The organism is Streptomyces sp. NPDC057854 (assembly GCF_042797055.1).
Lineage (GTDB): Bacteria > Actinomycetota > Actinomycetes > Streptomycetales > Streptomycetaceae > Streptomyces.
On record NZ_JBHVMF010000001.1, the window covers coordinates 360,478 to 585,822 of the forward strand.

The window sequence follows — 225,345 nt, forward strand, 5'->3', positions numbered from 1 at the left end:
CCGAGGAAGCGGTCCACGTCAGCTTCACCTGGCCGGTCGCCGGCTCGGTGAACGCCAGGTTCGCCGGAGCGGTCGGCGCCTGCGTGTCACCGGTGTCGCCCTGACGGGTGACCGTGTTGCTGTCGGCGGACTGGTTGCCGGCCGCGTCCCTGGCCCGCACGCGGTACGTGACCGTCTGGCCGGCCGGGCGGCTGTCGGTGTACGTGGTGACGTTGCCCGCCACGCTCGTCAGCAGCGTGTTGTTCGCGTAGACGTCGTAGCCGGTGACACCGGTGTTGTCCGAGGAAGCGGTCCACGTCAGCTTCACCTGGCCGGTCGCCGGCTCGGTGAACGCCAGGTTCGCCGGAGCGGTCGGCGCCTGCGTGTCACCGGTGGCCGGTCCGTAGACCTCCAGCTCGGAGAGCTGGGCGGCCGGCTGCCCGCTGTTCGCCGTGACCAGGACCCGGATGTACCGCGCCGTTGTCTCGCCGAACGGGATCGCCACGGAGTTCTGGCCGGAGGGGGTGAACTCGTACGCCTTCGACGTGGTGAGGTCGGTGAAGTCCGTGCCGTTCGCGCTGCTCTGGACCTTCAGGGTCTGGCTGCGCGCGCCCCAGCCGTCGGGCAGCCGCAGGACGACCCGGTCGACGCGGACGGAGGAGCCGAGGTCGGCCCGCAGCCACTGGGGCAGCTCGTTGTTCCGGCTCTCCCAGTACGTGGCCTTGTTGCCGTCGTTGGCGTTGCCCGCCGCGTACACCTCGGTGTGGCTGCTCGCGGTCAGGGCCTTGCCCGCGGCGAGGTTGGCGGAGGTGCCGTCGGCCCCGTGAACCTCCAGCTCGGAGAGCTGGGCGGCCGGCCAGCCGGTGTTGGCGGTGATGTCGACGCGGACGAAGCGGGCCTGGGCGGCCGGGAAGCCGACCGTGACGGTGTTGCCGGTGCCCGGGGCGAACGTGTAGGTGGCCGAGCTCTTCAGAGTGGAGAAACCGGTGCCGTCGGCGCTGCCCTGGACGGACAGCGTCTGGTTGCGGTTCTCCCAGCCCGCCGGAAGCTTCAGGACGACCTCGTCGATACGGGTGCTCGTGCCGAGGTCGACCTGGACCCACTGCGGCAGGTTCGATCCGGAGCTCTGCCAGTACGTGCCCTGGTTGCCGTCGGTGACGTTCGCGGCCCCGTACTCGGGGAGGGAGGTGCTGGCCGCGGTGGCGTCGCCCAGCGCGAGGTTGGGGCCTCCGGCGGCCCGGGCGGTCACGAGCGGACCGCCCAGCGCCAGCAGGCTCGTCGCGATCACGGCGCTCAGGCTCCGTGATCTCCAGTCGTGCAGTTTCATCTGTCCTCGATCCCGGCCACGCAGACGGGGGCTGCGCGGCGCGACTCGTCGGGATGGTGACGCCTCCGTCATGGGGCGGTGAAGACGGGGTCCGGCCACCGCCGTGGCCGGACGCCCTGCGTCACGGCGCCTCGGGCGCCGGTGCCGGTGTCACTGGTGGTTGATGACGAACGGGGATCCGGGCTCGACGAGGATGTCGCCCTCGGCCGAGTCGGTGATCGTCACGTTCGACAGGGTGGCGCTGCCTCGGGCGCCGCTCATCGCGAGGATGCCGGAGCCGTTGTTCGACTTGTCGATGCGGACGTCGGTGATCCTGACGTTCGGCACCTCGCCGCCCCCGGTCTTGAACTGGATGCCGTCGTAGGTCGAGTCGACGATGTCCGTGTCCTTGATGGTGACGCCCGGAATGGGCTGGCCCTGGGCGAACAGGGTGATGGCGCCGAACTCCTGGTCCTCGTTCCAGAACGCGCCGCCCGTGCGGTACAGGGCGTTGTTGGAGATGAGGGTCTGGCCGGAGAAGGGCAGCGGGTCGTGGTCGGTGGCCAGCATGATGCCGGGGTAGTTCATGGTGTCGGCGATGATGTTGTTCTCGATGGTGTTGCCGAAGCCGCCGTAGACCGCGATGCCGTTGGCCCGCCAGGGGAGCTGGATCGTGTTGTTGCGGAAGTGGTTGCCGGAGCCGATGTCCACCGAGGTGTCCTTGACGTACTTGCTCGCCCAGACGGCCAGCGCGTCGTCACCGTTGTTGCGGAAGGACGAGTTGAAGACGGTGGAGTTGCGGGTGCCGTTGGCGAAGTTGATGCCGTCGGCGTAGGTGTTGCGGATCCGCATGCCGCTGAACTCGACGCCGTCGCCCGGCCCCCACAGCTCGGGGATGTTCGAGTAGTCGCGGCCGGCCCAGACGCCGACGTTGGCGTGCTCGATCCAGACGTTGCTGATCTTGGTGTTCTTGCCGAAGCGGCCGTTGAGGCCGACGCCGCCCTCCTGGTTGCCGTCGCCGCCCCGGATGGTGCCGGAGCCGAAGATGGCGATGTCGGAGATCTGCGTGTTGTGGTCGATGTCGAAGCCGAAGTTGCCCTCGTGCGGGTGGTTGATGCCGCCGGCCTGGTGCGGCGGGGTGAGGGTGTACAGCTGGGAGTGCCACATGCCGGCGCCCCGGATCGTCACGTCACGGATGCCGACCGTGTTGTAGACCCCCCGGTTCAGCGGGTCGTCGGTGAGGATCTTCTGCTCCTGGCGCCACTGGCCCGCCGGGATCCACACGCAGGGGATCTCGCCCTTCTGGTCGGCGGTCACCGCGCGCTGGATCGCGTCGGTGTCGTCGAGGCCGTCGTTGGGCACCGCGCCGTAGTTCGTGATCGACACGCAGCCGGCCGGCTGGGCCGCCGGAGGCGCGACCTGCTCCAGGTCGATCAGGTCGATGATGTAGAAGGAGGCGGTGTCACCGGCGTCCCGCTGGAGGCGGAACTTCGTGCCGGCCGGGTAGGACTGTGTCAGCAGCGCGTGGGACTCGTCGAACAGGCGGCGGGCGTCGCTTCCCGGGGTGTTGGTGAGCCCCTCCGGGTCGTCGGTGGTGCCGTACAGCCAGCTGTGCTTGGAGGAGAGCGTCAGCTTCCGCACGAACTGGCCGTCGGCGTACAGGCTCAGCGTGGCTTCCCGTCCGCCGCCGCCGGCGGCATCGGGGATCGAGTTGCGCACGACGATGGAGTTGGCGGCGTTGGTGGAGGTGAACTCCACGTACTCACCGATGGAGTTGAGCCGGACCGACTTGCGGCCGGAGGACTCGGTGGCGAAGTTCGTGTGGCCGAAGGTCCGCTTGGCGTCGGCGGTGAGCAGGGTGCCCTGGTAGCGGGCGTCCTCCGCCTCGTACTCCGTGTACGGCACGGCGGCGCCCCGGCCCACGACGAGCGAGCGGCTGAAGACGTTGTTGTTCTCGTTGGTCTCGGCCACGGTCGCGGTGGCGTCGGCCGTGGCGGTGAGGGTGACCCCGCCGCTCGCGGCGGTCCAGGTGCCGGAGATCGGCACGGTGACCGACTGGCCGGCGGCGACCGCCGGGGTGGTGCCGTTCAGGGTGGTGGTGCCGGCGACGAGGCGGGTGACGGTGCCGGCGGCGACCCCGGTGGTGCCCCGGTTCTGGACCGTGGCCGTGAAGGAGACCTGCGCGCCGACCGCCGGGGAGGACGGGTTCGGGGTGATCGCGGTGACCGTCAGGTCAGGGCCGGGGGCCTGGCCGACGACCAGCTTGGGGGCGCCGGTCCGGCTGTTGTTGGTGTCGTCCTGTTCGACGACGGTGCCGGCCGGGTCGACGACCGCCGACACGGTGTAGCTGCCCATGGCCTTCTTGCCGACCGGGATCCTGACGGTCGTGGAGGCGCCGGCCGCGAGCGCGCCGACCTGCGCGCTGCCCGCCACGGTGCCTTCGAGGCTCACGTCGACGGTGGTGGCCGGCGAGGCGGAGGTCCCGGCGTTGCGGACGGTCGCGCTCACCTCGACGGGGTCCGCCTCCGAGGGGGAGGAGGGGGTCCACACGAGGTCGGTGACGGTGAGGTCCGGGTTCGGTGCGGCGGCGCCCACCACCTCGAACTCGGCGACCTGCGCACCGGGAGCGCCGGTGTTGGTGAAGAACTTCAGCTGCACGTCGGCGTACCGTCCGGACACCGGGACGGTGATCGTGTTGCCGCCGGAGGACGCACTGAACGCGTAGTCGGCGCGGGCCTTGAGCGAGGTGAAACCGGAGGCCGACTGCTCGCGCCCGAGCACCTCGACGGCCTGGGTCCGCGGGCCCCACACCTGGTCGGGGTTGAGCTTGATCCGGACCGCCTCGATGTCGGCGTTGGCGCCGAGCTTGGCGGTCAGGGTCGCGGGGAAGCCCGCCGACTCCCAGTAGGTGCCGGTGTTCCCGTCGTTGGCGTTGGCGGCCGTGTACGACTGGGTGAACGAGGATGCCTCGATGGGCTTGTTGCGCGCGAGGTTGGTGCCGACCGGAGGGGGATCGACCGGACCGCCCCCGTCGTCCTCGCCGAAGACCTCCAGCTCGGACAACTGGGCGGCGTTCCAGCCGGTGTTGGCGGACACCTGCACGCGGATGTAGCGAGCCGTGGTCGCGGTGACGGGGATGCTGACGGTGTTGGCGTTCGCCGGGTCGAAGGTACGCGCCCCCGCTCCGGCCAGTGCGGCGAACGAGGATCCGTCCGTGCTGCCGAGCACGCTCAGCGTCTGGACGCGGGAGCCCCAGGAGGCCGGCAGCTTCAGCGCGACCCGGTCGACTTCGGTGCTCGCGCCCAGGTCCACCTGCACCCACTGCGGCAGCGCCCCGTTCGGGCCCTCCCAGTAGGACGCCTGGCTTCCGTCCGTCACGTTGCCGGCGACGTAACCGCCGTTCGTGCCGCCCGCCGTCGCGGGCTTGCCCAGGGCCAGGTTGGGGCCCTCCGCGGCGTGGGCGGGAGCGGGGAGCATCCCCACGCCTATCAGCCCCGCCGTCACCGAGCCGACGATCACTCGCCGCCCGTGGTCTCTCAATCGCATGAAGTCCTCTTGATTCCTCACCCGGGAGGCCGGCCGTGCCCCGCCCTGCCGGCGACGTGAGCAGCGTCGGGGGAAGGAGGCGGGCTGGGGGGCGGACGCGCCGGGTGAACGTCGACAGAGTCCTCGCACGACACCTTCCGTCCTTAGAGATGGAACATCCGCATGTCGGCGAGTTTTTGAGCAGTTAAGTCAATCTTTTGCGATGACCACGTGACAGGTTTCCGCCAGGTCACCACTTTGTCAACGGGGGTGACACGACTGCCTGTTGAGAGACGTGCGCGACGTGCGCGCCCCGGACCGCTCACCTCCGCGGCGTCCGCCGGCCTCACGGCCCGCAACGCCCGACGCGCGGCGGCCGCTCAGCACGGCTCCGCCTTCGCGCACAACCGACAGGGCGGAGTCGCGTCCGGTCGGCGCATCCTTCACGATCCGAAACCATTCGGCCCCGTCTGCCGGGGCCGGCCCTACGGCCGGGTCGGCAGCCGGTGGAGCACGGGACGTACCGCCGAGGAGCAGCCGCGCGAAGGGCTCACCCGCATGCCCCCGGGCACGGAAAAAGGGCCAGACCCGTCAGGTCTGGCCCTCGAAATCATCGGTACGGCCGCTCGCGCCCAGCGCGGAACGGGCCCGCTTCCGGGCGTGGTTCAGGAGGCGGACGGCGGCGCGGTCGAGCCCCGGACCACCAGCTCCGGCTCGAAGAGCAGCTCCCCGGGGGACGCCTGCGTCCCCTGGATCTGCGCGCACAGGAGGTCCACGGCGGCCCGGCCCATCGCCTCGATCGGCTGCCGCACCGTCGACAGCGGCGGCTCGGTGCAGTTCATGAAGGCCGAGTCGTCGAAGCCCAGCACGGACACGTCGGCGGGAACGGTGAGCCCGCGCCGGCGAGCCGCCCGGATGGCCCCCAGGGCCAGCGGGTCGCTCGCGCAGATGACGCCGGTCACCCCGCGGTCCCACAGCCGCCCCGCGGCCGCCTGCCCGCCTTCGAGCGAGAACATCGAGCGCTCCACGACCTCCTCCGGCAGCTCCGCTCCCGCCGCCTCGGCGGCCGCCCGCGCCGCGGTCAGCTTCCTGCGCGAGGGAATGTGGTCCTCGGGACCGAGGACCAGGCCGATGCGCTCGTGCCCCAGGGAGGAGAGGTGACGCCAGGCCTGCTCCACCGCGGCGATGTCGTCGCAGGAGACGCAGGGGAAGTCGAGTTCTTCGATGGGCGCGTTGACGAGGACGACGGGGATCTTGCGCTCCGCAAGCTGCCGGTAGTGCTCGTGCGGCGCGTCGGCCTGCGCGAAGAGGCCTCCGGCGAAGATCACCCCGGACACCTGCTGCTGCAGGAGCAGCTCGACGTAGTCGGCTTCCGAGACGCCGCCCTTGGTCTGCGTGCAGAGCACCGGCGTGAGGCCCTGCTGTGCCAGAGAGCCGCCGATGACCTCGGCGAACGCCGGGAAGATGGGGTTCTGCAGCTCCGGCAGGACCAGACCCACCAGCCTGGCCCGCTCCCCGCGCAGCTGCGTGGGCCGCTCGTAGCCGAGGACGTCCAGGGCACTGAGCACGGACTGGCGGGTGGCTTCGGAGACCCCCGGTTTGCCGTTGAGAACCCGGCTGACCGTGGCCTCGCTGACCCCCACCTTTTTCGCCACCAGAGCAAGTCGTCGCGTCACGAACGCAACTCTAGCGCAAGGAAAGTAAGGAAGTTACATAGTTCTTGCCGAGTTTGCGGCAAAGCGACGCGCCGCAATGCAGGAATGTCTGCATCAGTAAGCTTTTGCCCCCTGACGGTCCTCCCGAGCCTGTCTGGAGCCGTCCACTCTCGGCTTCTCGGTGGTGCACGGGGACGCCGCGGCGTCGAAGCCGGGCGGGCGGCCACCACGTCGTCCCCGCCCGGGCCGCCCGCCCGGTGCCGGAGCACCCACCCACAGGCCGCGGCGGGACGGCGGACCGCCCTCCCGGCGTCCGTCCGCCCCGGCCGTGTTCCGCGGACGGTTCACCGCGGGAAGCAGCGGGCGATGAAGTCGTTGCGGAACGTTCCTGTGGGGTCGACCGCCGCCGTCAGGCGCTCGAAACGGTCGTACCGGGGATAGAGACCGCGCAGGGCCTCGGGCTCCGTGACGAAGAGCTTGCCCCAGTGCGGCCGGGCCGCGAAGGGGGCGAGGGCGTCCTCGATCACGTGCAGGGCCTTCGTCACGGCGGCCGTGTCGGGCAGCCAGGTGAAGTGGAAGGCCACGGAGTCCCGCCGATGGGCCGGACTGAGCCAGAGGCCGTCCGCGGCCACGCTCCGGATCTCCCCCACGTGCAGATGGGGGGCGAAGGCGTCTCGTACGGCGTGCAGGGCGTCGAAGGCCGCGACGGCGTCCTCACGGGCGACGAAGTACTCCGACTGCAGTTCGTCGCCGCTGCTCGGGGTGTGCTCCAGCCTGAAGTGCGGCAGCCGGAACGGGGACGGGCCCGGCAGGCCCAGCTGCGGGGTGCAGGCGTCGGCCGGCATGCCGGGGACGGGGTGTCGGGGACCGTCGGCCCGGACGGCACCGAGCCAGCGCGACGGCTCGGTCGCGGCTTCCGGGGCGTCCGCGCGCCGCTTCAACCACACCTGGTCGATCAGGTCCCCTCTCCAGCGGGTGAAGAGGCTGACGCTGTACGCGGCGGACATCACCTCGTCGAAGGCGCCGCGGAGGGCGGTGACGGGCAGGTCCTCGTAGACCCACTGCCGGACGTCGAAGGCCGGCACCAGGTCCAGGGTCAGCGTGGTGACCACGCCGAGCGCGCCGAGGGCGACCACGGAGCCCTCGAAGTGCTCGTCGCCCCGCCGCGTCGTGACGAGGTCGCCGGAGGCCGAGACGTAGGTGACGGCCCGTACGGCCGAGGCGAGGGTGCCGTTGCCGTCCCCCGACCCGTGCGTCCCGGTCGCGCAGGCTCCGGCGATCGAGATGTGGGGCAGCGAACCGAGGTTGTGGAGGGCGAGTCCGGCCTCGTGGAGGAGGCCGGTGATCTCCCCGAATCGGGTTCCGCCGCTCACGGTGACGGTGCGGGCCCGCCCGTCGATGTCGAGCACGCGGGGCAGGCCGGCGGTGGTCACCAGGTCCCCGGTGGTGTCGGCGATCGCGTTGAAGGAGTGGCCGGTTCCCAGGGCTCGTACGGCACGGGAGCCGGCCACCAGCTCCTGCAGTTCCTCGACCGAGGCGGGGGCCCGGAGGCGTTCCGCGCCGAAGGTGATGTTCCCCGCCCAGTTGGTGGTGTCGGTCATGTCCTTCCTCCCGGGGGGACCCGTGTCCCCCCGTCTCGTGGTTCCGCCACGCTTCACAGCGTCACGGCAAGATCTGGCGCGACCCCGCCCACGCCGTGGTCCACACGGACACGAAGGCCGCGGGGGGGCGGGTCGGCGCATGGCCGTGGTGTCCCGCCGGGCTGCCGGCGGGGCACCACGGCGGGTTCACTGGCCGGCCAGGCCCGTGTGGGCGATGCCCCGCACGATCTGCCGCTGGAACAGGGCGAAGACGAGCAGCAGGGGCAGGCCCGCGATCACCAGGGAGGCCATGATCTGGGCGTACCGGACGCCGAAGCCGGACTGGACGTTGACCAGCCCCACCGGGAGCGTCATGGCCTGGGGGTCCGTGGTCACGAGGAACGGCCACAGGAAGTTGTTCCACGTGGAGATGAAGGTGAAGATCGCGACCGCCGCGAGGACCGGCCGGGACAGCGGCATGACGATCGTCCAGAAGACCCGCCAGCGTCCGGCGCCGTCGACGAAGGCGGCCTCTTCCAGTTCTCTGGGCACCCCTTCGAAGAACTTCACGAGGATGAACACCATGGCGGGCACGGCGACCTGGGGCAGGATCACTCCCCAGTAGGTGTCCACGAGCCCCATGCGGACCATCTGGGTGAACAGCGGTGCGATGAGGACCTGGGGCGGCACCATGATCCCGGCGAGGACGAGGCCGTACAGGAGCTTGCGTCCCCGGAACGCGGTCCGGGTGAAGCCGTAGGCGGCCATGGCGCACAGGACGACGGTGAGCAGGGTGGTGAGGCCGGAGACGACGAGGGAGTTCACCGTCCACCGCAGCAGGGTGCCCGACTCCCACACCTTGGCGTACGCCTCGAAGGTGATCCGCGAGCCGATCCACTCCAGCGGTGTCCGGGTCGTCTCCCCCTCCGGCTTGAGCGAGGTGGCGACGGCCCAGAGCAGGGGCAGCAGCCAGGCGGCGGCCAGGACGAGCGCCACGGCGAGCAGCGAGAGCCTGCCCGCGGTCCAGCGGGGCCGGCGGCTCCCGGCGCGGGTCGATCGGGCGGTGTGGTCACGGGCGGCGGCGAGGCTCACTTGCCGGCCTCCTCTTTGCGCCGGGCCAGCACGGGCTGGACCAGGGAGACGATCAGGATGAGGGCGAAGAAGATGTAGGAGACGGCGGACGCGTAGCCGATCCGGTAGCCGGTGAAGCCCTGCTGGTAGACGTACTGAAGGATCGGCCGGGTGGAGTCGTCGGGTCCTCCGCCGGTCATGAGGTAGACCTGGTCGAAGATCTTGAGCGAGGCGAGCACCTGGAGGACGAGCACGAGGCCGGTGGTGCGCCGCAGGAGCGGCAGGGTGATGTGGAGGAGCTGTCGCCACGCTCCGGCGCCGTCGAGCTCGGCCGCCTCGTACAGGTGCTGCGGCACGGCCTGGAGCGCCGCGAGGTACAGCAGGAAGTTGAACCCGACCGTCCACCACACCGTGGTCAGGACGATGGAGAGCATCGCGTAGCGTTCGTCGCTCAGCCAGCCGATGCCGGGTTCGAGTCCGGCGGAGGCGAGGAGCTGGTCGGCGAGCCCGAACCCCGGCGGGAAGATCATCTGTGCGAACAGCATGCAGACGACGCCGGAGGGCAGCAGGAAGGGCGCGAACCAGCTGATCCGCCAGAGCCACTGCACGACCCGCAGCTGGTGGGCGAGCAGGGCGAGCACGAGTCCGACCAGCACGAGCGGGAGGGTGGAGAGCACGGTGAACCAGACGGTGTTCCCCAGCGAGGACCACATCTGCGGGTCGGCCACCGCCTCCGCGTAGTTGTCCAGGCCGATGAACTCCGCCTCGGTGCCGGTGATGTTCTCGCTGGTCAGGCTCATCCCGAGGCCGCTGATGAGCGGCCAGACGAGGAAGAGGCCGTAGACGACCAGGAAGGGGGCCACGAAGACCAGGCCGTGCTCGGTCCATTTCCCGCGGACGGTCCGGGGGCGCGCCGTGACGGCGTCGCGGCCCGCTCCGGAGGCCGAGGGGGCCGGGGCGGCGGGGGTGAGCGTGGTCATGACGCGACTCCGGGAAGGGGGTTGCGGGTGTCGAGGAGGCGTCCGAGCCGGAGCTTCGCCTCGGAGAGCGCCTCGCGGGGGGTGCGGGAGCCGGTGAGCAGCGTCGAGAACACCTCGCCGAGTTCGATCCACATCCGGGAGGCGGAGCCGGCGAACCAGGCCGGTTCGTCGAGCACGACGTCGTCGATCACGTCGCGGTAGGCGGACTGGGGGTCGAGCGCGAGGTAGGCGGGATCCGAGAGGACGGGCCGGTACGCCGGTACGTGGCCACCCGCCGCCCACTCGACGGAGTTCTTCAGCATCCAGGCGACGAAGGCGCAGGCGGCCCGGTCCGTCGCGGTGTCGCGGCGGCGCTGGTGCGGCAGGACGAAGGCGTGCGAGTCGGCCTGCGCCGTGGCCCGTCCGAACAGCGCGGGGACCCGCGCCATCGAGAAGGGGATTCCTCCCGTGCGGAAGGTGGTGACCTCCCAGTCGCCGTTGAGGTGGAACGCCGTCCGCCCCTGGTTGAAGATGCCCACGGAGGCGCCGTAGTCGGCGCGGCGCGTCCACAGCCCTTCGTCCACGAGGGTGGCCATGTACTCGAGCACCCGCAGGGCCTTGGCGTCGTCGAGGGCCAGCCCCTTGCCGTCGGGGGTGAGGACGGTGCCGCCGGTCTGGGAGTAGAAGGTGGAGAAGAGGCGCCAGGGGGTGATGCAGTCGGGGCCGAGGGTCTCGGTGACGAGGGCGGCCGCGCCGGTCACCTTCTTGGCGGCGCGCAGGGCCTCGGTGAACTCCGCGGCTCCTTCGATGGGCTTGAGGCGCTTCCCGTCCATCAGGCCGGCCTTGCGGCAGATGTCGGTCTGGTAGTAGAGCACGAGGGGGTGGGTGTCGAGGGGGACGGCGTACTGGCGGCCGTCGATCCGTCCGCGCCGCCACAGGTCCTCGGGGAAGTCCTCCGGGCGGACGCCGGCCTCGGCGAGCAGGTCGAGGTCGAAGGGGTCGACGAGCCGTCCGGGGCCGAAGCCGGCCAGCCGTGCCATGTGGAGCGCGGCGACCTCCGGCGCGCGGCCTCCGGCGCCCGCCATGCCGAGTTTGGTGTAGTAGGGGGCGCCCCACTGGAGGGTGGTGGCCTCCAGTGCGACGTCCGGGTGGGCGGCGCGGAAGGCGTCCAGCATCTTCTGCATGTTGACGCCGTCGCCGCCGCCGAAGAGATGCCAGAACCGGAGCCTCGTGCGGCCGGACGCGGCGGCCGAGGGCGCGGCGCAGCTCGCGGTCGACGCGAGGACGCCGGCGGTGGCGAGGGCGCTCAGGGAGCCGGCGAGGACACGGCGCCGGCTGGGATGGGGTGAGGGCATTGCGGCTCGTCTTCCCGGGGTGCGGCGGAGGGCGGCTGTCGGCCGCCCTCCGGTGGGGAACCGCCCGTGGGCGGCTTTGCTGCGGGGCGGCCCGTCAGGCCAGGCGGATCATGGTCCAGGACAGGGGTTCGAGCGTGACGCTCAGCGCGGAGCCGGCCAGGACGGCTCCCTCGCCCGGGTGGGGCGTGACGCGGTCCGGTTCGTCGAGGGTGTTGCGGGCTTCCGGGTCCGCGTCGGCGAGGACGGTGTGCTCGACGATCTCGCCGAGGTCCATGCCGTTCAGCGCGACGCGCAGCGGGAGGGGGCGGTCCTGCGAGCGGTTGACGGCGAAGACGGTGACCGCTCCGGTCCGCGGGTCCCGTACCGCGGTGGCCTGGAGCAGCGGCACGTCGCCGTGGACGGCGGTGGGGTACGTGGGCGAGTCGACGCGCACGTCGAGGACCTCGCCGCGGCCGTGGCGCGCGGCGTGGGCGAACGGGTAGAAGGTGGTCTGCCGCCAGGCCGGGCCGCCGGGCTCGGTCATGATCGGGGCGATGACGTTGACGAGCTGGGCGAGGCAGGCGACGGTGACCCGGTCGGCGTGCCGCAGCAGGGCGATGAGCAGCGAGCCGAAGACGACGGCGTCGGTGACAGAGTAGCTGTCCTCCAGGAGGCGGGGGGCCTCCGGCCAGTCGAGCGGGTTCTCGGCGGCCTCCGCCTCGAAGCGGCTCTGGTACCAGACGTTCCACTCGTCGAAGGAGAGATTGATCTTCTTCTTGGACTTCAGCCGGGCGCCGATGTGGTCGCAGGTGGCGACCACGTTCTCGATGAACGACTCCATGTCCACGGCGGAGGCGAGGAAGGAGTCGCGGTCGCCGTCCTTCTCCTCGTAGTAGGCGTGCAGGGAGATGTGGTCGACGAGGTCGTACGTCTCCTCCAGGACCTTCGCCTCCCAGGCCGCGAAGGTGGGCATGGCCTGGCTCGACGAGCCGCAGGCGACGAGTTCGAGGTCGGGGTCCATCTGGCGCATCGCACGCGCGGTCTCGGCCGCCAGCCGGCCGTACTCCTCCGCCGTCTTGTGGCCGGTCTGCCAGGGCCCGTCCATCTCGTTGCCGAGGCACCACAGGCGGATGCCGAACGGTTCCTTGTCGCCGTGGGCGACCCGCAGGTCGGAGAGGGCGGTGCCGCCGGGGTGGTTGGCGTACTCCTGCAGTTCGAGGGCCTCGGCCACGCCCCGGGTGCCGAGGTTCACGGCCATCATGGGCTCGGCCTCGGGGCCGACCTTCTTCAGGAACGCCATGAACTCGCTGAGCCCGAAGCGGTTGGTCTCGGTGGAGCGCCAGGCGAGGTCGAGGCGGCGGGGCCGGTCCTCGGCGGGGCCGACGGAGTCCTCCCACCGGTATCCGGAGACGAAGTTGCCTCCCGGGTAGCGGATGGCCGTGACACCGAGCTCGCGGACGAGGCCGAGGACGTCGGTGCGCAGGCCGGCCTCGTCCGCCGAGGGGTGGTCGGGCTCGAAGACGCCGGTGTAGACGCAGCGGCCGAGGTGCTCGACGAACGAGCCGAAGAGACGGGGGTTCACCTCGCCGACGGTGAACGACGGATCGAGGGTGAACCGGGCGACGTGGTCAGGGGCGGGGGTCATGACTTCCTTTCGTGGGGCAGGGGCGCGAGGGGGCGGGCGGTCGCCGTCAGCGGGCGAGCACCGGCCAGCCGTCGGCGCTCCAGGAGAGCGGGGTGAGGCCGAGCTTGGGAGTGCCCTGGTCCTCGGCGTCGTAGTAGTGGTGGACGAGGACGTCCCCGCCGCGGTCGCGGAGCACCGACTGTCCGCCGGGTCCGAGGTACTTGCCGTGGGCGGCCAGCAGCAGGTCGCCGCCGCCCTGTGTCATCGGCCGGCCGTCGCGTCCGGTGTAGGGGCCGGTCGGCCAGGTGGAACGGCCGACGCGGATGTTGTAGGTCGACTCGACGCCCGCGCAGCAGCGGTCGTAGGAGACAAAGAGGTAGTAGTGGCCGCCCCGGCGCACGACGTACGGCGCCTCGACGGCGTAGGGGGCGTCGGGCCGGGTGGCCAGGTGGTGGACGGGGGCCCCGGGGAGGGGGCGCCCGGTGCGGTCGTCCAGCTCCACCATGCGGATGCCGGTCCAGTAGGAGCCGAAGGACATCCAGAGCCGGCCCCCGCCCTCGACGATGCCCGGGTCGATGGCGTTGTAGGGGTCCGCCGTACCGCTCGCGAAGATCGCTCCGTGGTCGGTCCAGGTGCCGGGCCGGCCGGTGGGCGAGGTGGCGAGCCCGATGGCGGAGTGGTTCGAGCCGAAGGAGGAGACTGCGTAGTAGAGCCAGTAGCGGCCCTTGCGGTGCACGATCTCCGGGGCCCAGGGGTCGCTCTCCGCGGAGTAGGAACGCCACCAGGCGGGGAGCGTGGTGAAGGCGGACCCCGCCCGCTCCCAGTGGCGTCCGTCCCGCGAGGTGCGCGCTTCGAGACCGCCGTGCGTGGAGTAGACGACGTAGGTTCCGTCCTTGAGCCGGATCGCCGCCGGATCGTGGACGACGACGTCCCCGGTGACGGGCAGCGGATCGGGGTAGGCGGCCGCCGGAGCGGCCGACGCCGTGGGGACCAGGCAGGCGAGGGCCGCGGCACCGGCGGCCAGGAGTGCCGCGGTCCGGTGGCGGACGGTGCGCCCGACGTTCATGGAAGATCTCCTTCGACAACCCGACGGCAAGGGCGAGTTCGGTGTGACGGACGGCTGTCGCGCGTGCGAACGGCGACAGTGGGCGGCCCGCGGTGTGGCGTCCACGGGGCCCGCGGAGCGTGCGGAGAGCACCGAGGCCCTCGAACGGGGCGTCGGTCCCCTCGCCGCGGGCCGCGTGGGCGGGCGGCCGGAGAGGACGGTCGTCCTCTCCGGCGGGGACGTCGGCGCGGCGGTGCGCCGCGCCGCCGGCAGCTGCTACCTGCTCCTGACGCGCAGGAAGGTGACCGAGTGGGCGGGGAAGGTGTGGGTGAAGGTCCGCCCGATGCCCTCCAGGGTCGACTCGCGCGGCCGGATCGGCTGGGCGTCGGCGCTGTTCACCGCGTCCGGCGCGCCTTCCAGGGTGGTCAGCCGGGCCGTCGAGGCGACGCTGGAGGTGCCGAGGTCGATGGTCGTACGGGCCGCGGCCGCCTGGGCGTTGACGACCTTGACGATCAGATCGCCCTTGTCCCTGGTCACCACCTGGCGGAAGGGCTCGGCGGCCTTGTCGTCGGTGAAGGAACCCCACTTCTGCCCGTCGAGGTAGAGGGTGACCTGCCGGCCCCGCACCTGGACGCGGATGTCGTAGGTGCGGCCCGTCTCGATGGTGGTGGGGTTCTCCAGCAGCGTCTGCTTGCCCCCGTCGACGGCCTTCTCGACGGCGGACCGGGTGTTGCCCCAGCCGCCGAGGTTCCACCAGTAGTGGTTTCCGGTGCCGCGTACGCCGAAGGCGATCAGGAACCCTTCCTTGCCGGACTTCTTCGTGGCCTTGACCTTCAGGTCGTAGTCCTGCCAGCCCGGGTCGCCCGCCGTGACCAGGGTGTCCTCGGCGGCTTCGTCGGTCTGGACGTACGCCCCGTCCTGGACGGCCCAGGTGCCGCGGCCGGCCGCCGGCGTCCACCGGGAGGCACCGGCGGAGAAGTCGTCCTTCAGCAGGGTGGCGCCGTTCGCGGCGGTGACCTCGACGTCGTCGTAGGCGGCGCTGGTGGCCCAGGTCGACAGGCCGACCGCGCCGGTGATCGGGCCGGAGACGGACGGGGTGGCGGAGGCGCGGCTCGGCACGACCCGGTCGCCGGTGTTGTTCATGAACAGCTTCTGGACCTCGTAACTGGTGGACCCCCAGGAGCGGTTGTTGTCGAACCAGATCATGTCGGGCCGCCACTGGTTCTTGTCCACGTCGGCCAGCAGCGGAGCGTAGGAGGCGAGCTTGACGACGTCGGCATTGCGCTCCAGGCCGGTCATGAACGCCGCCTCGGACAGGGCGTTGGCGAAGCGGTTGTCGCGGGAGGCGTACTCGCCGAGGAAGACCTTGGGGCCGTTGCGGTCGTAGGAGTCGTAGCGGTGGTTGTTCTCCAGGAACCACTGCGGGGAGTTGTAGTAGTGCTCGTCGACCATGTCGACGCCGGCCTGGCGGTTGAGCTCCCACAGGCGGTCGAAGGTCGCGCCGGAGGAGGCGGGGCCCGAGTTGGAGACGATCGTGATCTCGGGGTGCTCGGCCTGGATGGCCTTGCGGAACTCGGTGAAGCGGGCGAAGAAGGCGTCGGGCAGGTTCTCCTCGTTGCCGACGCCGAGGTGGGTCAGGCCGAAGGGCTTGGGGTGGCCCATCTCGGCGCGCTTGCGTCCCCAGGTGGAGGTGACGGGGCCGTTGGCGAACTCGATGAGGTCCAGGGTGTCCTGGATGTGCCGCTCGAGGAGGGCCGGGTCGTCGGTGGCCTGGTTCTCCCCGCAGCCGGTGACGAGGGCGGGCACGACGGGCAGCGGCATCGCCCCGATGTCCTCGGCGAACTGGAAGTACTCGTAGTAGCCGAGGCCGTAACTCTGGTGGTATCCCCAGAAGTTGGCGTTGACGGCCCGTTGCTCGACCGGACCGATGGTGTCCTTCCACTGGTAGGAGCGGCGGCGTTCCCAGTTCGGGGCCTCGTAGGCGTGGTGGCTGCCGGTGTTGACCAGGCATCCGCCGGGGAAGCGGAGGAATCCGGGGTTCAGCGCGGCGATCTTCTCGGCGAGGTCCTTGCGCAGCCCGTTCGCGCGGCCCTTGTAGGTGTCGCGGGGGAAGAGCGAGACCATGTCGAGGCGGAGGGTCCCGGAGCCGGAGGCCGTCACCGCGAGCCGTCCGGCGGTGGTGGTCACCCTGGGGACGAGCGTGCCGGTGTACTTGGTCCATCGGTCGCCCCGCACGGTGATGCCGAGCGGCGCGGTCACGACGGTGCCGTCGGCGGTGCGCAGTTCGGCCGTGAGGCGGGTGCCGGCCGCGTCGTCCGTGCGCGCCCAGACGGAGAAGTCGTACCGCCTGCCCTCCTTGAGGGCCATGCCCGCGCCGTAGCCGCTGTTGACGATTCCGAAGCGGCCGGTGGTACCGCCCGTACCGGTGAGGTCGACCCGCAGGTGGTTGCGGTTGCGCTCGTTCAGCCGCTCGGCGTCGTCGACGACGGTGAGGGAGCCGGTGGCGCCGCCGGACGCGGTCTGCTGCCAGGCGGTCAGCGGGGTGTAGGAGCGGTTGTCGACCGGGCCGAACTCGAAGGAGCGGTTCTGGACGAGCTCGGCGTAGAGACCGCCGTCGGCCGCGTTGTTGATGTCCTCGAAGAAGACGCCGTACAGGGTGGGGTCGATCGCCGGTCCCGTGCCGGCGGCGTCGACAGAGAGGGTGTAGTCGATGACGGCGGGGTCCGCCGCCGCCGGGGCCTGGGTGAGGAGGCCGGCCGCCAGCGAGGTGGCGAGCAGACCGCCGGTGACGACACCGGTCCTTCTGGTGGTGCGGTTGCGTGGGCGCAAGGCGGCTCTCCTTGAGGTGAACGGTGCTGGGGCGTCGTGCTCTCGGTCAGCGGTACGGGGCGGGGCCTGGCGGTCGTCGGCGCTCGGGCTCCCGCGGCCCGCGGGACAGCGGGCGGCTCCGCGGCCGCACCCCCGCGGTCAGGCGGAAGCCGGTCTGCCGTAGCGGGCATCCGGGCCGTGCGTGCGTGTGCGGTGGCGGTCCAGGAGGTGTCGCGGGGGTTCGACCGCCCTCAGGGCCGCGGTGCGCAGGACCGCCTCGGCCACCGCCTCGCGGACGACGGCGCGCTCCGGGGACGCGGTGGCGTCGGCGACCGCCACGGGCACGGCGACGCGCAGCACGTGGCACCGGACCCCGGGGTGCCGCAGGGCCCTGCGCGGGGGCAGGGCGATCCCGGTGGAGGGAGCGCTGCCCCCGAGGACGGCGTGCCGGTACGCGTGGACCGACGCCCCGAGCTCGGCGCCGTCCGGCACCCTGACCACGACGGCCCGCCCGGAGAGGCCGCCGAAGCCGGCGCCGACGGTGCGCGCCTCGGGGTGGTACCGGGTCTCGGTGCCGGACGGAACGTGTGGGCTCACGATGCGGTCTCTTTCGTCTCGCGCAGGGCCGGAATGCCTCCTGATTGTTAACGCTCACAATCGAGCTGGACAAGAGCTGTGCGCACTTCTGTCGAACATTCCGCGAGAAACTAGAGCTGCAAAGTGAGCGCTCACTTGCACACGCGCGGGCGGTCCGCAGCCTCCGGGGCTCTGTACCGCCGACCACACGGGAGACGGAGGAACCGGCGGGCACATACAAGGCGGCCGTTCCACGGAGGCGCTTCACGCGGACGGCCCGGCCGACGTCGGATCCCGGCACTGGCGGCCTCACGCGTTCGACCCGGCACACATCGGGCCGGCACGCAGACAGACGCCGGGGCGGACGCGACCGCCGCGGGCAACAGGCTGCCCCCGACGGCCGGAGGGCGTCGCCCGACGACCGGAGGGCGTCGCCCGACGGCCGCCGCGTCCGCCGACGCCTGGGCGCGGACGCTCGGACGATGAACTGGACGCCAACCAGCGGGGCTTCGGGCGCACCGCGGCGCGACCTTCGCTGCGGTCCGCCTGGAGACGGATGCTCCAGCACCCTGTCGTGGCGCGGTCCTGCCGGACCGTCGCCAGCGGGTGCGGGAAGTACTCGGCTCCCCCGGGATGCCGTCGAAGCCGGCGACGGCCACCCGCCCGGGGGTCCGGGTTCCGGCCTCGCGCAGAGCCCGCCGGACGCCGGACGCCTTCTGGTCGTCGGCGAGGAAGACCGCCGTGAACGGCGCCGCTCCACGGCGGCCGGGGCGCGCCCCGCAAGCCCCTGCCCCGCCCGGCATCCGAACGGCGGGCTGCAGTCGCCTGCCGCAGCACGGGCCCGGATACCACTCCCCTCCAGGAGGGCACGCCGGCCCGCGCGCACGCCTCGCCCTCCAGCCGTCCCTCGGGGCCCGCCACGCGCCCGACGGTGCGTTGCCCAGCGGCGAACAGGCGCTACGTCACCACAAGGGCGCCGGGCCCCTGATGGAGGGAGACCGCGGGCAGGGTGAGCCAGCGACCGCCCTGGCGGCGTTGACCGCGACGGTCCCCAGGGTCCCCGTACGGCGCGTGAAACGCGCGGCAGAGTTGCGGCGGTAACGAGCGCCTGATGGCTGCGGCTATCCCGTTCACGGGCGGCCGCGCGCACGATGGGTGATCGCTCAGCACGGGACGGTCTGGCGAGAGACTCCCACCTCGGCGGACGTCTTGCGGGGGGTGCGCCGCGTTCGCCTCCCTTCTGTGATCACGGGCTGTCCAACGACACACAAGAAGTCCAACGCTTCCGATACCCCACCAATGTGAGCGCTAACAATGCGATCGGTCGCCCGTAGGACAGGACGATCAGGTGTCGAAGGTGATATCGAGGCTGGACGAGTAGCCCGGTCCCCCGGCGCTCCCGCGGTCTCCCGGCAGTGGCTCGGGCGCCGACGGCCAGATGCGCACAACCCTCCAGCGGAACCGGTCTTGGTCAGCCCCCTCCACCGAGAAGGTGACCGCCTCTCCAGCGGTCAGCGCGCGGAACCCCTCGGCCTCGACGGCCGAGTGGTGCGCCCACACGCCGCCCGGCAGGGTGGGGGTCACCAGGACACCCCACCCCTCCTCGCTGTGCCAGTCACTCACGTGCCCGTCGAGCACGTCTCCGGACGTCACGTCGGACACGGCTCGCTCGGACACACTTCCCCCTGTTTCGTCGATCGTCGGCCCGGACATGGACGTACCGCTGGTCAGGCAGCACACGGCCGGTGATCGCAATCTACCAACGCGGCCGGTGGCACTCGCCGGCGTGAGAACGGCCACACCCTCACGGTATCGGCGGCCCCAGGCGTGCCGCCCTTGCGAACGGTGATGTCCTCGGCCTTGTCGGTGACGTGAGGTCGACAGCCTCCGCCGAGGCCTGACGGCCTCACGTCTCTCATCGACCGGCGTCAGGCAGCCACGCCGAACGTGTCGAACTCCGAGCCGTTCCCTGTCTCCCGCCGGACCCTGCCCGCCGGAGTGCGGCGCGTACGGGAGGTTCGACCCACCGATTCTCCCCGCACGAGCCGCGCCTCGGTTGACGAATACCGTACTCCGGTACACGTTGGCGCGCCGCAGCAGGACGATTGCCACCACGGCGGACTTGTCGCCACCGCGGAGCAGCGAGGAGGCCACGGCGTCCCGTCCGCGCCGCGGTCGGCTTGTTCCCAGTCCGCCGGCCGCGTCCGGCGATCAGGTGCTGGGGCGTGAGGCGGCCACCTGGGTACGACGGGGCAGCACAGCGGGGGCGAGCTCGCGCCATTCCCGCAGTGGCGGCCGCGTCGGCGTAGCGGTCAGTACTTGGAGGCAGATGTGGTCGGCTCCCGCTTGGAGGTGGTGCTGAACGCGTCGGCGGATCGCTTCCGCATCTCCATGGGCGACGATCGCGTCCACCAGCCTGCGGCTCGGGCCGCCGACGATGTCCTCGTCCCCGAAGCCGAGGCGGCGTACGTTCGCCTCCTGGTGCGGTGCCATGGCCAGGTATGCGGCGACGTGCGCCGTCGCCACCTCCCGGGCCCGGCCGAGGTCGTGGTCGAGCACGACGGCCTGCTCGACGGCGAGATACGCGTCCGGTCCCATGATCTGGCGTGCCCGTGCCGTGTGTTCGACGGGCACGAAGTAGGTGTGGGCGCCCCAGGTGCGCTCGGCGGCCAGTTTCAGCATTCTCGGCCCCAGGGCGGCAAGCAGGCGCCGCGGGGAGGAGTGCGGCGTGGGGCCGTGGGCGGGTGAGGCGTCCATGGACTCCAGGTAGGAACGCATCGTGGTCACCGCCTTGCCGCGGGTCGGTACGGCGTATCCGTCGACGTGGTGAACGGTGTCGTCGACGCGGTGTCCGCCCAGGCCGAGGATGAAGCGCCCGGGGAACGCCTCGCCGAGGGTGCGTGCCGCGGCGGCGGTGGCTATCGGTTCGCGGAAGGCGATGTTGGCGATGCCCGAGGCGACGGTGAGGCGGCGGGTCGCCGACAGCAGCAGCCACGCCTGCCCTAAGCACGGACTCAGCCGACGGCGCCCTGGCCCGATGGCTGCGCGCCTTCCTGGCTCACGCCCGCGCCAACCACGGCATGGGAAGCGCGCTGATGGTCGACGACCCAGGTACGCCGGAGCTGGACTGCCATCAGCTGATCCTGAACGCGGCAGCCGGTCTGCTCATCCCAGCGCAGCGGCACGGCACCGCCCGCTCCGACCTGACCGCCGACGACTTGCTTCGGCTCGTCACGGGAATCGCCCTGTCCACGCCCCACGACGAAGACGCCGAAGCCGCCCGCCGACTCCTGGTCGTCGTTCTCGACGCTGTGTACGCAGCACCACGCCACACGCTCTGACTCCGCTTACGCTTCACGCCGAACGGGTGCGAAGCCACCCGCCCGCTCGCCACCCTGGAGGAGGCCCAGGGGCTCCGCGCGGCCCTCGACGCCACGCCTGCGGCGTCCCCGGTGACGGTGGTCGGCACCGGTCCCACCGGCATCGAGACCGCCGCCGAGCCGGCGGATGGCGGCCGCCGGGTGACCCTGGTCTGCGGCGGCGTCCTCGGCCCGTCCCTGCATACCCGGGGCCGGCGCTCGGTCGCGAAGCGCCTGGAAGCTGGGTGTGACGGTGATCGACGGCTCGGAAGCGAAGGTGACGGCCGTGACCGCGGACAGCGTGCGGCTCGCGGACGCCCGTGAGCTGCCGAGCGAGGTCACCATCCGGACCGTCGGCGTCAGCGTTCCCGACCTGGCCGCGCGCAGCGGACTGAGCACCGACGCCGTAAACCGCCTGGTCACGGACAAGACGCCGACGAGCGTGGACGACTGCCCCCGCCGGCCCTGAGGGGAACGCGCGGCGGGTGGCCTGGCGCGCGTATGTGGCTGCACACCGTAGTTCTGTGGCCGAAGGTGCGGCCGACCACCATGCGGAGGTCTCCGCAGATGGGTCGAGCGCCCCCGTCCGCACCCGGGGCGAGAACGCCGATGGACGGTTCGGCAAGGGCTCCACCACCGGCGGCATCAGCCGGATCCGGAACGCGGGGCCGGTGGTCGTGGCACGGGACAGGCCGGATGCTCCCGCCGCGCTGATTCTGCGCCCGCCCTCACCTCCGCGGGCGGGCCGCCACCGGGGAGGAGGGGGCCTGGTGGCCGCCGCTCGCGAGCATGCGGATGTCGCCCCGCTCGCTGATCTCCGCGCGCACGATGCCCGTCTCGTCCTCGTAGACCGGGCAGCCGCCCGGCCCGGCGCGCTGTGTGCGGCGGACCACGACCACGTCGTCGGTGGCCGCCGATTCCTGGAAGACGAGCTCGTAGCTCTCGGGATATTCCATGGGTACCACCACCTCTCTCATCGTGCCCCGCACCCCGGTCACGCGCCTCTTCGCCGAGGTGGGCGGGTCAGATGCCGAATTCCGCCGCCGACAGGCCGAGCGCCGCGCACGCCTCGCGGATGATCTGCTCCTCGGCGGGCTCGATGAAGCCGTCCGCACCCGCGATCACGATGCCGGTCTGGATGACGGCCCGCGCCTCGGCGGGTTTCTTCGCCACCTTGCGGACCTCCTGGAGCACCACGTCCTTGCCCAGGACGAAGCCGGCCGAAAGCTGGTCGACGTGCTGGTGGAACCGCTGGCGGAGCTGGTCGGCGGGGAAGTTCTGGAGGACGTCGTTGGTGAGGATGAGCGATTCGACGTGCCGGCGCTCGGCCGGGTCGATCCGCCCGTCGGCGGCGGCCACCAGCGCGCACATGGCCATGCTGGCGTCCCGGAAGGCGCCGCTCTTCAGCTCCGTCTTCAGCGACGTGAGCTGCAGCTTCAGCGCGCTCACGAGCTCGGCCCTGGAACCACCACCACCGGGCCGCGCGCCCGACGGCGCGTGGCCGCCGGGGCCGCCGCCGCGCGTCCCCTGTGCCTGCTGGAGAGTCCTGCTCGCCTGGTCCTTGAGCCGATCCCACATCGCCACTCGTGCCACCCCGGTTTCCGCCATGCCGTCGGTCGTCGGCCACGTGTCATCACGCACCACTCTGGCCAACGCCTTCCCCCTGCGATGAAGTTCCGCCGCCTCGCCGGGGTGGCACCCTCAGCACACGGGCGACTGCGCTGCGGGCACGGGCCGGAGCGAGCTCCGGCCCGCCGGGAACGGTCCCGAGTCCGAGATCATTTTGTTAGCGGTGAAAGCATTGACGGCAATAGTTGAGTGCTTGACGATCAGGGCGGTCGGCGCATCTGTCTTCGCCGGCCGATTCCTTTCGTCCTTCGGCCGGCGCCCGTGCCGTGAGCGGCACCAGCGCCGGCTGAAGGCTGCTCAAGAGCGGAAGAACGTATGTCTGCAGCAGTTGCGGCGCGGCGCGCCGTTGTCGGTGGCATGGCCGCCGTGTGTCTGACCCTCGGTGGCGGTACGGCGGCCTGGGCGCAGGGGACACCGGGCGGCGAGGGCTGGGAGGGCCGCGGCGCCCGCGCGTACACGGCCGAGGACGCGGTGCCGGCCCAGGACCTGAGCGGCGACTGCGAGTTCTCCCTGGACGGTCAGGCGTGGGCCGCCGCCGTGAAGGTGGACGACATGTCGCTGAAGCCCGGCGCCGACGGCAAGGTGCACCTCCAGGTCCGGGCCGCCGGCGACCGCGCCGGCTGCACCGTCTCCCTCGCCTCCTACCGCACCCACGGGGCCACCTGGAACACCTCCGGGCTGCAGGTCTTCCACGACTTCGACACCGTGTCGGTGAAGGGCGCCGAGACCGGGTCCCTCGACATCGCCGTCCCCGACGCGGGCTGCTACGCCCAGGTCGACCTCTACCGCGGCAGTGTGAAGTACGACGGGGTGCAGGACGCCGAGGACGGACTGGTCCACGGCGACCTGCCCGAGGGGCCGGGCCGGCCGGTCATCAAGGAGAAGAACATCAGCTGGTGGAACGGCGGCACCCGCGACTGCACCGCCGGCACCGCCGAGCCGACCCCCACCGCGACCACGTCCGCTCCCGCCGGGCAGGAGCCCGCGCCGACGTCCGCGCCGACGACCACGGCCCCGGCCGCGACCACCGCGGCTCCGGCGTCCCCGACCACCTCCTCGGAACCGTCCGGTTCGGCGGCCCCGGCCACGCCGACGGCCTCGGCCACCGTGTCGGACGGCCCGGCCCCGTCCGAGGAGTCCTCCGGAGCCCCGTCGCCGTCCTCGTCCCCCGCCACGGCCCCGGCCGGGTCCGAGGGTGACCTGGCCGAGACGGGCGGCGGGAACGTCACCGTGATCGCTGCCGCCGCCTCGGTCCTGCTGCTCGCCGGCGCCGGCCTGGTCGTCGTCCGCCGCCGCCGCGCCGACAGCCGCGCCTGACCGCCGATCCGCAGCTCCGCAGCTCCACAGCTCCGAAAGAACGCAGCATGCCCCATCGCCCCGACGAGGTTTCCTCCGTCGTTCCCTCTTCCGGAGACCTCGCCGGGGCGAGCCGGCCCGACGGATTCGGCCCCCCTGCCGGACGCGCGGCACCCCACAGTGGGCGCCGCCGCCGCTTCCGGCCCGGCCGGTATCTGGCGGCGGCCGGTGTCCTGACCGCCCTCTGCGTGGGCGGCGCCCTGCACGTCCTGGGGGGCGATACGCCGCCGGGCCCGGCACAGTCGCAGGTACGCCGCACGCTGCCGAGCATGAACGTGCCCGCGGCCCCCGCCTCCGCGCCTCCCTCAGCCCTTCCCACCGCCTCTGGACCGGTCGCCGCGTCCGCGAAGACGGCCCCGAGCGCCACCGCCCCGGTCCCCGGAGAACCGGGCCGGACACCCTCCGGCGCGACTCCGTCCGCCGACGCGCCGAAGCCCGCCGGATCCGCCCCAACCCCCGCCGTATCCGCCGCCCCACCGCGCGTCCCTGCCGAGGACTCCGGCAACGAACCCGGCTGGACAGACGGAAGCCTGACACCGAGTCCGCCCCGGAACACGACCGGTTCACCGGCGCCTGCCGAACCACGCACCCTCCGCATGGGCGACAGCGGCCCCGACGTGACACGACTGCAACAGCTGCTCTTCGGCCAGGGTTTCACCTACGTCACCACCACCGGAACCTACGACAAGGCGACCCGCCGCGGAGTCGCGCAGCTCCAGCGCGACCGCGGTCTGTCGGGGGATCCCGAGGGTGTGTACGGGCCCGACACCCGGGCCTCCCTCGAAGGAGGAACGTGAACACCGAACTCCCGCGCCCTCCACGGCGGTTCCTGTCGGTCGCCGACGGGTACCTCGACGACCTGGCCCGCCGCGTCGCCTGGAGCCGGGCCGACCGCCACCTCTTCGGGTAGGCCGGCCGGCTCCGGCCGCCGAGGTGTCGCCGTTCGTCAGGTCACGAGGCGAAACGCCTCAGGTCCGCGGCGAGCGAGGCGATGGCCGCGGGGTTGCGCGGGCTCTCCACCAGCTCGGCGTAGTCGAGGACGACGATCCGGTCGTTCTTCACGGCCGAGACGCCGGCGAGCGGCGGGTAGGACTTCAGGAACCGGCGCTTCTGCTCCGCGCTGGTGTCACCGTAGTCGTTGATCACGATCACCTCGGGGTCGCGCTCGACGACGGTCTCCCAGCCGACCGTCGCCCAGCTGTCTGCGAGGTCCTTCATGACGTGGTCCCCGCCCGCCTTGGTGATGATGTCGTGCGGCCCGGCGTACCGGCCCGACGTCAGCGGCTTGTCCTGCCCGTCGTCGTAGAGGAAGACGCGCGGACGGTCGGCGCCCTTCAGGGCCGTGGCCTGTGCGTCGGCCACCGTCTTCTCGAAGCCGGCGACGAGGGCTTCCGCGCGTGCCTCGACGTCGAAGATCCTTCCCAGGTTCCGCAGGTCGGTGTACAGCGCTTCGAGCGGCGGCATCACCCCCCGTGCCTTTTCCCGCCCGTTGCGGCACGACTCGCTCAGCAGGTACGAGTCGATGCCCACCTTCTCCAGCTGGGCGGGGGTGAAGCCCTCGCCTTCGTTGAAGCCGTAGTTCCAGCCCGCGAAGACCAGGTCGGCGCGGGCGTCGAGCACCAGCTCCTTGTTGATCGTCTTCTTCGAGAGCCACGTGGTCTTGCTGTAGCCGTCCTTCCAGGGGACGGACGTGAGGTCGCCCCTGTCGTCGGGCATCACGTAGCCCGCCATGTGGTCCTCGAGCCCGAGCGCGAACATGATCTCGGTGATCCCCACGTCATTGGTGACCACGCGCTGCGGGGCCTTGTCGTAGCTCTTCTTCCGGCCGCAGTTCTCGATGGTGACCGGGTAGTGCCCGTCGCGGGCCTCGGCACCACCCCCCGCGCCGTTCTCCGGGGTGACCTGCGCTCCGCAACCGGTGAGCACCAGGGCGGCGGCGAGGGCGAGCGCGGCGGGGCGTACGGACTTCGGCATGGTGGCGACGACTCCTCAGGAAGCGGGACGGGAGGACGGAAGACGGTCGAAGAGCAGCTGCACGGCGCCGGTCTCGGGATGCGGCACCCGGTGGGCCCGTACGCCGAAGACCTCGGCCAGCAGCGCGGGCGTGAGCACCTCGTGCGGAGCGCCGGAGGCGACGATCCGGCCCCTGTGGATGACATAGAGCACGTCGCAGTGGAGCGCGGCGAGGTTGAGGTCGTGCAGTGCGGTGAGCACGGTCACGCCGTCCCCGGGCTCCGTCCTGGGGGACCCCCAGTCGCGCACGAGGGCCAGGACCTCCAGCTGCTGGGCGATGTCGAGGTGGTTGGTCGGCTCGTCGAGAACCAGGACGCGGGGCTGCTGGGCGAGCGCCCGGGCGATCAGGACCCGTTGCTTCTCGCCGCCGGAGAGGGTGAGGAAGCCGCGGTCGGCGAGGTGGCCGGCGCCGACCCGAAGCAGCGCCGCCTCGCACGCCTTGCGGTCCTCGTCGGTCGTCCGTGCCACCGGCCCCTGGTGCGGCAGCCGCCCCATCGCCACGACCTCGGCGACCGTGAAGTCGAACTCGGTGACCGCCTCTTGGGGCAGGGCGGACAGCCGGCGGGCGCCTTCGCGCGCGCTGAGGGAGTGCAGGTCCTCACCGCCGAGCCGTACCGTGCCCGCCGTGGGGCGCAGGGCGCGGTACACGCAGCGCAGCAAGGTGGACTTGCCGCTGCCGTTGGGCCCCACGAGGCCGACGACCTGCCCGCCGTCCGCGGACAGGGTGACCTCCTCGACCAGCCGCGCGCCGGCGATCTCGACCGTCAGGACGTCGATGTCGACCCGCATCACTTGCCTCCGAAGGTGTAGGAGCGGCGGCGCATCAGCAGGACGAAGCACGGGACGCCGATGACGGCGGTCAGCACGCCCACCGGCAGCTCGACGGGCGCGAGCACCACCCGCGACAGGATGTCCACCCAGATCAGCAGTACGGCTCCGGAGAGGGCCGCGACGGGCAGCAGCCGGCGGTGGTCCGCGCCGACCAGCATCCGCGCGGCGTGCGGAACCATGAGGCCGATGAAGCCGATCGCCCCGCTCACCGCGACCACGGCGCCGGTGACGGCGGCGCAGACCAGGAACAGCTCCTTGCGCAGCCTCCCCGCGTCCACCCCCAGGGCGGCCGCGGTCTCGTCGCCCATCGCCAGCGCGTTCAGGCGACGCGCCGACACCATGAGGTGGGCGAGACCGGCGAGGACGGCTCCCGCGGCGATCGGCACGGAGGCCCAGCTGGCTCCGCCGAGGCTGCCGAGCAGCCACATCATCGCGGAGCGGGCCGCCTCGCCGCGTTCCGCCGCGAACACCATGAACGCGGTGACGGCCGAGAAGCCGTAGTACATCGCGGTGCCCGTCAGCACCAGCCGAAGCGGGGTCAGGCCGCCGGCGGTGCGGGCGATCGCGTAGACCAGCGCCATGGCGAGGAGCGCGGAGAGGAAGGCCGCCGTGGACAGGGCCCACAGTCCGAGAGCACCGAAGGCGCCGAAGAGGAGGACGGCGTTGGCGCCGACGGCCGCGCCGGAGGAGATGCCGAGGACGAACGGGTCGGCGAGGGCGTTGCGGACCATGGCCTGGACGGCGACTCCGATGGCCGCCAGTCCGGCTCCGACGACCCCGGCCAGCACGGCTCGCGGAAAGCGCAGTTCCCACACGATGGTGTAGGCCGCGACCTCGTCCGCCGATATCGCTCCGCCGGTCAGCCCGGCCCACAGAAAGCGCAGCACCTGTCCCCAGGACAGCCCCGAGGCCCCCAGTCCCGCCCCGCACACGACGGAGAGCAGGAGACCGGCGGAGAGGACCGGAAGGAGAAGCGGCAGTGACACGCGCCGGGACGGCGCGGAGTCGGCTCCGCTGCGGGCCGTGGGGAGGGGCGGCGCGGGTGTGCGTTCCAGGGGTGTGACCACCGGCGGGTCGCCTTCGCTCGGGCCGTGCACCTGCTGGAGCAAAGGAGCAGCCCGGGACGCGGGGCGCCCTGCGCAGCACCCTCTCGCAGTCCACGGCGATTCGACAGGGGCCTTCACCACCGCGGGTAATCGGGCTCACGGCGCCACGAGTCGGGCTCCGTCTACCGTTGCGGGTCAGCGCCGGACTTCGACCGGACTTCCCCCGCGGGGCTCTCGCAGCATAGCGCGTACGGCGAGACCGCCCTCCGTGGCCCTCGCGCGACCGTGGACGCTCCGCGCATCGGCCCGGGGAACTTTCTTCCAAGACGGGGCGGGCCGGGTCCGTCAGGGTGGGGGCATGCACAGCGACGACGTGGATGCGGAGGCTCGGGCCGTGGCCGCGGCCCTGGCCGTGGACCAGGGTTCCGGCGGCGGTCATGCGGCCGACAGCGGGTGGGAAGTGGCACGGCCCGCGGGCGTGCCCGCCGTTCCCGGTGTCCGGATGGCCGGATTCCGGGACCGCGTCGGCCGGCCGCTGGACCTGCGGGTGCTGCCCCAGCCGGCCGTGGTCGTCGTCATCGGCCTGGGAGACGCCCCGTTCACGGTCGAGGGCGGCACCGCGCCACGGCCCACGGCGCGCCCGAGCGCTCATCCCGGCCTGGTCGCTTCGTTGTCGCCCGGTCCCACGCGGATCCACGGCCGGGACGTCTAGTGCGTCGAGATGTGCCTGTCGCCCGGCACCGCTTACGCGCTGCTGGGTGTGCCGCCGCACGAACTGCGCGGGGCGGTCGCCGGCCTGGACGACCTGTGGGGGCGGCAGGAACGGCAGCTCCGCGAACGGGTCGCCGCCGCCACCACGTGGCAGGAACGTTTCACGCTGGTCAGCGAGTTCCTCGCCCGCCGGGCCGCCCGGGGCCGGGCGATGACGCCCGAGGTCGCCGGTGTGTGGGACACCATCGTGGCGCACGGCGGCCGGGTACGGGTCGACGACCTCGCCGCGTCCTGCGGGTGGAGCCGCAAGCGGCTGTGGTCCCGGTTCACGGCCCAGGTCGGCCTCACGCCCAAGCGCGCCGCCATGCTCGTCCGCTTCGACCGGGCCGCCCGGGCCCTGCGCGCGGGCGGCAGCGCCGCGGACGTCGCCCTGGCGCACGGATACGCCGACCAGTCCCACCTCCACCGCGACGTCCTCGCCTTCGCCGGGTGCACCCCGACTGCCCTGGCCGGCCTCTGACCCCTGCCCCGGAACAACCCCGTCATCTCATCCCTCCCGACGAGGAAGGAAGTGTCATCCGTGACCACCATGGACACCGCCACGACCGCCACCGCCGCCTCCACCGCCCAAGAGGCCAGGGACGACCGAGGTCTGATCGTCCGGCTCGCCTTCGGAAGCATGGCCTCGCAGACCCTGCGCGCCGCGTTGCGGCTCGGAGTCTTCGACCTGATCGGCGACGGCGGACGGCCGGCCGGCCGGCGAGGTCGCCGCCGACGCGGGAGCCGCGCACCAGCCCATGACGAGGCTGCTGCGCGCCCTGGCGGGACTGGGCCTGCTGGAGGAGCACGCATCCGACACGTTCTCGGTGACCGCCGCCGGCGCCCTTCTCCGTGCCGGCCGCCCCGACTCGCTCCTCTCGTTCGCCCGCATGTTCACCGACCCGGCGATCGTGCGGGCCTGGGACGGCCTGGACAGCAGCGTCCGCACCGGTGGCGTCGCGTTCGACGCCGTCTTCGGCACCGACTTCTTCAGCCATCTCGGCCGGCACCCCGAGCTGTCCGCCGACTTCAACGCGGCGATGAGCCAGGCCTCCGGGGAGACCGCCGCCGTGCTGCCGTACGCCTACGACTTCGGCCGGTTCACGTCGGTCACCGACGTCGGCGGCGGCGACGGAAGCGTCCTGGCCGGCGTACTCGCCGCGCACCCGGCGCTCCTCGGCGTCCTCCACGACACCGAGGAGGGTCTGGCCCAGGCACCGGAGACGCTGGACCGGCACGGAGTGGCGGACCGCTGCTCCCTGGCCGCGGGCGACTTCTTCCACTCCGTGCCGGGCGGCTCGGACCTGTACCTGATCAAGAGCGTCCTGCACGACTGGTCGGACGATCAGGCGGTCACGATCCTCGGCCACTGCCGCGAGGCGCTGCCGCCCGGCGGCCGCGTGCTGATCGTGGAGCCGGTGCTTCCCGACGTCGTGGGCACCGGCGCCGCCGCGCACGCCGCGGACGGCGGGATCACGTACCTCAGCGACCTCAACATGCTGGTGAACCTGGGCGGGAGGGAACGTACCCGCGGGGACTTCGAGGAGGTGTGCCGCCGCGCGGGGCTGTTCGTGGTGTCGGCGACGCCGCTGCCGGAGGCGGCCCCCTACTACCTGATCGAGACCATGGCCCGCTGACGCCGACGCGCCGCCCTCCGGCCGGTGCCGGGTGGGCGCACCGCCCTGCCCCGGGGCTCGGCCGTGCTTCCGGTGCCGTGTGGGCGCGGGACGTGGTGGCCGGGGCCCACCGTGTACGGTGCCTGTGTTACTCAGCCGTCCCTGAGCAGCGACAGCGCCGTGTCCCCGCGTGGCTGCCGGTGCCGTGGCCGGCCCCGCCGTCCGGCCTGGGGCCGGGCACCGGGCGCACTGGCCGTTCCGGAGCGTGGAGGTGCGGGATGCGGGACACGGCGGGGCCCGTGAGCCCTCGTGAGCGGTGGGGCACGCTGCAGCGGCTGCTGGGCGGGGCTCTGGACCGGCTGGGCGCCGGGGCCTACGCCGTGGACGCCGACTGGGCTCTGGTCGCCATGAACGCGCAGGCCGAGCTGCTGCTCGGCCTGAGCGCGGACGAGGTTCTGGGGCAGGACGCGCACGAGCTCCTCCACCGGGACGCCAACGGGATGCGCATGCCGCGCACCCAGTGTTCGATCATCGAAGCCTTCATGAGCGGCCAGGCGCGCCAGGAGAAGCAGGACTTCTTCGCGCGCGGCGACGGCACCCTGCTGACCGCGTCCTGGATGGTGAGCCCGTTGCGCTTCACCGCCCACGAGACCGGGGCCCTGGTGGTCTTCCACGCGTACGACCCGGCCGCCGTGCCCCTTCCGGCGTCCACCCTCCGTACGGGCCTGCTTCCCGAGCTGGAGCGGCTGGCCCTGCTGGCCGAGACCACCACGCGGCTGACGGCCACCCTCGACGTCAACGAGGCGCTGGACCGGCTGGTCAGGCTGGTCATCCCCATGCTGGCCGACTGGATGGTGGTCGACCTGATCACGGAGAGCGGCCATGTCCAGCGCACCCTCGTCGCCCATGGTGACGAGGGGGGCATCATCCGCCGGCCGGATCTGCAGGGGAGCCTGCTCTCCGTCCCCGAGACCTCTCCGCTGCCGCTGTCCCGGGCGCTGCGCGGCGCCGGGTCCACGCTGGCGACCCCGCAGACGTACCAAGGGCCGCCCGACACCCACATCGCCATCGAGCAGCGCCGGCTCTTCGAGGCCACCGGGATGCACTCCGCGGTCATCGCCCCCATCCGGGGCCTGCGCGAGGTTCTCGGCGCGCTGACCCTGGGCCGGTCCAGCCGCCCCGAGCCGTTCACGACCTCCGAGATCCCGCTCCTGGAGGACATCACCCGCCGCGCCGGTCTCGCGCTGGACAACGCCCGGCTCTACCAGCGTCAGCGCAAGGTCGCCGACACCATGCAACGCCACCTGCTGCCGCGGCTGCCGAGCGTGCCCGGCCTGGAGATGAACGCCCGCTACCTCTCCGCCCCCTACGCCTCCCAAGTGGGCGGGGACTGGTACGACGTGTTCCGTCTGCCCGACCAGTCACTCGCCCTGGTGATCGGCGACGTCGCCGGGCACGATCTGGACGCCGCGGCCGGCATGGCCCAGCTGCGCAACATCCTGCGCGCCTACGCCTGGTCCCAGCAGGAACCGCCGAACGTCATCGTGGACCGCTTCGACCGGTCCCTCCCCCACATCACCAACGTGGGCATGGCGACGATGATCCTGGGCCGGCTCCAGCCCCGGTCCGACGGGCAGTGGGAGCTGCACTGGGCGAACGCGGGCCACCCTCCACCCCTGTTGGTCACCGCCGACGGCCGGAGCCGCCACCTGTCCGACGGGCACGGCATCCTGCTCGGCGCCCAGACGGGCCTCCGCCGCACCGACGCCACCTGCGTCCTGCCGCCCCGGTCGACCCTGGTGCTCTACACCGACGGGCTGATCGAGTCCCCGAGCCACCCCATCGACGACGGGCTGGAACGGCTGCGCCGCCGCGCCGCGCGTCACGCCGGCGACCCGCTGGAGAGCTTCATCGACGCCTTGATGGAGGCCCGTCCCTCCGACAACGACGACGACGTGGCCGTCCTCGCCCTCCGCGTGCCTCCGGCCGAGACCTCCTGACCCTGGACCGCGCCACCGATCCCGCACCGGCACCCGCCCGCACCGGGTCCTCCCCCGCACGCGGGCCGGCGTCAGCAGGTGCTCTCGGCCGCCTCCCGGAAGCGGTGAACGGCTTGTGCCGCCGCGCGGCGCTGTTCGGCCACCGCGGGTTCACCGGCGGCGGAGTCGAGCCGCGCGGCCCAGGACGCGAGTTCCTCCTCGGTCGCGCGGGCCGCGCGGACGACGCTGTCCGGGCAGATCAGGGACAGGTTCCCGCGGTGCTCCGCCAGCCCGCGGACCCCCTGCCGTACGCGGTGGGCCGCCGTCCGCGGGTCCGGCGCGTGGTCGCCGTCCAGGAGCGTCCGTTCCGCGGTGTCGACCGCCGCCGGGACGAGGCGCGGACGCCAGTACCGCCGCCACAGGTACTGCTCGAACTCGTCGTGCCGGAAGCGGAACGACGTGCCGTCCACCCGCAGCAGGCCGCCCTCGTGCGCCCAGGTCAGGAAGCGTCCGAGGCGCAGGGGGAGGCGCCGGCGCGCGGCCGCGCACACGAGGAAGACACGGTGCCGCCTGCCGTGCGCGGCGCCCCGGACGGTGCTCCAGGTCTCGACGGACGAGAGGCTCGTGAGGGGCATGCCGAGCACGGCCCCCGCGATCATCGCTCCCCACAGCGCCCCGGGGACGTCGGCAAGCCCGGTCACCTCGACGCCGACGAGGCGGTATCCCACCGACAGCCCGTACCCGCCGCCGGCCCACGCCCCGAGCAGCAGCCGGTTGGCCCGCGTGAGGTGGCGGAACGGGATGCCCAGCACCCGCCGGGGCGCGCTGACGTGCTCGATCCCGCCGGTGAGCAGGTCGTGCCGCCACGCCTCCGCCGCGGCGAGCGCGGTGGAGAGCATGAGCAGTCCGCACAGCATCAGGTCCGCGCTCAGTCCGACGGTGCCGAGCGCGAGCCCGGTGACGAGCAGGGCGACGGCGGTCGCCAGCGCCGCGTCCGCCCCGCGCACCAGGCGGCGGCCGCCCAGCGGCCACAGGCGGTGCGGCGTCAGGTCGGCGCGGCTGGCGGAGAGTGCGGGGAGGGACGGCGGCCGGCCCGCGAGGAGGTACGGGTCGGTCTCCCGGTGCGTGGCCAGCAGGGCGAGCCAGGAGTGGACCCGCGCGGCGTCGTGACGGCGGCGCGGTCGGGGGTGCGCGGCCAGCGCGGCGGGGAGGTACAGCGCCATCAGGTACTCCTCGGCCTCCGCCCGCATGTCCTCGGCGACCGGGGAGTCGACGGCCGCGCGCAGCCGTTCCCCGAGCGGCGCCCGGTCCCATTCCGCGGGCCACCAGGGGCGGTCGGCGTACTCCGCCGCGAAGCGCCGCAGCAGGGCCCGGTGGCCCCACCGGGACACGAGGTCGGCGGGATCGCCGCTGTCGTCCGGTACGTCGTCCCCACGGGCGTGGTAGGCCTGCGCGACGACCGTCAGGCGCCAGGGGGTGCGCAGTTCCCGGGCCAGCGGCCCGTCGGGGGCCGTACGGATGTCCTCCAGCAGGGGGTCCCACCGTTCGGTGCTCCCCCCGTCCAGCCAGGCGCTGTGCCGCAGGAGGTACGCCTGCGCCATCTCGCCCGGTATGTCGAGGAGTTCGGCCCGGGCCGCGCCGGCGAACGGAACCGGTGCCCCGAAGCGCTCGTACACGTGCGTCCGGCAGGTGAGGATCACGTTCCCCGGCCGCCGCCGGTTGACGCGGAGGTACGCGAGCAGCGCCCGCGCGCGGGGACGGGCGGTCTCGTCCCGGCCGTCCAGCTCGTCGAGGCCGTCGAGGACGAGGACCGCGTCGTCGATCACCTGCTCCACGAGCCGCGGGGACCGCGTGTAGACGCCCGCGACCTGCTCCACGAGCCAGCTCCGGAACGCCCGGTGAAACGCCTCGTCCGCCGGATCCGCCCCTTCCGGCGGACCGGTCCACGAGGACAGCGGCAGCAGGACGGGGACTCCGCACGCGCCCTCAGCGTGCCGGGCCGCCAGTTCCAGGGTGAGGGCCTTGGCGAGCAGCGACTTGCCGCTGCCCGATCCGCCGGTGACCGCGAGCCGCCGGCCGCCGCCCGCCGGCAGCGCCAGGTAGAGGTCCGCGACGCGTTCCCACTCCGTCTCGGAGACGGCCCCCGGCCCGCCGTCCGCGGCTCCCGGTGGCGGCGTGAAGCGGAGCCGGACCGGCATGACCACCCGGCTCGGGCCGAGGACGTTGTCGTACTGGCTCCGCTCGTGGGCGCGGACGGCCTTGGCGAGCGCGCCTGCCGCGCCGCTCTCCCGCTCCCGCAGGTACTGGCGGACGGCGAACGCGAGCCCCAGGCCGCCGAGGAGGGCGCCCAGCCCTCCCATCAGCGCGCCGAACGGGTCCACGTCCCCCTTCGGCAGCGAGCGGAACAGTCCGACGGCCCCGGCGCACACCAGCAGCACGCCCAGCACGCCGCCCGTGCGCCACCAGCGCGTGCGCGCCCGACCCCCCATGCAGAAAACCCCCTCCGCCCGTGGTCCCCGCCGCGCCTCCGCTCCCCGCGGCGACGACGGAACCACGGTAACCGGGATCGCGGCGCGGCAGGCGGGGGTGGGGAGGAACGGGTGGCGCGTGGGATGTCTTCGGGCTTCCGCCGGACGGCAAAGGCGGGGCAAAGGCGGGACGTAATGGCGGAGGGCGGAAAAAGCGCGCCCAATCGGCAATCACTTTATTAACGGCGTTTACTGTACCAGGGGTACGCTGCGAACCAAACACCGTATAGTTCTGCCCCCGACCAGGAGGACAGCAGCATGGAAACGAAGCCCACCCGTCGCGCGCGGCTCCGCCAGCAGACGATCGCGGAGATCAAGGAAGCCGCCCTGAAGGCGCTGGCGGAGTCGGGCCCTTCGGGCATCACGCTGCGGGGCATCGCCCGTGAGCTGGGCATGACGGCGGCGGCGCTGTACGGCTACTTCGACACCCGCGACCAGCTGATCTGCACCCTCGCGGCGGACGCGTACAACGAGCTGGCCGACTCCCACGAGGCCGCCCTGGCCGCGCTCCCGCCCGAGGAGGCGGCCGGACGCGTGCGCGCGGTCTGCGACACGTTCCGCACCTGGTCGGTCGCGAACCCGGCGGCGTTCCGGCTCATCTACGGCGACGGCCTGCCCGGCTTCAGCCCGCCGGAGGACGTCACCCGGGCGGCGCGACGCTGCTGTATGGCGCTGCTGGACGTGGTCGCCGGCGCCTGGGACCACGTACCGGCGGCACTGCGCGAGGACGAGGCCGAGTGGTCCGACTTCAAGGAGTCGCTGGCCTCCCCGGCCCGCGAGCAGTTCCCGCACCTGCCGCCGCAGGCGCTCGGGCTGACGCTGCGGATCTGGGGGCGGATGTACGGCCCGGTGATGCTGGAGGTGTTCGGCCACCTCGGCCAGCAGATCGTCGACCCGTCCGAGGTGTATCGCCGCGAAGTCGAGGCGATCATCGAAATGCTGGGTCTCAGCGAGTGATTTCCTGCGAATTACGCCCGCAGGGTGTCACGCGCCTCGCAATGACCGCCGGGAATCCGAAAGCATTGTGCGGCGCGTACGAAATCGGTGAGGGTCCTCCCCCAGCCGGGCCGTCGGAGCCGGGTCGTCCGCCGACGGCCCGGCTCCTGTGTCGCGCACGTCAGGCGGTGGTGCCGCCGTCCACCGCGAGGGTGGCGCCGGTGACGAACGCGGCGCCGGGCGAGACGAGATAGGCGACCGCCTCGGCGATGTCGGACGGAGCGCCGTACCGGCCAAGCGCGGTGCCGGCCCGCTGGAAGCCGGCCGTCGGCCCGTCGGCCGGGTTCATGTCGGTGTCGACCGGACCCGGGCTGACCTGGTTGACGGTGATCCCGCGCGGACCCAGGTCCCGCGCCAGCCCGCGGGTGAGGCCCAGGATCGCGGCCTTGCTCACGGCGTACGGGGTCATCCCGGCGCCCGGCACGCGCTCACCGAGGCACGAGCCGATGTTCACGATCCGGCCGCCGTCGGGCAGGTGCCGGGCCGCGGCCTGCGCCGTGAGCAGCGCGCCGCGCACATTGACGTGCAGCGTCCGGTCGACCACCTCGGCGGGTACGTCGGTCAGTTCGGCCCCGCTCAGGTCCATGTACCCGGCGTTGTTCACCAGGATGTCGAGCCGGCCGAAGTGCGCGACCGCCGCCTCCACGGCGGCGACCGGACCTTCGTGCCCGGCGGCGTCCGCCCGGATCGCCAGGGCCGTGCCGCCCGCGCGCTCGATCGCGGCGACCACCTCGTCGGCGGCCTCGGCGCCCCGGGTGTACGTGAGCGCCACCCGGATCCCGTCGGCGGCCAGCCTGCGGGCGATGCCGGCGCCGATGCCGCGGCTGGCGCCGGTCACCAGGGCGACCCGGTCCCCCGGCGCGGGGGCGGAGGACGGCGGGGTGGAGTCAGACACGGGTCGGCCTTTCGGTGGTCGGGAGCGAGGGGTCCGCGGCGGAGGGCGGCGCGGACGGGGCGGCGGAGGAGGCGTCGGAGGAGGCGTCGGAGGACGGGTCGGAGGACGGGTCGGAGGAGGCGGACGCCTCGGAGGGGGCCGACCGCGCGGTCCGGCGCAGCGCTTCGGGCAGCAGCGTCAGCAGTCCGAGGACCGCCATGGCCGCGCCCGTCCACAGCGGGGCGCGCAGGCCCCAGTGCGCGACGCCGATGCCGCCGACCCAGGACCCGACCACCACGCCGAGGGTGATGAAGGAGGTGTGGACGGTGTTGACCAGCGGGCGGTCGTTGGCCGTGCGCATGACGCGGGTCACCATCGCCGGGTTCATCGTCACGCCGACCAGACCGATGCCGGTCATCGCGGCGAGCGCCGTCGCCGGGTTGCCCGCGCCGAGCGCGAACACCGTCAGGAACACGGTGTTGAGCGCCAGACCGGTGCCGAGCACCGCCATGGTGTGGCGGTCGGCGAGCCGGCCCACCACGGCGTTGCCGAGGACGGTGGCGGCGCCGTAGAGCACCAGCAACAGGGGCACGGTGCCGGCGGCGAAGCCGGTGACGTCGGTGAGGATCGGCACGAAGTACGAGAAGGCGGCGAAGGTGGCGCCGATGATCAGCATGCTGGTGGCGAACGCGGCCCACAGCCGGGCGTTGCGGAAGGCGCCCAGTTCGGCCCGTACGGAGCCGCCGTCGCCGCCGGCCTCCTCCTTCGGCAGGGCCGGGACCGCGCCGCAGGTGACCGCCAGGGCGAGCGCGGCCAGCGCGGCCACCGCCCAGAACGCGAACCGCCAGCCGTACCGCTCCCCCGCGAGCTGCGACAGCGGAAGGCCGAGGACGGTGCCGACCATCAGACCGCCGAGCACGATGGAGGTGGCCCGGCCGCGCACCTCGGGCCCGGTGACGCGGACGCACACGGCGAGCGCGACGCCGAAGAACGCGCCGGAGGCGGCGCCGGTCACGAGCCGGGCGGCGACCATCAGACCGTAGCCCGTGGCGAGGGCGCCGAGCGCCTGGCCGGCGAGGAAGACGACGTACAGCAGGATCAGGGCGTTCTTCTGACGCAGCCTCAGCAGCAGGGCGGTCAGCAGGGGGCCGCCGAGGGCCATGGCCGCGGCGTAGACGGAGACCAGGTAGCCGATCTGCGGGATACCGGCGCCCAGGTCCTCGGAGAGCTGGGGCATGAGCCCGGCCACCAGGAACTCGCTGGTGACCATGGTGAAGATGCCCAGACCCAGGACGTAGATGGCGAAGGGCACGACGCTCACGCCCCGTTCGCGCCGCGGGCGGGCGACTCGGCGATCTGGTACGAGCCGAGCGATGCGGCGATCTCCTTGGCCCGGGGGTTGTCGGCCGGGTCGAAGACCGGGATCGGCTCACCGGGACGGGCCTCGACGCCGGCCTGGAGGAAGAACTCCTCGAAACCGCTCGGGGTGAAGATCAGCAACTGCTTGGCGGGGTGCAGGCCCTTGTTGCGGAAGCGGTGCACGGTGCCCTTGGGGACGAAGACGAAGTCGCCGGCCCGCACGTCGTACGTCTGCCCGTCGGCGAAGAACTCCAGCTCGCCTTCGAGGAGATAGAAGGCCTCGTCCTCGTTGCGGTGGTCGTGGGCGGGCGGCCCGCCGCCGGGCGGGACGGACGCCTCCAGCAGCGTGATGGTGCCGCCGGACTGCGCGGTGTCGACCTTGACGGTGTAGACGTCGCCGTTGAGCCAGACGGAAGGACCTCGGCCGGCGGGGATGTGCAGCACCTTGCCGACGGTCGGCGGGTGCTCGCCGTGGAGCTGTTCGTTCAGTGACATGGGTACGGACCTCAGGGGACGGGGAGGGGGACGGGGGCGGGGGCTTCGGTGCGGGCTTGGTCGGGGGTTTCGGTGCGGGCTTCGGTGGTAGCGGGATCGGAGGGTGCCGTCGGGGCCGGAGCGGGCGTGGGCGGGGCGACCAGGCGCGTACCGTCCGGCAGTTGCCCGGTGGCGGCGGCAGGGGTCTCCCGGCCGTCGCTCTCGGTGGTGCGCACCTCCAGCCAGCCGTCCGCGCAGCCCGCGAACACCCGGCCCGCCGCGCCGTGCACGACGAGGCCCGGCACCGGTGCCTGCTCCGGCGCGCCCGCGGGCGCGGGGTCGACGGACAGGATCCGCACGCGGCGGCCCGCCTCGTCCGCCGTCCAGGCACCGGGCGAGCGGTAGCCGGCCCGGACGTGCCGCGCCACGACGGCGGCCGGCAGCCGGAAGTCCAGGCGCAGGTCGGCGTCCGTGGGGCGGCCGAAGTACGAGCGCCGGGACGGGTCCTGCGGGATCGGCCGGTAACTGCGGTCGACGAGCTGCGGGATGAGCTCCAGGAGCATCAGGACGTTGGCCCGCTCCTGGGCGGTGCGCAGGTCGATGGCGGTCTCGTCGCCGGTCAGCGGCACCTCGTGCTGCATGATCAGGTCGCCGCTGTCGAGGACGGGTGCCATCTCGATGGCGGAGACCGCGGACTCGGTCGCGCCCTCGCGGATCATCCAGTAGAAGGGCGACAGGCCGGCGAAGGCGGGCAGCGGGGACGGATGGAAGTTGACCGCCGTGACCCGGGGCACCGACAGCAGGCGCTCGCGCAGGATCTGCTGGAAGTTGGCGACGAGGAAGTAGTCGGCGCCGTACCCCTCCAACTCGTCCACGAACGACGGCAGGTTGACCGACGACGGTCTCAGGACCGGCACGCCGAGCGCGGCGCCCTGGGTGACCAGATCGACCTGCTCCGGGTCGTCGGTGAAGTACGAACAGCGCTTGCCGTGCGGGGAGGTGACCACCGCGGCGAGATCGACCTGCGGATGGCCGTGGAGCATGCTCAGGAACGGCGAGCCGAGCTTGGAGTTGACCTCCGAGAACAGCACGACGCGTATCCGGTCCGCGGGGTCCTGCGGGGCCGGGGAAGCGGTGGATGCCGGGGCGGTGCGGGCGGTGGGGGCGGTGGGCGCCATAGGTCGTAACACCTTTCTCATCGACCAGTTCTTCTCGTCGACCTGTCTCTGCGACGTCCGTCGGGCGGTCGTCTAGAAGAAGGGGCTGGTCGACTTGCCGCCGAGCAGCACGTTGCCGGTGAGCTGGAGGATCGAGTCCTGGGCGACGGCGTGCTGGTTCATGGTCCAGGCGTCGCGCAGCCAGCGGTCCAGCGGCGACGGCTTGTAGACGGAGGAGCCGCCGACGAGGTCGAAGAGGGTCTGGACGATGTCGCGGGCGGTACGGAAGGCGTGCCGGCGGGCGATGGCGGTGGCGACGCGGGCGTCGTCGGTGAGCTCGGTGCCGCCGGCCAGCGCGTCCCACTGCCGGGTGAGGCTGGCGTACACGCCCGAGCGGGCGGCGAGGAGTTCGCCCTCCAGCCGGGCGATGGTGCTCTGCACGCGGTGGTCCTGCGCCCAGGGGGTGCCGGTCTCGCGGTCGGTGCGGTGCGCGGCCATGGCCCGTACGTGGTCGAGCGCGGCGCGGGCCACGCCGAGGGGGATGCCGGACATCTTGCGCAGGATCGCGTCGGGGCTGGAGTGCAGGGGGCCGGTGCGGCGCGGGTCGGAGAAGCTGAAGGAGCGCTCCTCGGGGACGAACAGGTCCTCGCAGGAGTAGTCCTGGCTGCCCGAGCCGGCGAGGCCGGTGGTGTGCCAGGTGTCGTGGAACGTGTAGGCGTCGGGCCGCGAGATCAGCACCCGCCAGTGGGTGGGCTCGCCGGAGACCGGGTCGGGCTCCGGGTTGCCGTCCTCGTCCACGATCAGGCAGCCGGCGCCGAGCCAGTCGCAGTGGGCGGAGCCGGAGCCGAACTTCCAGCGCCCGGTGAGCCGGTAGCCGCCCTCGGTGCGCACGGCGCGGCCCTGCGGGTAGATCCAGCCGGAGTTGGCCAGGTCGAGCGAGGGGTACATCGCGCGGGCCACGTCGTCGTCGAGATAGCCGGAGTAGATGCCGGAGTCCATGCCGATCATGGCGCACCAGGCGGTGGAGGCGTCGCCGGTGGCGAGCGTCTCGATCAGCTCGCACTGCTGCATGGAGGTGAGTTCGGGGCCGCCCCAGGTCTTGGGCATGGCGGCGCGGAAGACGCCGCCGTCGCGCAGCAGGGCGACGATGTCGTCGGGCAGGGTGCGGTTGGCCTCGATGCGGGGACCGGCCTCGCGCAGCAGCGGGACGAGGGTGCGGGCGTGCGCGAGGATCGCCTCGGCGGTGTCGGGGACGTGCGCGCGGTCGGCGGGGGCGGGCGCGATGGCGGCAGCGGCGTCGGTGGCGGCAGCGGCGTCGGTGGCGGCAGCGGCGTCGGTGGTCGTGGTCATGGCGGTCCTTCGAGGATCGGTGGGGTGGTCAGAGGTAGCGGCCGGGCGCGAGGGTGCGGTGCGGGTCGACGAGGGCGGCGATGTCGCCGACCAGGCCCGCGTGGGCGGCGTCCGGGGCGTGGGTGCGGCCCCAGCCGCCGTGCGCGGAGTCCAGCCGGTACGGCGCCCAGCCGGCGTCGGCGAAGAGCGCGTACGCCCGGTCGAGCGCGCGGTGCGCGGCCTCGGCCTGGGTGGCCCGGTCGAAGGGGAAGGAGACGACCAGGTCGATGACGTCGGCGTCGAGGGCGTTGACGGTGGCGCCGGGCCGGATGCCGGTCTCGGCGTGGATGGTGTCGAGGAGGGCCAGGGCGCGGGAGGTGTCGGGGCCGGTGAAGGGGATCAGCGGCAGGAAGAACAGCCAGCCGTTGCCCTCGGTGTCGACGAGGTCGGCGCGGGTGCCGGTGGCGGAGGCGAGCATGTCCTCGTTGAACGCGACCGAGCCCGCGTAGGCGGCCTGGACGACCTTGGAGACGGTGTCGTCGGCGGCGGGCTCCTCGCCGGCCGCGATCCGGTCGAACAGGCCGGTGGCGCGGGCCTCTTCGACCAGCGCGCCGGCCAGGGCGTCGAGGGTGCCGGCGGTGGCGTCCACGCACAGGTGGGCGAGGTAGCCGTGGCCGCGCTCGCCGCCGTACGTGGCGGTCGAGGCGGTGTCGTAGATCTTCACCACGCCGGAGACCACGTTCCCGGCGCGCCAGCGGCGGATCAGGTCGACGGCCTCGGGCAGCCGCTCCCGGCCGAAGGAGAGCCGGACCACGCGCTGCGCCTCGGGACGCGGCAGCAGCCGGACCACGGCGGCGGTGACGACGGCCAGCGGGGACTGCGTGAACAGGTGCAGGGTGCTGGGTCCCAGGCCGTACGGGTTGGCGGCGGCGCCCGCGGTGGTGCCGGGCCACCAGCCGGTGCGGACGACACGGCCGTCGGGGAGCACGGCCTCCAGGCCGAGCAGGTCCTCGGTGCGCTGGCGGCGCAGGCCCACGCCCCGGTCGACGAGGTTCCCGACGAGGGAGGTGTGGCCGGAGGAGGCGGTGACGTTGAGCATGCGGTCGGTGCCGGCGAGCCGGGCGGCGAGGGCGGCCTGGGTGACGCCGGGTTCGACGACGGCGTACCCGGCGCCGGTGTCGAGGGCGCGGACGGCGTCGAGCCGGTCGAGTTCGAGGCGGACCACGGGTCCGGCGGCCGGCTCCTTGGACCCGAGGCCCCAGTTGCGGCCGGTGGACACGGCGTGGAGGCCGGGCAGCCCGGCGCGGGTGCCGCCGTACGCGTCGAAGGCGCGGACGACGTGCCGTACGTCCTCGGTGCTGCCGGGGCGCAGGACGGCGTGCAGCGGGCGGGCGGCGAACGCGGAGACGTTGGCCTCGGCCGGCAGCGGTCCGGGGGCCCCGCCGTCGGGGCGGATCACGTGCTCGGGACCGAGGGCGGCGGCGACGGCGTCGAGCACCGAGCCGAGAGCCGTGCCGGCCGCGGGGGCGGGGGTGAGCGGGGCGGTGGTGGGGTGTTCGTGGTGGGTGGTGGTGGCGGTTTCGGGCATGACGAATCCTCGGAAGGTGCGTACGCGTCGAGGCGTGGAGTGGAGGGTCAAGGAAGGGAACGGTGGGCGCGGCGGCGTTCCGGGCGCCGGAAGGGTCGGCCGGGCCGGCGCCCGTCCCGGCCGCCGGGGCTCAGGCTCGGACTCGGGCTCGGCGTCGACATCGGGCCGTCTCGCGATCGAGGCGCCAGGATCAGAAGAACGGGTCGGCATCCGGGCCGGACTTTGTCAGGTCCGGGTACGCGGTCCTGGTCAGGCGCCGGGACGGGTGGGTGCCGCGCCAGCGAGGTAGGCGGGGCGGGGCCGGCCGGGCCGGTCCCAGCGGAGGTGCGCCAGGACCCGCAGGGTGCGGGCGGGCGCCCCCGCGAAGGCGGCGTCCTGCGCGCAGAGCGCGGGCACGTCCCAGCCCGCCTCGTGCAGGGCGAGCGCCGGGTTGGTGGCGGTGAGGTCCGGAGTCTGCGTGAACATCAGGCTGACGAGGTCGTCCCGTTCGAGCCGGTTCGCGGCCAGCAGCGCGGCGAGGAGGTCGTGGGTGGCGCGGGCGAGGGCCTGGGCGGTGTCGGCGTCCACGGCGATGGCGCCGCGCACGGCGACCAGAGCGGCACGAGTCACGCTCACGGCACCGGCACCGGCACCGGCATCAGCACCGGCAGCGGCGTGCGGACCCGCCGCGCCCGCCGCTTCCGCCGCTTCCGCCGCTTCCGGGCTCAACGCGCGTCCGCGGGGGCGGAGGTGAAGCGCCCCTGGTGGAAGACCAGGGCGTCCTGCGGCTCGTCCGCGCACGTGGTGTGCAGGACGCGGGCCAGGAAGAGACTGTGGTCTCCGCCGGAGTACGTGTCCTCGACCTCGCAGGCGAGGGAGGCGAGCGCGCCGGGCAGGACGTCGTGCCCTTCGGCCGAACGGTCGAGGTAGGCCCCCAGGGTGTGCCCGGTGGGCTTCTCGCGGGAGGCGAACAGGCGGGCCACGTCGCCCTGGTGGGCGGCGAGCAGGTGGATACCGAGCCGGCCGCTGGCGGTGATGACGGGGTGGGCGCGGGCGGTCTTCATGACGGAGACCAGGACGCGCGGCGGGTCGAGCGAGACCGAGGTGAACGCGTTGACGGTCATGGCCACCGCGGTCTCCGCGGTGCCGCTGCTGAGGACGGTCACTCCGGTGGGATAGCGCCGCATGACGTTCCGCAGGTCGGCGGGCGCGCGGTCCGCGGTCGTGCCGCGGGCATGGGTGATGGAAGGTGCAGGCATGGACTTCCCCCTTCGCACGGTAGTGCGAATCTCGTTGCTGCCTAAACGCTAGCGCGTCTTGTAAACGCTGATAGCTTTTCTAACACAGATTGCGCCACACTGGTCAACCACATCCCCCGCCCACGAACCGCTTGCACAAGGGAAATCCGTGACGCCACCGCCCGCCCGCACCTCCCAAGCAGCGCTCCGCTCCCGCCACTTGGCGATGCTCGCCCTCGGAGGCGTGATAGGCGCCGGCCTGTTCGTCGGCACCGGGGCCGGACTCGCGGCGGCCGGCCCCGCGGTCCTCGTCGCGTACCTGCTGGCGGCTGCGCTCGCCCTCGCCGTCATGCGCATGCTGGGCGAACTGGCTGCAGCGATGCCCGAGTCGGGCTCCTTCTCGGTCTACGCGCACCGGGCGCTGGGCCCGTGGGCCGGCTTCACGACCGGCTGGCTGTACACGTGGGTCACCGCGGTCGCCATCGCGGTGGAGGCCCTGGCGGGTGCCGCGATCCTGCACGCCTGGTGGCCTGCCATACCCTCCTGGGCCTTCACCCTCACCGCGATGACGATCTTCACCATCGTGAACATGACGGATGTCCGGACCTTCGGCGAGGCCGAGTTCTGGTTCGCCTCGCTGAAGGTTCTGGCCGTGCTCGCCTTCATCGCCCTCGGCGCCGCGGCCCTCCTGGGACTGCTCCCCGGCACCCCTTCACCCGGCCTGGCGCACCTCACCGGCGACGGTGACGGCGGGTTCGCCCCGCACGGCCTGTCCGGCGTCGTGACGGCGCTCCTGGGCGTGGTCTTCGCCTTCGGCGGCATGGAGGTCATCGGCATGGCGGCGGCCGAGTCGCACGACCCCGGCCGCAGCATCCGCACCGCCGTCCGCACCGCGATCTGGCGGATCGCCCTGTTCTACCTCGGGTCGGTACTCGTCCTCGTCCTGCTCCTGCCCTGGCGGTCGGCGCGGCCCGACGAGAGTCCGTACGTCGCCGCGCTCGTCCGGCTCGGCATCCCGCACGCGGACGTCATCACCCAGGCGGTGATCCTCGTGGCCCTGCTCTCCGCTCTCAACGCCAACCTGTACGGCACCTCGCGCATGCTGCACTCGCTCGCCGAACGCGGCGAGGCACCCCGGGCGCTGACCCGCCGGACCGGGCGCCGGGTACCGGCCCGCGCGGTGGCCGCCGCCTCGGCCGTCGGCTTCGCCGCGGTCGTCCCGGAGGCGGTGGCCCCGGGCACGACGCTCCCCCTGCTGGCCAAGGCGATGGGCGCGGCGATGCTGTTCATGTGGCTGGCCCTGGCCTGCTCCCACCTCGTGCTGCGCCGCTCCCTGGAACGCACCGGCCGCCTGGTGCTCCGTACCCGCGGCTTCCCGGCGACCACCCGAGCGGTGATCGGCGCGATAGCCGCCCTCATGCTCCTGATGGCCCTCTCCCCGGCGACCCGCCCCCAACTCCTCACCTCCGCGGCCCTCACCGCCACCCTCGCCCTCACCGGCACCCACCGCACCCGCAAGCGCCCACCCGCGCGGCGGCCAACAGACCCCCAGCACCCAAGTCAGCCCTTCCCGCCACCGGCTGACACCGGGGAACGGTCGGGTGCCGAGAGCATCGCGCGGAACGGATGATCCAGGGCAACCCTGCTACTCAGCAGTTGCCGGGAGGTTGTGCCATGCATGTCTGCATACGCCCCTGCAGGAGGTCTCGCGGCGGCGAGTGTCGGCAACGGCGAATACAGAAACGAGGACGCGAAACGCCTTGACGTGTTCTGCAGGGGGCAGGTTGGCGAACCGGTAACAGGGCGGGTCCAGGCAGATCATCACGGCAGGATTGATCGTCGGCTTCACGCCAGAACGCGCCACCCCCGCACGGCCGTCCGCCGCTGTGATGTGCGCCTGCATCGCATAGCCGGCGACCTCCACCAGCACTGCGTGTTTGCGTGCCGGGGTGAGGGCGGAGAACCAGCTCACGCCTGCGTCCAAGGTGCGGCATTCCTGGGCGATCTCATTGACGACCCGCTCGGTCTCACGCCGGAGGGCGCGACCATCGTCGCTGCTCGGCTCGGTCATACTCGATGATTCCACGCCGGCTCCGGTTGAGCGAGGGACGATCTGCCCCGCAACCCCGACACGGCGCACACGGCGCAGACTCGGCCGTCTGCGCTGGCAGCAGCCGACCAAAGGGGAAGGGGACTCCGAGCACTGGCTCGTACGGCTGGAGGTGCCCGTGACCGCGTCACGTCCACGAAGAAGTGCGCGACCTGCAGGTCGCCGGGGGTGAACGCCGGAGTCGGCGATCCTCCGCCCGGCCCGACCGGGCCATGTGAGCGACGGCACATCGCGCTGCATCCGGATGGCCGTATCCGCCGCGACCCACGCCTCCGATGCCCCGTACGAGGCCCCACCGAGGCGCCCGAACGCCACGTCCGAAAGTACGGCGATCGCCGGCACAGACGGCTCCCGCCCCAGAACCTGCGGGGCCGGAACCGGTGCACGGGACATGTCTTCGACGGCGCCGTCGATACGCGCCTGATCGGCGTCCGCCTTCAGCAACACAGCGCCGACGCGCCCAGTCGCGCGCTCGAAGCGAGCCGCGGCCACTTCGACATCATCCGCGGACGACACCCATCAGCCGCCACGGCCCGGTTCAACCCACCCACGTGGAAGGGCACTTCCATCCGCACTCCAAGCTGGCGGCGACGCCAGTGGAATGCCCGAGAGCGCGTCCGGCAGGACGTCGGGACGGATACGCACACGCCCGGGTACGGCCCCGAGTAGTGATCCGCCCTTTCGGAGCGAACGAGAAACGCACCGAGGATCGCCAAGGTCGAGTCACTTCGCCCCGAGCCCTGATTCATCCAGCAGCGCCCGGTGCAACCGACTCCATAGGCCGGCCCACGTGGCGAATGTCGACGGCAGATCGCCCAACACCCAGCCGCTGATCAGCGCTCACGGCCCGGCAACATCCGCACGGCCGACACCTCACGCAGGACGGCCTCCCGCCTTGGCTGATACGGCCGATCTGGCGGCCTGCTCGATCTTGGCGCAGTAGGCGACGCGGGCATCCTCGTCGATCGGCATCTCGTGTTCCGGGCGCATCCCGGTCCGGCCGTCGAGGCCTTCGCGCAGGATGTCGGCGTGCCCGGCATGCCGATTGGTCTCGCCGAGGACGTGCATTAGGACGGCGAACAGATTCGTGTGGGAGTGAGGCTCCGGCCACCACGGCACATGGCCGGGGGCGTCGAGGGCAAGGGCGTTGATCGTCGCGTCGGAGTGTTCCCACGCGCGTCGGTAGAACTCGATGATCTGATCGCGCGTCTCATCCCTGGATGCCCAGTGATCGCTACCGTCATGGTCCTGCCACGGGGGCAGCGGTTCCGGGGACGGCCGGTCGAAGACCTCGCCGAAGTATCTGGCCTCGACACAGGCCAGGTGTTTGACCAGGCCGAGGAGGTTGGTCCCGGAAGTGGTCAGAGGCCGGCGGACGTCGTATGCGGACAGACCGTCGAGTTTCCATAGCAGCGCCTCGCGGTCGCGCCGCAGCCGCGCGTGCAGGCTGTCCTTCGCGAAGTTATCGATCATGCGGCATGAGCCTGCCACGGACCACTGGCAGCCTCAAGATCCCCTGCGTGGTCGGCAACGACCGTCAGATCGCCTCTCAGAAACCGAACTCCGGTCCCAGGTGATACGTCCGCAAGGCGGTGGCCGACGCCGGCGCGGTGACCGTGAATCTCTGCCGGCGATCATCTTCCTGGCGACACCGGGCCGTACCCGACGGCGGCTGCCACCGGGTACGGCCCGGCCTGGCCCGGCCACCTCAATCCGGGATGTCGAGCAGAGCCCGACGCCATGCAACGGCGTTGTCAGTCCCCGCCGCTATGGTTCGCGCGTTCACGATCAACAGGGAGGGGTGGCTCGATGGGTGCCAGCGGATGGGACTACGTCACCAGGTACGACGGCGATGCAGAGGAGGCCTTGGCGGCACTGCGGGCCAGGGTGTTCCAGGACCAGTACGGCAGTGATGCCCGATACGGAAGCCTGGCGGATCTCTACGACGACGAGGAGTTCATGGGGACCGAGGGCACCCATACGATCCTCGACATCGACAGGGTTGTCGCCACGGATGTCCCTCCGACGAGGTCCAGTGTGGCTGACTACGGCACCCTGCGACCTCTCGCCCTCCACCGCGTGATGCACCACTTCGGCACAACCCGACCGTCGGTCGAACAGTTTGAGAAACTGACCGCTGCTGCCCATGACGCCGCGAGCCATGAGGAGTACGAGCAAAGCCTGCTCGGCGAGTGTCAGATGCGGTGGACCGGTTACTACATCGTCCTCTACTCCGGCGACAGGCCGACTCACCTGGGAATCTTCGGATTCTCAGGGGACTGAGATCTGTCCCGAAGAATCTGTGCAGCCAGGAAAGTCTTGCGGCCGTGAGCAGCTCTTTCCAAACGATCGTTGACCTGGAGGCGACCGCCGAGGACGCCGTGACGCACGGGAAGCGGGTGGTGGCGTGGCTGGTGGGTGAGGGGATCGTGGGGCTGCCGGCTTACGGACCTGGGGCGCGATGGGAGCGGGCGACGGGGCTCCGGGAAGCGAGCGGGAGCGACGGACTGACCGTCGTCACGGGACGGACGGTGTTCTTCTCGCCACAGCAGAATGGGCCGCCGGTGTGTCCGTACTGCGCGGCGGTGTTCGGGGATGGACAGCGTGACGTGTTCTCGCCGGTCATGGACGCGTGGTGGAACACCGGCAGGGGGGAAGTGCCGTGTCCGGCGTGCGGACGGGTGGTACCGCTGGCCGCGTGGGAGTGGGCGGGAGACGGGCTCGCCTTCGCGTACTTGGGGTTCGAGTTCCGAAACGGGCCCGCTTTGCTGCCGGAGTTCGTGATGGAGCTGGGCCAGGTACTCGGGCACCGGACCCGGTTCGTGCGAGGACGGATCTAAGGACTGTCCCGTACGTGATCGTGCTCTGCGATGATCTCGACCGTGTCACGCGTGATCACGGCGTCCGAGGCCCTCTGGATAGCCCCCATCCCTGGCGTGGCTCCGCACCGGTTCGACCGGGTGGTGCGTGCGCCGTGGCGCGAAGGCGGTGACACCGCTGGGCGGGGCGCCGACCGTGGGGGATGCCCCCGGAGGACCCGGTGCCTCGGGTAGCTGCGTACTGGCGTACTCACCACCTGGTGTGCGGCAGTTGTGCCGGCAACGTGGTGAAGCCCCGCCTCGCCGTTCACGTCGCCCCCTGCGCCTCAGCGCAGGGGGGAGCTTCGTCGTGTCCAGGCCAGCCGTGGCTCACCCGTCCGGGTTTGCGCATGGGTGGGGCCGGTACGGCACTGAGGGGCGTGACGCCCTGCGGTAGCTTGACGCCGGTGTGACGGCAGTCGGGTCGTGACCGGTTGGCAAGGGTGAAGACGATGGTCTCTGCACAGATCTTGATCGGCGGCGATGGTGCCGAGACCGTGCTCGACGACGGCGGTCTCCGGATCGTCGACCGCCGCACCCGCACGGAGATCCCCCTCGCGGTGGTCCAGGAGGCCCGTACCGACGGCGGACACCACGTCGACATCGTGCTCAGCGACAGCGCCGTGCACCGCGTGGACGCCGGGAACCCGACGGCCGCCACCACCTTCGTCGCTGCTCTGACCGCCGCACTCCCCGCACAGCGGGACCCCGCCGGAAGCGCCCGCATCACGGTCACGCAGCTGGCGTCGCCAGAGGGCGCGGAGAAGCCGGCGAAGGATCCGAAGTACCTGCGCCGGATCGTCATCATGATCGCTCTCGCCGTCGCCTACCTCGGCTACGTGATCTGGGTCGGCGTCGGCCAAGGGGCAGAGGTCATCGCCCCCATCGTCGCGACCGTCCCGCTCCTCTTGGGACTCGGCCTGATGCTCGTCGGGGTCGGCAGAACGCTGGTCCACTTCGTACTCAAGCGGCGCGGGGTCACCGTGCCCGCCACCCTGGACTTCAAGACGACGGACGGGGCGGCCTGGTACAAGTTCGCCGACGCCGACGGCGCGGAGCGGACCGCGCGGAGCAAGTACGTCGGACCGGTGGCCCGCGCCACGTACGACCCGGAGAACCCTGCCGACCAGCTCGCCGTCGAGATCTCGGGAAAGAAGCACCTGTTCTGGGCCGGGATGTGGATCGTCGGTTCACTGCCGCCACTGGTCGGCGGCATCGCCCTCGCCCTGACCCCGTTCACGATCGACTGAGCGGCGCGGCCACGGAGCCGTTTCCAACCGGGCAGCTTGGGCGTCGTGTTGGACGGATCTGCGGAACGTCGAAGCTCCTGGTGAACGGGTTCTCGACCAAGATCGCCCGCACCCACCAGATGCCTCGCGAGCTTGTCCACCTGTCATCGATCGACCTGCCCAGGCGCACCCTGCGGTGTTTGACCGGACACCTCGCTGTGCGTCGACGGGAGATCGGGACCCGCTGGCGGCGTCTGACCACCGGTCGTCAGGCTCTGCTCGCCGCACACCGCTACATACGCGAGGCCGTCGACGTGCTGGCCGCGCTCGCGCCCACCCTGGCCGAGGCGATGCGCATCGCGCGGACCAAGGCGTTCGTGATCCTGGATGGCACCACCCTGGTGCCGATCGACCGGATCGCCGCCGACACCCCGTACTGCTCAGGCAAACACAAGCGGCACGGCAGGATAATCCCAGTTCTCATCGACCCGTTCGGCCGCCTGTTGTGGGCCTCGCCCGCGTTGCCCGGCTCCATCCGGGTGCCCTTCCGCGGCCGTCGCCTCAAGCGGTGGCAGCGCCGCCGCAACAGCACACACGCCGAGATCCGCTGCCTCGGCGAGCAGGCTGTGGCCACCCTGAAGGGCTGGCGTCTCCTACGGAAGCTCCCCTGCAGCACCAACCCGCATCACAACGATCGTCCAGGCCGTCCTCGTCCTTCACCACGCGTCAGCGTGAGGCGGGAAAGGGCTCAGTGTCGGATCTCCCACTCGACACAGTGGTGGCCCGACTCGTGTGCGTACGTCGTGGGCACGTAATACAGGAAGGGGCCGCTCGTTTCCAAAGCGGTGGTCAGAGCTTGGAAGAGCTCTGACAGGCTTGTGGCCCAGAGTGTTCCATCCAGGTCTCCCGATCCGATGCCCATCTCATACACGTATCCGTACGAAGGCCCCGGGCGGTGGTCGATGAAGGCGACGCCCCCGTCGTTGGGAAGCGCGAACGGTACACAGCGATCCAAATTCACAGCCAGCGCGTCCTCCTCCCACAGGTCGGCTTCGAAGTTGTCCTCGCCGACGCCCACGAGCACGTTGTACGCCATCACGATGCTGTCCACACTGCTCAGGCGGTGGCCCGAGGGCAGAAACGCGCCGGCCGGCAGAGCGACGCGGGAGCCCGGGCCGGCGACGGGTTCAGCCGCTCCATCGTGCAGTTCCAGGAGTGCCTTCAGCTCCGGATGCAGGGCGAAGCCCAGCCGTGACTCCAGAGAGGCGAGCTGCTCGGGCTTCGCCGGCTCCCGCAGGGCCGCGTGATCAGCCGGCGAGTGGACCGCGAGCCATGCCTCGAACCGAGCCCACGTGTGCCTGAACGAAGCAGTATCCATGTGCGACATGCACCGAAGATAGACGGGCGCACTGACACCGATATCTCGCACGCTGTCAAGGCTGACTTGCACGAGTGCACGACGCCTCCCGGCGGAATGGTCACCTCGAAGCGGGCTTCGTTGCAGACGCAGCTGCGTGGACTTCACCCCCTGACCAGTGGCGGAGCCCTTGTGACTCTCATCATCGAGTACAGCATCAGCGCCCGGCCGGACCGTCGGCTCGTGGAGGTGTACGACTCGGACGCCTATGTCGGCAGCGTCGAGGCGTACTACCGGTCCAGGACCCAGGTGGTCGCCCAAGACGGCTGTCACCTCTACCTCCACTGCAGTCAGCCCGACATCGCGGTCAAGGTCGTCATCAGGGTGTGGGACACCCCCAAGAAGCCCCTGAAAGACGTCGAGGGCACGGTCCCGGTCTCTCTGGAATCGGAGACTGGCCGGCTCGTCATCAACCAGCTCCCCTGCGGGCCGGCGGGCGAGATGATCTTGCCCCGTCCCGGCGTCTACGACGGGCACGCCGCATGGAATGGGCGAACAGGCACGGCTGCCTACTACAACACCTGCCTCATGCGCGCTGCCGAAGAGCAGTGAGACGCTGAACAGATCGGCGCAACCAGAGGACGGACGGATGACTCTCCTGCCTGGTGGTCCCGCTCTCCCTTCACCTCAGCCTTCGCCCTGGAGCCCGCTTTGCCCTTGCGGACAAGTACTACCCGCTTGATATCCCTGCTCCCGGCAACCGCGCTCGCGACAGCAACGCTCACCGGCTGCACGCTGCTGGAACTCGGCCGGGACTGTGAGGGACCGACGACCGGGTGAAGGAGATGGCGGCGCTCGGCATCCTCGGCTCCCGGCCCGACGGAGCCGCCGTCGCCCGAGGCTTCGAGGAGGTGGACGCCGGCTGCTGGGCCGACAGCGGCGATGGTGTACGCGGGCCGGACAAACGCCTTCCCCGGCACACGGGCCGAAGTGGCCGCACGCTACCGGGCGATTGCGGTACGGGACGGCCTCGCGGAGGCCGGTCACGGAAGCCGCTCCGACCTCGGCACCGGGGCCGGCTACTCGGTCACCATCGACTCGTAGGTGGGCAGCGGCGCCAAAGCCAGTTGCTAGATTCCATCGGCCGTGTGAAGGGCGGCTCGCGGCGGCTCCGGGCCGCGGTGCCCTTCGAGACGGCATCAACCGTCTCAGGGGACACCTGTCCGTGGCCATCCGCACGCGCAAGCTCGCGGTTCGCTACGAGGCGACCGTGCTCGTCGCGGCCATCGCATCGGCCCCGGGGTGGCGAGGGAGAATCGGGTCGCCGTGTCGGCGGGGCAGGTGGCAGGGTGCGGTGCATGACGGCCCAGTATCAGATTCGTGCCGACTACGACGCTCGCACGATCGTGGTCTATCAGGCGTATGCGCCTGTCATCGCTGACGCGGCACTGCGGGCGGGTCGTTTCGTCGCGCCGTTCTCGTTTCATCGGATGACGTGGATCAAGCCGTCGTTCATGTGGCTGATGCACCGCAGCAACTGGGCCCGCAAGCCCGGGCAAGAACGGATTCTCGGCGTGCGGATCACTCGGGAGGGGTGGGAGGAGGCCCTGGCGCGGGCCGTGCTGACCACCGCCGATCCGGCGGCGGTGGCCCAGGCGGCCGTACATGTCCAGTGGGATCCGGAGCGCTCGCAGCGCGGCGCCGCGCTGAATCACTACAGCATCCAGGTCGGCATCGGGCGCCACCTGATCCGTACGTTCACCGATGACTGGATCGTCGGTCTCACCGACCTCACTCCCCAGGTTCGCAAGGCCTCGGCCCTGATGCAGAGCGGGCACTCCGCCAAGGCGCAGCGGCTGTTTCCTGCGGAACGTGTCTATCCCCTGTCCCCAGGGCTGGAAGCTGTCGTTTCCCGGAGGGCGTGACGGCTGTCTGCCGCCAGCAACGTACCGCCAGCTGGGGTGTGCTTCGAAAGTGGATCAAGCTAGGGTGCCTCGGTGACAGAGACGCAACGACGCCGCGACGTAGGCCCACCCGGCAGCGACTCCGACGAGAAGTCGACACTGCTCGCGTTCTTGAACTACGTCCGTGAAGCAGTGGCTGCGAAGGCACAGGACCTTGACGACGGGCAGGGGCGAACGCCTGGAGTACCCTCTGGCACCAGCGTATTCGGCCTGGTCAAGCACCTGACCGCGGCAGAACTTTACTGGTTCGCCTGGGCCTTCGAGGGTGCCGATGTCGACCATCCGGACTTCAGCATGGATCTCTCTGAGGGGGACAGCGCGGGCAGTCTTCTCGCCGCCTATCGCAGTGCCATCGAACGGTCCAACGAGATCATCAAGCGTTGTGACGACTTGAACCATCCGTGTGCTCGGGCTGCGGGCCAAGCAGGGGCTGTGCGATCGATGCGGTGGGTGCTGGTGCACATGATCGAAGAGACAGCTCGCCATGCGGGCCATGCCGACATCCTCCGCGAGCAGGCCGATGGTTCCATCGGCAGATGACGCAGTGCTGCGCAGTCGATCTCAGGTGTTCCACGAGCGGCAGGCGCACGAGGGCTACAGCCATGCGTTGATCGCCGCGACGAGCCCGGTCCCCTCGTAGCGGACGGCGAGCTTGTCGTACCGAGCGGCGACGGCACCGTGTCTCTTGAGGCGGTTGATCCCGCACTCGACCGCATGGCGCTCGCGGTAGTCGGCCGGGGCGAAATGCGGCGGCAGACCGCCGCGGTAGCCGCGCTTTCGGCGGTTGCGGGCTTGGGCGGCCTTGCCATGGATGGTGCGGCGAATGCGCGTCGGCGCAGGTAGGCGCGGTTTCTGCGAGAGGCGTACGCCTTGTCAGCCCTCACGCGGTTGGGCCGGACGCGTGGCCGGCCCGGTCCGATGCGGGGCACGGTGGAGATGCCGCCCGGTGGCTCCTTCTGAAGGTCACCCTGCCTGCGGGCCCCGGCCGCGTGCTGATGGGCGCGGCACACCGTGGAGTCGATGCTCAGGTCCCAGACAATCGCGCCTTTCGCGTCGGCCGGGGACTGGAGCCGAGCGAGGATCCGCTGCCAGGTGATCCGCTTTCGCTGCACGGGCTAGGCGGTGTGCGGAAAGTCAGGGGAGCCAAAGCCGCAGGCAGGCGAGGGTGACCATGGCCTGGTAGTGGGCGGCTCGTTTGTCGTAGCGGGTGGCCAGGGCCCGGTTCTGCTTGAGCCGGCTGAAGCAGCGTTCGACCACGTTGCGCCGCCGGTAGGCGGCCTTGTCGAGGCGGCAGCGGGCCTCGCCGCGGCGGATGCGTCCGTTGATCTGGTCGATCCGCTCCGGGATCGTCGCCGCGATGCCCCGCCTGCGCAGGTAGGCCCGGATCTTGCGGGCCGAGTAGCCCTTGTCGGCGACGACGCGGTCGGGCCGGGTGCGGGGCCTTCCCGGCCCCGGCCGGGCGATCTTGATCCTGGCCATGACCGGCTCGAACTGGGTGCAGTCGTTGACGTTTCCGCCGGTGAGCGTGAAGGCGAGGGGCCGGCCCCGGCCGTCGCAGGCGAGGTGAATCTTGCTGGTCAGCCCGCCGCGTGACCGGCCGAGCGCTTCGCCCTCCCAGGCCCCTTTTTCGGGCCCCGGCCGCATGCTGATGCGCCCGGACCGTCGTGGAGTCCACGCAGACGATCGTCCAGTCGACCTGCCCGACGGCGTCGGAGTGCTGCTGGACGTGGGCCAGGAGACGGTCCCAGGTGCCATCGGCGGACCAGTGCCGGAAGCGTTCGTAGACCGTCTTCCACGGCCCGTAGCGTTCGGGCAGGTCACGCCAGGCGGCCCCGGTGGACAGTTTCCACAGGATCCCGTTGACCACCTGGCGCCGGTCCCGCACCGGCCGGCCCATCCGGCCCGGCGTCAGTAGCGGAGCGATCAACGCCCACGAATCATCAGTCAGTTCATGTCGACGCACCACGAACGGAGCAACGAGCCGTCGACTTTACGGACACGACCTAGTACCAGAACGCCTTGACTACGGCGCGGTGTGCTGTGGCCGCACGGGCGTAGAAGTCGCGGAGGCCGATGTGGTGGGTGAGGTAGTTCTGCTTCGCCGCGCCTTCCGGGTCCTCCCATTGGGCGTACGGTGCGGCAAGTGTGGGGCCCTCCAGTTGCCAGAGGGCGTCGAAGGAGGCCTCGGCGAGCAGGGTCGCGGCTGTGGCGACCTGGTCCGGGGTGAGGAGGGCGAAGGGCGGTTGCCGGTCCATGGGGGCGTGGACCAGGCGGCCTCCGAAGATCGGCAGTTCCCCTGGTGAGGAGACGTCGCCGTGCTTGGCGCCTGCCAGGTACAGGTCGTTGAGGGGGCCGAAGTCCTTGGCTATGGATTCCGCGATGCCCGCCGCGTACTCGGCCTCGTGGTTCTCCCAGGCCGCGCCCATGAACGTCGTCAGCGAGGCATGGTCCTCGTCCGGGAGCTCGTCCGCGGCCACTGCGCGGAGGTGGAGGTGGAAGCCCATGTCGTCTCGGTCCTCTCTGGGGTGTTCTCTGCCGTCGCCCGTCGCCCGTCCGGCCCGTCGTCGCCCTCGTCCGAGAGTGGGGATCGCGGTCAGGTCGCGTTCAGTCGTGACTTCTTGGCCTTGTTGCCGCAGGTGTTCATGGAGCACCAGCGGCGATTGGCGGCGCGGCTGGTGTCGAGGAACAAGCCCGCGCAGCCTGGGCCTTCGCAGGTCTTGACGCGGTCGCGGTCGGGGCCTCCGAGGGTGGCGATGGCGTCCGTGGCCAGGATGCCGAGGGCGTCGGCCACGGGGGTGGCCCGCGTCAGGTGCCATGCTGCGCGTCCGTGTTCCAGCGCGGCCTTCGCGTGTCCGGCGGCGGCGGTCGCGTTGAGGGTGCGGACGTCGTCGGGGTCGGGCTGACGGCGGGCGGCGGTCGCCGATCCGGCGCGGTAGATCGCCTCGCGCAAGGTCACGGCGCGCGCCAGGTCGGCCGGGCGTACGTCGGTGACCTCGAGTCCTGCGGCCGCCAGCCACATCCTCAGCCGGGCGGGGTCCGTCAGCCGCTCCTTCGGCGTCGAGCCGGCGCGGTCGCTGACGGTTGCGGTGAAGCGGAACGCCAGGACCTCGTTGTCCAGCCGGAACACCCGGCGTACCTCCTCGGACATCCAACGTCTCCCCGTGGTCAGTCACGACACGCGCTGAACCGCTTCGGACGGTTCTGCATGATCATAACTTCATGGCATTCTTGAACCGCTTCAGACGGTTCCTGGAAGGGGTGCTTGGCGTGAGCAGCGGTATTGCGGTCATCGGGCTGGGAGCCATGGGGAGGCCCATCGCGCGCAACCTCGTGCGGGGCGGTCACGACGTCGTGGTGTGGAACCGCTCGGACGGGGCCGCGGACGAGCTGGTCGCCCTGGGTGCCCGTCGTGCCGCCTCCGTGGCCGAGGCCATGCGGGCGCCGGTGGTCTTCTCGGTCCTGTCCGACGACCGGGCGGTCGCCGAGACGTTCCTCGACTCCGGCGTCCTCGCCCAGGTGCCGGACGGGACCGTTCACGTCAACCTCGCCACGGTGAGCCCCGAACTGGCCCGCCGGGCCGCCGCCGCGCACGCCGAGCACGGCGTCGGGTACGTCGCGGCACCGGTCTTCGGCCGCGTTCCGGTCGCCGAAGCCGGAGCCCTCAACGTCCTCGCGGCCGGCGAGGAGGCGCTGCTCGACCGCGTGCAGCCGTACTTCGACGTGATCGGCTCGCGGACGTGGCGGCTGGGCGACCGGCCGGAGCAGGCCAACGTCGTGAAGATCCTGGGGAATTACCTGATCGCCTGCGCGATCCAGTCGCTGGGCGAGGCCGTCAGCGTCGCGGAGGGCGCCGGTGTCGACGCCGGGCAGCTGGTCGAGCTGCTGACGTCGACGCTGTTCCCGGGGGTCGTCTACAGCGGCTACGGGTCGATGATCGCCGAACGGCGGTACCAGCCCGCCGGGTTCACCACCGTCCTGGGCCGCAAGGACCTTCACCTCGCGCTCGACGCGGCGGCCGGCCAGGGCGTCCCCCTCCCGATCGGTGAACTGCTGCGCGTCGTCTTCGACGAGGCCATCGCCGACGGCCGCGGGGCGGACGACTGGGCGGTGATCGCGGAACGCCAGCCGCGGTGACGGCGTACGCCAGGCGGCGCACGGAACTGCCGGCCTGCCGCGGGCGGTGACGGTTCGGCCCGCGCTGCGACCTGACTGACTTGCCCTCGTGGCGACCGGGCGCCGCCTCGGCCGGAGCGGGCCTGCAACGGGCTCGGAGCCACGCGACGGCACGCGCGCGACGGGTGGTGCATACGATCGCCTGGCTCGTTCGGCGCATCCATCTCTGTGAGCGGGGGCGCCGAGATCGCGCGAAACGCTCTCCGGCATGGCCGGCGAGCCGACGCGGCCTCCTCCGTGCGACACGAAACAGGCGCCTCTTGTGATCGAAGCGGTCTTCCGGAATCACCTCGGCTTTCTCGCGTTCGCCATCGCGGTCACGCTCCTCGGCGGGTTGGGCGTCGGTGTGGTGGCCGCCCGGCGGGGCGAGCGCCGTTCCGCCGTGTTCTCCGGGCTGTGGGCTTCTTCGGCGATCGGGCCCGTGTTGCTGACCACGTGGAACGGCGGCGGGAACGGCGACGCGGTGTGTGTGGTCAATCCTGAGGTGGGTGCGGCGTTCGCGACGACGCAAGGACAGCTCAACGTTCTCCTCTTCGCACCCTTCGGGCTCTTCGCCCTACTCGCTACCGGACGGCCTTTGCTCAGTTGCCTGTTGGGGCTCCTGTTCACCGCGGGCGTGGAGACCACCCAGGCCGCCGTGCCCTTCGTCTCGCGGCTCTGCGACACGGACGATCTGGCCACCAACGCCGTCGGTGTCGTCGGTGGAGTGGGTGTCGGGGCCCTCGTCTCCCGGTGGGTCGCGCCGCGTCGCCGCCTTGGCGGCGGCGCGGTTCGGCGGGTCGGCCTGGGTGGGGGTGTCGCGGCGCTGCTCCTCCTCTGCGTGTGGGGAACGGTGATCGAGCCGGTGCGGGCCGTGCTTCCCACGGAGGTGCCCGCGGCGAGTGCGGAGCAGGTCCGCGCGCTCGACCTCGCGCTGAGGGAGGCGTTCGGCGACGCTTACGGCGTGGACGAGGCGATGTTCCTCCACAGCATGGAGGGACCCGACCTCGTCTCGGCGCCGCTTCCCGGGGGTTACGCGGAACTGTCCTGGCCCGACCGCGAGCGGTTCACCGTCCACCTGACCCCGACGAGCCGGAGCGACGGGAGCAGCGAGCCCTACGGGATTCCCGGCGTCAGCCGGCCCGTGCGGACGGCCGGGCAGGCGGTGCGGGTCGCGACCGGGTTCGCGCGGCGGTACGCGCCCTGGGCCGTGCGCGACGCGGAGGTCAGCGTGCGGGCCGTCGACGCGGCGGAGGAGGAGCTCGGGTGGGCGGTGGGGTGGCGTCGTCGGCACGGGACGACGCTGATGCCCATGCGCCTGGACGTGGTGATCGAGCCTTCCGGCCGTCTGACCGATCTGAGCGCGCGGCGCGTCGAGGATCCCGTACTGCCGCCGGTCGAGATCACCGAGGCCGAGGCGTGGCGGCGCTTCGCTTCCCGTCACCGGCTCGCGCCTGGGCAGGTCGAGAGGGAGGAAGCGGTGTCTCTCGCCGAGCGGGGAGAGCACGGTTGGCGGGTGCGCTGGCGGCTGACCGCTCGTCAGGGTGATCTCGTACTGTCGGCCGCCGTGGACGCCACGACCGGCGTCGTGACGGACGCCGCCGTCCGCCCGGCGTCGGACGACTCCCAGCCTTCGGGGGCGCTGCCGGCCCAGCAGCCCTGGTGACGACCGGCGGGTACGGTGCCGCCCGCCCCTCCCCACCGCCCTTCGCCCGCGGCGGGTACGGTGCCGCCCTGCCCTCCCCACCGCCCCTTCGCCCGCGGCGGGTCAGCCGCCCGCCCCTCCCCCGCGGCGGGTCAGCCCGCCGTCCAGCCTCCGTCCAGGGGGAGGGAGGTGCCGGTGAGGTAGCCGGAGTGGGGGCCGCAGAGCCACAGGACCGCGGCGGCGACCTCCTCCGCCTCCAGCAGGCGCTTCACCGGGGAGCGGGCCAGCAGCACGTCCGTCAGGACGTCGTCCTCGCTGATGCCGTGGGCGGCGGCCTGGTCGCGGACCTGGCCCTCGACGAGCGGGGTCCGCACGTAGCCCGGGTTCACGCAGTTGCTGGTGACGCCGTGCGGGGCGCCCTCGATGGCGGCGACCTTGCTGAGCCCTTCCAGGGCGTGCTTGGCGGCGACGTACGCGGACTTGAAGGCGCTGGCCCGCAGGCCGTGGACGCTGGAGATGTTCACGACGCGGCCCCAGCCCTGCCCGTACATGTGCGGCAGGGTCCGCCGCATCAGCAGGAACGGGGCCGTGACCATCACCTTCTGGATGAGTTCGAAGCGCTCCGGCGGGAACTCGGTGAGGGGGGCGACGTGCTGGAGTCCGGCGTTGTTGACGAGGATGTCGGCGCCGGCCGGGAGGCGGTCGATCGCGGCCGGGTCCGCGAGGTCGGCCTCGTGCGCCACTCCCCCGGCGGCCTCCGCGACCGCCTCGGCGGCGGGGCCGTCCCGGTCCACGACGTGCACGGTGGCCCCCGCCCGCGCCAGCGCCAGCGCGCACGCCCGGCCGATGCCGCTGCCGCCGCCGGTCACCAGCGCGGTGCGCCCGGAGAGGTCGGTCGCCTCGGTGGCCGGCGGAGGGGTGGGGGTCGGGGTGGGAGAAGTGTTCGTCATGGCCGCAAACAGTAGGGAGCGCCTGAGGGCCCTCCCATGGGTGACGCCGCCATAAAGTGGCGGCACTCCGTGGTGGGCGTCACCACCCGTGGCGTCTAGCGGCCGAGGGAGCAGCGGTCCAGGAGCGCGGCCGGGTCCGCGTCGGCGGGCAGGGGAACGGTCCGGGAGGCGGGCGGGCGGCTGCCGGTGGCCAGCCAGCGCTCCAGGGCGGTGAAGCCACTGCGGTGGCAGGGGACGAGCGGCCGGAGCCGGCCGGGGAAGGCGTCGACGAGGGAGTCGGTGTGGGTGCCGCCCTCGATGCGGTAGTAGCGGTGCAGCGCGCCGCGGCCGGCATCGCGCACCATCCGGGCGTACACGTCGGAGTCCTCGCCGATCGGGAGCAGGACGTCCAGGGTGCCGTGCAGAGTGATGAGGGGCTTGCCGATCCGGCCCGTCAGCGCGATCTTCTCCACGGCCTGCCGGACCTCGGCGGGCCGGCTCGCGTAGTCGTAGTCGGTGTCGCAGGCGGGCGTGCCGGGGGCGCAGAACGGGGTGCCGGCCTCGGTCGCGCCGTCGAAGCCGGGGTCCAGCTCCTCGCGGTAGACGCGCTGCGTGAGGTCCCAGTAGACCTGGTGGTGGTACGGCCACAGGAACTCCGATCCGGCCGGGAACCCCGCGGCGTGCATCTGCCGCCGCGCCTCCTCGGCGCCGGCGCCGCCCGCCGCGTACACGGGGTAGGCGCGGAGGGCCTTCGGCAGGAACTCCATCAGGTGGGGGCCGTCGGCCTTCCAGAGGGTGCCCTCCCAGTCGACGCCGCCGTCGTACAGCTCGGGGTGGTTCTCCAGCTGCCAGCGGACCAGGTAGCCGCCGTTGGAGATGCCGGTGGCGAGGGTGCGGGCGGGGGGCCGGTGGTAGCGCTGGGCGATCGTGGCGCGGGCGGCGCGGGTGAGCTGGGTGACCCGTTCGTTCCATTCGGCGATCGCGTCGCCGGGCGCCTTCCCGTCGCGGTGGAAGCCGAGGCCGGTGTTGCCCTTGTCGGTGGCGGCGTACGCGTAGCCGCGGGCCAGCACCCAGTCGGCGATCGCCCGGTCGTTGGCGTACTGCTCGCGGTTGCCGGGGGTGCCGGCGACGACGAGGCCGCCGTTCCAGCGGTCGGGCAGGCGGAGCACGAACTGGGCGTCGTGGTTCCAGCCATGGTTGGTGTTGGTGGTGGAGGTGTCGGGGAAGTAGCCGTCGATCTGGATGCCGGGGACGCCGCTGGGGACGGCCAGGTCCTTGGGCGTGAGCCCCGCCCAGTCGGCCGGGTCGGTGTGGCCCGAGGCGACGGTGCCGGCCGTGGTCAGCTCGCCGAGGCAGGCGGCCCGCTGGTGCTCGGCGCCCGGCACGCGGAGCTGGTCCATGCGCGCGCAGTGGCCGGCGGCGGGGGCACCGGTGGTGGCGGGCGTGGTGACGGGGGTGGCGGACGTGATGCCGGGGATGGCGGGCGTGGTGACGGGGGTGGCGGCGGCGGTCGGTACGGCCGTGACCGTGAGGGCGGTCAGGGCGAGGGCGGCGAGAAGGGTACGGGCCGCGCCGGCGGGGCGCGCCGCCCGGCGCGCGGTGTCGGGCGGGGTGTCGGACGCGGCGTGGGGCGGGGTGGTCGGCGGGGAGCCGGGGGTGGGACGCACGGGCGGGCCTCCAGGGGGTCGGTCGCGAGGCGGGACGCGCGAGAGGCTATGCCGCCCTTTCGGCCCGACCCATGGGCGTGTCGCCCACTCTTCCGTGCAGGGCGATGGCGTACGGCACCACCTGCTGCCGGCCCGTGCGTACGCGTCGGCCGGCTCGGGGCAGCCGGGAGCCGGAGGTGCCGGTCCGGGCCGCCCGGCGCAGGGAGGCGGTGGTCGGCACCATCTCCACCGGGGTCGGTATGGCGGCGGCAGCCATGGTCGCGTCCTCCGGTGGCTGCCTAGTCTCGCTGCCCATGGTCGTATCGGCCACCGGCTCTGACCTGCGCGGTCATCCGGCTGTCTGAGGAAAGGGCTCCCATGGGTCTGGACAAAACGGTCGCGAGCGCGGCGGAGGCGGTGGCCGACATCCCGGCCGGCGCCTCGCTCGCGGTGGGCGGCTTCGGGCTGTGCGGGATACCCGGCACGCTGATCGACGCGCTGTGGCAGCGCGGCACGGACGGCCTGCGGGTCGTCTCCAACAACTGCGGGGTCGACGACTGGGGGCTCGGGCTGCTGCTCGCGGCGGGTCAGATCGCGCGGATGACGAGCTCGTACGTCGGCGAGAACAAGGAGTTCGCCCGCCAGTACCTCAGCGGGGAGCTGGAGGTCGAACTCGTCCCGCAGGGCACGCTCGCGGAGCGGCTGCGGGCCGGCGGCGCGGGCATCCCCGCCTTCTACACCCCGGCGGGCACCGGTACGCAGGTCGGCGAGGGCGGACTGCCGTGGCGGTACGGCCCCGGCGGCGCGGTCGCCGTCGCGTCGCCGCCGAAGGAGACGCGCGAGTTCGGCGGACGCCCGTACCTGCTGGAGGAGGCCATCACGACGGACTTCGCGCTCGTCCGGGCCACCCTCGGCGACCGGCACGGCAACCTCGTCTTCCGGTCCTCCGCCCGGAACTTCAACCCGCTGGCCGCGATGGCCGGGCGGATCACCGTCGCGGAGGTCGACCACCTCGTCGAGCCGGGCGAGCTCGACCCCGACGAGATCCACCTCCCGGGCGTCTTCGTCCAGCGGGTCGTCCGGGTCACGCCCGGCGACCCCGCCGCCGAACGCCGCATCGAACGCCGTACCGTCCGACAGGAAGAAGCCGCCTGATGGCCCTCACCCGCGACCAGATGGCCGCCCGCGCCGCCCGCGAACTCACCGACGGCAGCTACGTCAACCTCGGCATCGGCCTCCCCACGCTCGTCCCCAACCACCTGCCGCCCGGCATCGAGGTCGTCCTCCAGTCCGAGAACGGCATCCTCGGCGTCGGCCCGTACCCCACCGAGGACGACCTGGACCCCGACCTCATCAACGCGGGGAAGGAGACCGTCACCACGCTCCCCGGCGCCTCCTTCTTCGACTCGGCGCTGTCCTTCGGGATGATCCGGGGCGGTCACATCGACGCGGCGGTCCTCGGCGCGATGCAGGTCTCCGCCGCCGGCGACCTCGCCAACTGGATGATCCCCGGCAAGATGGTGAAGGGCATGGGCGGCGCGATGGACCTCGTGCACGGCGCCGGCCGGGTCATCGTCCTCATGGAGCACACCGCCAAGGACGGCACGCCCAAGCTCGTCGAGACCTGCACCCTCCCCCTCACCGGCCGGGCCGTGGTGCACCGGGTCATCACCGACCTCGCCGTCCTCGACGTCACCCCGGCCGGCTTCGCCCTCGCCGAACTCGCCCCGGGGGTCACCGTCGACGAGGTCCGCACCGCCACGGCGGCCGACCTCCACGTCCCGCCCACCCTGTCCCGGCCCCGCGCGGCGTGACCGTCGCGCCCCGTTCACGCCTCTCGGCGCAGCCAGGCGTCGCACGCGGCGTAGTCGGCGTCCGACAGCCGCGGCCAGGGGACGACGGTCAGGGGCGGCGGCCTGACGGACTATCTGGTGGCGGGGGCGGGTGCGTGGCACGCTCGGCGTACGGACGCGGTGCGGTGGAGGGTTGTCATGAGGCGTGGGTACGGGTGGCTGGTCGCGGGTGCGGTCGTCGTGGCGGGGGTCGGCGGGGGCGGGCAGGCGGTCGCCGTGGAGGGTTCGGGGCCTGCGGTGGCGGCCCTGGTGGTCGAACGGCAGGACTTCACGCCGGCGGACGGCGCGGGTGCGGTGGCCTCGGCGCCCGACTATCCGCTCGGCGAGAACTAGCGCCCGGCGGGCTCGCGGTCCTCGCCCGGCGGCGGCGGGTGCTGGTCTACCGTGGGAACGGACGTCTCGTCAGAAGGCCTCGTTCTCACGGAAGGAGGGCCGCGATGGGTGTGGTGCCCCGCCCTGCCGAGCCCGGCATCCCCCGGACCGCCGACGCGATCCTGGCCGCGCTCGCGCCGGGTCGCAAGGGCGCGTTCCTGGAGGAACTGCACGCGGCCCAGGCCGGGGACGAGCAGGTGGCGGTGATGGACCGGTGGCGGCTGCGGGCCGTCGCCGACTCGCGGCGTACGGACGCGGACCGGGCGCGGGCGGCGGCGCTGCGGACCGGCGGGCGCGACGGGGTGCGTCCGCTCGCGGCGCTCCTCGCCTCGCTCAGCGGGGCCCGGTGAGCCACGGGTTGACCGATCAGGCCGCCGCGGTCCTCTCGGCCATGTCCGCCCAGGCGCCCGAGGCGTTCGCGGCGACGGTGCGGACCCTGACCGCCGTCGCGGAGGCGCATGAGCGCGGCACCGTGCCGCCGGGGGCGAGCGCGACGGACCAGTGGGGCGACGTGTACGACCTGGACGTCCCCGGCCACCCGGTGCTGGTCGAGTGGTTCACCGGCGACCCGGACGCGGTGACCGTCACCCGCATCACCTGGCTGCGGACCGTGCGCTAGAGCACGTCTCAGATCGGGTTCAGATCGGGAGTTCCGTGCGGAAGACCGTCGCCGCGGTGCCGCTGACCGAGACGTCCAGGTGGCCGTCGGCCGTGGTGGTGACGTCGACGTCGACTTCCCCGGGGCGGCCCATGGCGGCTCCCTGCCGTCCGGTGAAGGACAGGCGGCCGTCCGGCGCGGGCACGATGCCGTATCGGAGGAGGTACGCGCCGAGCGGGCCGTGGCCGTTGCCGGTCACCGGGTCCTCGGGGATGCCGATCGCGGGGGCGAACATCCGGGACCAGGTGAGCAGGCGGGCGTCTCCGGTGGCCCGGGTGAAGACGAAGAAGCCGTTGGCGCCGACGGCGTGGCTGAGGGACGTCAGCGCGGCGGGATCCGGCCGCAGGGCGTCCACGGCGGCGCGGTCGCGGAGGGCGAGCAGGACCTTGGCGTGGCCGGTGGAGACGACCTGGACCGGCCCGTCCCCGGCGACGTCCCCGGGCGCGGCGCCCAGCGCGCGCAGCAGCCGTCCGACCTGGGGATCGTCGAGTTCGGGGCCGAACGCGGCCGTTCCCTGGTGCATGCGGATCCGTACGCGGTCGCCGTCGCGGTCGACGTGGACGCGCTGCCGCAGGCCCGTGCCCGTCTTCTGCACCAGCGGGCCGGAGGGCAGCCCGTATTCGAGGGCGCGGGCGGCGTGGGCGGCGACGGTGGCGTGTCCGCACGTGGGCACCTCGGTGGTGGGGGTGAAGAACCGTACGCGCACGTCGTGGTCGGGTCCGTCGGCGCGCAGGACGAAGGCCGTCTCGGAGTGGTGGAGTTCGCGGGCGACGGCGAGCATCTGGGCGTCGGTGAGGTGGTCGGCCGCGAGCAGGACGCCGGCCGGGTTGCCCCGGAAGGGGGTGGGGGTGAAGGCGTCGAGCTGGTAGAGGATGCTCATCGGTCTTCCGTTCGGGCGGGGGCGGTGGTGGGAGTGGTGGGAGTGGTGGGGGTGGGCCGCGAGTGGTGTGCCCGCGGGTGGTGTGCCCGGGGGTGGGGCGGGTCCGGGCGGTGGTCGGCGTCCGGTGCCGGGGGACGGGGTGCCCGCCGGGTCAGGCCCACTCCGGCGAGGACGACGGCCATGCCGAGGCCGGTGCGGAGGCTGAAGTCCTCGTGGAGCACGACGACTCCCAGCGCCACCGAGACCACCGGGAGCAGGTAGCCGACGGTGGCCGTGCTGGTGGCGCCTTCGGCGGCGATGTTCCGGTAGGTGAGGTGGAAGGTGACGCCGGTGGCGACGACTCCCAGGACGACGACGGCGACCAGCTGCCGCGGGGAGAGGTCGACGGGGGTCAGGCCGCCGGCGGCCAGGGTGGGGGCGGTGAGGACAGTGGCCGCGAGGAGTTGGGCCGAGGAGAGGGAGAGGTTCGGGATCCCCCGGCCGGCCAGCCGGCCCATGACGAGGAAGCCGACGGCGTAGCTCGCCGCCGCGCCGACGACGGCGAGGGCACCCCAGCCGCCCGCCCCGGCCCCAGTACCCGACCCGCCCGCCCCGCCCGCCCCGGCCGCCTGCCACGGCGCCGAGATCAGGACGACTCCGGCGAAGCCGAGCAGGAGCCCCGAGACGCGGGACGGACGCAGGCGGCGGCGCTCGGCTCCGGCGGCCACGCCGATCAGCAGGGACCACAGGGGGGTGGTCGCGTTGAGGACTCCCGCGATGCCGGAGTCGATGCTCTGCTGGCCGAAGCTGAACAGGGCGAACGGCAGGGCGTTGCAGAAGAACGCGGCGACGACGATCCCGCCCCACACCGTCCGGCCCCGGGGCAGCCGCCGACCGGAGCCGAGGCAGACGGCCAGCAGGGTCGCGGCCCCGAGCAGGCACCGGGCGAACGTCACCTGCACCGGGGCCAGGGCCTCCAGGGCCACCTCGATCCAGAGGAACGTCGATCCCCAGAGGAGGGCGAGCACGGCGATCCGCACCGCCGTCCGCGTCCTGTCCACGAGACCGTCCACCGTCATCTCCCCTCGATCGGCCGGGCACTGTCTCGAACGCTGCCGCACTCCTTCCGGAAGGACAAGAAAAAGGTTCTACGCCTTCGTTAAGCTGCTCTACATGATGGACGTGAGGCGCATGCAGATCCTCCGCGCCGTGGTCACCAGTGGTTCCGTGACGGCGGCGGCGACCCACCTCGGCTACACCCCATCCGCCGTGAGCCAGCAGATCTCCGCCCTGGAACGGGAGACCGGGAGCACCCTGCTGGAACGCGTCGGCCGGGGCGTGCGGCCCACGGAGGCCGGACTCCTGCTCACGCGGTACGCGGCGGCCGTCAGCGAACAGCTCGCCGAGGCGGAGACGGCGCTGGCCGACCTCCGCGCCGGGCGCGAGGGCCGGCTGACCCTCCGCTACTTCGCGTCCGTCGGCCCGACGCTGCTGGCGCCAGCCCTCGCGCGCGTACGCCAGGAGCATCCCGGCGTGGCGATCGACCCCCGCCTGGCCGATCCGGACGACGCGCTGGCGGAGGTGATCGCGGGCGACGCCGACCTGGCCGTCGTCGTCCGGCCGCCGGACGACGCGCGGCCGGGCATCCGCGTCGTCCACCTCGTCGACGACGCGTACCGGGCCGTGCTGCCCGGCGGGCACCGCCTGGCCGGGAAGCGGGTGGTGGACCTCGCCGACCTGGCGGGTGAACCCTGGGTCGGCAGCGAACCCCCCGGCCCGTGTCTCGCCCCGCTCGTCGACGCCTGCGCCGCGGCGGGCTTCAGCCCGGACTTCGCGGCCACCTCGGAGGACTACGCGACCGCCCAGGGCTTCGTCGCCGCCGGTCTCGGCGTCAGCCTCATCCCCGGCCTCGGCCTGAGCGCCCGTCACCCCGGCGTCGTCGTCCGGCGGGTCCGCCACCCCGAACCGGTGCGGGCGATCCACGCCGTGGTCCGGCGCAGCGCGCTGGAACAACCGGTGCTGCGCGCGCTGCTCGACGCCCTCCGGGACGCGGCGAAGCCATGAGAGGCGGGGCCGGCGCCGGTCCGTACCCCTAGGGACTAGGGACGACCGGCGGGGTCCTCGTCCTCCAGCGCCGGGATGCAGGGGGACAGCAGCGGCTCCGTGTGGTGGGTGACCCGGCCGCGGGCGAGCCTGAGGACGCGGAGCTCGTTCTCGTGGCCGGGGTCCTCGTCGTCGCGGATGTGGAGGAGGCCGTACGAGCCGGGGGCGACGGCGGCGACGTGGGCGAAGAGGTCGGGGACGTCGGCCGAACGGTGGTTGGCGTTGCCGCCCACGTGCAGGAAGGGTTCGCCGTTCATCCACCGCAGGTCGAGCAGGTAGGGGTGCGCGGTCTCGGCGATGCGGAGCCGGAGGCCGTCGACGATGCGGCGCAGCCGGGCGTCGTCGTCGTCGCCCGTCGGCGTCTCGCGGATCGTGATCCACCCGTGGTATTCGAACACGCCGCCATGCTAGGGCGGCGGGGCCGTCCCATGGTCCGTGCCGCCCCCGCGGTCCCCACGGCGCTTTTGCCGTTTCCGCAAGAGGACTGGCCGCGACCGGGCGGGACCGGGGACGGTGGGTCCATGGCCGATGACCTCACCATGGACGCACTCACCACGGACGCTCTCGTCTCGGACGCACTCCCCTCGGACGCACTCCCCTCAGACGGCTTCGCCGACGACGGATACGTCGGCGACCCCGCCGTGCACGACGCCTGGGACGGCCGCTACGCCGAGCGCCAGCAGCTCTGGAGCGGACGGCCCAACGGGGCGCTCGTCGCCGAGGTCGCCGACCTCTCCCCCGGCCGGGTCCTCGACGTCGGCTGCGGCGAGGGCGCGGACGCCATCTGGCTCGCCCGCGCCGGGTGGGACGTGACCGCCCTGGAGGTGTCGGGCGTGGCACTGCGGCGGGCCGCCGCGCACGCGCGGGACGCCGGGGTGGAGGTGCGGTGGGTGCACGCCGGGCTGACCGACGCGGCGCTGCCGGCGGGCGCGTTCGACCTGGTGTCGGCGCAGTACCCGGCGCTGCTGCGCACCCCGGAGGCCGCCGCCGAGCACGCGCTGCTCGCGGCGGTGGCGCCCGGCGGTGTGCTGCTGCTCGTCCACCACGCGGGCATGGAGCGGCACCACGACGCCGACGCGAGCGGTTTCGACCCGGCGGACTACGTGTGGCCGTCGATGGTCGCCGCGCTGCTCGGCGACGACTGGCGGGTGGAGGTCGACGAGGAGCGGCCCCGGGTGGTCCCGGAGGGCGGCGCGGGGGCGCACCACACCCACGACGTGGTGCTGCGGGCGCGCCGGCTGCGCTGAGCGGGAGCGGTAACGTCCGCCGGCGGTACGTGCCCGGGCGGCCCGGGCGCGTGTATCGCCGGCGTATCGAAAAGCGCATACGCCGTCGCAACGGTCCGGCGTGTGCAATGGGCGCATGATCGACGACACGGCTCTTCCGGCATCGCGCCGCCGCACGCGCGGGCTCCTGCCCGCCGGCGTGGCGGTCCTCGCCCTCGCGGGCGTCCTGTTCGTCATGCGGGGGCCGCTGATGATGGCGGCTCCGGCCTGCCGGGCGGGGCTGTGGGACCGCTGCCTCGGCACGTTCAACGGCGTCGTGCTGATGACGGTGGTCACGGTCCCGGTGGCGCTGGCGGTGGCGTGGGGGCTGGCGCGGCTGCGGCGGCGTTCGGCCGGGGCGGACGCGTGGCGGCGGTCGCTGGCCGAGGTGGGCATGGTGCACGGGACGCTGCCGTTCCTGTGGATGACGCTGATGCCGGGCGGGGGCGACCTGCCGCCGCGGGTGAGTCTCGTACCGCTGCGGGACCTGGTGACGATGGGCCCGCTCGGGATCGGCGGGAACCTGCTGGTCTTCGCGTCGCTCGGTTTCTTCGCGCCGGTCCGGTTCGCGGCGCTGGCGACCGTCCCGCGCGTCCTCGCGCTCGGGGCGGGCTGCTCGGTGCTGGTCGAGACCGCGCAGTACGTGCTGCGCCTGGACCGGGTGTCGTCGGTGGACGACGTCCTGGTCAACGCCGCGGGCGCCGTCCTGGCCGGGCTCGCGTCGCGTTCCTGGTGGCGCCGGACCGCGCCCGCGCCGGACGCGGTCCGGGGTGCCTAGGCTTTCCCCATGCGCGTACTGATCGTGGAGGACGAGCCGTATCTGGCCGAGGCCGTCCGGGACGGTCTCCGGCTGGAGGCGATCGCCGCCGACATCGCCGGCGACGGCGACACCGCCCTGGAGCTGCTGGCCGTGCACGCGTACGACCTGGTGGTGCTCGACCGTGACATCCCCGGCCCGTCCGGCGACGAGGTCGCCCGCCGGATCGTCGCCTCCGGCAGCGGCGTCCCGATCCTGATGCTCACCGCCGCCGACCGGATCGACGACAAGGAGTCCGGGTTCGCGCTCGGCGCCGACGACTACCTCACCAAGCCGTTCGACCTGCGCGAGCTCGTCCTGCGGCTGCGGGCGCTGCACCGCCGCCGGGCGTACGCGCGGCCCCCGGTCCGCGAGCTCGCGGGTCTTCGCGTCGACCCGTTCCGCCGGGAGGTGTTCCGCGACGGGCGGTACGTGGCGCTGACCCGCAAGCAGTTCGCGGTCCTCGACGTGCTCGTCGCCGCGGAGGGCGGGGTGGTGAGCGCCGAGGAGCTGCTGGGCCGCGCGTGGGACGAGAACACCGACCCGTTCACCAACGCCGTCCGCATCACCGTTTCCGCCCTGCGGAAGCGGCTCGGCGAGCCGTGGATCATCGCCACGGTGCCGGGCGTCGGCTACCGCATCGACACCGGACCGGAGGCCGGTCCCGGCGCGGGCGCCTCGGGTGGTGGTGCCGCTGATACGGGTTCCACCGGTACGGGTTCCTCCCGTACGGGCTCCGCCGGCGCCGGTCCTTCTCGTGGCTAGGCGGTCCGTGCCCCGCGGCACCGGACCCCGGCGCCGGGGGCTGAGCGTCCGGTGGAAGCTGACCCTCAGCTATGCCGGTTTCCTGACCGTCGCGGGCGCGCTGCTGCTCGGCGTGGTGTGGGTGTTCCTGCTCCGGTACGTCCCCGACAACGACCGGGGGCTCCTAGGCGTCTCGCCCAACCGGTATCTGCTGGTGCGGACGTTCTTCCCGGCGGCTGCCGTGGCGATGGGCTTCCTGCTGGTCTTCGGGCTCGTCGGAGGATGGCTGCTCGCCGGCCGGATGCTGGCGCCGCTCACCCGGATCACGGCGGCGGCGCGGACGGCCGGCAGCGGGTCGCTGTCGCACCGGATCCGGATGGAGGGCCGGGAGGACGAGTTCCGCGAGCTGGCGGACGCGTTCGACACGATGCTGGGCCGGCTGGAGGCGCAGGTCGCGGAGCAGCAGCGGTTCGCCGCGAACGCCTCGCACGAGCTGCGCACCCCGCTGGCCGTGTCGCGGGCGCTGCTCGATGTCGCGCGCGAGGATCCGACGCGGGACCGCGACGAGCTGATCGCACGGCTGAGCACGGTGAACGCGCGGGCGATCGAGCTGACCGAGGCCCTGCTGCTGCTGAGCCGCAGCGACCGGGGGCTGGACTCCCGCGAGCCCGTGGACCTGTCGCTGGTCGCCGAGGAGGCCGCCGAGACGCTGCTGCCGCTCGCGGAGCGGCGCGGGATCGCGCTGGAGGTCACCGGCGGCGCGGCGTGGGCGAGCGGTTCCCCGGAGCTGCTGCTGAGGATGGTGACGAACCTGGTGCAGAACGCTCTGGTGCACAACCTGCCGGCCGGGGGGACCGCGTCGGTGCACACGGAGGAGCGGCCCGAGGGGAGTCTGGTGCGGGTCGAGAACACGGGGCCGCCGGTGCCGGCGGATCTGGTGCCGACCCTCACCGAGCCGTTCCGGCGGGGGACGGACCGGGTGCGCGGCGACGGGCACGCGGGGGTGGGCCTGGGGCTCGCGCTGGTGCGGAGCGTGGTGCGGGCCCACGGCGGGAGTCTGACGCTCGCGCCCCGTCCCGCCGGTGGCCTGGTCGTCGCGGTGCTGCTGCCCCGCACACCGGAGGGGCCGCCGGCGCAAGCGGGCCGGTAGCGGAGGGGGCAGGGGGACGGCGCGGGCGCGCTGCCCCGTGTCGGCAGGGAACAGGGCCGGATCGTGCGGGGTTCGGGCATGGAAGCCTTCCGCCGTACCGGGTGACGCTGAGACCCGAGCGACCGGGAGGGGCGCATGGGGAGGAAGCACCAGCGGAGGCTGCTGCGGCTGCTGGAGAGCGGGGAGCCGGTCCGGATGGTCGTCACCACGGCCACCATGAGGAAACTGACCCGGCTCGCCTGCACCGCCGAGCAGTTCGGGTACGCGTACGAGAGCGTCCAGCAGACCGGCCGGGGCGGGAGCGTGCTGTCGCTCGTACCGGACCCCGGTCCGCGGGCCCGGGCGCTCGCCGGGGAGAACCGGGAACGCTATCCGCACGCGGCCGAAGGGGGCCCCCTGCCGGCGCCCGCGCCTGAGGCGCTCGGCATCCTGGAGGCGCGGATCGTCCTGGACCTCCATCGCCAGTACTCCGCCAGGGCCCGGGCGGTGCTCGTCCTGGTCCCCCTCACCTTCGGCGCGCTTTCCCTCGGGCTGGCGTTCGGTGACGACGCGGCCTCGGTCCTCGCCGTCGCCGGTGGCTTCTGGGTGGCGGTGACGGCTCTGCTGGGTGTCCTGTGGTCCGTGAGCCGGCGCTCCCTCGCCCGGTGCACCGCTCGACTGCTGGCCGCCGGCTTCACGCCCGTGACCGGCCGCGACGGCCGGCTCCGGTACGTGCCGCCGGGCGGGCGCCTCCCCGGTGACGGAAACCCGTTCGCCGGCTAGCGCGGCCCCGGCGCCCCGGCGGCGGAGGAGGACGGGAAGGAGGCGGGGAAGAGCTCGGCGGGGGTGCGGTGGCGGTAGTCGCGGGTGGCGTAGGCCGCCTTCATGCGGTCGAAGACGTCCTGGGCGCGGGCGCGCCAGGCGGTCTCGTCGAGGCCGGGTATCGCTCCGCCGCGCAGCACCGTCCGGCCGTTGACGACGACGGTGTCGACGTCGGCGCCGGAGGTGTTCATCAGCAGGGTGCGGACCGGGTCGTCCACGGGGCCCGTGCGGGGGCCGTCCAGGCGGACGACGACCAGGTCCGCCAGCGCGCCCGGGGCGAGCCGGCCGAGGTCGTCGCGGCCCAGCGCGCGGGCGCCGCCGAGGGTGGCGGCGCGGTAGTAGTCCGCCGCGCTGCCGGCCTCCAGCCGGCCGGTGGTCAGCTTGGAGAGGTTGGTGCCGTAGTCCATGTTGCGGATCATGTCCGGCGGGAACGAGTCGGTGCCCAGGGCGATGGTCACGCCGGCCGCGCGGTAGCGGTCGAAGTCCTCCAGGGCCGCCCCGTACCGGACCATCGTGTGCGGGCAGTGCACGATGCCGGCGATCGACGCGAGGGCGTCCAGCTCGCCCGCGTACGGGGCGTCGACGTCGCTGTGCCCGCCGATGTAGAGGGCGTGCGGGATGAGGAGGCGCCGGCCGAGCAGGCCCGTGTCCTTCAACAGGCCGAGCGGCGTGGTGCCGTGACGGTCCGCCAGGTGCCGCAGTTCGCCGGTGCCCTGGAGGCAGTGGAGCCGTACCAGGCAGTCGAGTTCCTCCGCCGCCGTCGCCGTGGCGCGCATCAGCTCCGGCGTCAGCGTCTCGATGCGGCAGGGCAGCAGCGCGCCGCGGATCAGGCCGCCGTGGGCGCCGTCGAAGTCCTGTACAAAGCGGATCGCGTCCGCCAGGCCCTCCTCGCCCTTCCGCTCCGGCCACCACAGGGCGCGGCCGCCGTCCGGCGTGACGACGGGGACGCCGGAGCGGTAGCTCGGGCCCAGGTACATGCGCAGGCCGAACCGCGCCGCGCTGTCGGCGACCGCCGCCAGGTCGTCGTACGTCTCCGCCCAGTCCGTGTGGGTCTCGGCGGCGATCGGCATCGCGGTCGTGATGCCGTTGCGGATCAGCTGGGTCAGGGCGTACGCGCGGACGAAGGCGCGGTCGTCGGCGTCGAACACGGCCGTCGGGCCACGCTCCGCGTACTCCTGCGACCACTGCAGGCCCCGGTCGTCGGCGTGCCAGGTGTCGAGCAGCGCGTGGTCGATGTCGGCCAGCGCGTCGAGGTCGACGAAGCCGGGGCCCACGAGGGCGTGGCCGGCGTCGACGACCTCGTCGCAGTCCGCCGGGTCGTAGCCGTGGCCGACGTGGACGATCCGGTCGCCCTCGTAGACCACCTGCCCGTCGCGGAGGAGGACGTGGTCGTCGGCGTCGGGGTCGTAGCCGATCACGTGGCGGGCGGTGACGAGGGTCTTCATGCGTGGCTCCGGTGGTGCGGGGTCGGAGGGAGTGTACGAGGGCTGTTCGGCCGTGCGGTCAGTGCGGTCGGCGCGCCCGGAGCCATCCGCGCGCGGCGGCGAGGGTCACCTCGGTGTCGTCGCTCCACGAGCAGACCTCCAGCCACGACAGGTACCCGCCCTGGGCGAAGAGCAGCACCTCCCCCGGGCACTCCCCGTCCCCCGTCAGCAGCGTCGCCTCGGCCGCGACCACGGTCCCGGCGCCGGTCGCCGCCGCCGCGACCGCACGGACGTCGAGCGCGAAGTCGGCGCTTCCGCACCCGCAGCCGCACCGTCCCGTCACCCGCAGGTGCGGCACCTGCCGGCGCAGGGCCGCGTGGACGGGATCGGCCGGGTCGAGAAGCGCGGCGAGCACGCCGGCGACGTCGTCGGGCAGCGGCTCGGTCGGGTCGTCGGACAGCGGGTCGGACACGTCGTCGGAGAGCAGTTCGGTCCGGTCGTCGGACAGCGGCTCAAACACGTCGTCGGGCATCGGGTCGCCTCCGGTGAGCGGTCAGCCGCGCGTGCCGTCGAGCAGTTCCCGCAGGATGTCCAGGTGGCCGTTGTGCCGGGCCGTCTCCTCGACGAGGTGGTGCAGGATCCAGCGCAGGTCGACGTGGACGCCGCCGCGGACCGGCTTCTCGGCCCGGGCGTCGAGCGGGTGCGCGGCGACCAGGTCGCGGTAGCGGGCGCTCTGCTCCTCGTACTCGTCGAGCAGCTGCGACAGCGGGAAGTCGACGGCGATGCGCATCTCGCGGTCGGGGTCGTCCTCGCTCCAGGGCATCTCGTCCTCCCCGCCGAGGAAGATCACGTGGAACCAGTAGTACTCGACCCAGCGCAGATGGTTGATCAGGCCGTTCAGGGTCATCAGCGGCGAGCCGGGGAGCAGCGCCCGGCGGGCGTTCTCCTCGGAGACGCCCTCGCATTTGGCGCGGGCGGTGGCGCGGGCGTAGTCGAGGAACGTGGTGAGCTGGGTGCGCTCGTCCCACGCGGGCGGAGTGTCGTCGATCGCGGTCATCCGGGCAGCGTTCCCGATCACCGGGGGTCGTGTCGAGGCATTTCCGCGGGTCAGGCGTCCGGAGCGGGGTACTGGAGGTCGTACAGGTAGGAGCGGTCGGCCTTGAAGCTGTGCCAGACCGTCGCCGGCGGTGCGGCGCCGTCGGCGCGCCCGTCCCGGGGGTGCGCGGTGACGAGGCCGTCCGGGAGCACGCAGTGCCAGCCGTCGGCGGCCGACCAGACGCACCACACGGCGCCGTCGGTGCGGCGGTAGGCGGAGCGGCCGTCGCGCTCGCCGGCGAGGTCGAAGCGGTGGCGGAGGCCGTCGGTGTGGCGCACGAAGGCGAGGGAGGGCGGCGCGGTCATGCCCGGACGATACGTCACGGGCCCGAACGTGCGCCGTCACTTCCTGTGCCGGAAGGCATGCCGTCAGCTCCGGTGCCGGACCGTACGCAGTCAGCTCCCGTCCCCGTTCCCGGCCGTTCCGCCGGTGCGGCCGAAGGCCAGGTCGAGGATCCGGGGCCAGCGCACCGGCGGGGTGGGGAGGGTGACGCCCGGACGGTCGCGCGGCAGCCGCACCCGCAGCGCCCGCGGGCGGAGCGTGCACACGACGGGCGGCGCCATCCGCAGGGCCTCGCCGTCGACGGCCACGGGGATCTCGGGGGCGTCGGCGGTGACCTCGACGCGCTGCGCGGACAGCACGGTGAGCGCCGGGGACTGGGAGCCGCGCACCGCGAGGTCGGCGGCCTGCGTGGCGTCCTCCACGCGCAGTCCGAGCACGCCCAGTTCGCCGTCGTCGAGCCGGGGCCTGCGGCCGGCGCCGCTCAGCTCGTCGGGCGAGATGTACGGGTTGTTGCTGACGAGCAGGGCCTGCTGGGCGGAGAGCGGCACGTCGTCGACGCGGGCGTCGAGCCGCCGCAGCCCGTCGCCGAGGAGCAGGTCGGGCATGAGGGTCAGCGCGGTGCCGGCCTTGTCGTCGCGGTACTCGGGCCGCTGGACGACGTCGGCGTAGACGCCGAAGGAGACCGTGTTGACGAAGGGCCGGCCGGAGACGTCGCCGAGGTCGACGCGCAGTTCCTCGCCGTCGGTCAGCGCGTCGAGGCAGCGGGACGGGTCGGAGCGGTCGAGGCCGAGGTCCATCGCGAAGTGGTTGCGGGTGCCGGCGGAGATCACCAGGAACGGCAGGTCGTGGTCGGCGGCGACGGCCGCGACCAGCGCCTGGGTGCCGTCGCCGCCCGCGACGCCGAGCAGGTCCGCGCCGTCGGCGACGGCCTGCCGGGCCAGCGCGGCCACGTCGGCGGGGGCGGACGGGTCGAGGACGACGACCCGCGCGCCGAGCTCCTCCGCCCGGGCGACGAGCCCGAACCGTTCGACCTTCCCGCCGCCGGACTTCGGGTTCATGATGAGGACGGGCCGCCGCGGCGGCGCGGCCGGCACCGTGCGCACCGGGCGCGGCGGGCGGGAGCGGCGGAGGGCGGCCCGGGCGCAGGCGAGCGCGGTCCCCCAGCACAGGACGAGGACGAGGGCCGTCAGCCACAGGCCGGCGAGGGCGAAGAGGACGACGACGCCGACGGGGGCGCCGACCGCGAGGAGCACCCCGAGGAGCCGGAGCGCGCCGCGGTGCGCGACGATCCACCACACGCCGACGGCGAGGAGGACCAGCCCGAGGAAGCCGGCGACGAGCACTTCGATCCCGCCGTCCCCGATGGCCAGGGCGAGCACGGCGACGGAGCCGAGCGCCGCCAGCAGCGCGAGCCGCGCGAGCGTCCGCGCGACCGCGTCCGGTCGGGTGTCCGTCGTCCGCGCCCTCGTCATGTCGTCCTCCCCGCCCTGCCTGTGCCGCCGGTCCGAGGTTCCAGCCTGCCCGCGCCCGGGCCCGGCGGCATCCCGGCGGGGCCGTGCGGCGGAGGGACACCCGGTCCTACCGGGGGGCTGCGGTCAGCGGGGCAGCGGCAGGCCCCAGGTCTGGAGGCGGAACGGGCGGCCCTTCTCCTCCCCCTCGATCAGCGGCACGTCGAGGAGGATGAAGCCGGCCTTGGCGGCGACGGCGACGCTGGCGGTGTTCTCCGCCTCCAGTTCCAGGATCACCCGCTCCGCGCCCAGCTCCTCGACGGCGTACGCGGCCATCACCCGCACCGCGCGGGGTGCCAGGCCCTGGCCCCGGTGGGCGGGGCCGACGGCGTAGCCGAGCTCGAAGCCGCCGGGGACGCGGCGCGTCATGCCCTCGCCGAGCGGCGCGCCGCCGTCGACGGTGATCGCGAAGAGGAGGGTCGTGCCCTCCGCCTTCAGCTGCCGGGCCCGTGCCAGCCGGGCGGCGGCGGCCCGTGCGTCGAAGGGCGAGACGATCGGCGTCCAGTACGCGACGTCGGGGTCCTCGAACAGCTCCGGCATCGCGGCCAGGTCCGCCTCCGTCCAGTCGCGCAGGACGAGGCCCTCCCCGCGCAGCTCGGTGCGGTCGGGGAACGGGGCGGAGGTCGTGGTGCTGCTGCTCATGGGCGGTCCCTTCCTGGCCTGTCGCGGACGCCGCAGCATAACGGCGTGATCGTCGGACCGTCCGGTGTCCGGGACCGCGTGCGCGAGGGCGGGCGCTCAGTCGCGCGGCGCGAAGAGGGCGTTGAGCTCCGGGTAGTCGATGCCGTCCCGGAGGGCGTCGTAGCCGCCGGTGCGGTGCAGGTCGGCGGCGGCGCGCCGGGCGGTGGCGTACGCGGCCTGGGCGACGCCCGCGCCGAGGCTGACACGGGCCACGCCGAGGGCGCCCAGCTCGGCGACGGCCGGGGCGCCGGGGCCGGCCAGGACGTTGAGCGGGACCGTCACGCCGGCCGCCAGTTCCTTGATGAGGGCGGGGTCGGTGACGCCCGGGACGAAGACGCCGTCCGCCCCGGCGTCGACGTAGGCGCGGGCCCGGTCGAGGGTGTCCCGCAGCCGTCCGGCGGGGTCGCCGAGGCCGTACAGGTACGTGTCGACGCGGGCGTTGACGAAGAGGTCGGTGCCCGCCCGTTCCGCCGCCGCGCGGGCGGCCGTGATCCGTTCGGCGAGCGCGGTCGGCGGCCGGGTGCCGTCCTCGATGTTGACGCCCGCGGCGCCTGCGTCGAGGAGGCGGGCGACGGTGTCCGCGACCTCGGCGGGCGTCCCGCCGTACCCGCCCTCGATGTCGACGGTCACGGGGACGGTGACGGTCGCCGTGACGCGGCCGATGACGCCCAGGACCAGGTCGCGGGCGACGCGGTCGCCGTCGGGCGCGCCGAGCGCCCAGGCGACGCCCGCGCTGGTGGTGGCGATCGCGGGGGCGCCCGCGGCCTCCACGATCCGGGCGCTCGCGGCGTCCCAGACGTTGGCGAGCGCGAGCGGCCGGGCGGGCGTGTGGAGGGAGCGGAAGACGGAGGCGTCACGTGGGGTGATCATGCGCCCAGCGAACCAGCGGGCGGGACGGCTGTCCGGCAGGAATCCGACATCGACGTCCGCCGCCGCTGCCCCCCGCCGGGGTGCGCCGCATATTCGGTGGGCGGGCACGGCGGCGGCGGGGCACAATGCCCGCGATGATCTCCACCGCCGGCGCGCTGCTCGCCGCTCTCGAACCCCTCCCCCACTCCGCCCGGCTCCGGTTCACCGCCGTCACCGCGCACCGGCTCGCCACCCGCCCGGTCGACGGCACGGGGAGCCCGCTGCGTCCGCTGCTCGCCGAGCTGGACTCCCGCGGCCCGTACGAGCGGCGGCTGGGCGCGCTGGCGGCGTACGCCGCCGGTGACCTGGAGCACCTGACGGCCCGGCTGGGCGACCTCGATCCGGTGGTCCGCCGCTACGCGCTCCGCGCCGTCCACCGCCTTCCCGCGGACGGTGCCGGTGCCGTGGACGCCGCCGTCGAGGCGGCCTACGACGACGCGCCGGCGGTGGTCCGCGCCGGCCTGGCGCGCCTGCTGCGCGACGGCCGCCGGTCCCCGCTCGCCGAACGGCTCGTCGGGCGGGTGCGCGCGGAGTACGGCGACCGGGACGCGGCGCTCCTGCTGCCGGGCTGCTCCCCGGAGTTCACCGCACGGCTGCTGCCCGAACTGGCGGGCGCGCTGCAGGCCGAGGACTGGAGCACGCTGGCGCTCCGCCACCCGTCGGCGGTCCTCGACGAGGTCGCGCGTCGACTGGCGGGCCTGGACGGCAGGGTGCGCGACGCGTGCTGGGCGCGTGTCGCGACGGGCGTGGCCGGGGCGCTGCCCGCCGCGCCGGAGCGCGTCCTGGAGCTGCTGGAGACGTACGGGCCGAGCGTCCTGCCCGGTCCGGTCCACGACCGGCTGGGCGACCTCGTCGCGGTGGACGCCGAGCGCACCGTGCGGTGGCTCGCGGATCCCGGCCGCCCGTACCGGCGCTGGGAGCGGACCGCCGGCCCGGCGCTGTGCCGGCGGCTCGTGGCGGCGGATCCGCCGTCGCTGCCCCGGCTCGGCGCGCGCTGGTTCCACCGGAGGGCCTTCACCGCGCTGCTGCGGGCGCTGCCGCCGGAGCGCCGGGGCGCGTTCCTGGACGCGGTCGTGGCCGCGGCCGGCCCGCCCGACCGCCACGTCCGCGCCCACCCCGGCGTCCTGGCCGAGCTGCCTCCCGCCGAGCGGCACGCCCGGGCCCGGGCCGCCCTCGCCGGGACCGAGGACGCGTGGGACCGCCGGAACCTGCTGGCCCTCCTGCCGCCCGACGAGGCACGCCCCGGACTGCTGGCCGCCCTCCACGCGCGGGACGCGGAGGACCGCGGCGGCGCCTGGGAGTCGCTGGTCCTCAACGCCGCGCACAGCCGCGACCCGGAGCAGGTGCGGGACGTGCTCGCCCGCGCCGCCGGCGGGCTGGCGAACGAGTGGGACTCCGTGCGCGGGGACTTCCTCGGGACCCTCGCCGGTGTGCCCGTGCCCGTCCTGGTGGCCGCGCTCGCGGACGGCGACGGCACGGCGTCGCTGGAGCGCGTGTGCCGGGACGCGCTCGCGGCCCGGGACCGGTCCCCGGTGACCCTGGACGCCGTCCGCGCGCTGGCTGTGGCCCTGCTCGCCGACCGTACGGCTCCGGGCACCGCCCTGCCGACGGCCGCCGGCCTCCTGGAGGCCCTGGCGGCGCACACCTGCTGCGTCGAAATGCCGCCGCTGGAGAATGTGTTGGACACCAACGGTGTGCGTGCCGTGACCGCCGCGCTCGGCCCGTGGCTGGACCGGAGCGCCGCCCGCGGCGACGTCGCGCCGCTGCTGGCGCTGGTCGCGTCCGGCGGACGCCGCGCGTACGGCGTACCCGAGCTCCAGGACCGTCTGGAGAAGGCGCTCGCCGGCTGCCCGGACGCGGTCTTCGCCGAGGTGGCCGCCGCCTGGCTCGCGGACCCCGCGACCCGTGGCGCGCGCGTCGCGGAACTGCTGGCGCGGGAACCGTCGGCGGTCTTCCTGCCGCCGGTGCTCGCCGTCCTCGCCGCCGAGCGCACCGACCTGCTGGACACGGCGCTGGCGGAGCCCGTACGCCCCGGGGGCAGGTTCCCGCCGGCGGGGGCCGCCCGGCCGCTGCCGGACTTCCGGTACGCCGGCCGGTGGCTGCCGCGGCAGCAGGAGGCCGCGGTCCGGCTGGCGGCGGCCGTCGTCGCCGACGCGGACCGGGCCGTCGGTGAACGGGCCGCGGCGCTCCGCGCGGTGGCGCCGGTGCCGGAGCACGGCCCCGCCCTGCTGCGCCGGTACGTCGAAGGGCGCGCTTCCTCGGGTCCGGCGGACCGGGCGCTCGCCGCGGCGGCGCTGGACGCCGTCGCGCACACGGACGATCCCGCCTCGGCCCTCGGCACCCTTCTCGGCCACGCCGGCGACGAACGGGCCGCCGCGGCCTGGTCCGCCGCCGCGCGGGCCGCCGCGCACGCCCGGCCCGGCCGGGTCGCCGCCCTCCTCCAGGACGTGCTCACGCGGGAGTCGGGGGTGAAGGTCACGGTCCGGAAGACCGCCGCCCGGCTCGCCGCCCACCACCTGCCGCCGGGCGCCGCCGTCGCGCTCCTCACGGCCGTGGCCCGGGCGCCCGGCGTCCATCCGGACGTGCGCGCGACCGTCGTCGGTCTCGCGCCGGCGCTGCTGCCGGCCCCGGAGATGTGGGCCGTGCTGGAGTCGGCGGTCGACGGGACGGAAGCCGACCGCGGCGCGCTGCTCGACGTGAGCCCGGCCGCCCTGGCGCCGGCGCACCGGGCGCGGTTCGGGCGGCTGATGGCCCGGCTGGCCTTCGCGGAGAGTGCGGGGAGCGACTTCCGCTCGGTGTCCGGGCTGGCCGGCTGGGCGCGGTACGCCCCGGAGGCGGGCACCGCGCTCGCGGACCTCGCCGCCGACCCGACCAGGACCGAACGGCCCTGGAACGCGGTCAGCGGACTCCAGGAGGTGGCCCGGTCCGGGCTTCCGCACCCGCTCGGGGGCGTGGCTCCGGGCAGTCCGCTGCTCGGTGCGGTGGACCGGCTGCTGGCGTGCGTCGCGGCCGGCGAACCGGAGGGGGGCGGACGGGACGGGGACCTTCCGGCGCTCCGCCGCCTGCGGTCGCTCCTGCGGTCGCCGGGGCTGGCCCCCGGTGACTGCGCCGCCTTGGCGCGCCGGCTCGCGGGCGAGCCGGCGGTCCTCACGATCCGGACCGCGCTGCTGGTCCGGGCGGTCGACCTGACGGCGTCCGGGCCGGAGATCCTGGCCGCCCTGCGCGAGGTGACCGCCGCGGTCCAGGGCCGTCCCGTCCTGGCGTTCCGGACGGCCGAGGAGCTGGAGGAGGCCCACGAGTACGGGCCCGCGCTCGCCGATCCGGCGCCCGCCCTCGGTGCCGTCCGGGCCCTGGGCGAGGACGGGGGACTCGTCCAGGGCCTGCTCGCCGTCGCCCTCGCCCAAGCCCTCGGCACACGGCTGGCGTGGCCGGCGCCGTGCCGTACGGCCCTGGTCGCCCTGCGCCGGCATCCCGACCCGGACGTGCGCGACCTGGCGTACGCGACCGACCTGAGCGCCTGTCAGTGACCGGGGCGGCGAACCGCGTTAGCGGGGCGTGAGCGAGACGGCAGGGGCGACGGGAAGGGTGGGAGGCCGACCACTTCAGGAGGCACTTCATGCGACGACGTACGTTTCTCAGGGGGACCGTGCTGGGCGCGGCGGCCACCGCCGTCCCGCTCACGGCTCTGGCGCAGGGCACGGCCGCCGCGGCCGGCACCGTGACGGTCGGCAGCATCGGGGCGCTGCAGAGCGCCATCGACGCCGCCGTCCCCGGGGACCGCATCGTCCTGGCCGACGGCTCCTACACCGTGCCGTCGGGCGGCATCCGGGTGTCCGGCAAGCACGGCACCACCAGCGCGCCGATCACCGTCGTCTCCGCGAGCCGCGGCGGGGCGGTGCTCAACGGGCCGGTGAGCTTCGTGCTGTCGGGCTCCAGCAACATCACGCTCAGCGGCTTCGCGTTCCGCCAGACGTCGACGCTGGCCGTGCCGGCCGACTGCTCCCGCATCCGGCTCACCCGGAACGACTTCAAGCTCGCCGACACGGCCGGGCTGGACTGGGTGGTGGTCCGCGGCGACGACGCCAAGATCGACCGGAACCACTTCCACCACCGCTCCTCGCAGGGCATCTTCCTGGTCGTGGACGGGCCCGGGACCACGGCCATGGCCCAGCGGACCCACATCTTCCGGAACTACTTCGCGGACCACGCGTACACCGGCGCGAACGGCGGCGAGGCGATCCGGCTCGGCGTCAGCCACCGCGCCCTGTCCACGGCCGACGCCCTCGTCGAGTACAACCTGTTCGAGCGCTGCGACGGCGACCCGGAGGCGATCTCGGTCAAGTCCTCCGGCAACACGATCCGGTACAACACGCTCCGCGACAACAAGGGCGGCATCGTGCTGCGGCACGGCAACGCGACCACCGTCGAGGGCAACCACGTCCTCGGCGGCGCGAACGGGGTGCGCCTCTACGGCAACGACCACCTGGTGGTGAACAACCACATCTCGGGCACGACCTCCCGCGGTCTCGTCATCGGCAGCGGCACCACCCAGGACCACCACGCGGGCGAGACGACGGAGGAGCGGCGCGGGAACGACGCCTGCGACCGGGCGGTCGTCGCGCACAACACGCTGGTGGGCAACTCCGCCACGATCTCGGGCGAGAGCCGGACCTACGCGCCGCGCGACGTGGTCGTCGCCGACAACATCCTCGTCGCCTCCGCCGGCCGCCTCGTCGACCTGCCGGCCGCCCCCGGCTTCACCTGGCAGGGCAACATCCTGTGGGGCGCCGCCTCCGACGGCAGCATCCCGGCCGGCGGCTTCCGCCGCGTCGACCCGCTGCTGCGCGCGGACGCGGACGGCGTCCACCGGCTCACCGCCGCCAGCCCCGCCGTCGACGCCGCCACCCTCACCTCGCTCACGGTGGCGGAGGACGCCGACGGGCACGCCCGCACGGCCACCCGCGACGTCGGCGCCGACGAGTACACGACCCTCGCTCCGGTCCGCCGCCCGCTGACCACGGCCGACGTGGGCCCGAACGCCTCCTGAGCGAGGCGGTCACCGCTCCGCCGGCCGGGACGCCAGGGCGACCGGCAGGAGCACCGCACCGCAGACCGCGACCAGCAGCCAGCCCGGCCGGGAGGCGTACGCGATCCCGGCCGGGCCGGCGCCGGCGACCAGGGCGCCGGCGAGGGCGATGCCGACGGCGGAACCGACCTGCCGGGCGGTCGAGGTGATCGCCCCGGCGACGCCCGCGCGCTCCGGCGGCAGCCCGTTGACCGCGGTGGTGGTGATCGGCGCGTTGGCGAAGCCGAAGCCGACGCCGATGAGCAGGTACGCGACCAGCAGCAGGGCCACGTCGGTGTCCGGGGCGATCCCCACCAGGCAGAGTCCGCCGGCGGTGAGGAAGCCGCCCGCGAGGAGGAGCGGCGGGCGCGGTCCGGTCCGCGCGACCATGCGGCCGGACCAGGGCGCGCAGACGATCGCCCCGAGGGCCAGCGGAAGCGTGGCCGTGCCGGCGGCAAGCGGTGACCAGCCGCGGGTGTACTGGAGGTAGAGGGTGTTCAGCAGCAGGGTCACGCTGAGGGCGACGAAGACCGCCACCGCGCCCACGACGGCACCGCTGAAGGCCGGCCGTGCGAAGAGCCGCGGATCGATCAGCGGCTCGGCCCTGCGGGACTCGACGCGCACGAAGCCGGCCGTCGCCAGGGCGGCCGCCGCGTACCCCGCCAGCGCCGCGGGCGACGTCCAGCCCAGGCGCGGCCCCTCGATCAGGACGCCGACCACGATCACGAGGACGACGGTCAGCAGGAGCTGGCCGGGCAGGTCGAGCCGCCGGGGCCGCGATGCCCGGGACTCCGGTACGAAGACGGCGCTGAGCAGCAGCGCGGCGAGGACGACGGGCCCGTTGATCCAGAACAGCGCCCGCCAGTCGAGCGCCGCGAGCAGCGCGCCGCCGGTGACCGGTCCCGCGGCCATGCTCAGACCGAACACCGCCGCCCAGACGCCGATCGCCCGCGCCCGCTCCTTGGGGTCGGGCATCGCGTTCACCACGATCGCGAGCGCCACGGGACTGAGCATCGAGGCGCCCGCGCCCTGCACGGCGCGGGCGGCGACGAGGAAGCCCGCCGACGGGGCGAGCGCGCAGAGCAGCGAGGCCGCGCCGAACAGGGCCAGACCGTACTGGAACACCCGGCGGCGTCCGAAGCGGTCGGCCAGCGCACCGGAGGAGATCAGCAGGCCGGCCAGGACGAGCGTGTAGGCGTCCACGATCCATTCGAGGCCGCGGGTGTCGGCGTCCAGTCCGTGCCCGATGGCGGGCAGGCCCACGTTCACGATGGTGGTGTCCAGCCCCACCAGGAACATGCTCAGGCAGCAGACGGCCAGGACCGTCCAGCGTCTGCGCGCACTCAGCACGTCGTGGACGGGGTGGTGCGTCACGGTCATGTCGCTCCCTCTGCTCTCCGGCGGCACGTGTGCGGCCAGATTCCGCCGGAGCGACAACCTCGGCAACGAAACTTGCGGAGACGGCAAAACGGGACGGGCGCGGGGCGTCGGGCGCCCGGCGTCAGCGCCCGGCCGTCACCGCGCGGAAGCCCGTACAGCCGAAGAGCTCCCAGCTGCCCTTGTCGTCGCCGTCGGCGCGGTAGACGGCCACCGTCCAGTCCCCCGCCTTCGACGTGACGGCCGGAGCGGACGGGAAGTCCCGGGGGTAGACCAGCGTCCGTCCGGCCGCCGTCGTCCGCGCGGGCCGGGAGACGTGGCCGATTCCCTTCGCACCGGGAGGCTTCACGCCGACGGCCAGGCGGTAGGTCTCCCCGCCCGAGAACGAGAAGCTGACCTCGACGGACGCGGCACCGGCCTGGTACGTCACCGTGGTCGAGGAACTGCCGCCGGACGGCCCCGCCTCCGGCACCCGGTCGCACTGCCCGGCACCGAGCCGCGCCTGCTTCGGGTCTGTCGACAGGGCCCACCGGACGTCGGCCGGCGCCCGGCCGGTCGCGGCTCCGGGGGCGGCCTCGGGGTCCGCACCGGAGTCGGTGGTGCCCGTGGGCAAGGGGGTCCGGCTGGTGGGGCTGGTGGGGCTGGTGGCGCCGGGATGCCGCCCGTCGCCGCCGGCGTCGCCCCGGTCCCACGTCTGCCACGCGACCGTGCCCGCGACTCCGGTCAGCGCCAGGACCAGCGCGACCGCGCCCCACGGGCGGCGGCGACGGGCGGCTCGCGCCGAGTGCGCGGTCGAAAGGTCCGGGTCCGGTTCGAGGCGCGTCGGGGGCAGCGCCGCCCCGCCCGGGGCGGTGCAGCGGGCGATCACCTCCGCCGGGCGCGGCCGGTCCGCCGGGCCCTTCGCCACGCAGGCACGGACGAGGTCCGCCAACTCCGCGTCGACCTCGCCCTCTTCCCCGAGGTCGATGTCCTCGTGCACGGCCCGGAAGGAGACGGCTTCGGCGGGACCCTCGCCGAACGGCGGGCGCCCCGTCAGCGCGTACGCCATGGTCGCGCCGAGGGCGAACACGTCGGCGGGCGCGGACGTCTCGTTGCGGAGCAGGACCTCGGGGGCGGTGAAGCCGGGCGTTCCGGGCGCCGCACCGGTCCTGGTCAGCGCCGTGTCGTCCAGACCGCGCGCGATCCCGAAGTCGATGAGCCGGGGACCGTCGGCGGCGAGGATCACGTTCTGGGGCTTCAGGTCACGGTGGGTGACCCCGTACGCGTGGACACTGTCCAGCGCCACAGCCAGCGCGACGAACAGCAAGCGACCGTCCGCCGCACCCAACGGCCCTGCACCGCCGACGGCCTGACGGAGCGTCGGTCCGGGCACGTACTCGGTGGCCAGCCAGTACGGCGCCTCGTCCAGCGAGGCGTCGACGAGCTGCGCGGTGTGCGGGCTGCGCACGGCACGGACCGTGGCGGCCTCGCGGCGGAAGCGGGCCAGCGCCTCCGGGTGTCCGGTGATCTCCTCCCGGATCACCTTCAGCGCGACCAGGCCACCGCCCGGCGAACGCGCCAGGTACACCTGCCCCATGCCGCCCGCACCGAGTCGGCCGAGGAGGGCGTGACCGCCGATCTGCGCGGGGTCCTGACCGGGTCTCAGTGGGTCCACGGGCCCACTCTAGGTTCTGCCGTCAAGCGTCACGCCCCCTCTCCCGGGCGCCTGTTCGCCAGGCGCTCCACCACGAACCCCGCGAGCAGGAGGGGCAGCGACAGTGCCGCGGTCGCCACCAGTGGCGTCAGGTCGATCACCCACGCGCCGGCCAGGACGAGGAGTTGTGCGACGGCCCCGACGAGGAACGGCCGGGTCGCCGGCACGCCCCCTCTCAGGGCCCGCGTCAGGCCGCGCAGGCTCCAGACGTTCAGCGCACCGGTAGCGGCGCCGGCCACGACGGACAGGAGCGCGGGCACGGCGGAACCGCCCGCGGACGCCTCGCCGCCCGCCGGGCCGGTCCCGCCGGAGAGGACCGGGACGAACCACAGGAAGTAGGCGGCGGTCAGGAACGCCTGGGCCGCCAGGGCCGGCAGCGCGACGGTCAGGGCGACTCGACGGGCGAGACCGGGAGCAACTACCTTTGCCGCATTCACGTTTCCTCCCCGAAACGATCTTTGCGAGTCCCGACGGACTCTCGCGTCGGACGGTCACCGGTGGGCGACGCGGGGATGAACGGGCGATGCACTCTGACGCGGCCCGCACCGGGCCCGGCGGGGTGGACCGCGAGGCCGACCGCCGGTATCTGGAGGGCCGTGGGAGCGTCCGGTAGGTTGCGCGTCATGACCGAACTGGGACCTGACACCTGGCCGCCCGCCCCGCTCGTCACGGAGCGGCTCGTGCTCCGCGCGTCCGAGGCCCGTGACCGGGCCGCGTTCGTCGAGCTCTTCGCCTCGCCCGAGGTCGGCACGTACGTCGGCGGCGCCCGGCCGCGCGACGAGCTGGAGCGCGCCGTACCCGAGGTGCCCGGGCAGCGGCCCGGCGTCTTCGTCGTGACCCGCGACGACGTCATGATCGGGATCATCACGCTCGACCGGCGCGGCGCGGAGCGGCGCGGCCACGTCCGTCCGGAGGGCGGCGAGGCCGAACTCGGCTATCTGTTCCTGCCGGCCGCGTGGGGGCAGGGATACGCCGCCGAGGCGTGCGCGGCGGTGCTCGACTGGTACGCCGCCACGCTGCCCGGCGAGCCGGTGGTGCTCTCCACGCAGACCGCCAACGAGCGCGCGATGCGCCTCGCGGCGAAGCTGGGCTTCACCGAGGTCGAGCGGTTCGAGGAGTACGGCGCCGAGCAGTGGTTCGGCGTGCTGACCGCTCCCCGGAACTGACCGGAAGCCGTCCGCCCGCCCGTACAACCCTGTGCGGGCCCTGTGAGTCTCCTTGGTGATCACGTCGTGATCGGACGCACCGAGGAGACCACCATCACCGCCATACGCAAGACCCTCACCGCCACCGCCGTCGTCGGCGCCGTCCTGGCGGGTTCGGCCGCCTGCGGGACGGTCGAGCAGCTGTCAGCCGGGAAGAAGCTCGACCAGGCGTTCGAGAAGCTGGGGCAGGCGAAGTCCCTCTCCTTCGAACTGGACCTGGACGTCGACGCCCGCACGCTCAAGGAGATGGACGCTGCCTCCGACCCGGAGCCCGGCGAGGAGATCCCGGACGAGGCCGCCGAGCTGATCAGCGACGTGAAGATCAGCTTCACCGTGGAGTCGAAAAAGCCGCTGGGCGAGTCCGGCGAGCAGGACTTCGTCGGCACGGCGATGAAGGTCAGCACCGCCAAGGGCGACCTCTTCGAGTACCGCGAGGTCGGCGCCTACACCTACCTGCGGGCCGACGTCGAGGAGATCAGCTCGTCCATGTCCCTGCCCATGCCGTCGGCGGACGAACTGCCGCCCGAGGCGGGTGCGTTCAAGAAGGCGCTGCAGGGCGAGTGGGTCAAGTTCGACACCGCGAAGCTGGAGAAGGCGAGCGAGGAGCTGTCCGCGACGGTGGACGGCGAGACGGCGGGTAGCGGCGCTGCGGCGGGCGACGGCGCCGCGCCGGGTGGCGAGGCGGCGGGTGGCACCCCGTCGCCCGCGCCGACGCTCGACGCCGAGACCCAGAAGAAGCTCCTGGAGGCGCTGCGCGACGTCGTCGCCCGCGACGTGGACTTCGCGACCGCCGGGGGCGGGGACGGCACCGAGCGGATCTCGGCCACGGCGCCGTTCCGCACGCTGATCACGGACCTCGTCGACGAGATCCGCCCGCTCTCGAAGGAGCTGCCGCCCGGTGTCGAGCTGCCGTCGGCGAGTGACCTGAAGGACGCTCCCGACAGCAAGGTGAAGGCCGACTTCACGCTCAAGAACGGCGAGCTGAAGGAGGTGTACGTCGACCTCGCCCCGCTCACCGGGGACACGAAGGTCGAGAAGATCGGTCTCTCGCTGAAGCTGAGCTCGGCAGTCACGCCGGTCGCGCCCGCCGGCGCCACCGAGGTGAGCGTCGACGAGATGATGGGCGGCTTCACCGGCGCGATGGCGCCGGCCGACGAGGAGTTCGACGAGGAATTCGACGAGGAGTTCCCCGGCGAGTTCGGCGAAGGGGAGCCCGGCATCGACGTGGAAGGGCTCGACGCCCCGCAGTGACCACGGGCCGCTTGAGAGCGCGGCGGCGGTGGTGGCGAAATCGAGATGCCCCGCCCCGTCCGCCCCTGTTAGCGTCTCCCGTATGAAGCCAGCCGCTGTGACGACGACGCCGGAGAGTGTCCCGGCGCGCTGACCGTTGTCTCAGTCCGAAGCCCCGGGGCGAGTGCCCCGGGGCTTCGCGCTGCGGTCACTCGCCCGCCCACCGCGAGGAGACCACCCCATGTACGAGCCACAGCCCCAGTCCCCGTCCCAGTCCCAGCACGATCACCGCAGGCTCGGCCGCGAGCTGGACCTGTTCGACACCGACCCGCTGATCGGCTCCGGCCTGCCGTACTGGCTGCCGGACGGCGCCGCCGTCCGGCACGCCCTGGAGGAGTACATCCGCGAGGCCGAGCGGCGCGCCGGATACCGGCACGTGTACTCGCCCGTGCTCGGCAAACGGGAGCTGTACGAGATCTCGGGCCACTGGGCGCACTACCGCGACGACATGTTCCCGCCGATGGAGCTCGGCGGCGAGCAGGTCGTGCTGCGGCCCAGCCTGTGCCCGCACCACGCCCTCATCTACCGCTCACGGGCCCGCAGTTACCGTGAGCTGCCGCTGCGGATCGCGGAACTCGGCGGCATGTACCGCTCCGAACTCTCCGGAGTGCTCGGCGGGCTGACCCGGGTGCGGGCCATCCAGCTGAACGACGCGCACATCTTCTGCACCGTCGAGCAGGTCGCCGACGAGGCGCGGGCGGCGCTGGAGATGATCCGGAGGGCGTACGAGGCGCTGGGCGTCGTCCCCGCCCGGTACCGGCTCTCGCTGCCCGGTCCGGGCGGCAAGTACGTCGACGCGCCCGACCTGTGGCGCCGGTCGGCCGCGCTGCTGACCGACGCGCTCGACCGGTCGGGGCTGCCGTACGAGGCGGCCGAGGGGGAGGCCGCGTTCTACGGGCCCAAGATCGACGTGCAGGTGCGGGACGCGGCGGGCAGGGAGTCCACCCTCTCCACCGTCCAGGTCGACTTCCACCAGCCCGAGCGGTTCGATCTGCGGTACGTCGGCGCGGACGGCGCCCGGCACCGGCCGGTCATGGTCCACCGCAGCATCGTCGGCAGCGTGGAACGTGCCGTCGCCCACCTCGTCGAGCGGCACGGCGGCGCGTTCCCCGCGTGGCTCGCGCCGACCCAGCTGGCGATCCTGCCCGTCTCCGACGCGGAGGTCCCCGCCGCCCTCGCGCTCGCCGACCGCTGCGCCGCCCTGGGGCTGCGCGCCGAGGTCGCTGCGCCGGAGCGCGGCAGCCTGGGCGCCCGCGTCCGGGCGGCCCGCCTGGTGCCGTACCAGGCCGTGCTCGGCGCGCAGGAGACCGCGGCGGGCCGTCTGTCGCTGCGGCTCCGGGACGGGCGGCGGCCGGGCCCGCTCGTCGTGGAGGACGCGCTCGCCCGGATCGGCGCGCTCGTCAGGGCCCACCGCACCGAGCTGTGGGACGACTGAGCCCGCCCCGGCGTGCCGCTCGTCCCGTGGCCGGTGTGGGGTAGCGTCGGGGCGAAGTAGCCCTGATGTTGCGAGAGTTAGGTGCGCCGCCATGCCCGGCGGCGTATCTGCGGGCCGTGCACGATGTCGCCGTCGAGCTGGTGGACTGGGTGGGGCGGCGGTATCCGGGACTGGGGTTCGACCGGGGCACGGTGCTCTTCGAGGCGGCCACGCACGACGTGGGGAAGGTGCTGCACACCGAGGAGCTTCAGGCCGGGGTCGGCGCACGAGGCGGGAGCCGTGGGAGGAGTTCCTGGCGCTCGACGACCTGCTCGGCCGGCTCGGGGCGGACGCGGGGCGCCGCCTGGCCTTCCAGGCCTCGTTTCCCGTCTGACGGGCGGTCACGCCGGTTCTCCGGCCGTCTGGGGCGGCAGGCGGTGGGGGCCGTTCCGGGCTCGGTCGACTGTCAGTGGCGGGTGAGACGGTAGGACCATCAAGCCGGCAGAAAAGACGGGGAGTTTCGCCGTGTCCGTTTCCCAGAACTACATCAATCACGTCGCCCTCGTGCTGGACGCGAGCTCGTCCATGTCGCACCTGCGGAGCAAGGTCGTCGAGGTCGCCGACCAGCAGATCGCGTACCTCGCCCGCCGCTCGCGGGAGCTGGACCAGGAGACCCGCGTCACCGTGTACGTGTTCGCGGACAGGGTGCAGTGCGTCATCTACGACAAGGACGTGCTGCGCATGCCGTCCCTGAAGCAGATGTACCAGGTCGGGGGGATGACGGCGCTGCTGGCGGCGGCCCTGAAGTCGCAGCGCGAGCTGGCGCAGACCGCGCAGCTGTACGGCGACCACAGCTTCCTGACGTTCATCCTGACGGACGGCCAGGAGAACGCCAGCCACCGCTGCCCGGACGCCCCGAGCAAGCAGCCGCGCGCGCTCGTGGCCGCCGTCGCCGAGATGATCGAGAAGCAGGAGGACAACTGGACGCTGGCCGTCCTGGTGCCCGACCAGATGGGCCGCCGCGAGGCCATGAACTGCGGCTTCCCGAAGGACAACGTCGCCATCTGGGACGCCACGAGCACCCAGGGCCTGGAGGAGGCCGGCCAGGTCATCCAGCAGGCCACCGAGAAGTTCATGGTGGGCCGCACCAAGGGCATCCGGGGTTCGCGCGCGGTGTTCTCCGTGGGCGCCGAGGCCGTGAACCAGAAGACGATAGCGGCGGCCGGCCTCACCCCGGTCGACCCGTCCGGCTACGAACTGATCGACGTGCCGCATCCCGTGGCGATCCGCGACCGGGTGACCGAGTCCGGGCACACGTACCGCACCGGCTGCGCCTACTACCAGCTGAGCAAGTCCGAGAAGATCCAGGCCCGCAAGCGGATCGCCGTCCTGGAGAAGCAGACCGACCGCGTCTACACGGGTCCCGAGGCGCGCGCCCTCCTCGGGCTGCCCGACGAGGAGGTCCGCGTCAAGCCGGACCAGAACGCCGAGTTCACCATCTTCGTCCAGAGCACCAGCGTTAACCGCAAGCTCGTGCCGAGCACGCGGCTGCTGCTGATGCACTGACCGCCCCGCGCACGGCCGCTCACCGTCCGGACGGTGAGCGGCCGTGCGGTCAGTCGTCGGCGACCTGGAGGGCGACGGCGTAGTGGGTGCCGTCCGTCCCCGCGAGAAGGCTGTCGTAGAACGCGGTGAGCCCGGTCACGGCACCGCACGAGGCGTCGTGGTTGGTCCACCAGCTGCCGTCCGGCCCGAGCAGCCGGACCACCCGGTCCGCCGCGCGTTCGGCCGCGTCGACCGGCATGTGCAGGTGGGTCGGCCAGTACAGGTCGACCGTCGCGAGCCGGGCCAGGAACGGCGCCGCCTCGACCGGCTCCAGCGGTTCCAGCACGGCGCAGATCTCCCGCACGGGAGGCGGCACGTACCCGGGGACGAACCGCCGCCACGTCTCGTCCGCCGCGACCGCGGCCAGTACACGGCGGATCCGCTCCGCCAGTTCGGGCAGATCGGGGTCCGGCTCGGTGAACCGCCCGGCCACGACGAACACCCGCGAGGGCGTGGCCAGTTCCGCCACCGACGCGCGCAGGTCGGCGAGGAGCACCCCGGCGGACGTCACGCCGGCACCTCCTCCCCCTCCCCTGCCCCGAGCCTTTCCAGGACGCGCCGGCGGAGGAGTGCGTACTCCTCGTGGAGCCGGGACCACTGGGCGACGGGCGGCCGGGGGATGACGATGCCGGCGGTGACGGTCTCCTCGGGGCCGAACTGCTCGCGCGTCAGATCGACCTCGACGCCCGCGCCGAGGCGGTTCCACCAGTGGTAGTCCACGCGCTCGCCGTCGACGTGGACCTCGCCGCGGAGCAGTTCGCCGCCGAGGAGGTCGTTGAGCACCATCGCGGTCACCCCGCACTGGTCCCGTGCCGGGTTGTCCTCGCTCCAGCGGGACCGGTACTCGGGGGTACAGGTCTCGGCGCTCCAGCTGCTGCGCACGGCCCGCTCGATGTCGGAGAGAAGGAAGGGCATCATGGCGGGGATCATGTCACCGGGCACCGACAACGGCCGGGGCGACGGTCAGGGCGCCGGCCGGGCGCCGGCCGGGAGAGGGGTGGAGCGGTGGACGACGACGCGGTGCGCGCGCGGTTCGACGACCGGAGCCGCGTCGAACTGCGGCTGCCTCACCCTGAAGACCCGGCTGCTCGACGCCGGCGGATCACAGCCCTCGCCCACGCGCTCGGATACCGCCTGACGGCGGAGACCGGGAGCTACTACACCTGGGTGCTCACCTTCGAGCGCGTCGAGACCCCCGACGCCCGCCGGCGCCGCGAGCTGACCCTCGCGCGCCTCCGGGCCGGGGGTCCCGTCCTGCCGCCGCTGACCGAGGCGCCACCGCCACCGCCTCCCCCGCCGCCGGCGAACCCCCCGTCGCGAACCCCCCGCCCCGCGGCGGGCGGCACCCCGTCGTACCCGCCTCCCCCGCCTCCCCCGCCTCCGGCGGGGTCCCCGCGGCGCGGACCCCGTGTCCCGCCCCCGCCCGCGGTGCCTCCGCCTCCGCCCCCGCCGCCGGCGGCGACGCGCTGAAGCCGGAGGCCCCGCCCCTCCCGTACGTCAGCGGGAGAGGAACTCCTGCCGGAGCGCGTCCAGGATCTGGGCCGCCTCCGGGTGGCCGGAGTTGCGGCAGCGGGCCGCCGCCGTGGTGAGGCGGGCGATGGCCTCGTGGGTGCGCTCCAGGCCGTTGCCCTCGATCAAGGCCGCGACGCGGACGGCCTCGGCGCGCGGGAGTTCGCCCTCCGCGCCGCCCTGCTCGTGCGTGGCGATGGCGGCCTCCGCCGCCGGCAGGGCCTCGTCGAAACGGCCCGCCTCGGCGAGGACCCGGGCCCGCCGGTAGTGGATCTCGCCGCGCTCGTACCAGACGGCGAAGCCCTCCTCGCCGGACGGCAGCGCGTCGAGGACGGCGTCGGCGCGGGCCAGGTGCTCCAAGGCGGCGGCGACCGCCTCGGCGCCCTCGGGCCCCTCCGTGCCGCGGCTCTGCAGCGTCAGGCGCGCGAACTCCCGCATCATGAAGACGACGATCGGCGGGTTCGGGGCCTCGGCGTGGGAGGCGACGGCGCGGGCGTACGCCGTGTCCGCCGCGTCCCAGCGGTCCGCGAGGGCGAGGGTGGTCGCCGCCTCGGCGGCCACCAGCGTGAGGACGGCGCGGTCCTCCTCCGGCCAGCCGGCGACGGTGTCGGCGAGGCGGAGCAGTTCCTCGGCGGCGGGCAGGTACTCCTCCAGGTCCCGCAGGCCCCGGCCGAGCGTCAGCCGCGCCTGGGCGAGGGTCCGTTCGTCGGCGCCGGACGCCGCCTCGTCGGCCAGGACGGACTCCAGGACGGCCACCGCGTCCGCGTTCCGTCCGGAGCGGCCGAGGACCGACGCGAGCTGGAGGCGCGCGTCGGTCGCCTCGCCGGGGTCGCCCGCCTGGTCGAACCGGGCGGCGGCCTCGGAGAGGTGCCGGACGGCGCCGTTGTGGTCGCCGAGGTGCGACGCGGCGTGGCCGAGGAGCAGGTACGTCGGGGCGAGCGCGAACGTCGGGTCGTCGTGGGCGACGGCGTCGGCGATCGCCGCGTGCAGCAGCTCCGCCGCCTCCTCCGGCCGGTCCTGCGCGAGCAGGACCTGTCCGAGGAGGGCGGACGGGCGCGGCCGGCGCCAGGGCCGGCCGGCGGCTTCGAGGTCCTGGAGGGCGGCGCGGAGTTCCCGCTCGGCCTCGGCCATGGCGCCCCGCCGGCCGTGCAGGTCGGCGAGGAACTGGCGGGCGTTGGCGCTCTGGTGCGGGTGTCCGAGGCGCAGGGCTTCGGCGCGGAGGGTGCCGGCGGCGTCCTCGAACCGCGCCGTGAGCGCGTCGAGGTCCCCCTCGCCGCCGTCCCCGGGCCCGCCGCTCAGCGCGGCCAGCAGTTCCTGGTACGCGGCGAAGGCGGCGGAGTAGCGGACGGAGAGGTACGCCAGGGCCCGCTCGGCGGGCAGGTCGGTGCCGTACCACGCTTCCGCCTCGCCGTGCGGCTCCCCGTCGAACGGGGTCTCCGCGAGGTGCTTGTCCACCTCGCGGAGCAGTTCGTCGAAGCCGGCCCGGATCGCGGCGCGATCGGGGGCCGCCCCGTCGTCGCGGGGGCTCGGGGCGCTCGACCAGGCGAGGGTGCGGGCGCGGGCGGAGAGCGCGTGCCACGGCATCGCGAGCGCGGCGTAGTGCGCGACGGCGGCGCCGAGTTCGGCGGCGCCCTCCGTGTGGCGGTCGTCGATCCAGAGCTTCTGGGCGGCGTGTTCGGCGAGTTCGGCGCGCAGCAGGTCCTCGGGGCCGAGGGCCGGGTCGTGCGGCTCGCCGGCGGCGCGGCGTTCGCCGATGCGGGTCCAGAGGCGGGCGTCGCCGGGGTGGCCGTCGCGCGCCAGGCGGCGGGCCTCGCGGACGAGGTCGGCGTAGGCGTCGGGGACCGCGGTCCGGGTCGCGGCCGGCGCGGCGGGGGCGGCCGGGGCGGTGGCGCGGACAGCGGCGGTCGCCCGGAGGCCGAGCGGCAGCGGTTCGTCGAGCAGCGGGCGGCGGGCGAGCCGGGCCCGGCGCCGGTCGCCGACGGCGCTGGTGCCGTTGCGGGCGTCGAAGGCGGCGGCGAGGGGTTCGGCCTCGGCGCGGACGTGGGCGAGGAGCGCGCCGGCCGTCCAGTCGCGGCCGGGCGGGCCGGCCACGGGCGTGTCGTCGTGCCCGTCCTCGACGAGGCGGGCGAGCAGCACCTCGGCGCCGGTGAGGAAGCCGAGCCGGTCCAGCGGGGCGCCGGTCGCCTCGAACAGGGGCCGGTTCTCCGCGAGGATCTCCAGGCCGCGGCCCTCGTTGCGGGAGAGGGCGCAGAACTCCAGGTGGAGGCCGACCTCTGCCTGCATGCCGGTGTTGCCGCGGACCTTGCGGTAGCCGGTGAGGTGGTGGGAGCGGGCCTCGTCGGCGCGGCCGGTGCGCAGCAGCGGCAGCAGGGCGCGGGCCTGGCTCATCTGCGGTTCCTCGCTGCACACCTGGTCGCCGTCGAGGACGGGCCGCCAGGTGTCGAGGGCGCGGGCGTCGTCGCCGGCGGTGACGTGGTGCCAGGCGTGGTGGCGGGTCTCGCACGCCTCGCAGTCGCTGAGCTCGGTGCGGGGCCGGGTGGCCCAGAGGTCGTACGCGTCGGGGACGCCGGTGCCGGTGTGGTGGGCGAGGTGGTAGCGCATGGCGGCCACCGGCTGGATGCCGTGGCCGGCGGCCTCGTACCGCTCGCGCATCTGGTCGATCCAGCCGCCGACGGTCGCCAGTGGCACCTCGGGGACCTGGAGGAGGGAGGTGGTGACCCACTTGAAGCGCCAGAAGACCTGGTGGGCCTCGTAGGGGCTGAAGGCGTCGGGGGCGGTGTCCCACAGCTTCAGGATGCGGGCGAAGGCGACCGGCGACTTGCGCTGCTCGCCGGTGAACTCGTACGCCGTCATCAGCTCCAGAAGGGCGGTGACGAGGACGTCGGGCTTCTCGAAGACCTCGGCGGCCTCGACGAGTTCCTCGGCGGTGACGGTGCGGGCCAGGCCGTGGGGGCGCTCGTGGTTCTCGCGGAGCGCCTCGACGACGGCCTCGGGGGTGTCCAGCATCTCTACAGTTCCTTCCGGGGCTCGGAGCCGGGGGCGGCGTCGCCCGGGTGGTGCATGGCGTGGGTGAGCAGGCCGATGAAGGCCCGATTGAGCAGGGCGCTCTCGCTCGCGCGCAGCGGGCGGCGGCTGAGCAGCAGGGCCTGGCCGTAGAGGGCTTCGGCGGTGGTGACGGCGAGGCCGCGTTCGCCGATGGTGAGGGCCTGGCGGACGAGCGGATTGAGGTGGTTGAGGACGAGCTGGGCGCGCGGGGTCTCGTGGCGGAGGGAGCCGAGGATGTCGGCCCACAGGCCGTCGCTGTCGGCGGCGAGGCTCGACCGGGTGCGTTCGTGCCGGGCGTCGCGGTTGTCGAGGAGCAGCGCGGGGGCGGTGACGGGCTGGAAGTCGCGCAGGACGACGTCGCAGTCGTGGACGCCGATGGTCTCGCGGGCGACGGCGAGGAAGGCGGCGGCCCGCAGTTCGGCGCCGGGGTCGACGGCGTCGAGGTGCGCGGTGACGGTGGCCGGGTCGAGGTCGGTGACGGTGGTGCCGGGCCGGATCTCGGGCAGCCGGTGGACGAGGTCGCGGTCGTAGGTGTAGCCGCCGTTGACGACGCCGAGTCCGGCGGCGGAGGCGATCGGCGCGACCTGCCGGAACTCCTCGACGCTGCGGGTCACGAGGAGCGTCGGGTGGGTGCGGGCGAACTCCTCCAGGGTGACGTTGCCGTCGGTGGTCTCGAACGGCAGCCAGGGCAGCACGATCCGCAGCAGTTCGTCGTCGTAGCGGGCGAGCGCCTTGACGGCGAGGTGGTGGACATCGATGAAGCGGTGCAGCAGGGCGGGGTCGCTGGCGGCGAGCCCGGTGAGCCAGTCGCGGATCCGGTCGCCGAGCGCGTCGCGTACGGCGGCGAGGGTGCCGTCCTCGTACAGCGACTCGCGGGAGGCGGTCGGCCGCAGGCTCGTCGTGTCGACGACGCAGCGGACGAAGAACGCCCACTCGGGGAGGAGTTCGGGGGCCTGGTCGGTGAGCAGCATGCCCTTGAGGTGGACGCGGTGGCCGGCGCGCTGCGCGGGGCTCACGGCGGTCGGCAGGACGTACGCGACGCCGCGCAGCCCTGCGGCCGGCAGGTCCAGCTCAATGGTGTCGAGCGGGGTGAAGTCGAACAGGTCGCGGCAGTAGGCGGTGTACGCCTCGCGCTTGGCCAGCGGCGAGCGGTGCGCCGTCTCCCACGGCGGCGCCTCGTTGACGCGGTGGGTCTCGCCGCGCGCGTCGACGACGGTGACCTCGTGGCGGAGCAGTCCGCCGTAGTGCCGGGCGAGCGAGACGACCTGGTGGGGGCTGGTCCACTCGGCGTTGTCGGCGCGCGGGACGAGCTTCACCGTGGTGCCGGGCTCGGGGAGCGTCGCGGCGGGCAGGGTGCGGATGGTGTAGCGGCCGTCGGAGTGCCCGCGCCATTCGACGGTCGGCGCGGCCGGGTCGGCGGCGGACCGGCTCAGGACGGTGATCTCGTCGGCGACGACGAAGCAGGCGAGCAGGCCGATGCCGAACTGGCCGATGAAGTCGCCGCGTTCGGCGGCGAGCCCGGCGCCGTCCAGGGCGCCGTCGGCGGTCCGCTTGGAGCTGCGCCCGATGGTGGCGAGGAACCGGTGCACGTCGGCCTCGGAGAGTCCGATGCCGGTGTCCGTGACGGTCAGCGTGTCACCGGTGCGCACGGTGATCGTGCCGGGGGCGCCGGGCGTGAGGGCCTGGCGGGCGGTGATGGCGTCGACGGCGTTCTGGAGCAGTTCGCGGAGGTAGACGCGGGGGCTGGAGTAGAGGTGGTGGGAGAGCAGGTCGACGAGCCCGCGCAGGTCCACCTGGAAGGTGTGGGCGGTCTCGCCGTGCGCGGGGGTCGGCGGGTTCGGGGAGGTCTCGGAACGGGACACGTGACGCGGTCCTTCGATGCGGTGCGGCTGCGGTCTGGGGTGGTGCGGAGGGTCCGGTACGCGGGGCGGCCGGGAAGCCTCGGGGGTGCGGGGCCGGCGGGGCGGAGCGCCGCGTCGGGCGACGGGTGCGCCACCGGAGCGGGGCGGGCGCCGCCGGCTCGCACGGGGAGCGGCACGGCGCGGCGGGGCCCCGCCGTCGCGTCCGGCGCCCCGCCGTCCGGCTGCTCGGCTTCCGGCTGCTCAGCGTCCGGTGTAGGCGCGGTGTTCCTTGTACGCCTGGGCCGGGTCGGAGCCGTTGAGGTAGTACCAGGGGAACTCGGTGACGCGGCCCTCGGTGGCGCGGAAGCAGGCGCGGGCGGAGGCGACGTCGCCGGCGAGCGCGAACGCCATGGCGAAGGTGTTGTGGACCTGCAGCCAGCCGCGTCCGCGGACGAAGTCCGGGTGGCGGACGGAGTGGTCGGCGGCCTCGTTGAGGGAGGCGATCACCTCGGGCCGGCGGATGTACCGGGCGTCGGGGCCGGAGTCGAGCGCCAGCCAGTGCTCCAGGTGCGCGACGGCGACGAGCTGGCCGAGCAGCGTCCCGCCGGGCGCGCCGAACGCGGACGCGCGGGCGAAGGCGTGCATCTCCTCGTGGGAGCCGCTCCACTTCTCGCAGACCTGCTGCAACTGCTGCTGGTGCGCGCCCAGGTGGTGCGGGTCGCGGCGGACGGTCGCCTCGAAGCGGCGCCGCGCGGTCTCGGGGCCGACCTGGAGGCCGCGCCCGGTGACCTGGAGGGCGTACCAGGGCGAGGTCCAGCCGGGTTCGCGCTCGGCGACCTCGTACAGCCAGGTCTCGGCGGTGGCCAGCCGTTCGTGGAAGAGCTGGAACTGCTCGCGGGAGACGTCCTTGGCGCGGGCGCCGGTCCGGGCCTCCCAGGCCCAGCTGATGTGCCGGACGGCGGCGACGAGGCGCGGCAGCGGGGCGTCGGGCTCGGCCGCCATCACGTCGGCGATCCACCGCTCGACCCCGGCGACGTCGCCGGCGGCCCAGAGGAGGTTGGTGCGGTCCTCGCTCTCGGGCCGGGCGTCGAGGACGTCCCGGACGGTCGTCCAGTCGGCCGCCTCGGCGGCGGCGCGGACGCGTGCCGCGTCCGGGTCGCCCTCGTCCTCGTCGACGCGCGCGACGGGCCGGCCCGTCCATCGTCCCAGCGTGACGCCCACGTCACGGAGCAACGCCATGTCCCCACCCCTAGTCGTGATTCCACAGGGCGCCGGTGATCGTCCCGCCCCGTGGGTGTAGTGACTATCACGCGCGACCGACAATCGCACACCCGTATGGACGCGCAGGTCAGGCCGGTCGTCCGGTCGCCGTACCGCCGGGCGGCCCGCGGGGACGCCGTAGGCTGCCGCGCATGACCGACACGCGCAGCCACCCCGAGGCCGAGATCACCGCCGCGCTGGTCCGGGAGCTGCTGCGGGAGCAACAGCCAGACCTGGCCGGTCTGCCGCTGCGGCTGGGGGCGCGCGGATGGGACAACCAGCTGTGGCGACTGGGCGAGGAGTTGGCCGTACGGCTGCCGTGGGCGACGACGGCGGCGGACGCACTGCTGCGCAAGGAGTACGCGTGGGTGCCGGGTCTCGCCGCCGGGCTCCCGCTCCCCACGCCGGTCCCGCAGCGCCTCGCGGAGCCGTCGGAGCTGTTCCCGCGGCCGTGGCTGGTGACGACGTGGGTTTCGGGCAGCCCGGCCGACCTCTCCCCCGCCACGCGCGCGGACGACGCCGCCGACGGCCTGGCGGCCTTCCTGACGGCGCTGCACCGGCCCGCGCCGGAGGGCGCCCCGGCCGGCAGCGGGCGCGGCGGCCCGCTCGCCGACCAGTCGGCGTCCTTCCTGGAGGGGCTGGCCGCGGCGACCGGGATGGGCCTGGTCCCCGATCCGGACGCGGCCCGCGCGGTCTGGGAGGACGCGGTGGCCGCACCCGCCTGGACGGGCCCCGCGGTGTGGCTGCACGGGGACCTGCACCCGGCCAACGTCCTGACGGAGGGCGGCACGTTCTGCGGCGTGGTCGACTTCGGCGAACTGTGCGCGGGCGACCCGGCCTGCGACCTGGCCGCCGCGTGGGTCCTGCTCCCCGACGGCGCCGCCGACCGCTTCCACCGCGCGTACGGTCCGGCCGCCGACCCGGCGACCCTCCGCCGGGCGCGGGGCTGGGCGCTGTGGCGCGCGGTGGGCGGCCTGCTCATCGGGGAGGCCGGCCTCCGGGGCCGCCCGGGCGGCAAACCGTCCTGGGGCCCGCCCGCCGCCCGGGCCCTGCACCGCCTCGTCGCCTCCCTCGCCTAGCCGGGCCTCAGGGGGCCAGGACCGGGAACGCCGCGTCCTTCCACAGCGCGCGGGGCGGGGCGGGGAGCGGGGGCTCCCGCTGGGGTTCGGGGCGCCAGGTGCGGACGGGGGCGGGGGTGGTGGTGCCCAGGGGCGGCCAGCCGGGGGCGCCCGTGGCGGCGAAGCCGGCCCAGGCGCGGACCATGCGGCAGGCCATCTCCCGGTCCTCGGGGGTGGGCGCGCCACCGATGAGGAACGCCAGGCGCGGGTCGTCGTGGTTGCCGAACGCGAAGGGGATGTCCGCGCAGTGCCAGGCCCGGACGCGCGTGCCGTCCTCCCCCCGGCGCCGGCGGTCGAAGCGGGAGAGGTACGCCCGGCCGCCCGCCGCCGCGTGCGCCTCGGCGAGCCGGTGGGCGAACTCGCCGAAGAGCAGGTCGCCGAAGACGGCGAGGTACACGTCGTGGACGGAGGCGCCCGGCAGCGCGGCATGGTAGCCGGGTATCAGGGCGTCGGGGAGGCCGAAGTCGGTGGCGAAGCGGGCGAGTTGCGGTTCCGTGGTGAGCTTCGCGCAGCTGCCCACCGCGTCCAGGAGCCGGTACTCCTCCGTGGTGTGGCAGACGAGCAGGTCGACGTCCCGGCCCGCGCCGGCGGCCAGCGCGGTGAGCGGGTCGGCGGGCAGCGTCTCGCCGTCGAGGACGGGCGCGAAGAGGCTCGGGTCGTAGTGGCGGGAGCCGGACGCCGGGTCGTTCCGGTACGTCTCGACCACCTTGTCCGCCGCGGTGACCAGCTCCCGCGGCGGCGCCGACGCCAGGCCGGCGGCGGTCGCGGGGCGGCCCGCCGCCTCCGCGATCTCGCGGGCGGTCGCCTCGGCGATGTCCCGCGTGTGGAAGACGGAGGCCGGGCTGTGGGCGACGGCCCGGTGGAAGAGGCCCCTGGCCGCGTCCATCACCATGAGGCAGGCGACGGACGCGGCGCCGGACGACTGGCCGGCGACGGTGACGTTGCCCGGGTCGCCGCCGAACGCGGCGATGTTGTCCCGTACCCAGCGCAGCGCGGCGATCTGGTCGAGCAGCCCCCGGTTGGCGGGAGCGCCCGGCACGTGGCCGAACCCCTCGAAGCCGAGCCGGTGGTTGAAGGTGACCACGACCAGGCCGGCGCGCGCGAGCGCGGTTCCGTCGAAGTCGGGCTGGGCGGAGGAGCCGAAGGTGTAGGCGCCGCCGTGGATCCAGACGAGGACGGGGACGTCGCCGCGACCGGCCGCCGGGGCCCAGACGTTGACGGAGAGGACGTCCTCGTCGCCCGGCCTCCAGGCGGGCGCCCCCGGCAGCTCCGCCGACTGCGGCGCGACCGGCCCGAACCGCGTGCCGTCCCTGACCCCGCTCCACGGCGCGGCCGGGGCCGGCTCACGGAACCGGTGGGCGCCGAACGGCGGCGCCGCGTACGGGACGCCGAGCACGGCGACGACGTCGTCCGCGGCCTTGAAGCCCCGGACCCTGCCGCTGCGCGTCTCGCGGACGACGTCGTCGTCATGCACGTGGACTGCCTCTTCTCTCTCGCCTGTCGGGGGACGGGGGACGGTTCCGTGCCGCCGTCGGACCACAGCCTCGCGGTCCTCGCCGCCACCCGTCCAACACCCGTGCTCTCATGATCCACGCACCCGCGATGTCAATGCGCCGGGGGGCGCTGCTAGATTCGTCCGCCATGCGTTCCCGAGAGTTCGACCTCGATTTCCGTGACCAGGCGCGCCGTACGGCCGGCTGGGGCGTGGGGCTCCTCGCCGTCGCCGCGCTCCTGTGGGCCTGGTGCGCCGTCCTGCTGCTCACGCCGTACGAAGTCGACCGGAAGCCCGACGACAAGTACCCCGCCGAGTGCGCCGCGCGCCTCTTCGCCGACCGCGCCACCCTCGACCGGCCGCACCCGCAGAGCCGCTGGTGCGCGGTCGAGCGCGACTGGCCGGGGGCGCTCGCCCTCCTCGGGCTCTCCGTCCCGTTCTCCGTCGCCGGCGGCGTCGTCCTCACCGTCGGCCTGGTCAGCCGCCGCATGAGCGCCCACGGGCAGGCGATGCGGGAGCTCGACCGGATCGCCGACTCCCGTACGGCCTGAGTCCCGGCCGCGCGCACGCGCTCCGGGTGCGTCCTTCCGTACGCTGGCGACATGCGTATGCGGCCTACTCTCAGCTGGACACCGAACGGGGACCTGCCGCCGGCGGTCACGGACCTGGAGCCGGTCGTCGAGGTGGTGCGGGCGGGGCGGGTGCTGGTGCTCAGCGGGGCCGGGATCTCGACGGAGTCGGGGATCCCGGACTACCGCGGCGAGGGCGGCAGTCTGAGCCGGCACACGCCGATGACCTACCAGGACTTCACCGGCGGCGCCGCGGCCCGGCGCCGGTACTGGGCGCGCAGCCACCTGGGGTGGCGGACGTTCGGGCGGGCGCGGCCCAATGACGGGCACCGGGCGGTGGCGGCGTTCGGCCGGGCGGGGCTGCTCACCGGGGTGATCACCCAGAACGTCGACGGGCTGCACCAGGCCGCGGGCAGCGACGGCGTCGTGGACCTGCACGGCAGCCTCGACCGGGTGGTGTGTCTGGGCTGCGGCGACGTCAGCGCGCGGCGCGAGCTGGCGCGGCGGCTGGAGGAGGCCAATCCGGGGTTCGACCCGGTGCCGGCGGCGGTGAACCCGGACGGCGACGCCGACCTCACGGACGAGCAGGTCGCCGGCTTCCACGTGGTGCCGTGCGCGGTCTGCGGCGGAGTGCTCAAGCCCGACGTGGTGTTCTTCGGCGAGACGGTGCCGGCGGCGCGGGTGGAGCGCTGCCGGGAGCTGGTGCGGGAGGCGGCGTCGGTGCTGGTGCTGGGGTCGTCGCTGACGGTGATGTCGGGGCTGCGGTTCGTGCGGCAGGCGGCGCAGGAGGGTACGCCGGTGGTGATCGTCAACCGGGACGCGACGCGCGGCGACACGCTCGCCGCCGCCCGGGTCGCGCTGCCGCTCGGTCAGGCGCTCACCACGGTCGCGGAACGGCTGGGCGTCGCCGTCGGCTGATCCCCCGGCTCGGCGTCGCCGTCTTGCTGACCCCGGCTCGGTGTCGCGGTCTTGCCGATCCCCCGCTCCCGGCCGCCGGGGCCCGCCGGTCAGGTCAGGTCAGGTCAGGGCCTGGACCGCGTACAGCGCGCCGATCGCCGTGGCGAGCGTGCCGAGGAGGAGCCGGAGGGCCCGTTCGGGCAGCCGGGGCGCCAGGCGGGCGCCGAGGTAGCCGCCGACGAGGCCGCCGAGGCCGCAGGCGAGGCCGAGCCACCAGTCGGGCGCGATGTCGCCCGTGCCGGCGAGGGCGAGGACGGCGTACGCCGCCGCACCGGCGACGGACGTCACGAAGGTGGTCGCGAGGGCCGCCGGCGCGACCCGGGCGACGGGCAGCCCACGGGCGACGAGGACCGGGCCGAGGAGCGAGCCGCCGCCGATGCCGTACACGCCGCCGACGACGCCGACGGCGAGGGCGAGGGCGGTGAGCGCGCCGGGGGACGGTTCCGCCGCCGGGGCTGCCGGGGCCGCGGGGCCGGGGCGGCGGCGTGCCGGCCGCAGCGTGCGGGCGCACAGCCACACGCCCAGCGGCAGCAGGAGGCCCGCGATGAGCAGGCGGTAGACCGTCGGCCCCGGCAGGAGGTGGACGCGGATCACCGCGCCGGCCACCACCCCGGGCAGCGTCCCGGCGACGAGGCGCCGGGCGAGCGGTCCGCGCAGGGCGCCGTCACGGCGGTAGCGCCAGAGGGCCCCGGGGCCGGCGACGACGTTGAACAGCAGGTTCGTGGGGGTGACCGCCGGGTTCGGCACGGCGAAGACGCTGAGGTGCACCGGCAGCAGGAAGACGGCGCCGGAGACCCCCACGGGTGCGGTCACCACCGAGATCAGCAGGCCGACGAGCACGCCCGCCGCCACCGTCCACTCCACCGCCGGCTCCCGCCCTCCGCCTCGACCCCCGCCAGTATCCCGGTGCCCCGAGGCGCCCGGCACCGGCCGGTCACTCCGCCGGTGCGATCCCCCACGCCGCGGCCCGGGCGGCGGCCGCGGCCCGGTTCGGGACGTCCAGCTTGGTGAGGATGTGCTCGATGTGGGTGCCGACCGTCCGCGGGGTGATGTACAGCCGCTCGGCGATCTGCCGGTTGGTGCGGCCGGCCGACAGCTCCGCCAGCACTTCCCGCTCCCTCGGCGACAGCCCGCCGGGGCGCGCCGCCGTCGGCGCCGGCGGCGTGCCGCAGGAGGCGACCGCCGCGGCGAGGGTCTCGGTGAGCAGGGTGACGACGGCGCGCGCCGGGTCGGGGGTGCGGCGGCGGCCCCGGACGCTGATGTTCAGCATGCCGACGTACCGGCCGTCCGCGGCGAAGAGGCACTGGGCCACGCCGTCCTCGATGCCGAGCGGGGCGAGGACGTCCTGGAAGCCGGGCGAGGCGGCCAGCAGCTCCTCCGGGACGTCCCCGAGCCAGAGCCCGCCCCGGGCCGGGCCGCGCAGCACGGCGAACACCGGGTCGTGGTGGAGGCGGGTCTCGATGTAGGCCGTGGCGGCCTCGGGGTAGCTGCCGGCCAGCGTGGTGTGGCGGCGGCGGCGCGGGTCCCAGCGGGTGAGCGAGGCGTGGTCGTGCTCGACCACCTCCGCCAGGGCCGCCAGGACCGTGTCGGCACCCGCCGTGCCGGCCGTGGCGTTCCTGGCGGCTTCGCGGACACGGAGGGCCGAGTCCAGAATGTCCGCCGTGTCGTGCCGTGTCGCCATCCCCCCAGGATGATCATCCGACCGGAGTACGTCAATCGCGCAGCGTGTCGTGCACGATCCGCCCGTCCATCACGGTGAGGACGACGGGCATCTCCGGGATGGCGTGCGGGTCGGCGCCGAGCAGGTCCCCGTCCACGACGCAGAGGTCGGCGGCCTTGCCCGGCTCCAGGGAGCCCTTCCAGTCCTCGGCGAAGTCCTGCCAGGCCGCCACGGTGGTGTACGTGCGGATCGCCTCGGCCAGCGCGATGCGCTGCTCCGGGCCGCTGACCCGGCCGGCGGCCTTGGACTCGCGCAGCACCATGGTGGCGACGCCCTGGCGCCAGTCCGGCAGGGTCACGGGGGCGTCGGAGCCGCTGGCGACCCGTACGCCGGCGTCGATGGCGTCCCGGTAGGGCCAGGCGTAGGCGGCGCGTCCGGCGCCGACGAACTCCTCCTCCATGTCGGCGACGGTCCACTTGATGGTCGGGTTCATGTTGCAGCCGAAGTCGTGGTCGGCGAGCACCTTCATGGCGTGCGGGGTGAGGAAGTCGCCGTGGATGACGTAGTGGCGGGCGTCGTCGCGCGGGTGGCCGGCGGCGGCCTCGGCGAAGGCGTCCGCGACGGTGTCGATGGCCCGGTCGCCGGTGGCGTGCACCCCGAGCTGGTGTCCGGCGGCGTGGGCGTGCCGGATCATGGCGCGGATCTCGGCGACCCGCTCGTCGTCGACGTCGCCGCCGACGCAGAGGGAGCCGCAGCCGCCGCCGACGTACGGGTCGTGCATCCAGGCCGTCTTGTTGGGGACGATGCCGTCGGCGAAGATCTTGACGCCGTGGACGGCGAGGCGGCGCGGGTCGGCTCCGCCGGAGGGGTCGGACGCGTCGAGGGCGTCGAGGTTGCGGGCGAACTCCTCGGCCGTGCCGGCCATGCCGTTGGGGAGGAGCAGGACGCCGACGCGGGCGGTCAGCTCGCCCGCGGCGAGGAGTTCGCGGTACACGTCCAGGGTCTCGGTGCCCATGGTGCCGCGCATGATGCCGTCGCCACCGGGGCCGAGGCCGGGCTCGGTGTAGCTGGTCACGCCGAGTCCGGCGAGGGTGGCGAGGGTGGAGCGGATGGCGTCGGCCCGTTCCCGCCGGCTGAGCGGCGGGAGCGCGTTCTGGACGAGGGCCTGGGCGCCCTCGTGGAGCAGACCGGTCGGCTCCCCGTCGCCGTCCCTGACGATGGCGCCGCCGGGCGGGGCGACCGTGTCGCGGTCGATGCCGATGAGGGCGAGGGCCCGGGAGTTGACCCAGGTGGCGTGGCCGGAGAAGGAGTAGAGGACGACGGGGTGGTCGGGGCTGACGGCGTCGAGGTCGGCGCGCGAGGGCTGCCGGGAGGGGTCGGCGACGCACTCGGCGAGGTAGCCGGTGTCCCAGCCGTGGCCGGTGATCCACTGCCCGGCGGGGGTCCGCCCGGCGGCCTCGCGCACCGCGTCGGCGACGTCGGCGAGGGACGAGACGGCGGGGTGGCCGATCTCCACCGAGAGCGGCGGCGAGGACATGCCGAAGGCGCAGCCGTGCAGGTGGGAGTCGTTGATGCCGGGGAGGAGCGTCGCGCCCTTCAGGTCGACGACGCGGGTGCCGGGGCCGACGAGCGGGGCGACGTCCTCCCGCGTGCCGACGGCGCTGATGACCGGGCCCGTCACCGCCAGGGCCTCGGCGACGGAGAACTCCGCGTCGACCGTGACCACCCGTCCACCGACGAAGACCAGATCCGCATACGTGCCCACTGAGGGTCCTTTCGAAGACCGGGCGCCGCTGTCGGGCGCCCGCGAACGATCTCGTCCAGGACTCTGCCGGGAACCGCCCCCGTCGCACATCGGTCGTTCCACCGATACGGCGGGACCCGCGGCGGGGGCACGGCGGGGGGCGGGGCGGCGGACGCGGACGCGCCGGGCAGGGGTGCTCCCGCCCGGCGCGCCGTGTGCTCCGCTCAGTGGTGCGGCGGTCAGAACACGCTGACGCCGTAGGCGCTGAGGGCTTCCGTGACGGGCTGGAAGAAGGTGGTGCCGCCGGTGGAGCAGTTGCCGCTGCCGCCGGAGGTGAGGCCGAGGGCGGTGGTGCCGGAGAACAGGGCGCCGCCGCTGTCGCCGGGCTCGGCGCAGACGTTGGTCTGGATCATGCCGTAGACGACGTCGCCGTTGCCGTAGTTGACGGTGGCGTTGAGGCCGGTGACGGTGCCGCCGCGCAGGCCCGTGGTGCTGCCGCTGCGCTGGACGGACTGGCCGACGTAGGCGTTGCCGGCGGTGGTGATGTCTCGGTAGCTGCCGTTGTAGAGGTAGACGCGGCCGTCGGCGGCGGAGGCGTTGGAGTGGCGGATGATGCCGTAGTCGTTGGTGGGGAAGCTGGTTCCGGCCCGGGAGCCGAGCACGGAGGTCTGGCCGGAGTTGGTGTACCAGGTGCTCGCGATCTCGGTGCAGTGGCCGGCGGTGAGGGCGTAGTAGGTGCTGCCGCTGCGGACGTTGAAGCCGAGGGAGCAGCGTCCGCCGCCGCCCGCGTAGATGGCCTGGCCGCCGGCGATCAGCTTGTTGATCTTGCCGTGGGTGCGCTCGATCTTCAGGTGGGCGGCGTTGCCGCCGGCGGCCTTGCGGAGGGCGGCGATCTCGTCCTGGGTGACGGTGGCGTCGACGGTGACGACGACCTTGCCGGTGGCCTGGTCGGTGTACCAGGCGGTGCCCGGCACGTCGGCCTGGAGGACGGCGTCGCTGGCGGAGGAGAGCGCGGCGGCGGTGGCCCGGGGGGTGTCGGCCGACTGGGCCGAGGAGGTGGGGGCGGCGAGGGCGGTCGCGGCGACGAAGGCGCCGAGGACGGCGAGCAGGCGGGTGCCCTTGGTGAGGCCGCGGCTGCGGGACGTACGGTTCACTGGATCCTCCGTATGGGGGGGCGGGCCGCTGGGTGGGCGGCTCGGTCGGGGAGTGCGGATCGGCCATGGGTGACCGACATGAACCTGACAAGCGCTGCACTGGGAGGAATCCTCGGCTCCGCCGGCCGGGTGCGGCAAGGTGGACTTTCGGCCGCTCTACGCGCGTCCACGCCAGGACCCGCCGCGCGGTCGCCGAACGGGCTGCCTCTTGTCCCGAACTGAAAACAGGTCAGAAAACTGCAGAGACCCGTTGCAGTTCAGGCACGGGAGGTCGCCCCCCGTCCGGCGCCCGCACCCTTGACGCCGCCGGACACCCGCCGGAGCCCGGACGGCCGGCTCCGGCGGCGGCGGTACGGGGCGGTGGGTCCGCCTTTACGGCGTTCCGGCGACTGGCCGGATCACGCCCTTGCGCGATCCCCCGCCGCCCGTGAGCTCGCCGCCCCGCAGACCCCGCCGCCCGCAAGCCGCGCCGCCCCGAAGGCTCGCCGCCCCACGGCCCGCCGCCCGGCCTCCTCCGGTCAGGAGACGAACTCGCCGTCCCGGGCCACCACGACACCGCCGTGCACGACCAGGTCGCGCTGCGGCATGTCCACCACCACCTGGGGCAGCCCCTGCCCCCGCACGAGGACGAAGTCGGCGGGCGCGCCGGGCGTGAGGTCGGCGTGCGGCAGGCCCATCACGTCGGCGCCGCCGTGCGCGGCGGCCCGGTAGCAGTCCGCCAGCTCCTCGTCGAGGCGGACGTCGGTGACCCAGCCGAGGATGTGGGCGCGGTGCAGCATGTCGGCGTTGCCGAAGGGGCTCCAGGAGTCGCGGACGCCGTCGGAGCCGAGGCCGACCCGGACCCCGTGCTCGCGCAGCCGGGCGATCGGGAGGACGAGGTCGCGCGAGGGGGCGACGGTCGTGAGCGCGATGTCCTGGGCGGCCAGGTCGGTCGCGAGGGCGCCGAGGTCCCGGTCCGGCAGCTCGGGCAGGCAGAAGACGTGACTGACCGTCACCTTGCCGGTGAGCGACAGGGCCCGGGTGCGGTCGATGATCCCGCGCAGGGCGCGGACGCCCTCGTCTCCCCCGTCGTGCAGGTGGATGTCCACGCCGACGCCGTGCCGGTCCGCGATGCCGAAGACGGTGTCCAGGTGCTCGTCGAGGGCGTGGTCGAAGCCGAGGGGGTCGATGCCGCCGATCATGTCGACGAGGCCCCGGCGGGCGCCCTCCTCCAGGAGCCGGGCGGTGCCGGGCGTGCGGACGACGCCGTGCTGCGGGAAGGCGACGATCTGCACGTCCAGCGCGTGGGCCAGGCGGCGCCGCGCCTCCGCCAGCCCCTCGACGCCGGCCAGGCCGTACGCCGGGGCCACGTCGGCGTGGGCGCGCATCCCGCGCGTAGCGCGGCTGACGGCGTGGCTCATCAGCCCGTACGCGCGCTCCGCCACCGAGCGGGTCTGGGCGCGGAACAGCTCCACGTCCTGCTCGACGAAGTCGGCGATGGTCGACGCCGGCCGCCGCGACACCCACGCGCCGCCCCACGTCGTCTTGTCGGGGTGGATGTGGGCGTCGACCAGGGACGGCAGCGCGATCCGGCCGCCGCCGTCCACGACCTTCGCGCCGCGCGGCGCCGGTCCGCCGCTGACCTTCCCGTCCACGACGACCAGGTCGGTGGCCGCGCCGCCGAACGGGCGCACGTCCCGGAAGACGACGGTCCGCGGCCTCCGCTCCGCCGCGCCGCCGGCGCCGGGCGCGGCGGCCGGGACGGCGGCGGAGGCGGGGGCCGCGGCGACGGCCGCCGCCGCGGTCGTGCCGGCCAGGGCCGCGGCACCGGCCAGCATGGCGCGGCGCGACACGGCACCGGTGGGAGCCGGGGACTGCTGCATGGGTCACTCCTTGCGGGAAGGGCGGAAGAGGTGAGCGAGGGGGAGACCGGTGTCGGACCGGAGGCGACGGGCCGGTGGACGTCGAGCCACTTGGAGAACTCCCCGGGGCGGAACGAGCTCCGATCCTCGTTTTGTATACCAATATTCGGATGCGGAACAAGAGCTACCGCGGGCCCGATGCGGCACCTAGCCTTCCCATATGGACTGAAAGCGCAAGGAGCACCCTCACCACGTCAGCCATGAGGCCCCTTTTTGGTATACGACTCACCACGCCCCGCACCGCACCGCTCCCCCGCGTGCCGTAAGGTGCCGGGACCGAAACGCAGGCCGAGGTGGGGGTAGAGGATGCAGCGGGCCGTCGTCATGGGGGGCAGTTACGCGGGGCTGTTGGCGGCCCGCGTGCTGAGCGACCACGCCGAGGAGGTGGTCGTCGTCGAACCCGACGTGATCGGCGACGACGGCCTCGGGAAGCGCGCCCCGCAGCGGCGGCAGCTCCACGCCCTGCTGTCCATGGGCCACCGCCGCCTGGAGCACTGGTTCCCGGGCCTCACCGACGAGCTCGTGCGGGACGGGGCGCGGCTCGGCGAGGGTGACGACGTGCGGTTCTACGTCGACGGCCGGCTGAAGGCCCCGGTGGCCGCGTCCCGGATGCTCGGCGCCACCCGCCCCTTCCTGGAGGACCGGATGCGCCGGAGGGTCGCCCTCCTCCCCCAGGTGCGCTTCGTCCGGGCCGAGGTCACCGACCTCGTCCTCCGGGGCGGGCACGTGGCCGGCGTCACCACCGCCGCCCCCGCGCACGATGACGGCGCCCCGCACGACGGCGTCCCCCACGAGATACCCGCCGAGATCCCCGCCGACTTCGTCGTCGACGCCACCGGCAGGTCCAGCCGGCTCGGCGACTGGCTGACCCGGCACGGCTGGGACGCAGCGCCCGTCGACCGGATGCGCATCGACCTCGGGTACGCCACCGCCTCCTTCCGGCGCGGCGGCGAACTCGGCACCACCGTCGTCGCCCACTCCACGCCCGGCCCCGCGAGCGGCTACCGGCCCGAGGTGACGGAGCCCGGGGCGCTCGCCGCCGTCGAGGGCGACCGCTGGTCGGTCGTCCTGGCCGGGTACGCCGGACACCGACCCGGCCCCGATCCGGAGGAGTTCCTGCGCCGGATGCGCCGCTGCGTGGCGCCGATCCGCACGGTGGCCGAGGAGTCCGCGATGATCGGGCCCGTCACCACGTACCGCTTCGTCGAGAGCCGCCGCCGGGTCCACACGCGGCTGCGCCGCTTCCCCGGCGGGCTGGTGGTCGTCGGGGACGCGCTGGCGAGCGTCAACCCGGTGTACGGGCAGGGCCTGACGCTGGCGGCGCTGGAGGCCGACGCGCTGGCCGCGTACCTGCGGACCGGACCGCGTCCGCACGCCCCGGCCCTTCCCTACTTCCGCCGCGCCGAGATGGCCGTCGACGCGGCCTGGCAGCTGTCCACCGCCGCCGACCTGGCGCAGCCGCACGTCACGGGGCCCTACCCGCGCGGCTACCGGGCCCAGAAGTGGGTGGCCGACCGGCTCACCGAGGCGTCGGTCATCGACTCCGGCGTCAACGCCGCCTATCTGCGCGTCGTCCACATGGAGGCGCCCCCGAAGGCCCTCACCGACCCCCGTCTCCTCGCCCGGGCCGCGCGGGTCCTGATCCGCCGGCGGTGACGGCCGGGGTCACAGGGTCTCTCCCGCCGAGTCGGTGAGGCGGCGGCGGGCGGTGCGGACGGCCGGGGGGACGGCGGCGAGGGCGCCGGCCGCGGTGACGGCCAGGACCAGGGCGGCCAGCGCGGCCGGGTCGGGGAGGCGGGCGACTCCGGCGCCGAGGCCGGTCGCGGCGGCTTCCGCGTCGACCAGCAGGTGCCCGAGGGCCGCGCCGGCGGCCGTGCCCAGCAGGGCGGCGGCCAGGGTGGTGAGCGCGGCGGCGGTGACGACGACGGCGCCGATCTGGCGCGGGGTCAGGCCGATGGCGCGCAGGGCGAGCAGGTCGCGGACCCGGTCGCGCACCCCGGTGCCGATCAGGGTGAGCAGTTCGACGAGGGCGATGAGGGCGAGGACCGCCGCGAGGGCGGCGAGCACGCCTCGGGGCGCGTCCTCGCCGCCCGCCGGGTCGGCGGTGCCGCGCACCTCGGCGCGGACCCCGGCCGCCGCGGGGACGGCGGCGGCGACCGCGCGCGGGTCGGCGTCCGGGCGCAGCACGAGGGCGTGGAAGGCGGGCCGGAGGCCGGGGTCGCCGTCGCGGAGGGTGTCGAGGGTGGTGGAGACGACCCGGCCGCCGTGGTCGGGTTCGATGCTGCGGCCGACGAGATGGAGGATCTGCGGGCGGCCCTCGACGGTCATCCGGACCCACTCGCCCACCCGTACGCCGAGGAGGTCGAGGAGCCCCTGCCCGGCGACGGCCTCGTCGGGACCCCGGGGCGCGCGGCCCTCGACGACGGTGTGCGGGTAGGGCGCGCCGCGGGTGCCGAGGCCGCGCAGGGTGAGGGTGCCGGTCTGGCCGGGGACGAGGGCGGTGAACTCGGCGCCGGGGACGGCGTCGGCGACGCCGGGGACGGTCTCGAGGGCGGCGGCGAGGCCGTCGGGGGGCGGTGGTTCGGTGCGTACGGTGAGGGCGGCGGGCCGGCCGACGCGGGCGGGGTCGGTGCGGAACTGGCCGAGGGTCGTGGCCGCGACGAGGGCCACGGTGATCAGGGTGAGCGGGAGTGCGAGCCGGACGGTGGCGCCGAGGGCGCGGGCGCGGCCGGGGGCGGTGAAGGCGGAGCGCCAGCCGAGGACGAGGACCGGGGAGAGGCGCAGGCCGAGGGCGCGGCGGCCGAGGGCGGACAGCGGGCGGGCGGCGGGGTGGGCGGAGCGGGCGGCGGGCACCGGGGGGACCCGGCCGGCCCGCCAGGCGGCGAGGGCGGTGGCGGCGGCGATGAGGAGGACGGCGGCGAGGGGGACGCCGACGACGGCGGCGCGGTGGCCCGGCATGCGGGGCCACAGGGCGACGGCGTCGCCGATCCGGCCGGGGATCCACCGTCCGCAGGCGAGGGTGGCGGCGGTGCCGAGGGCCGCGCCGGCGACGGCGAAGGAGAGCTGCTGGAGGAGGAGGCCGCGGACGACCTGGCCGGGCGTGAAGCCGATGGCCTTGAGGACGGCGATGTCGCCGGCCTGTCCCCGGACGCGGGCGCGGACGGCGCCGGCGACGGCGACGGCCGCGGCGAGGAGGGCGGCGAGGCCGAAGGCGGCGAAGATCTGGCCGAGGAGCCGGTCGTCGCCGCCGGTGTCGGCCTTCGCCTGCTGCCACTTGGTGACCTGGTCGATGCGGGCGGCGCCGAGGAGGGTGACGGCGCGCTGGACGGCGTAGTCGGTGTCGTCGGGGTCGTGCAGGCGCAGACCGGCGGTCTGTCCGGTGGTGGCGGGGGCGAGCCGGTCGAGGGTGCCGGGGAGGATCCAGCCGATGCCGTCGCCCCGGCCGGGGTGGTAGCGGGGTTCGGCGGTCTCGGCGACACCGGCGACGTACAGGGTGCGGCGGGTGGGGCCGTGCCGGCCGGGGACGGTGACGGTGACGGTCTCGCCGGGTTCGGCCCAGAGGGCGCGGGCGAGGGTGCGTTCCAGGACGATCCGGTCGCCGGGGGCGCCGGGGGTGAGCCAGTGGCCGGCGGTGAGGAGGGGGCGGGCGGTGTCGGGCGGCCGGGTTCCGGTGGCGCGCAGGACGACGCCGGCGCGGGTGCCGCCGGTCTCCAGGGTGGCGGTGGCCGTGCGGAAGGGGCCGGAGACGGAGGCGACCTCGTCGAGGGCGGCGAGCGGGGCGAGGGCGGCGGGGTCGAAGGCGCCGTGCACCCAGACGTGGCTGCCGCGGGACTGGTTGAAGAGGCGCTGCCAGGGGTTGACGGCGTAGCTGAGGAGGGCGGCGGAGAGGAGGAGGGAGGCGATGACGCCGGCGCTGGCGAGGACGGCGAAGAGGGCTTCGCCGCGGTGGGTGCGCAGGTCCGCGTGGACCCATCGCCAGGTGGCCCGCATCTCTTGGTCCTCTCCTCGCCGTCGCCGCGCCGCCTGCCCGCCTCTGCCGCCGCCGCGCCGGTCTCCGTCGTGCGGTCAGTCCTCCAGGTCGAGGACGCCGGTCACCCCCGGGCGGGTGGGTGCGGGGTCGCCGAGCGGCGCGTCGTCGGCGATCCGGCCGTCGAAGAAGCTGATGACGCGGTCGGCGGCGCTCGCCATGCGGGCGTCGTGGGTGACCATGAGGATGGTCTGGCCGCGGGCGTGGAAGCGGGCGAGGAGGCGCAGGACGTCGCGGGTGCCCTTGCTGTCGAGGCTGCCGGCGGGTTCGTCGGCGAGCAGCAGGGCGGGCCGGTTGACGAGGGCGCGGGCGAGGGCGACCCGCTGCTGTTCGCCGCCGGAGAGGGCGGCGGGGAGGGCGTTCTCGCGTCCCTGGAGGCCGAGTTCGGCGAGGAGTTCGGCGCGGCTCGCGCGGGCGGCGCGGGGGGTGGCGCCGGCGAGGAGGGCGGGGAGTTCGACGTTGTCGGCGACGGTGAGGTGCGAGACGAGGTTGAAGAACTGGAAGACGATGCCGACGCTGCGGCGGCGCAGGACGGCCCAGCGGGCCTCGCCGTGGGTGTCGACCCGCAGGCCGTCGATCCAGAGGCGGCCGGCGTCGGGGCGTTCGAGGCCGCCGATGAGGTGGAGGAGGGTGGACTTACCGGCGCCGGAGGGGCCGGTGACGGCGACGAACTCGCCCGCGCGGACGGTGAGGTCGACGCCGCGGACGGCGGGGACGGGGGCGCGGTCGCCGCGGTGGGTCTTGGTCAGTCCCTCGGCGTGCACGAGCGCGCCGGGCGGGACCGGTCCGGGTCCGCTCATTCGAGTTCCTCCTGGCAGCGCTCCAGCCAGTCGAGGTCGGCCTGGAGGTGCAGCATGGCGCCCTCGATGAGGAGTTGGGCGATCTTGTTGTCGCGGTCCTGCGCGGCGGCGAGCCGGGAGAGGCTGCGCATGGTGTTGAGGTGCTGCCGGCGCTGCCGGTTGATCAGGGCGATCGGGTCGGCGAGTCCGGAGAGGGGGGCGAGGGCGAGTTTCATGAAGAATCCGTCGCGGACCCGGGGTTCGTCGGTGGTGTCCTCGAACCACGCGGCGACGGCCTCCCGTCCGGCGTCGGTCAGGCGGTAGATCCGCTTGTTGGGGCGGCCCGTCTGTTCGACGTCCTCGCCTTCGATGAGTCCGCTCTTCTCCAGCCGGCCGAGGGTCACGTAGACCTGGCCGACGTTGGGCTGAGGGTAGGCGGAGCCGAGGAGTTGTTCAAGACCCTGCTTGAGCTCGTAGCCGTGGGCGGGGCCCCGGGTGAGGAGTGCCAGCAGCTGCTGCCGCACGCGCTCCCCCTTCTGTGTCGTGCGCCGTTCCCGGCCCGGTGGTGGCGGCCCGGGGGCCGGTGGACCGGCGGTCGCCGGGTCCGCCGGACCAGTATCACCGATGGGGCGCGCCGCGGGTCTGCCACGATGGACCGTCGCGTGCGGCACCACGTCCGGGAGGAACGCATGGGGTGGGTACGGTCCGTGGCGAGGGGCGTGCTGGCGGCGGCGGTGCTGCTGGCGGGGTGTGCCGGGGGCGCGCCGCCGCCGGGTCCCGGGCCGGCCGGCGGGCGGGGCGCGCTGACGTTCGTGACGGCGGGCGACCTCACCGACTATCTGGGCCCGCTGGTGGCGGAGTGGAACGCGCGGCGGCCGGCGGAGCCGGTGACGCTGGTGGAGCTGCCGGACTCGGCGGACGAGACGCGGGCGCAGATGCTGAGCGAGCTGCGGTCGGGGAGCCGCCGGTTCGACGTGCTGAACATCGACGTGGCGTGGACGTCGGAGTTCGCGGCGGCGGGGCTGGTCGCGCCGCTGGAGCGGGAGCGGTTCGACCTGGCGGCGTTCCTGCCGCCGGTGGTGGACACGGCGACGTTCCGGGGACGGCTGTACGCGGTGCCGTACGTGACCAACGCCGGGCTGCTGTACTACCGGAAGGACGTGCTGGAGGCGGCGGGCGAGCGGCCGCCGCGGACGTGGGCGGAGCTGGCGCGGCTGGCGCGGACGCTGGCGCCGCGGCACGGGCTCGGCGGCTACGCGGGGCAGTTCCTGCCGTACGAGGGGCTGACGGTGAACGTGACGGAGGCGATCCAGTCGGCGGGCGGGACGGTGCTGCGGGAGGAGGGCGCGCGGGTCGGGGTGGACTCGGACGCGGCGCGGGCGGCGCTGACGTTCCTGGCCGGCGGGGTGCGGGAGGGGTGGATCCCGGCGGAGGCGCTGGGGTTCACGGAGGAGGAGTCGCGGGCGGCGTTCATGGAGGGGCGGCTGCTGTTCCTGCGGAACTGGCCGTACGTGTACGCGGACGCGGACCGGCCGGGGTCGCGGGTGGCGGGCCGCTTCGGGGCGGTGCCGCTGCCGGGGCCGTACGGGCCGGGGACGAGCGTGCTGGGCGGGTCGAACCTGGCGGTGTCCGCCCGGTCGCGGCACCCGGCGTCGGCGTACGACTTCCTGGCCTATCTGACGAGCGAGCGGGTGCAGCGGCAGGTGCTGACGCGCGGGTCGCTGCCGCCGGTGCGGGCGTCGCTGTACGCGGATCCGGAGCTGGTGGCGGCCCACCCGTATCTGCCGATCCTGCGGGAGAGCGTGCTGGCGGCGGTGCCGCGGCCGAAGAGCGCGCGGTACGACCAGGTGAGCCTGGCGGTGCAGGCGGTGGCGCAGGACGTGCTGGCGCTGCGGGCCTCGCCGGAGGAGGGGGTGCGGCGGCTGACGCGTGAGCTGGCGGCGATCCCGCACGACGGGCGGGAGCCGGGGGTTCCCGCCGGCGACTGACACCACGACCGCCTCCTCCGTCCCGCGACTCCTCCGGCCCCTCTGCCTACGCGTTAGGTAGGGGGGTTCTCCGTTACCCCTGACGCCTTCCCAATTCTGCTGCCTGCCCTGCCAGTTGGCGCTGCACCGTTGACATGCATTCGCCATCTCTACTTAACATGAAAGTATCGAAGCGAAGGAAGGACGACCATGCGACGACCCTCCCTCCCCACCCTCCGCGCCACCGGGGCGCTCTCCGCGGCCCTCGCCCTCGCGCTCACCGCGACCGCCTGCGGCGGCGGTGGGGACACCGCGTCCGGCGGCGAGCTCAGCGGCACGACCGTCACGGTCGCGGGCGTCTGGACGGGCAGCGAGCAGACCAACTTCAAGAAGGTCCTCGACGCGTTCAGCGCGAAGACCGGCGCCAAGACCGTCTTCGTCCCCTCCGGCGACAACGTCTCCACCTTCGTCGGCAGCAAGATCGAGGGCGGCAACGCCCCCGACGTCGTCCTCGTCCCCCAGGTCGGCGTCCTCCAGCAGTTCGCGAAGGCCGGCTGGCTCAAGCCGCTCTCCGAGAAGACCGCTGCGACCGCCGGCGGCAACCTCGCACCGGTCTGGAAGAACTACGGCACCGTCGACGGCACCTTCTACGGCCTGTACTTCAAGGCCGCCCACAAGTCGACCGTCTGGTACGACCCCGCCGCCCTGGAACAGGCGGGCGTGACCGAGCCGAAGACCTGGGACGACCTCCTGGCGGCCGGCCGGACGCTCGCCGACTCCGGCAGGCCCGCCTTCGCCGTCGCCGGCGAGGACGGCTGGACGCTCACCGACTGGTTCGAGAACATCTACCTGTCGCAGGCCGGACCGGAGAAGTACGACCGGCTCGCCCGCCACGAGCTGAAGTGGACCGACCCCAGCGTCGTCACCGCCCTCACCACCCTCGGCGAGGTCTTCAAGGACGAGCGGCTGGTCGCCGGCGGCGCCGCCGAGGCGCTGCGCACCGACTTCCCCGGCTCCGTCGAGAAGGTCTTCGGCCCCGAACCGAAGGCCGCCCTGGTCTACGAGGGCGACTTCGTCGGCGGCGTCGCCAAGGACGAGTTCGGGCGCAAGCCCGGCGAGGACGCGAAGTTCTTCCCGTTCCCGCCGGTCGGCTCCGGGAAGGCGCCGGTGGTCAGCGGCGGCGACGCGGCCGTCGTCCTGAAGGACGCGAAGAACGCCGAGGCCGGCATGCGGTTCCTGGAGTACCTGGCCACCCCGGAGGCCGCCGCGGTGTGGGCCGGCGCCGGCGGCTTCCTCTCCCCCAACAAGGACGTGAAGCCCGAGGCGTACGCCGACGACACCGCCCGCGCCACCGCCGCCTCGCTCGTCGCCGCCGGCGACTCCGTCCGCTTCGACATGTCCGACCAGGCGCCCGCCGCCTTCGGCGGCACCAAGGGCGCCGGCGAGTGGAAGCTCCTCCAGGACTTCCTGCGCGACCCGTCGAACCCGGCGCGGACCGCCGCCGCCCTGGAGGCGGCCGCGGCCAAGGCGTACGGGAACTGAGGCCGGCCGCCATGGACCGGCAGTCCGTCCCGGGCCGGCGGCGGCAGGCGCGCGCCGCGGCCGACCCGCGGCGCCGCGCCCGGCGCTCGCGGCGGCTCCTCGGCGCCGCCTTCGCCCTGCCCGCCCTCCTGCTCCTGGGCGCCCTCGTCGCCTACCCGGTCGTCTTCTCCGTCGTCCGTAGCCTCTTCGACGCGACCGGCGACCGGTTCGTCGGCGCCGGCAACTACCTGGAGATGGTCCGCGACCCGGCCACCCTGAAGGCGCTGCGGAACAGCGCCGTCTGGGTGGTGGTCGCGCCCGTCCTGCTCACCGGGCTCGGCCTCATCCTCGCCGTGCTGACCGAGCGGGTCCGCTGGGCGACCGCGTTCAAGCTCGTGCTGTTCCTGCCGATGGCCGTGTCGTTCCTCGCCGCGGGCATCGTGTTCCGGCTGGCGTACGAGCAGGATCCGGACCGGGGCGTGCTCAACGCGGTGGTGGTCGGCGTCCACGACGCCTTCGACGACCCGGCCCCGTATCCGACCGCCCGTGCCCGCGAGGACCGGGGCCTCGCCGGCACCCCCGCCGACGGCTACACGAGCGGCGAGCTGCGGCCCGGTGCCGTCGCCGTCCTGCCGTTCGTGGGCGTCGCCCCCGGGGCCGTCCCGGCGGGGACGGAACCGGCCCGGGCCCCGGAACCGGCCCCGGGCACCCTGTCCGGGACGGTGTACCTGGACTTCACGCCCGGCGCGGGCGGCCGGACGGGCGAGGTCGACGCGGCGGAGAAGGGGCTGCCTGGCATGACCGTCGAGGCCGTCCGCGACGGGAAGGCGGTGGCGTCGGCCCGCACGGCCGCCGACGGCACCTTCCGCTTCGACGGGCTCGCCGACGGCACGTACCGGCTGCGGGTGCCGGCCGGCAACTTCGCCGCCGGCTACGGCGGAGTCGACTGGCTCGGGCCGGCGCTCGTCACCCCGGCGATCATCGGCGCCTACCTCTGGGTGTGGACCGGCTTCGCCATGGTGCTGATCGGTGCCGGGCTCGCCGCGCTCCCCCGCGACGTGATGGAGGCGGCCCGTGTGGACGGTGCGAACGAACGGCAGATCTTCCGCCGGATCACCGTCCCGCTGCTCGCCCCCGTCCTCACCGTCGTGCTCGTCACCCTGGTCATCAACGTGATGAAGGTCTTCGACCTCGTGTACGTCATCGCCCCGGGCCCCGTGCAGGAGGAGGCGAACGTGCTGGCCACCCGCATGTGGCTGGTCTCCTTCGGCGGCGGCAACGACCAGGGGCTCGGCGCCGCCCTCAGCGTGCTGCTGCTCCTGCTGGTCGTCCCGGCGATGGTCTTCAACATCCGGCGCTTCCGGAAGGGCGGCGGCTCATGAACAGGAACAGGCCCACGCGCGTGACCCGGTGGCTGGGGAGTGCGGCGGTGCAGTCGCTGCTCGTCCTGGTCGCCCTCGTCTGGATCACCCCGCTGGCGGGGCTGCTGCTGTCCTCGCTGCGCTCCGAACGGGACAACGCCTCGGACGGCTGGTGGACGTCGCTGGTGGAGCCGTCCCAGCTCTCCTTCGACAACTACCGCGCTCTGCTGGCGGATTCGGGACTCGTCCAGGCGTTCTGGAACACGGTCCTGATCGCGGTGCCGACCACGGTCCTCGTCGTCGGCATCGCCGCGCTCGCCGGATACGCCTTCGCCTGGCTGCACTTCCCGGGCCGGGACGGCCTCTTCCTGGTCGTGGTCGGGCTGCTGGTGGTCCCGGTGCAGATCGGCCTGCTGCCGGTGGCGAAACTCTTCGGCGCGGTCGGCCTGTTCGGGACGGTCGCCGGCGTCGTGCTCTTCCACGTGGCGTACGGGCTGCCGTTCGGGGTGTTCCTGCTGCGGAACTTCTTCGCGGAGATCCCGCGCGAGATGCTGGAGGCGGCCCGGCTCGACGGCGGCGGCGAGTGGCGGATCTTCCGGCGGCTCGTGCTGCCGCTGGGCCGGCCGGCGCTCGCCAGCCTGGCGATCTTCCAGTTCCTGTGGGTCTGGAACGACATGCTGGTGGCGCTGCTCTTCGCCGACGGCGAGTCCCAGCCGCTGACGGTGGCCCTCCAGTCGCAGATGCGGCAGTTCGGCTCCAACATCGGCGTCCTCGCGCCGGGCGCCTTCCTGTCCCTGGTGGTACCGCTGGTGGTGTTCTTCGCCTTCCAGCGCCACTTCGTGCAGGGGGTGATGGCCGGGTCGGTCAAGTGACGGCGGGCCGGCGCTCCCCCGAGCCACCCGAACGGCTGACGCCCGAATCACCGCGCGGCGGTCGTCGCGGAAAGTATGATCAGGCGATGTCTGACATGACTGAGACCACGCCCGGCTGGATGACCTCGGACGAGCTGGACACGGCCCGCGCCCGGATGCCGATCCTGTACGTCGACGCGGTTCCCGTACGGGTGGACGACAGCGGCGAAGTCACGAGCATCGGACTGCTGCTCCGCATCGGCGCCGACGGAACGATCAGCCGCACCCTCGTCTCCGGACGCGTCATGCACCACGAGCGCGTCCGGGACGCCCTGTTGCGGCACCTGGAGAAGGACCTCGGCCCCGTGGCGCTGCCGCGGGTGCCGGCGTCGCTCCAGCCCTTCACGGTCGCGGAGTACTTCCCGACCGCGGGCATCACCCCGTTCCACGACCCGCGCCAGCACGCGGTGTCGCTCGCCTACATCGTCCCGGTGAGCGGCGACTGCCGCCCGCGCCAGGACGCCCTCGACCTGGTCTGGTTCAGCCCCCAGGAGGCCGCGTCCGCGGCCGTCCAGAGCGAGATGCCGGGCGGCCACGGCGTCCTGCTGAAGCAGGCGCTGGCGCACGTGGGCGTCACGTACTGAGCCCGGCGCTCCCGGTCCGGCCGCGGCGCTCGCGCGTGCGGCCGGACCGGGAGCGGACGGGCGGGGTCGGCGGCCGTCAGATGCCGCAGGAGGACGCGGACCAGTACCGGCCGGCCCGGTGGTCGACGTGCGCGTGGTCGGAGTGGCCGGGGTAGCCCGGGCCGAGGATCCCGTTGAAGCCGTGGTAGCGGGCCTGCTGGGCCAGCCGGCACAGCGAGTGCGGGCCGGCTCCCAGGTCGGCGGCGTCGCCGTAGAGGTGCCGGCTGTCCGAGGCGCCGCCGACGGCCGCGTTGCAGGCGGTGCTGCGGAAGCCGCTGGTCACCCGGATCGGCTCGTCGCCGAGGGCGTGCCGGAGGGCCTCCAGCTTCCACATCGTGCGCAGCGCGTTGGCCTTGGCGGTGGTGGCGCTGACGGCGCCGCCCGCCCAGGTGGTGTTGCAGTCGTTCAGCTCGGCGTACGAGAAGTGGACCGGCGTGCAGTCGTCGTCCTGGAGCGCGTACAGCTTGCTGAAGGTCGCGGGGCCGGCGACGCCGTCGGCGGCGAGGCCGTAGGCGGACTGGAAGCGCTTCACGGCGGCGGTGGTGGCCGGGCCGTAGGAGCCGTCGACGGCGAGGACGCCGCCGTAGCCCGGGTAGCCGGCGACCCGGATCTGGAGCTGGGTGACGTCGGCCCCGGTCGCGCCCTGCGAGAGGGTGCGGGACCAGGTGTAGCAGCCGTCGGCGCGGGCGGGGGACGCCCCGGCCACGACGCCGGACAGGCCGGCGACCGTCAGCACGAGGGCGAGCAGGAGCCGGGTCACGGGGGACGCGAGCGACACGGGCGGAACGGAAGCGCGGGGGTGCGGGGACATACGGGCGGGCCTCCCTCTCTGCGGGTACGGGGACGTACGGAGAACAGGGCCGTGCGGGTGATGCCGTGCGTGTAATGCCGTGCGTGTTTGCGTGCGTGCCGTGCGGGCGTGTCATGCAACTGTCAGACAGCGCCTGTCGGGAGGAAGCCTGGCCCGTCGGTCGACGCGCGTCAACCACGCCGGACACCGCCGTACGGCGGCACCGCGGCGGGCCGGGCCCGGCCCGCGCCGCGATGATGGGAGCGTGAAGGGCGGCGAGAGCACCGACGACCCCGCCGGACGCGGAACCCACGCGTCCGGCACCCCACCGGGCTCGCGCGCGACGGGCGCGGCCGGGAGCCCGGGCGGCACGGGCCGCACGGGCCCGGGCTCCGGCGGTACGGACGCGGGCTCCGCCGTCGGCGGGACGCCCGTCGATCCGCGCATGTTCGACGGGACCGTCGCCGCCGTCGCCGTCCTCGCCGGACCCGAAGGGCGGCTGCTCTACACCAACTCCGCGTTCACCCGGCTCTTCGGCGCCCGGCGGATCGGCCTCCCGGCCCGCGCCGCCTTCCCGGACGCGGACGGGCACCGCTTCCTGGCCGTGCTCGAATCCGTCCGCGCCACGGGCCGGGCCCGGCAGGTCGTCGGCGAGCGGCGGACGGACCCCGGGGCCGCCGGGCAGGCCCGGCACTTCGTGTACTCGTGCAGCCCCGTCACCACCGGGCAGGGCCCCGGGATCCTCGTCCTCGCCATGGACACCACCGCCGAGACGCAGGCGCTCCAGCGGTACGAGGCGCTGGTCTCGGCCGTCTCGCAGATGGTGTGGGTGATGGGCGCCGACGGGTCCATGGAGGAACTGGTCCCCGGCTGGGCGCAGCTGACCGGAAGGCCCTGGCATCCGCGCGCCGACGAGGGCTGGTACCCGCACATCCACCCGCGCGACCGGGAGGCGCTGAGCGCGGCGTGGCGGCGGGCGGCGCGGGAGGGCGAGCGGCCCGGGGTGTTCGAGGCGACGTTCCGGGTGCGGGCGGCGGACGGCTCGTACCGGCACCTGTCGACGCGCTGCGTGCCGGTGCTGCGGGACGGGCGCGTCGCCGAGTGGGTGGCGGCCACCGCCGACATCGAGGACGGCTGGGGCACCCGGCTGCGCGAACGGCTGCTCGCGAAGGTCGCCGCGGTGACCGAGGCGAGCCTGCCGGAGGCGTTCGCGGAGGTCGTGAAGGTGCTGGTGCCGGAACTCACCGACGCCTGCCTGATCCTGCTGCTGTCGCACGACGAGTGGCCGCTGCCGGAGCACGCCGGGGTGACGGCGCGCCGGATCGCGTCGGCGACCCGGCCCGGCCTGCCGGCGCCGCCCGCGCTGCGCGGCCAGGAGGTGGCGGTGACGCCGGCCGTGCGCGCGGTGCTGGCGGGGCGGGAGCCGGTCACCTTCCCGCTGGAGCCGGGCGCCCCGGTGCCGCCCGGGCTCGTCCCGACGGTCAGCGAACGCTGGCTGACCGCCTCCGGGGCCACCAGCCTCACCCTCGTCCCGCTGATCGTCGACGACCTCGTCCTCGGCTACGCCGCCTCCAGCAGCAACGGCGACACACCGGTCCCCGGACCGGCCGAGACCGAGCTCCTGCGGGAGGTGCTGCACCACGCCCAGGGCCCGATCCAGAAGGTCCTCGACCTCCAGCGGGCCCGGCGGACCGCGCTCGGCCTCCAGCGGGCGCACCTGACCGACCCGCCGCCGGTGCGGGGCGGGACGCTGGCCGCGCGCTACCAGCCGGCCAGCCCCAGCGGGGAGATCGGCGGCGACTGGTACGACGCCTTCACGCTGCCGAACGGGACGCTCGTCCTCGGCATCGGGGACGTGGCGGGCCACGACCTGACGGCGGCCACGGCGATGGGGCAGATGCGCAGCATGCTGCGGGCGCTGGCGTACGCGGGCGGGCCGGAGGCCGCGCCGGACGAGGTGCTGGCCCGGCTCGACCAGGTGGCGGCGGGCCTGGCCACCGCCGACCTGGCGACCGCGCTGCACGCGACCCTGCGGCGCGGACCGGCCGGCACCTGGCCGCTGACCTGGTCGAACGCGGGCCACCCGCCGCCGCTGCTCGTCCCGGCCGAGGGCGCCGCCCGCTTCCTCCCCGGCGCGGCGGACCCGCCGCTCTGCGTGGCCCCGGACCCGCCCCGGACGAGCCGCACCCACGTCCTGCGGCCCGGCGACACGCTGCTGCTGTACACCGACGGCCTGATCGAGACCCCGGCCGCCGCGATCGACGAGGGCCAGCGCCGGCTCGCCGCCGAGGCCGCCCGCGTCCGCCGGCTCCCGCTGCCGGATCTGCTCGGCGTACTCCAGGAGCTGTCGGACCACCGCGACGACACGGCCCTGCTGGCCTTCCGGGCGGACGACGGGAGCTGACGGGGCGCTGCCGGCGGGAGCTGACGAAGGGCGACGGCGGGGCGCCGCCCGGGGACGTCACTCGGGGTCGGCGAGCTGCTGGGCCAGCTCCTTCTCGTCCGCGTCGCTGAGGGACGTCTTCAGGACGGTGCCGCCGTGGGGCTGCATCGCCGCGGTGAACTTGTCCTCGGTGAGCTTCGCCGCCATGATCACGACGGCGGCGGCGCCCGGCCGCAGCAGGTCGCCGACCTGCTGCCGGAACCGCTCGTCGATGCCGGACTTGCTGAGCCGGCCGACGAGTCCGCCGAGCGCGGCACCGGTGAGGGCGCCGACCGCGGGGGCCAGGACGAGGATGCCGAAGATGGTCCCCCACAGGGCCCCCGTGGCGGCGGTGACGCCGACGACCCGGCTGGACGTGTCGACGTGGGTGGCGCCCTCCTCGTCCACGGACACGACGGCGAGGCCGTTGAGGACCAGCACCTGGTCGCGCTGGAGGTCCTGCACCGTGGCGAGGGCCGCCTCGGCGGCGGCACGGTCCTCGTACCCGATCACGATGAGTTCCGACACGGACGCCTCCCGGGACAGGCGCGGGGGCGGTGGGCCGGGCCCGCGCGGCCGCGTGGGGCGCGGTGGCGCGCCCCCTCCGCCCGATCCTGGCCCGCCGCGCCCGGTCCCGCGAGTCGGGAACGGGCCCGGAGGCCGTCAGGCGGGTCCGGACGCCAGGGTCTCCAGGGCCAGTTCGGCGGTGCGCCGGTGCCACAGGCGGGCGCCGCGCAGCATGGCGTGGCCCCCGAGCGGCATGGGGACGCCGGTCGCGTCGGCGCCGGCCTCCCGGGCCCTGCGGACGAACGCCCACGAGTCGCGGGCGGCCGTCACCCGGTCCGTCTCGTCGTGGAGCAGGTACAGCCGGCGGCCCGCGAGGTGGGCGACCGGCTCGCCCGGCGGGCACCAGGGCGCGAGGGCGACGACGCCCCGGACGGCCGGGTCCCCGGCGACCGCGAGCGCGGCCCGGCCGCCCATGGAGTGCCCGACGAGCACGACGGGGATCGCGCCGAACCGGTCCCGCAGCCGGGCGAGCGCGGTCCCGGCGTCCCGGGCGGCGTCGGCGCGGTCGCCGTTCCAGCCCCGGTGCCGGTAGCGGCCCTCGGCGACCAGCACCGCCCGGCCGCGCGCCGCCCGCCGCACGGCCTCGGCGAAGGGCCGCATCCGCAGCGCGGGGAGGTTGAGGTACGGCGGGGCCTCCAGCCCGTCGGCGCGTCCGCCGTGCAGCAGGAGCACCGCGCCGGCCGGGGCGCCGGCGCCGTACCGCACGACGAGCGCGGGGGCCTCGGCGGACCGGGAGCGCGCGGTCATCGGGTCCTCCTGTCGCGGCCGTCCGGGGTCGGTCCCGCAGTCTGTCACGCCCCCGGCGGACCGCGGCGCGGGGCCCCCACCGCCGCAGGACCGGTGATTGTGCCGATGACGGCGTCCCGTGCCGCCCCCACAGTGGCGGGGCCTGCCCCCACGGCAGCGGTCTCCCCTCCCCCGGGGCGGCCGTACCACGACACGAGAGGACGACTTCGTCGTGAAGCGATACCTTGCCGCGGCCACCGCCGTCACCGCCGGCCTCACCCTGCTCCTCGCCCCGGGCGCGGGAGCGGCGGCCGGCAATCCGTACGAGCGCGGCCCCGCGCCCACCGTGGCGAGCATCGAGGCGTCGCGCGGCCCCTACGCGGTCGCGCAGACCTCGGTCTCCTCGCTCGCCGCCGTCGGCTTCGGCGGCGGCACCATCTACTACCCGACGAGCACCGCCGACGGCACGTTCGGCGCGGTGGCGATCTCCCCCGGGTTCACCGCCACGCAGTCGTCGGTGGCCTGGCTCGGTCCGCGGCTGGCCTCGCAGGGCTTCGTCGTGTTCGTGATCGACACGCTCACCACGCTCGACCAGCCCGACAGCCGGGGCCGGCAGCTCCTCGCCGCGCTCGACCACCTCACCCAGCGCAGCGCCGTCCGGGACCGGATCGACACCTCGCGGCTCGGCGTGATGGGCCACTCGATGGGCGGCGGCGGCACGCTGGAGGCGGCGAAGAGCCGGCCGAGCCTGAAGGCCGCGGTGCCGCTGACCGGCTGGAACACCGACAAGACCTGGCCGGAGCTGCGCACCCCGACCCTCGTCATCGGCGCGGACGGCGACACCATCGCCCCCGTCGCCACCCACTCGGAGCCGTTCTACGAGAGCCTGCCCGCCGGCCTCGACAAGGCGTACCTGGAGCTGAACGGCGCCTCGCACTTCACGCCCAACACCTCGGACACGACGATCGCGAAGTACAGCATCGCGTGGCTGAAGCGGTTCATCGACGACGACACCCGGTACGAGCAGTTCCTCTGCCCGCTGCCGCGGCCGAGTCTGACGATCGAGGAGTACCGGGGCAGCTGCCCGCTGGGCTCCTGAGGCCGGTCCGGGACCGGGTTCCGGACCCGGGTCCTGTGCGCGGGCACAGCCCCGGCCACGGGGGGCTGGGCTCCGGCCCAGACCCCCTTACCGACCGGTACCGGCCGTCCGGCGGGCCGGTTAGCGTGACGGGCGTGACCGCCGCAACCGGGCCCGTGCTGTACGGCCGGGAGGCCGAACTCGCCGCCGTCCACCGGCTGTCGGCCCCGAAGGAGAGCCGCCTCGGGGCCGAGCCGGTGGTCGTCGTGACCGGCGGGCCCGGCGAGGGGCGCTCCGCGCTGCTCGCCCGGGCGGCCCGGGACTTCCCCGGCGTCGCGTACGTGATCGGGGCGCCCCGCCGGCAGGTGCCGTGGAGCGCCGCGCGGGCGCTGTGCGACGCGCTGGCGCCGTCGGGTGCGGCGGCCTGCCGGGCGGCCCGGCTCGCCCGGGGTCCCGGCGGCGTCGCCGCGGCGCTCGCTGCCTCCCTGTCCGGAACCGGTCCCGTCCTGCTCTGCCTGGACGACTTCCCGCTGTGGGACGCGCACTCGCGGGCCGCGTTCACGGCGCACTGGCGGTCCCCGGCCGCGCGCGGCACGACGCGGCTCGGATGGCTGGTGGCGTCGGCGCCCGGCCGGCCGCTGCCCGCGGCGGACGCGCCGGGCGCCGCGCCCGTCGTCCGGCTGTCACGGCTCGACCGGGCGGACGCCCGGGCGCTGCTGGCCGACGCGGGCGGGGGGCGCGTCGCGCCGGCCGTGGCCGAGCGGCTCCTCGACGAGGCGGCCGGGCACCCGGGCGTCCTCGTCGAGACGGTCCGCCGGCTGGCGCCCGGCGTGCTCGCCGGCACGGTCGCCGGGCCGGGGCGGCTGGTGGACGACGGCGTGCTGGTCACGGTGTACGGCGGGCTGCTCGGCGCCCTGCCGGCGGACGGGCGCCGGCTGCTGGGCGTGGTGGCGCGCGCCTGCCGGCCGGCGGGCGGGGACCCCGGCCGTACGGACGTGGGCGCGGTCCTGGCCCGCGCCCGGTCGCTGCGGGTGCCGACGGAGGCGCTGGACGGCCTGGTGGCGGCCGGGCTGCTGCACCGCGACGGTGACGCGCTCGCCTTCCCCGACCCGTTCCTGCGCCGCGCGGCGGCCCGCCACGGGGACCGGCCCCGGGACGGCGGCCCGGCCGCCGGGCGGAGCCCGTACCCGAAGGAGGAGGTCCGGCGCCGGGACCCGGGGCTGCCGGACCGTCACGAGCGGCACCGGGCCGACCGGCTGGGGCCGCCCCCGGCCGTCCGGGCGCGTTCCGTCGCGGCGCGCGGCCGGGCGCTGCTGACCCGTGGTTTCGCGGCGCTCGCGGGCGGACCGGTGATGGACGCGCACGACGCGTTCCTCCAGGCGGCGAAGGTGCTGCGGGACCGGGAGCCCGCCGAGGCGGCCGACGCCCGGTTCCTCGCGATGGAGGCGGCCTGGGCGGCCGGGGACGTCGACGCCTGCCTGGCCGCGCTCGACCTCGCCCCGGCCGGCCCGGGGACGGAGCGGGCCTTCGCCGAGGGGCTGCGGGCCGCGCTCACCGTCCGCCCCGACCGGGCGCGGCGCCCGCTCGCCGCGGTCGTCGCGGTCGGCGCGGACCGGGACGAGCCCCGGCTGCTGCTGCGGGCCGGATCGGCCGCCCTGGTGCTCGGGGACGTCACGGCGGCGGCGCGGCTGCACGGCAGGGCGCTGGCACGGGCGCGCGCCGAGGAACGGGCCTCCCTGCTTCCCCGGATCCTCGAACACCTCGCGTACGCCGAGCTGCGCGCCGGCCGGTACGCCCGGGCCGGGCACGCCGCCGGGGAGGGCCTGCGGGCGGCGCGCGCGACGGGCCAGCTCAACTCGGCGGCGCACCAGCACGCGGTGCTGGCCCTGGTGGCGTCGGTGACCGGCGACGGGCCGTCCGTCCGGGAGCACGCGGAGCGGGCGCTGGCGATCGGGCGCCCGCACGGGCTCGCCCAGGCGGTGACGCTCGCCGAATGGGCCCTGGCGCGGGCCGAGTCGGCGGCCGGCCTCCCCGCGCAGGCCGCCGCGCGCCTCGCGCCGCTGGTCCGGCCCGGCCCTCACAGCGGCCACTTCGCGCTCCGCATGCTGGCCGTGCCCTGCTTCGTGGAGGCGGCGGTGGCGGCGGGCCGGGCGGGCGAGGCGCGCGAGGCGACGGAGGAGTACGCGCGCTGGGCGGCGTTCGGGCTGGACCGGCCGGCCCCGGCCCAACTGGCCCGCTGCCGCGCCCTGCTGGCCCGGCACGGCGAGGAGACGTCCCGCTGGTTCGGCGAGGCGCTGCGGCACCACGAGGACGGCGGCAACGACTTCGAGCGGGCCCGGACCCTCTTCGCGTACGGGACCTGGCTGCGCCGGCGGCGCCGCCCGGGCGAGGCACGGGGCCCGCTGCGCGACGCGCTGGTCACCTTCGAGCGGGCGGCGGCCGAGGGCTGGGCCCGGCAGGCGCGCGCGGAACTGCGGGCGACGGGCGCGCCGGGCACGCCGCGCCCGGAGCCGTCCGCGCTGGCCGCGCTCACCCAGCAGCAGCGGCGGATCGCCCGGCTCGTCGCGGAGGGCGCCACCAACGAGGAGGTCGCCGCCCGCCTGTCGCTGAGCCCGCGGACCGTCGACCACCATCTGCGGGGGGTGTACGCGCGGCTGCAGCTGCGGTCCCGGGTCGAGCTGTCCGCGCTCGTGGCGGCGGCCGAGCGGTGACGGCCGCGCCGGACAACGGCCCGGGGGGCGGGCGGTGGCGGGCGGTCAGCGGGCGCCGAACACCTGGGTCCAGTAGGGGCCGCCGTCGGTGTGGACGCCGACGCCGAGCTCCTTGAAGTCGCAGTTGAGGATGTTGGCGCGGTGGCCGGGGCTGTTCATCCACGCCTCCATGACCTGCTCGGCCGTCGTCTGGCCCTTGGCGATGTTCTCGCCGTAGGTGCTCCACGGGTAGCCGGCGGCGGTGACGCGCTCGCCGGGGCCGTCGCCGTCCGGGTTGGTGTGGTCGAAGAAGTCCCGGGCGGCCATGTCGGCGGAGTGGCCCTGCGCGGCACGCGCGAGGGTCGCGTTCGCGGTGAGCGGCCCGCAGCCGGCCTTGGCGCGCTCGGCGTTGACGAGCGAGAGCACCTGGTCGGCCGCCGATCCCTGGCCGCCGCCGTCGTCCTGCCTGCCGCCGCCGGGGGCCGGGTCGGTGCCGGCGGTCGGCGCCGCGGTCGTCCGCGCGGGTTCCGGGGCGGTCGTCCGGGCGGGGGCAGGGGCGGTGGTCGGGGCGGCGGTCGGCTTCTGCGGGCGGGCGGCGGGGCTCGCGAGGGTGCGCTGCGGGGTGGGCGCGGCCGTGGTGGGGCGCGCGGTGGGGGTGCGCCGGGCGTCGGGCGTGGCGGATGCGGTCGTCCGGCCGGACGGCGGGGTGGAGGCGGTGGGGGCCGCGGCGACGGTGGCGGGGGTGGCCGTCAGGGAGTCGGGGTCGTGGGTGAGGGGCGTGTCGGGGCCGGGGACGGCGGCGCGGTTCGCCTCCAGGATCTCCCGCTGGCCGTCCCGCCCGCCGTACAGCGAGAACGCGCCGCCGGTGACGGCGACGACCGCGATCCCGGCGGCGACGGCGGCCCGCCGCCGGGTCCGTTCCTGGGCCTGGCGCCGCCGGCGGCGGTCCGCCCGCGTCCCCCGCCTCCCGCCGGCGGCGGGGGCGGTGGGGGGCGCGGGGGCGACGGGGGCGGCCGGGGTGATCCCGCCGAGGTCGTGGGCCAGGGTCGGCGCGTCGGTCCCGGCGCCGGTGAACGGACCCTCGACGTCAGGACCGGGGTGAGACCCGGGCGTCGCGGCGGCCACCACGACCCCGGCGCAGGCCGCGCACGTGGTCGTGTGGGCGGCGAGGTGGTCGCGCCATCCGGCACCGGGCCGGCCGTCCCAGCCGGCGGTCAGCTCCCGGAGCCGGGGGCAGCGGGGGCGGCGGGCCAGCGCGGCGCCGACGGACCGGGCGGCGTCGAGCCGGGTCCGCGCGGTCGCCATCCGCGGGGCGGTGTCGTCCGGCGTCCACTGGAGCGCGGCGGCCGTCTCGTACCGCGCCAGCAGACCTTCGTCCTCCAGCGAGCCGAGCGCGGCGAGCAGCGCGTCCTGGACGTCGAGCCAGCCGCCGGCCTCGTCGAGGCTGGCGGAGGCGTGCCCGAGGGTGGTGTCGACGGCGAGGGCGAGGAGCCAGGGGCGGAACGCCCCGGGGTGCGGCAGGGTGTGCAGCGTGCCGTGGGCGCGCCGCAGGGTGTCGCGGACGACGGGGTCGGCGGCGACGGAGGGGCGGAAGACGAGGGCGCGGGACACCAGGGCGTGCACGAGCGGCCGGTGGGCGCCGAGGACCTGGTCGCACGCCCAGGGGTCGCCGTACCGCGCCGCCTGTATCCAGTCCGTCATCTCGTCCGCGCCTGTGGTCCGCTGCACGCCGTCCGTCCTTCTCTGCCGTTCCCGGAGTTTCCTGCGCCTGGGAGAGCCTGGGCCCGGCACGGCGATAACGGAAAGAGCGGAAGCGGAATCCGTGACATGGGTCACAGCGCTTCCCTGGGCGGGAACTAGGGTGGCCCGCATGGACGGGGATCACGGTGACGAGTGGTTGGCGGGGCGGCTGCGGGCGCTGACGGGCGGGGGGTTCCCGGTGGCGGGGGCCCTGGTCGGCCCGGGGGGCGCGCGGACGGCGTCGGTGGGGGCGGCGCCGGACGCCGACTTCGAGATCGGGTCGGTGTCGAAGGGCGTCACGGGGCTGCTGTACGCGGACGCGCTGGAGCGCGGCGAGGTGACGGCGGACACGCGGCTCGGGGCGCTGCTGCCGCTGGCGGACGTGCCGGCCGGGGCGGTGACGCTCGGCGCGCTGGCCACCCACCGGTCGGGGCTGCCGCGGCTGCCGGCCGCGGCGCGGCCGTGGCGGCGGACGTTCGCGCTGTGGCGGCACGGGGCCAATCCGTACGGCGAGGACCTGGCGGCGCTGGTCGACCAGGCCCGTACGGTACGGCCGGGCCGGACGCGGCCCCGCTACTCGAACTTCGGCTTCGAGCTGCTCGGGCACGCGCTGGCCGCCGCCGCGGGGACGTCGTACGAGCGGCTGGTCGCCGGGCGGATCGGCGGACCGCTCGGGCTCGACCGCTTCTACCTCCCGGCGGGTCCGGCGGGGCTGCTGCCGGGCGCCGTGGCGGGGACGACCCGGCGGGGCCGGCCGCGCGAGCCGTGGACGGGCGAGGCGCTGGGCCCGGCCGGCGGGATCCGGGCGGACATCGGCAGCATGGCGCGCTTCACCGCCGCGCTGCTCGACGGCACGGCGCCGGGGACGGCGGCGCTCGATCCGGTCGTCCCGTTCGGCGCGGGGACGCGGATCGGCGCGGCGTGGATCACGCTGCGGGTGCGGGACCTCACGGTGACGATGCACAACGGCGGGACGGGCGGCTTCCGTTCGTGGCTGGGCCTGGACCGCGCCTCGGGCACCGGCGCGGTGGTGCTGGCGGGGGCGGCGGTCTCCGTGGACCGGGCGGGCTTCGCGCTGCTGACCCGGGACAAGGACCGGGCGCCGTGAGCCGTCAGGCGTCCGCGCCCCGGGTGCGGGCGGCCCAGCGGGAGACCGGCCCGGTGGCGGCGGCGGCCAGCACGAAGACGCCGCCGAGCAGCAGCCAGCCGGCGGGTCCGACGCCGATCAGGAGGGTCGTCACGACGACCGGTCCGAGCGCGCGGGCCACGGGGACGCCGGCGCCGTAGAAGCCCTGGTACTGGCCGATCCGGTCGGCGGGCGCCAGGCCGAGGCCCAGCTGCCAGGAGCCGGCCGCGTGCCGCATCTCGCCCACGACCATGAGGACGGCGCCGAGGACCAGGACGGCGACGGCCGGCCCGGCGCCGAGCCCGGGGAGCGCGGTGGCCGCGAAGACGGCGCAGCCGGCGAACATGACGGCGCCCGCGCCCCGGACGGCCGCCGCGGCGGTGCCGAGGTCGGTGACCGAGCGGGCGGCCCGGACCTGGAAGAGGGTGACGGCCGCGGTGTTGAGGACGAAGAGCGCGGAGACGGTCCAGCCGGGCGCCGCCGTCCGCTGGGTGATCCACAGCGGCAGGGCGAGGCTGAGGACCGGCAGCCGCAGCAGCATCAGCGCGTTGAGCAGGGCCAGGGCGGCGTACGGGCGGTCGCGGAGCACGGCCGTCCCGGAGCCGCCGCGCGCGGCGGCCGGGGCCGGGGCGGTCGCGGGCGCGGGGAGCCGGCCGAGCAGCAGGGCGCAGCAGAGGAAGCCGGCCGCGTCGAGCACGAAGACGGCGTGGTAGGCGCCGCGCGTGCCGGCGTGGAGGGCGATGCCGCCGAGGGCCGCGCCGACGGCGAGGCCGGCGTTGAGGACGGCCTGGAGCCGGGCGAGGACGGCGGTGCGGTCGGCCGGGGCGACCAGCCCGGCGAGGAGCGCCTGCCGGGCGGCGGCGAGCCCGCTCTGGGCGCAGGCGTAGAGGGTGGCGGCGGCCAGGAAGGCCGGGAAGGAGTCGGTGAGCAGGAAGGACGCGACCGCCGCGGCGGTGACGAGCGCGAGGAGGACGGAGACGCCGCGCGGGCCGCGCCGGTCGGCGAGCGCCCCGAGCGGCACCCCGGCGGGTGAGCCGACCGCCCAGGCGACGGCGAGGCCGGCGCCGACCTGGGCGGCGGAGAGTCCGGCGACGCCCGTGAAGTAGAGCGCGGAGGTGACGTAGAAGGCGCCGTCGCCGACGGAGTTGGCGAGCTGGGCGAGGAGCAGGGCGCGGGGCGCGGACGCCCGCGCGGACGCGGCGGGCGGGGTGGTCGCGGGGGTCGCGTCGGCGGGGCGCGCCGGGGAGGTGTTCGCCATGGACACGACGGTACGGTGAAGTGGCCCGCGTCTCCTGGTCCATTGACGGACCTTCTGCCTGGGCCACTTCGACGGTCCGTCAGCGGCCGTAGGCGCTCCGGCAGAGCTCGGCCGCCCCCATCGGGGCATCGATCCGCCGCGCCTCACGGCAGAGCTCCCGCATCTCGGGCACCTGCCCGCCGGCCGGGCGGGGCGCGGCGGTGCGGGGCGACGGCACGGCGCGGGTCCGGGGCGGCTGCTGCCGCACCGGGGCGGGCCGGGGCGGGGTCGCGATACGGGGCTCCGGCGCGGGAGCGGGCGCACCGCCGTACCGCGCCGGCGTCCGGCTGCCGTCCGCGCCGGGGGCGGCGGTCCGCGCGCGGGCTCCCGCGCCCCCGCCGGCCGGGGGCCGTACGCCGACGCCCCCGGCGCCGGGCCGACGGGTCGGCACCGCGTCCGAGTGCCCCTCCGTGCGGGCCAGTTCCTCCCGGGGCTCGGGCTCGACCGGGCGCTCGGGGCGGTCCGGGAGCGGCGCCGGCGGGCGCTGGGCGGCGGGCGCGGGGGCGGGCGGGGCGGCCCCCGGCGGGCGGGGCGCGGGCGGCGCGGAGGGCTCGGGGAGGGCGACGCACCCGCCGACCAGGAGGGCGGTGAGCAGCGGGAGCGCCGTACGGCGGACGTTCATGGCGGTCACGCTGCCGTACGGGACCGGCGGCGGCAGCCGGTACGGGCCGCGACCACCGGCACGGGTGAACGCCGGCGGGCCCCGGCGACCCCCTCCCAGAGAGCGCTCTCAGAACGCTCACCGGTACGGATATCCTGGCCCCGGAACATCACGCGGTCCGTCCGGGCAGCCGCCCGCTCCCGGACCGAGCAGATGAAGGGGGCCCCACGTGGCCGAGCAGACGACGGGGGCACGCCCGACCCTGGAGGCCGTCGCGGCCCGCGCCGGCGTGTCGCGGGCGACGGCCTCCCGGGTCGTCAACGGCGGCGCCGGGGTGCGCCCCCCGCTGGTCGAGAAGGTCCGCCGGGCGGTCGACGAGCTCGGGTACGTGCCCAACCTGGCGGCCCGCACCCTCGTCACCCGGCGGAACGGCGCCGTGGCCGTCGTCATCGCCGAGCCGGAGTTCCGGATCTTCTCCGACCCCTTCTTCCAGCAGCAGGTGCGCGGCATCAGCCGCGAACTGACCGTCCACGACTCGCAGTTGGTGCTGCTCTGGGTGGAGAGCCCGGGCGACCACGACCGGATCGCCCGCTACCTCGGCAGCGGGCACGTCGACGGCGCCCTCGCCTTCTCCCTGCACGACGAGGACGAGCTGACCGCGGTGCTGCGCCGGGCCAAGATACCGACGGTGCTCGGCGGGCGACCGGCGGACGGGACCGGCCCGGAGCTTCCGTACGTGGACGCCGACAACCGCGGCGGGGCCCGCGAGGCCGTCCGGCTCCTGGTCGACCGGGGCTGCCGCGCGGTGGCGCACCTCGCCGGGCCGCGCGACCAGACGTCGGCCGCGGACCGGGCCGGCGGCTGGCGGGACGCGCTCGGGGAGCCGGACCCGGAGCTGCTGTGCCACGGCGACTTCACGGCCGAGAGCGGCGCCCGGGCCATGGCCGAACTGCTCGACCGGAGGCCGGACGTGGACGGCGTGTTCGCCGCCAACGACCTGATGGCCTCCGGCGCGCTGCGGGTGCTGCGGGAGCGGGGGCGCCGGGTCCCCGAGGACGTGGCCGTGGTCGGCTTCGACGACGTGGCGTCGATCGCCGAGCACACCGAGCCGCCGCTGACGACGGTCCGGCAGGACATCGAGGGCATGGGCCGGCTGATGGTCCGGCTGCTCATGCGGCTGCTGAACGACCACGGGTCCGGGGCACCCGCCCCGGACCCGCTGATCACGCCGACGACCCTGGTGCGCCGGGCGTCGGCCTAGCCCCCGGTTCAGTCGAAGGGGATGACGACGACGGAGTCCGCCGTCCCCGTCCGGACCGTGGACGGGCCGTTGCCGATGGCGCTCCACAGCTCCACGCGGACGGTACCGCCGCGCAGGTCGCCGAGGGTGCCGGTGGCGGACCTCAGGCCCCGGGCTTGGTCGTAGCGCTCCCAGCCGGGCACCGGGTCGGTGGCGAAGTAGTGGTACGTCTCGGTGCGTTCGAAGGTGCCGTCGCCGGTCAGGTCGTAGCTGATCCGGGCCTGCTGGCCCAGGCCGACGGCGGTGCCGGCGTCGACGGCGAGGCGGAAGGCCGTGGCGGCGCCCGGGGTGAGGGTGCCGGTGACGTTCCGGGCCTCGTAGACGAGCGGCTGGTGCGGGGTGCCGTCGTGGTTGGCGCCGCCGGCGGAGGCGATCGTGTCGCTGCCCGCGGTGGTGTCGGTGGCGGTCGTCAGCCGGCCGCCGCTCACCAGCCGGAAGGTGTCGCCGGTGCTCGGCTCGGGGCAGGCCGGCGCGCCGGGCTGCCCGCACGGGACAGAGCCGGTGCCCTTGCCGGTGGCGGTGGAACGGGCCGGTACGGTCAGGGACTTGCCGTCGGAGAAGGTGACGGTGACCGGGGCGGAGCCGTGGTTGTGGGCGGCGTAGGTGCGCTCGGTGCCCTTGAGGAAGACGGCGGACGCGGGGATCGAGCCGGTGACGCTCGCGTCGGGCGCGCCGAGCGCGTCCAGGGTGGTCAGCCAGTGGTAGGTGTGGGCGCGGGTCTCGCCCGCCTCGGGGGTGTAGTTGCCGCCGGTGGCGTCGAACCGTCCCTTGGCGCGGGCCGGGTCGGCGAGCGACTCGAACTCCCAGAGGATGTCGCGCCATTCGACGGCGGGGCCGCCGTTCTCGCGCTCCATCTCGGCCAGGTTCCGGCGGATCGCTCCCGGGTAGCCGCCCATGTGGAGGGAGCCGCCGGCGGTCACCGGGAGGGTGTTGATGCCGTGGATCTCCTCCGGGTTCGCCGTCCACCAGGTGGCGTAGGCGCCGCCGCTGCCCCAGACCATGCCGACGGTGTCGTGCCCGAAGGAGCCCGGGAAGACCTGCTGGTCGGCGTCGAACCAGTACTGGCCGATGGCGTCGGACTCGGTCGCGAGGAGGTAGCCGCCGAGGTCGCGCAGGGCGGTGTCACCGGTGGCTGAGCCCCAGAGGACGAGCGCGGCGCTCAGGTTGGTGGACTCGGAGGACGACTCCTGGTTGTTGCCGGCCGCGAAGCCGGAGTGGCCGGAGGCCCAGCTGTGCCCGGCGTAGACGTCGAAGCCGCGCAGGAACGGGAAGGCGCTGTCGGTGCGGCTCGGGTTGGCGACGTCGCGGACCAGCGTCTTGACCATGCCGCCCCAGGCGGAGTCGGCGGCCCACGCCGGGTCGTACTGGGCGACGATCGCGGCGGCGTACACGTAGTAGCCGTAGTGGAAGTGGTGGTCGTTGAGCTCGGTGTCGCTGCCGTACGAGGCGGGGTAGCCGGTCAGGGTCTTCCAGGTACGGTCGTACGAGAACTCGCTCGCGCCGCCCACCGTGAACCACTCCTGCAGCCGGCCCTTGAGCAATCCGACCAGCCGGTCGCGCAGGGCGGTGTCGCCCAGCTGCTCGGCGAGCGGCACCAGCTGCGCGAGCTTGCCGAGGGCCTTGCCCGTCCAGTACGTGTCGGTGGCGCCGGAGAACGGGTCGGCGGAGTTCACCACCTCGTTCAGATAGCCGCGCAGCCGCGCCTGGTCCACCGCGCCCGAGGCGGGCAGCGCGGGCAGGACGGCGGCCTGCTTCCGGCTGGTGGTGAACGTCCTGCTCTCCCGCACCTTCATGGTGCCGCGCGGGGAGACGTACGTGTACGGGGTGAGGGGGTCGGAGGTGTGAAGCCACTGGTGCCGGTAGAGGGCCTGGAGGGTGCCGGTCTCGGTGCCCTCCTTCGCCTCGGTGGTGAGGGCGTACGTGGCGTTGATCCGGCCGCCGGAGGACGACCAGGTGACGCGGGAGCCGGTGACGAAGCTGTAGGCGTACCGGCGGAAGGTCGCCAGGGCGTCGGTCGACGGGAGGACGGCGACGGAGAAGTAGTCCTTGCCGGCGAGCCCGGCGGTGACCGTGCTGCCGGAGACGGTCCAGTCGGCGCCGGAGGGGGCGAACAGGGCGTAGTGGTGGCCGGCGACGGTGATGCCGAGGACGTTGCCCTGGTCGGCGAAGACGGTGGGGGCGGTGGCCGTGGTGACGCGGGCGTCGCCGCCGGTGCCCCGGGCGTACACGAACGGCATGCCGTGGCCGATGGTGGTGCGCAGGGTGCGGGCGCCGTCGGACCAGAGCGGGGTGACGGTCCAGTCCGACCAGTCGTCGGCCTTGGTGTCGGGCGAGTTGAGGCCGGTGAGGCCGAGGGTGAGGTCGGCCTTGTGGGGGAACTCGTACTGGCGCCCGTCGCCGACGATCGCGGGCGTGGTGGGGTAGCCGATCTCCAGGCCGCCGGCCACGGCCTGGTAGGTGAGCGGGTGGCCGTACATCGGGGTGGAGTACGGGTTGTCGCCGTAGCGCTGGAAGGCGAGCGAGGACCACCAGTCGTTGGTGGGCACCGGCCGGTCCTTGGCGGCGGCGGTCACCTTGGGGGTGACGGGGGCGCCGGTGTTCGTGGTGGGGCCGGAGGTCCCGGCGGGGCGGGTGTCGGAGTAGCTGCCGGCGCCCACGGGGACGGTGGCGGCGGAGGCGGGCCCGGCGGCGGCCGGTACGAGACCGGCGGCGGCGAGGGCGGCGGTGAGGACCAGCGACGCGGCCGGTCGGGAGCGGGGAGCTGACACGTACAGCACCTCGTTGCGGTGGAAGGGGTGTGGGGGTGTGGGGTGATGTGGGGATGTGGGGGGTTTTCGGGGGATGGTCCGCACGGGACCTGAGAGCGCTCTCAGCAGTGCGCAACGTAAAACTCCCGAAACCTGAGCGTCAAGAGAAGCGACACAGGGAGGAGTTGGAGCGGAGGCTCCGTAGGAACCGCTCGATTCCGAGCCGTTACGCCTTCGAGTCTTGACGGGAACGGCGGAGTCGGGGCACGCTCCAGACCGTTCTTGAGAGCGCTCTCAAGCGTCCCTCCGGCCTCCGGGAGGACCCGGAGCCGTCCCTCGCCCCTCCCCCGACCCGTCCCGACGCCAAGGGAGCCCTTCCATGCCCCTCACCCGAGCCGCCACCCAGGCCGCCCTCCGCCTCGGCGCGGTCGCGGTCGCCGGTTCCCTGCTCGCCGCCTGCGGATCCGGCGCCTCCGGCACCGCCTCCGACAAGGCGGACGGCAAGGTCACGATCACCGTCGACCTCTTCGGCTCCTTCGGCTACAAGGAGGCCGGCCTCTACGCCGAGTACGAGAAGCTGCACCCCGGCGTCACCATCAAGCAGACCGACACCGAGGACGAGGCCGACTACTGGAAGTCGCTCCAGACCCGGCTCGCCGGCGGCGGAGGCCTCGCCGACGTCCAGGGCATCGAGGTCGGCCGCATCGCCTCCGTCACCCAGCAGCAGGCCGACCGCTTCGAGGACCTGCGGAAGTACGGGGCCGACGGGCTCAAGGGCCAGTTCGCCGACGCCAAGTGGGCCGCCGCCACCGGCAAGAACGGCGAGGTGCTGGGCCTCGGCACCGACGTCGGCCCCGAGGCCATGTGCTACCGCACCGACCTGTTCCAGCAGGCCGGACTCCCCACCGACCGCACCGAGCTGGCCAAGCGCTGGTCCACCTGGGACGGCTACCTGGAGCTCGGCAAGCAGTACAAGGCCAAGGCGCCCGCCAAGAGCGCCTGGCTGGACAGCGTCGGCAGCCTCTTCTCGATCATGATCGGGCAGGAGAAGGAGCGCTACTACGACGCCTCCGGCGCCCTGATCTGGGAGACCAACCCCGCGCTCAAGACCGCCTGGGAGACCGCCGTCGAGGCGAGCGATGCCGGCCTGAGCGCCAAGCTCGACCAGTGGTCCCCACAGTGGAACCAGGCGTTCGCCGCCGGCTCCTTCGCCACCATCCCCTGCCCCGCCTGGATGCTCGGCTACATCAAGGGCCAGGCCGGCGACAGCGGCAAGGGCAAGTGGGACATCGCGGCGCTGCCCGGCGGCGCCGGCAACTGGGGCGGCTCCTACCTCGCGGTGCCGCGCGCCGCGCAGCACAAGAAGGAGGCGTACGAGCTGATCAAGTGGCTCACCGCGCCCGAGCAGCAGGCGAAGGTCTTCGCCAAGCAGGGCAACTTCCCCTCCTCGACCGGCGCGATCGCCGAGGTCGCGGACACCACGGACCCGTACTTCTCCGGCGCCCCCATCGGCAGGATCTTCGGCGACGCGGCCAAGGCGGCGCCGGTCCAGGTCCTCGGCGTCCACGACCAGAACATCAACCAGCAGATCACCAACGCGCTGAGCGAGGTCGAACGCAAGGGCCTGGCGCCGGAGAAGGCGTGGGACAACGCGAAGAAGGGCGTCGCCAACACCCTCGGCTGACCCCGCTCCCGGCCGGGCGGCGACGGGCCGAACCGCCCGGCCGCCCGGCCGCCGGAACCCCCGCCGGGCCGCCCGGCCGCCCAAGCCCCCGTACGGGCCGCCCCCGTCCTGGGCCTGTACGCATCCCGGGCTACTCGCCGGCCCCCTCGCCCCTCGCCCCCTCCCCCGACCGCCTCCCGAAGGGCCGCACCGTGACCCTCACCGCTCCGGCGAAAGCCGTCGCCGTCCCGCGCCAGCCGGTTCTCCGGCGGGCGTGGCGCGTGGTGTCGCCGTACACGTACGTCGCGCCGTTCTTCACCCTCTTCGCCGCCTTCGGGCTCTTCCCGCTGGTCTACACGGCGTACGTGTCCCTCCACCGGGTCGAACTGCAGAACCCCGGCGCCATGGAGTGGCGCGGACTCGGCAACTACACCGCCCTCTTCGGCGACGAGTTCTTCTGGACCGCGCTGCGCAACACCTTCACCATCGGCGTCCTGTCGACCGTCCCGCAGCTGGTCATGGCGCTCGCGCTGGCCCACCTGCTCAACCACCGGCTGCGCGGCCGGACGTTCCTGCGGACGGCGATGCTGCTGCCGTACGCCACCTCCGTCGCCGCCGCGACCCTCGTGTTCGCCCAGCTCTTCGGCCGCGACTTCGGGCTCGTCAACTACGTCCTCGGTCTCGTCGGCGTGGGGCCGGTCGACTGGCAGTCGGGCACGCTCAGCTCGCAGATCGCCGTCTCCACGATCGTCGTGTGGCGCTGGACCGGCTACAACGCGCTCATCTACCTCGCCGGCATGCAGTCGATCCCGTCGGAGCTGTACGAGGCGGCGGAGATGGACGGCGCCTCCCGATGGCGGCAGTTCTTCCACGTGACGCTGCCGGGCCTGCGGCCGACGATCCTCTTCACCGTCGTGGTCTCCACCATCGGCGCCACCCAGCTGTTCGGCGAGCCGCTGCTCTTCGAGGGCTCCATGTCGGGCGGCATCTCGCACCAGTACCAGACCCTCGGCCTCTACATGTACGAGCAGGGCTGGGGCTTCTTCCACCTCGGCCGCGCCGCCGCCATCGCCTGGGTGATGTTCCTGCTGATCCTGGTGCTCGTCGGGGTCAACGCCCTGATCGCGCGCCGCCGTTCCCGCAAGGAGGCCGGCCGATGACCGCACTCGCCGACCCGCCCGCTCCGCCCGCCCCGGTCGTCGCGCCCGCCGCGCGGCGGCCCGGCCGGCCCCGCCGCTCGGGCGCCGGACGGACCCTGAAGGCCGGCCCGCTCGCGTACGCGGTGCTGATCCTGGCGGTCCTCGTCTCGGCCTTCCCGTTCTACTGGACCATCGTCGCCGCCAGCCGCACCAACGCCGACCTGGCCCAGGTGCCGCCGTCGCTGGTGCCCGGACCGCACCTGATCGAGAACTTCGAGGCCGTCCTCGCCGAGGCCGACATCGGCAAGGCGCTGCTCAACTCGCTGATCGTGTCCGGCTCGATCACCGTCGGCACGGTGCTGTGCTGCACCCTCGCCGGGTTCGCCTTCGCCAAGCTCCGCTTCCGCGGCCGGGGCGCGCTGCTCGCGGTCACCGTGGGCACGATGATGATCCCGCCGCAGCTCGGCGTCATCCCGCTGTTCATGCTGATCGCGGAGCTCCAGTGGGTGAACCAGCTCCAGTCGGTGATCCTGCCCGGGCTCGTCTCCGCCTTCGGCGTGTTCTTCATGCGCCAGTACCTCGTGCAGTCGCTGCCCGACGAGCTGATCGAGGCGGCACGGGTCGACGGCGCCTCCACCGCCCGGATCTTCTGGTCGATCGTGGTGCCGATCGCCCGCCCCGGCATGGCCGTCCTCGGCCTGCTCACCTTCATGGCCGCGTGGAACGACTTCTTCTGGCCGATCGTGGCGCTCTCCTCGCAGGAGCCGACCGTCCAGGTGGCGCTCCGCCAGCTCGGCGGCGGCTACGTCCACGACCAGTCGGTCATCATGGCCGGCACCCTGCTCGGCACGCTGCCCGTGCTGCTGGTCTTCGGCCTGCTGGGCCGCCAGATCGTCGGCGGCATCATGCAGGGCGCGGTCAAGGGCTGACCCCTCCGGCTCCGCCGCCTTCCCTCCGCTCCGCTCCGCTCCCCTCCCCCGTCTTCCTGGAGTTGCCTCCTCATGACCGCTGTCGACGCCCGCCCCGAGTCCGCCGCCACGCTCCGCTTCCCGGAGGGCTTCCGCTGGGGCACCGCCACCGCCGCGTACCAGATCGAGGGCGCGGCCTCGGAGGACGGCAGGACGCCGTCCATCTGGGACACCTTCAGCCGGACGCCCGGCAAGGTCCGCAACGGCGACACCGGCGACATCGCCGCCGACCACTACCACCGGGTGCGCGAGGACGTCGCTCTGATGCGCGAGCTGGGCGTGACGGACTACCGGTTCTCGGTCGCCTGGCCGCGCGTGCAGCCCACCGGGCGCGGTCCGGCGCTCCAGAAGGGCCTGGACTTCTACCGGCGGCTCTGCGACGAGCTGCGCGAGGCGGGCATCCGGCCGGTGGCGACGCTGTACCACTGGGACCTGCCGCAGGAACTGGAGGACGCGGGCGGCTGGCCGCGCCGGGAGACGGCCGCCCGGTTCGCCGAGTACGCGGGGATCGTCGCCGGCGGGCTGGGCGACCGGGTCGCGACCTGGACGACGCTGAACGAGCCGTGGTGCGCCGCGTTCCTCGGGTACGGCAGCGGGGTCCACGCTCCGGGCCGGACGGACGACGCCGCCGCCCTGCGCGCCGCGCACCACCTGAACCTGGCGCACGGCCTCGCGGTGGGCGCGCTGCGGGAGACGCTGCCGGCCGGGACCGAGGTGTCGCTGACGCTCAACCTGCACGTGGTGCGGGCGCTGACGGAGTCGGCGGAGGACCGGGACGCGGCCCGGCGCATCGACGCGGTCGCGAACCGCGTCTTCCTGGACCCGGTCTTCCGGGGCCGGCTGCCGGAGGACCTGGTGCGGGACACGGCCGGGGTGACGGACTGGGGGTTCGTGCGGGACGGGGACCTGGCGGCGATCGCCGCGCCGATCGACTCGCTGGGCCTGAACTACTACTCCCCCACGGTGGTCGCGGCGGGCTCCTCGGAGTCGCCGTCGCCGTGGGCGGGCGCCGAGCGGCACGTGCGGTTCCTGCCGGCGCCGGGGCCCCGGACGGCGATGGACTGGCCGGTGGACGCGGACGGACTGTACGAGCTGCTGGTGCGGCTGCGCGACGAGCTGCCGCACGTGCCCCTGATGATCACGGAGAACGGGGCCGCGTACGACGACTACGCGGACCCGTCCGGGCAGGTGCGCGACCCGGAGCGGGTCGCGTACCTGCGCGGGCATCTGGCGGCGGTGCGGCGGGCCGTGGAGGACGGCGCGGACGTGCGGGGCTACTTCTTGTGGTCGCTCCTGGACAACTTCGAGTGGGCGTTCGGGTACAGCAAGCGGTTCGGGATCGTGCACGTGGACTTCGCCAGTCAGCGGCGGACGCTCAAGGACAGCGCCCGCTGGTACGCGGACGTGATCGCGCGCGGCGGGCTGCCGGCCTGAGCGTCCGGGCGGCGGCCGGTCAGCCGCTGGTGAGCACGACGAGTCGCTGGGTGGCCCGGGTCATCGCCACGTAGCGGTCGACAGCGCCCTCGATGCCCTCGCCGTACTCCTGCGGGTCGAGGAGGACGACGAGGTCGAACTCCAGACCCTTGGACAGGCTCGGGGTGAGCGCCCTGACCCGGGGGCGGTCGCCGAGGCTGGGGAGCCGGCCCTCGGCGGCGATGACGCAGGCGACACCGTCGGCGTGCGCGGCGAGCCAGTCGTCGAGGACGGTGTCCAGTTCGGCGGTGCCGCCGTGCCGGACGGGGATGCCGGAGGCGCGGACCGAGGTCGGCACGTTGGCGTCCGGGAGGGCGGCGCGGATGACCGGGGCGGCCTCCGCCATGACCTCTTCCGGGGTGCGGTAGTTGATGGTGAGGGAGGCGGTCTCGATGCGGTCGAGGCCGATCCGCTCCAGGCGTTCGCGCCAGGTCTCGGTGAAGCCGTGCCGGGCCTGGGCGCGGTCGCCGACGACGGTGAAGCTGCGGGACGGGCAGCGCAGCAGCAGCATCTGCCATTCGGCGTCGGTGAGTTCCTGGGCTTCGTCGACGACGACGTGGGCGTAGGGGCCGGCCAGCGGGTCGCCGGCGGCGGCGGGCAGGCCGCTGTCGTCGACGAGGCTGTCCTGGAGGTCCTTGCCGAGGAGCATGGTGACGGCGCCCTCGCCGTCGTCGTCGGAACGGACGATGCTGTCGATGACGCCGGCCATCCGCTCCTTGCGGGCGGCGAGGGTGGCCCGCTCCCGGCGCTTGCGGGCGCTGGCCCGGGGGTCGCCGAGCCGCTGCCGGGCCGCGTCGAGGAACGGCAGGTCGGACGTGGTCCACGCGTGGGCGTCGGCCCGCTGGAGTGCGCGCACCTCGTCGCGGTCCAGCCAGGGGGCGCACAGGCGCAGGTAGGCGGGGACGGTCCACAGGTCGCCGACGAGGTCGGTGGGCTCCAGCATGGGCCAGGCGCGGTCGAGGGTGGCGACGAGTTCGCGGTCGTGCCGCAAGGCGCGTTCGAAGAGGGCGTCGGGGACGTCGTCGCGGGCCTTCTCCTTGAGGAGGGTGACGAGTTCGTCCCAGACGATCTCGCGGGCCTCGTTGTGCGGGGTGCCGGGGCCAGGGGCGTCGAACGCCTCCGCCCAGTCGTCGCCGGTGACGGTCAGGTCGCCCCAGTCGGTGGTGACGTGGGTCGGTCCGGCCGGCGGCTCCTCGTAGAAGCGGACGGCCTTCTCGACGGCGCGGACGAGTGCGGCGGACGACTTGAGGCGGGCGACCTCGGGGTCCCGCTCGGGCCCGGCGGCGGCGCCCTCGGGGACGAGGTCACGGACGGTGCAGGTCCGGACGCCCTCCTCGCCGAGGCTGGGCAGCACGTCGGAGACGTACGCGAGGTAGGGCTGGTGGGGGCCGACGAACAGCACGCCGCCGCGGCGGTGGCCGAGCCGGGGGTCGGAGTAGAGGAGGTACGCGGCGCGGTGGAGGGCGACGACGGTCTTGCCGGTGCCGGGGCCGCCGTCGACGACGAGGGCGCCGCGCGAGCCGGCGCGGACGATGGCGTCCTGGTCGGCCTGGATGGTGGAGAGCACGTCGCGCATCCGCGCGGAGCGGTTGGTGCCGAGGCTGGCGATGAAGGCCGACTGGTCGTCGAGGGCGGCGTGCGCGTCGAGGCCGCCCTCGGTGAAGACCTCGTCCCAGTAGTCGGTGATCGCGCCGCCGTTCCAGCGGTAGCGGCGGCGGCTGGCCAGGCCCATCGGGTGGGCGTGGGTGGCGCCGAAGAAGGGTTCGGCGGCGGGCGAGCGCCAGTCGACCAGCAGCCGATTGCCCTCGCTGTCGGTGAGGCCGAGGCGGCCGATGTAGAGGGGTGCGGAGCCGTCGGCGGCGACGATCCGGCCGAGGCAGAGGTCGAGCCCGAAGCGGCGCAAGGCGCGCAGCCGGCCGGAGAGCCGGTGGACCTCCAGGTCGCGTTCCATCGCCTCGCGGCCCACGCCGCCGGGGGCGCGGCGCACGGCGTCGAGCCGCTCGGACAGCTCGGCGACGGCCTGGTCGAGGCTCTCCGCGACGGCGGCGAAGTGCTTCTCGTCGTCGGCGACGAGGGCGGGGGCGGCCTTGGCGGCCAGGCGGTCGGGGAGCCGGAAGGGGCCGGTGGTGCTCAGGGGCATGGGCACGGATCTCGTTTCCGCAGGTGACGGGGGTAGGTGTGCGATTGTGCGGCACCTGGGGGGCCTTGCCGCAAGGCCCCCCTTGCGCTATACCTTGAACATGGCGGGAGAACTCCCGCCTTTTTTCGTGCCCCGGCCTCGCCCGCCCGGTCTCGTCGCCGCCCCGCCCCCCGCCGCCGGTCTCTTCACGCCCAGACTCTTTCGCGCCCGGGCACATGGTGGGCGGGGTCGGTCAGCGGGTGTCGCCGGTCCAGTCGAGGCGCCGCGGGTCGCCGTCCCGCGGCCCGTAGACGGCCTTTCCTCCGGCGCCGTAGCGGCCCAGCTCCGTCTCCAGGACGGCGCCGGCGCGTATCTCCTCGCCGGTCCAGTCGGTGACGTCGAGCAGCAGACCGTCGAGCGGGCCGCCGACCAGCTCCGCGTAGACCCGCCCGGGGCGCGGTCCCGGGCGCGGGTCGTCGTGCTCCTGGCCGTACACCCGGCCCCGCAGCAGCTCCTCGTCGCGGTCCCCGCCCATGCCGCCGTCCTTCCCCCGGTCCCGGGCACTGTCGCTCTGCCTGTCCATGGCCCCAGCGTGACAGCCGCCACTGACAACGGCCCGCCGGCCGGCCCCGTACGGACGTTCCCGCCCGCGGGGGCGCAACCGGACGGGCCGTCAGACCGTCCTCCCGGGCAGAGCCTCCGGAGCGGGTCCGGCGGCCCCACCAGGAAGGACGCCGATGACGATCACGCTCGCCGAGGAGATCGCCCTGCTGTCGCTCGACGACGAGTCCGGGGAGGCGAAGGAGCGGGAGGCGGCCGCGTGGGCGGTCGCGGGCGGGATCCTGCTGGAGCTGGTGTTCGCCGGGCGGGTGTCGGTGACGGGCGGGCGGCTGGCGGTCGTGGACGAGAGCCCCACCGGGGAGCCGCTGCTGGACGAGCGGCTGGTGCTGTTGGCCGGCTGGCTGGGGAAGCGGAGTTCGGCGCCGAAGGTCGCCGAGTGGCTGACGAGGGACCAGGCGAAGGCGCCGGCGGCGACGGTGGCGCGGCTGTGCGCGCGGGGCCTGGTGGTGGAGGAGAGGCACCGGGTGCTCGGGCTCTTCCCGGTGCGCCGCTATCCGGAGGCGGACGGCTCGGCCGAGCGGGAGCTGCGGGAGCGGCTGCGGGCCGTGGTGCTCGACGGCGCCGCGCCCGACGAGCGGACGGCCGGGCTGGTCGCGCTGGTGCACGGGGCGAAGCTGCACCGCCTGGCGTTCCCCGGGGAGCCGCGCAAGGAGGTCGCCGCGCGGATGGAGCAGCTCGCGGAGGGGCAGTGGGCGACCGACGGCGTGCGGGAGGCGGTGCGGGACCTGCGGGCGGCGGTGGCCGCGGCGACGGTGGTCACCGTCCTCACGGCCGCCGGGTGAGCCCGGCCGGGCGGTCAGGTGACGGCGTGGCCGTACGCGGCGGCGAGACCGTCGAGTTCGGGATCGCCGTAGTGCCGGCGCAGGGCCTGGAAGGCGGTGACCTTCTCCGGGCCGAAGCGGCCGATGCGGACCTCGAAGCTGTCCGGGGAGACGAATCGCGGCGGGGTGCTCTTGCTGTGGAACTTGTCGGCGTACATGACCATCCGCTCCTCGGGCGTGACGGGCACGTAGTCGGCGGGCGGGATCGGCAGGCCCTGCGCGAGGACGTCCTCCCGGGTGATGCCGACGCCGGTGTGGCAGGAGCAGAAGCGGCACAGGGCCTCGGGCAGGCCCTCCTCGGCGAGCAGCCGGTGGCCGAGGAGCCCGTGGGTGACGTACGCGGAGCCGTCGATGCGCCCGGCGGCGTCGTACAGCCGGTAGACGCCGATGTCGTGCAGCAGGCACCCGGCCCGGACGAGGTCGGCGTCGACGTCCGCGCCGGAGCGGGCGAGCAGCTGGTCGGCGACGGCGGCGACGATCTCGCAGTGGGTGAAGACGAGGGCGAACGCCTCGTCGCTGGGGGCGTGCTTCCGGTGCAGGGCCCGGATCTCGTCATATGAAGGGATCTCCACGCCGGAAGGATATCGGGGCCCTTTCCGGGCTCCGGCGCGGTACGGCGGACGGGTGACGTCCCGGCCGCGGCGGGCGGTCCCGCCCCCGCCGGGGAACACAGGGGAACCGAACCTTCCACGACTCTGCGGCCCCTGTCGAACTGCCCGTCACCCTCCGTCCACGGGCGGCGGGTTGCCTCTGTCACCAGGTGCGTTCCGACGACGGAAGGACTCCCATGCAGCGCAGGTCCCTCGCCCTCCTCGCCGCCGCGGCGGTCCTGTCGGCCGCCTCCGTGCCGCTCGCCGAGGCCCGTCCCGCCGCCCGCCACCCCGTGGAGGACGCGGCGAGCGTCACCAGCACGCCGGCCCGCGGCGTGACGCTCACCACCTACACGTACGGGCGCCGGGACGCCGGCCACGTGTGGACCGTCCAGGTGAACCTCCCCCGGGAGGCCGACGGCCCGCTCGCCGGCGCGCCGCTGGCCCTCGGGCCGCGCGGGACCGCGCTGCGGGTGGCGGAGGCGCTGCGGGCGGCGGGCTTCGAGCCGCGCGTGTCGGAGGTGACCCACCCGGGCTACGCGGACCTGGCGCCGGGGGTGCTCGGCTGGACGGTACGGACGGGGAGCTCGCCCGACGAGGCCGGGGCGGCGGCGCTCGCCGGCCGGCTCCGGGCGGCCGGCTTCACGGCCCGCACCCGCTCCACCGCGCAGGACGGCACCGACGACGACGTGCCGCAGCGCGTCCACGTCCTGCGGGTCGACCTCGGCGCGTTCGGCGGCCGGCTGGAGGCCGGCCACGGCCCGACCCTGCACGGCACCGAGCGGCTCACGTCCCTCATCGGCGCCGCCGGCGCGGTCGCCGGGATCAACGGGCAGTGGTTCTACGACAACGCCCCCGGCGGCCTCTACGTGCGGGACGGCCGGCTCCTCGGCTCCGCCACCCAGGGGCGGTCCGGCATCCGGCTGGAGCGCGGCGGCCGGTCCTTCTCCGTCGGCACCTTCACGGCCCGGGTGACGGTCACGGCGGCCGGGGAGACGACGGAGGTCGACGGCGTCAACCGGATCCCCGGCACCATCTGGAACTGCGGCGGCGTCGGCGGGGACCGGCCGACGGAGCGCCCCCAGCACGACGTCCGGTGCACCGACGACAGCGAGCTCGTCCGGTTCACCCCCGAATGGGGTACGCCCCCGGCCGGTCCCGGCGCGGAGGCCGTCCTGGACGCCCGGGGCCGGGTGACGGCCGTCCGGGAGAGCCGCGGCGCCGCCGTCCCGCCCGGCGGCTCCACGCTCCAGGCCACCGGCGACCGCGCCACGTGGCTGCTGCGCACCGCCCGCGTGGGCACGACGCTCACCTTCGACGAGCGGGTGCGGGACGGCCGGGACCGCCCGGTGCCGCTGCACCGCGACACGACCGTCCTCCAGGTGGGCCCCACCCTGGTCCGCGACGGCGAGGTGGCGGTGAACGCGGTCGCCGACGGCGTCGTCCGCGACGGCCCCGACCCGTCGTTCACCTACGACTGGACAGTACGCGCCAACCCCCGGTCCATGATCGGCGTGGACGATCGGGGCCGCCTGATGCTGGTCGTCGCCGACGGGCGCCGCCCCGGCGTCAGCGAGGGCCTGGGCATCGACGGCGCCGCCCGTCTGATGCGCGCCCTCGGCGCCCGCGAGGCGCTGAACCTCGACGGCGGCGGGTCGAGCGTCCTCGCGACGGCGGCCGGCGTCGTCAACCAGCCGTCCGACGCCACCGGCGAACGCTCCCTCGGCACCGGGCTGCTCCTCGTGCCCCCGGCCGCCCGCTGACGGCCGCGCCCGCCGCCGGACGGGCGACCCCGGCGGCGTGTGGCGACAGGCGGACGGCTCCGGGAGCGGCCAGACTGGGCCTGGAACCGGGAGTCGAGCGCGGGCAGGGGTGCAGATGGCCGAGGACGTTCCCCCCGCACTCGACCGCGCCGAGATCGACGGCGCCGCCCTGGACAGCGCCATCCTCGACACCGTGTTCCGGCAGACCGAGGTCGGGGTGCACGTGCTCGACCGCGAGCTGCGCGTGGTGCGGGTCACCGGAGCGGTCCTCGCGCTGCGCGGCATCGCGGCGGACGACGTCCTCGGGCGGCCCGCCCGGGAGGCGTACCGGGCCTTCGGCATCGACGTCCACGAGGACGTGCTCCGCGAGGTCCTGGACGGCGGCCCGCCGCTGCGGGACGTCCTGATCCCCGGCCGGCCGCCGCAGGACGCCGGGCACGAGCACGTCTACTCGGTCTCCGTGTACCCGCTGCGCGCACCGGAGCGGGACGGGGACGGGCCCGCACCGGGGCGCCCGCCGGTCGGGCTGGTCGCCACCGTCATGGACGTCACCGACCGGATCCGCGCCGAGCAGCGGCTCGGCCTGCTCTACCAGGCGCGGGAGCGGATCGGCCGCACCCTGGACGTGGAGCGGACCGCGCAGGAGCTGGTCGAGGTGGCCGTGCCCGGGTTCGCCGGGTCCGCCGTGGTGGCGCTGACCGACGCGGTGCTGCGCGGCAAGCCGCCGGAGCTGCGGCGGCCCGGGGAGACGCCGCTGCTGCGGTGCGCCGCCGTGGGCGGCTCCGGGGCGGTGCGGGCGGACGGGCCGCTGCCGGAGCCCGGGACGGTGCTGCTGCCCGGGCTGTTCGGGGAGCGGCTGCCCGAGGAGCCCGAGCTGGTGCCCGCCGGCGACGGCGTCCGGCTGGTGGCGCCGCTCGCGGTCCGCGGACAGCTCCTCGGCGCGGTGGCGTTCCGGCGCGCGCCCGACGCCGACCCGTACACCGAGGACGACCTGGCGCTGGCCGAGGGGGTGACCGCGCACACCGCGACCTGTCTGGAGAACGCGCTGCGCTTCACCCGCGAGCACATCGTGATGACCGCGCTCCAGTCCTGGCCGCTGCGCCCCGAGGGCGAGAGCCGGCACGCCGTCGAGGTCGCCCAGCGGCACCGGCCGGGCGGCACCGGGGCCGGGTCCTGGTTCGACGTCATCCCGCTGCCGGGCGCGCGGGTCGCGCTGCTGGTGGGCCAGGTGGAGCGGCCCGGGCTGAGCGCGGTGGCCACCATGGGCCGGCTGCGGACGGCCGTGTACAGCCTGACGACGCTGGACCTGGCCCCGCACGAACTGCTCGCCCGGCTGCACACCGTGACGCTGCGTCTCGCCCGGGAGCAGGCGGGGGCGGACGCCCCGGACGAGCCGGCGGCGAGCTGCACGATCGCCGTGCACGACCCGGTGACCGGGCGGCTGGAGATCGCCCGCGCGGGCTCCTCGCTGTGCGTCGCCGTCCGGCCGGACGGCTCCCTCGACACGGACCTGGTCGACGAGGGGCCGCTGCTCGGCGGCGACGGGCCGCCGTTCGCCTGCGCCTCCCACCAGCTGCCCGAGGGCACCACGCTGTGCCTGGCCTCGTCCGAGCGGGCCGGCGGCGGTCCGTCGCGGGCCCGGATCGCGGCGGCGCTGGCCCGGCCCGACCGCGGCCCGCACCCGATGGCCGACGACCTCGCGGCGCTCCTCGCGCCCGAGCGGGTCCTGCTGGTGGCCCGCACCCTGCGGCTGCCGGCCGGCGACCTCGCCGAGTGGGAGGTGCCGGGCGAGCTGTCGGCGGTGGCGCCGGTACGGCACGCGGCGGAGGAGCGGGTCCAGGAGTGGGGGCTCGGGGTGGATCCGCTCACCGTCGAACTGATCGTCAGCGAACTGGTCACCAACGCGGTCCGGCACGGCGCCGCGCCGATCGTCCTGCGGCTGCTGAGGGGCGACGACTCGCTCACCGTGGAGGTCCGCGACAGCGCGGCCACCGCCCCGAACCTGCGGCACGCGAAGGCCGGGGACGAGGGCGGCCGGGGTCTGCACATCTGCTCGACGCTGTCGGACGCGTGGGGCGTGCGGTACGAGACCGAGGGCAAGACGGTGTGGGCGGAGATCGCGCTGGGCGCGCCCGCCTGAGGCGGTGGCGCCGGGTCAGGCGGTGGGCGGGGCGGCGGCGAGACCGAAGCCGTGGTTGGCGGCGACGGCGCGGATGTGGTCGGCGGAGAGCGAGCCGTGCCGTTCGAGGACGAGCGCGGGCAGGCCGGAGCGGGTGTGGCCGGCGGTGCGGTGGAAGGCCAGGACGCTGACGGGGGCCGGCCGGTGGAACGGATGCCGCCGGCGGGCGGCCTCCTCGTCGGCGTGCGCGAGGATCCTGACGTCCGGTTCGGCGCCGAGCCCGTCGGGGAGACCGTCCGTGGCGGCGGCGGCCAGGAAGTCGCCGCCGGTCCGCGCGAGCGCGGCGCCGAGGAAGGCGTGCGAGGGGCAGCGGGTGCCGGGGGCGACGACCCGGACGGTTCGCAGGTCCCCCTCCGGGGTGGTGAGCGCCTCGGGCACCCGGTCGGCGGCCGGGCCGCGCAGACCGACGGGCCCGAGCGCGAGCAGTTCGTCCATCAGGGACCGCACCTGCTGCCAGGGCACGCCCTCGGGGAGCCGTGTCCAGTCGAACGCGGCCGGGATCCGCTCGGGCACGGTCACCGCGCCCGCGGCCCGCCCCGTCAGCCGGTGCACCCGCTCGACCGCCTCCCGCCCGGGCCGGCAGACCAGCGCGTACCCGTTCCCGAACCCGTGCGCGACGACCCGCCCGGCGGCGACTTCCCCCGCCGCCTCCCGTACGTCCTCCGGGTCGTCGAGCACCCAGGTCCTCACCGCCGTGGCCTGCTGCACGCTCACGGAAACCACCTCCGCGTCCTCACCGTCTGATCGTTTTACGCGTGCAACGACCCAACCCGCCCCCGGTCACCCCCACCGCCCCTTCGGCCCACGTCACGCCAGGTGTACGGCGACCCCGCACAGCCCCAGCCCCTTGGCCACGGCCGCCCGCCACACCCGCGGCGGCCCGTCGAGCACGGACGGCTCCCGCTCCCCGTACCAGAGCCAGTCCCGCGCTTCGGCGGCGGCCCGCTCCTCCGCCGAGAACGTGAAGGCCCGCTCGATGTCCGGCAGCGCGGCGGCCGCTTGGGCGGCGGTGAGCAGGAAGTTCCCGCACCAGCCGGGCAGGAGAGCGGCCCGGGAGGGGCCGAGGGCGTGGAAGAGGGAGGCGACCGCGTACTCCTTCGAGTGGACGGAGAAGAAGACGTCCTCGTGGTCCAGGTCGTCGTCCCACAGGTCGTCGAGGACGTCGAAGCCGGGGTCCTGGACCCCTCCGCAGACGTCGTCCACGGCAGGGCCGGGGGCCGTGAGGTCCTGGAAGGCGCGGATCGCCGCGGGGTCGGCGGCCGGGGTCCCCGGGGGCGGTTCGACCGCGTACCAGGTGCGGTGGTCGGGCAGCGGATTGTGCCGCCAAGCCTCCCATCGCTCCCGGGTCCCGGGGCGTTCGCGGTCCGCTTGGATGGCGGGCAGCAGGCGGAGGGCGAGGGCGGCGATCGTCGGATCCGGGTGGGCGGTGACGGCCCAGGCACTCGTGAATCCCATCCCCGAACCGTAGCGGCCGGGACGGACAAGGGGACCCGGCCCCGGTGGAGGGCCGGGGCCGGAGGGGGCCGGTCAGACGACGGCGCCTGTCGGGTTCGGGGTGCGGGGCTTGGTGGGGCGGGTGGGGGTGGGGGAGCGGGATTCGAGGGTGACGGTCAGGGGGAGGGCGGTGAAGACCGTGGACGCCATGCCCAGGACGACGCCGGCGAGGAGGGCGACCGAGAAGTCCGTGAGGGTGTCGCCGCCGAGGACGGCGAGGGCGGTCAGGACGAAGAGGGCGCCCATGCCGGTGTTGACCGTGCGCGGCAGGGTCTGGGCGACTGCGCGGTCGGCGAGGTCCGCGAGCGGCAGCCGGCCGCCCTTGCGGCGGAGTTCGCGGAGGCGGTCGAGGACGACGACCGAGTCGTTGACCGAGTAGCCGACGACCGTCAGCAGCGCCGCCAGGAACACGCTGTCGACCGGCTTGCCGAGCCAGGCGAAGAGGCCGACGACCAGCAGCACGTCCTGCGCCATCGCGGCGACGGCCGCCGCCGCGTACGTCCACCGGAAACGGACGGACAGGTAGGCGAGCTGGGCGGCGACGGCGAGGCCGAGGGCGAGGAGCGCGTGGGCGCGGAGCTCGTCGCCGAGGCTGGGGCCGATGAGGTCGTCGCGGACGACGGTGACCGGACCGGCCGCGTCGGTGAGCGCCTCGGTGATGCGGTCCTGGGCCGCGTCGCCGGTCTCCCCGACGCGTACGCCGATGTCCCGGCCGCCGTCGCCGGTCGTCTGGACGACGGCGTCGGGGAAGCCGGCGGCGGCGACGGCGGCGCGGGCCGCGTCGGCGTCCACCGGGCGGGTCGCGGTGTACCGGACGTCCCGGCCGCCGGTGAACTCGACGCCGAGCTCGACGCCGCGCACCCCGATCCCGGCGACGGCGAGCAGGAGCAGCGCGCCGCTGACGGTGAACCAGCGGCGGCGCCGTGCCATCAGCCGGGGCGCCCGGCGGGTGAGCCGGGTGCGGAGCCGGCCGAGGCCCGCCATGCCGGTGAGTCCGGGCCTGCGGCGTACGGCGGGCAGGGCGAGGGCCGCGTCGGCGAGCAGCCGGGTGATGACCATGGCGGTGAGCATGGACGCGAGGACGCCGATGGCGAGGGTGACACCGAAGCCCTTCACGGGGCCGGTGGCGAACGCGAAGAGGAGTCCGGCGGCGAGCAGGGTGGTGATGTTGGAGTCGGCGACGGCGCTCCACGCCTTCCCGAACGCGGTCGCGAGCGGGCGGCGCGGATCGCGGGTGGCGGCGTTCCGGCCGAGGAGCGCGTACTCCTCCCGGGCGCGTTCGAAGACGAGGACGTTCGCGTCGACGGCGATCCCGACCGCGAGGACGAAACCGGCGAGCCCGGGGAGGGTGAGGGTGGCGCCGAGCGCGACGACGGCGGCGTACGAGATCAGCCCGTAGAGCAGTAGCGCGACGGTGGCGAGGAGGCCGAGGAGCCGGTAGACGGCGATGACGAAGAGGCCGGTGCAGGCGAGGCCGATGACGGCGGCGAGGGCGCTGGCCCGGATGGCGTCGGCGCCGAGGGTCGGGCCGACGGTGCTCTGCTCGACGGTGGTGACGGGGACGGGCAGGGCGCCGCCCTCGACGAGCGCGGCGAGGTCGCGGGCCTCCTGGGCGGAGAAGCCGCCGGTGATCTGGGTGGCGCCGCCGGTGATGCCGGCGCCGCAGGTCACGCCGGTCTGCACGGCGGGGGCGGAGACGATCCGCCCGTCGAGGACGATCGCGACCCGGCGGGCGGGGTCGCCGGCCGGGGCGCAGGCGGCCTCGCCGGTGAGCCGGGCCCAGTCGGCGGCGGCGCCGTCGCGGAAGGCGAGGTCGACGGTCCAGCCGCGTCCGCCGGCGCTGTCGAGGACGGCGTCGGCGCTCTTGACGCCGTCGCCGGTGAGGGCGGGCGCGGCGAGGGCGAGGTAGCCGCCGCCGTCGGGGTCGGCGAGGGCGCGGGTGCCGTCGGCGGCGGGGCGTTCGGCCGGCGCGGGCGCGGTGCCGGTGACGGCGTGGACGGTGAGCTGGGCGGTGCGGCCGATGACCTCGGCGGCGGCGCGGGGGTCGCGCAGGCCGGGGAGTTCGACGACGATCCGGTTCTCGCCGGAGCGGGCGAGCGACGGTTCGGCGACGCCGAGGCCGTCGACCCGCTTGCGGAGCACTTCCAGGGCGCGGTCGGTGGCCTCCGCGTCGGCGCGGACGCCGGGGGCGTCCTGGGTCTCCAGGACGATCCGGGTGCCGCCGCGGAGGTCGAGTCCGAGGCGGGGCGAGGTGGTCAGGGCGGTCCAGAGGGCGAGCGCGACGACGGCGAGCGCGAGGAGCGCGCGCCGGAGCACGGCGGACGAGGACATGGGGTCTCCACGGGCGGTGCGCGGACGCGCGCCGGGACGGCGGCGGTCCGCGCGGGGTGAGCTGGGGTACGCGCGCGTGGCCGGGCGGCGGGCATGCCGGAGGCCCGGACGGCGACGAGGTGAAGCGGCGTCAGCTGTGCCGGGTGGAGGGTGGGCCGCGGGGGGCCGTGGGGTCGTACGGGAGGCCGGGCGGCGCGCGTTCCCGCTGCGGGTCCCCCGCCACGCGCCCGCGTGCCGGTTCCGCGTCCGCGTGGCGCGCGACCACGGGGGCGGCGGGCGGCGCCGGGAACCGTACGGCGTGCTCGACGGCGTCCGCCGGTTCGACGGCCTGGGCGGGCGCGGCGTCCGTGCCGGAGGCGGAGACGTCCGCGGGCGCGGCGGTGTGCGCCGGGGCGCTCGCCGCGGCCGGGGCCGGGTCGGGCGGGGGCAGCGGGGCGGTGAGGAAGGCGCAGAGCGCGCACAGGAGGGCCGGGAGGAGGCGGGCCAGGAGCGCCGTCGGCGCGGGTCGGCGGAGTGTCGCTCGCACCGTGCACCGCCCTTCGCCGTCGTGACCCCGTGCCGGTCAGCGTAGACGGCGGGCGGCGGGCGGCGGACACCAGGTGGGCGGGGCGGCGGAGTTGAGTACGGGGTGAGTACGGGCGCCCATGCCGGCGGCGGGGGCTGCGGCGGACGATGGGCGGGCCGTCGTCGTCCCGGTTCCGAAGGTGGGGGATCCGCCCGTGCTCAGTCGTCTCGCCGCTCATGTCGTGCCGTTCTTCGGGCGGTTGACCGTGACCGCGGACCCGGGGGCCCGGATCGAGCCGGGCAGCATCATCGTCGCCAACCACACCTCGCTCGCCGATCCGGCGCTGGTGCTGGCCGCGCTGCGGCGGCGGCTGGGCGCCGAGCCGGTGCTGCTCGCGGCGGCCGGGCTGTGGCGGGTGCCGGGGCTGGGGGCGGCGCTGTCGCGGGACGGTTACGTGCCGGTGCACCGGAACACGGCGCACGCCTCGGCGGCGCTGGACCGGGCGGCGGTGGCGCTCGCCTCGGGGCGCCCGGTGATGCTGTACGCGGAGGGGCGGATCCCGCCGCGCCGGGAGGCGTCGGAGGCACCGCCGGAGGAGTTCCGCACGGGTCTGGCGCGGCTCGCCGGGGCGACGGGCGCGCCGGTGGTGCCGGTCGGGCAGGCGGGGGCGCGGCGGATCACGTCGGGCGGGGCGGTGAAGCAGGTCGCGGGGGTGCTGACGGCCCCGCTGCGGCGCCCGTGTCTTCATGTGCACATCGGGGCGCCGCTGCGGCTGCCGGCGGACGTCTCGGCGGCGACGGCGCTGGCGCACGGGGCCGTCACGGAGGCGTGGCGGACGGCGGCGCTGGCGCTGGGCGAGCCGGCGGCCGGGGCGGGGCCGGTCAGCGCGCGAGGCCGAGGTCGCCGCCGGGCGGCGGCGTGAGGTAGCGGGCCACGTCGGCGTCGGTGACCTCGGCGAGGGTCGCGGGCCGCCAGCGCGGGTTCCGGTCCTTGTCGACGACCTGGGCGCGGATGCCCTCCACGAGGTCGTGGCTGGTGACGGCGGCGCAGGAGGCCCGGTACTCCAGGTCGAGGACGGCTTCGAGGCTGTCGAGGGCGCGGCCGGCGCGCAGCACGGCGAGGGTGGCCTTGAGGGCGGTCGGGGACTTGGCGAGGAGGGTGGTGGCGGCTTCCTTGGCGGCGGGGACGCCGCTGTCGGTGAGGCGGTCGACGATCTCCTCGACGGTGGGGGCGGAGTAGCAGGCGTCGATCCAGGTCCGCTGTTCGGCGAGCCGGCCGGGGGCGGGCGGGGTGGCGTGCCGGGCCAGGGCCTCGTCGGCGGGGAGGCGGGTGAGGTCGGAGGCGAGGGCGTCGAGCGCGGCGGCGGGCACGTGGTGGTCGGCGAGGCCGGTGAGGAGGGCGTCGGCGGCGCCGATCTGGCCGCCGGTGAGGGCGAGGTGGGTGCCGAGTTCGCCGGGGGCGCGGCCGAGGAGCCAGGTGCCGCCGACGTCGGGGACGAAGCCGATGCCGGTCTCGGGCATGGCGATGCGGGAGCGTTCGGTGACGACGCGGACGGAGCCGTGGGCGGAGACGCCGACGCCGCCGCCCATGACGATGCCGTCCATGAGGGCGACGTACGGCTTGGGGTAGCGGGCGATCCGGGCGTTGAGGCGGTACTCGTCGGCCCAGAAGGCGAGGGTGGCGGTGCCGCCGGTGGCGCGGGCGTCGGCGTGGATGGCGCGGATGTCGCCGCCGGCGCACAGGCCCCGCTCCCCCGCGCCGCGCAGCACGACGGTGGTGACGGCCGGGTCGTGCTCCCAGGCGGTGAGGGCGGCGTCGAGGGCGCGGACCATGGGGTGGGTGAGGGCGTTGATGGCCCGGGGCCGGTCGAGAGTGAGGAAACCGGCCCGGCCCTCGGTGCGGCACAGGACGTCGGCGTCCCGGTCGGCGGGGGCGTCGGCGGCGGGGTGTTCTGCGGGCACGGCGATCACTCGGTCCTTCCCTGGCACGGCACTGTGTCGCCGCCCAAGGTACCGGCCCATGATCGCCACCCGCCGGGCACGGGCGGCCGCCCCGGCCTAGCGTGGAGGTCGGGGACGGTCCGAGGAGGTATCGCGGGCATGAGCGGCACGATCGGCAGGGCGCAGGAGAGGGTCCGGCACGAGGTCGACAGGGCCAGGGGCCGGGCCAAGGAGTTCGCCGGCCGGCTCAGCGGCGACGAGCGGCTGGAGGCCGAGGGCAGGACGGACCGCGCCAGGGCGGACCTGCGTCGGGCGTGGCGGAGTCTCGGCGCACGGGTCAGAGGTGTGGGGGACTCGCTGCGGAAGGACCGGCCCTGACGGTGCCGTCCGTCCCGGCGGCCGGCCCTTCGGTGCTCACGGGGCGGTGTCCGCGGACGGGTGGTGACGCGATGGTGGTCGACCTGGTGGTGATCGGTCTCGCGGTGGCGCTGTTCCCGCTGCCGGTCATGGCCTTCGTGCTGGTGCTGGCCTCGGACCGGGGGCTGCGCAAGGGGGCGGTGTTCCTCGGGTCCTGGCTGGCGTGCCTGGTGGCGGTCATCGCGGTCGTCGTCCTGCTGACCGGCGGGGAGCCGCCGCCGCCCCGTTCCCCGCCGTCGCGGGCCGCCCAGGTGGCGACGCTGGTGATCGGCGCGGGTCTGGTCGGGTACGCGGTGTACCGGTGGCGGACCCGCCGGGGGTCCGGTGCCCGGGCGGCGGACGCGGCCGTGACGCGGGAGCCGGCGTCCTCGGAGGGGGTGTCCTTCCGGTCCGCGGCGGCCCTTCCGCTGCTGGTACAGCCGTGGGGGATGGTGGGCGCGGCGGCGGCCACGGTCGTCCAGGCCGATCTGTCCGACGCCGGGAACGTGGTGGCGCTGGCCGGCTTCTGCCTGATCGCCACGTCGTCGCTGCTGGCGATGGAGCTGTGGACGCTGCTGTCGCCCGAGCGGGCGCGGCGCGCCCTCACCGGGCTGCACGCGTGGCTGACGCGTCACAAGGAACCGGCCGTCGTCGCCCTGTGCCTGCTGCTGGGACTGTGGCTGGTGAGCCGCAGCCTCTACCTGCTGACGGCGTGACGGCCTGGAGAAAGAGGAAGGAGGGGCGGGAAGGACTCACCCGCTTCTCGCGGATCCTGATTGCACGGTGCGCGGCCGGGGCCGCTACTCCGTGTCCTCACGCGGAGTCCTTCCCGTCACTTCCATGAAAACACCCCGGCGCGCCGCCCGCAGGGCGGGCGGCGCGGGCAGGGCGGGTCAGGCCGGGAGGAGGTCCTGGAGGACCCGGCTCCGGCGGGGGGCGCTGAGCCGCAGCTCGATGATGTCCCGAACGGTGGGCCACTCCTCGTCGAGGATCGAGTAGAAGGCCGTGTCCCGGACGGCGCCGTCGAGGCCGCGCGAGTGCGCTCTGCGGATGCCCTCGCAGGTGGCGCCGAGGCGTTCGATGGCCACCCGCGAGCGGGTGTTGCGGGCGTCGGCGCGGAGGGTGATCCGGCGGACGCCCCAGTTCTCGAAGGCGTGGCGGAGCATGAGCAGCTTCGCCTCGGTGTTGACGCCGGTGCCCCGGGCGTCGCCCGCGATCCACGTGTTGCCGATCTCGGCGGCGTCGGGGATCGCGGTGAGCGGATCACCGTGGGGATGGCCGGGGGCCGGGGGCCAGACCAGCGGCCCCCGCCAATAGTCGAGTTCGAGGAAGCGGGTGGAGCCGATCACCCGGTCGTCAGCGGTGCTGACGAGGGCGAAGGGCAGGCAGCGCCCCACGGCCTGTTCGGCCAGGGCACGGGCGATGTAGTCGAGTGCGGATTCCAGGCCGTCGGGCACGGGAGTGAAGGCATAGGCCGATCGGTCCGCCTCGCCGGCCCGCGCGAGGGCTTCGGCGTGCCGCATCGCCAGCGGCTCCAGGCGCACGGAGCGCCCGGTCAGGAGAACAGGTACTGGCACGGAACCTCGGGTCTTTCACGGGCAGGGGTCACTTCCGTCACGACGCTGTGCGCCGGAAGTGAAGGGGGGAGTCTCGCCGGGTGCCGAGGTCACGTCGAGAGACGTCGGATGAGCAGCCAAAACGGTTCGTCACCAGGTGCGAGGAGGAACAGTATGCAGCCACAACAGCTCTGAGAACAGAACCCCGGAAGAACCCGGATCCACGCGCGGGTGAAGCCTGCCCGAGGCGCTCGGAACGCGGTCTCAGGGGGCGGACATGCCCGCCCGCCCCTCGGACGGCGTCAGCGCTCAGACGCAGGTCGGGTGGCCCCAGCCCTCCGCGTTCTTGCTGATGCTCTCCCCCTTGTCATAGGCACGCCCACAGCGGCAGCGGCCCGGAAACCGGGCCTTCAGGGTGCCGCCGGACGGGCGACTCCGGCGGGCCCCCGAGGCGCCGGAACCGCCAGACGCGGAGGAGCGCGCCCGGGGCGCGCGGGGCGCGGAGGTACGCGCCGCCGCGGGCTCCGGGTCGGGCAGGGCGGAACCGGCGTCCGAGCCCAGGGGCTCCTGCGTACGGGCGCTGTGGCTGGCGGCGCGGTCGGCGGCGTCGTTCAGGGGGTCGCCGTCCGCCTGGTGCGCGGGGGTGTAGACGAAGTCGACGTCCCGGCCGGTGAGCAGGGCGTCGATCCGGACGACGAGGTCCTTGTTGGCGACCGGGGTCCCGGCGGCGGTCTTCCAGCCCTTGCGGCGCCAGCCGGGGAGCCAGGTGGTGACGGCCTTCATGGCGTACTGGGAGTCCATCCGGATCTCCGCGGGCACGGCGGGGTCCAGGGTCTCCAGGAGCCGTTCCAGGGCAGTGAGTTCGGCCACGTTGTTGGTCGCCCGGCCGAGCGGCCCGGCCTCCCAGCGCTCGACGGTGCCGTCCGCCCGGCCGATGACCCAGGCCCAGGCGGCGGGGCCGGGATTCCCCTTGGACGCGCCGTCACACGCGGCGATGATCTTCTCCAGCATCCTTCGATCCTGACACGGACAGGGGTGTGCTCGGGTCCGCCCGGGGCGTGCCTCCGGGCACCCCGGGCGGGGCTGCGGCGGGCTCCCCGCGCCACGGGGTGTCGGCGGTGCCCCGTAGACTCGCCGTCTGCCCGCCAAGGGCGGCCCCGGCCCCAGCTGACAGGAAGCGACGGACTCCATGAACCACGCGGACGGCACCGCACCGATCTACGCCCAGCTCATACGGGAGCGGGGGGACGTTCCCGGTGACGTGCGCCAGACCGCGGAGGACGTGCTGCGCGACCTGAGCCGGTACATCAAGATCCCCGCGCCCGCGCCGCAGCCGCCGATGGGCGCCGGCGCGCCGGCGGGCATGCCGGGGATGCCCGGACAGCCCGGCATGCCGGGGATGCAGGGCCAGCAGGGCGTGCCGGGGATGCAGGGCCAGCAGGGCGTGCCGGGGCAGCAGCCGGGGATGCCCGGGATGCAGGGCCAGCCGGGACTGCCGGCGCCGGTCGGCCGTCCCGGAATGCAGGGCGGCCCGGGCATGCAGGGCGGCCCCCGGATGCAGGGCGGCCCGGGGATGCAGGGGCAGCAGGGCCAGCCGGGGATGCAGGGCCAGCCGGGGCAGCAGGGGCTTCCGGGCGTGCCCGGTCAGCCGGCGCCCGGGGCTCCCGCGCCGGCCGCCGGTCCCGCCGGGCTGCCGGGTCCCGCGAGCCTGCCGGGTGCCGGGCCGGTGCCCGGCCAGGGCGGCCCGGGCGGGCACGCCGGCATCGTGGCGATGCGGTCGCTGCCGCAGGGCTGAGCCGGGTCAGCCGATCGGTGGACCCGGGGGTCCGCCGAAGGGTCCGGGGGACGTGGCCGGCCGGGCGAGCGGACCACGATCCCGGGGCACGGAGGATCGGGGTACGGGAGGGGCCGGTTCGCGCGGTGTCCTCCTCCTGTCCCGTACCGAGGAGCCCGAGATGACGAAGATCCGCCGCCCGTCCCGTACCGCTCGCGTCCTGCTGCCCGCGGCCGTCGCCGGGGTCCTGCTCACCGGATGCGCCCGGGCGGACGAGGCGCCCGCCGCCCCGGTGGCGTCGTCGGAGCGCCCCTCCGTCACGGTCACTCCCCCGCCGTCCGCCGGCCCCGCGCCGTCCGGGACCGCGACCGCCGGGCGGCCCGCGGCGGGGACTCTGCTCGTCAGCGACTTCGGGGCGGACACCGTCACGTTCGTGGACCCCGCGCGCGGCGCCACGGGTTCCGTGAAGGTCGGCACCGCGCCGTACGGGCTGGCCCTCGGGAAGGACGGGCGGGCCTGGGTCGCGACCGCCGAGGGCGTCGCCGTCGTGGACACCGCGACCCGGCAGCGCCTGGCCCTCGTCCCGTACCGCACCGACACCGGCCCGGTGACCACCGGCGAGTACCGCGGCGGCGGGATGGGCATCGCGCTCGCGCCGGACGGGAAGCGGGTGTACGTCGGGGTGAACGTGCCCGGCGGGAACGGCACCCTGGAGGTGATCGACACCGCCTCCCTGGAGGTCGTGGACGTGGTCGACGTGGGCCGCCGGCCGTTCGACGTGGACGTGAGCCGGGACGGCTCCTCCGTGTACGCGACGAACCACGACTCCTTCGACGTGACCGTCGTCGACGTGGGCTCGCTCGACGCCCGGCGCGTCGAGGTCGCCCCGTACGGCACCGAGGGCGGGCTCGGCTCGTGGCTGAAGCCGCATCACACGGCCGTCCGCCCGTCGGACGGGAAGCTGCTGCTGCCGTTCGAGGGCGAGCGGCTCGCGGTCGTGGACCCGGCCACCGGGCGGGTCGCGATCGAGGAGATGACGGCGAACACCCACCAGCACGGGGCGACCGTGACGCCGGACGGCACGCTCTTCGCCGTCGGGACCGGTCCGATCGACCCGAGCGAGGACGCGGGGGCCTCGCTGACCGTCCGGTCGCCCGAAGGCGTCGAGCGGGTCTACCCGCTCGACGGCCCGCACGAGGACGTGGCCGTGTCGGAGGACGGCCGGACCGCGTACGTGACCGGCGGGTTCACGCGGGACGGGTACTGGGACGGGATCAGCGTCGTCGACCTCGCCTCGGGCGACGTGCAGCGCCTTCCGGCCGGCGCGCGCCCGCTGGGAGTCGTCGTCTTCTAGCCCCGGACTGCGCGGGTCACCGTTTCAGGTCTCTTGTGGCCGACCGCTCCAGTCGGCCGATCCGGCCGGCTGGAGTGGTCGGTTTGGGGGGCGGCCGGTTACGGGGCTGCCTCGCGGAAGAGCGCCAGGAGGGCGCGCGCCTGCGGGGCGCCCGCGTCGAAGAACTGCGTGGCGAGCGCGGAAGGCACGGCGGTTCCGTGCATGCGGACCTCATGGCAGCTGAAGCAGAACGCCGCCTCGAACAGCACCGGGTCGAGAGTGTCCGCGTACGCCCGGACACTCCAGCCCGGGGAGAAGCCGCAGCGGTGCTGCTCGCTGCCGGGCAGGCTTTCGATCAAGGCCAGGGCCCTGACGGCCTCGCGCCCGATCCAGTGGGCGCCCACGCTGCCGGGATACGGGGTGCCCCGCTTTGCCGGGAGTTCGGAGATCCTTACGACCTCCAGCAGCGCAGCGGCGGCCACGGCTTCGGCGGGGAGCTTCATGTGCGTAGTCTGCCCGCGCCCCGTGTCGGACGGTGCACCTGCCTCCATCAGTGACAGCTCTCGCACTCCCGTCTGACCGGACGCTCCATCAGGCAGAAGACGAGCAGGGCCAGGCAGATGACCTGGATCAGGGCAGCGACACACCGGGTGTGCTGCACGCCCGCTACGGCCGCTCGGCCGTGATCAGCCAGGACGTGCTCAGCAGCCGGACCCCGTCGGCGGCGGTCTCGTGGGCCCGGAGGTGGTCGGTCAGGGCGGCGCGGGCGCGGGCGCGGGTGGGCTCGTCGGAGAGCTGCATGAGGTGGCGGCCGGGACCGGTGGCCAGGAGGAAGTCCGCCGCGTCGGCGGCGTCCCGGCCCCAGGTACCGTACGCGCGTGCCTCCGTCAGCGTGACGCCGGTGAACCCGGCGGCGGTGAGGAGCGCGCGGACGGCGTCCGGGTCGGAGAGGGAGAACATGCCGGGCAGGCCCGGGCGGCCGAAGTCGCCGACGGGCAGGATGCCGCGCAGGGAGGTCAGGGCGGTCACCCACGCGTTCCGCTCCGGGTCGGCGGGGCAGACGAGGGCGAGCCGGCCGCCGGGGCGCAGGGCGCGGCCGAGGTGGGCGAAGGCGGCCTCGGGGTCGGCGAAGAACATGGCGCCGTACCGGCTGATCACCGCGTCGAACGTCGCCTCGTCGAGGGGGTGGGTCTGGGCGTCGCCGCGGACGAAGGCGATGTTGCCGATGCCTTCGGCGGCGGCCCGGGCGCGGGCCTCCGCGAGCATCGGCCCGGACAGGTCGAGGCCGAGGGCGTGGCCGCGGGGGGCGCGGCGGGCGGCGAGGCGGGTGGTGTGTCCGGCACCGCAGCCGATGTCGAGGACGCGGTGGGCGGCGGCGATGCCGGCGGCGTCGAGCAGCGGGGTGTTGAAGCCGTCGTTGACGGCGTTCCAGCGGTCCTGGTGGCGGGCCCAGTGGGCGCCCTCCGGGCCGTTCCACGCCTGCTCCTGGGCGGTGTTGACGATGGTGGTCACGGCTGCCTCCTCGGCACGAACGCAAGTATGGGCGTATGCCCATTCGGGTATGGGCGCTGGCCCATACCCGAACAGTATGGGCGTGTGCCCATCCCGGCAATGCCGTCTACGATCCAGGCAGCGGGAACCGGCCGGGGTCCGGGACGCGGACGGGAGAGGGAGGCGGGCTGTCATGTCACCGCGTGGAGTGGCGACGCCGGACGTGCGCGAGCGGCTGTTCGCGGCGGCCGAGCGGGTCGTGGAGAGGGACGGGCCCGGTGCGCTCACCAGCCGGTCCGTGACCACCGAGGCGGGATGCGCGAAGGGGCTGCTGCACGCCCACTTCGCCGGCTTCGACGAGTTCGTGGCCGAGCTGTGCCTGGACCGCTTCGCCCGTACGGCGGAGAAGGCGCGGGCGCTGGCGGGGGCGGCGGGCCGGGGCACGGTCGGCGGGAACCTCGACGCGGTCGTCCTCGCGCTCCTCGACTCCGGCGGTCCGGCGCTCTCCGGCCTGGCCATGGCCCGTCCCGCCGCCACCCTGCGGATCCGCGAGGCGCTGGCCTCGGGCGCGCCGGGCTTCGCGGCGATCGAGGAGGCCGTGGCCGGCTATCTGGAGGCGGAGCGCGGCCTGGGCCGCGTCCCGGCGGGTCTCGACCCGGGGACCGCGGCGCTCGCCCTCGTCGGCACCGTCCACCACCTGCTGATGACCGCCTGGCCGGACTCCCCCGACCCCCGCCCGGCGGTCCGGCGGCTGGTGGCGCTGCTGGTGCCGGAGGGCTAGCGCTGCGGCAGAACGGTCAGGACGCGTTCGATGAACGTCTTGAAATCGTTCATGAAGTCCGTCAGGAACTGCTGGGTGGTCGGGTCGGTGACCTCGCCGTCGTCGGTGAAGAGGCCCGGGGTGAACTGGATGTACGCCTCGGGGGCGTTCATCTGCGGGGAGTTGCAGAAGCTGAGCACCGAGCGGAGGCTCTGCTGGGCGACGGCGGTGCCGATCTTGCCCGGGGAGGCGCCGATGACGGCGGACGGCTTGTGGGTGAAGGAGTTGGTCCCCCACGGCCGGCTGGCCCAGTCGATGGCGTTCTTGAGCCCGCCGGGGATGGACCGGTTGTACTCGGGCGTCACGAAGAGCACCGCGTCGACGGCCGCGATCGCGTCCTTGAGGGCCTTGCCCTCGGGCGGGTAGTCGGCGTCGAAGTCGTGGTTGTACAGCGGGAGGTCCTTGATGGGGATCTCCCGGAACTCCAGCCCCGGCGGGGCGACCCGCAGCAGGGCCTTGGAGAGGGTCCGGTTGATGGACTTCGTCGAGAGGCTGCCGACGAAGTAGCCGACCTGGTACGTGGTCATGGTGCCGTTTCCGCCTTCCGTGCGGGGTCCCCGGGCAACGTAACCCAAAGGCGGCCGGGCCGCTCGTCAGAGGCCCACGATGAGCTGGATGCAGACGATCTTCACCAGGATGGCGAGGGCGAAGAGGGTGGCGTAGCCGGTGTTCACCCGGCTGTCGGAGACACGGCTGTTGGCGTACGCGGTGATCGCCGGGTTGCCGACGTATCCGGCGAGCAGGCCCATCGTGCGGGGGCGGCTCTGGCCGAGGAGCCGGCAGACGAGGACCATCAGGGCGTAGCTGAGCAGGGCGCCGAGCACGAGCACGGCGAGCAGTTTCAGGCCGAAGAGGGAGAAGGCGTCCCGGCGGAAGGCGTAGCCGGAGGTGAGGCCGACGCAGGCGAGGAAGACGAGCAGGCCGATCTGGCGCAGGGTCAGGTTCGCGCGGGTCGGCAGCACCCAGACGAGGGGGCCGGTGCGGCGGAGCCGGCCGAGGACCATCGCCATGACGAGGGGGCCGGCGGCGGTGCCGAGGGAGAGCACCGTGGCGCCGACGGTCAGTTTCGGGATGCCGATGAGGAAGCCGGCGGCGAGGCCGAGGCCCATGCTGACGGCGCTGACCTCGCTGACCCGGGCCTCGGTGTCGCCCAGATAGGCGGAGACCTCGGCGGTGCGCTCGCGCGGCATGGCGACGCGGACCCGGTCGTCGAGCTGGAGCAGCAGGTCGTCGTGGGCGAGGAGGTCCTGGTCGCCCCGGCGGACCCGGGTGGCGCGGGCGCCGAAGCGGTCGGCGAGGCCGAGTTCGGCGACCGTGCGGGCGGCGAGGTCCGGGTTGGTGAGCAGGATGCGGCGGTAGTCGACGACGTCGCGGCGATCGAGCAGGTGCTCGGGCGCCTCCGTGCCGAGGGCGGCGACGCCCGCCGCGACGGCCTCGGGGCCGCCGACGAGGACCAGCGCGTCGCCCGGGGCGAGCGGGCCCGGGTCGCCGGTGACGACGCGGACGGCGGAGCCCGCGGGGCGGTGGGCGCTGGCGAGGAGCGCGCCGGAGGCCGCGCCGGGGACGTCCGCCCAGCGGGCGGCGCGGGTGACGTCGACGGTCCTGGTGACGAGCCGGTCGGGGAGGCCGGTGCCCGGGTCGCGGCGGCCGGGCCAGTTCCGTACGGACGCGACGGCCGCGACGAAGAGGATGGTGAGGACGACGGCGAGCGGGTAACCGATCGCGTATCCGGTGGCGGCCTGGGCCGGGTCCTCCGAGGCCGCCTGGGCGGCGGCCAGGCCCGGGGTGGTGGTGCCGATGCCCGCGTACCCGCCTGCCAGGAAGGGGCCGTCGATGCCGAAGACTCCGTGCCCGATCACGCCGACGGCGAGCGCGGTGAGCACCAGCGCGGCGACCGCGCCGAGCATCACGGCCAGCTGGGGCCGCAGCTCCCGGAAGAACGCCGGCCCCGCCTCCAGGCCCACCGTGTACACGTACAGCGCGAGACCGAGCACGGAGAGCCCGGCGGGAACGGCCGGGCCGATGTCCGGGTCCAGCGCTCCGACCAGCAGTCCCGCGAAGAGAACGCCCGCCGCGCCGAGCTTCACCGGCCCGAACCGGACCATGCCGAGAAGCGAGCCCGCCGCAATGACGATAAAAAGGGTGAACCACGGATAGTCAGCGAAAAAGTGCCACATGGTGCCTATGCAGTCACAGGCGGCGGCACTTCGCACGCTCATACGGAAGGCGGCAAGCGTGACGCGACCGAGGATTCTCGTGGTGGGCGCCGGTTTCGCCGGTGTGGGCTGCGTGAAACGGCTCGAACGGCGGCTGACCGAGCGGGAGGCGCGGATCACGCTGCTCTCGCCCTTCTCGTACCAGCTCTACCTGCCCCTGCTCCCCCAGGTGGCGGCCGGCGTGCTGACCCCGCAGTCGGTGGCGCTGTCGCTGCGGCGCAGCCAGAAGCACCGGACGCGCATCGTCCCCGGCGGGGCGGTCGGCGTCGACACCGCCGCGAAGGCCGTCGTCGTCCGGACGATCTCCGGGGAGTACGACGTCGAGCCGTACGACCATCTGGTGCTCGCGCCCGGCAGCGTGACCCGGACCTTCGACATCCCGGGGCTCGCCGACCACGCGCGCGGCATGAAGACGCTGGCCGAGGCGGTCTACATCCGCGACCACGTCATCGCCCAGCTCGACCTGGCGGACGCCAGCGACGACGACGCCGAACGGGCCGCGCGGCTGCAGTTCGTGGTGGTCGGCGGCGGGTACGCGGGCACCGAGACGGCGGCCTGTCTTCAGCTGCTCACCCACAACGCGGTCAAGCGCTACCCGCGGCTGGACCCGGCCCTCATCAAATGGCACCTGGTGGACATCGCGCCGAAGCTGATGCCCGAACTGGGCGACAAGCTGGGCGCCGCCGCCCTGGACATCCTGACGAAGCGGGGCATCCAGATCTCGCTGGGGGTGTCGGTGGCGTCGGTGGACGACGAGACGGTCACCCTGACGGACGGCCGGGTGCTGCCCTGCCGGACCCTCATCTGGACGGCCGGCGTGGCCGCGAGCCCGCTCGTCGGCACGGTCGGCGCCGAGACCGTCCGCGGCCGGCTGGTGACGACGCCGGAGATGCGGGTGCCGGGCCTCGACGGGGTGTGGGCGCTCGGCGACGCGGCGGCCGTGCCGGACCTCGCGAAGGGCGAGGCGGGCGCGATCTGCCCGCCGACCGCCCAGCACGCCATGCGCCAGGGCAAGCGGCTCGCCGACAACCTGGTGGCCACGCTGCGGGGCGAGGCCACCGCCCCGTACACCCACAAGGACCTGGGCCTGGTGGTGGACCTGGGCGGCATGGACGGGGTGTCGAAGCCGCTGGGCGTCGAGCTGCACGGGCCCGCGGCGCAGGCGGTGGCGCGCGGCTACCACTGGGCGGCGCTGCGGACCAACGTGGCGAAGACCCGGGTCATGACGAACTGGCTGCTGAACGCGGCGGCCGGTGACGACTACGTGCGCACCGGGTTCCTCGCCTCGAAGGCGGGGACGCTGCGGGACTTCGAGTACACCGACGCCTATCTGACGCCGGAGCAGATCCGGGAGCACACCGGGGCGTTCCGGGGCGCGGTCGGCTGATCCGGCTCCCCCGCCGGTGCGACCGGCCCCCGTGCCTCCGCGCTCAGCGCGCGAGTTCGGGGGCCGGTCCCATGACGACGACGGGTGCGGCGGCGGGGTCGAGGGCGACGAGCAGGGTGCGCAGGTCGTCGCGGTGGAGGGCGACGCACGCCTGGGTGGGGCCGCCGTGGTCGACGTGGATCCAGACGCCGCCGCCCTTCCCGGCGCCGAGGGGGCGTTCCTTGTCGAGCGGGGTGCGGCCGGGGACGCGGTTGTAGTCGATGGCGATGACGTGGTCGAAGGAGCCTTCGAGGGGTTCGCCCTGGAAGCCGGTGCCGCTGATGGCGAACTCCGGGTCCTCGTCGTACGGCAGCCGGGCGCCGGGGTCGGGCAGGCGCCCGCCGGCGTCGCCGATGCGGTAGACGCCGATGGGGGTGCGCAGGTCGCCGGCGGTGTGGTCGGGGGTCCAGCCCTTGAGCGCGTTGCGCGCGGTCCAGGGGCCGCCGGCCTCGTACCAGCGGCCGTCGGGGCCGCGCTGGTGGAGGACGGCGGTGGCGGTGTTGCTGTTCTCGGTGGCGCCGGTGACGACCAGGGCCTGGGTGGTGCCGTCGGGGATCCGGGCCTGGGTGAGCGGCCCGAGGCCGGGGACGCGGGCGGGGACGGCCGGGCGGGCGTCGGCGGTCCCGGAGGCCGTGGCGGACGGCCGTGCGGGCGTCGGCGACGGGCCGGCGGCGGTCGGCTCCGGGCGCGCGCAGCCGGTGAGCAGCAGGGCCGCGCACAGGGTGCCGGCGCCGAGGAGCGCGGGGGCGCCCTTGCGGACGAAGGCGGGCATGGGAGGCATCCTCCTGGCCGGGGGCAGTGCGGGGATCCGTACCCGCTCGGCGCGCCCCGCTGCGCGGACCGGCGGCGGGCCCACCCGTACGGAGGACCGGGCGGGGCGGGTGGACCGGCGGGCCGCGGTGCCGTTCGCGGCGCTGCGGCTCGGCTGAACGGCGTACCCCGCAAGCAATCTGACTGAGAGCCAGATCCTTTCGGCGCGAGGCTGGGAACCTCGCTGCCCCGGCGCTACCCTCCGCGCATGATACGGACGGTGGTGTGGGGAACCGGAAATGTCGGGCGGGCGGCCATCCGGGCCGTGGACGCCGATCCCGGGCTTGAGCTCGCGGCGGTCCTGGTCTCCGACCCGGCGAAGGTGGGCCGGGACGCGGGGGTGCTCGCGGGGCTCGGGCACGAGCTGGGGGTGGCCGCGACCGACGACGTCGGGGCGGTGCTCGGCGGGCGGCCGGGGGCGGTGGTGTACGCGGCTTCCGGGGACGTGCGGCCGGACGGGGCGCTGGAGGACGTGGTGCGGGCGGTCGCGGCCGGCGCGGTGGTGGTGACGCCGTCGCTGTACCCGCTGTACGACCCGCGGAACGCGCCGCCGGAGTTCCGGGAGCCGGTGCTGGCGGCGGTGGCGGAGGGCGGCGGGTCGCTCTTCGCCTCCGGGGTGGACCCCGGCTGGGGCAACGACGTGCTGCCGCTGCTGGTCAGCGGGCTCGGCACGACCGTGGACGCGGTCCGCTGCCAGGAGGTCTTCGACTACTCGACGTACGAGCAGGAGTTCTCCGTCCGCGAGCTGATCGGTATGGGCAAGCCGCTCGCGTACGAGCCGCCGATGCTCTTCCCGTCGGTGCCGACGATGGTGTGGGGCGGGCAGATCCGGCTGATGGCGCGGGCGCTCGGCGCCGAGGTGGACGAGATCCGCGAGACGGTGGACCGGCGCCCGCTGGAGGCGACGGTGACGACGCGGACGATGGGCGTGTTCGAGGCGGGCACGCAGGGCGCGGTCCGCTTCGAGGTGCAGGGGATCGTCGGCGGCGAGCCGCGGATCGTGATCGAGCACGTGACCCGGATCCATCCGTCCTGCGCGCCGGACTGGCCGGTGCCGCCGGACGGCGCCGGGGCGCACCGGGTGATCGTCGAGGGCCGGCCGCGGATCGAGGTGACGGTGGCGGCCACCGACGAGGGCGAGAACCGGGCGGCCGGCGGGAACGCGACGGCGGTCGGGCGCCTGGTGGGGGCGATCGACTGGCTGGCGGCGGCGGAGCCCGGGCTGTACGACGCGCTGGACGTGCCGGTGCGGCCGGCGGTGGGGAAGCTGGGAAGGAGACCGCGGTGATCATCGACATTCCGGAGGGACAGGAGCCGATCGGGTACGTGTGGGGCGAGATGGTCCCGGAGATCGGGACGGCGGCGGCGAACTTCTCGCTGTCGGTGTACGCCCACACGACGCTGGGGCTGCGCGAGTTCGAGGCGGCGCGGCTGCGGATCGCGCAGATCAACGGCTGCGGCTTCTGTCTGGACTGGCGTACGGACCGGGACGGCGTGAAGGTCGAGGAGGGTTTCGACGTGCTCGTCGCGGCGTGGCGGGAGACGGAGGTGTCGGACGCCTTCGACGTCCGGACGCGGCTGGCGGCGGAGTACGCGGAGCGGTACGCGCTCGACCACCACGGGCTGGACGAGGAGTTCTGGGCCCGGATGACGGCGCACTACAGCCAGGCGGAGATCGTGGAGCTGACGATGAGCCTGGGGTCGTGGCTGGCGTTCGGGCGGCTGAACCGGGTGCTGGGGCTCGACGAGGTGTGCGTGCTGCCGACGGGGTGAGGCCCGGACGTGCGGGGGCCGGCCGGTGCGCGCGCCGGCCGGCCCCTCGGTGTGCGTGCCGGGGCGTTCAGAAGTCCTCCGCGATGATCCGCTCGATGTTGCGCTCGGCGAGCGCGGTGATGGTGACGAAGGGGTTGACGCTGGTGTTGCCGGGGATGAGGGCGCCGTCGATGACGTAGAGGCCCCGGTAGCCGTGGAGGCGGCCGTGGTTGTCGGTGGCCCGGTCGAGGACGGCGCCGCCGAGCGGGTGGTAGGTGAGGTGGTCGCCCCAGATCTTGTAGGTGCCGAAGAGGTCGGTGCGGTAGATCGTCCCCTCCTTGGCGTTGATCTTGTCGAAGACGGACTTCGCCATGTCGACGGACGCCTGCTTCCAGGCCCGGTTCCAGCTCAGCTCGACCCGCCCGGAGGCGGGGTTCCAGGTGAACTCGGCGCGGTGCGGGGTGCGGGTGATGGAGAGGTAGAAGGAGGCGTAGGTCTCGATGCCGGTGGGCAGCGGGGCGACCTCGGCGAAGGCGCCGCCGGCGTCCCAGTTGTCGATGCCGGCGGTGGGCATGGCGGACTGGAGCTTGCCGGTGGGGTCCCACATGTGGTTGGCGCGGCCGCACATGACGTTGCCGTTGTCGCCCCAGCCCTTGCCGATGTGCTCGTTGAGGGCGGGCAGGGCGCCGGTGGCCTTGAGGCGGGTGAGGAGCTTGCTGGTGCCGACGCTGCCGGCGGCGAAGAAGACGCGGTCGGCGCGGACGGTCTTGGCGGCGAGGACGGCGCCGGTGGTGTCGATCTGCTCGATGGCGACGGTGTAGCCGCCGGCGGCGGCCGGGGTGACCGAGGTGACCCGGTGGAGGGCGGAGACGGTGACCCGGCCGGTGGCGGCGGCCTGGGCGAGATAGGTCTGCCGGAGGCTCTTCTTGCCGTGGTTGTTGCCGTAGATGACCTCGCCGGCCAGCGCGGACCTCGGTACGGCTCCGGCGGCCTCCTGCTTCATGTAGTCCCAGTCGTAGACGTTGGGCACGAAGACGAAGGGGAAGCCGGAGCGCTGGGCGTGCTTGCGGCCCACGCGCGCGTACTGGTAGCAGTCGGCGTTCTCCCACCAGGTCTCGTCGACGGAGGTGACGCCGAGACCCGCGTTGGCGCGCGGATAGTAGGTGGCGTACATCTCGGCCGGGTCGACGGTGGGCAGGATCTCCGGGAAGCGCTCGCGGCGCGGGGTGACGGCCATGCCGCCGTTGACGAGGGAACCGCCGCCGATGCCCCGCCCCTGGTAGACGGTGATGCCGGCGAAGTCCTCCGCGTCGAGGATGCCGGTGTGCCGGGGCACGTCCTTGTCGAGCGGGAAGCCGAGGAACTGGCTCAGCGGTTGCTTGGTGCGGGTGCGCAGCCAGAAGGAGCGGTAGTCGGGGCTGGTGGTGTTGGCGAAGACCTTGCCGTCGGGGCCGGCGGTGTCCCAGGCGAGGCCCATCTCGACCATGTGGACGTCGACGCCGGCCCGGGCCAGGCGGAGTGCGGCGACGGAGCCGCCGTAGCCGGTGCCGACGACGAGGGCGCGGACCTGGGCGCCGTCCGGGAGGGGACGGACGTCCAGGCCGGGGGCCGCCGCGCGGGCGGGGCCGGTGACGCCGCCGGCGAGGGCGGCGGCGCCGAGAACAGAACCTGTTCCGGTCAGGAAGCGGCGGCGGCTGACTCCGTGGGTTCCCCGGGCGGACAGGGCGCGTTCACTCATGTGATCTTCCTCACTCGTGAGCGAATGGGAACACGTTCTACGGCCGCCCGCCGAGGAAGTCACGCGAAACTGACGGGTAACTTCAGGCCGGATACGCCCTCTTGATCCGCGCCGCGACGTACTCCGCGTGCGCCCGCGCCGCGGGCAGCGACTCCGCCCAGGAGCCGTACTCCCCCGCCAGGTACTGGGCCCTGGCCGCCTCCAGCGGTGGCCGGAGCGCCGCCGGCAGCGACGGGAGCACCGCCGCCGCGGCCTCGTCCTTGGAAAGGATCCGGCCGGTGCGCAGCGTGGTGAGGATCCGGGCGAGGGTGAGCAGCACGTTGCGGGTGTCGCCGTCGAGGTCCGCCAGCAGGTCCGGTACGCCCGCGGCGATCGCGGTCCGGAGGTCGGCCTCCGGCACCGGGTCGAACAGCTCGGCCGGGCGCGGCCCGTACAGGGAGACGTCGGCGGCCCGGGCCATGGTGAGCAGCGGCGCCAGGTCGGGGCAGGGCGCGGGGGCGGGGGTGAGGCCGGCTTCGAAGCCGTCGCGCAGCCACTCGCCGTACAGGTACTCGCAGACCGGCGGGTACCGCCAGGGGCGGACGTCGGCGTGGACGACCAGGCTCAGTTCGACGGGCCGGGCCGGGCCCCGGTGGGCGCGGGCGCCGGAGACGGCGAGCAGGGCGTCGGTGAGGGCGCGGCGCTCGGCCTCGGTGGTGCGGCGGGTCAGGACGGCGAGGACGTCGGTGTCGCTGGTGGGCCGCAGCCCGCCGAGGACGGCGGAGCCGTGCAGGCAGGCGGCCCGGACGGCGTCGTCGCCGAGGACGGCGCGGACGAGGTGGACGACCTGGCGGGCCTGCGCGGTGGCGCCGGGCACGGCGGCTCCTGGGCGGTGCGGGTGGCGGACGCGGGGTCCGTCACCGTACCGGAGCGGCCGGGGCGGGGTGGTTTCCGGCTCGCGGGCGGAGGAGGGGGAAGGTCGACGCCCGCGAGCCGGTGTACGGGGGCGCCGTCAGGCGCGGGAGGGGACCGGCGCGGCCTCGCGGGAGGTGCCGGTGGCGAGGGCGGGTTCGGCGCGGACCGGGCCTTCGAGGAGGCGCCGGAGGAGCGCGGTGCGGCGGGCCGGGTCGTCGCCGTCGGTGTCGGCGAGCAGTGCGGCGAGGACGGCGATGCGGGCCTGGCCGGCGCGGAGGGTGCCGGTGAGCACGCCGCCCGCGGCGACCAGGTCGACGGCGCCGCCGCCGGTGTAGATCTCGGCGAGCGGGCCGGCGGGGACGCGGGTGGTGACGGCGACGAGGACGCCCTGGGCGGTGGCCTCGGCCACGGCGTCGGCGATCTCGGGGGTGGCGTTGCCGGCGCCGGTGGCGACGAGCACGATGCCGCGGGCGCCGGCGGCGAGGGCGGCGTCGAGGTGCAGCCGGTCGCCGTCGGTGTGGTGGAAGACCACGTCCACGCGGGGCAGTCCGGCGCGGCCCCGGTCCGGGTCGGCGGTGCGGGCGGCGGCCGGCAGCGGCAGCACCGCCGGACGGTCGGGCAGTCGCTCGACGTCGACGCGGGAGAAGCCGACGCGGCCCAGGCGCTCCGCCGAGGGGTCGGAGAAGGCGTCGGCGGCGAGGGTCTGCGTCTTCACCGTGCCGCGGGCGGCGTGGACGCGCCCGTCGAAGACGACGAGGACGCCGAGGTCGCGGACGGTGGCGGCGACCTGGAGGGCGTCGTACAGGTTGCCCGGGCCGTCGCCGTCGCCGGTGCCGAAGGGGCGCTGGGCGCCGGTGAGGACGACCGGGCGGGGGTCGGCGTGGTGGAGGTCCAGGAGGAAGGCGGTCTCCTCCAGGGTGTCGGTGCCGTGGGTGACGACGACGCCGTCGACGCCGGGGTCCGCCAGGGTCTCGTGGACCGTGCGGAGCAGCACGAGCTGGTGGGCGGCGGTGAGCCGGGAGCTGTTGACGTTGAAGAGGTCGCGGACCTCGACGGTGACGCCCTCGGGGAGCGGGGCGGTGGCGAGGACGTCGTCGCCGGAGGCGTCGGCCGCGTAGCCGGTGCCCTGCCAGCGGCTGGCGATGGTGCCGCCGGTGCTGATGACGACGATCCGGCGCGGGGTTCCGTCGTTCGTCCGCTGCATGTCCGCCGCCTCTCGCTGCTCGGGGTGCCCGTGCGGGCCTGGTTCCTGGGCCCGGTGACGGGCGTCGGCAACCCTAGACCAAGGGGGCGAGCAGCCGATTGCGGATATGCGCGCCGAAATGTTTCCGCGTGGCAGATAATTGCGCCATGGACCGAATCGATCTCCACATCTTGCGCGAGCTCCAGCAGGACGGCCGGCTGAGCAACCAGGAGCTGGCCCAGCGGGTCGGCCTGAGCCCGTCCCCCTGTCTGCGCCGGGTGCGGCAGCTGGAGCAGGACGGCGTGATCAGGGGCTACCGGGCGGTCATCGATCCGGAGGCGGTGGGGCGCGGCTTCGAGGTGCTGGTCTCGGTGGAGGTGAAGCGCGACCGGGAGACGGTGGAGGCGTTCGAGGAGGCGCTCCAGTCGATCCCGGACGTGATCGAGGCGTACCGGCTCTTCGGCAGCCCGGGGTGTCTGCTGCGGATCGCGGTGGCGGACCTGGCGGCGTACGAGCGGCTGTGGATCGAGCAGCTGACCGCGCTGGCGGGGGTCACCGAGGTGAACTCGCAGATCATCATGAAGCGGATCAAGGAGCCGAAGGGGATGCCGGTGGACGTCCGGGGCGCCTGAGCCGGAAGTGGCGCGAGCCGCCCGCGGACGGCGGGCGTGTATGCGAGAACGTCACCGAATGGCTCTTTGTCCGTAACACGACAACCACATCGCCCGTGCGACCCTCCCGGATGACACGCAGTCAACACGCGTAGAGCGCCGCCCTCCTGAGCCGGGGCCGGCGTTCGCCCGCGTGCCGTCCCCGGAAAGGGCCCCCCATGTCGGTTGCACGGATCCGCAGGTGGAAGGTGTGGGCGGCGCTGTCCGCCGCCGTCGTCGGACTCACGCTCCCCGCGCTCACGGCGACGCCCGCCGCCGCCACCACGAACGCGTACGACACCACGTACTACAAGAACGCGGTCGGCAAGACCGGGACGAGCCTCAAGTCGGCGCTGCACACCATCATCAGCAGCCAGACCAAGATCTCGTACGACGCGGTCTGGAACGCGCTGAAGGTCACCGACCAGGACCCGAACAACACCAACAACGTCATCCTGCTGTACAGCGGCGTCTCGCGCAGCAAGGCCCTGAACGGCGGCTCCGTCGGCGACTGGAACCGCGAGCACGTGTGGGCGCAGTCCCACGGCAGCTTCGGCACCTCCGCCGGTCCCGGCACCGACCTGCACCACCTGCGCGCCTGCGACGTCCAGGTCAACAGCATCCGCGGCAACAAGGACTGGGACTTCGGCGGCAGCGCCGTCAGCGGCGCCGCCGGCAGCTACACGGACTCCAACTCCTTCGAGCCGCGCGACGCCGACAAGGGCGACGTGGCCCGCATGATCCTCTACATGGCCGTCCGCTACGAGGGCGACGACGCCTGGCCCGACCTGGAGCCCAACGAGTCCACCACCAACGGCAGCGTCCCCTGGCACGGCCGCCTCTCGGTCCTCAAGCAGTGGAACGAACAGGATCCGCCGAGCGCCTTCGAGGAGCGCCGCAACAACCTCATCCACGCGAACTACCAGGGCAACCGGAACCCGTTCATCGACCACCCGGAGTGGGTCGAGGCGATCTGGTAGTCCGTCAGGACCGCGGGTCCGGCTCCCCGGAGGACGGGGGCCGGACCCCGGTTTTGGATTGTCGGACGATCATCAATACGATCCGCCGATGATCACGAGAAAACGGCTGGCGACCGGGGCCTGTGCGCTGCTCGTCGCCCTGACCGCCGCGCTGCTGCCGACGAGCGCGGCCGCCGACGAGCCGGCGGCGCAGGAATCCCCCAAGGTCGAGCTGGTCCTCGACGTCAGCGGCTCCATGCGGGCCGAGGACATCGACGGCGCCTCCCGCATGAGCGCCGCCAAGCAGGCGTTCAACGAGGTCCTGGACGCGGTGCCGGAGGAGGTCCGGCTCGGCATCCGCACGCTCGGCGCCGACTACCCCGGCAACGACCGCAAGCGCGGCTGCAAGGACACCCGCCAGCTGTACCCGGTCGGACCGCTCGACCGGACCGAGGCCAAGACCGCCGTCGCCACCCTCGCCCCCACCGGGTGGACCCCGATCGGCCCGGCACTGCGCGAGGCCGCCAAGGACCTCGGCGACGACGCCGCGACCAAGCGGATCGTCCTCATCACCGACGGCGAGGACACCTGCGGGATCGACCCGTGCCAGATCGCCCGCGAGATCGCCGACAAGGGCGTCCACCTCGTGATCGACACCCTCGGCCTGGTGCCGGACGCCAAGACCCGCCGGCAGCTCACCTGCATCGCCGAGGCCACCGGCGGCACGTACACCTCCGTGCACCGCACCGACGAACTGTCCCGCCGCGTGCGCCAGCTGGTCGACCGCGCGGCCGACCCGGTGGTGACCCCGGTCGCCACCGAGGGCACCCGGCAGTGCGCGGACGCCCCGCAGCTCAAGCCCGGGCTCTACACCGACCGCCAGGTCATCGGCGAGCACCGCTGGTACAAGGTCGACCTGCTGCCCGGCCAGGAGCTGCGCGCCTCCGTCAGCGTCTCCGCCGACCGGGCCGTGAACGACGACTACGGGGTGCTGCTGCGGGCGGTCACCCGGAGCGGCCGGGAGATCGTCCGCGGCTCGGAGGCCGGGGACGGGCGCACCGACGTGATCTCGACCGGTCTGCGCTACCCGAAACCGGAGTCCGACGACGGGGACGGGGACACCGACCTCAAGCCCGCCGCCGAGACCGTCTGCCTCCAGGTCAGCAACTCCTTCTCCGCTCCCCCGTCGGTGAAGACCACGCCCGGCATGCCGATCGAGCTGGCCGTGGACGTCGTGGACGGCCCGGCGGACGCCTCGGACGTGGCCTCCTTCGGGCTCGGCCGCGGCTGGTGGCTGCTCGGCGCGCTGGTGCTCGCCGGTTTCCTGGCCGGTCTGATCTGGGGCTGGCTGTCCCGCTGGCGCGTCGCCGTCTGGAGGACCCACTGATGCGTACCGTACGGATGCTCGCGGCGGCCTCGCTGGCCGGCGCCGCCCTGCTGGGCCCCGCCGCGCCGGGCGCCCTCGCCGACACGCCCGCGCCGTCGGCGCCGGCCGGCGGGGAGGCGGGCCCCACCGAGGCCGGCACCTCCTTCCGGACCGCCGCCGCCTTCCGCCCCGGACAGGAGGCCACCGCCCAGGCGTCCACCGGCGACTACCTGTACTGGGTCTTCCCCGCCGACACCGGCGAACGGCCCACCGTGGAGGCGTCGGTGACGCTGCCGCAGAGCGCGCTGCGGCACGGCGCCGCGACCTGGCGGGTCGACGTGTACGACGGGCTGCGGCGCCGTCAGCCGTGCATGTACGGCACCCAGGCGCGCACCGCGCCGAAGGAGGCCGGCTCGGTGCGGCTCGCCTGCGTGCTGCGGCCGGTGCGGGCCTCGGCCGACGCGTGGGCGAACGATCCGCTGCCGGGCAGCTACTACGTCCGGCTGACCGTCACCGGGCTGCCGGAGGAGGACCTGGGCCAGCCGTTCTCCGCCCGGGTCGGCGTCGACGTGAAGGACCGGGGCGGCGCGTACGCGACCGACGGGGCCCTCGCCGCGCCGCTGGTGCCGGGCGCGACCACGGCCGAGCTGGCCGAGGCCGAGGAGGAGGCGGGCCGCCGGACCGCGGTGGAGGCCGCGGCGCCGGAGGGCGGCTGGTCCTCCGGCTGGTGGTCCGACCGCTGGATCTGGACCGCGGCCGGCGGCGTGCTGGCCGCGCTGGCCGGCATCGGCGGCTACGCCCTGACCAGGGGTGCGGGCCGGCCACCGCGGGTCCCGCCCGCCGCCTGACACCCGCCCTTCCCGAGCCCCCGTCGCCCTGCGCGCGGCGGGGGCTTTCGCGTGCCCGGATCGGCCGACCCTTTACAGTTCGCGCCGCGAACTATATGGTTCGTAGCACGAACTACCGGCGGCGGGTCCACGCCGCCGGAACTCTTCCGGAGGGGAACACGGACATGAACGCGATCGTCACCGTCATCGGCGGGGGTTACGGCGGCTCGACCCTGGCCAAGGCACTGGAAGCGGACGCCGAGGCGGGCGTCGAGGTCGTCCTCGTCGACCCCAAGGACGCCTTCGTGCACGCCGCCGGCTCGCTCCGGGCCCTCGTCCGGCCCGACTGGGCGCCGCACATCTTCTTCCCGTACGACCGGCTGCTCGCCCGGGGCCGGTTCGTCCGCGACCGGGCCGCCTCGGTCGACGCCCATGGCGTCACCCTCGCCTCCGGCGCGCGCGTCGACGCCGACTACGTCGTCGTCGCCACCGGCTCCGCCTACCCGTACCCGGCCAAGTTCGCCGGCGACTCCTCCGCCGACGCCCTGGCGCAGCTGCGCGCCACCCACGGGGAACTGGCCGCCGCCGACCACGTGCTCATCAGCGGCGCCGGCCCGGTCGGACTCGAACTCGCGGGCGAGATCCGGGCCGTCTGGCCCGACAAGCGGATCACCCTCGTCGACCCGCGCGACGCCCTGCTCCCCGGCTTCGCCCCCGAACTCCGCGAGGACCTGGCCCGGCAGCTCGCCGACCTCAAGGTGGAGGTACGGCTCGGGGTGACGCTCACCGAGGAGCCGCCGGCCGGCCCCGGTCGCGCCGGCACCTTCACGGTGGGCACCTCCGACGGCGGCGCCCTCACCGCCGACATCTGGTTCCGCGCCCACGGCGGAACCGTCCACGAGGGCTTCCTCGCCCCCGATCTGGCCGCCGCCCTGACCGCGCGGGGACAGCTCCGCGTCGACGGGCACCTGCGGGTGGAGGGCCAGGAGCGGGTCTACGCGATCGGCGACGTCACCGCCCTCGACGAGGCGAAGATGGCCGGGTACGCGATGCAGCACGCCGAGGTCGTCGCCGCCAACATCCTGGCCCAGGTGCACGGCGGCGCGCCGGAGGCGACGTACGCGCCCTCCCCGGTCCCGTCGGTGCTGCTGCCGCTCGGACCGCTGGGCGGCGTCGGCCAGTTCCCGTCGCCGGACGGGCCGCTGGTGCTGCCGGCGGCGACGGTCTCCGAGTACAAGGGGCAGGACCTCTTCACCGGGCGGTTCGCCGCGCTCTTCGACGGCGCCGGCGAGGCGTGACCGCCTCCGGGGCCTCAGGGGCGGTCGGTGAAGACCTCCGGGACCTCGTTGTCCAGGACGACCCGGCCCAGCAGTTCGGTCAGCCGCTCCCGCTCGGGACCGTCGAGCCCGGCGGGCAGCAGCTCGATCCGGCGGCACGCCTCCGTGTAGAACACGTCGGCGAGGCGGGCGCCCTCCTCCGTGAGGGCGACCCGCACGGCCCGGCGGTCCCCGGGATCGCCCGCCCGCTCGACGTATCCGAGCCGCGAGGTGCGGTCCACCAGGCCGGTGAGGCTGGACTTGGCGAGGCCGAGCTTGGCGCCCAGCTCGCCCATCCCGGTCGGGCCGGGCATGAGGACGCACAGGAGCTGGCCCTGCTGGGGCGTCAGCCCGTACGCGTGCGCCGCCTCCGCGTACGCGGCGTTCACCAGAAAGGCGGAGCGCACCAGCGCGGCGACGACTCCGATCCGCTCACCCTCGTCCTTGGCCATGCGGCCAGAATACCCTTCGTGACACGAACCATCTGCCCTCAGGTCATGCGGCGGGCGCCCTCCAGGACCGCCTGCCGGATCCGGTGGTAGGTGCCGCAGCGGCAGATGTTGCGCAGCTCGTCGAGGTCGGCCTCGGTGACCTCGCGGCCCGCCTCCCGGGCCCGGCGGACCGCGTCCACGGCCGCCATGATCTGGCCGGGCTGGCAGAAGCCGCACTGGGCGACGTCGAGGTCGAGCCACGCCTCCTGCATCGGGTGCAGCTCGCTCCCGACCGTGTCGGGCAGGCCCTCGATGGTGGTGACCTCGTCCTCCGGGGCGAGCTGCCCGACGGGGACGGCGCAGGGCGTGAACGCCTTGCCGTTGAGGTGGCTCGTACACGCCCGGCAGACGCCGACGCCGCAGCCGTACTTGGGTCCGGTGACGCCGAGGACGTCCCTGAGGACCCACAGGAGCCGCACGTCGGACTCGACCTCGGCGGTGACGGCCTTGCCGTTGAGGATGAAGGTGTGCTGGGGCACGGGTTGCTCCGGAGGGGGTGTCAGAGGACGCGGTCGCGGCCGTCGGTCGGGGAGGCCGGGACGGGCGGGACGGCCGGCGCGGGGGTGAAGGCGAGCGGGGCGTGGTGGTTGACCGGGAAGACGGTCGGCATCGTGCCGGTGGCCCGGCCGTAGGCGCAGGCGACGGCCGCCATCGCGGCGGCCACGGCCAGTTCGCCCGCGCCGCCGGGCTTGTCGCCGGTCGGCGGCATCACGACGATCTCCAGCTCGGGCGGGGTGTTCCACTGCCGCGTGTAGTAGTAGTTGTCCCAGCTGGACTCCAGGAAGGCGCCGTCCTTCAGGTGCAGCCCGGACGTCAGGGCGAGGGCGATGCCGTCGGAGATCCCGCCCATCATCTGCGCCTCCAGACCGCGCGGGTTCACGGCGAGGCCGACGTCGACGGCGCAGACGACCTTGGTGACGCGGGGGCCGGTGTACGCGTCCGGGACCGTGCGCCCGGTGGTCGCGGGCCGGCAGTCGATCTCGGCGAGAACCGCCACGTACGCGTGGTACTCGGCGTGCACGGCGACGCCCTGGGCGGTGCCGGGCTCCATCGGGCGCCCCCAGCGGCCCCGCTGGGCGACCTTGTCGAGGACGGCCCGCGCCCGGGGCTCCTTCAGGAGGCGGCGGCGCAGGGCGCAGGCGTCCTCGCCCATGCGGCGGGCCAGTTCGTCGAGGACGAGCTCCTGGGCGGTGCGCACGTTCGGCGAGTAGATGTTGCGCATGGAGCCGGTGTTGTAGCCCTTGTCGGTCTCCGCGAGCAGCTGGGTGGTGACGCCCAGGTGGTAGGGGCTGATCTGGGTGAGCTGGAACATCGTCTCGGAGAAGGTGAGGTCGGCGACGGGCAGCCGGGCCGCCTCCGCCGTCAGCACCTCGCCGATGCCGTGCCCGAAGTCGGTGGCGACGGACGTGTGCCGCTGCTCGTACGTCAGCACCTCGCCGAGCGCGTAGGTGGCGCGGACCCGCGAGGTCGACATGGGGTGCGTACGGCCCTGCCGGAAGTCGTCGGTCCGGTGCCACATCAGCTTCACCGGCTTCCCGAGCTTCTTCGAGATCTCGGCGGCCTCGTGGGCGGCGTCGTGGAACAGCTTGCGGCCGAAGGAGCCGCCGCCCTCGGTGACGTGCACCTTCACCGCGGACACGGGCAGGCCGAGGCGGAGCGCGATCTGCTCCTGCGCCACGATCGGGGCCTTGAGGGAGCCCCAGATCTCGGCCGAGTCCGGACGGACGTCCGCGATGGCGCAGTTGGTCTCCAGGGCGGCGTTGCTGGCGAAGTGGAAGGTGAAGCGGGCGTCGACGGCCTTGGTGAGCAGCGGCAGCGGCGGGACGACGAGCGGGAGTTCGGCCCGGCGCAGCTCGGCGAGGACGGTGGCGTCGGTGGCGCCCTCGGCGGTGCCGGGGCCCCAGTCGACGTCGAGGGCCCGGACGGCGTCCACGCACTGGCCGAAGGTGCGGGCGCGGACGGCGACGCCGGTGGAGACGGTGACGACGTCGGTGACGCCCGGCATGGCCCGGACGGCGGCGAGGTTGGCGACCGAGCGGACGGTCCCGTTGATCGTCGGCGGCCGGCACACCATCGTCGGCAGGGCGCCCGCGACCTGGAGGTCCATGGCGAACCGCTTGCGGCCGGTGACGGCGGCGAGCGCGTCGAGCCGGTTCCGTCCGGTGCCGATGACGCGGAAGTCCGCGCGGTCCTTGAGGGTGACGGCGACGGCCGTGTCCGCCACGGCGGCGGCCCGGGCGGCGAGTTCGCCGTAGCCGAGGACGGCACCGGCCGGGGAGAGGACCGTGCCGGCCCTGGTGGTGAGGGTGGACACGGCCTCGCCGAGGACGACGGAGGCCGCGTGCAGCAGCCTGCCCCGGGCGACGGCCGCCGCGACCCGGATCGGCGTGTAGGTGGAGACGGTGGTGTTGGAGCCGCCGGTGAGCTGGTTGAAGAGGAGTTCGGGGCGGGCGTCGGCGAGGGTGACCTTCACCTTGTCCAGCGGGAGGTCCAGCTCCTCCGCGATGAGCATGGCGGAGGAGGTGGTGACGCCCTGGCCGACCTCGGCGCGCGGGAGCGCGAAGTGGGCCGTGCCGTCGGGGTCGATCCGGAGGGTGATGAGGTGGCTGGTCGGCAGCGCGGCCACGGTCAACAGGTCGTTCAGGTCGAGGAGTTCGGCGGGGCCCGGCAGCGAGGGGACGACGGCCTCGGCGGTCGCGGGCGCCAGGACCTCGGCACCGGCCTGGGCGGCGACGGTGAGCGTGGGCGCGGCGAGGACGTAACCGAGGAAGCGGCGGCGGCCGATGCCGGGCGCTGCGGCGGCCGGAGTGCTCGGTTCGTTCTCGGGCGCGGGATGCCGCCTGGCCATGGGTGGGGTGCCTTTCGACGCGGTGCCGTACCGGCCGGAGGGAACCGGCCCTTGTTCGCGGGTGCGGGGCGATCATCGCGCATCCGGAGGCCCGGCGGGGCCGCTTCGGTGAGGAAACCGCGCAGGAACGCGCGGCGCTCCGCGAAGGAACCGTGCTGGTCAGGGGTGCATTCCGTCAGGTCGGTGCGCCTGGGGCGGGCCACGGCCGTGCGCCGGGCGGTCGCCAGGTCGGTTCGCCCGGGGGCCACGGCCGGGCGCCGGGCCGTCGCCAGGTCGGCTCGCCCGGGGACCACGGCCGGGCGCCCGGCCGTCGCGGCCGACGCGCACGGGTCTACGGTCGCGTGTCCTGCCGCCGCCGTTTCCGCCGGGCGGCGGCGCGGCGCACGGCGGCGCCGTACCGCGCACCCCGGGCGGGCGGCGTCGTGCCCGGCGCCCCCGTCCTGGCCCGCAGGCCGCGGACGGCCCGGAGCCGGCGGGCGTCGAGACGGCTCCGGCAGGACCGCAGGTGGTGCCGGGAGACGCGGGCGCGCTGCCCGCCGCCCGCGATGAGCGCGTTCACGGAGACCATCGGGTCGCCGCCGACCGAACGGGCCAGCAGCGCGCCCACCACGACCGGCCCGAGCGCCACCACGAGGGCGGTGCCGGTGGCCGAGACGCGGCGGAGGGGGCGGCGGCGCGGAGTGCGGAAGCTCATGGATCCATTCCACCGGTGCGGGGCGGCGGGCGGATCCGCCGGTGTACTCACCTCGTGACGGGAGGCGTACTCAGCCGGCACGGCGCCGGGAGCGGGCCAGGGCCCTGCCTCCCAGCGCCGTCGCGGCGAGGCCGACGAGCAGGGCCACGTAGGCGCCGCCCCGCCCGTTCCCGGTGCCGAGGCCGGCGTCTGCGGTGGCGGCGACCAGACCGCCGAGGACGACGGCGGCCACTCCGGCGGCCAGGGCCAGCACCGCGCCGAGCGGCCCGGTCGCGGCGCCGAGGCGCCCGGCGGGGCGGGCCGTGGCGCGCCACGCCACGAGCAGGCCGGCCAGTCCGAGCACCGCACCGGTGGACGCGCCGAGCCGGCCGGCGCTGAAGGTGGTCACGGAGGCGGCGAGGTCCGGGGCCGGGGCGGCGGAGGCGGGCGCGGCGAGGACGAGTCCCCTGAGCAGGGCGCCGCCGAGGACGGTGGCGAGCACGGGGGCTCCGGTGGCGAGCGTACGGCGGACGGACATGGCGGACTCCTCTTCGGGTGTGCGGTGCGGCGGTGTGCCGCCGACCGGTGCTCCGAGCATGTCCGCCGGCCCCTCCCCCGGTCGTCCTGCCGCCGCGGACACTTCGGCTGCCGCGTGCGCGGTAGCGCCCGCGCGTCTACCGCGTCCGTGGTAGTCGCCGGCTCCTCCCCGGGGCCGACTCCCGTGTGCGGCGGGCCGGTTAGGGTGCGCCCATGACACGACCGGGGGCCGGGTTCCGGCGGCGGTACGGGGACGGGGCGGTCGCCCTCGGGGTGACGGCGGCGCTGCTGGCCGCGTCGGCCTCCGCGCCCCGGCCCGACGCGCCGCTCGCCGTGGCGGCCGGATACGGGCTGCTGGCGGCCGGCGGGCTCGCCCTGGCCGTGCGGCGCCGGGCGCCCCGGGCCGTGCTCGCGGTCACGGGGGCGTGCGCGATCGGCTACCAGGCGGTGGGGTTCGACGTCCCGGTCGTGGCCTATCTGTTCGCCGTGTACGCCGCCGTACGGGCCGGGCACCGCGCCGTCACGGCCGGCGCGAGCGTGCTGATGCTGGCCGCGCTGCCGGTGGCGGCGCTGCTCTCGGGGGCGTACGGGACGGGCGAGGCGTTCGCGCGGGCGCGGGGCGCCCTGGAGATCGCCTGGCTCGTCGCGGCCGGCGCGGCGGGCGAGGCGCTGCGGCAGGCCGAGCGGCGGGCGGACGAGGCCGAGCGGACCCGCGAGGAGGCGGCCCGCCGCCGCGCGGACGAGGAACGGCTGCGGATCGCCCGCGAGTTGCACGACTCCCTCACCCACCAGATCTCCGTGATCAAGGTGCAGTCCGAGGTCGCCGTCCATGTGGCGCGGCGGCGCGGGGAGGAGGTGCCGCCCGCGCTGCTCGCCATCCAGGAGGCGGGCCGCGAGGCGAGCCGGGAGCTGCGGGCGACCCTGGAGGCGCTGCGCGACGACGACACGGCACCGCCGCGCGGGCTCGACGACGTGCCGGAACTGGTCGAGCGGGTCAGGGCGTTGGGGGTGGACGCGACGCTGACCGTCGAGGGACGCGGGGCGGACGTGCCGGCCGCCGTGGACCGGACGGTGTACCGGATCGTCCAGGAGTCGCTGACCAACGTCGCCCGGCACGCGGGCTCCGCGACGGGCTCGGTGCGGATCGACTGCCGGCCCGAGCTGCTCGCGGTCCGGGTCGACGACGACGGCGCGGCGGCACCGGCCACCGCCCCGGCGCCGGGTCTCGGCCTGCTCGGCATGCGCGAGCGGGTCACCGCCCTCGGCGGCCGGCTCACCGCCGGGCCGCGCGACGGCGGCGGCTTCTCCGTCCTGGCCGAACTCCCCGTGGAGCGCACCCCGTGATCCGTGTCCTGCTCGTCGACGACCAGCCGCTCATCCGCAGCGGGTTCCGCGCGCTGCTCGACCTGGAGGACGACATCGAGGTGGTGGCCGAGGCGTCCGACGGGCGGGAGGCGCTGGCCCTGGCCCGCGCGCCCGGGCCGGACGTCGCCCTCGTGGACATCCGGATGCCCGTCGTCGACGGCATCGAGACCACCCGGCGGATCGCGGCCGACCCCGGCCTCGCCGGCGTGCACGTGGTGATCCTGACCAACTACGGCATGGACGAGTACGTCCTGGACGCGCTGCGCGCGGGCGCCGCCGGGTTCCTGGTCAAGGACGTGCTGCCGGAGGACTTCCTGCACGCGGTGCGGGTCGCCGCGCGCGGCGACGCCCTCCTCGCGCCGTCCGTCACCCGCCGGCTCATCCACCGCTGCCTCGCCCAGCCGGCGTCGGCGGCCGCGGGCCCGGGTACGGATGCGGGCCGGGGCCTCGCGGAGCTGACCGGCCGGGAACGCGAGGCGGTGGTGCTGGTGGCGCGGGGCCTGTCCAACGACGAGATCGCCGGCCGCATGGTGATCAGCCCGCTCACGGCGAAGACGCACGTCAACCGGGCCATGACCAAGCTGGGTGTCCGCGACCGTGCCCAACTGGTGGTTCTGGCCTACGAGTCGGGCCTGGTGACGCCGAACGGCACCTGATCCGGGAGCCGTACGACTGCCGTACGGGACCGGTGCGGGACCCTTCCCCTGCCGGGAGCGGCGGGTGTCCACTGGGGGGCCGGAGCGGCGGCGGAAGGGCGGCGGTCATGGCGGTGTCGGTGCTGGTCGTGGAGCACGAGGACGGAGCGGGCGCGGGGCTGGTCGGGGAGCGGCTGGCGGCGGACGGGCTGCGGCTGGACGTGCGGCGGCCGTGGCGGGGCGAGGAGCTGCCCGCGACACCGGCGGCGCACGGCGGGGTGCTGGTGCTCGGAGGGTCCGTGGGCTGCCGGGACGACGGGGCGGCGCCGTGGCTGCCGCGGGTCCGGCAGCTGGTGCGCGAGGCGGTCCGGCGCGAGGTGCCGCTGCTCGGGATATGCCTGGGCGGCCAGCTCGTCGCCGACGCCCTCGGCGGAGCGGTCGCCGCCCGGCCGCGGGGGCCCGAGGTGGGTTCCGTACCCCTGCGGCGGCTGCCCGGCGCCGCGGGCGACCCGGTGTTCGGCGCGGTGCCGGAGGGGGCGCCGGCGGCGCAGTGGCACTTCGACGACATCGTCCGGCTGCCGGCCGGCGCCGTGCCGCTGCTGGGCGGCGACGACTGCCGGTACCAGGCGTTCCGGGCGGGGCCGGTGGCGTGGGGCACGCAGTTCCATCCGGAGGTGGACGGCGACGCGGTCGCGGTGTGGGCGCGGGCCGACGCGGCGGCGGTACGGGAGCGGGGCGGCGATCCGGACGCGGCGGTGGCCGCCGTGCGGCGGGACGGCGCGGCGCTGCGGGAGGTCTGGGGCGCGGCGGCCGTGGCCTGGGGGCGGGTCGTGCGGGAGCGGGCGGCGGCGGACGCGGCACGCTGGCGGCCCGGTCGGGTGCGGCGGCGCGGGCCGGGCGCCGTAGCGTACGGGGCAGGCATCCGAACGAGCCCGAGGAGCAGCGCCCATGGCCGATTACCGCGTCGAGACCGTCCGTACCGGATACCGGCGGTGGACCGCCCGCAACGAGCGGGGGGCCGAGGTGCTGATGGCGGCGGCCGACGACGACGGCGCGCAGCCGTCGTTCACGCCGGTGGAACTGCTGCTGGCGGCGATGGGCGGCTGCGGCGGTCTGGTGATCGACCGGACGGCGCGGGCGGTGGACCACGACGACCTGCGGATCGTGGTCGAGTCGGTGTCGGCGCCGGAGGACGACGGCAGGATCGGCCGGATCCGGGTGAGTTACGAGTTCGACCTGCCGGACTCGAACCCGAAGGCGGCCGAGGTGTTCGCGCGCGGGGTGCGGCTCACGCACGAGAAGTTCTGCACGGTGAGCCGCACCGTCGAGCACGGCGCACGGGTCGAGGCGGTCCTGCCGGACGGCACGGTCGGCTTCGAGGGCTGACCGGGGGCTGGGGGCTGGGGGCTGCGGGAAACCGGCGCGCGCGTCAGGTCGGCGCGCACGTCAGGTGAACCAGAGGTCGTCAGGTCAGCCAGAGGTCGCGGACCTGCCGGACCGGGTCGCTCTCGACCCGGCTCTCGCTGTCCCAGACCTGGGTGGCGCGGGTGTCGGGGGCGTAGCGGGGCCAGTCGGCGCCCGGGTCCTGGTCCCTGACGAACGCGACCCAGGCGCGGTGCACGGCGTCGGCGAGGGCCTGCGGCGGGGTGTCGCCCGCGGCCTCGGCGACCCCTTCGGCGTCGAGGAGGTCGAAGGCGAACGGCAGGTCCAGGCAGTGCGCGGCGATCCCGAGGACCGGTGAGCGCCAGCCGAACTGGTAGAGCCAGGTGGGGCGTTCGCGGGCGGCGCGGGCGTCGGCGACGGCCAGGTTCGGGGCCCGGAACATGACGTCGGTGAGCGCCTGCCCGAAGAGGCCGCCCTCCGGCACGTCCGGGTACGCGGCGGCGAACGCGCCGGTGCGCGCCGGGTCGAGGCCCAGCGCGCCGAGGAGGACCGGCAGCGGCGGCCCTGCGTCGCCGGGGCCGGGGACCGCCGAGAACTCGTCGGCGGTGAAGCCGAGCAGCAGCGGGACCGCGGCGCCCGCGTCACCGGCGGTGAGGGCGTCGGCGGCCGGTACGGGGACGAGGTCGCCGTCCGCGAAGGGGGCGAGCGCCAGCATCGGGGGCAGCCCCGCGCGGTCGGGTCCGTCCTCGGCGAGGCGGTCCTGGAGGGCGAGGAGGTCGTCGTCGCTCAGGTCGCGCAGGGCGGCGGCGGTGGCGGGGACGCCGGTGCGCTCCGTGAACAGGCGGGCGGCGGCGCGGGCGGTCGCGGGGCCGTCGGGGCGCAGGAGGGCGCCGGAGACGGAGATCGCGCCGCGGAACAGGCCCTCGGCGGAGGGGGTGGCGAGCAGGGTGAGGACGGCGCCGCCGCCGGCGGACTGGCCGGCGATCGTCACCTTGCCGGGGTCGCCGCCGAAGGCGGCGATGTTGTCGCGGACCCAGGTGAGGGCGGCGATCCAGTCGCGGACGCCGCGGTTGTCGGGGGCGTCCTCCAGGTGCAGGAAGCCCTCGATGCCGAGCCGGTAGCCGACGGAGACGAGGACGACGCCGTCGCGGTTGAAGGCGGCGCCGTCGTACCAGGGGCTCGCGGCGGAGCCGGCGACGTACCCGCCGCCGTGGATCCAGACGAGGACGGGCAGGCCCTCGGCCGGGACGGTGTCGGGCGTGAAGACGTTGAGGTTGAGGACGCCGGCGCCCGGGACGCTGGGCTCGGGGATGGTGGTGACCTCGGCGAAGGGGCGGCGCTGGGCGGTCGGGCCGTACGCGGTGGCGTCCAGCGGCTCGGTCCAGGGCTCGGGCGGCTCCGGGGCGGCGAAGCGGAGGTCGCCGACGGGCGGCTTGGCGTACGGGATGCCGAGGAAGCGGTACGTGCCGTCGGCGCGGCGCTCGCCGCGGACAGGCCCGCGGGTGGTGGCGACGAGGGGGCGGGGGGCGGTCATGGGGCGGCTCCTGGGTGGCGCGGGACGGAGGCGGGCGGGGTGTCGTCGGGGCCAGCGTCTGAGCCGCGACCTGCGGCGTCAAGGGAGGAAGGGCCAGAGGTGACACGAGTCACTTACACGAGTCAGCAGCGTGCGTGACCGCCGGGAACGCGACGGCCCCAGCGGGTGCGGCGGGCGGCGCGCCGGGGGCATGATGAAGGCATGACCGACCGGGACGACTTCCTGACGTGGGTCAGGACCGATCTCCAGGCCGCCGAGCGGGCGCTCCACGACGGGGACCCCGAGCCGCGCCGGGCGCTGTGGTCGCGGCGCGAGCCGGTGAGCGTCTTGGGCGCCTGGTACAACGCGCTCGGCCGGGAGGACGTGGACCGCGTGTTCACGGCGCTCGCCAAGCGCTTCTCCGCCTGCACGTCCTACCGCATCGAGGTGCTCAGCCACGACGTCGTCGGCGACGCCGCCTACACCGCCTGCTTCGAGCACGTCGCGGCGTCGGTCGACGGCGAGGCCCGCACCTACACGCTGCGCGCCACCCAGACGTACCGGCGCGAGGACGGCGCCTGGCGGGTCGTCCACCGGCACGGGGACCTGGTGCAGGCCTGAACGGAAGGGGCCCGCTCGAACCCGCCGCCCCCACGCACACAGAAGCGGCACCCCCTGAACCGACACCCCCGGCCCGGCGTCTTCCCCCGAGGAATCGACAGCCGGTCGATCGACAGCCGGTCAGGGGCGGCCGAAGGGGGAGGCGACGGCGCATGGGGTGGACCGCCGAGCAGGTCGTGGGCGGTGTGTTCCTGCTGGGGCCGGGGGTCGCCCTGGTCGTGGCGGGTCTCGTGTGGAAGGGGCGGGCCGTGCGCCCCTTCGCCGCCCGCCGGGCCGGCCGGATGGCCCACGCGGCGTACGTCCGGGACCTGGAACGGGCCGTGGAGCAGGCGATCGTGGCCGCCCGGCGCGCCGCCGGCGAGGGCGAGCCGGCGATCGTCACGGTGTCCGCCGTGGAGCGGCTGGCCCGGGAGCGGTACGGGCTCGAGCACGTCGAGCGGGAGCACGCCGCCGCCGCGCTGCGCCGGGGCTTCCGGCGGTACGGCTGCGCGGCGGACTGCGTGACGGACGCCTACGCCTGAGCGGTGCGGCGGTCCCCTACGCCCGGCCGGGCGCTTCCGGTACCGGCGTCGCCTGGTGGTAGAAGAGCCTCAGGGAGCCGGTGGCGTCGCGGCGCCACACCGACGAACGCCGGGCGCGCCGGCCGTCGATGGCGGTCTCGTAGGTGAGGTGGACGAGCCCCGGGGCGAGGACCGTGCCCGCGAAGGCGGTGGCGACGATCGGCGGCCCGTCCTCGCCGCCGTGCAGCCCGGCGAGCGCGGCGAGCATGTCGGCGCGCGTCCAGAGCCGGCCCGAGGCGCCGACCTCCGTGAACGCGGGGTCCAGCAGCTCCTCGCCCTGCGCCGGGGACATCCGGACGGCCGGGTCGTGGAGCAGGCGTTCGCGCCGGATGGCCTCGGTGACGTCGGGGTGCGCGGCGGTCGTCATGGCGGGGGTCACTCTCCGGTCGTGCCGTCGATGCGTTCGCGGAGGAGGTCCGCGTGGCCGTTGTGGCGGGCGTACTCCTCGATCATGTGGGCGAGGACGAAGCGGACGGAGTACGTCTCGTCCCCGAGGCGGCCGGTGGCGTCCAGCGAGCCGGCCGCGTCCACGACGGCGCGGGAGCGGGCGCACTCGGCCCGCCACACGGCGAAGTCGGCCTCGGCGTCGGCGTCCTCGACGTCGAAGTCGGCCCAGTCGGTGGAGCCGGGCGGGGTCCAGGGGCTGCGGCTGTCCTCGCCGGCCAGCACGTTCCGGAACCAGCCGCGCTCGACCTCGGCGGCGTGCCGCACCAGGCCGAGCAGCGACAGCCCGGACGGCGGCACGGCCCGTTCCTTCAGCTGCTCCGGGGTGAGCCCCGAGCACTTGAGCGCGAGGGTGTCGCGCTGGAACTGGAGCATGGCGCAGAGCGTGGCCCGCTCGTCCGCCCCGGAGGTGGGCACCGTCGTGCGCCCGTCGTCCTGGATCATGGCGGCATTCTGCCTGGTCGGGGGCATGGTGTCCGCCGCTTTTCGCCGGCCGGGCGCCCGCCCCCGCCGGCGCGCGGGTCCGCCGCCGCCCGGCGCGGTGGGCTCGCCGTCCCCCGCTCACCGTCTCCCGCCCGCGGGATCCGCCGCCGGAGGCAGCCCCGGGCCCGTTCGCGGATAGTGGAGTGATGAAGCGCTATCCGCTCATCGCCGAGCACGGTCTGGTGGGCGATCTGCAGACCGCCGCGCTCATCTCCGACGAGGGCGTCGTCGACTGGTTCGCGGCGCCCCGCTTCGACTCTCCCGGGGTGTTCTCGGCGCTCCTGGACCACGACCGGGGCGGCTACTTCCGGCTCTCCGTCGACGGCCCGGACGTGACGGTCAAGCAGCTGTACTACCCGGACACGGCCATGCTCGTGACCCGGTTCATGTCGCCGGACGGGGTCGGCGAGCTGATGGACTGGATGCCGCCGGACCGGACCGGCCGGGTCACGGACCGGCACACCCTGATGCGGGTGATGCGGTGCACGCGCGGCAGCGTCACGTTCACCCTGGAGTGCCGGCCGCGGTTCGGCTTCGGGCGGACCCCGCACGAGACCCGGATCGACGGCCGTACGGCGTCCTTCCGCGCGGCGGCGATGGCGGGCTTCCTCCAGACGAACGTACCGCTGGAGCCGGACGGGCCGTCCGACGTGCGGGGCCGGCTGCGGCTGGCCGAGGGCGGGATCGCGGGCGCGTCGTTCACCGTGGACGGCCCCGGGGCCGCGCCGCCGCCGCTGCCGGACGTGCGGGAGGTGGAGGCGGCGCTGTGGGACGCGGTGGACTTCTGGCAGCGGTGGGTGCGCACCGCGCGGTACCGCGGCCGCTGGCCGGACATGGTGCACCGGTCGGCGATCACGCTGAAGCTGCTGACGTACCTGCCGACGGGCGCGCCGATCGCGGCGCCGACGCTGGGCCTGCCGGAGCTGGTGGGCGGCGAGCGGAACTGGGACTACCGCTACACCTGGGTGCGGGACGGTTCGCTGGCCGTGCGAGCCCTGCTCGACCTGGGGTTCGCGGAGGAGGCCGCGGCGTTCACGGACTGGCTGACGGCGCGGGTCGCCGAGCGGTCGGCGGGCCCGGCGGGCGGACGGCCGCTGCAGATCATGTACCGGGTGGACGGGGATCCGCGGCTGCCGGAGGAGGTCCTGGCGGAGTTCGAGGGCTACCGGGGTTCGGCGCCGGTGCGGGTCGGGAACGCGGCGGCGGACCAGCTGCAGCTCGACGTCTTCGGCGAGGCGATGTACGCGCTGGCGCAGGGCGCCGGCCGGGACGTGCTGCCGACCTACGACGGGTGGCGGGCGGTGTCGGGGATGCTCGACTGGCTCGCGGACTCCTGGGACGCGCCCGACGAGGGCATCTGGGAGACCCGGGGCGGCCGGAAGGACTTCACCTTCAGCCGGGTGATGTCCTGGGTGGCCTTCGACCGGGGCCTGCGGCTGGCGGAGGAGTTCGGGCGCCCGGCGGCCCTGGACACCTGGCGGGCGGCGCGGGACGAGATCTTCGCGCAGGTGATGCGGCGCGGCTGGAGCGACCGGCGCGGCGCCCTGACCCAGTACTTCGGCGGGGACGTGCTGGACGCCGCCCTCCTGCTGATCCCCCGCACGGGCCTGCTGAGCCCGACGGACCCGCGGTGGCTGAGCACCCTCGACGCGATCGAGGAGGCCCTGGTCCGCGACAGCCTGGTGCACCGGTACGACCCCGGTGCCGCGCCGGACGGACTGCGGGGCGCCGAGGGCACGTTCAGCCTGTGCACCTTCCTGTACGTGGACGCGCTGGCGCGGGCCGGCCGGGTGCGGCAGGCCCGCTTCTCGTTCGAGAAGATGCTCACGTACGCCAATCACGTCGGCCTGTTCGCCGAGGAGATCGGCCCGTCCGGTGAGCAACTGGGCAACTTCCCCCAGGCGTTCACCCATCTCTCGCTGATCATGGCGGCGACGACGCTGGACGAGGTGCTGGACGCCGCCGCCGGCCGACCGGGACGCGGCGGGCGACGGCCTCCGGGTCAGGACGACTTGGCGTAGTCGGCGAAGCCGACCCAGTCGAGGGCGACGCACGCCTCGTCGCCGACGACCCAGGCGTCGTGACCGGGGGTGACCTCCATGAAGTCGCCGGGGCCGAATTCGCCCTCCTCGCCGGAGTCCATGACGACGTGGAGGCGTCCGCTGACCACGTAGCCCACGTGCGACGCCTGGCAACTGTCCGTCCCGGCCAGCGGCTTCACGTGCTCGGACCACTTCCAGCCGGGTTCGAAGACGGCGCGGCCGACCGCGCCGCGCTCGGTGTCGAGCAGGTCGAGCCTGCCCTTGCCGCCCTCGAAGGGGCGGGTCTCGTCCGCTGAGTCGAAGCTTCTTCGTACGATGCCGGTCATCGTCTCCGCCTCCCGGCGGTGCGCGGGTCCCCGAGTCCTCTCCCAGCCTACGCCGGGGCGGGCGACCGCTCTCGTCCCCGCTTCACATAAGGAACATATAAGAGCACAATGGGACTGCGGCCCCGTGCCGCGAGCGCGGTCCGACACGCAGCACGCCAGCAAGGAGGCGAGTCACATGGCCGACGTCTCTCACCGTCCCGGTGACATCTCGGGACACCCCGACGCGACGGAGATGCGCGATCGCTACGCGCAGATCCTCCAGACCAGAGGGGTGGCCGCCGTCGAGGAGCTCGTGATCCTCGCCGGAGTATGGATCGCGGTCTCCGCGTACACGGTCCACTTCGCGGCCGCCAGGCCGGAACTGGCCATCACCAACCTGGTCGTCGGCATCGCGCTCGCGGTCCTCGGCCTGTGCACCTCGATGGCCCCCGAGCGCTCCCAGGACCTCAACTTCGTCGTCCTGCTGCTCGGCGCCTGGACGATCGTCGCCCCGTGGGTCGTCACCCGGAACCCCGACACCGGCATGGTGCTCAGCAACGTCATCGCCGGCGCGTGCGTCTGCCTGTTCGCCCTCACCGCGGGCGGACTGCTGATGAGCAAGCGCAAGAGGTGAGGCACCCGCCTCTCCCCCCTCCCCCTCTCCCGCGACGGCGGCGGTCCCCGGACCGCCGCCGTCCGCACGCCACGCGCACACACCGCGCCCTCGCCGCACCCACAGCGCCCGCCGTGACGGAAACGTCCCGCACCCGAAACGCCCAGTGACGAAGCGGCGCGTTTCGCCGCCCCGCCTTGTGCAGGATGGCGCAGGCCCCGCCGCCCCGCCCCCGCCTAGCCTCGCCGCAACGAGAGCACACGAGGGGCGGTACCACCGGTGAACTGGCACATCCACGACTACCGCGAGAGCGATCTCGCCGCCGTCGTCCATCTGATCGACACCACGGCCGAACTCGGCCAGGAGTCCGTCTTCTCCCTCGCCGAGTGCATCGGCGCCCTCACCTCCCGGCAGCCGGCCGTCGTCGCCGTCCACCAGGGCGTGCCGATCGGGGCGGCACTCGCCTGCGTCTCCGGCGAGCGGGCCTGGGTGATGCGGATCGCGATCGCCTCCGCCTGGCGCGGCCGGGGCCTGGCCAGCGCCCTCCTGGTGGAGCTGGAGCGCAAGCTGGTCGCCGCGCGGGTGGGCCGGATCGCGTACGTCCTGCCGGAGGAGGAACTGGTCGGCGAGGGGCTGCTGAACGCCGGTTACACGCGCCAGCCCGCCGTCGCGTACTTCGAGAAGACCGAGCCGCTGCACGGGCCCGCCGCCGGCCTGCTGGACGACCTCGGCGGCCGGCTGCTGCCGGGCGACCTGTGGGCGAAGGTGGCCGGCATGGAGCGCGAGAAGGACCTGATCGAGCGGCGGGTCGTGCTGCCGCTGGCCGAGCCGGAGCGGGCCGCCCGGCACGGCGTCCGCCCGCCCCGGGCGATCTGCCTCTTCGGCCCGCCCGGCACCGGCAAGACGACCTTCGCGCGGGCGATCGCGTCCCGGCTCGGCTGGCCGTTCGTGGAGATCCTGCCGTCCCGCCTCGCCGACGGCGGCAACCTCGCGGCGGCGCTGCGCACCGCCTTCGCACGGATCGCGGAGCTGGACCGGGTGCTCGTCTTCATCGACGAGGTCGAGGAGATCGCCCCGGTCCGCAGCGAGCCGGCCGGGCCCGGCGGGCTGCACGGCGTCACCAACGAACTGCTGAAGCTGATCCCCGGCTTCCGGGAGCGCGACGAGCGGCTGCTGGTGTGCGCGACCAACTCGGTCCGCTCCCTCGACCCGGCCTTCCTGCGGCCGGGCCGCTTCGACTACCTGATCCCGATCGGTACGCCGGACAAGGGCGCCCGGGCCGCGATCTGGTCCCGCTACACCGACGGCCGGCCGGAGGTGGACATCGACGAACTGGTCCTCGCCAGCGACCTGTTCACCCCGGCGGACATCGAGCACGCGGCCCGGGTCGCCGCGCAGGCGTCCTTCGAGCGGGACCTGCTGGCCGTCGGCGCCCGGGACTCCGAGACCGCCGCGCCGGGGGCGAGCACGGCGGACTACCTGGCGGCGATCGCCGCCGCCCGCCCGACGGTGACGCCGGAGCTGGTCGAGGCGTTCGCGGCGGACATCACCAGCCACGCCCGGACGTGACCGTCACCCGGCGGCGAGCGCGGCCTCCAGCTCCGCGCGGTCCGGCAGCCGCGCCCCGGCCCGCCCGACGGTGACGCGGGCCGCGGCCCCGGCCCTCGCCAGCAGTCCGGCGAGGTCACCGGCACCGAGCGCCGCGAGCCCGGGCCGGTCGGTGCCGGCGAGGGCGTCCAGGACGGCCGCCATGAAGGAGTCGCCCGCGCCGACCGTGTCGACGACGGCGACGGGCGGCGCCGCGGCCGTCACCGTGTGGCCGCGGGTGACCGCCAGCGACCCGGCGGCGCCCCGGGTGACGAGGACGACGACGGGGCCGAGCGCCAGCCAGCGCGCCGCCACCGCCTCCGGCGCCTCGCCCGGATACAGCCAGTCCAGGTCCTCGTCGCTCGCCTTCACCAGGTCGGCCAGGCCCACGCACCGCTCGACCCGCCCCACGGCCGCCCCGCGCTCCCCCATCAGCGCGGGCCGCACGTTCGGGTCGTAGCTGACCGTGGCCACCGGCCGCAGCCGCCGGGTGAGGGCCAGCACGCTGCCCGCGCCCGGTTCGGTGACGGCCGCGATCGAACCGAGGTGCACGTGCCGCACCGGCCCGGGCGTCGCCGGCGGCGCGTCGGCGGTCAGCGTCCAGGCGATGTCGAAGGCGTACGCGGCCCGGCCGCTCCCGTCCAGGGTGACGACCGCCGACGGCGTGCGGGCGGGGGCGCCGCCGACCGCGACCCGCACCCCGGCACCGGCGAGATGCCCGCCGATCAGCCGCCCGGCGTCGTCGTCGGCGAGCTGCGTGAGCAGGGTGGTGTCCCGGCCGAGCCGGGCGAGCCCGTAGGCGACGTTGGCGGGGCTGCCGCCGGGGTGGACGGCGTCGGGGGCGCCGGGTTCGCGGACGATGTCGGCGACGCACTCGCCGATCACCAGGAAGGTCATGCGGTGCACAGCTCCTCGGCGTAGGGGTCCTGGTGGCCGGCCCGGTCAGGCACGGCGGCGGTACAGGATCTGGCGGGCGTCCCACTCCACGAACGACCCGGCGGGCTCCAGGCCGACGGCCTCCAGCAGGCGGCGGGAGCGGTGGTTGGCCTCCTGGGTGACGGCGACGACGCTCGGGGCGGTCTCCAGGACCCGGGCGACGGCCGCCGCCACCGCCTCCCGGGCGTATCCGCTTCCCCAGTGCTCGGGGAGGAACTGGTACGACACCTCGGTCTCGCCCCCGCGCCCGCCCTCCTCCACGGTGACGAGCCCGAGCAGCACGCCGTCCTCGGCCCGCACCACGGCGTGGCAGCCGGGCGCGCCGACGATCCGCCGCTGCCGGATCCGCACGACCGACGCGATGACCGGCCCCCCGAGGTGGCGCCGCACCTCGGGATCGGTCCAGAGCCGCGTCACGGCGGGCACGTCCGCCCGCCGCACGGGCCGCAGCACCAGCCGCTCGGTACGGAGCGGGGCCGACGATTCCGGGGACGACGGTTCCGGGGACGACGGTTCCGGGGACGACGGTTCCGGGGACGCGGACGGGTCGGCGGACGGGGAGGCGGTCATGCTCTGCATCATCGCAGCCGCCGGCGCCCACCGGCTCACGGGCCGGTCCCGGAGGTGCCCCGGCGCCCCGGTGACGTCGTACGCGGGCTGCCTCAGCCCGTGAGCAGGGCCCGTACGGCGTCCCAGCCGGCGTCCATCGGCCGGGCCGTCTCCCGTCCCGTGGCCACGTCCTTGTAGCCGCTGGAGGTGACGACGCAGACGACGGGTCCGTCCTCGTCCGCCGGGTCGGGCCCGTGCGCGCGCAGCCCGGCGAGCCCGGCGGCGGCCGACGCCTCGCACCAGATGCCCTGACCCGCCAACTCCTCGCGCGCCGCGGCGAACTGACCCTCCGTCACAGTCCGCGCGGCGCCACCGGTGCGCTGGATCGCGAGCACGCCGCGGTAGCCGTTCACCTCGCAGTCGATGGCGTACGCGGCGGTCGGCCCGACGGGGACGCGGGCGGCCGGGCGGCCGGACCGCAGCGCCTCGGTGAGGGCCCCCGCGGCGGCCGGCTCGACGCCGTACATCCGGGGCACGGCGTCCGTCACGCCCAGCCGCGCCAGCTCCTCGAAGCCCTTCGCCACCCCGAACAGCAACTCGCCGTAACCACAAGGCACATGGACGGCGGCGGGCGCCCGTCCGAGCGCGAGCGCGATCTCGTAGGCGATCGTCTTGTACCCCTCCGGGCCGAACGGGTGGCCGGTGTGCGCGGAGTCCGTGACGCTGCTGACCGCCTGGTAGCCGAGTTCGCCGGTGATCCGCCGCATCAGGGGCCGCACGTCCTCGTACGGGACGGTCAGCACGGCCGCGCCGTAGGCCCGGAGGTGGGAGGCGACGGCGGGCGGCGCGTACGGCGAGGTGAAGACGGCGCACGGCAGGCCCGCCCGGGCCGCGTAGGCGGCGGCGGACGCGCCGTGGTTGCCGGACGACGACACCACGATCCCGCGCGCCCCGGAGGCCGCGGCGGCGCTCACCGCCACCCGGTTCAGCCGGTCCTTGTGGCTCCACGTCGGGTTCCGCGACTCGTCCTTCACCCACACCCCGTCCCCCAGCGCGACCAGCGGCGTGTTCCCCTCGCCCAGCCCCGGCGCGGCGAGCGGCGGCAGCAGCGGCGCCCACCGCTCCAGCCCGTGCGCGGCCGGCCCGTCGAACAGGTCCGCGGGCACGGCGTCGTAGTCGTACGCCACCTCCAGCGGGTACGCCACCTCCTCGGTCGACGTCACCGGACACCCGCCGGTCAGCGGCGGCCACAGCGGATGCCGCACGGACGGATCGGCGAGGGACCGCTGGGCGCGGGCGAGCGACGTCACGGGGACCTTTCTGCGGAGGACGGACGGGCCGGGGGCCCGGGTCAGCGGGTGTGCATGCGGCGGCGGAGGGCTTCCAGGGCGCCGGGACGGCGGCCGGGGACGCGGCGGCGGAGGGCCAGCAGGGTGGGGGCGAGGGCACGGCCGCGGGCCGGGTCGGTGATCTGCTCCCACTGGTGGTGCGCCCGGTCCACCGCCCCTTCGACGTCCGGGTCGTCCGGCTTCTGGCGCAGTCCGAGCCGCGCCTCGGCGACCGCGAGCCACAGCTCGCAGCTGCGGGCCGGCTCGCCCGCCAGCCGGGCGAGGTCCGCCCGCACCTCCATCCAGTGCACCGCCTCCGCCGAACGCGGCCCGAACCGCCGCAGCGCGTCCCGCTCCCACGCGGCGGCCATCTCGGCGGCCTCGGCGTGCCGCCCGGCCATCGCGGCCGCCAGGATCGCGGGGTGCGGATCGTGCGGTACGGGCTCCGCCTCCGGGGCCCGGCCGTACCCGACCCGCCGTGGATCCGCCGCCGCCGGAGGCACGACGGGCGGAGCCTCGGGCATCGGAGGGACCACCGGCTCCTTCTCCTCCCGCCCACGGGGCGGCGCCAACTTCATGGTGCCCGGGCTCTCTTCGCCCTCACCGCCGGATTCGGGGACGGCCGTGGGACGTCCCCCCGGCGGGCTCCCGGGCTGCTGCTCGGGCGCCGGCGCGGCCTCCGCCGCCGGAGCCGGTACGGGCGGAGCCGCCGCCGTGTACCCCGCCGGGAGCGGCGGCACCCCGTTCGGGACGGGAGGGGCGGCCGGGACGGGAACGGCCGCGCGCACCGGGACGGGGCCGGGCTCCCCGGCGGACGCGGCGACGCGGCTCCGAGCGCGCGCGGGCGGCGCAGGTGCGGGCACCGGCACGACTACGGCGACCGGGACGGGCGCCGGACCGGCCCCGCTCCCCCACTCGCCCACCCGCTCCGGCCCCTGCCCCTGCGTCTGCGCCTGCGGCCGTGGCAGGAACAGCGCCTCCACCGTCACCGTGCGTGCCGCCGCCTCGGTGTGCAGTGCCGGGAAGGGGGCGCGGGTGCCGGCGCGCCACTGGTCGGCCCAGGCGCGGAGGTAGTCGGGGGTGGTGCGTTCGCCGCGGCGCGGGGGCGGGGTGACGCGGGCGTAGAGGGTCGGCGACGGGGTCAGGCGGAGCAGGTCGGGGGCGGTGCCGAGGCGGTCCCAGGCGGCCGGGTCGGCGACGAGGTCGGCGACGATCGTCGTGGTCCCGGCCGGGCGGGCGGCGGCCGCCTCGGCGAGCCAATGCCAGGGCAGGGCCGTGTAGCGGAGCGCGGCCGAGGTGCTGCGGGCCAGGGCCAGGTGCGGCAGCTGCTGGCGGCGGTCGAGGTGGAGCTGGCCCGCGAGGAAGACGACGAGCGGGCCGGGGCTCTGCGCGGCGGCGCGCAGCCGGGTGAGGACGGTCTGCGGGTCGACGGGGTCGGCGAGTTCGACGAGCGTCGCGGTCGCCGTGCCGGTGAGGACGCCGGGCGGGACCGCCGCGAGCGCGGGCAGCACGGAGGCCGCGTCCATGGTGCGGCCGCGTCCGGCCGGCGCCGCCGCGAGCAGCACCGCCGTACCGGCCGGGGCCGAAGTCACCGCCGCCGCCTCCCCCGTGTCCGTACCCACCGCGCCCGCCGTACCGTTCGCCTCGTCGCTCACCACACGTGCACCGTAACGCGTGGTGTCGCGGCCGCTCACGGCCGGGCCGTTGGCATATGCCAGAAGCACCACCGGATCGAGTGTTGCCAAACCCCTTACGAGCGCTCCTCCCCTGTGCCACAGTCGTCTCCTGGACCCGTCACCATCCGGGCCTGCGCCGCGCCTGTATCGGAGTACGACATGCCGTCCCCTCTGTTCGCGGACCGTTCCGCCCAGCCTCCGGAGCCGGGCGCCGTGGACGCGCTGATCTCGCAGACGAGTCGTCTGCGCGGTGAGGTCGACGCCGTCCGCCGGGACGCCGCTGCCCACGACGACGATCCCCGGCAGCGCTGGCAGCGCGCGCTGTGCGACCTGGCGATGCATCAACTCGACGACCTGCGCGCGCAGTTCGGCCAGCTCCGCGACGGCGCTCCGGCCGCGGCTCCCCCGGCCCCGAAGGACGCGCCCCCGGAGGACGCCGCGCCGGACGGGGGCAGCCCGCTGTTCGACGGCTCGTTCACCAGCGAGGCCGGCGCCGCCTACGGCGAGGCGCCCACGGCCACCGGTTCGCTCCTCGCCCGCGTCGGCAGCGCCGAGTGGAACCTGCTGACCGACGAGGTGAGCTGGTCCGACGAACTCTTCGACATCTTCGGACGCCCGCGCGAGCGGGGCCCTATGTCGCTCGACGAGATGCCGACGGTGGTCCTGCCCGACGACCAGCCGCGCCTCCAGGGCATGGTGACCGACTGCCTGATCGACGGGAAGCCGATCGACGGCGAGTTCCGGATCGTCCGCCCGGACGCCACGCGCCGCACCGTGCACATGACCGGCGAACCGGTCCTCGACGCCGACGGCTGCACGGCCTCCATGTGGGCCGTCTTAAGGGACGTCAGCGAACTGCGCCGCAGCGAGCGGGCCCTCCGCGAGAGCCGCGACCGCCTGGAGCAGAGCCGGCAGATCGAGCGCACCGAGCACCGGGTCGCCGTCGAACTCCAGGAGGCGGTCCTCCCGCCGTGGCGCGGCTCGCTCGGCTTCGCACACGACGGGCCGGCCCCGGTCGGCGTCGCCGGCCACTACTTCCCGGCCGCCTCCGCCAATCTGATCGGCGGCGACTGGTACGACGCGCTCGCGCTGCCCGCCGGCGACGCGCTGCTGACCGTCGGCGACCTCACCGGCCACGGCGTGGCCGCGACCTCCTCCATGGCGATGCTGCTCGGCGCGCTGCGCGGCATGGCCGTGGCCGGGATCCGGCCCGGCGCCCTGATGGGCCACCTCAACCAGCTCCTGGAGAGCTCCGGCCAGCCGGCCCTCGGCAGCGCCCTGTGCTGCCGCTACGACCCGGCGGCGCGGACGCTCGTCTGGGCGCAGGCCGGCCACCCCGCCCCGCTGCTGTTCCGCGGCGGGACGGGACGCCCGCTGCGCCGCCCCGAGGGCGTGCTCCTGGGCGCGACCGGCGGGGCCGCGTACGAGGAGACCGAGACCCGGCTCCAGCCGGGCGACGTGCTCGTCCTCCACACCGACGGCCTGACCCGGGGCGCCCACGTCCTCGACGACACGGGCGTGGCACGACTGCTCGCGCTCGCTCCCCGGCTGGCGGAGGCGCGGGACGCGCAGGAGTGCCTGCGGACGGTCCTGGAGGAGTTCGGCGACGAGGCACGCGAGGACGACGCCTGTGTGATGGTCGTCCGCGTCGGTTCCTGACCCCGGCACCACGGCGGCCCCGCGAGCACGGTGTGCCGCACGCCGGGCAGGCCGGAGCGCGGGCCGAGGGGCCCTGTCCGTCCGTCCGCGTCGCGCCGCCCGGGGTCGTACCGGTGCTCAGGCCGTCCCCGGCCGCGGCGTCTCCGGCGCCCGCGGCAGCTCGACCTCCAGCTCGGCCCGCAGGTCCTCGATCTTCGAGTAGCCCGCGTACTGGCCGGTGAGCCGGTACATCTCGCGCAGCCGGTGCCAGGTCCGGTGCGAGGAGGTCTCGCCCATCGAGATGAGGGCCAGCCGGGCGTAGCGGTCCGCCTGCTCCGGGTCGTCGGCGATGAAGCAGGCCGACGCCATCGAGATGTGGTCGAAGAGCTTCGAGCGGTTGTGCCCGTCGCGCCGCAGGTCCAGGGCGAGCCGGGCGTGGCGCTGGGCGGTGACCGCCGCCGCCGGGTCGTGCTCCGCGAGGGTCCGGTAGGCGAGCGCCTGCATGCCGTGCATGTCGGCCTCGTCGAAGCTCTGCATCCAGCTGGGCGTCTGCTCGTTCCGGTCCGAGACGAACAGGTCCTCGGCCTCGCCGAGGGTGCGGCGCATCGCCTGCCCCTGCCCCATCGACGCCTGCGCCCACGCCTCGATGGTGTGGAACATCGCCTTGGTGCGCGGCAGCAGTTCCTCCCCCGCGCCGGACTTGGCGAGGTTCATCAGGTCCAGGGCGTCGTCGGGGCGGCCGAGGTGGACCATCTGGCGGGCGGCGCGGGACAGCGCCTCGCCGGCCCGGGGCCGGTCGCCGCTCTCGCGGGCCGCGTGCGCCGCGATGACGAAGTACCGCTGGGCGGTGGGTTCCAGGCCCACGTCGTGGGACATCCAGCCGGCCAGGACCGCCAGGTTGGCGGCGACGCCCCACAGCCGGCGCTGGAGGTGCTCGGCGTGGCGGTACGCCAGCATGCCGCCGACCTCGTTGAGCTGGCCGACCACGGCCTTGCGCTGGAGGCCGCCGCCCCGGGAGGCGTCCCAGGCGCGGAAGACCTCCACGGAGCGCTCCAGTGCCTCGATCTCCTCCGACCCGATGGGGGCGGCCTCGTAGCGGTCGTACCCGGCGGGGTCGGCGTGGAGGGGATCGGTGGCGCGGGGAGCCGCGGCGGGGCGGGAGGGCTCCGTCCTGAGCCAGTCGTGCAGGGAGCTGTTGAGTGCGGATCCGGCGGTGAGCGCGATGCCCGCGCCCATCAGCCCGCGTCGGTTGAGCATGAGGTCCATTCCCGTGAATTCGGTGAGGACCGCAGCCGTACGGTCGGGAGCCCAGGGCATGCCGTCAGGGTTCTCGTCGGTGCTCCTGACGGCCTGCCGCGTACCGGCACGCCCGCGTCGTACGAACCCGAGGTCCTCGATGGTCACGACACGACCGAGTCGCTCGGTGAACAGGGCCGCCAGCACCCGGGGAACGGGATCGCGCGGGGTCTCCCCCTTGTCGATCCAGCGCCGCACCCGCGAGGTGTCGGTCGACAGCTGGGGGTGGCCCATGGCCGCCGCCTGCCGGTTGACCAGCCGCGCGAGTTCGCCCTTGGACCAGCCGGCGAGGCCGAAGAGGTCCGCCAGGCGGGTGTTGGTCTGTCCTGTCACGTCTAAGCCCCCAGGTTCTCGGCTGAGTTGACAGTAGCCCCCTGTCATAGGGCTGGCGACTATTCGCCAGGGTTCGCCAGGGTGCGCTCGGTGTTCCGCTACCCGTGCGCGGGTGTCAGGTAGGTATGCGCCACCCCGCCCCGTCGACCGGCCCTCATTTTCCCCAGGGTGCGGACCGGGGGCGGGCGGGGGCGACGCACGCTTTTCGTCGGCACACGAAGGGATCTGTCACCTCCATGTACACAGCATCGTCCTCCGTGTCCGCCCCGCCCCGGCCGCAGACCCGCCTGGCGCCGGCCGGGGCCGGACCGTACCTCGCCCCCGCGCCGCGGGGCGTCCGGCCGCGCCCCCGGGCCGCCGGAACCGGTACCGGACCCGGCGCGCAGATGAGCGGCAGGATCGACCTGTCGGGCCCCCAGGGGGCGCAGCTGAAGGTCGCCATCGCCTCGGTGCAGCGGATCTGCCCGGAGTTCAACCCGGTGCAGGTGCTGCGGCGCAGCGGCCGGTCGGTCCTGATCGTCGGGACGACCGGACGCACGACGGCGGTGGCGAAGTGTTTACTGGACCACTCGCCGGCGTGGGCGGAGCGCTTCCGGCACGAGATAGCGTCCTACCGGTCCTTCGTGCGGCACCGTCCGCCGGTGCGCGCGCCGCGGCTGATCGCCGCGGACCCGGACAACTGCACGCTGGTGATCGAGCGGATGCCGGGACGGGCGGCGGCGCTCTCGCGCCACCCGCTGGAGGCCCCGCCGCGGTCCGACGTGCGGGCGGCACTCGGCGCGATCGCCCGGCTCAACGCCTGGCGTCCGCCGGCCGGGACCTTCGACGCGCCGCTGGACTACGGGGCGCGCATCGCCCGGTACCACGAGCTGGGTCTCTTCACCGACCGGGACCGGGACGACCTCCAGAAGCTGCTGCACGGCCTGGCGCACGCGGGCGGGCGGCAGGGCATGGGGCAGTTCTGCCACGGTGACGCCCTGCTCTCCAACATCCTCCTGTCGCCCGCCGGGCCCGTCCTGGTCGACTGGGAGCACGCCGGCTGGTACCTGCCCGGCTACGACCTGGCGACGCTGTGGGCGGTGCTCGGTGACGCGCCGCTGGCGCGCCGCCAGATCAGCCAGATGGCGCAGCAGCAGGGCCCGGCGGCCCGGGACGCGTTCCTGGTGAACCTGATGATCGTGCTGACGCGGGAGATCCGCACGTACGAGACGGCGGTGCAGCGGACCATCAAGGAGGCCCCTCCGGCGGGCACGGTGCCGGTGCCGTCGGGGGCGCTGGCCCCCGGGGAGGAACAGCGGCTGCTGCTGAGGCGGCTGCACGACGACTGCGCCATGGCACGGCGGGCCGTGCGCGCGGCGGTCGGGACGCGCTGACGTCCCGGCCGCGACACGGGGGTGCGCCGCGCACCCGGTGCCGACACACCGGGAGTGCGGCGCTTCGCCGTCTCCGGGGAGAGTTCCCGGCCGCCCGCGCCGGGCGCGATTGGTCGAGACCACCGACGCGCCGCCGGTGGGCGGGCCGTCACCGCGAAAGTCGGCCCGCCGGGCCGCCGGAACGGCGCTGACGTGGGAACTCTCCTGCGGTGAGGGGTGATTGACGGATGGTCCGGGAGCGGCTACCCCTGTACGGGTTCGGTCCCGCACGCCCCCGTGTCACCCCCCACCCCTGGAGGCCGCCTTGCTCCGTTCCGCGTCGTCCCGAGGGCGGCTGCTGTCCGTCGCCGCGTCCGCCGCCCTGCTCCTGCCGCTGCTGTCGGGCGCGCCGCCCGCCGGGGCCGACGCGCCGGTGGCGGACTCGCTCCAGCGCCAGTTCGCGGCGGCGGCCGAGCGCCACGGCGTGCCGCAGAGCGTGCTGCTCGCGGTGTCGTACCTCCAGTCGCGCTGGGACGGGCACGCCGGCGCGCCCAGCGTGACCGGCGGCTACGGGCCGATGCACCTCACCGACACGGCGACGGCGCTGGCCCGTTCCGTACCGCACCACTCGGACGGCGACGAGGACGCGCGCGGGGACGCGGCGCGGCCCGCGCGCACCGGCGCCCACACGCCGCCGCCCGCGCCGGAGCAGCTGCCGCCGCGCCTGCGGACCCTGGAGCGGGCGTCGGCGCTCTCCGGGATCCCGGCGGAGGAGCTGCGGACCTCGACGGCGGCGAACATCGAGGGCGGCGCGGCGCTGCTCGCGGCGGCCCAGCGGGAGGCGGGGCTGGCGCCGAGCGCCGATCCGGGCGACTGGTACGGGGCGGTGGCCCGGTACTCGGGCGCCGACGACGCGGCCACGGCGGCGGCGTACGCGAACGACGTCTTCGACGTGATCCGGACCGGCGAGGCGCGGGTCACGGACAGCGGGCAGCGGGTGGCGCTGGCGGCCGCTCCGGCGGTGGTGCCGGAGACCGGCCAGCTCGCGGGGCTCGGACTGCGGGCGCCGGAGCCGGGCCCGGTGGAGTGCCCGACGACGGTGGCGTGCGAGTGGATCCCGGCGCCGTACGAGGAGTTCGGCGACGGCGACTACGGCAACCACGACAAGGCGGACCGGCCGGTCTCCCAGTCGATCGACTACATCGTCGTGCACGACACGGAGGCGACCTGGGACGTCACCCTCAAGCTGGTGCAGGACCCGACGTACGTCTCCTGGCAGTACTCGCTGCGCTCCTCGGACGGGCACGTGGCCCAGCACCTGCCGCTGAAGGACGTGGGCTGGCACGCCGGGAACTGGTACGTGAACGCGAAGTCCGTGGGCCTGGAGCACGAGGGGTTCCTGACGGCTCCGGACTCCTGGTACACGGAGGCGATGTACCGGAGTTCGGCGCGGCTGGTGCGGTACCTGGCGCAGCGGTACGACATCCCGCTGGACCGGCAGCACGTCATCGGGCACGACAACGTGCCGGGGACGGTGGCGTCGACGATCCGGGGCATGCACACGGACCCGGGGCCGTACTGGGACTGGGCGCACTACTTCCGGCTGCTCGGCCGGCCGCTGACGCCGAGCGCGGGACCGGCGGCGGGCGTGGTGACGATCCGGCCGGCGTACGGGGAGAACCAGCCGGTCTACACGGGGTGTTCGGCCGCCGGGCAGGCGTGCGCGCCGCACGGCAGCGGGGCCGTGCGCCTGCACACCGCGCCGAGCGCCGACGCGCCGCTGGTGAAGGACATCGGTCTGCGGCCGGGCGGGCAGGACTCCACGACGGGCGTCAACGACACGGGGGCGCGGGCGTCGACGGGGCAGAGCTACGCGGTGGCGGAGCGCCGGGGCGACTGGACGGCGATCTGGTACCTGGGGCAGAAGGCGTGGTTCCACAATCCGCAGGCGCGGCCGACGGCGGTGAACGCGCGGGGACTGGTGCTGACTCCACGCGAGGGCCTGGCGGAGGTGCCGGTGTACGGGCGGGCCTACCCGGAGGCGTCGGCGTACCCGGCGGGGGTGCCGGTGCAGGCGGTCTCGCCGCTGCCGTACCGGCTGCTCGCGGGGCAGCGGTACGTGGTGGGGCACAAGACGCCCGGCGAGTACTACTACGCACCGGTGTTCGACAGCAGCGGACACCGGGTGGTGCGCGGGCAGGAGGAGTACTACCAGATCCAGTTCGGCCATCGGATCGCCTTTGTGAAGGCCGCTGACGTGCGGGTTTCATGGGGCTGAGACGTTCTGGCCGAAAGGCGGGGGGTGGTGCCGGGGTCCGTCCCCCGCACCGCCCTTTCCTCTGTTCGTACGACTATTGCCGACGGGGGGTTCCTCGCTCCGGGCAGGGGTAAGGCTGGGCCGGAACAGCACCCTTCCCCCGGAAAGGCCCGTCCGCACATGCCTCAGCCCTTCGCCATGCCGGATTTCTACGTCCCGTATCCGGCGCGCCTCAACCCCCACGTGGAGGCGGCCCGGACGCACACCCGGGAGTGGGCCCGTGCGATGGGCATGCTGGAGGGCTCCGGGGTGTGGGAGACGGCCGACCTCGACGCGCACGACTACGCGCTGCTCTGCGCCTACACCCACCCCGACTGCGGCGAGGAGGCGCTGAACCTCGTCACCGACTGGTACACGTGGGTCTTCTTCTTCGACGACCACTTCCTGGAGGTCTTCAAGCGCACCCAGGACCGGGCGGGCAGCAAGGAGTACCTGGACCGGCTGCCGTCCTTCATGCCCGCCGACCCCGGCCACGGCATGCCCGAGCCGGTCAACCCCGTGGAGGCCGGCCTCGCCGACCTGTGGCGGCGCACCGTCCCCGCCATGTCCGACGGCTGGCGGCGCCGCTTCGCCGAGGCCACCGAGGCGCTGCTGTACGAGTCCCTGTGGGAGCTCGACAACATCAACGACGGCCGGATCGCCAACCCGCTGGAGTACATCGAGATGCGCCGCAAGGTCGGCGGCGCCCCCTGGTCCGCCGGGCTCGTGGAGTACGCCGCCGGGGCCGAGGTCCCCGACCGGATCGCCGGCTCCCGGCCGCTGCGGGTGCTCCGCGACACCTTCTCGGACGCCGTCCACCTGCGCAACGACCTCTTCTCGTACCAGCGCGAGGTGGAGGACGAGGGCGAGAACAGCAACGGCGTGCTGGTCCTGGAGCACTTCCTCGGCTGCTCCACCCAGGAGGCCGCCGACGCCGTCAACGACCTGCTGACCTCACGGCTCCAGCAGTTCGAGAACACCGCCCTCACCGAGGTGCCCGCGCTCGCCGTCCAGGAGCGCCTCACCCCCCAGGAGATCGCGGCGGTCGGCGCGTACACCAAGGGGCTCCAGGACTGGCAGTCCGGCGGACACGAGTGGCACATGCGCTCCAGCCGCTACATGAACGAGGGCATGCTCGACGGCGCCGCGCCCGCGCCCGCGCTCGGCATGTCCGTCCTGGACATCCGCAGCCTGCTCGGCGGCCGGTCCGGCGAGGCCCGGCTGCGCAGCCTCACCCACACCCCCCACCAGCCCGTCGGCCCGCTGCCGCTGCCCGACTTCGACCTGCACTATCCCCTGACCCTCAGCCCGCACCACCAGGAGGCGAAGCGGCGCTCCGAGGACTGGGCCCAGGCCATGGGGCTGCTGGACGACATCTGGGACCGGCCTCTGATGGAGGGCTTCGACCTCGCCCTCTGCTCGGCCGGCCTCGACCCCGACGCCACCCTGGAGGAGCTGGAGCTCAGCACCCTCTGGCTGACCTGGGGCACCTACGCCGACGACTACTACCCCCTGGTCTTCGGCCGGAAGCGCGACCTGACCGGAGCACGGGCCCAGACCGAGCGGCTGCGGGCGTGCCTGCCGGTCGACGACCCCGGCTCCGCCGCCGCGTTCGCGGTGAACCCGCTGGAGCGGTCCCTCGCCGACGTGTGGGCCCGGACCGCGGGCCCCATGCGGCCCGGGGCGCGCGCGGAGCTGTGGACGGCGCTCGACGCGATGCTGGAGAGCTGGATGTGGGAGCTGCACAACCAGGCACAGCACCGCGTGCCCGACCCCGTCGACTACGTGGAGATGCGCAGGAGCACCTTCGGATCCGAACTCACCATGCTGATGAGCCGGCTGCGCCGGAACGGCGCCCTGCCGGCCGAGCTGTTCCGGTCGGGCACGGTCCGCGCCCTGGAGAACGCGGTGGCGGACTACGGGGCGCTCGTCAACGACCTCTTCTCGTACCAGAAGGAGGTCGAGGCCGAGGGCGAGCTGCACAACGGCGTGCTCGTCCTGGAGCGGTTCTTCGACGTCGACCGGGACACCGCCGCCCGGATGGTGCACGAGCTGATGCGCGGCCGGCTGCGCCAGTACGAGCACCTGAAGCAGCGTGAAGTACCGCTGATGTACGCGCACTTCGGGCTCGACGCGGACGGCAGGGCGGCCTTCGGGGCGTGGCTGCGGGAGCTGGAGGACTGGCTCGCGGGCGTGCTGCACTGGCACCGCAGCGTGCGGCGCTACGGCGCCGGGGACGTGCACGCGGGCGCCGGCACCCCGCTGCTGCGCGCCCGCGCCAGGGCGACCGCTCCTGCGCCGGACTGGACCGTGCCGCAGGGGCTCGGTACCACGGCGGCGCGGGTGGCGAGCGCGTTCGCCGGCGCACCGGCCTGAGCGACCGCGAAGGGCCGCCCCGGACGTTCCGGGGCGGCCCTTCGGGTTTCCCGCCATGCCTAGGGGCGGCGGCCCCGCAGCTCGTCGAGTTCGCGGCGCTCGCGCTTGGTGGGGCGGCCCGCGCCGCGGTCGCGGACGGCGGCGAGGGCGACGTGCTCGCGCGGCGGCGGGGGCGGGGTCTTGTCGACGTACGCCTCGGCGGCCACCGGCGGGCCGACACGCTTGGTCAGCAGTTCCTTGACCTCGACGATCCGCTCGCGGCCCGCCACGTAGACCCGGACCTCGTCGCCGGGCTTCACGGCCTGGGCGGGTTTGGCCCGCTCGCCGTTGACCTTGACGTGCCCGGCCCGGCAGGCGGCCGCGGCCTGGGAGCGGGTCTTGGTGAGCCGGACCGCCCAGACCCAGGCGTCGACGCGTGCGCTCATCGGCCCCCGCCCCCGCTCAGCCCTGCTGGAACAGTTCGGCGGGCAGCGGCTTGAGCAGCGCGTACAGGTCGTCGGTGATCGGCCGGTCCCAACTGGCGATCGTCACCAGGACGTTGTCGCTGCGGTCGAACTGGACGCAGGAGATGCGGCTCTCGGAGAGCTTGAGGCGGCGCACGATGAGGAGGTTGTCACCCTGCATGACGGGGACGTCCTCGGTGTCGAGCACCTCGACCGGCTCGTCGTTCTCGAGGGCGGCGAGGAGCTGGGCGACCTCGAAGGGGATCTGGCCCTCGGCGAGCTCCCGGGCCGGGGAGCCCTCGGGGAGGTTGCCGATGATCATCGCGGGGCCGCGGCCGCCGAAGAGGTCGTAGCGCAGGAACACGCCCTGGCAGGAACCGTCGGGAGCGGGCAGCAGACCGGCGCCGAGATTGCCGGGCCAGTCCCCCGGATCCATGGCCAGGACGTCGAAGTCCGGACCCGCGGGAGTGGCGCTGCGGCGGCGGAGGAAGGACATACGGCCATGGTACGTGCCCGGGCGCGCGGTGCGGCGCCGGGCTCCGTCCTTCCGGCGCCGCGCGGGCGGCGCCGGCGGCCTCAGTCCCCCTGGTCCGCCGCCCCGGCGGTCTCCTCCGGCGCCTCCGGAGCCGCCCGCTCGCCGAGGTCGCCCAGGGCCTCGGCGAGCCCGGAGCGGTCGGTGCCCAGCTTGCGGTAGACGGAGGAGAGCAGCCGGGCCGCGGTCGTGGGGTCGACGCCGAGGACGGCGGCCGGGTCGAGGCCGCGGACGCTCGCGCGGGCGGCGGCCCGCTCACGGGCGGTGAGCGAGTTGCCGTCGGCGGTGTGCAGGGCGCGCGGGCGGAGCCCGGCGGCGGCCAGCTCGGCGCGGGCCTCCTCGACGAGACCGTCGGCGCCGCAGTCCTGGGCGGTCTCCAGGCCCCGGTACAGGTGCTCGGCGGCTTCGGCGTGCCGCTCGGTGCGGCGGAGGGCGGCGCCGAGGGCGACGAGCGAGCGGGCCAGCTCGTACGCGGCAGGCGACTGGTCGAGCCAGTCGACGGACTCCTCCAGGAGCTTGATCCGCTCGGGGCCCTCGGACACCTCGGCGGTGACGCGGAGCGCCTGGCCGATCGCGGAGGGCGCGCCGTACTGGCGGGCGCGGGCGACGGCGTCCTGCGCGGTCGTGAGGGCCTTGGCCGGGGAGCCGGTGGCGGCCTCGGCGAGGGCCAGGTAGAGCTGCCAGGGGCTGCACGACGGGTTGCGCTTGCCGCGGGGTTCGAGCCGGCGGCCGATGTCGGCGAGCGCGGCGCACGCCTCCTCGGCGCGGCCGGTGGCCAGCAGCAGTTCGGCGTGGACGGTCTCGCAGTCCGGGATGGTGACGGTGGCGGGGAACGGCTCGCCGAAGTCGTGCTCGCGGGCGACCCGCTCGGCCTCCTCGGTGCGGCCGCGGGCCAGCAGGACCTCGATCATGACGCCGGTGGCGTACCAGAGCGCGGGGGTGCGCGGGCCGACGCGCTCGGCGAGGCGGAGGCCGGCGCGGACGAAGTCCTCGGCCTCCATGAGCCGGCCGCGGCGGAAGCGGATGTACCCCAGGAGGGTGTACGCGAAGGAGAGGTGGGCGCCGCGCCAGCCCTGCTTCTCGAACTCGGCGGTGCCCGCGGCGAACAGCTCCTCGGCGCGCCCGGGCCGGTCGGCGTAGAGGTGGATGAGGGCGACGAGGACCGGGACCTCGAAGCCGCGGCTCTCGTCGCACCAGCTCAGGCCGCCTTCGAGGGCCCGTTCGGCGTGCCGGAGGGCGACGGTGGCGGGTTCGGCGCGGAGGGTGGCGTCCCAGGCGCGCAGGCCGATGATGTACCGCTCGGTGAGGTCGCGGCCGGGGAGCCGGTCGGCGAGGGCGGCCAGCCGGCGGGAGCGGGCCGGCGACTCCGGCTCGTCGGACCGGAGGGCGTCCCACATGAACCGCTCGGCCTGGATGCGGAGCCGGCTGCGGGCGTCGGTGGTGCGGCGGCTCTCGTCCTCCAGCAGGGCGGACGCCTCGGCGAGCCGGTCGCTGTGGGCGAGGACCTGCGACAGGCGGTAGACGATGCCCTGGCGCAGGACCGGGTCGGCGATCGGCTCCTCCAGGGCGGCGCGCAGGTGGTTGACGGTGGTGGCGGGCTCGGTGAGGAGCGAGGCGCAGCCGAGTTCGAAGAGGACGGCGGCGCGCTCGTCGGCGGCGGGAGGCTCCCGCAGGGCGCGGGCGAGGTGGCGGCGGGCCGCGTCGGGGGCGCCGGCCCGGAGGTTCTCCCGGGCGGCGGCCCGGAGCTGGGTGACGACCCACGGGTCGCCCTCCGGGTGGGTCTCCAGCAGGTGGCGGGCCGCGGCGGCGGGGCCGAGCCCGGCGTCGATGACGCACCAGGCGGCCTGGCCGTGGAAGGCGACCCGGATCGCGTCCGGGATGGCGCGGTAGACGGCGCTGGCGATCAGCGGGTGGACGAACTCGAGCGGGCCGTCGGGGGTGCCGGGGGCGGCGAGGACGCGGGCCTCGCGGAGGCGTTCGGCGCAGTCGGCCACGGCCTCGTCGCCGAGGCCCGCGAGGGCTCCGGCGAGCGCCGGGGAGATCTCGGTGCCGAGGACGGCGCAGGCCCAGGCGAGCCGGACGGTGGCGGTGCCGAGCCGTTCGAGGCGCTGGACGAGGCCGCTGCCCTTGAGGGCGGCGGCCAGGTCGCGGAGCTCGTGGGCGCCGTCGGCGGTGGGGTCGAGGCCGCGGTCGCGGACCTTGGCGGCGAGTTCGACGGTCTCGAAGGGGTTGCCGGCGGTGACGGTCCAGAAGTCGTGGCAGAACGCGTCGTCCGCGTGGGCCCCTATCCGGTCCCGGACGAGCTGGGCGACGGCCTCAGGGGTGAGCGGGGCCAGGCCGTGCGGGCGCTGGCCGGACCGCCGCCCGGTGAATTCGGCGCCCTCGTCGGGGAGTTCGTCGGGGCGGTAGGCGACGACGAGGAGCATGGGGAGGTCTTCGGCGCGCGGCGCGAAGGAGGCGAGCCAGCCCAGGGACTCGGGGTCGGCCCAGTGGGCGTCGTCGAGGACGACGACGAGCGGGGCGCGGCGGACGGCGAGGTGGGTGAGGACCCAGTCGAGGCCGTCGCGCAGGCCCTGGGGGTCGGGCGGGGAGCCGGCGGTGGCGGCGCGCAGGCCGAGGGCAGGGCCGACGATGTCGTACCAGGAGCCGAGCCGTTCGCGGAGTTCGGCGTCGGAGGCGTGGGCGAGCTGGGGCTGGAGGAGCTGGCGGGCGACGTGGAAGGCGACGCGCTGCTCCTGGTCGCCGCCGCGGGCGGAGAGGACGGTGCAGCCGCGGGCGCCGGCCCGGCGGCGGATCTCGGCGAGGAGGGTGGTCTTGCCGAGTCCGGCGGGTGCGGCGTAGACGAGGACGCCGCCGCGTGCGGCCGGGGTCTCGGGGCGGTGCTCGGCGGAGCCCGTACGGCCGTGGAGGGGGATGACGCGGGCGTCGCGCGGGGCGGGGACGGTCACGGGCGGGGCCGGAGGCTCGTCGGCGAGGCCGGTGAGCAGGTCGAGCGCGTCCTCGGCCGCGTCGAGCGCGGCTTCGCGTTCGAAGAGGCCGAAGCCCTGCCGGGCCTGCCTGCCGTCCTGTCGTGCCACGTTCCACCCCCACACAGGGGGCGCACGCCCGGCGCACGGTCGGGGCGCCTGGGCGATCACCCCGCGAAAGGTCCAGCGTACGCCGGAACGGGCCGTGTGTAACGGCATTCTCCCAAGCAGTTCGGGTGGTCTTGGGGTGAACGGGCGGCGGGTGCCCCGCGCGGGTCGGGGGTGTTCGACGGACAGATGTGCGGGGGCGCGGAAGGGGCGCGCGGAGCGTGTCGCCCTTGACCGGGATCGCGGCTCCGTCTCCCATATGACGGGCGGTCAGTTCATGATCGCCGTGGGTCCTTGACGAGGGGATGAGCCGGACATGAGACCTCCCATTTCCCGGGCGCGGTCCTGGGCCGCCCGGTCGGCGTGCTCCCTCGCCCTGTGCGCCGCCGTGGTGACGGCGCTGCCGTCGCCGGTGCCTGCCGCGGCGGAGCCCGCGCCGCCCGCGGCAGGCGCCGCCGGGGCGCCCTCGGCGGCGTACGCGCCGGGGGCGGCGCGGGCCGCGCTGGAGCGGCTGCTGCCCCGGCACGCACGCCAGTTCGACCTGGTGCTGGTGCCGCGGACGGAGGCGGGCGACCGGTTCTCGGTGGCGGGCACGGCGGGCCGGATCGTCGTCACGGGCACCACGCCGGCGGTGCTGCTGCGCGGAGTGCACTGGTACCTCTCCTACACGGTGGGCGTGGACCTCGGCTCGCCCGGCGACAGCCTGTCGGCGCTGCCGGACCGGCTGCCCGCGCCGGCCGGGAAGGTCACCCGGTCGGCCTCGGTGCCGCACCGGTTCGCGCTCAACGACACGGACGACGGCTACTCGGGCGCGTACCGGGACTGGAAGGCGTACGAACGGCAGATCGACCTGCTGGCGCTGCACGGCGTGAACGAGGTGTTCGTGCAGATGGGCGCGGAGGCCGCCTACCACGCCGCCTTCCAGGAGTTCGGCTACACGAGCGCGGAGCTGCGGGAGTGGATCCCGGGTCCGGCGCACCAGCCGTGGTGGCTGATGCAGAACATGTCGTCGTTCGGCGGTCCGGTGTCCGAGCAGCTGATCACCCGCCGGGCGGCGCTGGGCAAGCGGATCGTGGAGCGGCTGCGGGAGCTGGGCATGACCCCGGTGCTGCCCGGCTACTTCGGCACGGTCCCGCCCGGCTTCACGGCGCGCAACCCGGAGGGCAGGGTGGTGCCGCAGGGCCGGTGGATCGGCTTCGCGCGGCCGGACTGGCTCGATCCGCGCGGGCCGGTCTTCGCGCGGGTCGCCGCCTCCTTCTACCGGCACCAGGCGCGCCTCCTCGGCACCACCACGATGTACAAGATGGACCTGCTGCACGAGGGCGGGAACCCGGGCGACGTGCCGGTCGGCGAGGCCGCCGCACACGTGATGACCTCGCTGGACACGGCGCGGCCGGGGGCGACCTGGGTGCTGCTCGGCTGGCAGCGCAACCCGAAGGCGGAGCTGCTGGCGGGCGTCGACACCTCGCGGCTGCTCGTGGTGGACGGGCTCTCCGACCGGTACGACAACCTGGACCGCGAAACGGCGTGGTCCGGGACGCCGTACGCCTTCGGCACCATCCCCAACTTCGGCGGGCACACCACGATCGGCGCCAACACGTCGGTGTGGACCGAACGGTTCGAGGCATGGCGGACGAAGCCGGGCAGCGCCCTGAAGGGGATCGCCTTCCTCCCGGAGGCGACCTCCGCGAACCCGGTCACCTTCTCCCTCTTCACCGAACTCGCCTGGCGAGACGCCCCGGTCGGGCACGCCGACTGGTTCGGCCGGTACGCGGCCCGCCGCTACGGCGCGCCGGACCCGCACGCGGCCCGGGCGTGGGAGTGGCTGCGGAAGGGCCCGTACGGCACCGCGTCGAACGGCTGGAGCGAGTCCCAGGACAGCCTCTTCACCGCCCGCCCCAGCCTGACCGTGCGGACCGCGGCCTCCTGGGGGCCGAAGGCGATGCGCTACGACGCGGCGACCGTGGAACGGGCGCTGGACGAGCTGCTGCTGGTGGCGCCGGCGCTGCGGACCACCGACGCGTACCGCTTCGACCTGGTGGACACGGCGCGGCAGGCGCTCACCAACCGCAGCCGGGTGCTGCTGCCGAAGATCAAGGCCGCGTACGAGGCGAAGGACCTGACGGCGTTCCGGGCGCACGCGGCGCAGTGGCGGCGGTCCATGGCGCTGCTCGACGAACTCCTCGCCACCGACCGGCGGTTCCTGCTCGGGCCCTGGTTGGCGGGCGCCCGCGCGTGGGGCGCGTCGGACGCCGAGCGGGCGACGCTGGAGTTCGACGCCCGCTCGCTCGTCACCACCTGGGGCCACCGGGCGGGCAGCGAGGCCGGACTGCACGACTACGCCAACCGCGAGTGGTCGGGGCTCGTCTCCGGCTTCTACGCGCCCCGCTGGGACACCTACCTGGACTCCCTGGAGAACGCGCTGGTCACCGGGCGGGCGCCGGAGCCGATCGACTGGTTCGCCTGGGAGAACGCCTGGAACCTGCGCCGGGACGCCTACCCGGTGAACCCGAAGGGCGATCCGGTGGCGCTGGCGACCCGGGTCCGCGACAGCCTGCGCTGACCGGCGCGTCAGGCCGGCGGTTCGGCGCCCACCAGCCACATGGCGAAGAACTGGGCGCCGCCGCCGTATGCGTGCCCGACGGCCCGGCGGGCGCCGTCCACCTGGTGCTCGCCGGCCTCCCCCCGCACCTGGAGGGCGGCCTCCGCGAAGCGGATCATGCCGGAGGCGCCGATCGGGTTGGTGGACAGGACGCCGCCGGACGGGTTGACCGGCAGGTCGCCGTCCAGCTCGGTGACGCCCGCCTCGGTCAGCTTCCACCCCTCGCCCTCGGCGGCGAACCCCAGGTTCTCCAGCCACATCGGCTCATACCAGGAGAACGGCACGTACATCTCCACGGCGTCGATCTGCCGGCGCGGGTCGGTGATCCCGGCCTGCCGGTACACGTCGGCGGCGCAGTCGCGGCCCGCCCGCGGCGAGACGAAGTCCTTGCCGGCGAAGAGGGTCGGCTCGCTGCGCATCGCGCCGCCGTGCACCCAGGCCGCGGGCCGCGGGGCGCGGGCCGCGCCGGCCCGGTCGGTGAGGACCATCGCGCAGGCGCCGTCGGAGGACGGGCAGGTCTCCGAGTAGCGGATCGGGTCCCACAGCATCGGGGACGCCTGCACCTTCTCCAGGGTGATGTCGTGCTCGTGGAGGTGCGCGTACGGGTTCTTCAGCGCGTTGCGGCGGTCCTTGTACGCGACGAGGGAGCCGATCGTGTCGGGGGCGCCGGTGCGCCGCATGTACGCGCGCACGTGCGGGGCGAAGAAGCCGCCGGCGCCGGCGAGCAGCGGCTGCTGGAAAGGGACCGGCAGGGACAGGCCCCACATGGCGTTCGACTCGGACTGCTTCTCGAACGCGAGGGTGAGGACGGTCCGGTGGACGCGGGCCGCGACCAGGTTGGCGGCGACGAGCGCGGTCGAGCCGCCGACCGAACCGGCGGTGTGCACCCGCAGCAGGGGCTTGCCGACGGCGCCGAGGGCGTCGGCGAGGTACAGCTCCGGCATCATGACGCCCTCGAAGAAGTCGGGCGCCTTGCCGATGACGACGGCGTCGACGTCCGCCCAGGTCAGCTCGGCGTCGGCGAGGGCGCGCGCGGCGGCCTCGCGGACCAGTCCGGCGAGGGACACGTCGCGGCGGGCGGCGACGTGCTTGGTCTGGCCGACGCCGACGACGGCCACGGGCTCCTTACCCACGGGGGTCTCCTTCCAGGACGGCCACCAGGTTCTGCTGGAGGCAGGGGCCCGAGGTGGCGTGGGCGAGCGCGCGGTCGGAGTCGCCCCGGTGGATGCGGGCGGCGGCCTCGCCGAGCCGGACGAGGCCGGCCGCCATCATGGGGTTGGCGGCGAGCGCGCCGCCGGAGGGGTTGATCCGGACGTCGGCGCCGAGGCGGAGGGCCCGGGTGAGGACGACCTCCTGCGAGGTGAAGGGGGCGTGCAGCTCGGCGGTGTCCACGGGCCGTTCGAACGCGCCGGCACGCTCGGCGGCCAGCCGGGTGGACGGCGAGTCGGTGAGGTCGCGGACGCCGAGGGAGTGCGCTTCGATCCGGTGGTCCATGCCGCGGATCCAGGCGGGCCGTGCGCACAGCTCGCGGGCGCGGTCGCCGGCGGCGAGGATCACGGCGGCGGCGCCGTCGCCGACCGGCGGGCAGTCGCCGGTGCGCAGCGGCGCCACGACGTGCTCGCCCTGCGGGCGGGCGCCGGTGACCTGCGCGTACGGGTTGGCGGAGGCGTCGGCGCGGCTGCGGGCGGCGATGCCCGCGAGCGCCGTCTCGTCGGTGGCGCCCGCGTCGATGAGGGCCTGCGCCTGGAGCGCGGCGAGGGCGACGGAGTCCGGCCAGAGCGGGGCGAGGTAGTACGGGTCGAGCTGGCGGGTGAGGACGTCGCGGAGGGAGCCGGGCGACGACTTGCCGTAGGAGTAGACGAGGGCGGTGTCGGCCTCTCCGGTGAGCAGCTTCACCCATGCCTCGTACAGCGCCCAGGCGCCGTCCGTCTCGACGTGGGACTCGGAGATCGGCGGCCAGGCGCCGACGCCGTCGAGCGTCATGGTGAAGGAGAAGGCGCGCCCGGCGAGGTAGTCGGAGGAGCCGGAGCAGGTGAAGCCGATGTCGGAGGTCTTCAGGCCGGTCCGGCGCAGGACCTCGTGGAGGACGGGCATGACCATCTCGACCTCGGAGAGGTCGTCGGTGCGGCGCCGGTGGTCGCTCTGGGCGAAGGCGACCACGGCCACGTCCCGGGCGGGGGCGCTCACAGCAGCTCCTTGTACGTGTCGTAGTCCGCGTCCGGTTCGCCGGTGGGGCGGTAGTGGTCGGGGTAGCGGCCGTCCTCGCTCCACACCGGCTCGACGCGCAGGCCCATGCGCACCTGGTCGTACGGGATGCCGCCGATGCGCCCGTGGAGGGCGAGGCCCGCGCCGTCGAGGGCGATGTGGGCGTAGACGTACGGCACTTCGATGTCGAGGTTCTTCGCCTTGATGTTGACGATGCAGAAGGTGGTGACCGTGCCGCGCGGGCCGACCTCGACCTGGTCGGTGGTGGCGACGCCGCAGGTGGGGCAGGCGCCGCGGGGCGGGACGTACACCTTGGCGCAGGAGGGGCAGCGCTCGCCGACGGTGCGGCGCTCGGAGAGGGCGTGCAGGTAGCGGGTCTGGGCGCGGCCGGGACTGTAGGTGTAGTCGAGCCGGGTGGGGGTGACGATGCCGGTGACGGGGTCGTCGAACGCGCCGGTGTGCGGGACGGGTTGCCCGGGGGCGGGGAGTTCGGCCTCGTCGTCGTACGGCTCGAAGCAGGCGATGTCGGTGATGGCGCCGGTGCGGGCGGCGGCCCAGCGGATCCGGACCCGCATGCCGGTGCGGACGGCGTCCGGGCCGGGGGCGTCGAGGGCGTGCAGGAGGGCGGTGTCGGCGCCGTCGAGGCGGACCAGGACCCAGGCGAAAGGGCCGGGGAGCGGCTGGTTCGGACGGGGGGCGGGATTCCAGGCCCAGGTGGTGACGGTGCCGGTGGGCGCCACCTCCACGAGGTCGCGGAGGTCGGCGGCGGTCTCGGGGTCGTACTCCACGGGCGGGACGAGGACCCGGCCGCCCTCGGTGCGGACGCCGAGGACGGTGCGCTCGCGCAGTCCGGTGAGGAAGGCGGACTGGACGGGGCCGAGGGACCGGGTGAAGGGGAACTCGACGACGAGCGGGGCGCGGAGGATGTCGGGGGGCGGGGTGAGGGTCATGGGCCTTCCTCGGAGGAGAGGGGGGAGACGGAGATCGGGGGGGACTCCGGGGCGCGGGTGGGGCGGAGGTCGCGTCTCCGGGGACGTCACTCGCGCCGGTACACCGGGCGCCGCTTCTCCGCGAAGGCGCGGGCGCCCTCCTTCGCGTCCGCCGTGTCGAAGACCGGCCAGCCGCGCTCGAGTTCGGCGGCGAGCCCTTCGGTCTCGGTCAGTTCGGCCGTCTCGTACACGGACGCCTTCACCGCCTCGACGGCCAGCGGCCCGCAGGCGTTGATCCGTTCGGCGAGGTCGAGGGCGGTGTCGAGGGCGGTGCCGTCGGGGACGACCCGGCCGATCAGCCCGATCCGGGCGGCCTCCTCCGCGGAGTAGGGGCGCCCGGTGAGGAGCATTTCGAGGGCGTGGGTGCGGGGGATCTGGCGCGGCAGCCGGACCGTGGAGCCGCCGATCGGGAAGAGGCCGCGCCGGACCTCGAAGAGGCCGAAGGTGGCGGAGGTTCCGGCGACCCGGATGTCGGTGCCCTGGAGGATCTCGGTGCCGCCGGCCACGCAGGGTCCCTCGACGGCGGCGATGACCGGTTTGCGCGGGCGGTGGTGGCGGAGCATCGCCTTCCAGTGCAGGTCGGGGTCGGCCTTGAGCCGGTCGCGGTACGCGTCGCCCGCCATGCCCTTGCCGGCGAGCGCCTTGAGGTCCATGCCGGCGCAGAAGGCGCCGCCCGCTCCGGTGAGGACGATCGAGCGGACGGAGTCGTCGGCGTCGGCTTCGGTCCAGCCGTCGTGGAGGCCGACGAGCATGGGCAGCGAGAGGGCGTTCTTCGCCTCGGGGCGGTTCAGGGTGAGGACGAGCGTGGCGCCTTCGCGCCGCACGGTGAGGTGTTCGGTGCCGGCCATGGGCATCTCCCGTCTCCAGTTCTGGAACAGGTTGCAGGAGCGGCGTGGGCAGTTCAATAGTTCTCTGACACTCAGTCAGATTCTTTGACGCGCCCTCTTCCCACCTGTCCCCGGCGGTGCTCTGATGACCGCCCGAGTCCGAACGAGCCGGGATCAGGAGGAATGGTGGAGTACAACCTTGCCGACCTGTTCGAATCGGTCGTGGACGTGGTGCCGGAGCGCGAGGCGCTGGTCTACGTCGACCACCCGGGGACGGGCGCCGAGCGCCGGCTCACCTACGCGGAACTCGACGAGGCCGCCAACCGGCTGGCCCACCACCTGCTCGACGCGGGCGTGCGCCCCGGCGAACACCTGGGCCTCCACCTGTACAACGGCGTCGAGTACCTCCAGACCGTACTGGCCTGCCTGAAGGCCCGGATCGTGCCGGTGAACGTCAACTACCGGTACGTCGAGGAGGAGTTGGTCTACCTCTACCGGGACGCCGACCTCGCCGCCCTGGTGTACGACGCCGAGTTCACGGACCGCGTGGCCGCGGCCCTGCCGCGGTGCGAGAAGCTGCGGCACCTCGTCCGGGTCGGGACGCCGCCCGAGGGGGCCGCCGCGCTCGGCTCCGCACCCCTGGAGGAGGCGGAGGCGGCCGCGGATCCCGGGCGTGGCTTCGCCCCCCGGTCCGGCGACGACCTCTTCATCATCTACACCGGCGGCACCACCGGGATGCCGAAGGGCGTCCTGTGGCGCCAGGAAGACCTGTTCTTCGCCGGCCTGTTCGGCGGCGACCCCTCCGGCGAGCCGGTCAAGCGGCCCGAGGAGCTGGCAGAGCGGGTCGCCGCCGGCGGCGCCGGCCTCACCTTCTTCCCCGCGCCGCCGCTCATGCACGGCACCTCCACCCTCACCACCTTCATCGCCTTCCACTACGGGCAGCGGGTGGTCCTGCACCGCAAGTACGTGCCCGAGGAGGTGCTGCGGACCCTGGAGAAGGAGAAGGTCTCCAGCATCTCGCTGGTCGGCGACGCGATGCTGCGCCCGCTGATCGACGCGCTCGCCGGGCCGCTGCGCGGCACCGACCTGTCGGCGCTGTTCAGCCTCTCCTCCTCCGGCGCGATCATGTCGGAGACCGTACGGGCGCAGCTGCGCGCGCTGATGCCGCACGTGCTGCTGCTCAACAACTTCGGTTCCACCGAGTCGGGTTCGAACGGCCGGGCGACCGACGACTCCGGCCCCGAGAGGGGCTTCCGGCTGCACGTCAACGAGCGGACCCAGGTCGTCGACCCGGTGACGCGCGCGCCGGTCGCCGTCGGCGAGATCGGGCGGCTCGCCCAGCGCGGCCACGTGCCGCTCGGCTACTACAACGACCCGGCGAAGACGGCCGAGACCTTCTTCGAGCGGGACGGCGTGCGGTGGGTGCTCCTCGGCGACATGGCGACGGTCGACGCGGACGGCGTCGTGACCGTCCTCGGCCGCGGCTCCCAGTGCATCAACACCGGCGGCGAGAAGGTCTACCCGGAGGAGGTCGAGCAGGCCCTCAAGTCGCACCCCGACGTGTACGACGCACTGGTCGCGGGTGTCCCCGACCCGACGTGGGGCAGCCACGTGGCCGCCGTCGTCCAGCAGCGCGAGGGGACGACGCCGCTGGACCTGGCCGCCGTCCAGGCGCACTGCCGCCGCCACCTGGCCGGCTACAAGGTCCCCCGCCAGCTCGTCCTCACCCCCCGCATCCAGCGCTCCCCGAGCGGCAAGGCGGACTACCGCTGGGCGAAGGCGGTCGCGACGGAGGCGGACGCCCAGGAACGGGCCTAGCGATCCCGGCGGGACGTGCCGGGGGTGTCGAGGAAGGCGGTGACCGTGCGGACGAAGGCGTCCGGGTCGTCGATCCACGGGTAGTGCCCGGCGCCGGGCTGGACGACCGGTTCGGCGGCCGGGAGCAGGGCCGCCGTCGCGGCCGCCGCCGCGGGCGTGGGCCCCGCGTCCCGCTCGCCCGCCAGCACCAGCACCGGCGCGGTCAGCGCGGTGAGGGCGCGGCGGGTCGCCTCCGGGTCGTAGGCGCCGTCGCCGTGGTAGGCGACGGCGGCCTCCCAGTGGGTCTGCCGGGCGCCTCCGGCCGCGTGGGCGCGGGCGGCGGCGTCCCAGCGGCCGTACGAGAACGGTGCGGCGGCCTCGTACACGCGCGGCAGCGGTGTGCCGGGCCCGATCGCCTCGAGCGCGGCCCGGGCCTCGGGGTACCAGTCCTGGCCGGCGAAGGCCGCCACCGCCCGGTCCCACTCCTCGTCCGTGGCCGACAGGCCGAGGCCGCGGGTGACGGAGGCGACGAGGACGAGGGACCGGATCCGCGCGGGGTGCGCGGCGGCGTAGAGGAGGGCGAGGTTTCCGGCCGCCGAGTGGCCGAGGAGGTCCACGCGGTCCAGGCCGAGGTGGGCGCGGAGGGCCTCGACGTCGGCGACCTGCCGGTCGCAGCGGTAGCTCCCGGGGTCGGCGGGGACGGCGCTCGCGCCCGTGCCGCGGGCGTCGAGCAGGACCAGACGGCGGTGGGAGGAGAGCCCGCCGAGGTCCCCGAGGTAGACCGCGTCCCGCATCGGACCGCCCGCCAGGCACACCAGCGGCTCCCCCTGCCCGAGCACCCGGTAGTGGAGCGCGGTCCCGTCATACGTCGTGAACGTCGGCATGGCCATGATCATCCCGGCTGCCGCGGGCGCCCCGCAAACGGATTCGGGCGCCCCCGGAGCCCGCGCCGGGGCGCGGTACGGTGGGCAGATCGTCCCTCCCGAACCGTGAAGGAACCGTTCCCCCGTGCCCGAAACCCGGGATGCCGCGCTGCGCGGTGACTGCGCGCAGTGCTTCGGTCTGTGCTGTGTGGCCCTGCCGTTCGCCAAGTCCGCCGACTTCGCCGTGAACAAGGCGGCCGGCGACCCCTGCCGCAATCTCCAGGACGACTTCCGGTGCGGGATCCACGCACGGCTGCGGCCGGGCGGATTCCAGGGCTGCACGGTCTACGACTGCTTCGGGGCCGGGCAGCGGGTGTCGCAGGCGACCTTCGGCGGGGTGTCGTGGCGGGAGGCGCCGGAGACCGCCCGGCAGATGTACGACGTCTTCCCGGTGGTACGCCAGCTCCACGAACTGCTGCGCTACCTGACCGAGGCGCTGCGGCGGCCCGCCGCCCGGTCCCTGCACGGCGACGTGCGGGCGGCGCTGGCGCGGGTCGAGGCGCTGGCCGGCGCGCCGGCCGCCGAGCTGGAGAAGCTGGACGTCGGGCCCGTGCGCGCCGAGGTCAACCCGCTGCTGCTGCGGACCAGCGAGCTGGTCCGGGCCACGGCCGGCGGCACCCCGCGCAGCCGGCGGGGTGCGGACCTCATCGGGAAGCGGCTGCGCGGGGCGAAGCTGCGGGGCGCCGACCTGCGCGGCGCCCTGCTGATCGCCGCCGACCTGAGCGGCGCGGACCTCACCCTCGCGGACCTGATCGGCGCCGACCTGCGCGACGCGGACCTCTCCGGCGCCACCCTCACCGACGCGCTGTTCCTCACCCAGCCGCAGCTGAACGCGGCGCGCGGCGACGCCCGGACCGTCCTCCCGGAGGGCTTCGAGCGCCCCGCGCACTGGGCCGCCTAGGCGGCCTCCTCCGGCGCCGCCGCGCCGCGGGCGTACTCCTCCTCGTACGCCTCCGGGCCCAGGGCCGCCCGGGCCCGGGCGGTGATCCGCAGCACGTCGTCGTGCTCGCCCTCCGGGAGCGGCACGCCGACGCCGGCGCGGGTGGCGGCGGCGGCGCCGAGCAGCCGGGCCGCGCGGGCGGCGTCGCCCGCGAGCGAGACGGCGCCGGCCAGACCCTCCATGCCGAGCGCGAGTGCGCGCGGGTCGCCGGTCGCCCGGGCGGCGGCGAGGCCCGAGGTCTGCAGCTCCAGGGCCCGCTCCGCGTCACCGCGCAGCTCGGCCGCGAAGCCCAGCTCGGCCAGGATCAGCGCGGGCATGCCCGGTTCGTAGCCCATCCGCCGGTGGGTGTCGAGGACGTTGCGCATGTGGGCCTCGGCGGCGTCGAGGTCGCCCTCGCGGCGGGCGCCCATGCCGAGCCCGATCTCCGCGTACTGCTCGCCGAAGCTGTCGGTCTGCTCGACCGCGATCCGCCGGGCCCGCTCGTGGAACTCCCGCGCCCGCCCGTACTCCCGGGTGAGCAGTGCGATCCGGCCGAGGCCGGACAGCTGGAACGACACCTCGCGGCGCAGGTCCAGGCGCTCGGCGATGTCCAGGCAGGTCCGGTGGAGTTCCGCGGCGTACGCGTACTCCCCCACGATCTCCGCGCGCGTCTGGAGCGGCACCATGGCCTGCAACCGGCCCCACTCGTCGCCGAGTTCGCGGAACAGCTTTAGGCTCCGCTCGCCGTCGCGCAGCAACGCCGGGAAGTCGCCGCGGAGTTTGGCGTGGAAGGAGCGGGTGGCGAGGGCCGCCGCCGTGCCCCAGCGGTCGCCCAGCTCCTCGAAGCGGGCGAGGGCCCCGTCGACCAGGGCGGCGCTCGCCTCGGCGTCCCCGATGCCGTAGAGGTGGGAGCCG

At 74.7% G+C, this 225,345-nt stretch carries 197 protein-coding genes, 4 pseudogenes and 1 riboswitch (1 of these 202 only partly in view); of the genes and pseudogenes, 89 read left to right on the forward strand and 112 right to left on the reverse strand.

Annotated elements, in window-relative coordinates:
* The 14 genes from ACFVQZ_RS01645 to ACFVQZ_RS01710 form a co-directional block, all read right to left on the reverse strand.
* A partial coding sequence (locus tag ACFVQZ_RS01645; RefSeq protein ID WP_383618767.1) for a discoidin domain-containing protein occupies positions 1-1,306 on the reverse strand: 1,306 nt, incomplete at its 3' end.
* A gap of 150 nt (positions 1,307-1,456) precedes the next feature.
* Positions 1,457-4,831, reverse strand: coding sequence for a CARDB domain-containing protein (locus tag ACFVQZ_RS01650; protein ID WP_383618769.1), 3,375 nt, complete (start codon positions 4,829-4,831; stop codon positions 1,457-1,459).
* 644 nt (positions 4,832-5,475) lie between these two features.
* A complete protein-coding gene (locus ACFVQZ_RS01655) occupies positions 5,476-6,486 on the reverse strand; it encodes a LacI family DNA-binding transcriptional regulator (RefSeq protein ID WP_383618770.1) in 1,011 nt (336 codons plus the stop codon).
* Positions 6,487-6,809: 323 nt separating this feature from the next.
* On the reverse strand, positions 6,810-8,066 hold the full coding sequence (locus ACFVQZ_RS01660) for a D-arabinono-1,4-lactone oxidase (protein WP_383618772.1): 1,257 nt from the start codon (positions 8,064-8,066) through the stop codon (positions 6,810-6,812).
* A gap of 186 nt (positions 8,067-8,252) precedes the next feature.
* Complete coding sequence (locus tag ACFVQZ_RS01665; protein WP_383618774.1) at positions 8,253-9,137, reverse strand: carbohydrate ABC transporter permease; 885 nt, start codon at positions 9,135-9,137, stop codon at positions 8,253-8,255.
* Positions 9,134-10,096 carry a carbohydrate ABC transporter permease gene (locus ACFVQZ_RS01670; protein WP_030493099.1) on the reverse strand — a complete coding sequence of 321 codons (963 nt, stop codon included), beginning with the start codon at positions 10,094-10,096 and terminating at the stop codon, positions 9,134-9,136. Before ACFVQZ_RS01670 ends, ACFVQZ_RS01665 begins: the two co-directional genes overlap by 4 nt.
* Positions 10,093-11,430 carry an extracellular solute-binding protein gene (locus ACFVQZ_RS01675; protein ID WP_383618776.1) on the reverse strand — a complete coding sequence of 446 codons (1,338 nt, stop codon included), beginning with the start codon at positions 11,428-11,430 and terminating at the stop codon, positions 10,093-10,095. The genes ACFVQZ_RS01670 and ACFVQZ_RS01675 overlap by 4 nt, the downstream gene beginning before the upstream one ends.
* 94 nt (positions 11,431-11,524) lie before the next feature.
* On the reverse strand, positions 11,525-13,054 hold the full coding sequence (locus ACFVQZ_RS01680; RefSeq protein ID WP_030493097.1) for an alpha-N-arabinofuranosidase: 1,530 nt from the start codon (positions 13,052-13,054) through the stop codon (positions 11,525-11,527).
* A 46-nt stretch (positions 13,055-13,100) separates the two neighbouring features.
* Complete coding sequence (locus ACFVQZ_RS01685; protein ID WP_383618778.1) at positions 13,101-14,099, reverse strand: arabinan endo-1,5-alpha-L-arabinosidase; 999 nt, start codon at positions 14,097-14,099, stop codon at positions 13,101-13,103.
* Positions 14,100-14,354: 255 nt separating this feature from the next.
* Positions 14,355-16,907: an alpha-L-arabinofuranosidase C-terminal domain-containing protein gene (locus tag ACFVQZ_RS01690; protein WP_383618780.1), complete on the reverse strand. Its 2,553-nt coding sequence runs from the start codon at positions 16,905-16,907 to the stop codon at positions 14,355-14,357.
* A gap of 138 nt (positions 16,908-17,045) precedes the next feature.
* Positions 17,046-17,483 carry a hypothetical protein gene (locus tag ACFVQZ_RS01695; protein WP_383618782.1) on the reverse strand — a complete coding sequence of 146 codons (438 nt, stop codon included), beginning with the start codon at positions 17,481-17,483 and terminating at the stop codon, positions 17,046-17,048.
* A gap of 131 nt (positions 17,484-17,614) precedes the next feature.
* Positions 17,615-18,265 (reverse strand): substrate-binding domain-containing protein, encoded by a 651-nt coding sequence (locus tag ACFVQZ_RS01700; protein WP_383618784.1) that lies wholly within the window; start codon positions 18,263-18,265, stop codon positions 17,615-17,617.
* A 541-nt stretch (positions 18,266-18,806) separates the two neighbouring features.
* A complete protein-coding gene (locus ACFVQZ_RS01705; protein ID WP_383618786.1) occupies positions 18,807-19,139 on the reverse strand; it encodes a cold-shock protein in 333 nt (110 codons plus the stop codon).
* Positions 19,140-19,673: 534 nt separating this feature from the next.
* Complete coding sequence (locus tag ACFVQZ_RS01710) at positions 19,674-20,618, reverse strand: TIGR03620 family F420-dependent LLM class oxidoreductase (protein WP_383619525.1); 945 nt, start codon at positions 20,616-20,618, stop codon at positions 19,674-19,676.
* Between ACFVQZ_RS01710 and ACFVQZ_RS01715 the strand changes: the two genes are divergently transcribed.
* Positions 20,543-20,803 carry a hypothetical protein gene (locus ACFVQZ_RS01715; RefSeq protein WP_383618787.1) on the forward strand — a complete coding sequence of 87 codons (261 nt, stop codon included), beginning with the start codon at positions 20,543-20,545 and terminating at the stop codon, positions 20,801-20,803. The genes ACFVQZ_RS01710 and ACFVQZ_RS01715 overlap by 76 nt on opposite strands.
* 39 nt (positions 20,804-20,842) lie before the next feature.
* A pseudogene (locus ACFVQZ_RS01720) lies at positions 20,843-21,272 on the forward strand (FAD-dependent oxidoreductase); the annotation flags it as partial.
* Between the two features lie 277 nt (positions 21,273-21,549).
* Here ACFVQZ_RS01720 and ACFVQZ_RS01725 read toward each other — a convergent pair.
* Together ACFVQZ_RS01725 and ACFVQZ_RS01730 are read right to left on the reverse strand one after the other, a co-directional pair.
* Positions 21,550-21,777: a DUF6296 family protein gene (locus ACFVQZ_RS01725; protein ID WP_030493090.1), complete on the reverse strand. Its 228-nt coding sequence runs from the start codon at positions 21,775-21,777 to the stop codon at positions 21,550-21,552.
* A 67-nt stretch (positions 21,778-21,844) separates the two neighbouring features.
* Positions 21,845-22,405 carry a TerB family tellurite resistance protein gene (locus ACFVQZ_RS01730; RefSeq protein ID WP_030493089.1) on the reverse strand — a complete coding sequence of 187 codons (561 nt, stop codon included), beginning with the start codon at positions 22,403-22,405 and terminating at the stop codon, positions 21,845-21,847.
* A 360-nt stretch (positions 22,406-22,765) separates the two neighbouring features.
* On the opposite strand from ACFVQZ_RS01730, the gene ACFVQZ_RS01735 reads away from it, so the two are divergent.
* On the forward strand, positions 22,766-23,767 hold the full coding sequence (locus ACFVQZ_RS01735) for an LAETG motif-containing sortase-dependent surface protein (protein WP_383618789.1): 1,002 nt from the start codon (positions 22,766-22,768) through the stop codon (positions 23,765-23,767).
* Between the two features lie 635 nt (positions 23,768-24,402).
* On the forward strand, positions 24,403-24,603 hold the full coding sequence (locus ACFVQZ_RS01740; protein ID WP_030493087.1) for a peptidoglycan-binding domain-containing protein: 201 nt from the start codon (positions 24,403-24,405) through the stop codon (positions 24,601-24,603).
* Between the two features lie 154 nt (positions 24,604-24,757).
* Here ACFVQZ_RS01740 and ACFVQZ_RS01745 read toward each other — a convergent pair whose 3' ends face one another.
* Genes ACFVQZ_RS01745 through ACFVQZ_RS01755 form a run of 3 tightly spaced genes read right to left on the reverse strand, consistent with a single transcriptional unit; the run spans position 24,758 to position 27,705 of the window.
* Positions 24,758-25,780: an ABC transporter substrate-binding protein gene (locus tag ACFVQZ_RS01745; RefSeq protein WP_030493086.1), complete on the reverse strand. Its 1,023-nt coding sequence runs from the start codon at positions 25,778-25,780 to the stop codon at positions 24,758-24,760.
* A 15-nt stretch (positions 25,781-25,795) separates the two neighbouring features.
* On the reverse strand, positions 25,796-26,608 hold the full coding sequence (locus tag ACFVQZ_RS01750; protein ID WP_383618792.1) for an ABC transporter ATP-binding protein: 813 nt from the start codon (positions 26,606-26,608) through the stop codon (positions 25,796-25,798).
* On the reverse strand, positions 26,608-27,705 hold the full coding sequence (locus tag ACFVQZ_RS01755) for an iron ABC transporter permease (RefSeq protein WP_107645387.1): 1,098 nt from the start codon (positions 27,703-27,705) through the stop codon (positions 26,608-26,610). The genes ACFVQZ_RS01750 and ACFVQZ_RS01755 overlap by 1 nt, the downstream gene beginning before the upstream one ends.
* A 114-nt stretch (positions 27,706-27,819) precedes the next feature.
* Positions 27,820-27,967: riboswitch (cobalamin riboswitch) on the reverse strand.
* Positions 27,968-28,054: 87 nt separating this feature from the next.
* Between ACFVQZ_RS01755 and ACFVQZ_RS01760 the strand changes: the two genes are divergently transcribed.
* The 4 genes and pseudogenes from ACFVQZ_RS01760 (at position 28,055) to ACFVQZ_RS01775 (ending at position 32,062) form a co-directional block, all read left to right on the forward strand.
* The gene (locus tag ACFVQZ_RS01760; protein ID WP_383618794.1) at positions 28,055-28,408 is read left to right on the forward strand and encodes a hypothetical protein; all 354 of its coding nucleotides are present in this window, start codon (positions 28,055-28,057) and stop codon (positions 28,406-28,408) included.
* Positions 28,409-28,417: 9 nt separating this feature from the next.
* Positions 28,418-28,927: a helix-turn-helix domain-containing protein gene (locus ACFVQZ_RS01765; protein ID WP_383618795.1), complete on the forward strand. Its 510-nt coding sequence runs from the start codon at positions 28,418-28,420 to the stop codon at positions 28,925-28,927.
* Between the two features lie 69 nt (positions 28,928-28,996).
* Positions 28,997-30,083: pseudogene (locus ACFVQZ_RS01770) on the forward strand (methyltransferase).
* Between the two features lie 257 nt (positions 30,084-30,340).
* Positions 30,341-32,062 (forward strand): SpoIIE family protein phosphatase, encoded by a 1,722-nt coding sequence (locus ACFVQZ_RS01775; RefSeq protein WP_383618796.1) that lies wholly within the window; start codon positions 30,341-30,343, stop codon positions 32,060-32,062.
* Between the two features lie 71 nt (positions 32,063-32,133).
* On the opposite strand, the gene ACFVQZ_RS01780 is transcribed toward ACFVQZ_RS01775, so the two are convergent.
* Positions 32,134-34,530 (reverse strand): NACHT domain-containing protein, encoded by a 2,397-nt coding sequence (locus tag ACFVQZ_RS01780; RefSeq protein WP_383618798.1) that lies wholly within the window; start codon positions 34,528-34,530, stop codon positions 32,134-32,136.
* Positions 34,531-34,827: 297 nt separating this feature from the next.
* Here ACFVQZ_RS01780 and ACFVQZ_RS01785 point away from each other — a divergent pair, with 297 nt between their 5' ends.
* Entirely contained in the window at positions 34,828-35,526 is a 699-nt protein-coding gene (locus tag ACFVQZ_RS01785) for a TetR/AcrR family transcriptional regulator (RefSeq protein ID WP_383618800.1), read from the forward strand.
* 160 nt (positions 35,527-35,686) lie between these two features.
* On the opposite strand, the gene ACFVQZ_RS01790 is transcribed toward ACFVQZ_RS01785, so the two are convergent.
* The 8 genes from ACFVQZ_RS01790 to ACFVQZ_RS01825 all read right to left on the reverse strand — a co-directional run bounded on the left by ACFVQZ_RS01790 (position 35,687) and on the right by ACFVQZ_RS01825 (position 43,584).
* Positions 35,687-36,460, reverse strand: coding sequence for an SDR family oxidoreductase (locus ACFVQZ_RS01790; RefSeq protein WP_051787481.1), 774 nt, complete (start codon positions 36,458-36,460; stop codon positions 35,687-35,689).
* Positions 36,453-37,751 carry an MFS transporter gene (locus tag ACFVQZ_RS01795; protein WP_383619528.1) on the reverse strand — a complete coding sequence of 433 codons (1,299 nt, stop codon included), beginning with the start codon at positions 37,749-37,751 and terminating at the stop codon, positions 36,453-36,455. The genes ACFVQZ_RS01790 and ACFVQZ_RS01795 overlap by 8 nt, the downstream gene beginning before the upstream one ends.
* A gap of 5 nt (positions 37,752-37,756) precedes the next feature.
* Positions 37,757-38,293 (reverse strand): quercetin 2,3-dioxygenase, encoded by a 537-nt coding sequence (locus tag ACFVQZ_RS01800; protein ID WP_383618802.1) that lies wholly within the window; start codon positions 38,291-38,293, stop codon positions 37,757-37,759.
* 11 nt (positions 38,294-38,304) lie between these two features.
* Positions 38,305-39,450 (reverse strand): formyltransferase family protein, encoded by a 1,146-nt coding sequence (locus tag ACFVQZ_RS01805; RefSeq protein WP_063835283.1) that lies wholly within the window; start codon positions 39,448-39,450, stop codon positions 38,305-38,307.
* A 72-nt stretch (positions 39,451-39,522) separates the two neighbouring features.
* Entirely contained in the window at positions 39,523-40,779 is a 1,257-nt protein-coding gene (locus ACFVQZ_RS01810) for an acyl-CoA dehydrogenase family protein (protein ID WP_383618804.1), read from the reverse strand.
* Positions 40,780-40,807: 28 nt separating this feature from the next.
* The gene (locus tag ACFVQZ_RS01815; RefSeq protein ID WP_383618806.1) at positions 40,808-42,346 is read right to left on the reverse strand and encodes an FAD-binding oxidoreductase; all 1,539 of its coding nucleotides are present in this window, start codon (positions 42,344-42,346) and stop codon (positions 40,808-40,810) included.
* Between the two features lie 249 nt (positions 42,347-42,595).
* Positions 42,596-42,961, reverse strand: a complete 366-nt coding sequence (locus ACFVQZ_RS01820) for a chorismate mutase (protein WP_383618808.1) — start codon at positions 42,959-42,961, stop codon at positions 42,596-42,598.
* 89 nt (positions 42,962-43,050) lie between these two features.
* Positions 43,051-43,584, reverse strand: coding sequence for a flavin reductase family protein (locus ACFVQZ_RS01825; protein WP_051787475.1), 534 nt, complete (start codon positions 43,582-43,584; stop codon positions 43,051-43,053).
* Positions 43,585-43,732: 148 nt separating this feature from the next.
* On the opposite strand from ACFVQZ_RS01825, the gene ACFVQZ_RS01830 reads away from it, so the two are divergent.
* Entirely contained in the window at positions 43,733-45,193 is a 1,461-nt protein-coding gene (locus ACFVQZ_RS01830; protein WP_383618811.1) for an amino acid permease, read from the forward strand.
* A gap of 15 nt (positions 45,194-45,208) precedes the next feature.
* On the opposite strand, the gene ACFVQZ_RS01835 is transcribed toward ACFVQZ_RS01830, so the two are convergent.
* Positions 45,209-45,634 (reverse strand): DUF5958 family protein, encoded by a 426-nt coding sequence (locus tag ACFVQZ_RS01835; protein ID WP_383618812.1) that lies wholly within the window; start codon positions 45,632-45,634, stop codon positions 45,209-45,211.
* 912 nt (positions 45,635-46,546) lie between these two features.
* Positions 46,547-47,146, reverse strand: a complete 600-nt coding sequence (locus tag ACFVQZ_RS01840; RefSeq protein WP_383618814.1) for a DinB family protein — start codon at positions 47,144-47,146, stop codon at positions 46,547-46,549.
* Between the two features lie 336 nt (positions 47,147-47,482).
* On the opposite strand from ACFVQZ_RS01840, the gene ACFVQZ_RS01845 reads away from it, so the two are divergent.
* From ACFVQZ_RS01845 to ACFVQZ_RS01860, 4 genes and pseudogenes are all read left to right on the forward strand, one after another.
* A complete protein-coding gene (locus ACFVQZ_RS01845; RefSeq protein ID WP_383618816.1) occupies positions 47,483-47,956 on the forward strand; it encodes a hypothetical protein in 474 nt (157 codons plus the stop codon).
* Between the two features lie 44 nt (positions 47,957-48,000).
* Positions 48,001-48,513, forward strand: coding sequence for a hypothetical protein (locus ACFVQZ_RS01850; protein ID WP_383618817.1), 513 nt, complete (start codon positions 48,001-48,003; stop codon positions 48,511-48,513).
* Between the two features lie 470 nt (positions 48,514-48,983).
* Complete coding sequence (locus ACFVQZ_RS01855) at positions 48,984-49,781, forward strand: hypothetical protein (RefSeq protein ID WP_383618819.1); 798 nt, start codon at positions 48,984-48,986, stop codon at positions 49,779-49,781.
* A gap of 119 nt (positions 49,782-49,900) precedes the next feature.
* Positions 49,901-50,495, forward strand: a pseudogene (locus ACFVQZ_RS01860) (transposase family protein).
* A 13-nt stretch (positions 50,496-50,508) separates the two neighbouring features.
* Here the strand turns inward: ACFVQZ_RS01860 and ACFVQZ_RS01865 are convergent.
* Positions 50,509-51,147, reverse strand: a complete 639-nt coding sequence (locus ACFVQZ_RS01865; RefSeq protein WP_383618821.1) for an SMI1/KNR4 family protein — start codon at positions 51,145-51,147, stop codon at positions 50,509-50,511.
* Positions 51,148-51,309: 162 nt separating this feature from the next.
* Here ACFVQZ_RS01865 and ACFVQZ_RS01870 point away from each other — a divergent pair, with 162 nt between their 5' ends.
* From ACFVQZ_RS01870 to ACFVQZ_RS01880, 3 genes are all read left to right on the forward strand, one after another.
* A complete protein-coding gene (locus tag ACFVQZ_RS01870; protein WP_383618823.1) occupies positions 51,310-51,729 on the forward strand; it encodes a hypothetical protein in 420 nt (139 codons plus the stop codon).
* Positions 51,730-52,475: 746 nt separating this feature from the next.
* Positions 52,476-53,042, forward strand: a complete 567-nt coding sequence (locus tag ACFVQZ_RS01875) for a DUF4291 domain-containing protein (protein ID WP_383618825.1) — start codon at positions 52,476-52,478, stop codon at positions 53,040-53,042.
* A 72-nt stretch (positions 53,043-53,114) separates the two neighbouring features.
* Complete coding sequence (locus ACFVQZ_RS01880; protein WP_030493064.1) at positions 53,115-53,621, forward strand: DinB family protein; 507 nt, start codon at positions 53,115-53,117, stop codon at positions 53,619-53,621.
* A gap of 594 nt (positions 53,622-54,215) precedes the next feature.
* Here ACFVQZ_RS01880 and ACFVQZ_RS01885 read toward each other — a convergent pair.
* The 3 genes from ACFVQZ_RS01885 to ACFVQZ_RS01895 all read right to left on the reverse strand — a co-directional run bounded on the left by ACFVQZ_RS01885 (position 54,216) and on the right by ACFVQZ_RS01895 (position 56,229).
* Positions 54,216-55,047 (reverse strand): IS5 family transposase gene (locus ACFVQZ_RS01885; RefSeq protein ID WP_383618827.1). Its coding sequence is split into 2 segments (ribosomal slippage): positions 54,216-54,696 and positions 54,695-55,047, totalling 834 coding nucleotides; the frame shifts between segments, so codons are not numbered across the junction.
* 37 nt (positions 55,048-55,084) lie between these two features.
* A complete protein-coding gene (locus tag ACFVQZ_RS01890; RefSeq protein WP_030493063.1) occupies positions 55,085-55,585 on the reverse strand; it encodes a DUF1877 family protein in 501 nt (166 codons plus the stop codon).
* Between the two features lie 89 nt (positions 55,586-55,674).
* A complete protein-coding gene (locus tag ACFVQZ_RS01895; protein ID WP_383618829.1) occupies positions 55,675-56,229 on the reverse strand; it encodes a CGNR zinc finger domain-containing protein in 555 nt (184 codons plus the stop codon).
* Between the two features lie 119 nt (positions 56,230-56,348).
* Between ACFVQZ_RS01895 and ACFVQZ_RS01900 the strand changes: the two genes are divergently transcribed.
* A complete protein-coding gene (locus ACFVQZ_RS01900; RefSeq protein ID WP_383618831.1) occupies positions 56,349-57,215 on the forward strand; it encodes an NAD(P)-dependent oxidoreductase in 867 nt (288 codons plus the stop codon).
* 247 nt (positions 57,216-57,462) lie between these two features.
* Positions 57,463-58,899, forward strand: coding sequence for a VanZ family protein (locus ACFVQZ_RS01905; RefSeq protein ID WP_383618833.1), 1,437 nt, complete (start codon positions 57,463-57,465; stop codon positions 58,897-58,899).
* A gap of 131 nt (positions 58,900-59,030) precedes the next feature.
* On the opposite strand, the gene ACFVQZ_RS01910 is transcribed toward ACFVQZ_RS01905, so the two are convergent.
* The 3 genes from ACFVQZ_RS01910 to ACFVQZ_RS01920 form a co-directional block, all read right to left on the reverse strand.
* The gene (locus ACFVQZ_RS01910) at positions 59,031-59,828 is read right to left on the reverse strand and encodes a 3-hydroxybutyrate dehydrogenase (protein ID WP_030493059.1); all 798 of its coding nucleotides are present in this window, start codon (positions 59,826-59,828) and stop codon (positions 59,031-59,033) included.
* 95 nt (positions 59,829-59,923) lie between these two features.
* Positions 59,924-61,474: a tannase/feruloyl esterase family alpha/beta hydrolase gene (locus ACFVQZ_RS01915; RefSeq protein WP_383618835.1), complete on the reverse strand. Its 1,551-nt coding sequence runs from the start codon at positions 61,472-61,474 to the stop codon at positions 59,924-59,926.
* A gap of 46 nt (positions 61,475-61,520) precedes the next feature.
* A complete protein-coding gene (locus ACFVQZ_RS01920; RefSeq protein WP_383618837.1) occupies positions 61,521-61,730 on the reverse strand; it encodes a hypothetical protein in 210 nt (69 codons plus the stop codon).
* A 101-nt stretch (positions 61,731-61,831) separates the two neighbouring features.
* Between ACFVQZ_RS01920 and ACFVQZ_RS01925 the strand changes: the two genes are divergently transcribed.
* From ACFVQZ_RS01925 to ACFVQZ_RS01945, 5 genes are all read left to right on the forward strand, one after another.
* On the forward strand, positions 61,832-62,608 hold the full coding sequence (locus tag ACFVQZ_RS01925; RefSeq protein WP_030493057.1) for a CoA transferase subunit A: 777 nt from the start codon (positions 61,832-61,834) through the stop codon (positions 62,606-62,608).
* Positions 62,608-63,267 (forward strand): CoA transferase subunit B, encoded by a 660-nt coding sequence (locus ACFVQZ_RS01930; protein WP_030493056.1) that lies wholly within the window; start codon positions 62,608-62,610, stop codon positions 63,265-63,267. The genes ACFVQZ_RS01925 and ACFVQZ_RS01930 overlap by 1 nt, the downstream gene beginning before the upstream one ends.
* A 177-nt stretch (positions 63,268-63,444) precedes the next feature.
* Positions 63,445-63,639, forward strand: a complete 195-nt coding sequence (locus tag ACFVQZ_RS01935) for a hypothetical protein (RefSeq protein WP_030493055.1) — start codon at positions 63,445-63,447, stop codon at positions 63,637-63,639.
* A gap of 104 nt (positions 63,640-63,743) precedes the next feature.
* A complete protein-coding gene (locus ACFVQZ_RS01940; RefSeq protein ID WP_030493054.1) occupies positions 63,744-64,028 on the forward strand; it encodes a hypothetical protein in 285 nt (94 codons plus the stop codon).
* 8 nt (positions 64,029-64,036) lie between these two features.
* The gene (locus tag ACFVQZ_RS01945) at positions 64,037-64,297 is read left to right on the forward strand and encodes a hypothetical protein (RefSeq protein WP_030493053.1); all 261 of its coding nucleotides are present in this window, start codon (positions 64,037-64,039) and stop codon (positions 64,295-64,297) included.
* A gap of 19 nt (positions 64,298-64,316) precedes the next feature.
* On the opposite strand, the gene ACFVQZ_RS01950 is transcribed toward ACFVQZ_RS01945, so the two are convergent.
* On the reverse strand, positions 64,317-65,216 hold the full coding sequence (locus ACFVQZ_RS01950; RefSeq protein WP_383618841.1) for a PhzF family phenazine biosynthesis isomerase: 900 nt from the start codon (positions 65,214-65,216) through the stop codon (positions 64,317-64,319).
* A complete protein-coding gene (locus ACFVQZ_RS01955) occupies positions 65,213-66,268 on the reverse strand; it encodes a DMT family transporter (RefSeq protein ID WP_383618843.1) in 1,056 nt (351 codons plus the stop codon). Before ACFVQZ_RS01955 ends, ACFVQZ_RS01950 begins: the two co-directional genes overlap by 4 nt.
* A 100-nt stretch (positions 66,269-66,368) precedes the next feature.
* Here ACFVQZ_RS01955 and ACFVQZ_RS01960 point away from each other — a divergent pair, with 100 nt between their 5' ends.
* Positions 66,369-67,259, forward strand: coding sequence for a LysR substrate-binding domain-containing protein (locus tag ACFVQZ_RS01960; RefSeq protein WP_030493050.1), 891 nt, complete (start codon positions 66,369-66,371; stop codon positions 67,257-67,259).
* Positions 67,260-67,294: 35 nt separating this feature from the next.
* Here ACFVQZ_RS01960 and ACFVQZ_RS01965 read toward each other — a convergent pair whose 3' ends face one another.
* Complete coding sequence (locus ACFVQZ_RS01965) at positions 67,295-67,696, reverse strand: Imm7 family immunity protein (RefSeq protein WP_030493049.1); 402 nt, start codon at positions 67,694-67,696, stop codon at positions 67,295-67,297.
* A gap of 123 nt (positions 67,697-67,819) precedes the next feature.
* Between ACFVQZ_RS01965 and ACFVQZ_RS01970 the strand changes: the two genes are divergently transcribed.
* The 5 genes from ACFVQZ_RS01970 (at position 67,820) to ACFVQZ_RS01990 (ending at position 72,015) form a co-directional block, all read left to right on the forward strand.
* Positions 67,820-68,545, forward strand: coding sequence for a class I SAM-dependent methyltransferase (locus ACFVQZ_RS01970; RefSeq protein ID WP_383618846.1), 726 nt, complete (start codon positions 67,820-67,822; stop codon positions 68,543-68,545).
* Positions 68,546-68,660: 115 nt separating this feature from the next.
* Complete coding sequence (locus tag ACFVQZ_RS01975) at positions 68,661-69,341, forward strand: VanZ family protein (protein ID WP_383618848.1); 681 nt, start codon at positions 68,661-68,663, stop codon at positions 69,339-69,341.
* Positions 69,342-69,350: 9 nt separating this feature from the next.
* Positions 69,351-70,124: a response regulator transcription factor gene (locus tag ACFVQZ_RS01980; RefSeq protein ID WP_051787472.1), complete on the forward strand. Its 774-nt coding sequence runs from the start codon at positions 69,351-69,353 to the stop codon at positions 70,122-70,124.
* Positions 70,125-70,131: 7 nt separating this feature from the next.
* Positions 70,132-71,253 (forward strand): HAMP domain-containing sensor histidine kinase, encoded by a 1,122-nt coding sequence (locus ACFVQZ_RS01985; protein ID WP_030493045.1) that lies wholly within the window; start codon positions 70,132-70,134, stop codon positions 71,251-71,253.
* Positions 71,254-71,388: 135 nt separating this feature from the next.
* Positions 71,389-72,015 (forward strand): hypothetical protein, encoded by a 627-nt coding sequence (locus tag ACFVQZ_RS01990; protein ID WP_383618851.1) that lies wholly within the window; start codon positions 71,389-71,391, stop codon positions 72,013-72,015.
* Here ACFVQZ_RS01990 and ACFVQZ_RS01995 read toward each other — a convergent pair.
* The 7 genes from ACFVQZ_RS01995 to ACFVQZ_RS02025 all read right to left on the reverse strand — a co-directional run bounded on the left by ACFVQZ_RS01995 (position 72,012) and on the right by ACFVQZ_RS02025 (position 77,915).
* A complete protein-coding gene (locus ACFVQZ_RS01995; RefSeq protein WP_383618853.1) occupies positions 72,012-73,499 on the reverse strand; it encodes a chlorohydrolase family protein in 1,488 nt (495 codons plus the stop codon). The genes ACFVQZ_RS01990 and ACFVQZ_RS01995 overlap by 4 nt on opposite strands.
* Before the next feature lie 58 nt (positions 73,500-73,557).
* Entirely contained in the window at positions 73,558-74,010 is a 453-nt protein-coding gene (locus tag ACFVQZ_RS02000; protein ID WP_383618855.1) for a hypothetical protein, read from the reverse strand.
* Positions 74,011-74,031: 21 nt separating this feature from the next.
* Positions 74,032-74,535 (reverse strand): DinB family protein, encoded by a 504-nt coding sequence (locus ACFVQZ_RS02005; protein ID WP_030493042.1) that lies wholly within the window; start codon positions 74,533-74,535, stop codon positions 74,032-74,034.
* A gap of 50 nt (positions 74,536-74,585) precedes the next feature.
* Positions 74,586-74,879 (reverse strand): hypothetical protein, encoded by a 294-nt coding sequence (locus tag ACFVQZ_RS02010; protein WP_383618857.1) that lies wholly within the window; start codon positions 74,877-74,879, stop codon positions 74,586-74,588.
* Between the two features lie 90 nt (positions 74,880-74,969).
* The gene (locus tag ACFVQZ_RS02015) at positions 74,970-76,328 is read right to left on the reverse strand and encodes a diacylglycerol/lipid kinase family protein (protein ID WP_383618859.1); all 1,359 of its coding nucleotides are present in this window, start codon (positions 76,326-76,328) and stop codon (positions 74,970-74,972) included.
* Positions 76,329-76,451: 123 nt separating this feature from the next.
* A complete protein-coding gene (locus tag ACFVQZ_RS02020) occupies positions 76,452-77,006 on the reverse strand; it encodes a GNAT family N-acetyltransferase (protein ID WP_383618861.1) in 555 nt (184 codons plus the stop codon).
* Positions 77,007-77,102: 96 nt separating this feature from the next.
* On the reverse strand, positions 77,103-77,915 hold the full coding sequence (locus ACFVQZ_RS02025; RefSeq protein ID WP_383618863.1) for an isocitrate lyase/phosphoenolpyruvate mutase family protein: 813 nt from the start codon (positions 77,913-77,915) through the stop codon (positions 77,103-77,105).
* Positions 77,916-78,049: 134 nt separating this feature from the next.
* On the opposite strand from ACFVQZ_RS02025, the gene ACFVQZ_RS02030 reads away from it, so the two are divergent.
* Together ACFVQZ_RS02030 and ACFVQZ_RS02035 are read left to right on the forward strand one after the other, a co-directional pair.
* Positions 78,050-81,481 (forward strand): hypothetical protein, encoded by a 3,432-nt coding sequence (locus ACFVQZ_RS02030; protein ID WP_383618865.1) that lies wholly within the window; start codon positions 78,050-78,052, stop codon positions 81,479-81,481.
* An 89-nt stretch (positions 81,482-81,570) separates the two neighbouring features.
* Entirely contained in the window at positions 81,571-83,001 is a 1,431-nt protein-coding gene (locus ACFVQZ_RS02035) for a polysaccharide lyase 6 family protein (RefSeq protein ID WP_030493036.1), read from the forward strand.
* 9 nt (positions 83,002-83,010) lie between these two features.
* On the opposite strand, the gene ACFVQZ_RS02040 is transcribed toward ACFVQZ_RS02035, so the two are convergent.
* The 3 genes from ACFVQZ_RS02040 to ACFVQZ_RS02050 form a co-directional block, all read right to left on the reverse strand.
* On the reverse strand, positions 83,011-84,399 hold the full coding sequence (locus ACFVQZ_RS02040; protein ID WP_383618867.1) for an MFS transporter: 1,389 nt from the start codon (positions 84,397-84,399) through the stop codon (positions 83,011-83,013).
* 121 nt (positions 84,400-84,520) lie between these two features.
* Positions 84,521-86,050: a serine/threonine-protein kinase gene (locus ACFVQZ_RS02045; RefSeq protein WP_383618869.1), complete on the reverse strand. Its 1,530-nt coding sequence runs from the start codon at positions 86,048-86,050 to the stop codon at positions 84,521-84,523.
* Between the two features lie 29 nt (positions 86,051-86,079).
* Entirely contained in the window at positions 86,080-86,526 is a 447-nt protein-coding gene (locus ACFVQZ_RS02050) for a hypothetical protein (protein WP_383618871.1), read from the reverse strand.
* 186 nt (positions 86,527-86,712) lie between these two features.
* On the opposite strand from ACFVQZ_RS02050, the gene ACFVQZ_RS02055 reads away from it, so the two are divergent.
* The 4 genes from ACFVQZ_RS02055 to ACFVQZ_RS02070 all read left to right on the forward strand — a co-directional run bounded on the left by ACFVQZ_RS02055 (position 86,713) and on the right by ACFVQZ_RS02070 (position 91,564).
* Positions 86,713-87,255 carry a GNAT family N-acetyltransferase gene (locus ACFVQZ_RS02055; RefSeq protein ID WP_383618873.1) on the forward strand — a complete coding sequence of 181 codons (543 nt, stop codon included), beginning with the start codon at positions 86,713-86,715 and terminating at the stop codon, positions 87,253-87,255.
* 66 nt (positions 87,256-87,321) lie between these two features.
* On the forward strand, positions 87,322-88,545 hold the full coding sequence (locus tag ACFVQZ_RS02060) for a hypothetical protein (RefSeq protein WP_383618875.1): 1,224 nt from the start codon (positions 87,322-87,324) through the stop codon (positions 88,543-88,545).
* 220 nt (positions 88,546-88,765) lie between these two features.
* Positions 88,766-90,019 (forward strand): threonine--tRNA ligase, encoded by a 1,254-nt coding sequence (gene thrS, locus ACFVQZ_RS02065; protein ID WP_383618877.1) that lies wholly within the window; start codon positions 88,766-88,768, stop codon positions 90,017-90,019.
* A 504-nt stretch (positions 90,020-90,523) separates the two neighbouring features.
* Complete coding sequence (locus ACFVQZ_RS02070) at positions 90,524-91,564, forward strand: vWA domain-containing protein (RefSeq protein ID WP_383618879.1); 1,041 nt, start codon at positions 90,524-90,526, stop codon at positions 91,562-91,564.
* 49 nt (positions 91,565-91,613) lie between these two features.
* On the opposite strand, the gene ACFVQZ_RS02075 is transcribed toward ACFVQZ_RS02070, so the two are convergent.
* The gene (locus ACFVQZ_RS02075) at positions 91,614-92,114 is read right to left on the reverse strand and encodes a hypothetical protein (RefSeq protein WP_383618881.1); all 501 of its coding nucleotides are present in this window, start codon (positions 92,112-92,114) and stop codon (positions 91,614-91,616) included.
* Positions 92,111-92,521, reverse strand: a complete 411-nt coding sequence (locus ACFVQZ_RS02080; protein ID WP_030493027.1) for a hypothetical protein — start codon at positions 92,519-92,521, stop codon at positions 92,111-92,113. Before ACFVQZ_RS02080 ends, ACFVQZ_RS02075 begins: the two co-directional genes overlap by 4 nt.
* Between ACFVQZ_RS02080 and ACFVQZ_RS02085 the strand changes: the two genes are divergently transcribed.
* Positions 92,520-92,741, forward strand: coding sequence for a hypothetical protein (locus ACFVQZ_RS02085; protein WP_383618884.1), 222 nt, complete (start codon positions 92,520-92,522; stop codon positions 92,739-92,741). The genes ACFVQZ_RS02080 and ACFVQZ_RS02085 overlap by 2 nt on opposite strands.
* Before the next feature lie 359 nt (positions 92,742-93,100).
* Here ACFVQZ_RS02085 and ACFVQZ_RS02090 read toward each other — a convergent pair whose 3' ends face one another.
* The 3 genes from ACFVQZ_RS02090 to ACFVQZ_RS02100 all read right to left on the reverse strand — a co-directional run bounded on the left by ACFVQZ_RS02090 (position 93,101) and on the right by ACFVQZ_RS02100 (position 99,237).
* Positions 93,101-96,118, reverse strand: a complete 3,018-nt coding sequence (locus ACFVQZ_RS02090; RefSeq protein WP_383618886.1) for a hypothetical protein — start codon at positions 96,116-96,118, stop codon at positions 93,101-93,103.
* Positions 96,119-96,120: 2 nt separating this feature from the next.
* Entirely contained in the window at positions 96,121-98,019 is a 1,899-nt protein-coding gene (locus tag ACFVQZ_RS02095) for an HSP90 family protein (RefSeq protein WP_081959607.1), read from the reverse strand.
* Positions 98,020-98,259: 240 nt separating this feature from the next.
* Positions 98,260-99,237 (reverse strand): hypothetical protein, encoded by a 978-nt coding sequence (locus ACFVQZ_RS02100; RefSeq protein WP_383618889.1) that lies wholly within the window; start codon positions 99,235-99,237, stop codon positions 98,260-98,262.
* Positions 99,238-99,410: 173 nt separating this feature from the next.
* On the opposite strand from ACFVQZ_RS02100, the gene ACFVQZ_RS02105 reads away from it, so the two are divergent.
* Positions 99,411-100,337, forward strand: coding sequence for an aminoglycoside phosphotransferase family protein (locus tag ACFVQZ_RS02105; protein WP_383618891.1), 927 nt, complete (start codon positions 99,411-99,413; stop codon positions 100,335-100,337).
* Between the two features lie 7 nt (positions 100,338-100,344).
* Here ACFVQZ_RS02105 and ACFVQZ_RS02110 read toward each other — a convergent pair whose 3' ends face one another.
* Complete coding sequence (locus ACFVQZ_RS02110; protein WP_030497653.1) at positions 100,345-101,850, reverse strand: carboxylesterase family protein; 1,506 nt, start codon at positions 101,848-101,850, stop codon at positions 100,345-100,347.
* 167 nt (positions 101,851-102,017) lie between these two features.
* Here ACFVQZ_RS02110 and ACFVQZ_RS02115 point away from each other — a divergent pair, with 167 nt between their 5' ends.
* Positions 102,018-102,419: a hypothetical protein gene (locus ACFVQZ_RS02115; RefSeq protein WP_030497652.1), complete on the forward strand. Its 402-nt coding sequence runs from the start codon at positions 102,018-102,020 to the stop codon at positions 102,417-102,419.
* 51 nt (positions 102,420-102,470) lie between these two features.
* The gene (locus ACFVQZ_RS02120; protein WP_030497651.1) at positions 102,471-103,355 is read left to right on the forward strand and encodes an NAD-dependent protein deacetylase; all 885 of its coding nucleotides are present in this window, start codon (positions 102,471-102,473) and stop codon (positions 103,353-103,355) included.
* A 99-nt stretch (positions 103,356-103,454) separates the two neighbouring features.
* Here the strand turns inward: ACFVQZ_RS02120 and ACFVQZ_RS02125 are convergent, their stop codons facing one another.
* The 5 genes from ACFVQZ_RS02125 to ACFVQZ_RS02145 form a co-directional block, all read right to left on the reverse strand.
* Positions 103,455-104,258, reverse strand: coding sequence for a TSUP family transporter (locus tag ACFVQZ_RS02125; protein ID WP_383618893.1), 804 nt, complete (start codon positions 104,256-104,258; stop codon positions 103,455-103,457).
* A gap of 70 nt (positions 104,259-104,328) precedes the next feature.
* Positions 104,329-105,075, reverse strand: coding sequence for a LuxR C-terminal-related transcriptional regulator (locus ACFVQZ_RS02130; protein WP_383618895.1), 747 nt, complete (start codon positions 105,073-105,075; stop codon positions 104,329-104,331).
* A 31-nt stretch (positions 105,076-105,106) separates the two neighbouring features.
* Complete coding sequence (locus ACFVQZ_RS02135) at positions 105,107-106,819, reverse strand: amidohydrolase (RefSeq protein WP_383618897.1); 1,713 nt, start codon at positions 106,817-106,819, stop codon at positions 105,107-105,109.
* 218 nt (positions 106,820-107,037) lie between these two features.
* The gene (locus ACFVQZ_RS02140; protein ID WP_383618899.1) at positions 107,038-107,952 is read right to left on the reverse strand and encodes a S1 family peptidase; all 915 of its coding nucleotides are present in this window, start codon (positions 107,950-107,952) and stop codon (positions 107,038-107,040) included.
* 518 nt (positions 107,953-108,470) lie between these two features.
* Positions 108,471-109,814 (reverse strand): amidohydrolase, encoded by a 1,344-nt coding sequence (locus ACFVQZ_RS02145; RefSeq protein ID WP_383618901.1) that lies wholly within the window; start codon positions 109,812-109,814, stop codon positions 108,471-108,473.
* A gap of 345 nt (positions 109,815-110,159) precedes the next feature.
* Here ACFVQZ_RS02145 and ACFVQZ_RS02150 point away from each other — a divergent pair, with 345 nt between their 5' ends.
* Entirely contained in the window at positions 110,160-111,509 is a 1,350-nt protein-coding gene (locus tag ACFVQZ_RS02150; RefSeq protein ID WP_383618903.1) for a hypothetical protein, read from the forward strand.
* A 9-nt stretch (positions 111,510-111,518) separates the two neighbouring features.
* Here the strand turns inward: ACFVQZ_RS02150 and ACFVQZ_RS02155 are convergent, their stop codons facing one another.
* The 3 genes from ACFVQZ_RS02155 to ACFVQZ_RS02165 form a co-directional block, all read right to left on the reverse strand.
* A complete protein-coding gene (locus tag ACFVQZ_RS02155) occupies positions 111,519-113,843 on the reverse strand; it encodes an FtsX-like permease family protein (protein ID WP_030497644.1) in 2,325 nt (774 codons plus the stop codon).
* Between the two features lie 75 nt (positions 113,844-113,918).
* Positions 113,919-114,680, reverse strand: coding sequence for an ABC transporter ATP-binding protein (locus ACFVQZ_RS02160; protein WP_383618905.1), 762 nt, complete (start codon positions 114,678-114,680; stop codon positions 113,919-113,921).
* Positions 114,677-115,183, reverse strand: coding sequence for a PadR family transcriptional regulator (locus tag ACFVQZ_RS02165; RefSeq protein ID WP_030497642.1), 507 nt, complete (start codon positions 115,181-115,183; stop codon positions 114,677-114,679). The genes ACFVQZ_RS02160 and ACFVQZ_RS02165 overlap by 4 nt, the downstream gene beginning before the upstream one ends.
* A gap of 165 nt (positions 115,184-115,348) precedes the next feature.
* On the opposite strand from ACFVQZ_RS02165, the gene ACFVQZ_RS02170 reads away from it, so the two are divergent.
* The 5 genes from ACFVQZ_RS02170 (at position 115,349) to ACFVQZ_RS02190 (ending at position 121,003) form a co-directional block, all read left to right on the forward strand.
* On the forward strand, positions 115,349-116,647 hold the full coding sequence (locus tag ACFVQZ_RS02170) for an ABC transporter substrate-binding protein (RefSeq protein ID WP_383618907.1): 1,299 nt from the start codon (positions 115,349-115,351) through the stop codon (positions 116,645-116,647).
* Between the two features lie 189 nt (positions 116,648-116,836).
* The gene (locus ACFVQZ_RS02175) at positions 116,837-118,168 is read left to right on the forward strand and encodes an ABC transporter substrate-binding protein (RefSeq protein ID WP_030497640.1); all 1,332 of its coding nucleotides are present in this window, start codon (positions 116,837-116,839) and stop codon (positions 118,166-118,168) included.
* Positions 118,169-118,179: 11 nt separating this feature from the next.
* The gene (locus tag ACFVQZ_RS02180; protein ID WP_383618909.1) at positions 118,180-119,529 is read left to right on the forward strand and encodes an ABC transporter permease subunit; all 1,350 of its coding nucleotides are present in this window, start codon (positions 118,180-118,182) and stop codon (positions 119,527-119,529) included.
* The gene (locus ACFVQZ_RS02185) at positions 119,526-120,380 is read left to right on the forward strand and encodes a carbohydrate ABC transporter permease (RefSeq protein ID WP_383618911.1); all 855 of its coding nucleotides are present in this window, start codon (positions 119,526-119,528) and stop codon (positions 120,378-120,380) included. Before ACFVQZ_RS02180 ends, ACFVQZ_RS02185 begins: the two co-directional genes overlap by 4 nt.
* Positions 120,381-120,466: 86 nt before the next feature.
* Entirely contained in the window at positions 120,467-121,003 is a 537-nt protein-coding gene (locus ACFVQZ_RS02190; protein ID WP_107645539.1) for an NUDIX hydrolase family protein, read from the forward strand.
* A gap of 76 nt (positions 121,004-121,079) precedes the next feature.
* Here ACFVQZ_RS02190 and ACFVQZ_RS02195 read toward each other — a convergent pair whose 3' ends face one another.
* On the reverse strand, positions 121,080-121,853 hold the full coding sequence (locus ACFVQZ_RS02195) for a D-Ala-D-Ala carboxypeptidase family metallohydrolase (RefSeq protein WP_383618913.1): 774 nt from the start codon (positions 121,851-121,853) through the stop codon (positions 121,080-121,082).
* A gap of 244 nt (positions 121,854-122,097) precedes the next feature.
* On the opposite strand from ACFVQZ_RS02195, the gene ACFVQZ_RS02200 reads away from it, so the two are divergent.
* Positions 122,098-124,236, forward strand: a complete 2,139-nt coding sequence (locus tag ACFVQZ_RS02200; RefSeq protein WP_383618914.1) for a SpoIIE family protein phosphatase — start codon at positions 122,098-122,100, stop codon at positions 124,234-124,236.
* A 57-nt stretch (positions 124,237-124,293) separates the two neighbouring features.
* Here ACFVQZ_RS02200 and ACFVQZ_RS02205 read toward each other — a convergent pair whose 3' ends face one another.
* Complete coding sequence (locus ACFVQZ_RS02205; RefSeq protein ID WP_383618916.1) at positions 124,294-124,782, reverse strand: DUF1269 domain-containing protein; 489 nt, start codon at positions 124,780-124,782, stop codon at positions 124,294-124,296.
* A 135-nt stretch (positions 124,783-124,917) separates the two neighbouring features.
* Complete coding sequence (locus ACFVQZ_RS02210) at positions 124,918-125,568, reverse strand: alpha/beta hydrolase (protein WP_383618917.1); 651 nt, start codon at positions 125,566-125,568, stop codon at positions 124,918-124,920.
* 211 nt (positions 125,569-125,779) lie between these two features.
* On the opposite strand from ACFVQZ_RS02210, the gene ACFVQZ_RS02215 reads away from it, so the two are divergent.
* Together ACFVQZ_RS02215 and ACFVQZ_RS02220 are read left to right on the forward strand one after the other, a co-directional pair.
* Positions 125,780-126,646: a dienelactone hydrolase family protein gene (locus ACFVQZ_RS02215; protein ID WP_030497632.1), complete on the forward strand. Its 867-nt coding sequence runs from the start codon at positions 125,780-125,782 to the stop codon at positions 126,644-126,646.
* A 134-nt stretch (positions 126,647-126,780) separates the two neighbouring features.
* Positions 126,781-129,336: a LuxR C-terminal-related transcriptional regulator gene (locus ACFVQZ_RS02220; protein ID WP_383618919.1), complete on the forward strand. Its 2,556-nt coding sequence runs from the start codon at positions 126,781-126,783 to the stop codon at positions 129,334-129,336.
* A gap of 45 nt (positions 129,337-129,381) precedes the next feature.
* Here ACFVQZ_RS02220 and ACFVQZ_RS02225 read toward each other — a convergent pair whose 3' ends face one another.
* A complete protein-coding gene (locus ACFVQZ_RS02225; RefSeq protein ID WP_383618921.1) occupies positions 129,382-131,043 on the reverse strand; it encodes a CAP domain-containing protein in 1,662 nt (553 codons plus the stop codon).
* Between the two features lie 142 nt (positions 131,044-131,185).
* Here ACFVQZ_RS02225 and ACFVQZ_RS02230 point away from each other — a divergent pair, with 142 nt between their 5' ends.
* Positions 131,186-132,163: a serine hydrolase domain-containing protein gene (locus ACFVQZ_RS02230; protein WP_030497629.1), complete on the forward strand. Its 978-nt coding sequence runs from the start codon at positions 131,186-131,188 to the stop codon at positions 132,161-132,163.
* 4 nt (positions 132,164-132,167) lie between these two features.
* On the opposite strand, the gene ACFVQZ_RS02235 is transcribed toward ACFVQZ_RS02230, so the two are convergent.
* Together ACFVQZ_RS02235 and ACFVQZ_RS02240 are read right to left on the reverse strand one after the other, a co-directional pair.
* Complete coding sequence (locus ACFVQZ_RS02235) at positions 132,168-133,439, reverse strand: MFS transporter (protein ID WP_383618923.1); 1,272 nt, start codon at positions 133,437-133,439, stop codon at positions 132,168-132,170.
* 79 nt (positions 133,440-133,518) lie between these two features.
* Positions 133,519-134,100 carry a hypothetical protein gene (locus ACFVQZ_RS02240; protein ID WP_383618925.1) on the reverse strand — a complete coding sequence of 194 codons (582 nt, stop codon included), beginning with the start codon at positions 134,098-134,100 and terminating at the stop codon, positions 133,519-133,521.
* A 208-nt stretch (positions 134,101-134,308) separates the two neighbouring features.
* Between ACFVQZ_RS02240 and ACFVQZ_RS02245 the strand changes: the two genes are divergently transcribed.
* Positions 134,309-135,340 carry a LacI family DNA-binding transcriptional regulator gene (locus ACFVQZ_RS02245; protein ID WP_030494914.1) on the forward strand — a complete coding sequence of 344 codons (1,032 nt, stop codon included), beginning with the start codon at positions 134,309-134,311 and terminating at the stop codon, positions 135,338-135,340.
* Between the two features lie 8 nt (positions 135,341-135,348).
* On the opposite strand, the gene ACFVQZ_RS02250 is transcribed toward ACFVQZ_RS02245, so the two are convergent.
* Positions 135,349-138,147, reverse strand: a complete 2,799-nt coding sequence (locus ACFVQZ_RS02250) for a glycosyl hydrolase (protein ID WP_383618928.1) — start codon at positions 138,145-138,147, stop codon at positions 135,349-135,351.
* A 358-nt stretch (positions 138,148-138,505) separates the two neighbouring features.
* Here ACFVQZ_RS02250 and ACFVQZ_RS02255 point away from each other — a divergent pair, with 358 nt between their 5' ends.
* The 4 genes from ACFVQZ_RS02255 to ACFVQZ_RS02270 all read left to right on the forward strand — a co-directional run bounded on the left by ACFVQZ_RS02255 (position 138,506) and on the right by ACFVQZ_RS02270 (position 143,330).
* Complete coding sequence (locus tag ACFVQZ_RS02255) at positions 138,506-139,810, forward strand: extracellular solute-binding protein (RefSeq protein WP_030494916.1); 1,305 nt, start codon at positions 138,506-138,508, stop codon at positions 139,808-139,810.
* Positions 139,811-140,001: 191 nt separating this feature from the next.
* Complete coding sequence (locus tag ACFVQZ_RS02260) at positions 140,002-140,949, forward strand: carbohydrate ABC transporter permease (protein WP_030494917.1); 948 nt, start codon at positions 140,002-140,004, stop codon at positions 140,947-140,949.
* The gene (locus tag ACFVQZ_RS02265) at positions 140,946-141,857 is read left to right on the forward strand and encodes a carbohydrate ABC transporter permease (RefSeq protein WP_383618930.1); all 912 of its coding nucleotides are present in this window, start codon (positions 140,946-140,948) and stop codon (positions 141,855-141,857) included. The genes ACFVQZ_RS02260 and ACFVQZ_RS02265 overlap by 4 nt, the downstream gene beginning before the upstream one ends.
* 72 nt (positions 141,858-141,929) lie before the next feature.
* Positions 141,930-143,330: a GH1 family beta-glucosidase gene (locus ACFVQZ_RS02270; protein WP_030494919.1), complete on the forward strand. Its 1,401-nt coding sequence runs from the start codon at positions 141,930-141,932 to the stop codon at positions 143,328-143,330.
* Positions 143,331-143,349: 19 nt separating this feature from the next.
* Here the strand turns inward: ACFVQZ_RS02270 and helR are convergent, their stop codons facing one another.
* Positions 143,350-145,509 (reverse strand): RNA polymerase recycling motor ATPase HelR, encoded by a 2,160-nt coding sequence (gene helR / locus ACFVQZ_RS02275; protein WP_383618932.1) that lies wholly within the window; start codon positions 145,507-145,509, stop codon positions 143,350-143,352.
* Between the two features lie 232 nt (positions 145,510-145,741).
* On the reverse strand, positions 145,742-146,071 hold the full coding sequence (locus tag ACFVQZ_RS02280) for a hypothetical protein (protein WP_383618933.1): 330 nt from the start codon (positions 146,069-146,071) through the stop codon (positions 145,742-145,744).
* Between the two features lie 154 nt (positions 146,072-146,225).
* Between ACFVQZ_RS02280 and ACFVQZ_RS02285 the strand changes: the two genes are divergently transcribed.
* Positions 146,226-146,891, forward strand: coding sequence for a GPP34 family phosphoprotein (locus ACFVQZ_RS02285; RefSeq protein ID WP_383618935.1), 666 nt, complete (start codon positions 146,226-146,228; stop codon positions 146,889-146,891).
* 14 nt (positions 146,892-146,905) lie between these two features.
* Here the strand turns inward: ACFVQZ_RS02285 and ACFVQZ_RS02290 are convergent, their stop codons facing one another.
* Entirely contained in the window at positions 146,906-147,502 is a 597-nt protein-coding gene (locus ACFVQZ_RS02290) for an HD domain-containing protein (protein WP_030494923.1), read from the reverse strand.
* Between the two features lie 215 nt (positions 147,503-147,717).
* Here ACFVQZ_RS02290 and ACFVQZ_RS02295 point away from each other — a divergent pair, with 215 nt between their 5' ends.
* Both ACFVQZ_RS02295 and ACFVQZ_RS02300 read left to right on the forward strand, forming a co-directional pair.
* A complete protein-coding gene (locus ACFVQZ_RS02295) occupies positions 147,718-149,283 on the forward strand; it encodes a phosphodiester glycosidase family protein (protein WP_383618938.1) in 1,566 nt (521 codons plus the stop codon).
* Positions 149,284-149,398: 115 nt separating this feature from the next.
* Positions 149,399-151,423, forward strand: coding sequence for a SpoIIE family protein phosphatase (locus tag ACFVQZ_RS02300; protein WP_383618940.1), 2,025 nt, complete (start codon positions 149,399-149,401; stop codon positions 151,421-151,423).
* 15 nt (positions 151,424-151,438) lie between these two features.
* On the opposite strand, the gene ACFVQZ_RS02305 is transcribed toward ACFVQZ_RS02300, so the two are convergent.
* The 4 genes from ACFVQZ_RS02305 to ACFVQZ_RS02320 all read right to left on the reverse strand — a co-directional run bounded on the left by ACFVQZ_RS02305 (position 151,439) and on the right by ACFVQZ_RS02320 (position 155,813).
* Positions 151,439-152,176: a hypothetical protein gene (locus ACFVQZ_RS02305; protein WP_383618942.1), complete on the reverse strand. Its 738-nt coding sequence runs from the start codon at positions 152,174-152,176 to the stop codon at positions 151,439-151,441.
* Between the two features lie 93 nt (positions 152,177-152,269).
* Positions 152,270-152,917, reverse strand: coding sequence for a hypothetical protein (locus tag ACFVQZ_RS02310; RefSeq protein WP_383618944.1), 648 nt, complete (start codon positions 152,915-152,917; stop codon positions 152,270-152,272).
* A 72-nt stretch (positions 152,918-152,989) separates the two neighbouring features.
* The gene (secD, locus tag ACFVQZ_RS02315) at positions 152,990-155,287 is read right to left on the reverse strand and encodes a protein translocase subunit SecD (RefSeq protein WP_383618946.1); all 2,298 of its coding nucleotides are present in this window, start codon (positions 155,285-155,287) and stop codon (positions 152,990-152,992) included.
* A gap of 130 nt (positions 155,288-155,417) precedes the next feature.
* Complete coding sequence (locus ACFVQZ_RS02320; protein WP_383618948.1) at positions 155,418-155,813, reverse strand: hypothetical protein; 396 nt, start codon at positions 155,811-155,813, stop codon at positions 155,418-155,420.
* A 193-nt stretch (positions 155,814-156,006) separates the two neighbouring features.
* Between ACFVQZ_RS02320 and ACFVQZ_RS02325 the strand changes: the two genes are divergently transcribed.
* Complete coding sequence (locus tag ACFVQZ_RS02325) at positions 156,007-156,714, forward strand: lysophospholipid acyltransferase family protein (RefSeq protein WP_383618950.1); 708 nt, start codon at positions 156,007-156,009, stop codon at positions 156,712-156,714.
* On the opposite strand, the gene ACFVQZ_RS02330 is transcribed toward ACFVQZ_RS02325, so the two are convergent.
* A complete protein-coding gene (locus ACFVQZ_RS02330; RefSeq protein WP_383618952.1) occupies positions 156,674-157,813 on the reverse strand; it encodes an enoyl-CoA hydratase/isomerase family protein in 1,140 nt (379 codons plus the stop codon). The two genes, ACFVQZ_RS02325 and ACFVQZ_RS02330, sit on opposite strands and share 41 nt — an antisense overlap.
* A gap of 78 nt (positions 157,814-157,891) precedes the next feature.
* Here ACFVQZ_RS02330 and ACFVQZ_RS02335 point away from each other — a divergent pair, with 78 nt between their 5' ends.
* A complete protein-coding gene (locus ACFVQZ_RS02335) occupies positions 157,892-158,110 on the forward strand; it encodes a CsbD family protein (protein WP_383618954.1) in 219 nt (72 codons plus the stop codon).
* 71 nt (positions 158,111-158,181) lie between these two features.
* The gene (locus ACFVQZ_RS02340; RefSeq protein ID WP_383618956.1) at positions 158,182-158,844 is read left to right on the forward strand and encodes a GAP family protein; all 663 of its coding nucleotides are present in this window, start codon (positions 158,182-158,184) and stop codon (positions 158,842-158,844) included.
* A gap of 177 nt (positions 158,845-159,021) precedes the next feature.
* Here the strand turns inward: ACFVQZ_RS02340 and ACFVQZ_RS02345 are convergent, their stop codons facing one another.
* On the reverse strand, positions 159,022-159,705 hold the full coding sequence (locus ACFVQZ_RS02345; RefSeq protein ID WP_030494932.1) for a GNAT family N-acetyltransferase: 684 nt from the start codon (positions 159,703-159,705) through the stop codon (positions 159,022-159,024).
* Between the two features lie 288 nt (positions 159,706-159,993).
* Positions 159,994-160,695 (reverse strand): ribonuclease H, encoded by a 702-nt coding sequence (locus tag ACFVQZ_RS02350; RefSeq protein ID WP_383618958.1) that lies wholly within the window; start codon positions 160,693-160,695, stop codon positions 159,994-159,996.
* A gap of 178 nt (positions 160,696-160,873) precedes the next feature.
* Here ACFVQZ_RS02350 and ACFVQZ_RS02355 point away from each other — a divergent pair, with 178 nt between their 5' ends.
* Positions 160,874-161,479 (forward strand): hypothetical protein, encoded by a 606-nt coding sequence (locus tag ACFVQZ_RS02355; protein WP_383618960.1) that lies wholly within the window; start codon positions 160,874-160,876, stop codon positions 161,477-161,479.
* Between the two features lie 160 nt (positions 161,480-161,639).
* Positions 161,640-162,812 carry a hypothetical protein gene (locus ACFVQZ_RS02360; protein ID WP_383618962.1) on the forward strand — a complete coding sequence of 391 codons (1,173 nt, stop codon included), beginning with the start codon at positions 161,640-161,642 and terminating at the stop codon, positions 162,810-162,812.
* 98 nt (positions 162,813-162,910) lie between these two features.
* Here the strand turns inward: ACFVQZ_RS02360 and ACFVQZ_RS02365 are convergent, their stop codons facing one another.
* A complete protein-coding gene (locus ACFVQZ_RS02365) occupies positions 162,911-163,294 on the reverse strand; it encodes a hypothetical protein (protein WP_383618964.1) in 384 nt (127 codons plus the stop codon).
* 163 nt (positions 163,295-163,457) lie between these two features.
* Positions 163,458-164,303, reverse strand: coding sequence for a class I SAM-dependent methyltransferase (locus tag ACFVQZ_RS02370; RefSeq protein ID WP_383618966.1), 846 nt, complete (start codon positions 164,301-164,303; stop codon positions 163,458-163,460).
* 172 nt (positions 164,304-164,475) lie between these two features.
* Between ACFVQZ_RS02370 and ACFVQZ_RS02375 the strand changes: the two genes are divergently transcribed.
* Positions 164,476-165,063, forward strand: a complete 588-nt coding sequence (locus ACFVQZ_RS02375) for a TetR/AcrR family transcriptional regulator (protein WP_030494937.1) — start codon at positions 164,476-164,478, stop codon at positions 165,061-165,063.
* Here the strand turns inward: ACFVQZ_RS02375 and ACFVQZ_RS02380 are convergent.
* Both ACFVQZ_RS02380 and ACFVQZ_RS02385 read right to left on the reverse strand, forming a co-directional pair.
* The gene (locus ACFVQZ_RS02380; protein WP_383618968.1) at positions 165,060-165,629 is read right to left on the reverse strand and encodes an NADPH-dependent FMN reductase; all 570 of its coding nucleotides are present in this window, start codon (positions 165,627-165,629) and stop codon (positions 165,060-165,062) included. The two genes, ACFVQZ_RS02375 and ACFVQZ_RS02380, sit on opposite strands and share 4 nt — an antisense overlap.
* A 66-nt stretch (positions 165,630-165,695) precedes the next feature.
* Entirely contained in the window at positions 165,696-167,321 is a 1,626-nt protein-coding gene (locus ACFVQZ_RS02385) for an aspartate:alanine exchanger family transporter (protein WP_383618970.1), read from the reverse strand.
* 16 nt (positions 167,322-167,337) lie between these two features.
* On the opposite strand from ACFVQZ_RS02385, the gene ACFVQZ_RS02390 reads away from it, so the two are divergent.
* Positions 167,338-168,705 (forward strand): NAD(P)/FAD-dependent oxidoreductase, encoded by a 1,368-nt coding sequence (locus ACFVQZ_RS02390; protein ID WP_030494940.1) that lies wholly within the window; start codon positions 167,338-167,340, stop codon positions 168,703-168,705.
* Positions 168,706-168,748: 43 nt separating this feature from the next.
* Here the strand turns inward: ACFVQZ_RS02390 and ACFVQZ_RS02395 are convergent, their stop codons facing one another.
* A complete protein-coding gene (locus tag ACFVQZ_RS02395; RefSeq protein ID WP_383618972.1) occupies positions 168,749-169,516 on the reverse strand; it encodes a L,D-transpeptidase family protein in 768 nt (255 codons plus the stop codon).
* Between ACFVQZ_RS02395 and ACFVQZ_RS02400 the strand changes: the two genes are divergently transcribed.
* The 3 genes from ACFVQZ_RS02400 to ACFVQZ_RS02410 all read left to right on the forward strand — a co-directional run bounded on the left by ACFVQZ_RS02400 (position 169,515) and on the right by ACFVQZ_RS02410 (position 171,327).
* A complete protein-coding gene (locus ACFVQZ_RS02400; protein ID WP_383618974.1) occupies positions 169,515-169,673 on the forward strand; it encodes a hypothetical protein in 159 nt (52 codons plus the stop codon). The genes ACFVQZ_RS02395 and ACFVQZ_RS02400 overlap by 2 nt on opposite strands.
* An 89-nt stretch (positions 169,674-169,762) precedes the next feature.
* Positions 169,763-170,842 carry a dihydrodipicolinate reductase gene (locus ACFVQZ_RS02405; RefSeq protein ID WP_383618976.1) on the forward strand — a complete coding sequence of 360 codons (1,080 nt, stop codon included), beginning with the start codon at positions 169,763-169,765 and terminating at the stop codon, positions 170,840-170,842.
* A complete protein-coding gene (locus ACFVQZ_RS02410; RefSeq protein ID WP_030494943.1) occupies positions 170,839-171,327 on the forward strand; it encodes a carboxymuconolactone decarboxylase family protein in 489 nt (162 codons plus the stop codon). Before ACFVQZ_RS02405 ends, ACFVQZ_RS02410 begins: the two co-directional genes overlap by 4 nt.
* 67 nt (positions 171,328-171,394) lie before the next feature.
* Here the strand turns inward: ACFVQZ_RS02410 and ACFVQZ_RS02415 are convergent, their stop codons facing one another.
* The 3 genes from ACFVQZ_RS02415 to ACFVQZ_RS02425 all read right to left on the reverse strand — a co-directional run bounded on the left by ACFVQZ_RS02415 (position 171,395) and on the right by ACFVQZ_RS02425 (position 175,142).
* The gene (locus ACFVQZ_RS02415; protein WP_383618978.1) at positions 171,395-173,044 is read right to left on the reverse strand and encodes a GMC oxidoreductase; all 1,650 of its coding nucleotides are present in this window, start codon (positions 173,042-173,044) and stop codon (positions 171,395-171,397) included.
* Positions 173,045-173,126: 82 nt separating this feature from the next.
* A complete protein-coding gene (locus tag ACFVQZ_RS02420) occupies positions 173,127-173,900 on the reverse strand; it encodes an aminoglycoside adenylyltransferase family protein (RefSeq protein ID WP_383618980.1) in 774 nt (257 codons plus the stop codon).
* Positions 173,901-174,035: 135 nt separating this feature from the next.
* The gene (locus ACFVQZ_RS02425) at positions 174,036-175,142 is read right to left on the reverse strand and encodes an asparaginase (protein WP_383618982.1); all 1,107 of its coding nucleotides are present in this window, start codon (positions 175,140-175,142) and stop codon (positions 174,036-174,038) included.
* A gap of 146 nt (positions 175,143-175,288) precedes the next feature.
* On the opposite strand from ACFVQZ_RS02425, the gene ACFVQZ_RS02430 reads away from it, so the two are divergent.
* The 5 genes from ACFVQZ_RS02430 to ACFVQZ_RS02450 all read left to right on the forward strand — a co-directional run bounded on the left by ACFVQZ_RS02430 (position 175,289) and on the right by ACFVQZ_RS02450 (position 180,221).
* Positions 175,289-175,753: an Lrp/AsnC family transcriptional regulator gene (locus ACFVQZ_RS02430; RefSeq protein ID WP_030494947.1), complete on the forward strand. Its 465-nt coding sequence runs from the start codon at positions 175,289-175,291 to the stop codon at positions 175,751-175,753.
* Positions 175,754-175,950: 197 nt separating this feature from the next.
* Positions 175,951-176,751, forward strand: coding sequence for an endonuclease I family protein (locus tag ACFVQZ_RS02435; RefSeq protein ID WP_383618985.1), 801 nt, complete (start codon positions 175,951-175,953; stop codon positions 176,749-176,751).
* A gap of 88 nt (positions 176,752-176,839) precedes the next feature.
* Positions 176,840-178,117 carry a VWA domain-containing protein gene (locus ACFVQZ_RS02440; protein ID WP_030494949.1) on the forward strand — a complete coding sequence of 426 codons (1,278 nt, stop codon included), beginning with the start codon at positions 176,840-176,842 and terminating at the stop codon, positions 178,115-178,117.
* The gene (locus tag ACFVQZ_RS02445; protein ID WP_030494950.1) at positions 178,117-178,944 is read left to right on the forward strand and encodes a hypothetical protein; all 828 of its coding nucleotides are present in this window, start codon (positions 178,117-178,119) and stop codon (positions 178,942-178,944) included. The genes ACFVQZ_RS02440 and ACFVQZ_RS02445 overlap by 1 nt, the downstream gene beginning before the upstream one ends.
* A 164-nt stretch (positions 178,945-179,108) precedes the next feature.
* On the forward strand, positions 179,109-180,221 hold the full coding sequence (locus ACFVQZ_RS02450) for an FAD-dependent oxidoreductase (RefSeq protein WP_030494951.1): 1,113 nt from the start codon (positions 179,109-179,111) through the stop codon (positions 180,219-180,221).
* A 14-nt stretch (positions 180,222-180,235) separates the two neighbouring features.
* Here ACFVQZ_RS02450 and ACFVQZ_RS02455 read toward each other — a convergent pair whose 3' ends face one another.
* The 5 genes from ACFVQZ_RS02455 to ACFVQZ_RS02475 all read right to left on the reverse strand — a co-directional run bounded on the left by ACFVQZ_RS02455 (position 180,236) and on the right by ACFVQZ_RS02475 (position 184,789).
* Positions 180,236-180,691 (reverse strand): MarR family transcriptional regulator, encoded by a 456-nt coding sequence (locus ACFVQZ_RS02455; RefSeq protein WP_030494952.1) that lies wholly within the window; start codon positions 180,689-180,691, stop codon positions 180,236-180,238.
* A 38-nt stretch (positions 180,692-180,729) separates the two neighbouring features.
* A complete protein-coding gene (locus ACFVQZ_RS02460) occupies positions 180,730-181,209 on the reverse strand; it encodes a (2Fe-2S)-binding protein (RefSeq protein ID WP_030494953.1) in 480 nt (159 codons plus the stop codon).
* 20 nt (positions 181,210-181,229) lie between these two features.
* Positions 181,230-183,578 (reverse strand): molybdopterin cofactor-binding domain-containing protein, encoded by a 2,349-nt coding sequence (locus ACFVQZ_RS02465; protein WP_383618988.1) that lies wholly within the window; start codon positions 183,576-183,578, stop codon positions 181,230-181,232.
* 331 nt (positions 183,579-183,909) lie between these two features.
* Complete coding sequence (locus ACFVQZ_RS02470; RefSeq protein ID WP_383618990.1) at positions 183,910-184,272, reverse strand: hypothetical protein; 363 nt, start codon at positions 184,270-184,272, stop codon at positions 183,910-183,912.
* Positions 184,273-184,342: 70 nt separating this feature from the next.
* Entirely contained in the window at positions 184,343-184,789 is a 447-nt protein-coding gene (locus ACFVQZ_RS02475) for a DUF6223 family protein (RefSeq protein ID WP_030494956.1), read from the reverse strand.
* Between the two features lie 212 nt (positions 184,790-185,001).
* On the opposite strand from ACFVQZ_RS02475, the gene ACFVQZ_RS02480 reads away from it, so the two are divergent.
* The 4 genes and pseudogenes from ACFVQZ_RS02480 (at position 185,002) to ACFVQZ_RS02495 (ending at position 188,174) form a co-directional block, all read left to right on the forward strand.
* Positions 185,002-186,132, forward strand: coding sequence for a sensor histidine kinase (locus tag ACFVQZ_RS02480; protein ID WP_383618992.1), 1,131 nt, complete (start codon positions 185,002-185,004; stop codon positions 186,130-186,132).
* Positions 186,129-186,809 carry a response regulator gene (locus tag ACFVQZ_RS02485; protein ID WP_383618994.1) on the forward strand — a complete coding sequence of 227 codons (681 nt, stop codon included), beginning with the start codon at positions 186,129-186,131 and terminating at the stop codon, positions 186,807-186,809. The genes ACFVQZ_RS02480 and ACFVQZ_RS02485 overlap by 4 nt, the downstream gene beginning before the upstream one ends.
* 107 nt (positions 186,810-186,916) lie before the next feature.
* Positions 186,917-187,408, forward strand: a pseudogene (locus ACFVQZ_RS02490) (type 1 glutamine amidotransferase); the annotation flags it as partial.
* Between the two features lie 328 nt (positions 187,409-187,736).
* Positions 187,737-188,174 (forward strand): OsmC family protein, encoded by a 438-nt coding sequence (locus ACFVQZ_RS02495; RefSeq protein WP_030494959.1) that lies wholly within the window; start codon positions 187,737-187,739, stop codon positions 188,172-188,174.
* Positions 188,175-188,253: 79 nt separating this feature from the next.
* On the opposite strand, the gene ACFVQZ_RS02500 is transcribed toward ACFVQZ_RS02495, so the two are convergent.
* Complete coding sequence (locus ACFVQZ_RS02500) at positions 188,254-189,705, reverse strand: carboxylesterase/lipase family protein (RefSeq protein ID WP_383618996.1); 1,452 nt, start codon at positions 189,703-189,705, stop codon at positions 188,254-188,256.
* Positions 189,706-189,906: 201 nt separating this feature from the next.
* Here ACFVQZ_RS02500 and ACFVQZ_RS02505 point away from each other — a divergent pair, with 201 nt between their 5' ends.
* Together ACFVQZ_RS02505 and ACFVQZ_RS02510 are read left to right on the forward strand one after the other, a co-directional pair.
* A complete protein-coding gene (locus ACFVQZ_RS02505; RefSeq protein WP_030494961.1) occupies positions 189,907-190,305 on the forward strand; it encodes a nuclear transport factor 2 family protein in 399 nt (132 codons plus the stop codon).
* Between the two features lie 152 nt (positions 190,306-190,457).
* Complete coding sequence (locus ACFVQZ_RS02510) at positions 190,458-190,826, forward strand: hypothetical protein (RefSeq protein WP_030494962.1); 369 nt, start codon at positions 190,458-190,460, stop codon at positions 190,824-190,826.
* A gap of 16 nt (positions 190,827-190,842) precedes the next feature.
* On the opposite strand, the gene ACFVQZ_RS02515 is transcribed toward ACFVQZ_RS02510, so the two are convergent.
* A complete protein-coding gene (locus ACFVQZ_RS02515; RefSeq protein ID WP_030494963.1) occupies positions 190,843-191,232 on the reverse strand; it encodes a DUF4440 domain-containing protein in 390 nt (129 codons plus the stop codon).
* 8 nt (positions 191,233-191,240) lie between these two features.
* Positions 191,241-191,753 carry a DinB family protein gene (locus tag ACFVQZ_RS02520; protein WP_030494964.1) on the reverse strand — a complete coding sequence of 171 codons (513 nt, stop codon included), beginning with the start codon at positions 191,751-191,753 and terminating at the stop codon, positions 191,241-191,243.
* Between the two features lie 185 nt (positions 191,754-191,938).
* On the opposite strand from ACFVQZ_RS02520, the gene ACFVQZ_RS02525 reads away from it, so the two are divergent.
* Positions 191,939-193,813, forward strand: coding sequence for a glycoside hydrolase family 15 protein (locus tag ACFVQZ_RS02525; RefSeq protein WP_383618999.1), 1,875 nt, complete (start codon positions 191,939-191,941; stop codon positions 193,811-193,813).
* Here the strand turns inward: ACFVQZ_RS02525 and ACFVQZ_RS02530 are convergent.
* A complete protein-coding gene (locus ACFVQZ_RS02530; protein WP_383619001.1) occupies positions 193,795-194,160 on the reverse strand; it encodes a cupin domain-containing protein in 366 nt (121 codons plus the stop codon). The genes ACFVQZ_RS02525 and ACFVQZ_RS02530 overlap by 19 nt on opposite strands.
* 175 nt (positions 194,161-194,335) lie before the next feature.
* Between ACFVQZ_RS02530 and ACFVQZ_RS02535 the strand changes: the two genes are divergently transcribed.
* On the forward strand, positions 194,336-194,773 hold the full coding sequence (locus ACFVQZ_RS02535) for an SPW repeat protein (protein WP_030494967.1): 438 nt from the start codon (positions 194,336-194,338) through the stop codon (positions 194,771-194,773).
* Positions 194,774-195,031: 258 nt separating this feature from the next.
* Positions 195,032-196,321: an ATP-binding protein gene (locus ACFVQZ_RS02540; RefSeq protein ID WP_383619003.1), complete on the forward strand. Its 1,290-nt coding sequence runs from the start codon at positions 195,032-195,034 to the stop codon at positions 196,319-196,321.
* A 3-nt stretch (positions 196,322-196,324) separates the two neighbouring features.
* On the opposite strand, the gene ACFVQZ_RS02545 is transcribed toward ACFVQZ_RS02540, so the two are convergent.
* From ACFVQZ_RS02545 to ACFVQZ_RS02560, 4 genes are all read right to left on the reverse strand, one after another.
* Complete coding sequence (locus tag ACFVQZ_RS02545) at positions 196,325-197,236, reverse strand: carbohydrate kinase (RefSeq protein ID WP_383619005.1); 912 nt, start codon at positions 197,234-197,236, stop codon at positions 196,325-196,327.
* Between the two features lie 45 nt (positions 197,237-197,281).
* Complete coding sequence (locus ACFVQZ_RS02550; protein ID WP_051787845.1) at positions 197,282-197,845, reverse strand: GNAT family N-acetyltransferase; 564 nt, start codon at positions 197,843-197,845, stop codon at positions 197,282-197,284.
* A 92-nt stretch (positions 197,846-197,937) separates the two neighbouring features.
* Positions 197,938-199,134, reverse strand: a complete 1,197-nt coding sequence (locus ACFVQZ_RS02555) for a pyridoxal-phosphate dependent enzyme (RefSeq protein ID WP_383619008.1) — start codon at positions 199,132-199,134, stop codon at positions 197,938-197,940.
* Positions 199,135-199,175: 41 nt separating this feature from the next.
* The gene (locus ACFVQZ_RS02560; RefSeq protein ID WP_383619010.1) at positions 199,176-200,810 is read right to left on the reverse strand and encodes a hypothetical protein; all 1,635 of its coding nucleotides are present in this window, start codon (positions 200,808-200,810) and stop codon (positions 199,176-199,178) included.
* Between the two features lie 177 nt (positions 200,811-200,987).
* On the opposite strand from ACFVQZ_RS02560, the gene ACFVQZ_RS02565 reads away from it, so the two are divergent.
* Positions 200,988-202,487, forward strand: coding sequence for a PP2C family protein-serine/threonine phosphatase (locus tag ACFVQZ_RS02565; RefSeq protein WP_383619012.1), 1,500 nt, complete (start codon positions 200,988-200,990; stop codon positions 202,485-202,487).
* Positions 202,488-202,604: 117 nt separating this feature from the next.
* Here the strand turns inward: ACFVQZ_RS02565 and ACFVQZ_RS02570 are convergent, their stop codons facing one another.
* Positions 202,605-204,095, reverse strand: a complete 1,491-nt coding sequence (locus tag ACFVQZ_RS02570) for a hypothetical protein (protein ID WP_383619014.1) — start codon at positions 204,093-204,095, stop codon at positions 202,605-202,607.
* A 236-nt stretch (positions 204,096-204,331) separates the two neighbouring features.
* On the opposite strand from ACFVQZ_RS02570, the gene ACFVQZ_RS02575 reads away from it, so the two are divergent.
* The 3 genes from ACFVQZ_RS02575 to ACFVQZ_RS02585 all read left to right on the forward strand — a co-directional run bounded on the left by ACFVQZ_RS02575 (position 204,332) and on the right by ACFVQZ_RS02585 (position 210,119).
* Positions 204,332-205,468, forward strand: a complete 1,137-nt coding sequence (locus ACFVQZ_RS02575; RefSeq protein ID WP_383619016.1) for an aminoglycoside phosphotransferase family protein — start codon at positions 204,332-204,334, stop codon at positions 205,466-205,468.
* A gap of 304 nt (positions 205,469-205,772) precedes the next feature.
* Positions 205,773-207,725 carry an N-acetylmuramoyl-L-alanine amidase gene (locus ACFVQZ_RS02580; protein WP_383619018.1) on the forward strand — a complete coding sequence of 651 codons (1,953 nt, stop codon included), beginning with the start codon at positions 205,773-205,775 and terminating at the stop codon, positions 207,723-207,725.
* A gap of 159 nt (positions 207,726-207,884) precedes the next feature.
* A complete protein-coding gene (locus ACFVQZ_RS02585) occupies positions 207,885-210,119 on the forward strand; it encodes a germacradienol/geosmin synthase (protein WP_383619020.1) in 2,235 nt (744 codons plus the stop codon).
* 59 nt (positions 210,120-210,178) lie between these two features.
* Here ACFVQZ_RS02585 and ACFVQZ_RS02590 read toward each other — a convergent pair whose 3' ends face one another.
* The 3 genes from ACFVQZ_RS02590 to ACFVQZ_RS02600 all read right to left on the reverse strand — a co-directional run bounded on the left by ACFVQZ_RS02590 (position 210,179) and on the right by ACFVQZ_RS02600 (position 214,171).
* Complete coding sequence (locus tag ACFVQZ_RS02590) at positions 210,179-210,544, reverse strand: RNA-binding S4 domain-containing protein (protein ID WP_030494978.1); 366 nt, start codon at positions 210,542-210,544, stop codon at positions 210,179-210,181.
* A gap of 16 nt (positions 210,545-210,560) precedes the next feature.
* Positions 210,561-211,058, reverse strand: coding sequence for a hypothetical protein (locus ACFVQZ_RS02595; protein ID WP_030494979.1), 498 nt, complete (start codon positions 211,056-211,058; stop codon positions 210,561-210,563).
* An 80-nt stretch (positions 211,059-211,138) separates the two neighbouring features.
* Positions 211,139-214,171, reverse strand: coding sequence for an ATP-binding protein (locus ACFVQZ_RS02600; RefSeq protein WP_051787849.1), 3,033 nt, complete (start codon positions 214,169-214,171; stop codon positions 211,139-211,141).
* A 313-nt stretch (positions 214,172-214,484) separates the two neighbouring features.
* Here ACFVQZ_RS02600 and ACFVQZ_RS02605 point away from each other — a divergent pair, with 313 nt between their 5' ends.
* Positions 214,485-216,731 (forward strand): alpha-N-acetylglucosaminidase, encoded by a 2,247-nt coding sequence (locus ACFVQZ_RS02605; protein ID WP_051787850.1) that lies wholly within the window; start codon positions 214,485-214,487, stop codon positions 216,729-216,731.
* An 8-nt stretch (positions 216,732-216,739) separates the two neighbouring features.
* On the opposite strand, the gene ACFVQZ_RS02610 is transcribed toward ACFVQZ_RS02605, so the two are convergent.
* The 4 genes from ACFVQZ_RS02610 to ACFVQZ_RS02625 form a co-directional block, all read right to left on the reverse strand.
* Positions 216,740-217,903 (reverse strand): thiolase domain-containing protein, encoded by a 1,164-nt coding sequence (locus ACFVQZ_RS02610; RefSeq protein ID WP_030494982.1) that lies wholly within the window; start codon positions 217,901-217,903, stop codon positions 216,740-216,742.
* Complete coding sequence (locus ACFVQZ_RS02615; RefSeq protein WP_030494983.1) at positions 217,896-218,957, reverse strand: thiolase domain-containing protein; 1,062 nt, start codon at positions 218,955-218,957, stop codon at positions 217,896-217,898. The genes ACFVQZ_RS02610 and ACFVQZ_RS02615 overlap by 8 nt, the downstream gene beginning before the upstream one ends.
* Positions 218,954-219,925 carry an OB-fold nucleic acid binding domain-containing protein gene (locus ACFVQZ_RS02620; RefSeq protein ID WP_030494984.1) on the reverse strand — a complete coding sequence of 324 codons (972 nt, stop codon included), beginning with the start codon at positions 219,923-219,925 and terminating at the stop codon, positions 218,954-218,956. Before ACFVQZ_RS02620 ends, ACFVQZ_RS02615 begins: the two co-directional genes overlap by 4 nt.
* An 86-nt stretch (positions 219,926-220,011) precedes the next feature.
* Positions 220,012-220,812 (reverse strand): crotonase/enoyl-CoA hydratase family protein, encoded by an 801-nt coding sequence (locus ACFVQZ_RS02625; RefSeq protein ID WP_383619024.1) that lies wholly within the window; start codon positions 220,810-220,812, stop codon positions 220,012-220,014.
* Between the two features lie 165 nt (positions 220,813-220,977).
* Between ACFVQZ_RS02625 and ACFVQZ_RS02630 the strand changes: the two genes are divergently transcribed.
* Positions 220,978-222,609, forward strand: a complete 1,632-nt coding sequence (locus tag ACFVQZ_RS02630) for an acyl-CoA synthetase (protein ID WP_383619530.1) — start codon at positions 220,978-220,980, stop codon at positions 222,607-222,609.
* Here ACFVQZ_RS02630 and ACFVQZ_RS02635 read toward each other — a convergent pair.
* A complete protein-coding gene (locus tag ACFVQZ_RS02635; protein ID WP_383619026.1) occupies positions 222,606-223,472 on the reverse strand; it encodes an alpha/beta fold hydrolase in 867 nt (288 codons plus the stop codon). The genes ACFVQZ_RS02630 and ACFVQZ_RS02635 overlap by 4 nt on opposite strands.
* Positions 223,473-223,596: 124 nt before the next feature.
* Here ACFVQZ_RS02635 and ACFVQZ_RS02640 point away from each other — a divergent pair, with 124 nt between their 5' ends.
* Positions 223,597-224,412 carry a pentapeptide repeat-containing protein gene (locus tag ACFVQZ_RS02640; RefSeq protein WP_383619027.1) on the forward strand — a complete coding sequence of 272 codons (816 nt, stop codon included), beginning with the start codon at positions 223,597-223,599 and terminating at the stop codon, positions 224,410-224,412.
* On the opposite strand, the gene ACFVQZ_RS02645 is transcribed toward ACFVQZ_RS02640, so the two are convergent.
* Positions 224,409-225,345 carry the 3' end of a BTAD domain-containing putative transcriptional regulator gene (locus tag ACFVQZ_RS02645; RefSeq protein ID WP_383619029.1) on the reverse strand. It continues 2,354 nt past the right edge of the window, so only the last 937 of its 3,291 coding nucleotides appear in the window; its start codon lies beyond the right edge, outside the window; its stop codon occupies positions 224,409-224,411. The genes ACFVQZ_RS02640 and ACFVQZ_RS02645 overlap by 4 nt on opposite strands.

Coding starts and splice junctions, on each gene's coding strand:
- ACFVQZ_RS01940 (WP_030493054.1), top strand. CDS start 63,744: ATGGGTGTGGTGCCCCGCCCTGCCGAGCCCGGCATCCCCCGGACCGCC.
- ACFVQZ_RS01970 (WP_383618846.1), top strand. CDS start 67,820: ATGGCCGATGACCTCACCATGGACGCACTCACCACGGACGCTCTCGTC.
- ACFVQZ_RS02360 (WP_383618962.1), top strand. CDS start 161,640: ATGACGAAGATCCGCCGCCCGTCCCGTACCGCTCGCGTCCTGCTGCCC.
- ACFVQZ_RS01930 (WP_030493056.1), top strand. CDS start 62,608: ATGGCCCTCACCCGCGACCAGATGGCCGCCCGCGCCGCCCGCGAACTC.
- ACFVQZ_RS01905 (WP_383618833.1), top strand. CDS start 57,463: ATGGCCGGCGAGCCGACGCGGCCTCCTCCGTGCGACACGAAACAGGCG.
- ACFVQZ_RS02455 (WP_030494952.1), bottom strand. CDS start 180,691: ATGGCCAAGGACGAGGGTGAGCGGATCGGAGTCGTCGCCGCGCTGGTG.
- ACFVQZ_RS02160 (WP_383618905.1), bottom strand. CDS start 114,680: ATGAGCGGACCCGGACCGGTCCCGCCCGGCGCGCTCGTGCACGCCGAG.
- ACFVQZ_RS02300 (WP_383618940.1), top strand. CDS start 149,399: ATGGCCGAGGACGTTCCCCCCGCACTCGACCGCGCCGAGATCGACGGC.
- ACFVQZ_RS02440 (WP_030494949.1), top strand. CDS start 176,840: ATGATCACGAGAAAACGGCTGGCGACCGGGGCCTGTGCGCTGCTCGTC.
- ACFVQZ_RS01780 (WP_383618798.1), bottom strand. CDS start 34,530: ATGGGGGGTCGGGCGCGCACGCGCTGGTGGCGCACGGGCGGCGTGCTG.
- ACFVQZ_RS02375 (WP_030494937.1), top strand. CDS start 164,476: ATGTCACCGCGTGGAGTGGCGACGCCGGACGTGCGCGAGCGGCTGTTC.
- ACFVQZ_RS02530 (WP_383619001.1), bottom strand. CDS start 194,160: ATGACCGGCATCGTACGAAGAAGCTTCGACTCAGCGGACGAGACCCGC.
- ACFVQZ_RS02635 (WP_383619026.1), bottom strand. CDS start 223,472: ATGCCGACGTTCACGACGTATGACGGGACCGCGCTCCACTACCGGGTG.
- ACFVQZ_RS02080 (WP_030493027.1), bottom strand. CDS start 92,521: ATGATGCCCTTCCTTCTCTCCGACATCGAGCGGGCCGTGCGCAGCAGC.
- ACFVQZ_RS01675 (WP_383618776.1), bottom strand. CDS start 11,430: ATGCCCTCACCCCATCCCAGCCGGCGCCGTGTCCTCGCCGGCTCCCTG.
- ACFVQZ_RS01810 (WP_383618804.1), bottom strand. CDS start 40,779: ATGACCACGACCACCGACGCCGCTGCCGCCACCGACGCCGCTGCCGCC.
- ACFVQZ_RS02500 (WP_383618996.1), bottom strand. CDS start 189,705: ATGACCGCCCCCCGCCCCCTCGTCGCCACCACCCGCGGGCCTGTCCGC.
- ACFVQZ_RS02190 (WP_107645539.1), top strand. CDS start 120,467: ATGTCTGACATGACTGAGACCACGCCCGGCTGGATGACCTCGGACGAG.
- ACFVQZ_RS02330 (WP_383618952.1), bottom strand. CDS start 157,813: ATGGGCCGGTACCTTGGGCGGCGACACAGTGCCGTGCCAGGGAAGGAC.
- ACFVQZ_RS02525 (WP_383618999.1), top strand. CDS start 191,939: ATGAAGCGCTATCCGCTCATCGCCGAGCACGGTCTGGTGGGCGATCTG.
- ACFVQZ_RS02025 (WP_383618863.1), bottom strand. CDS start 77,915: ATGATCACCCCACGTGACGCCTCCGTCTTCCGCTCCCTCCACACGCCC.
- ACFVQZ_RS02040 (WP_383618867.1), bottom strand. CDS start 84,399: ATGACCGTGACGCACCACCCCGTCCACGACGTGCTGAGTGCGCGCAGA.
- ACFVQZ_RS02195 (WP_383618913.1), bottom strand. CDS start 121,853: ATGTCCCCGCACCCCCGCGCTTCCGTTCCGCCCGTGTCGCTCGCGTCC.
- ACFVQZ_RS01920 (WP_383618837.1), bottom strand. CDS start 61,730: ATGGCTGCCGCCGCCATACCGACCCCGGTGGAGATGGTGCCGACCACC.
- ACFVQZ_RS02605 (WP_051787850.1), top strand. CDS start 214,485: ATGAGACCTCCCATTTCCCGGGCGCGGTCCTGGGCCGCCCGGTCGGCG.
- ACFVQZ_RS01765 (WP_383618795.1), top strand. CDS start 28,418: ATGTGCCTGTCGCCCGGCACCGCTTACGCGCTGCTGGGTGTGCCGCCG.
- ACFVQZ_RS02000 (WP_383618855.1), bottom strand. CDS start 74,010: ATGCCCGACGACGTGTTTGAGCCGCTGTCCGACGACCGGACCGAACTG.
- ACFVQZ_RS02270 (WP_030494919.1), top strand. CDS start 141,930: ATGACCGCTGTCGACGCCCGCCCCGAGTCCGCCGCCACGCTCCGCTTC.
- ACFVQZ_RS01990 (WP_383618851.1), top strand. CDS start 71,389: ATGGGGAGGAAGCACCAGCGGAGGCTGCTGCGGCTGCTGGAGAGCGGG.
- ACFVQZ_RS01960 (WP_030493050.1), top strand. CDS start 66,369: ATGATGGACGTGAGGCGCATGCAGATCCTCCGCGCCGTGGTCACCAGT.
- ACFVQZ_RS01650 (WP_383618769.1), bottom strand. CDS start 4,831: ATGCGATTGAGAGACCACGGGCGGCGAGTGATCGTCGGCTCGGTGACG.
- ACFVQZ_RS02585 (WP_383619020.1), top strand. CDS start 207,885: ATGCCTCAGCCCTTCGCCATGCCGGATTTCTACGTCCCGTATCCGGCG.
- ACFVQZ_RS02255 (WP_030494916.1), top strand. CDS start 138,506: ATGCCCCTCACCCGAGCCGCCACCCAGGCCGCCCTCCGCCTCGGCGCG.
- ACFVQZ_RS01825 (WP_051787475.1), bottom strand. CDS start 43,584: ATGCCTGCACCTTCCATCACCCATGCCCGCGGCACGACCGCGGACCGC.
- ACFVQZ_RS02265 (WP_383618930.1), top strand. CDS start 140,946: ATGACCGCACTCGCCGACCCGCCCGCTCCGCCCGCCCCGGTCGTCGCG.
- ACFVQZ_RS01845 (WP_383618816.1), top strand. CDS start 47,483: ATGGGTGCCAGCGGATGGGACTACGTCACCAGGTACGACGGCGATGCA.
- ACFVQZ_RS01715 (WP_383618787.1), top strand. CDS start 20,543: ATGGGAAGCGCGCTGATGGTCGACGACCCAGGTACGCCGGAGCTGGAC.
- ACFVQZ_RS01750 (WP_383618792.1), bottom strand. CDS start 26,608: ATGCGGGTCGACATCGACGTCCTGACGGTCGAGATCGCCGGCGCGCGG.
- ACFVQZ_RS02450 (WP_030494951.1), top strand. CDS start 179,109: ATGAACGCGATCGTCACCGTCATCGGCGGGGGTTACGGCGGCTCGACC.
- ACFVQZ_RS02335 (WP_383618954.1), top strand. CDS start 157,892: ATGAGCGGCACGATCGGCAGGGCGCAGGAGAGGGTCCGGCACGAGGTC.
- ACFVQZ_RS02465 (WP_383618988.1), bottom strand. CDS start 183,578: ATGGCCAGGCGGCATCCCGCGCCCGAGAACGAACCGAGCACTCCGGCC.
- ACFVQZ_RS02150 (WP_383618903.1), top strand. CDS start 110,160: ATGCAGCGGGCCGTCGTCATGGGGGGCAGTTACGCGGGGCTGTTGGCG.
- ACFVQZ_RS02235 (WP_383618923.1), bottom strand. CDS start 133,439: ATGGCGAACACCTCCCCGGCGCGCCCCGCCGACGCGACCCCCGCGACC.
- ACFVQZ_RS02620 (WP_030494984.1), bottom strand. CDS start 219,925: ATGACCCTCACCCCGCCCCCCGACATCCTCCGCGCCCCGCTCGTCGTC.
- ACFVQZ_RS01785 (WP_383618800.1), top strand. CDS start 34,828: ATGGAAACGAAGCCCACCCGTCGCGCGCGGCTCCGCCAGCAGACGATC.
- secD (WP_383618946.1), bottom strand. CDS start 155,287: ATGTCCTCGTCCGCCGTGCTCCGGCGCGCGCTCCTCGCGCTCGCCGTC.
- ACFVQZ_RS02575 (WP_383619016.1), top strand. CDS start 204,332: ATGTACACAGCATCGTCCTCCGTGTCCGCCCCGCCCCGGCCGCAGACC.
- ACFVQZ_RS02445 (WP_030494950.1), top strand. CDS start 178,117: ATGCGTACCGTACGGATGCTCGCGGCGGCCTCGCTGGCCGGCGCCGCC.
- ACFVQZ_RS02435 (WP_383618985.1), top strand. CDS start 175,951: ATGTCGGTTGCACGGATCCGCAGGTGGAAGGTGTGGGCGGCGCTGTCC.
- ACFVQZ_RS02120 (WP_030497651.1), top strand. CDS start 102,471: ATGCGTATGCGGCCTACTCTCAGCTGGACACCGAACGGGGACCTGCCG.
- ACFVQZ_RS02340 (WP_383618956.1), top strand. CDS start 158,182: ATGGTGGTCGACCTGGTGGTGATCGGTCTCGCGGTGGCGCTGTTCCCG.
- ACFVQZ_RS01875 (WP_383618825.1), top strand. CDS start 52,476: ATGACGGCCCAGTATCAGATTCGTGCCGACTACGACGCTCGCACGATC.
- ACFVQZ_RS02545 (WP_383619005.1), bottom strand. CDS start 197,236: ATGACCTTCCTGGTGATCGGCGAGTGCGTCGCCGACATCGTCCGCGAA.
- ACFVQZ_RS02430 (WP_030494947.1), top strand. CDS start 175,289: ATGGACCGAATCGATCTCCACATCTTGCGCGAGCTCCAGCAGGACGGC.
- ACFVQZ_RS02030 (WP_383618865.1), top strand. CDS start 78,050: ATGATCTCCACCGCCGGCGCGCTGCTCGCCGCTCTCGAACCCCTCCCC.
- ACFVQZ_RS02015 (WP_383618859.1), bottom strand. CDS start 76,328: ATGACGAGGGCGCGGACGACGGACACCCGACCGGACGCGGTCGCGCGG.
- ACFVQZ_RS02145 (WP_383618901.1), bottom strand. CDS start 109,814: ATGCAGCAGTCCCCGGCTCCCACCGGTGCCGTGTCGCGCCGCGCCATG.
- ACFVQZ_RS02115 (WP_030497652.1), top strand. CDS start 102,018: ATGCGTTCCCGAGAGTTCGACCTCGATTTCCGTGACCAGGCGCGCCGT.
- ACFVQZ_RS01910 (WP_030493059.1), bottom strand. CDS start 59,828: ATGACGAACACTTCTCCCACCCCGACCCCCACCCCTCCGCCGGCCACC.
- ACFVQZ_RS02295 (WP_383618938.1), top strand. CDS start 147,718: ATGCAGCGCAGGTCCCTCGCCCTCCTCGCCGCCGCGGCGGTCCTGTCG.
- ACFVQZ_RS02520 (WP_030494964.1), bottom strand. CDS start 191,753: ATGATCCAGGACGACGGGCGCACGACGGTGCCCACCTCCGGGGCGGAC.
- ACFVQZ_RS02180 (WP_383618909.1), top strand. CDS start 118,180: ATGGACCGGCAGTCCGTCCCGGGCCGGCGGCGGCAGGCGCGCGCCGCG.
- thrS (WP_383618877.1), top strand. CDS start 88,766: ATGTACGAGCCACAGCCCCAGTCCCCGTCCCAGTCCCAGCACGATCAC.
- ACFVQZ_RS01840 (WP_383618814.1), bottom strand. CDS start 47,146: ATGATCGATAACTTCGCGAAGGACAGCCTGCACGCGCGGCTGCGGCGC.
- ACFVQZ_RS02470 (WP_383618990.1), bottom strand. CDS start 184,272: ATGAGCTTCCGCACTCCGCGCCGCCGCCCCCTCCGCCGCGTCTCGGCC.
- ACFVQZ_RS02100 (WP_383618889.1), bottom strand. CDS start 99,237: ATGGCGTTGCTCCGTGACGTGGGCGTCACGCTGGGACGATGGACGGGC.
- ACFVQZ_RS02515 (WP_030494963.1), bottom strand. CDS start 191,232: ATGACGACCGCCGCGCACCCCGACGTCACCGAGGCCATCCGGCGCGAA.
- ACFVQZ_RS02535 (WP_030494967.1), top strand. CDS start 194,336: ATGGCCGACGTCTCTCACCGTCCCGGTGACATCTCGGGACACCCCGAC.
- ACFVQZ_RS01740 (WP_030493087.1), top strand. CDS start 24,403: ATGGGCGACAGCGGCCCCGACGTGACACGACTGCAACAGCTGCTCTTC.
- ACFVQZ_RS02395 (WP_383618972.1), bottom strand. CDS start 169,516: ATGCCCGCCTTCGTCCGCAAGGGCGCCCCCGCGCTCCTCGGCGCCGGC.
- ACFVQZ_RS02350 (WP_383618958.1), bottom strand. CDS start 160,695: ATGCTGGAGAAGATCATCGCCGCGTGTGACGGCGCGTCCAAGGGGAAT.
- ACFVQZ_RS01935 (WP_030493055.1), top strand. CDS start 63,445: ATGAGGCGTGGGTACGGGTGGCTGGTCGCGGGTGCGGTCGTCGTGGCG.
- ACFVQZ_RS02010 (WP_383618857.1), bottom strand. CDS start 74,879: ATGACCGCGCCGCCCTCCCTCGCCTTCGTGCGCCACACCGACGGCCTC.
- ACFVQZ_RS02175 (WP_030497640.1), top strand. CDS start 116,837: ATGCGACGACCCTCCCTCCCCACCCTCCGCGCCACCGGGGCGCTCTCC.
- ACFVQZ_RS02170 (WP_383618907.1), top strand. CDS start 115,349: ATGGGGTGGGTACGGTCCGTGGCGAGGGGCGTGCTGGCGGCGGCGGTG.
- ACFVQZ_RS01855 (WP_383618819.1), top strand. CDS start 48,984: ATGGTCTCTGCACAGATCTTGATCGGCGGCGATGGTGCCGAGACCGTG.
- ACFVQZ_RS01660 (WP_383618772.1), bottom strand. CDS start 8,066: ATGACCGACACCACCAACTGGGCGGGGAACATCACCTTCGGCGCGGAA.
- ACFVQZ_RS02020 (WP_383618861.1), bottom strand. CDS start 77,006: ATGAGCAGCAGCACCACGACCTCCGCCCCGTTCCCCGACCGCACCGAG.
- ACFVQZ_RS01925 (WP_030493057.1), top strand. CDS start 61,832: ATGGGTCTGGACAAAACGGTCGCGAGCGCGGCGGAGGCGGTGGCCGAC.
- ACFVQZ_RS01835 (WP_383618812.1), bottom strand. CDS start 45,634: ATGACCGAGCCGAGCAGCGACGATGGTCGCGCCCTCCGGCGTGAGACC.
- ACFVQZ_RS02565 (WP_383619012.1), top strand. CDS start 200,988: ATGCCGTCCCCTCTGTTCGCGGACCGTTCCGCCCAGCCTCCGGAGCCG.
- ACFVQZ_RS02230 (WP_030497629.1), top strand. CDS start 131,186: ATGGACGGGGATCACGGTGACGAGTGGTTGGCGGGGCGGCTGCGGGCG.
- ACFVQZ_RS02475 (WP_030494956.1), bottom strand. CDS start 184,789: ATGTCCGTCCGCCGTACGCTCGCCACCGGAGCCCCCGTGCTCGCCACC.
- ACFVQZ_RS02480 (WP_383618992.1), top strand. CDS start 185,002: ATGACACGACCGGGGGCCGGGTTCCGGCGGCGGTACGGGGACGGGGCG.
- ACFVQZ_RS02495 (WP_030494959.1), top strand. CDS start 187,737: ATGGCCGATTACCGCGTCGAGACCGTCCGTACCGGATACCGGCGGTGG.
- ACFVQZ_RS01670 (WP_030493099.1), bottom strand. CDS start 10,096: ATGACCACGCTCACCCCCGCCGCCCCGGCCCCCTCGGCCTCCGGAGCG.
- ACFVQZ_RS02625 (WP_383619024.1), bottom strand. CDS start 220,812: ATGGCCGGCACCGAACACCTCACCGTGCGGCGCGAAGGCGCCACGCTC.
- ACFVQZ_RS01775 (WP_383618796.1), top strand. CDS start 30,341: ATGCGGGACACGGCGGGGCCCGTGAGCCCTCGTGAGCGGTGGGGCACG.
- ACFVQZ_RS01685 (WP_383618778.1), bottom strand. CDS start 14,099: ATGAACGTCGGGCGCACCGTCCGCCACCGGACCGCGGCACTCCTGGCC.
- ACFVQZ_RS01800 (WP_383618802.1), bottom strand. CDS start 38,293: ATGTCACTGAACGAACAGCTCCACGGCGAGCACCCGCCGACCGTCGGC.
- ACFVQZ_RS02240 (WP_383618925.1), bottom strand. CDS start 134,100: ATGAACGTCCGCCGTACGGCGCTCCCGCTGCTCACCGCCCTCCTGGTC.
- ACFVQZ_RS02130 (WP_383618895.1), bottom strand. CDS start 105,075: ATGGCGACACGGCACGACACGGCGGACATTCTGGACTCGGCCCTCCGT.
- ACFVQZ_RS02400 (WP_383618974.1), top strand. CDS start 169,515: ATGGGAGGCATCCTCCTGGCCGGGGGCAGTGCGGGGATCCGTACCCGC.
- ACFVQZ_RS01680 (WP_030493097.1), bottom strand. CDS start 13,054: ATGACCCCCGCCCCTGACCACGTCGCCCGGTTCACCCTCGATCCGTCG.
- ACFVQZ_RS02085 (WP_383618884.1), top strand. CDS start 92,520: ATGGCGGGGATCATGTCACCGGGCACCGACAACGGCCGGGGCGACGGT.
- ACFVQZ_RS02380 (WP_383618968.1), bottom strand. CDS start 165,629: ATGACCACGTACCAGGTCGGCTACTTCGTCGGCAGCCTCTCGACGAAG.
- ACFVQZ_RS02425 (WP_383618982.1), bottom strand. CDS start 175,142: ATGCAGCGGACGAACGACGGAACCCCGCGCCGGATCGTCGTCATCAGC.
- ACFVQZ_RS02505 (WP_030494961.1), top strand. CDS start 189,907: ATGACCGACCGGGACGACTTCCTGACGTGGGTCAGGACCGATCTCCAG.
- ACFVQZ_RS02310 (WP_383618944.1), bottom strand. CDS start 152,917: ATGGGATTCACGAGTGCCTGGGCCGTCACCGCCCACCCGGATCCGACG.
- ACFVQZ_RS01760 (WP_383618794.1), top strand. CDS start 28,055: ATGCACAGCGACGACGTGGATGCGGAGGCTCGGGCCGTGGCCGCGGCC.
- ACFVQZ_RS02005 (WP_030493042.1), bottom strand. CDS start 74,535: ATGACCGCGATCGACGACACTCCGCCCGCGTGGGACGAGCGCACCCAG.
- ACFVQZ_RS02090 (WP_383618886.1), bottom strand. CDS start 96,118: ATGCTGGACACCCCCGAGGCCGTCGTCGAGGCGCTCCGCGAGAACCAC.
- ACFVQZ_RS01735 (WP_383618789.1), top strand. CDS start 22,766: ATGTCTGCAGCAGTTGCGGCGCGGCGCGCCGTTGTCGGTGGCATGGCC.
- ACFVQZ_RS01865 (WP_383618821.1), bottom strand. CDS start 51,147: ATGTCGCACATGGATACTGCTTCGTTCAGGCACACGTGGGCTCGGTTC.
- ACFVQZ_RS01815 (WP_383618806.1), bottom strand. CDS start 42,346: ATGCCCGAAACCGCCACCACCACCCACCACGAACACCCCACCACCGCC.
- ACFVQZ_RS02595 (WP_030494979.1), bottom strand. CDS start 211,058: ATGTCCTTCCTCCGCCGCCGCAGCGCCACTCCCGCGGGTCCGGACTTC.
- ACFVQZ_RS02415 (WP_383618978.1), bottom strand. CDS start 173,044: ATGAGTGAACGCGCCCTGTCCGCCCGGGGAACCCACGGAGTCAGCCGC.
- ACFVQZ_RS02210 (WP_383618917.1), bottom strand. CDS start 125,568: ATGACCGCGCGCTCCCGGTCCGCCGAGGCCCCCGCGCTCGTCGTGCGG.
- ACFVQZ_RS01745 (WP_030493086.1), bottom strand. CDS start 25,780: ATGCCGAAGTCCGTACGCCCCGCCGCGCTCGCCCTCGCCGCCGCCCTG.
- ACFVQZ_RS01700 (WP_383618784.1), bottom strand. CDS start 18,265: ATGCCGGGCGGGGCAGGGGCTTGCGGGGCGCGCCCCGGCCGCCGTGGA.
- ACFVQZ_RS01895 (WP_383618829.1), bottom strand. CDS start 56,229: ATGTCCGAGGAGGTACGCCGGGTGTTCCGGCTGGACAACGAGGTCCTG.
- ACFVQZ_RS02365 (WP_383618964.1), bottom strand. CDS start 163,294: ATGAAGCTCCCCGCCGAAGCCGTGGCCGCCGCTGCGCTGCTGGAGGTC.
- ACFVQZ_RS01725 (WP_030493090.1), bottom strand. CDS start 21,777: ATGGAATATCCCGAGAGCTACGAGCTCGTCTTCCAGGAATCGGCGGCC.
- ACFVQZ_RS02550 (WP_051787845.1), bottom strand. CDS start 197,845: ATGACCGCCTCCCCGTCCGCCGACCCGTCCGCGTCCCCGGAACCGTCG.
- ACFVQZ_RS02055 (WP_383618873.1), top strand. CDS start 86,713: ATGACCGAACTGGGACCTGACACCTGGCCGCCCGCCCCGCTCGTCACG.
- ACFVQZ_RS02280 (WP_383618933.1), bottom strand. CDS start 146,071: ATGGACAGGCAGAGCGACAGTGCCCGGGACCGGGGGAAGGACGGCGGC.
- ACFVQZ_RS02385 (WP_383618970.1), bottom strand. CDS start 167,321: ATGAGCGTGCGAAGTGCCGCCGCCTGTGACTGCATAGGCACCATGTGG.
- ACFVQZ_RS02035 (WP_030493036.1), top strand. CDS start 81,571: ATGCGACGACGTACGTTTCTCAGGGGGACCGTGCTGGGCGCGGCGGCC.
- ACFVQZ_RS02510 (WP_030494962.1), top strand. CDS start 190,458: ATGGGGTGGACCGCCGAGCAGGTCGTGGGCGGTGTGTTCCTGCTGGGG.
- helR (WP_383618932.1), bottom strand. CDS start 145,509: ATGCCCCTGAGCACCACCGGCCCCTTCCGGCTCCCCGACCGCCTGGCC.
- ACFVQZ_RS02185 (WP_383618911.1), top strand. CDS start 119,526: ATGAACAGGAACAGGCCCACGCGCGTGACCCGGTGGCTGGGGAGTGCG.
- ACFVQZ_RS02105 (WP_383618891.1), top strand. CDS start 99,411: ATGACCGACACGCGCAGCCACCCCGAGGCCGAGATCACCGCCGCGCTG.
- ACFVQZ_RS01950 (WP_383618841.1), bottom strand. CDS start 65,216: ATGAGCATCCTCTACCAGCTCGACGCCTTCACCCCCACCCCCTTCCGG.
- ACFVQZ_RS01995 (WP_383618853.1), bottom strand. CDS start 73,499: ATGAAGACCCTCGTCACCGCCCGCCACGTGATCGGCTACGACCCCGAC.
- ACFVQZ_RS02285 (WP_383618935.1), top strand. CDS start 146,226: ATGACGATCACGCTCGCCGAGGAGATCGCCCTGCTGTCGCTCGACGAC.
- ACFVQZ_RS02155 (WP_030497644.1), bottom strand. CDS start 113,843: ATGCGGGCCACCTGGCGATGGGTCCACGCGGACCTGCGCACCCACCGC.
- ACFVQZ_RS01975 (WP_383618848.1), top strand. CDS start 68,661: ATGATCGACGACACGGCTCTTCCGGCATCGCGCCGCCGCACGCGCGGG.
- ACFVQZ_RS02355 (WP_383618960.1), top strand. CDS start 160,874: ATGAACCACGCGGACGGCACCGCACCGATCTACGCCCAGCTCATACGG.
- ACFVQZ_RS01980 (WP_051787472.1), top strand. CDS start 69,351: ATGCGCGTACTGATCGTGGAGGACGAGCCGTATCTGGCCGAGGCCGTC.
- ACFVQZ_RS01805 (WP_063835283.1), bottom strand. CDS start 39,450: ATGGCGCCCACCGCCCCCACCGCCCGCACCGCCCCGGCATCCACCGCT.
- ACFVQZ_RS02405 (WP_383618976.1), top strand. CDS start 169,763: ATGATACGGACGGTGGTGTGGGGAACCGGAAATGTCGGGCGGGCGGCC.
- ACFVQZ_RS01890 (WP_030493063.1), bottom strand. CDS start 55,585: ATGGGCTTCCACCTCCACCTCCGCGCAGTGGCCGCGGACGAGCTCCCG.
- ACFVQZ_RS02590 (WP_030494978.1), bottom strand. CDS start 210,544: ATGAGCGCACGCGTCGACGCCTGGGTCTGGGCGGTCCGGCTCACCAAG.